Origin of the sequence: Glaciibacter kafniensis, assembly GCF_039538945.1 — a bacterium.
In the GTDB taxonomy this organism is placed as follows: domain Bacteria; phylum Actinomycetota; class Actinomycetes; order Actinomycetales; family Microbacteriaceae; genus Cryobacterium; species Cryobacterium kafniensis.
In genome coordinates, this window is sequence record NZ_BAABCN010000012.1 from 383 (window position 1) to 227,666 (window position 227,284).

Sequence of the window (227,284 nt, forward strand, 5' to 3'; positions counted from 1 at the left end):
CAACAACAACCGACTGCACCAAGCATTGGGCTACCTGACACCGGCCGAGAAACTCGCCGAGCTTCGACCTATGGCAGCATAGAAAATCTATCCACAGGACACTGACCGGAATCCCTGGGTCGGCCCAGCCAGGTTTGCTCGGCGTTTTGCAGAATCTCCTCCTTTACGTAATGGCACACGTGTGCAACGGGGCAGGCACTTATCGACACACCCCGAACGCCCCGGTTGATCGTGAGATCGCCGGGGCGTTCGGCGTCCGCGCTTGGTGTCGGAGCGCGGTGTCGGAGCGCGGCATCGACGCTCGGCATCGGCGCTCGGCATCGACGCTCGGCATCGACGCTCGGCATCGACGCTCGGACGTGCGCTTGCCGTTGCTGCTCACCAGGCAGACGAGTAGCCTGAAATCGTCATTCGTGAAGCCGCACCGGAGCGACAATGTGGCGTTGCCACTCGACGGCGCGAGACGGATGCCTGAGAAGCCCAGAGCCACATGGTGCTGCACATCGATCTGATTGTTCTGCACGCGGCCTTCGCGACGGTCGCGTTCGGACTCGGCTGCGCCTTGATGGCCGTGCTCCCCGAGTCGGCGCGTTCGCGACGGTTTATCGTCTACTACTGCTGTGTCTGGGCCGCCGTAGCTTTTCTCGTCGCAGCCGTCTTGGTCGACTGGCCACAGCTGCCACTCGTGAAACGTGTCGCGTTCGGTGGCTTGTCCCTACTCGGGCTGTATCTACTGTGGCGAACAGATCGCGCGCGCGCATCGCTGCTGCAGCGTCGGGCGGGATGGAGCACCGCTTTCGTGGGGCACATCGGGTTCGTGCTGATTAGCCTGTTCGACGGTTTCTGCATCGTCACAGCCATCGATCTGCACCTTCCACCGCTCGTGATCGCCCTCGTCGCCGTGCTCGGCGTCGTTGCCGGAGTGGTCGTCATCCGGCGCGTCGCTCGGCGTGAGCAAGGGCGTTCCGCCGCTGCTGCCGGAATCGGGGCACGGTGAACGTGACCAGTGCCGCAATGACCAGTGCCGCTATGTCCAGTTCAGCAACGACCGATGCAGAGCCGAAGGGAGAATCGACATGACCTCAACCGATCCAGGAAGCGATGACGAATCCAACCCGCTCACACGAGGCCGACCGCTCGGAGGGCGCACGGGAGTCGCCGTCGCCTCGCTCGTGCCGCTCACCTGCCTCGCCTTGTTTCTGATTTTCGGGTTTCTGGGCGGGTGGGTCTGGAGTTGGGTTTTCTTTCTCGTCATCCCGCTCGCACTCCTCGTGATCTTCGGACCTCGAGATCGGCGGAGCGGTCGGCACTGATCGATCCGCGTCCGGCCATGGCTTCGGCTAGGGCTTCGGCTATGGCTTCGGATCGGACCGCGACCCGGTGTTCGACGGAGGCCCCTCCCGGCGCGCGCCCCGGGCATCCGCTCTGCGATCGTAGAGCGCCTGCAGCGGCCAGCCGAGCAGCAGGATGAGCAGCGCAAAGAAGTTGATCGCCGGCACCAGCACACCGATCAGCAACGCCACGAAAAACAGTGTCGTCGCGACGATGCTGGCGAAGACTTTGCGGTCGTCAATCGGATTCGTGTCGAGCTCCAGCTGCGGATGGCCGCGCACCAGGAGAGTCATCGACGTCAACAGCAGGCTACTGACGGCCATCGTGCCGATGTAGAAGGCGATGCTGGTGGCGGTCGTGGGAAATTGGGAGATGATCTCGGTCGGCAACGGCAGAAGCACCACGGTGAACGCCCACAACAGATTGAGCACGAGGAGCCTACGGGTGTAGGACGTGACGTGCTCGAACATCGCGTGGTGGGTCATCCACAGGCGGGCGATCACGGCAAAACTCAAGGCGAATGCCGCGAGCCCGTCACCGTTGTCGCGCAGAAACTGATCGATTGAGAGCCCCTGCTGTGCGGACTGCGCCACAGAGTCAACCAGCGGCAGAATGAGCAAGGTGATGGCGATGGCTGTCACGGCATCCGTGAAGAAAACGACCCTGTCAAGGCCCCGCGTCGTTGGCATGCGCTCAGTATTGCGTGCGCCATGCGCTGCGGCCCGGCATTACCGGGCGCGGCACGGAATTGGTCCAGGGGCGCCCAGGGCTGCCCCGGCGGCCGCTCAGCCCACCAGGCGCTTCAGGTCGAGTTCATTTGACGCATCTCCCGACGGATGCGCCGCAGCACCGCCTTCTCGTCGTTGATCCATGCTCGGAGGTCCATGAGCTGGCACCTCAGCTGCTCCGCGTCGACGAGGCGTTCCTCCAGCAGATACCCAGCGAGGTATTCCGTCATGCGCAGCTGGGTGGTTCGTTGCTCCAGATCGTCGGGTATCCAGGGAGCGCGCACGAACTGCAGCAAGACGAAGATCAGGTCGTCGGCGTGCATCGTGCGGGCGACGGCGCCCTCCCGGGTAAATTGCCGTTCCGCGGCCAGAATCTCTCGGTCTGCGCTGACGAGAATCCGCTCGCCCTCGGTCTCCAGGCATTCCCGCAGCCGTTGCTCGGCTAACTCGATGCGCGAGCGAGCCAAGCCGGTCTTGTTGGCAATCGACCTGTCGAAGAACTGCCGCAGGATGGGGTCAATGGTGGGTCGTAGAGTTTTCATGCGCCCATGCTCGCGCGCACCACCGACACGCTCGATCTCCGTCACCCGCTCGGCTTCGCAGCTGCCCCAACTAGGCTGGACGGATGGCCGATCCCGTCGATGACCCCGCTCTCCGGGGCGCCTTTCGCGCAGCCGGAGTGACCCACGAGCCCGGCCTGGTCAACGATCTCCTGCAGCAGATGGCCCGCTTCTCGCCGGAGAGGGCATCGATGTGAACGCCCCGTCGACGTTCGACACGGAGTCCCTGAACGCTGCACTCGGACGCGCGGTCGAGAACACAGATCTGGAAGGTTTTGCACCGGTCGGTGCCACCCGCACGCGCACCTTGACCCTGCTTCGAGCGACGTCGAACGCGATCAACGAGGGCAGCCCGCAGGTTGCCGAGACCATCATCCGCAAAATCAACCCTGAACCAACGACAGGCGAACCGTCTGTCGCTCATATGATCGGGGTCAGCTTGGGCCTTCTCGACCTATGGCACGACGATCCGGATCTCACTCAGACGCTTGCGCGCGCTCGTGCACCGCGCTGGGCCAGCCGTTCCCGTGCTGCGGGAACGGACATCATCTCCCTGGCGAGCAAGGGCCGCGCGTTTGACTCCATCGGGTCGCTGCATCGTCGGTACAACGCAGGTGAAATCCTCAACGGCAGCATTCTCGCGGTCACCGGAACCCTCCAGATCTGGGCGGAATCCACGAATCAGAGCGTGCGTGGACTTGGCAAGACGGTGTTGACTCAGGCGACGTAAGGGATTCGCGCGGGCGATCCCACCAGCCGTTCTCGAGCGGCAGAGCGACGCTGCCGAGAGACGCGGCAGAGCGACGCCGCCCGTAGTCCCGTCGGCCCAATAATCCGAATAACCGGATCAACGATCCCGATTACGGCCGGGCTGCATACGCCCGCATGAAGACGCCAACACCGGCGGTCATGCTCCGTCTGACCTCATCGGGGTCGGCGCGAGCGGGGTCGGGCTGGTTGTTGTAAGCGAGAAGCACGGTCAGAGCGGTGAAATGATCGGCGGCTTGGCGCGGATCCGAGATGTCCAGAAGGCCACGCTCAGCGAAGTGCGCCAGGCGTTCCGCGATGGCTTCCTCGGGCGCCGCGGAGTCCAAAAGCGTTGGGGCTACCGGCAGTAAAGCACGGTGCTCCTTGGTGAGGGTGAGCGCCGCGGCGTAGTCGGCGGAACCGACGACTGTCGTGCCGATCTCGATGACGAAGGCGGCCAGCGCCTGCTCAAGATCCTGCATGGTGCGGATGGCGACATCGTCAGCGAGGTGCTCGTCGAGGGCTGTGTACAGCGCGCGCAACAGTGACTCACCCGCGTCTTCGACGACCTCGGCCAGCAGGCGCACCTTGTCGCCGTAATAGTCATACACCGTGCGCTTCGAGACGGTGGCCTGCGCGGCGACGGCATCCATGCTGGTGCGCTCGAAGCCGTCGCGTAGAAACAGCTCGCGGGCCGCGGCGAGGATTGCGGCACGCTTCGTCGCGGAGCCTTCGCGCAAGCTCTTCTTCGTGCTCGGTGCGGTCATCGGTTACCTCCGACGACGATTCTACACTGACCGGTGTACTAACTACACTGCACGGTGTAGTGTCACAGTCATGACTCTTTCTCCCCCACTCACGTCCCCTGTCCCACCGCCGGTCTCGCAGCGCCGGCTGAACCTGATCAGCCTGGTGCTGGTGCTCGGATTGATCACCACGATCCTTGACACCACCATCGTGAATATCGCGCTGGATCATCTGCACACCGCATTCAACGCATCCGTCGCCGACACCCAGTGGGTTGTCACCGCCTACCTGCTCGCCTACGTCGCCGTCATCCCCATCTCGGGCTGGGCATCCGAACGGTTCGGCGCACGCCGAGTGTGGATGTTTGCGGTCACCGCCTTCCTGGTCGGGTCGCTGCTCTGCGGCCTCGCGTGGAACCTGCCGGCGCTGATCGGCTTCCGGGTGCTGCAGGGCATCGGTGGCGGCATGGTGCTGCCCGTCACGATCACGATTCTCACCCGTGCCGCCGGCAAGGCGCGGATCGGTCGCGCCATCGCGACGATCGGCCTGATCGGCCAGCTCGGTCCGATCCTCGGCCCGATCATCGGTGGCTCGATCATCGACTCGATCGGATGGCACTGGCTGTTCTACGTCAACCTCCCGGTCTGTCTGGCCGCTCTCGTGCTGGCACCCTTCTTCCTGCCGACGGGCGAGACGGATCGCACTCGCTCGCTCGATGCACTCGGCGTCGTGCTCTTGACTCCGGGGATCGTTGCCGTCGCGTACGGGATCAGCCAGGCGGTCGGGGTCGGCGGATTCGCTGCGGTCGGAGCCTGGCTCCCCCTGATCATCGGCGCCGCTTTCATCGCCGCGTTCGCCCTCCATTCCCTGCGCGCCAAACGCCCCGCGCTGCTGGATGTGCGACTCTTCGCTCGCCGCAGCTTCGGCCTGAGCAGCGTGATCACTTTCGCCGGCGGATTCTCGCTCTACGCCTTGATGTTTCTGCTGCCGATGTTCTACCAGCAGATCCGCGGAGAATCGGTGTTCACCACCGGCCTTCTGCTCATTCCGCAAGGCCTCGGGACGATGTGCTTCATCCTGCTCAACCGTCGCCTTGCCGGCCGCATTGACACCCGCTTCGTCATCGCCGGCGGCGTCATCGTGACCATGATCGGCATCCTGCCCTTCGCACTCGCCGCATCCACCGGCGGAGATGTGCTGCTTCTGGCCGGCCAGTTCTTGCAAGGCTTTGGCATGGGCGCCGTATCGCTGCCCGTGATGACGCTCGCCTTCGCCGGCCTCAGCCATGCCGAAACGCCGCGAGGCAGTGCGGCGTTCAGTGTCGTGCAACGCGTCGGCGCCCCGTTCGGCGTCACCGTGATCGCGGTCATTCTCCAGAGCTACCTCACCGGTGCGACCACCGCGCCGGAGGCCTTGGGCGCATTCACTGCGACCTTCTGGTGGGTCTTCGCGCTCAGCCCGATTCCGCTTCTTCTCGCGCTGCTGCTCCCCGCCGCGTCGAAAGCGACCACTCCGGTGACAGCGTCGGCCGCGCCTGCCGAGCCGATCACTCCGGGCGCGCAGATCGCTCCGGCCGAGGCACGATCCCCCGCCCCCGTGGCTCAGTGAATGATGGCGGTCACGGCTCGACAGTCACGGCTTGACGGTCACGGCTAAGCGGTCACGGCTAAGCGGTCACGATTCGACGGCCGGCGGGAGAGAAACGGGTGAGTGTGACGTTCCTCTCCCGCCGACATCCGCCTACTTCACCAGCGCCGCCCGATACCGCTCATACTTCGACTTGCCGACGAGCCGCCAGATCATCCGCACCGGCGCCGGCAGGTTCTTGTGCTGCCACTCGACGCCACCATCCGGTTGCGCGGCCAGGATCGCCCCGAGCTGAATGAACGTCTTGCCCTTCGGAGTGGACTTGCGGCCATGCTCGGCGAGCGCGTCGACATCCGCCGGGGTCAGCACGGTCTCCATCACGGGCACGATGTTCGTCTCTTCGTCGGGCAGGTGCACGGCGAGCGCCGCGTTGATGCCGGTGAGCGCGGCGGTGACGGATGCGGCGTCCTCGGCGCGTCCGCTGGCGCGCCAGGCCGGCAGGCTCGCGTCGAGCTCCCGCAGGTGCACGAGCATCTCGGCGTGCTGCTCTTTCATGCGCCCGACATGCGCGGCGCACGAGGGAGCCTGGCTCTCAAGTCGGTCCCAGAGCATGGTGTCTTCGCCTTCGTGATGCCCGTGCAGGCCGACCGACAGCATCGCCAGGTAGTCGCCGACGTGCTCGGCGTGCTCCGCATCGCCCGCGACGACCCCGCGCACGAGTGTTGGACCTTCGCCGAATCCGGCCCGAAACATCCGGTGGATCTCGGCCATGCCGCTCGCGTCGCAGGTCTTGACGCCGCCGGGGGCGCTGTGCCGGCCGGGCTCGCTGTGCCGGTTGGGGTCGCTCGCGTCGTCGCCGGGGTTGGCGCCGCTGGAGGGAAGTGCGTGTGCGGGCATGGGGGCTCCAATCGTCGGGAAGTAGCCGCTGGAACCCTATTCCGAGTGGCGGCCGGGCGGCAAGGGGTTTCTTACTACCACTTCGTTGGTTGAGGAGCGCCCGACGAAGTCGGCCGTGTCTCGAAGGTATGAGGGCCATTTCGTTGGTCGAGGAGCACGCGACGAAGGAGCGCGCGTCTCGAGACCCGGCGAGCCGACCTCCAAACGCAACCCAGTTCAGAGATCTCCCCCACTACGCTCGAAACAATGCCTTCCACTAAGAGTCGCTCGCCCCGCACTCGCACTCGCACCCGCTCCGGCCCCGCCAGCTACCTCGCCCCCATCACCTTCCTCCTCGCCGCCCTCATCATCAACAGCCTCTGGCCCCTCCCCCTCTGGGTCGCCGGACTCTACCTGGGTGCCAGCATCCTGTGCTTCATCGTCTACGCGGTCGATAAGTCCGCGGCGCGTGCGGGGCGCCGGCGAGTGTCGGAACGCACCCTGCTGCTCCTCGGCCTGATCGGTGGCTGGCCGGGTGCCGTCGTCGCCCAGCAGACGCTGCGACACAAGACGCAGAAGGTCAGCTTTCGCCGGGCCTTTTGGGTGAGCGTCGTTGCCAACGTTGTCGTCTTCGTCGTGCTGGCCACACCGCTGGTTTCAATGCTCGTCGAATGGGCGGCGAACCAGCCGCGCTGACCGTGCGATCACGCGGCCCGAGACATCCGTCAGTCGACGCGTGAGACAGCAGCGTCCCGTCGGTACCTACCCGATCGCCACGATCAGACACAGCCCGGCCAGAACCAGACTCACCGGCGTCATCAGGTTGCGCTCGGGTTTGCTGCGGGAGATCCCGTTCATGAGCACGCCGAGCGCGAAGTAGCCAGTGAGCACCCACATCGCCACGGTGACGAAGGTGGCGCTCGTGATGACCGATGTCAGCTGCGCCGCCTCGAGCACGATGAATGCAAACATCGCGTAGAGCACGATCGACACGGCGCTGCCGATGCGCAGGCGAGACGGCAGCACCTCGTGCTGGCCGCCCCAGGCGAACCGGCCGAGCGGCAGTCCGGCGATCAGCAGCAGCTGGAAGATGGCGAGGAGTCCCAGGATGATACAGATGAGGATGGCAGCGGTTGTTGTCATAGGGTCAGCTTAGGGAGCTGCCTGTTGAGAGGCACGGTGCCAAATGGGGTCGCGCCCAATCTCTGCCACGAACGAAGAGGGGCGTCAGCGCATACCGATTGCGATTGTCCATCAGCCGGAGAGTGCGTAGGCCGTACCGAAAGTTACCCCGGCCGTTGGTCGAGGCGGTATGCGCCCCACAGATCTGGTCCCGGGCACACTACACAGGCGCTCGGGTCGCGAAATACTCGTAAAGACTTTGTTCGATGGGACTTTCCAGCCCGAGTTGCATTGTGACAACGTCAAGCCCCTTTTCGCCGTCCCCGGACATTTTTGTCTGGCGAGCATCTCGCGAGATGGCCTTGCCCAAATAGTAGAAGTCAGTTCCTTCAGCGTCGTCCTTCTTCGCGAACAGGTGAAGCGGAATGCGATTCTCTACGATCGCCTTCACCTCACCACTTGCAAGGGTGCGTTTGCTTCGCGTAAACCAAGTCAAGGAGGACTGGTCGAGAAACGCGTCTTCATACTTTGTGCTCTCGGAAACCTCGTCGCCCTTGTGATAGGTGACGAAGATGGGGCAGCTGTTCGAATAGAAGTCGACTTTGTACCCGAAAATATTGCCTTGCTGATTGGATTCCCAATTGAGCAGGCGACAGACATCCTTCCGAGAATATCGTTGGCCCACTTCAAGCTGGCCGCTCCATTTGTAGCGATGACGCGAAAGATAGAGGCCTGTCTCAATCACATCGCGCACGTGAGATTGAAGGAGAAAATTTGCTCTCCACGCAGTCGAAAGCTTCTCACCGAGCGAGTATGTACTGTCGTGGAGGGCAACGATCGGCTCCGACCCGTACTTGGCGATCTCCGGAACCGTGTAGAAGGACAAGCTCAATACGCGCATCACAGATTCAATAGTTGCCGAATCGTGTGCAAGGCCGTGCGACTCGAGCAGACTCTTGAAAAAGCCTGTCGTGACTTCTCCATCCGACAGGAGTTGATTGAGAAGCAGCAACTCATGGGGTCGCTTGCCATTGAGCAGTTCCCCGGACAGGAACGTAAGTACCCGGCCTTCATACTCAGTTGGTTGGGCGTCGGTCGCTCCTACCTTGTTCAAGAACCGCCAGTAATTCTTTTGCTTGGTCGCGATCACGTTTGGATCGACCAAATCGAACCGAGCGAAGTCAATGAGTCGGGGCGGTCGGCCCAAACGGTTCTTGAGCTCGACGAATGACTTTTTGAGGTTCGTCATACTGTCGAGCTTTGTGGCCGCGAGAGAAGCAAATATTCGCTCTCGAGAGATTGCGTCAAAGTTCACACTTGAAAGACCAGCAATTGCGCCGGCCTCCTGCGCATCGATGATCTTCTTGCGGATCGAATCTTTGCTCAGCGAGCTGTCGCCGAACAAGGCAATCGGAATCAAGTAGTTGTTGTCGTAGTTGCCGATGAAGTCGATCACCACAAGGTGATCCTTCCCCGCGGCCTTACGCAGCCCTCGACCTAGCTGCTGGGTGAACACGATGCTCGACAGCGTCTGGCGGAGCATGACTACCTGATTTACCGACGGGATATCGATGCCCTCATTGAAGATGTCGACGGTCGCGATGTAGTCGAGGTCGCCACCTTCCAGCATCTGCACTGCAGCTTCGCGCTCTTCGACAGAGTTCTTCCCGCTCAGGGCGAGTGTTCGGAGCCGTCCCCCATGAACGCTGCGTTGGTTCAAAAGCGTCGATAGTTCCGCCGCCTCATCGTTCCTGCTGCAGAAGATCAGCCCTCGTACAGGCACTCCCGCGTGCCCATACGTCTCAATTGCCGAGACGAGGTGGTCTACTCTTTCATCAGCTATCAGCCGACCGAGATCTGAAAACTGATCTATGACTTCGCCGTCTCGTACGAAGTCAGTGACGCCATAGTAGTGAAACGGCGCCAACATGTCTGCTTCGAGCGCCTTCTGCAAGCGGATCTCGTATGGCACGTTGAAACCAAACAACTCAAACACGTTGAAGTCGTCAGTGCGCTCCGGGGTCGCAGTCATCCCGAGCAAGAAGTCGGGCTCTAGATAATCAATGAGCCGTCGATAGCTTGCCGCCCCAGCCCGGTGGACCTCATCAATGAGCACGTAGTCAAATGCCCCGGGCTCAATCGCATGAAGATTTTCCAGCCGAGATAGGGACTGAATCGATGCGAAAACGAAACGGCGATCAAGCTCCTTTCTCGTGCCCACAAACTTGCCGAAGTCTTCGTCAGGCGCACGAAGCACGCGTTTGAACTCCTCGATCGCGCGATCGAGGATCTGCTCCCGATGCACGACGAACAACATGTGTTTGGGCACGTAGGCACGTACATCGAGTGCCGAGAGGATTGTCTTTCCGGTGCCGGTCGCGGAGATGACCACGGCGCGGTTCTCCCCCGCATCGCGCAACTTCTGTATCTCAGAGAGTGCTTCCACCTGCATTGTGTTCGGGACAACGACCCCGGTAGGCAGGAAGTCGTCTGAGGACGATTCAGCCACGCCGGACCCCCGCTTCGACTCGCGAGGCTGCGGAACCCACGTCGATGCATATTCGTCGATCCAGGCTGGTGTGAGAGCAACAGAGGCATCGACGTGTGTCTGAACGGCGCGACCCAGCTGTTGCACGATGTCGCCATCAGGAAGTGCTGAGAAGCGAAGGTTCCATTCGTGGTTCCTCAACAACGCAGACTCAGTCAAGTTTGAGCTGCCGATAATCGCAGTTGTACTCGCGTCTTGCTCGAATATGTAGCCCTTCGCATGAAATCCGGCACCGGAGTCAGGGTGCACGTAGACCTCGACACCCACGAGATTGAGGAGTTCACGGAACGCTGCCGGCGAGTTGAATCCAAGATAGGTGGATGTGATGATCGTGCCGGTGCCTCGAAAGTCGAGGAGGGCCTGTTTGAGCATGGCAATCGCGCTGGGCGTGATGAAGGCGACAGAGAAGACGAACCCGTTCGAACGTTTGAGCTCATCGAGGATCGCTTTGAGCATCGTGTTGCGCCCTGTATTCGAGACAAGGGTCGGGTGGAAGACCTGGCCAGCATCGACCCGAGAGTCTAGGAACCCGAACGTGTTGTCGAGCGTCAACTGACGAAGGGTTTCGCTCACCCCTGGAAGTCTTTCATTACCCGCTCAACTGCAGGAATGTCGGCGGGAGCCCACTCAAGCTGATCCAGCTCGGCGGCATCTACCCATCGGATTTCTGAATGCTCTGTGAGGCGAGGCTCGTCACCGATGAGCGAGCAATAGTAGGTCGTAAGGATGACGATTCCGAAGTCGTACTCGTGCTCGGTGGTTTCGATGAACTCACCAATTTCAGCGGAGCAAAGCAACTCCTCTTCGAGCTCGCGGAGTAGTGCCTGCTCTGGCGTCTCGTTTAGCTCAATCTTTCCTCCGGGGAATTCCCACATGCCGGGCAGAGACATGGTCGAACTGCGCTGAGCCGCAAGGATCGTCTTTCCTCGAGTGAGGACAGCACCGACCACGTTGATTCTTTTCTTCAAGTCTGTACTCCGATGCTTGGCCGCCGATGACTATTGCCAGCCTAGCCAGCGCAGGAGGTCCGGGCCTCGCGACATACGCAGCGCGGCGCTGTCAACACCTCATCACGGCGTGCCGCCCAGGGACCGATACCAGCCTGCATCGGATGCGAGGTCGAGGTACATATCACGGCGCCTCACACTCATCGCTAATTCAAGGGGTCGTGCGATCAAATTCCGATATTGCCAGGGCATTCGGCTACCGTGCTTTCTCCACCAGGTCGAGCGTTGGATCGCGGGGTGTCGGTGGGCCCAGCTAGCGTTGCGCACAACATGAGTGATGCTCACCCAGTGCCGCCACCCACAACGATGAAGGCACCGACTCAACGAGATTGCCGCGCGTGCAACTGAGGAAGCCGCACAATGCAGCTTCACGTCAAGATTTCAAGACGGAGGATCCGGTGAACCAGGAATCAGTACGAATGCAACAGAAGCTCCAGCGCCTCATGGCGGAAGCGGAGGCCGAGGCGAGGGCCAACGAGACGGAGGCCGCATTGCTCCGCAAGCAGGGATACAGAATTGTCAGTGAGGAGTGGTCCGCGCTCATGGCAGAAGCAGCATCCTCGCAGCAGGACGTGCGCCGGACGCAACTCAATCTCATCAACGCAAAGATTGAAGTGAGCAAACTGATCTCCGGCCCACGTTCACGGGCGTTTGCAGCGGCTGGTCGCCAAGCGGCGGACTTGGTCGCAGCTGCTGAACGCGCGCGAGAGGACGCGCTCGAGAAGGCGATGACACACACCGCCGAAATCAACGATGCGACCGATGAAGAAGCGCGGAAGCGCTACCAGTCGGCGTTGTTCTCCACGACGGTCTTCTTTGACGAAGTGGTGAGGCAGGCCGCGGAACTGCTGGAAGCCGCAGAAGCTGACGTGAGCGACTTGTGGAAGGAGCGCGCTCAACGACCATGATCAGGTGCAGACTCCCCTTCGTCGCTATCTGATGAGATGGGGATGCCGCTCAACGGCACGGTTGTCGCTCGGCAACGCGACAGCGCGCACCCCCGACGTCACTCCTTCGGTGCGACCTCGGGGTGGCCGAGCACGACATGAGAGCGCGTGTGGGTGAGGTAGTCGTCGGCCCAGGACAGCAGGGCGGATGCCTTCTGCCTGGCTCCCGAGAGCAACGCCACGTGCACACCCAACCAGGCAATGAACGCCAGCGGCCCCTGCATCTGCACCCGTTTGCGCCCGATCTCCGCGACGGCGGCTCCCCGGCCCACCATGGCCATGTAGCCCTTATCCGTGTAGCGGAACGGCTCGCGCGTGCCACCGGTGAGGTCGGCGTGGATGTTGCGCGCGGCCCACGCCCCGGACTGCTGGGCGACCGAGCCGAGCTGCGGCAGGTGCGCGCCACGGGCATCCGTGATGTTCGCCGCATCGCCGAGCACGTAGACGCCGTCGACATGCGGCGCGGTCAGATCCGCCCGCACGTCGATGCGACCGCCCCGGCCCTGCGGGAGGCCGGAGCCGCTCAGGATGTCGCCCGCCTTCAGTCCGCCCGCCCACACGACGATCTTGCTGGGGATCGTGGTGCCGTCGGCGAGAGTCACGCCGTCGTCACGCACCTCGGTCACGCCGGTGCCCATGTGCAGCCTGACGCCGGCTTTGATGAGGTGCTTGCGCGCGTAGGTCTGCGACTTCACCGAAAACGCGCCGAGCACGGAGGGCACCAGGTCGACGAGGTGCACGTGGCAGCGAGCGGCCAGCGCGGTGGAGAAGTAGCCGGGAACGACGTACTTGATGTTCTCGGCGATCGCACCCGCCGTCTCCACCCCGGTCGGCCCGCCGCCGACGACCACGATGTTCACGCTGCCGGCCCCGGCACTCTCGCGGTCGGACCGGTCGAGCAGGTTCACCATCGCTCCGCCGAGGCGAGTCGCGTCGAGGAGCGAGTAGAGCGGATAGGCGTGTTCCTGGGCGCCCGGGGTGTTGAAAAAGTTCGGCTCGGCGCCGGCGGCGAGCACCAGGATCTCGCCCCGATAGGTGGTGCCGTCGACCGTCGTGACCGTATGAGCCGCGGCGTCGACCGCGGTGACCTCGTCGGTGAGCACCCGCACGCTCCTTCGACGGTGGAAGATCGCCCGCAACGGCCTAGAGACTTCGGACACCCCGATCTGCGAGGTGGCGACCTGATAGAGCAGCGGCTGGAACTGGTGATAGTTGTTCTTGTCGATGAGCAGCACTTCGATGCCCTTGCGGCCGAGGTCGCGCGCTGCAGCGACTCCGGCGAACCCGCCACCGACAATGACGACCTGGTATGTCTCAGTCATGCCCCGAAGCGTACGCCTGGGTGAGGCTTGACGGCAGGGCCGGGGTGACGGGTGCCCGGTTGTCGACCTTCGGGTGTCGGCAGAAACCTCCTGGATTGCGGAACGGTCAGCGCAAACCGCACCGCTTGTGCGGCATCCGTTGTCACTTGCGGTATCTGAAGCGCCGGAGCAGCATGAAGAACTGCACGCGCACCGAAAGATTCATGCATATGTATGGAATTATTCGCCGCGAGACGCGGTTGTTACAAGAGATCGGCCAGCCGGTCACCACCAAGAGTCGCGGGTCGGTATCCCGCGGAGGAGGACAAAATTATGGGTAACTTCGAAGGCAAGACAGCACTCGTCACGGGCGGCGGCTCCGGACTCGGAGAAGCGATTAGCAAGGACCTCGCGAAGAACGGCGTCAACGTCGTTGTCGTCGATCTCAATCTCGACGGGGCGAAGCGCGTCGTGGACGAGATCACGGCTGCGGGCGGCACAGCCGTTGCGTTCCAGGCCAATACCGCGGTCGCCGAAGACAGCAAGAAGGCCGTTGACTTTGCACTCGAGACCTATGGCGCTCTGAACTACGCGGTCAACAACGCCGGCATCGGTGGCGCCAACGCTCCCGTCGGTGACGTCGATCTGGAGGATTGGGACCGCGTCATTGCAATTAACCTGAGCGGCGTGCTCTACGGGATGCGCTATCAGATCCCGGCCATCCTCGCGGCTGGTGCATCAGAAGGCGCCATCGTGAACATGGCGTCGATCCACGGCACCGTTGCGGCTCCCGGAAATGCCGCCTACACCGCCGCCAAGCACGGCGTGGTGGGCCTCACTAAGAACGCTGCGGCCGAATACGGAGCCCAGGGCTTGCGCGTCAACGCGGTCGGCCCCGGCTACATCGAAACGCCGCTGCTGGTCTCTGCACCGAAGGAGATCCTCGACGGGCTTGCGGCGAAGCATCCGCTCGGCCGCCTCGGACAGCCGGACGAGATCGCAAACCTCACCACGTTCCTGCTCTCCGACAAGGCCAGCTTCATGACCGGGTCGTACGTGCTCGTTGACGGTGGCTATACCGCCGTCTAAGCACTAGTTCTTGTGAAGAGGCCGCCCTTCGGGGTGGCCTCTTTGCTGTGGATGTTCATGCGGCCAGTCAGCAGGCGTGCCGACCGTGCTGCCCTTTTGCTGATGCTGTCCTATTGCTGACGCTGTCCTATTGCTGACCAAGCGCGGTGAGCCCGCGTTCGACCGCGATCGCCGTGAGTACTTCGACCCGGCTCTGACCGGTCAGCGGCAGAACCTGAATCGCAACGTGGTCCGCGCCTGCCGCATAGTGCTCATCGATGCGGGCACCGATCGCTTCCACGGAGCCGAGACCGAACACGGCGTCGACCAAACGATCGCTGCCGCCACTCTCCAGGTCGCTCTCATCAAAGCCGAAACGTAAGAACGTGCCCGTGTAGTTGGGGAAACCCAGATAGCCGGCCAGAAACTCGCGCGCCCTGGCCCGGGCGAGCTCGAGGTCCGGCTCGAGCACGACGGCAAGCTCCGGGGCGAGAATCGGTGCCGCACCCAGCGTCTGGCGAGCGGATGCCGTGTGCGCGACAGGGACCAGGTACGGAATGCTGCCCAGGGTTCGCTCTCCGGCCAATCGCAGCGCGAGGGGGCCCAGCGCGGAAAGCACTCGCCGATCGACCGGCACGGGCACCGGCTGCGCATCCATCTCGAGCAGATAACCGCGCGATTTCGCCAGCGGCTTCTGCCACGTTCCCAGCTCGTTCTTGGCCACCAGCGGCGCATGACTCGGCCCCACGCCGAGGTAGAACCGCCCCGGGTAGTCCGCTTCCAACGCGTGGAAGGCGGCAGTCGCATCCGTCGGAGACTCGGCCCACATGTTGGCGATCGAGGTGCCGACCTTCGCGGTTGTCGTGGCAGCGAGCACCTCACGCACCTCATCGAACACGCCTGAGGCGGCGCCGCCCGCGAGCCAGATGGTGTCGTAGCCCAGCGTTTCCGCTGTCTGGGCCACAGCGTCTCTCTCGTCGAGAGGCAGGCTCCTCGACAACCAGATGCCAAGCGGTCCGAAAGGGTTGCGCACTGAGGTCATGAGCCGACCCTACCCGCGTTCTGTACCTCTTGATTGTGTCTTGCCCGCACCTTCGCAACCTCGACCTCGCCGTCGTAGCCGGCCGGACTCTGGACGACTACGCCCGTCTGAGAGTTCAACCTCTCGGCGACGACAAGTACGTCATCAGCGCGGCGATCAGCTGCGGGCCGACGAGCACGAGCAGAGCAGCCACCGCCACGACGCCGAGCAACTTCCACAGGGTGCGCCGCACTCGCGCTGAGCGAACCTCGCGCGTGAGCGCGTCGAAGCGCTCCTGCGCATTCTCGGTCGGAGGAAGAGTAGCGGGCGGCCAGGTTGCCGGGTCGTCGAAGATCGCGGCGAGCTCAAGCGCCTCTGCGGCACTCATCACGGCGGGGCGCGCCAGAAGCCAGCGCCGCAGGCTGCCGGCGGTGAGCACTTTCACCGTCTCCGATGGTTTCTTGATCGACAGCGACTTGGGACTGACCAACGCGAGTACTGGCTGCGCGGGCGCGAGCTGTGGCATCCGCTCGGCGAGCATTTTTGTGACCCGCTTCGCCTCGAATTCAGAGTTGCGGATGTGCGGCTGCTTCTGCCCGGACACCATCAGCGTGCGCCCGGCCACCCAGACGGCCTTGTCTCTGTGGTGCTTCGTGTTGATGGTGAAGACGCCGCCCGGGCCGATGATCAAGTGATCAATATCGGCGCCTTTTGTGCCGATGGGGACGGCGTGGAAGACCATCCACTCCGGCGGCATCCCGTCGAGGATCGCGCCGACGACGATCTCGCCCTGTGCGCCCTGATACCAACTGAGGCTGTCGGCGCCCAGCGGTGAGTACCCAAAGAATCGCCCGAAGCCGGTTCGCGGCGGCGTGCGGCTCTGTTGCCGCAGCAACTCTTCGATCACGGCTTGTGCGGCGAATTGTTGTCGCATGCGTGGCATCTCGATCGTCATTGGTCCCCTGTCGCCTATGTCGAATCTAATTGGCGCGCCCCTGCCAGGCGTAGCCCCAGAACGGGCTCGACAGCACGGGTGCCACCCCCAAAGGCCCACCACCCCGGCCGACACGCACCGATGACCACCGGCTCACCCGCACCTCGGGATACGGTCGAAAGTTCGTGCCGTTCGCCACCAGGAGTTCCATGCCCCACCCCGCCCACCCCGCATCCGCTGAGCGTCAGAGCCCCTCGCCTCGCAAACCGAAACTGCCGCGCAGCACCTGGATCGTCGGGGCGCTCGCGCTGGTTCTGCTGATCATCGGGGTGTCGACGACGGGCATGCAGGGGCTCCTGATGATGGGCGGCCTTCTGGCCCTCATCACCGGCGCGTATGCGCTCGTGACCGGCCGCGCATCATGGGCGCGTCTGCCCTCGCGCAAGTTCGCTGCCGCGGTTCTGGCCGCCAGCCTGGTTTCGATCGTAATCGGCACGTCGCTGGCGCCCGATACCGGCGGCTCGGATTCCAGCGCGCTCGGCGCATCGGTCGCCCACCCCACCCCGACGCCGGTTGCCTCCCCGACGCGCACCGCAACTCCCACACCTACTGCGACTCCTATTGCGACTCCTTCTGACACGCCTGCCTCGGCAGTGTCCGCGGCAGACTCCTCGACCGCACTCGCCCAGCTCGCCACCCTCCCGGTCAAGGGCAAGGCGCCGAAGACCGGCTACGACCGCACGGGAATGTTCGGCTCGGCCTGGCTCGACGTCGATAGAAACGGATGCGACACCCGCAACGACATCCTCGCGCGCGACCTGACCGAGATTGCCAAGTCCGGCTCGTGCCGTGTGCTCACCGGAACCCTCGCCGATCCCTACACCGGCACCCAGATCGCGTTCGTGCGCGGAAACGCCACTTCCACCAAGGTTCAGATCGACCACGTCGTCGCCCTGCAGAACGCCTGGATCACGGGCGCGCAGCAGCTCACGCAGGATGCGCGTGAGGCTCTCGCGAATGACCCGCGCAACCTGCTCGCGGTCGACGGACCGACGAACTCGGCCAAGGGCGCGGGCGATGCGGCGACGTGGTTGCCGCCGGAGAAGTCGTTCCGCTGCACGTATGTGGCGCGACAGATCGAGGTCAAGGCCGCCTACGGTTTGTGGATCGCCCCGGCCGAGCACGATGCGATGGAACGGGTGCTCGGGGCATGTGGCGGGGCGGCTGTCGCGCCGGTGCCGGTTGCGGTTCCTGAGCCGGTTGCTGCTGATCCCGCGCCGGTCGTCGTGCCAGTTCCCGTTCCCGTCGAGCCTGCGCCCGCACCGGCACCCGAGCCGGCGCCCGCTCCTGCACCCGAACCTGCTCCGGCGCCCGCTCCCGCTCCCGCGGTCAACGTGCACCCCGGCGGATTCTGCTCCAATCCAGGCGAAACGGGCGTCGCCGACAACGGCCGCACCTACACCTGCGGCGGAAAGGGTGCCGACGCAAACGGCAAGTTCCACTGGAATGCGTAGCACTCAGCCCCGCATGCGCTCTCGCTCACGCCGTCGACATCCACGCCGATTAACCGGAGATCAAACCAGGTCGTTGTGTGGCTAACTCCGGCAATCCCCCGACCCCGGCATCCTGACCCGCGTCTTTCCGGGCCTGGCCCCCGCGAATCGGACGAATTACCGGAGTTAGCCACCAACACGGGCGGCTCCAGCCGCTACCGCCGCTACTTGTCGTCGCTGCTACTCGGTTCCGCGCCCGTGCTCGCCGCCGTGCTCGCGCGACGGCGACGGATGAGGAACACCAGGATTCCGAGCGCCAGGAGCACGCCCCCGACGATGAGCGGCGCGGAGACGTCGGCGCCGGTCGAGGCCAGAGACGTCGGCGCCGCCGGTTGTGCCGAGGCTGAAGGCGCCGGCGTTGGAGTAGAGGTCGGTGCCGGAGTAGGTGTCGGTGTCGGTGTCGGAGTAGGTGTCGGTGTCGGTGTCGGTGTCGGTGTCGGAGTAGGTGTCGGTGTCGGTGTCGGTGTCGGTGTCGGCGTGACGGGCGTGGTGACGTCCGGAATCGGGCCGGTGGTCGAGACAGCCCCGATGGTCTGGTTGGCCAGCACCGAGAACCAGATGGTCTTGCTGAGCGGCGTGCCATCAGCAGCGGTCGCCTCGGCAATCAATCGGTGGGACCCCGGCTCGACGTGGGCCGGCAACGAAACGGTGGCCGTGAGAGTGCCATCCGCATCCGCTTCGGAATCGAGCAGCACGACCGGCGTCGAGTGCATGGTGACGATGACCGGTGATCCCGGTTCCGAGCCGCTCGCCGAAAGGGCGCCTGTTGCACCGCCGACGGGCGTGCCCGCGACGAAATCAGCGACGAAATCAAATGTCGGCACGACGACGAGGGGCTCTGCGGCTCGCGTGACCGTGATCGTATAGCTCTTGGTCGACTCGTCCTGAGCCGTGACGACGACCGTGACGGTGTTCGCACCGACGTTCAACGCGACGGGCGCCGAGGCGCTGCCGCTCGTCGTCGCCGTGCCATTCACCGTGACGGATGCCGTGGCATCCGCAACAGATGGAGTGACGGTCAAAGAGTCCGTGACATTTTCGACCGCTGCCGAGTACGCGGTCGTACCGGCCGCGAACGCCGGATCGAGCGACCCAGCCGACAACGCGAGCGCAGCCAGATCGGCGTTTTCTGAAGCAGCGCGCGTCACCGTCACCGTGTAGGTGTTGGTCGACTCGTCCTGAGCGGTGACAACGATCGTGACGGTGTTGCTGCCAACATCCAGCGCGACCGGCAAGGAGGCGCTCCCACTCGCAACCGCCGTGCCATTCACCGTGACGGATGCCGTGGCATCCGCAACAGATGGGGTGACGGTCAAAGAATCAATACCGTTCTCAACCACTGCCGTGTAAGCGGTCGTACCGCCAGCGAACCCGGGGTCGAGCGACCCAGCCGACAAGGCGAGCGCAGCCAGATCGGCATTGGCCGACGCAGCACGCATCACGGCAATCGTGTAGGTCTTGGTCGACCCATTCTGTGCTGTGACGATGACCGTGACGGTGTTCGCACCGACGCTCAACGCGATGGGCGCCGAGGCGCTGCCGCTCGTCGTCACCGAGCCGTTCACCGTGACGGATGCCGTGGCATCCGCAACAGCTGGGGTGACGGTCAAAGAATCAATCGCGTTCTCGACCGCGGCCGTGTACGCGGTCGCACCGGAAGCGAACTCGGGGTCGAGCGACCCGTCCGACAAGGCCAGCGCAGCCAGATCGGCGTTGTCTGAAGCAGCACGCGTCACGGTAATCGTGTAGGTCTTGATCGACCCGTTCTGTGCTGTGACGACGACCGTGACGGTGTTCGCACCGACGTTCAACGTGATCGCCGCTGACGCGTTCCCGCTTGTCGTCGCAGCGCCATTCACCGTGACGGATGACGTCGCATCCGCGACCGTCGGAGTGACAGTCAGAGAACTAGCGGCGTTGTTCACCGCCGCCGCATAGCTCGTCGTACCGGCTACGAACGCCGGGTCGAGCGACCCAGCCGACAAATCGAGCGCGGTCAGATCAGCATTGCCTGAGGGGGCTGCTCGCGTCACGGTAATCGTGTAGGTCTTGGTCGACTCGTTCTGTGCCGTGACGACGACCGTGACGGTGTTCGCACCGACGTTCAACGCGATCGCTCCTGACGCGTTCCCGCTTGTCGTTGCAACACCGTTCACGGTCACGGTGGCGCTGCCAGCCGCCACGGTTGGCGTGACCGTGAGTGAAGTTGTGGTGAAGCCCACCGATGCCGCGTAACTCGTCGTACCTGACGCAAACACGGGGCTCACAGTCCCGGCGCTGAGAGTCAGATTCGAGAGGTCGGCATTGGATGATGCCGCGCGCGTCACCGTGACCGTGTACGTCTTCGTGGTCGTGCCATCCTGTGCCGTCACAACCACGGTGATGGTGTTGCTGCCGACGGCCAGGGCGATAGCACCAGATGCCGCTCCGCTTGCGGTGCTGACGCCGTTGACCCTAATGGTGGCGCTGCCAGCCGCCACCGTCGAGGTCACCGTGACCGCTGTCGTCGCATTGCCCACCGATGCTGTGTAGCTCGTTGTACCGGCTGCGAACGCGGGGGCGAGCGACCCGGACGACAAAGCGAGCGCGGCCAGATCAGCATTTGACGATGCCGCGCGCGTCACGGTGACTGTGTATGTCTTCGTGGTCGTCCCGTCCTGCGCCGTCACAACCACGGTGATGGTGTTGCTGCCGACGGCCAGGGCGATAGCACCAGATGCCGCTCCGCTTGCGGTGCTGACGCCGTTGACCCTAATGGTGGCGCTGCCAGCCGCCACCGTCGAGGTCACCGTGACCGCTGTCGTCGCATTGCCCACCGATGCTGTGTAGCTCGTTGTACCGGCTGCGAACGCGGGGGCGAGCGACCCGGACGACAAAGCGAACGCGGCCAGATCAGCATTTGACGATGCCGCGCGCGTCACGGTGACTGTGTATGTCTTCGTGGTCGTCCCGTCCTGTGCCGTCACAACCATGGTGATCGTGTTGCTGCCCACATTCAGGGCGATGGCACCGGATGCTGTTGCACTTGCGACACTGACACCATTGACGGTGACGGATGCCGCGGCATCCGCCACGGTCGGGGTCACCGTGATCGACGTCGTCGCGTTACCCACCGATGCCGTGTAGCCCGTCGTGCCCCCGGCAAACACCGGGGCGAGGGTGCCCGAGCTGAGCGCAAGCGCACTGAGCGAAGCGTTCGTTGAGAGCGGCGGGGTGGGGTCGTTGACCACGAAGTTGTTGAAGCCCTCGTAGAACAGCGTCGCACCGTGGTCAGGCAGGGCCGCATAGCTGCCGCCATTCGACGTGATGCGAACTTCGTCGACCATTGTGAACGCGCTGTTGAGTGTCACGGTTGACCCGAAATTGACGAGTGAGAAAGGCTGCACCGCGTTCGCAAGCGGCACCCCATTGAGATATCCCGTAGCGGTGTAGAGCGCGCCTGATTCCATCGGGTCTACCATTTCGAAGCTGGTCAGCGCGAACGGAACATTGCCGGCGGTGCGAAAAATGAGGCTGTGGACGGGGGGAAATTCGGCCGACCCATCGTCGTAGTGAAGAGTGGGGACAAGGTCGTCGCCGACAAACAAGCCGTGGGGAATCACGAAGCCCGTTGGTATGTTGCCGCTGTTGGAAAAGTGCAGCTGGTAGGTCGTGCCGATAATGTCGCCGACCTGACCATCATCGGTGAAAATCGGCACGAGGAATGCTTCCTCAGCGGTGTTCGCGGGGATGCCGACCGTCCCTGCGACGGATGCGGCATTGGCCGGCGCGACGCCGACGGCCGACAGACCCGCACACGCGAGAAGGGCGACGAGCGCCATAGCGGCCAGACGGACGGGTGCGAAGCTGACAAGACGCATTCTCCCAATTTATGGGAGACGATGAAAAAGTAGCGATTGATCTGAGCGGATGCCCCGAATTGGGGGTGCTGTGGCGTAACAGGCCCGTCGCGGGCAAACGCGGGCAGGCTCACCGGGTTCGGCTCACAGAGCTTGACTCAAAGGGTTGGACTCGCTGGGTTGGACTCGCTGGGTTGGGCTCGCTGGGTTGGGCTCGCTGGGTTGGGCTCGCTGGGTTGGACTCGCTGGATTGGGCTCACTCCCCTACGCGACAGCCGCCTTCTGCGCACTTCGCGGCAGCAGCAGCGCAGCCAGAATCGCCGTCGCCAGATACACCGCGCCCTGCACTTCGAGCAGCGGCACTGTGCCGAGCGTGGTCTGCAGCATCCCGGCCGCAAGCATCCCCGCCGCCTGACCGAGCGACATGATGAGCCCGAGCGCCGCGAAAACGCTGCCCCGCTCGGCATCGTCGCTGCCGAGCTGCAGGATGCTGACCAGGCCGGCCCCCATGAACACGCCGGGGGCGCCGACGATCACGAACAGCACGACGTAGAGCCAGAGCTCGTTGGTGATGAACGGCAGGTTCCAGGTCACGAGTGAAATGATCGCGAAGGCTGCCACGCCGAACACGCTCAGCTGCCGCATGTCGGCCTTCGCCGCGACGAAACCGAGCAGCAGGCCGGCCCCGATCGCGCCGATCGCTTGCACGCCCCGCAGCAGTCCGACATCCGCGTCGGAACCACCCAACGTCTCGGTGACGAAGAAGACGAAGAGCACCACGAAGAGGCCCTGCGCGATCGAAGCGGTGAAGAACACCACGAAGGCCCCGCGCAGCCGGTGGTCTCTGAGCACGCGAAAGATGCCCGATTTCACCGGGCTCTCAGCGGATGTCCGCGGCCGGGAACGCGGGAGCGTCGCGACGAGCACGGCCGACGCCGCGTAGCTGACGAAGTCGACGGCAACGACCAAGCCGAGGTCACCGATGGCGAGCAGCACCCCGCCCAGAGGGCCACCGACGAGACGGCCCAGGTTCTGGTTCAAGCCGACGAGCGCGTTGGCGGAGACGATGCGGTCGGCGCCGACGAGTTCGGGCAGCAGGGCGTTCTTCGCCGGTTCGAACGCCGCACTGAACATCGCTTGCAGTACGATGACGAGGTAGACGAGCGGCAGATCGGCTTCGGTGCGCACGAACATCAGTGGGATCAGCGAGAGCGCCTGGCCCACATTGACCGCGCACATCAGCATCTTGCGGTCGAAGCGGTCGACGATGCGCGCCACGAAGGGCGCCAGCACGACCGCCGGTACCAACTCGAGCAGGAACGCGAGTGAGGTGGCGAGTGCCGAACCGCTCAGTTGCAGCACGACGAGTGGCAGCGCGATGAAGAGGAGCCAGTCCCCCGCATCCGAGATGAGGCCGGCCGCCCAGAGCCGACGGAACGGGGCGCTGGCGAAGGCGGAGCCGGCGCCGGCGCCGCGTGACGGTGTGGCGGCGGGTGGGACCGACGACAATACCGGTGTTGACGCCGCACCCGGTTCCGCGTCTGCCGCCGCGTCATGTGTCAGGTCCGGTGTCACACCTGGCATCACTCCTGTCACTTCAACCGGTGCCTCACCCGGTGTCACACCCGGTGTCACGCCCTGTGTCACGCCCGGTGTCACGCCCGGTGTCACGCCCTGTGTCGCATCCGTCATGGCCGGCCAAACTGCGGCCGCGGAAACGCGGTCAGTGAAACGTGCGCGTGACCGGCGCCGTCTGGCGCGTCGGTGCGCGTCGCAGCCAGGAAGGGCCGGAGCACGGCGTCGATCTGTTCGGTGATGATGCGGAGCTCGTCGGGTGTGACTTTCAGCCCATAGGTGGCGTGCATCTCGGCCTCGCGCCACTCCTCGGGAAGGGTGTCGCGCGTGCGCACATGCTCGCGGGCCAACTGATAGTCAAGCTGCAGGGATGCCTCAAGCATGGCGTCGACGCCGGCGTGCCCGGCCGAGCCGTCGGAACCGTCGGGCAGCTCTGTGGTGAATCCGGTGATGGTGGCGCGCCAGGGCTTCGTGCGGCCGTCGGTCGACTCGTCAGCGACGACGAGCCCGTGGCGTGCGAGAGTGCGCAGGTGGTAGCTGCAGTTGGAGGGGGTGTCGCCGACCGCTCGGGCGCATTCCGACGCGGTTGCCGGCCCGGCCGACATGAGAAATCCGAGCACATCGAGACGCACCGGATGCGAGAGGGCGTCGAGCACACCGGGGTCGGTGAGATTGGGGCGGTGTTCGTCTCTGGGCTGCTCGTTCACTGGTCGCTCCTCGCTGAGTCTTCATTGACGTTTCACTGTCACTGTCGCTTCACGTTCCCGTCAGTTCTGAAAGCGTCTTTCAGACTCTAGCCAGCGTCGGGATGATCTGCAAGAGGCTTTCAGGTCATACCGCATAATGAATCTGCTGACATGCGTACTGGATCATTTCAACGCGCAACCGGATGTCGGCAGCACCTGCTAGACAGGGAGAGTGACGACCAGCGAAGCCTCCGATTCGTTCAGTGTGTTCAGCCACCTGAACGCGCAGAATGCTGCGCTCTATCGCCGGGTGCTCGGTGCCTTCGTCACCGCGAAGCAGAGCTTTCGTGTTCATCTGCGCCCTGACGACGTGCTCGCCGTTGTGCTGCAGGGAGAGGCGACCACCAGCAGAACTCCGCCAGCCGGTGCCGAATCGTTGACAATCGAAGCGGTGACGGGAGCGCTCGAATCGCTCGTCGCGTGGGGCAACCTCGTAGCGTCACCCGACACCGGGCGCGTGGTGCAGGTTGAAGACTTCTATCGCAAGCGCCATCTTTTTCAGCTCAGCCGCGAAGGCGAAGCGGTCGAGCAGGCATTGACCGCGTATGACGAGGCGCTCGGCCGCCGCGGCGCGCTGCAAGCCGTTGCCCTCGCCGATATCACCGTCGCGGTGCGCGAGCTGCTCGCGCTGGTCGAGGCCGACGAACTCGACCTCGGAAAACTGCAATCCAACCTCGACCACCTCACCACACGGTTTGGCAATCTCGCCGACAATGCCAGCGCCTTCATGGCGTCGCTGCAGCGAACGATCGATCTGACCGACACCGACGAAGAAACCTTCATCGCCTACAAGAATCGGCTCATCGAGTACCTCCACCGGTTCATCCGTGATCTCGCCGTGCGCGGCCCACAGATCGCAACGCTGCTCCTCTCCGCCGATGCCGACCGCATTGATCGTGCATTTCTGGCGATCGCCGAGCGTGACGCCGCCGAGGCCGCGCCAGATCCGGATGATCCGGAGGCGCGGGTTGAGCGCGACCGCCTGCACTCGCTCTGGCAGAACCGTTGGGCGGGCCTCTGCGGCTGGTTCCTCTCTGCGAGCGGACGCGACAGCCAGGCGAAACTCCTGCGGCTGAGCGCCCTCGCCGCTGTTCCGGCCTTGCTCGACGCCGTGCGCGCGATCAACGCGCGCCGCTCCGGCCGCTCCGATCGCTCGGCCGACTATCTGCGACTCGCGCAGTGGTTTCAGGAGGCTGACGGTGACGACGACCGGCACCGCCTGGCCCGCGCTGCTTTCGGCCTCTACTCGGCTCGGCATCTCACCCTCGACGCCGAAACCTGGCAACGCTGGAGCGACCACGGTGGCCATGACGGAATTCCGTGGGCCGACGCGCCTCCCCTCGAAGTGTCACCGCAGCTGCGACGCACTGGCCGATACGAGCGGTCCGGACGACCCAGCCAGGTGATCGACCGCTCCGTCGATCGCGCGATCTTGGCACAGAAAGTGCGGGAGCAGGCTGAGCAGATCGCGGCCGCCCGGCGCCGATTGGCCACCAACGACGAGGTCGAGCTGCGCGAGCTCGCCGGCCTGGATTCGACGGCTTTCGGCCTATTTCTTACCCTGCTTGGAGATGCGCTCGTCTCCCGGGCGCCGGGCAGCGGAGCCGGTGGCGTCGTCGGCACGAGCACGGCATCCAGCGACGGAACCATGCAGATCGATCTGACGCCGCTGCCGGGCGACGCATTTGTGGCGCTCGAAACCGAACGCGGAACATTGTGGGGGCCCAACCACCTTGTGCGCATCCGCGATCTAACGGAGCTCACGGCGAACGTGGCCGCTGCAGATGCGAGCGCGACGGATTCGACGGATTCGACGGATGCGGCTGATGCCGCTGATGCGGATCCTGCGGATGCGGCGAAAACCGCTGCGCCAACGCCGGAGCCCGCCGCTCCCGCCGACCGTTCCACTCTCGACAGCGCCCTCGCGGAGATCTCATGAGCACCTCCGGTGTCGACGACACGCAGCGCGCCGCACGGGCGTTGCTGAGGCATCCGCTGATCCGATCGACCGATGAAGAACGCTTCCGGCTCGTCAAACGACACCAGGCCGAGCTCCGCGAATGGTTCGAAATCAACACCGGCTGGGGCCTGCACGTCGACTCGGAGGTGGCGCGTCTCGCCCGTGAGCCGGCCACGCTCGATGTTTCGACGCATCCGTTCGTGGCGCGCACCGGAAAGGTGCCGTTCGCACGGCGCCGCTACGTGTTGCTCATGCTCTGCTTGGCCGTGCTGGAACGCGGCGACGCGCAGATCGCCCTCGGACGGCTCGCAGAGCTCGTCGTCGTCACCGCCACCAACCCCGAGTTGGCGCGCTCCGGCTTCGCATTCAGCCTGCAGACCCGTGACGAACGGAGCGATCTGGTGGCCGCGGTGCAACTTCTGCTCGACTGGGGAGTTCTGGTTCGCGTTGCCGGTGACGAAACAGAGTTCGTGCAGCACGCGGGAGACGCCCTCTACGACGTGTCACGCCGGGTGCTCTCGCAACTTCTCGTGACGCGACGGGGGCCGTCGACGGTCGGTGCGAGCACGTTTGACGAGCGGCTGCGGGCGCTGCGCGATCGCGGCATCGCCCCCTCCGACGAGTTGCGCAATCTGCAGCTGCGGCACAGCCTGACGCGGCGACTGCTCGACGATCCGGTTGTGTACTTCGCCGACCTCGACGACGACGAGGCCGGCTATCTCCGCGGCCAACGATCCGCAATCTGCAAGCGCATCACCGAGCTCACCGGACTCGTCGCTGAATACCGCGCCGAGGGCCTCGCCATGGTCGACCTCGACGACGAACTGACCGATCTGCGGATGCCCGAAAAGGGAACCGACGGGCACGTCGCCCTGCTCCTGGCCGAGTACTTGGCCGGGGCCGGGGCGCCCGAGCACGATGTCACCGGGCACGATGTTCCCGGGCACCATGCCTTCGAGCACGATTTTCCCGAGCACGATGCCTTCGTGCACGATGTCGATGACCTGCGCGCCCACATCCGGTCGATTGCGCCGTCGTTTACCAGCTATTGGCGCAAGGGAGCAGTCGACGACGGTGCCGATGCGGCGCTGGTTCGCACCGCCCTCGCCAAGCTCGCGGGCCTGCACCTCATTGAATTGCGCGGCGATCGGGTGAGGGTGCTTCCTGCGCTCGCCCGTTTCACCGTGACCGAACCCACCATCCTCGGAGGACCCCGATCGTGACCCTGGAAGACTTCTCCCCGAGCGAGCTGCCCTCACCGAACGATTACGGTGTGGGGTTGGCGGCCGAGGGCGTCGCCGAGCCGGAATCGAACTCGCAGCTTTCTCAGCCGACGAAAGAACGCTGGCAGCCGATGCGGCTCGGTCTGGTCGACCTCTTCTATTACGAGAACGAGGTCTTTCCCTTCGAGGATGGCCGACTGTTGTTGCGCGGAAACAACGGCGCCGGCAAGTCAAAGGTTCTCGCGCTCACGCTGCCGTTTCTGCTCGACGGCGATCTCTCCGCCCGACGCGTTGAGCCCGACGGCGACGCCGGCAAGCGCATGGACTGGAACCTGCTGCTCGGCGGCGAGCACCCCAATTCCGAACGCCTCGGCTACACCTGGCTGGAATTCGCACGTCTCGACGACGCCGGAGTGGCACACTTTCTCACGATCGGCGCCGGGCTGAAAGCGGCCAAGGGCCGTGGAATGACGAAGAACTGGTTCTTCATCACCACCCAGCGGGTCGGCGGCGATCTGCAGCTCGTTGACGCCAACCGAACCGCTCTCGGTCGCGAGCGGCTCATCGAAGCGCTCAGCGGGCACGGGCGCGTCTACGACAACAAGACCAGCTACCGCATCGCTCTCGACGAGCACCTCTTCGGTCTCGGCGAACGCCGTTACACCGCCCTCGTTGACCTGCTCCTGCAGATTCGAGCGCCTCAGCTGTCGAAGAAGCCGAGCGAACGGTTGCTCTCCGACGCGCTGACCGAGTCGCTCTCCCCCGTCGGCGAAAGTGTCATCAGATCGGTCGCCGAAGGCCTGCGCAGCCTCGATGAGGAGCGCGACGAGCTCAAACAGCTAACCGATGCCCACAAGTCGGTGCTCAGCTTTCTCGGGCACTACCGCGCCTACGCCCAGGTTCTGTTGAAGCGTCAGGCCGAGGGCCCCCGCAGCCAGCAAGCCGAATTCGACCGCCTGGGTCGTGAGGCCATCGCGCTCTCGGCTCAGATCGAGCAGTCCCGCGAGCAACGAACGGCTGCCGACGCCGAGCTGGCGAGCCTGGGCATGCATCAGGTTGAGCGCGAGGCCGAACTCAGCGCGCTTCAGGACAGCCAGTACATTGAGGCCGAACGTGAGCTGGCCAAGGCCGAGACGGCTGCCACGGATGCCGGCGGTCGCCTGGTCGGGGCGACCACACGTGAGCGCGGCGCCCGCGTTGCGGCTGAACGCGCCGAAACTGAGCTCGCCGCGGAACTCGACGAGGTCAGTTCTGCGCGCCTGACCGTCAGCCGGCTTCTCGCCAACGCTGCTCTGAAAGCGACCGAGGCCGGGGTCGCGCACGAGCACGGTCAGCTGGCGTCGGGACCGCGATCGGCGGCGACCAGTACGGATGGTGTCGATACGTCAGAAGCGACGGACGCGACGGACGCGACATCCGCTGCCCTGGAGAGCTCCGCCTCCCCCGAGGCCGGCTCGCGTGGGCGGCTTGAGCGCGATCGCGCGTCGACCCGCGCGCGCATCGCCGACGCGCGCGCGGCGCTGAATCGTGTGCAACACCTGATCGATGCGGTCGTGAACGCCGCGTCGAAAGTCGCCGAAGCCGAGCGCCGCGAAGCCGCGGCCGAGACCAAACTCGCCGAATCTGTGGTGGTGCGCGTTGAGGCGGATGACGCCGTCGAGACCGCCATCGAGACCTATACCAGCGACGTCGAGATCGCCGTGGCAACACTCACCGAGCTCGCCGTTTCCGACGATGAATTCGCCGCCTTCACCGAGTGGGTGCGGGCCAGAGAGGGCGAGAACCCCGCGACTCTCGCGCTTCGCCGTACTGCCTCGGCAATCATGCAGGCGCTGCACGGCGAGAAGGCCACGATCGAACAGCGACAGGTCGACGGCCAAGCCGGCGCTGATTTACTGATCGCTGAGATCGCGAGCCTCACCCGCGGCGACTTTGTCGAACCGAAGCAATCGCACACACGCCTCCCTTCTGAGGGAATTCCGTTCTGGCGCGCAGTCGGTTTCAACGAAGAGGTGTCCACCCTCGACCGCGCCGGCATCGAAGCCGCGCTTGAGGGGTCCGGTCTGCTTACCGCAGTGCTGCTCCCCGACGGCGTTGCGCGCGATGCATTCTCAGGTGAGGTGCTGCTGCGCGGCGACACCTCCACGGCCGCGTCCGCGTCCTCGTCCGCATCCGCTCCTGCAGCCCGAACCCTGGCGCAGGTGTTGCACGTCGAACTCCCCGAGTCGAGCGGGCTGAGCGCTGTTGCGGTGCAGGGCGTGCTCGAGAGCATTGTGCTCTCCGACGCTGCTGAGAACTCCGCGGCAGTGTGGGTGAGCGCGACCGGCGAGTTCCGTCTCGGAGCCGCCTCCGGCGCGTGGACAACGGATGCCGCGCGCTTCATCGGCCACACTGCTCGAGAAGCGCAGCGCATCCGACGTCTGGCCGAGGCCGAGCGCGAACTCGACGCGGTGCACGCGAACCTTGCTGATTTGCAAAGCAGCGTTGCTGAGCTGCGGCGTCGGCTCCTCACGGTGCAGACCGAACAAAACGCCGTTCCCCTCCCGACAGCACTGGAGAAGGCCGAACGCCGGGCCGACATCGCGGCGGCAGCCGTCGACACGACCACCGCAGAACGTGACGATGCCCGCGCGGGCGTACGCACGGTATCCGTCGCCCGCGACGAGCGCGCCGCCGAACTCGCCGTCGACGCAGAGTTGCTCGGCCTGCCCACGGATGCGGCGCTGCTTGCTGTGCGGCGTCTCGCGCTCGACGACTACGACCGGTGCACCCTGGCTTTCTGGAATGCTGTCGAGCACGCCATCACCGCCGAGCGCGTGTTCTCCGCCGCTCAGACGCGCACCGCCGACGCGCGCATCATGCTGACGGATGCCCGCACCGTGCGGGCCCGTGCCGACGACGACGCGCGCGAGAAGACGCGCTACTTCGAGGTGTTGCGAGATTCGGTCGGCGACGACATCGTCACCTATCGCCGTCAGCTGGCTGAGGTCGAATCAGCGCTCGACACGATCGCACACGACCACAAGGCGACCGGTGAGAGGCGGCACGCCGCCGATCTGAGGTGCGCTGTGCTCGACGAGAAAGTCAGTGGCATCCGCACCCTGCAGGAGGGCGTCGCGAGCAATCGCGCCCACGTCGTCGAACGGCTGCGGGCGACAACCGCGCTCGGGTTGGCCCGTGTCGCCCTGCCAGACTTGGAGCATCCGTCGCCTGCCGAGGAGTGGCCTGTGACCCGCGGTGTGCAGTTTGCGCGGGCCATCGAGCAGGCGCTGGCCGAGCTTGACGCGACCGACACTCGATTTGATCGGCTCGCCCGGCAAGTGCAAGACGAATTCACCGTGCTGCAGAGGGCGCTCAATCGGCACGGCCACAATGCGGGGGCCTACAGCCACGATGACGGCTATGAAGTCACCGTTCTCTTTCAGGGGCGCGATGTGGAGCTTGTCGATCTGGGCGACAATTTGAACTCCCAGCTCGTCGACCGCAACGCCCTGCTGAATGCGCGCGAGCGGCAGATCATTGAGGATCATCTGGTGACCGAGGTGGGCGCCCAGCTCTCCGAGCTCATCGGTGATGCCGACCGGCAGAATGCCGAACTGAACGTGGAGCTGCGTGACCGACCGATGAGCACCGGGATGACCCTGCGCGTGCTGTGGAAGCCCCGCCCCGACGGCCCGGTGGGGCTGGCCGAGGCACGCCGGGTGCTCGGGTCCACCGCGGATGCTTGGAGCGAAGCCGATCGCACGGCGCTCGGCGAGTTTTTGCAGGCGCGCATTGCTGAGGTGCGCGATGCAGACGAATCAATCAACTGGTATGACCATCTCGGCGACGCACTCGACTATCGGCGTTGGCACCAGTTCACGGTCGAACGCCGTCAAGCGGGAGTCTGGAAGCCGGCCACCGGTCCGGCGTCGGGCGGCGAGCGTGTTTTGGCCGCGAGCATTCCGCTCTTCGCGGCTGCCGCGTCGCACTATCGCACGGCCGGAAATGTTCACGCACCGCGCATGGTCATGCTTGACGAGGCATTCGCCGGAGTTGACGACACAGCCCGTGCGAGCTGCCTCGGCCTGCTCACCGAATTCGACCTCGACGTGGTCATGACCAGCGAGCGGGAGTGGGGGTGCTACGCCGAGGTTCCCGGGCTTTCCATCGCCCAGCTCTCCCGGTTCGACGACACCCCGGCCGTGCATGTGCAGTTGTGGAAGTGGGACGGTACGCAGCGCACCGCGGTTCAGGATGTCCCGGTGGACGACGACTCCGGAGCGCTGTGGTGAGCACGCCGATGAACGCTCCCGTGATGCCGCACGGCGGCGATCTCGCTCGCCTTCAACGGCTACTGGGCACGGCAGAGACCGCGTGGCTGCTGCAGCGCCTCCGCAACCGGTTGGAACGCCAGGGTGAGCTCCGCGGCACCGTCAGCAATGCGAAAGCGACGACCGCCGAGCGAGTGGCCACCGCACGATTGTTCGGCCGACCAGTGCGAGCCGGACAAACGGCATCCGTTTCGCTCGAGACGCTCGACGACATGCTGCGCCAGTCTGGTACGTGGCCGGATGGCCTCGTCTCCGCCGTGATTGCGCTGACCGGTGACGTCGTCGGCCCCGCTGCACGCCGGGCCGAGAGTGACGCCTGGCGGGCGGCGACCGACGTGCTCGGCATCGTGGCCGTCGGCCGGCCGGAGCTTGCACTCTGGGTCGGCACGGTCACACGCACTGGCCAGCTGAAACGCGCAACCGTAACCGCTTCGGAGGCCCAGGCACTCGCGGAGAAGCTCGTGTTGGTAGCCGCAGCCCTCCCGTCAAACGGTGAGGCAATTGGCGTGCTCGCCGCACGCTTGTTCAGTGATGCGCACGCTCTCGATGCGAAGACGACTCTCGGTTCGCTTGCGACCGGGCTGGCTGCCGCGCTGGGCGCTACGGGCGCGGCCAGCGCCGATGGCCCAGCGGCGGCCGGGCGCGCACAACTCACGGCGGAGCTTTCGGCCGGAACCGCGCCGTGGCGCCGCGCCGCTTGGCAATCGGTCGGTGTCATCGTTGATGAACTCTCCTCGACGGTTCTGACACTCGGGCTTCCGGGAGGCGACGTTTCTCCGACCGCCCGCGCGCTGCACGTACTTGCCCCGACTGATCAGCCGGCGATTCTCACGCTCAGACAGCTGATTTCTGATGGCATCGGCGCCGTGCCACCAGTTGTTTTTGTCTGCGAGAACCCTGCGGTGGTCGCTGCCGCAGCGGACCAGGGCAGTCGCGTCGCGATGGTGTGCCTGAATGGACAGCCGGGTGCGGCCGCGCTGCAGTTGCTGAGGCAGCTCGTTGACGGCGGGGCGCGCCTGCGCTACCACGGCGACTTTGATGCGGGAGGCATGGCGATCGCACGCACGCTGGGCCGACAACTGGCCTGGGATCCCTGGCGATTCAGCGCTGCCGACTATGCCGCAGCCTGCGCAACCTTGACCGGTCTCTCCCCCTTCATGGGAACCGTCGGCGAGACGCCGTGGGACCCTGCACTCTCCGACCTCCTGACTGACACGCGTCTGCGTGTGGAGGAGGAGTCGGTGCTGGATCTCTTGCTCGGCGACTTGATCGAACACACGATCCCCCAGCCGAGTGCGCAATCGGCCCGCCCTCCACAGGGCGCTCGTGGAGAAGACTTGCACAGTCACTTCTGACGCCGGTAGCTGGCGCACCTCGAGCTCTACGGTCAAGAGATGATTATCGAAGCTGGCTACGACATCCTGGAACTTCTGATCCACGAGATCGATCGCGACGACGATTCCCGTCGCGCCTTGTGGGTGATGTGTATGGACCAGGATTTGCACTACCTCAGCATCCGCCGGGCGTGCGACGTCGTGACCGAGCCACTCGAATCGCACTCGACGGACATCCTGAAGGTGCTTGAATCTGATTTTCGAACCGTGACCTATTACGTACTCGGCCACGCCATGCCGAATATCTGTGCCCCCAGCGACGGTTGGTTATACGACACTGATGAACAGTTGCGAAACCTGCCCGAGCTCGCCGGCTACCGACTGCTGGGGCGAGTGGTCTCAGACCCCGAGGGATTCTTCTCCAGCCTTCCGCGCTACAGCTTCCGCGACTATCCGTCGCTTTCCGATCTTCCTCGTGCCGCAGTCATACCCGGACCCCACGAGTTCGATTGCTGCTGCCTGTCGTGCGAGCAGTACGAACAGATGTTAACGCGGAATCGGGAGCGCTATCGTGAGCGTGCTCAGAACCAGGGGCATGCAGGCGACGATACGATTCCGAGTCCCGAGTAGTACAATATCCTGTACCAGTTTCTATCGAAGACTCGGAGGCTGACCATGGCTATCACTGCCTCGCAAGCACGCGCGCAACTGTTCCCCTTGATTGCGAAAGTCAACGAGGATCACGTGCCGATCGAGATCGTCTCGAAGAACGGCAGTGCCGTGCTGATGTCGTTGGCCGACTTCGAGGCGCTCGAAGAGACGGCCTATCTCCTGCGCACCCCGGCGAATGCCGCCCACCTTCTCGAGAGCATTGCCCAGCACCGCGCGGGAACCGCGACCGCGCGTCAGCTCTCAGAGTGAACCTTCTCTTCACCGAGAACGGCTGGGACGACTACCAGTACTGGGTCGCGACGGACCGGGCAATAGTGAAGCGAATCAACCGGCTCCTCGATGATGTTCGGCGCACGCCGACGAGCGGCATCGGCAAGCCAGAGGCGCTCAAGCATCAGCTCGCGGGCTACTGGTCACGGCGCATCACCGACGAGCATCGATTGGTCTACGCCGTCGAGGCCGATCAGATCGTCATCGTGGCAGCCCGGCACCACTACTGACCGTCACGACTACTGATCGTCACGACTCCTGACCGCCACGACTACTGACCGTCACGGGCTCACACGCAGACTTGCGAGAATGAAGCGGTGCTCACCCTCACTCACATCGAACAATTTGCCGATTCCGCCTCACTGGCCCGCGGCCGCGACTATTTTCAGCGGGACCTCGTGCTGAGCACGACGACGCGGGCCAACGGAACCGTCGACAGGGTCGTCGAAGGCGAGCGCCCCTATCGCGTCAAGCTCGGCGCCCGGTCCTGGAGCTGCAGCTGCCCCGTCGGCGCACGCGGCGACTTCTGCAAGCATTGTGTCGCCGTGGCCCTCGCTGTCGTGGCCGACGCGCAACCGGCGGATGCCCCGCCAGCGTCAGGCGGCGCATCCGCCGGCCCTGAGGCCATCAACGACGCCGACGACGGCCTTGACCGTACCCACGTCACCGAAACTCTGCCCGATGCGCGCAAACGCATTCTCGGCATGTTCCGCACCCGGCGAGAACTCATCCGCTGGGATGCGGTGTCGGAATACGTCAGTTTCGCGTACATCGGTGTTGAGGAGTTGCGCCTTTCCGCCCTGAGTTGGGGGCCGGCGAAGATCATCCCACTCACTGAGAAGGCCATCGCGGTCGTAGCGAAAGTTGTGGGGCGCGCAGATGATTCGAACGGCGAGATCGGCGACCTCGTCGGCGACCTTCTGGCCCTCCATGCCGAGCTGTATGCGCTCGCTCCCCCTGCACCGAAGAAACTCGTCGGCTGGCTGATCGACTTTCAATTCGACGGATCTCAGGACTTCTTCACCCCCGACATCGCCGACTACACGGATGCGCTCGGCGTCACCGGGGCCAACCTCCTTCTCGACCGGCTCGACGCCCTCGAAGCGGAATTGCCGCCGCCCACCGACGAGTGGGACTCCTCGAGTTCTACTCGCTCCTCGATCGCGAGCAATCGCGAGCGCCTCGCCGTCGCCATGGGCGACCCGGCCGGCGTCATCGCTAGTTTCGGTGATCTCACGCGCTCCTATCGGATGCACGACCTGGCGAAGGCACTGATCGAGGTGGGTGCCGTCGACCAGGCAGTAGACATCGCTGAACGCGGCACCTTTCTCGAAACCAGCAGGCCGAGCGATGCGGCCAATACTGGGCTGAGCTGCTCCACGAGCACCGCTCGCGCGAGGCCGAGGTGGATGCCCGGCAGCGGATTTTCGATCGCTGGCCGACATCGGTCAACGCGCTTACGCTCGCGGCCTCGGCGGGCCCTGACTGGGATGCGCGGGCGGAGGCGGCCTATACGAAGCTGGAGAAAGCGCACCCGCGTGAACTGATCAACACCCTGCTGGCGCGCGGTCAGGCCGATCGGGCGTGGCAGGATGCGTTGCGGCTCACGACGGATCCGACGCTGTGGACCTCGTTGGTTGCCGCACGAGAGAAGAAAGACCCGGCATCCGTTGTGCCGGTGTTGCTCATCCTGATCGACGGCGATCTGACGGTCTCCAATCAGCGCAATTACAAGGTTGCGGTGAAGCGGTTGAAGCAGCTGAAGAAAGCCTTGGTCGCGACCGGACACGGTGAGGACTTCGCCGGCATCGTCGCCGATCTGAGGGAAGCGAACCGCCGCCGCCCCCGGTTTCTCGACGAGCTGGACCGCGTCGGGTTCTGAGTCGCGCCGGGTGCGGGAGCTGGTGGTGCGCCTGTACCTGTACCTGTACCTGTACCTGTACCGAGAAACCGCAAAGGTCACCGGATGCCTCACGATCTGTGCGGTATCCGGTGACAACCTGCCAAAGCTTGCGGTATCTGCGACGAACAGCGCCTGCTAGAACCAGCTGCTCAGCCAGGGTGTCGCCGGGGAGTGGAACGTGGCGTCCACCGCATCCGCGGACCCAGGCCGCAGCTCCGTGATACGGCCGGCCCGCACCAGAGTGCGCGCCGAGACCCCACCCAGGTAGAGGGCGCCGAGGTCGTTCACCGTCAGTGCGAGTGATGCCGCATCGGCCGGCGCCTCCCCGTTGTGTTCGAGTCCGTCGAGCGGCGACACTTGTGCCGTTCCGGTCGCATCGACCGCGATGAGCACGCGACCGTGCGCGAACCCGAGCCGATCGGTGACGTCGAGCGCGATGCGGCCCGGCGCGCTGTAGCGACGAGCCTCGAGCGCCGCGGTGACGTCGAGGATGCGCGCCCAGAGGTGATCCCGGCGATGCGTGGTGCGCACCGCCCGCGAATCGGTGACCTGCCAGATGAGCGGTTCATCGACCGAGCGCAGTGGCGCCGACACCGTGGTCACGAGGGGCAGCTCGAGCAGGTAGCGCCAGAGCCCCGCGTACGCGTCATCCGTCACCGTGCACAGGTGCTCGACCGTGGCCGTGTGCGCCGCAAAGTCGGTGGCGTGCGACGCGAGCCGGTAGAGCGCGAAGCCCTGCGGGGCCCCGGCCGCGTCGTGGTAGATCACCGCGCGCAGGTTCTTCGCTTCGTCTTTGGCGTCGCCGAGCAGCCCGATCAGCCTCCCCCAGAGGTAGTCGTCGAGCTCAATTTCGCCCGGCACACCCCGTCGCGCCCGCTCGGCCACGCCGCGACCGACGCTCTGCAGCTGCTCGAGCGAAATGAACTGTACGCGACCGGATGCGGCGGGTCCGGTCCACGAGGCGCGGCGGGTGTCGATCTCGAGATCGGCCGTCATCGTCGTCGGGGCGAACCCGAAGCGCGAGTAGATCGTGGCCTCAGATACCGTGAGGATCGCCAGCGGAATCCCGAGGCTGTGTGCCGTGCGCAGCTCGGCTTCGAGCAGCGCCCGGGCGATTCCGCGGCGCTGGTGGGTCGGCGCGACGGTGACCGAGCTGATCGCCCAGGCCGAAACACTCGTCTCGCCGGGCAGCGTCAGCGGAGTCGGCCAGGAGCTGACCGTGGCGACCGGGGTGGCGGCATCCGTCATGCTGTCGTCCCAGACACCGGTCGTGCGGCGGTAGGCGACGTCCTGCAGCTGTTCGTCGATCTGCTTCTCGGCGACCCGGCCCTCGTGGAATCCGCGTGAGTCGGCTTGAATCCAGGCCGCGAAGGCGTCACGGTCTGAGGTATCGACGAGGCCGAGGCGCAGCCCGCCGGCGTTCAGTTTTCCGAAGGAATCGGCGGCGATGGGGGCGTCTGCGAAGGTCATGGTTTCAGGCTAGGGGAACCTCCCGGTGAGTGCGAGGGTGGCGACTACCACTCCGGCATCCGGCTTTGATTGTGGCTAACTCCTGCAATCCTGCCGACGGCCACGAAACCGCCGCGTGATTCCGGGGCTCGGCCGCACCGCATCCGTGGATTGCCGGAGTTAGCCACTCAAACAGGGCCGCAGACGACTCGCCCGAGCTTGCCCGACCGCTCCAGACCCGCGAGACTTGCCGCAGGGGGCGGCCGACAGCCACCCCTCACGCACATGAGCAAGGAGCACCATGGCCGAGCAGTCCCGCGAACGAGTTGGCGTCTACATCGACTTCGACAACATCGTCATCTCCCGGTACAGCCAGTTGCACGGGCGCACCGCTTGGGCAAAAGACCGCGTGCGCCAGCACGATTCGTCGAAGCCGGATGCCGACCCTCAGGTCACCGAGCGCATCAAACAGGCGACGATCGATCTCGCCGCGATCCTCGAATACGCGTCGTCGTTCGGGTCGATCGTGATCAGCCGGGCCTACGCCGACTGGTCCGCCGCCGTGAACGCCGACTACCAGCAGCAGCTCATCGACCGCGCCGTCGACCTGGTTCAACTCTTTCCGACGGTCAGATCCTTGAAAAATGGGGCGGACATCCGTCTCGCCGTCGACGTGGTTGAAGACGTCTTTCGGCTCGACGACCTCACCCACATCGTGATCGTGGCCGGGGATTCCGACTACATTCCGCTGGCCCAGCGCTGCAAGCGGCTCGGCCGCTACGTCGTTGGTATCGGCGTCTCCGGCGCGACCAGCAGTTCGCTGGCCGCGGCCTGCGACGAGTTCGCCGACTACGACACCATGCCGGGCATCAGCAGCAGCCGTTCAGTGCCCGGCATCACCGGCAACCGCTCTTCACCCGGCACCGGAGGCAGCCGCTCTGTGCACACAATCGAGTTCGTGGCACCCGCGGCTTCGACCGGCTCAGCGCCGATCATGACGACGGATGCCGCGGCACCCGAACCGGCGAAGGGCCGGGCAGCCAAAGGCTCGGCTGAAAAAGAGGCCGACAAGCAGGTCGACAAGCAGAGCGACCACGAGGGCAGCGACGACGAGGAGCGCGCCACCCCCAAGGAGCGCAAAGCGGCGACCGCGCTTCTGTTGCGGGCGATGGAATTGCTGGCCAAGAATGATCTCGAGTGGCAGCACGCCTCTGCGGTGAAGAATCAGATGCGCCGGATGGACCCTGCGTTTCAGGAGCAGGCGCTGGGATACCGCCAGTTCTCGGACTTTCTGAAATCCCGTCACAATGTCGTCGAGCTGGAGCAGGAGAGCCCGTCGAGCCCGATCATGTTGCGGTTGCGGGGGTAGCGGCCTCACTCCCGCTCGTTGGTCGAGGAGCGAGCGCCAGCGGGTGTCTCGAGACCGCCGCTCTTACCGCTTCGTTGGTCGAGGAGCACGCGACGCAGGAGCGCGCGTCTCGAGACCCGGCGAGCCGATCTCTTGACGTGGGTCGCGCTTGAAGGTCGACTCACGGGGTCTCGAGACGGCCGCGGGCGGCCTCCTCGACCAACGAGAAAGTCGAATTCGATCACCGCAATGCCGCGCAGCGGCCTCGCAGGTCGAGATCTCGCGAGCCAATCCTTGAACGTGGGTTGCGTGTGAACATTGGCTCACCGGGTCTCGAGACGGCCGCGGGCGGCCTCCTCGACCAACGAGGGGGTCAGATCGGCTCGCGGGGTCTCGACGAGCTCGACCACCGGTTGTGTCGGCTAGTCGTCCGAAACGAGGATGTCCACCGTGATGTTGCCGCGCGTGGCGTTGGAGTACGGGCAGACCTCGTGAGCCCGGTCGGCGAGCGACGCCGCGACATCCGCTGCCACATCGGGAAGCACGACCTCCAGGGTTACTGCGAGGCCGAAACCGCCTTCGATCTGGCCGAAGTGCACCTGAGCGCCGACACTGGAACCGTCGATCGACACCTTGCGCTCGCGCGCAGCCATCTGCAGCGCGCTGTGGAAGCATGCCGCATAACCCGCCGCGAAAAGCTGCTCAGGGTTCGAGCCGTTGCCCGATCCGCCCATTGCTTGGGGAACGGCGAGTTCGAGATTGATGCGGTTGTCGGTCGAGGTGACGTGACCATCGCGGCCCCCGCCGGTCGCCAGGGCTTCTGCGGTGTAGAGCGTGTTCATCGGGCTTCTTTCTTGTTGGTTGCTTGTTCGGAACGAGTCGCTTCGACCAGGCACATCTTGTTGAGGAGGCTCCGGAGTTGGATTGCCTCGTCGGGTTCGAGTCCCAGCCGCGCGAAAAGCGCTGCGGGCACGGTGAGAGCTCGGTCTCGAAGCGCCACGCCCTCGGGAGTCAGAGAAATTCTGACGACGCGCTCGTCGTCAAGGCTGCGCTGCCGAGCGACGAGACCTGATGCTTCCAGTCGTTTCAGCAGGGGCGACAGGGTTCCGCTGTCGAGTCCGAGGCGCCCACCCAGCCAGGACACGGTGACATCGTCGCCTTCCCAGAGCGCGAGCATGACGAGGTACTGCGGATACGTCAGCCCGAGCGGCTCGAGCAGGTCGCGGTAGACGCCGGTGACGGTCTTGCTCCCCGAATAGAGGGCAAAGCAGACTTGTTCGTCCAGGGCCAGCGGGTTGGTGGTCGACATGGATTAAAAGTAACAGGCAATTGAGTTGTGCACAATTTATTGTGCGCGCCGCGCCGTTCGCTCAAGCCAGGTGGGACCGAAATCAGGAACGCACACGGCGTGTCGCATCCGGTGCCGCGTGAATCCGCGGCGAGGAATGCGCGACACACCTCCACTCCTGATTTCGGTACCGTCGCGGGGCTCCAGACGCGGCCGACGGATGCAGCGGGGCGGGGCGCGCGGGCGGGCGGGTGCGTGAGCGCAAACCGCAACTGTCATCGAAGACCGCACGTTTTGTGCGGCGCATCGCGACAACTCGTCAGATCTTGCGGTTTTCGCTGCGCGAGACACAGGCAAAACGCCTCCGCTCCTGCGTGAGGAGAGGAGGCGTTGGCCATTTCGTTGATCGAGGAGCGCGCGAGCTTGCGAGCACGCGTCTATGAGGTAAATGACCACTTCGTTGATCGAGGAGCAGCCGACGAAGGAGGCCGCGTCTCGAGATCTCGCGAGCCAATCCTTGAACTCGGGTTGAGTTCGAACATCGACTCACGGGGTCTCGAGACGGCCGCGGGCGGCCTCCTCGACCACCGAAATGGTCAGATTCGTTCACCACTATGCCGCGCAGCGGCCTCACCGCTCGAGATCTCGCGAGCCAATCCTTGAACTCGGGTTGCGTTCAAACTTCGGCTCGCGAGGTCTCGAGACGGCCGCGGGCGGCCTCCTCGACCAACGAAGGGTAGGAAGCCAGCGCGCTTAGGCGGCGAGCACCGCCGCCAAGCTCTCGCGCACGATGTCGAGACCGCGCTGCAGCTCGGCATCGGTGATGGTGAGCGACGGCAGAAACTTGAGCACCTCATCGCGGGCGCCGGAGGTTTCGATGACGAGTCCGCGCTCGAACGCGGCGGCCGAGACGGCGCCGGCCAGGTCGGGGTGGCTGGTCGAGGCGATGCCGTAGATGAGACCGCGACCGCGCACCTCGAAGCCGATGGTGGGGTTCGCGGCGGCGATCTCGAGCAGCGCGTTCTTCAGCAGTTCTGACTTGCGGGCGATCTCGTCGGTGAAGCGCGTGTCGGCCCAGTACTCGTCGAGGGCGACACGGGCGGTGACGAAGGCGAGGTTGTTGCCGCGGAAGGTGCCGGTGTGGGCGCCTGGCTTCCAGACGTCGACCTCGCGGCGCATCAGCACGATGGCCATCGGCAGGCCAGAGGCCGAAATGGACTTCGAGACGGTGACGATGTCGGGAACGATGCCCGACTCCTCGAAGCTGAAGAATGCACCGGTGCGACCGACGCCGGCCTGGATGTCGTCGAGAATGAGCAGAATGCCGCGCGCACTCGTGATCGCGCGCAGGCGCTGCAGCCAGCTTGAGCTCGCGACGTTGATGCCGCCCTCGCCCTGAACCGCCTCGACGATGACGGCTGCGGGAAGATCGAGCCCGCTGCCCGAGTCATCCAGCATCTTCTCGAACAGATCGAGAGTGTCGACATCCGCACCGAGGTAGCCGTCGTAGGGCAGGCGGGTCACGTTGTCGAGCGGCGAACCGGCCGCCTCGCGGTACTTCTTGTTGCCGGTCGCGGCGAGGGCGCCGAGGCTCAGCCCGTGAAAACCGTTCGTGAAGGCGACGACGTTCGAACGCCCGGTCGCCTGACGTGCCACCTTGAGTGCGGCTTCGACGGCGTTCGCGCCCGTGGGGCCGGTGAACTGCACCTTGTAGTCGAGGCCGCGCGGCTTGAGGATGAGCGCTTCGAACGCCTCGAGAAAGGCACGCTTGGCGCTGGTGGCCATGTCGAGGCCGTGGATGATGCCGTCGCGCTGCAGGTAGTCGATGAGTGCCTGGGTGAAGAGCGGGTTGTTGTGACCATAGTTGAGCACACCGGCACCGGCGAAGAAGTCGAGGTATTCGCGCCCGTCACTCGTGACGAGGGTGGCTCCGTGGGCGGAATCGAAGACAACGGGGAAGGAGCGGATGTATCCGCGCACCTCCGACTCGATGCGGTCGAAAATCTCGAGGTCGCTCATGGCTTCACTTTCTGTGCTTCGGTTTACCGCGTCATGCGGTTCTGATGCGGTCGGGCTGCAGTTCGACGCGTTTGTGACGCAAGACGGCTGCGGTTTGTTGCGGTTCGGCTATGGGTGGTGCTGCAGTTCGGCAGCGCTGAGCGAGAGCATCGGGGTGGCTGCCGACGACGTTCGGTGGTGACCCACGCGGCCGACGGCATCCGCTCTCGCGTCATCGCCCTCCCCAGCCTACTTACCGTCGGGGCCGTCGACCTGAGGAAGCGCCGTCAGAGGGCTCGCCGTCATCGGCTGAAGCGCGCGCTCACCCGGACGCCCCGGCCCGACGAGCACCCGCCAAACCCAGTCGGCGGCGGTTTCGACGGGCGGGCGCGGCTCGCGGGACAGCCAGTACTCGATCACGCCGAGGGACGAACCGGCGATACCGGCCCCGACGACGTCGAGCGGAATGCCGTCGAATGCGGTTGAACCCGAGGCCACAACGCCGGCGCTGGCCGCCGATTGCAGCCGAGCGCGAATCCGGCCGGCTGCCACCGAGGAGCCTCCCTCACAGAGAACGAGCCGGTAGAGCGCTGCATTCGTTTCGAAATGCTGAAGGTACTCAACCAGATCGGCCGGCGGCCGCTCGGGCAGCGGCCCGTCGAATGCCGGCACGCGCGCTCCGGCTTCCGACTCGATGACGTCGAGCGCGTCGGCGAGCAGCGTGTCTTTGTCGGAGTAGTGCTGGTAAAAACTGCTGCGGTTGACGCCCGCGTGTTCGACGATGCGGGCGATGGTGATGTCATCGAGCGGATGCTCGTGCGCGAGCGCCAGGAGCGCCTGCTGCAGACTGCGGCGGGTGCGTTCGACTCGGACATCCATTCGTCAATTCTCTCAGTGTTTCTGCAGACTCGCCGTACTTTTCCAACATCTGTTGGCTTTCCGACATCCGTTGGATAACCTGAAATCACTCGCCAACCGCTACTCATCGTCTGGCGCGACTCATCGTCTGGAAGGACACTCACATGGCAACGGATCCGAAGCCGCTCACCGGCAACAGCACCATCGGCGAATGGCTCGCCCACCCGGAGGGCGGAGCCGCGGTGCGCGGTCTGCTCGCCGCATCGGGCGCCGACGAGGCATCGCTCGCCCCCGTGCTCGGCCTGCCGCTTCAGCAGCTCGTCGCCCTCAGCCAGGGCCAGATGCCGCAGTCCGTCATCGACGAGCTCGTGAAGTCGGTCAACGGTGGCGTGATTCCGGAGAGCGAAGCGTCGGGCTGGCAGGAGAAGGTCAGCACCGGTCGCTTTGCCGGAAAGACCGTGGTCGTGACGGGTGCCGCTTCCGGCATCGGTCGTGCGACGGCCACACGCATTGCGCGCGAGGGTGGCCGTGTGGTTGCCGTCGACATTTCAGCCGACAAGCTCGCCGAGTTCGCGGCATCCCTTCCCGATGCCGAGATCGTCACCGTTGCCGGCGACATCACCAAGCAGGAGTCGGTTGACGCCATCATCGCCGCGGCCGGCGACCGGATCGACGGTCTGGCCAATGTGGCCGGCATCAACGACGACTTCTCGCCGCTGCACGAGACCAGCGACGCGATGTGGGACCGCGTCATCGGCGTCAACCTGACCGGTACCTTCAAGCTCACCCGCGGCGTGCTCCCCGCCATGATCGCGGCCGGCGCCGGCTCCGTGGTCAACGTCGCGAGCGAGGCCGGCCTTCGCGGCAACGCCTCCGGCAACGCCTACACGACGTCTAAGCACGCCGTCGTCGGCCTCACCCGCAGCGCGGCCTTCATGTACGGGCCCCAGGGCATCCGGGTCAACGCCGTCGCCCCCGGCGGCGTGGCCACCGGCATCCCGTTCCCTCCGAATGTTTCGGCGGCCGGCCAGGCTCGTCTGCAGCCGTTCCAGTCGGCGATTCCGTCGCTGGCGACCGCGGAGCAGCTCGCGGCGTCGATCACGTTCTTGCTCAGCGATGACGGAGTGAACATCAACGGCGTCGTGCTGCCGTCGGATGGCGGCTGGTCGGTGCAGTAGCGGGCAGCTGACCCTCTCGTTGATCGAGGAGCAGCCGACGCAGGAGGCCGCGTCAACTGGGTATTTGGCCATTTCGTTGATCGAGGAGCGCGCGAGCTTGCGAGCACGCGTCTCGAGATCTCGCGAGCCAATTCTTGAACTCGGGTTGCGTTCAAATGTCGGCTCATGGGGTCTCGAGACGGCCGCGGGCGGCCTCCTCGACCAACGAGATGGTCGGACTCCTCGACCACCGAGAAGTGGCTGACACAACGGGCGGGGTGGATGCGTCGACATCCGCCCCGCCCGTTCTCTGTGTCTTCAGGAGCCGGCCCCTCGATCCGACAGGAAAGAGGGCCATGCTGTCGGTCAGGCCACGCTCGAGATCAGTGATCCTTCGCGAGACATCGACCGACGCACGTCGAACGCCCCGTGGTAGGAACGCTCGTCCAGCATCGCAAAGATGATCACATCGTCGTCGGTGAACCCTTCTCTCAATGCCTCTCGGATGAGATCCGACGGGCGAGCCGGGTATTCCATACCCGAGAGGAAGTGCGTCATCTGTCCGGTGAATTTCATCGATTGTTTCCTTCCGATCGCAAACGAAAATAGCCAAGGTTTGGGCCGGATTCAACACCTTGAAATTCGACGATTCTGCGTGTAGAAAATGGCCGGAGCCGGCACCTGAAGCGTGCTGGTCAGCTGCCCGAGCGCGCCCGACTCGGCTGCACACGCGGCGGCTCCCCCGGCATTTTCGGAAAATCGGGTGGAAAGGGCAGCTCGCCGAGGCCGTCTTGCACGTCACGCTCCCACCAGAGCAGCAGGTCACCGATGCTGCCCGGATGCGCGTGCAGTTTCGCCCACGGATCACCGAGTTTCACCAGCCGATCCGGCACCGTCGCGATCGTGAAGTCGCGCGGGTTGACGTTCTCGAGTTCGTCCCATCCGATCGGGCACGAGACCGTCGCCTGTGCCACAGCCCGCGGGCTGTAGGCGCCAGCCATGGTGCGATCGCGGTTGGCCTGATTGAAGTCGACGAAGATGCGAGTGCCGCGTAGTTCCTTCCACCACGACGTCGAGACCTGATCGGGCATCCGTCGTTCAAGTTCTCTGGCCGCCGCGATGACCGCATGACGCACGTCGAGAAACTCATGGGTCGGTTCGATGGGGCACGCGAGGTGCAGCCCGCGGTTGCCCGACGTCTTGATGAACGTGGTCAGGCCGGCCTCGGCGAGCACCGAGCGCATCTCGAACGCGACGGGAATCGCATCGTCGAAGTCGGTGCCAGGCTGCGGGTCGAGGTCGATGCGCAGCTCGTCGGGGTGGTCGGAATCCTCGGCGCGCGACGGCCACGGATGAAAGACGATGGTGTTCATCTGCACGGCCCAGACGGCGGCGGCCGGTTCGTCGATGACGAGCTGCGGATGCGTGCGCCCACTCGGGTAGGTCACCATCACCGAGCGCACAAAGTCGGGGGTGCCCTTCGGCGGATTCTTGGAGAAGAACTGCTCGCCGTCGATGTTCCCGGCGAAACGCTGCAGCGAGATCGGCCGGTCGCCGTTGGCCGCGACGAACGCGGCGCCGACGGCCACGATGTACTGGGCGAGGTCGAGTTTGGTGAAGCCGGCTTCGGGCCAGAGCACGCGGCTCGGGCTGGAGAGGCGCACCTCGCGTGCGGCGCCTGCCTCGCGAGCCTCGCCGTCGCCGGCTGAAGCTGCGGCTTCGGCTGCGGCTTCGGCGCCGGCTCGTCCGGCAGTACCTGCTGCACCGGCGATTCGGCCGGGCACAGTCAGCATCACTTCTTCGCGGGCCATGCGGCCACGCTACCCGTGGCGCGCGGACCCGTCACCCCCTTGGCCTGTTGCCTGGTGCCCGCGTCTGTGTGGCTAACTCCGGCAATCCCCGGGCGGCGGCGTCCGCAGCCCCGTCATTGCGGGGGTCGTCGCACCGGCTGCGGAGGATTACCGGAGTTAGCCACCGACACCCGGCGGGACGCGCGTCGACAGGCGCAGAATCCGTGGCGTCAGCAGTGGCGCCAGCAGCAGCGCCAGCAGCAGCAGCGGCAGCAGCAGCGGCAGCAGCAGCAGCAGCGGCAGCAGCAGCAGCGGCAGCAGCGGCAGCAGCAGCAGCGGCAGCAGCCGCACGAACCCGAACGCAACTGTTCCTCTCGCGTTCACCGAGCGTTTCGGCGCGGCCGCCACTCTGAGATCGGGCCCGCTCGCGGCCGCTCGACATGCGACGAAAGGCATCCGAATGCGAACGACTTGGCGCGGTCCCACGACTGCTCTGCTGACTTCTCTGGTCGTGCTCCTCCCTCTGGCCGCGGCGCTCAGCCCGGCCGCCGCGGTTTCCGACGCACCGAGTGGGGTGCGCATCAACGAGGTTGAATCCAGCGGCGGAACGCCCGGCGACTGGATTGAACTGATCAACACGGGCTCCGCGTCGGCGGATGTCTCTGGCCTGGTTCTCAAGGACAACGACGACACGCACAGCTTCGTGATCCCCGCAGCGACCACGATCCCCGCCGGCGGATTCCTCGCACTCGACGTGGACGTCGCCTACGGGCTCGGCAGCGCCGACACCGCCCGGCTCTTCGCCGCCGACGCCACGACCCTCATCGACAGCTACAGCTGGACCGCGCACGCCGCCGCCACCACCTACGGCCGCTGCCCCGACGGCACCGGCGAATTCGTGACCACGGCCGCCTCAACAAAGGGCGCCGCCAACGACTGCGGCGCAACTGATCCGGGCACCGACCCCGGCACGGATCCCGGCACCGATCCGGGCACCGGACCTGTCACGGCGTCCTGGCCCGGCGGCACCACCGTCAGCACCGTTGACTCGGCTGGCTTCTTCGGAACCAATCTCAGCGGCCTGGCCTATCAGGCATCCGGCACCTCGGCCCCCGGCACGATCTGGGCGGCCAAGAACGGCGTCGGCACGATGTACCAGCTCGCCTGGAACGGCACGACCTGGGCCGCCGTCACGAACGATGGTTGGGCATCCGGCAAGTCGCTTCACTACGCAGACGGCACCGGCGATGTCGATGCCGAGGGCGTTGCGCTGACCGATGCCGGCCCGGCCGGCGGCGTCTTCATCTCCTCCGAGCGCAACAACGATGCGAGCAAGGTCAGTCGCCCGTCGGTGTTGCGCTACGACGTCGCGGGTTCAGGTTCGTCCCTCTCGGCGACGATGGAGTGGAACCTGGTCGCCGATCTGCCGACTGTCGCGCCGAACAGCGGCCTCGAAGCCATCACCTGGGTGCCAGACAGCTTTCTCGTCGCCCAGGGATTCGTCGATGAGATCACCACAAATGCCTACAACCCGGCTGACTACGCGAACCACGGCGACGGACTCTTCTTCGTGGGCCTCGAGGCAAACGGCACGGTCTACGCCTACGCCCTCGACCAGGTGACCGGCGGCTACCACCGCATTGCGACAATCTCCAGCGGCTTCACCGGTGTGATGGACCTCGAGTTCGACGCCGAACGCTCAGCGCTCTGGGCCGTCTGCGACGACACCTGCGACGGACGCAGCGCCCTTCTCACGGTGGCGCAAGCCGGCGAACGCGACGGTCGCTTTGAGGCCGCGTCGGTCTTCGAGCGCCCGACGGGCATGCCGAACGTCAACAATGAGGGCTTCACTCTCGCTCCCCAGAAGCTCTGCGTCGACGGAGTCAAGCCGGTCTTCTGGTCTGACGACAACAACACGGATGCCCACGCACTGCGTGCAGGAACGATCGCGTGCTCCCCGGCAACGGTCGACCCGACTGATCCGACTGACCCGACCGACCCGACCGACCCGACGACTCCCGTCGACCCGACCGACCCGACCGACCCGACGACCCCGGTCGACCCGACGACCCCCGTTGACCCGACCGACCCGACGACCCCGACTGACCCGACGACCCCGACAACCCCCGTCGACCCCACCGACCCGACGACTCCCGTCACTCCCGTTGATCCGGCCGACCCGTCGACCCCGGCCGTTCCGGTGTCAACCGACTCGCTCACCGATGCGGCGCGCGGCCCCGTCGCCGCCCCCACCACGGCGCACCCCGGCGAGTCCCTCACGGTGACAGTCGGTGCGCCATCCGCCGGCACAACAGTCGACGTGTGGCTGCATTCCACGCCCGTGCATCTCGCACGCACCGTCGTGAGCGCGGCCGGAACGGTGAACGTGACGGTGCCGGCATCCGCTCCGATCGGGGCGCACCGCATCGCGGTGGTTGCTGCCGACGGTACCCTCATCGGCTGGACCGACATCACCATCACGGCCGCGTCGACGTCGGGCGATCCGTCGGGATCCGGCACCGGCACGACAACGGCTGGCGCGGTCTCGTCAACGGCCGAGCTCGCATCGACGGGGCTTGACGCCTCTGCACCGGTGATTGCGATTCTCCTCCTGCTCGCGGCCGGGCTTGGTCTCGTCGTCGTGCACCGTCGAGGCATGCCCGAGTAGCCACCTCGCATCGACTGAAGTGACGGATTGCAGCGCGGCCCGGGGTACCAACGCTCCGGGCCGCGCTGTGGTTAACTCCGGCAATTGGTGATATTCAGAATTCGGATCCGCGTGATTTCAGGCTCAGGCGGAGCTCGTCCGGCGGATTGCCGGAGTTAGCCACAGCGAACTGCCGTGAATAGCACGGAATGCCGCTCGCTGGCTTCGGTCCGGGTGCTTATCGCCTCTGAGTAGGGCACTCGCTTAGGCTGAAGCCATGACTGAACACGATGCGGCCTCCGATTCCTCCGCCCTCGCCGCCGACTCGACCGCCGACGAGGCCCAGCGCGTCACCATGTTCGGTGCAGAATGGTGCGGCGACTGCCGTCGCTCGAAGAAGCTGCTCGACGGTCTCGGCGTCGACTATGACTACGTTGACCTGATGGTCGTCGATGACGGTGCCGACCGCGCCCACGCGATCAGCGGGCGCACCAACATCCCGGTCATCGTTTTTCCCGATGCCACCCACCTCGTCGAGCCGAGCGATGCCATGGTGCACGCCAAACTGACTGAACTCGGCCTGATCGGCTGACTCGAATGCCGACGGCCCGAGAGCAGCCAGGCGCACCAGCGCCTTCTTCTGAGACGATGCCGGCGTGACGACCAACCGTCCGCGCATCCGCCGACGCGTACTGCGCATTTCTACTGCAGTCGTGAGTGTGCTCGCCGTCGTGATCGTAGTTTTTCTCGTCTGGGCGAACTCAGTGATGCAGGGCGAGCGGCCCGCAGCACTTGAGGTGTGGCGCAACCCGGCGATCTCGGTCACGTCGACTGATCACTCAATCGTCATGTCTCCGACCGAGAATCCCTCCGGCACCGGGCTCGTTTTCGTCCCCGGCGCGCGCGTCGACCCGTATGCCTACATGTACAAGCTGTCGGGCATCGTCGAAGAAACCGGCGCGACCGTCGTAATCACCAAACCGACGCTCAATCTGGCCCTGCTCGACACTCGGCCGCTCGACACCTTCACTCAGGATGTCGCCGGAATCAGCAACTGGTACGTCGGCGGCCACTCTTTGGGCGGCGTGCGCGCGTGCCTGCTCGCCGACTCCCCCGAGGTGACCGGGCTCATCCTCTTCGCAAGCTACTGCGCCAACGATCTCAGCGCCTCCACGCTGCGGGTGCTGAGCATCAGCGGCAGTGACGATGGCCTGAGCACGCCCGAAAAGATCGAAGCTGCCGCGCAACTGCTGCCCGACGACACCGTCTTCGACGTCATCGTCGGCGCCAACCACGCCAGCTTCGGCGACTACGGCGTGCAGCCGGGCGACGGCACCGCCTCTCTCGACAGCGCCCAGATGCGCGATCAGCTGACCGCGGCACTCGCGGAGTTCGGGCTGTAGCGCCGCACTCGAGCGGATGCCGGCGCCGACACTGGCACTGGTGGTACTGGTGGTACTGGTGGTACTGGTGGTACTGGTGGTACTGGTGGCACTGGCACTGGCACTGGCACTGGCACTGGTGGCACTGGCACTGGTGGCACTGGCACTGGTGGCACTGGCACTGGTGGCACTGGCACTGGTGGCACTGGCACGGATGCAGCGCCACGGCGATCGGCACGACCCGGGCAGGCCAGCCCGACGTCAGCCGCCCGGCCAGTAGAGTTGTGAGCGATTCAGCGGAGTCGGCAGTTCGGTCGATCTCCGCCACCACGGGCCAGGCGCACGCCGGTTGTCTCGTGCCGAAAGCGGCCGATGGGTCCGATCGAGGAGGAGCGAGATGTCGACGACACCGCTGCCCTCCGATTCGACAGGCGAATCGGGCGGCCCCGCCGCCCCGGGCACTGCAGCCGCCACCGACGCCATCCCCGCGGTCGCTCGCCACAAGAACCGCCTCCACCTCGGGCTCGTTCTCGGCGCCGCTCTCGTCGTTGCCCTGGCGATCGCCGTTCCGGTGCTGCATGTCATCGCGCAGAGCGACTACGACGCGGCCCGCAAGTCACTCGCGTTCAAACAATCAACCGTGGCGCCTCTGGTCGACGCGACGCGTTCCACCCTTGCTGACGCGACGGCTCTCCTCGACGAGAGCGACGGACATGTGCTTGACGAGACGCCGCGCACCCAGCTCGCCGCGGCGATTGCCGAGGCAGATCGACGTGTGGTCGTTGTCGAGAAAGAGATTGCAGCATCCGTGACGGCGGCGACCGCCGAACCGCAGGCGAGTGTCTTGCTCGCCGGGTTTCCGCTGCGCCACGGCGTCTCCACGCTCGAGGCCTTCGCCCTCAATGACGCTGGCGAACTCGCCGAGATCGAGTCGAACCTGGCCCCGCCGATGAGCGCCGTCACCGATGCCGTCGCGGCCTGGGAGACCGAGCAGAAACGCCTCCGCTTCACGAAGGATGTCTACGCGGCCGGCTGGTATCCCGAGCTCGATGCCTGCCTCGGCCCGGTCGACCTGACCAAACGCTATGGGGTTGCCACCATCGCCGAGCACTGGAGCTGCGGCGGCCGGGACTTTCCCGATGACGCCGGAACACTCATCGAGTTGACCGGGCTGAACGCCGGAACCTACCGGGTCGAGGGCATCGTCGCGATGCTCGATCAATCGACGGCGACGACCGCCGATCTTCCGCGCGGTTATGACTTGCTCTATCAGACCTGTCAGAACGGGCAGTCCTCGACGATGTCGATGACGGCGCTGACGAAGGTCGACTAGGCGTTCGGCAGAACCCGTGGTCGAGGAGCGCGCGAGCGCCGGCGAGCACGTGTCTATTGGGGATATGACCATCTCGTTGATCGAGGAGCGCGCGAGCTTGCGAGCACGCGTCTCGAGATCTCGCGAGCCAATCCTTGAACTCGAGTTGCGTTTGAACGTCGGCTCACGGGGTCTCGAGACGGCCGCGGGCGGCCTCCTCGACCAACGAAATGGTCAAATTCGTCCACCACAATGCCGCGCAGCGGCCCGGAAGCTCGAGACCCGGCGAGCCGATCTCTTCACTTGGGTTGCGTTTGAACATCGGCTCACGGGGTCTCGAGACGGCCGCGGGCGGCCTCCTCGACCAACGAAATGGTCAAATTCGTCCACCACAACGCCGCGCAGCGGCCCGGAAGCTCGAGACCCGGCGAGCCGATCTCTTGACTTGGGTTGCGTTTGAACGTCGGCTCACGAGGTCTCGACCCGATCGCGGGCGGCCTCCTCGACCACCGAGATGGCGATTCTCAATCAGTCGCTTCCACGCCTAGAACAGCGTGTAGCCGCCGTCGACCGTCACGATCGAACCCGTCATAAAGCTTGAGGCGTCGCTCGCCAAGAAGACCGCGACCGGACCGAGCTCGGCCGGCATCCCGTAGCGTTTCATCGCCGCCGGTTCGACGCACCACTCGCGGTACTCCGGCTGGTCGACCGGTGACATCTCGGTCAGAAAGTAGCCAGGCGCCATCGCATTGACGCGGATGCCGTGGGGCGCCCACTCCGCGGCCAACGCCTTGGTCAACTGATGCACCGCGGCCTTCGACGCCAGGTACGGCGCCTGCCAGCGTGGCCGGTTCACGATCTCGGCCGACATCGACCCGACGTTCACGATCGCTCCACCGCCGCGCTCTTTCATCCGCCGGCCCACCGCCCGGCTGACGTGCCAGAGCCCGTCGACGTTGGTGGCCATCACGTCGCGCCATTCGGAATCGGCCAGGTCGAACGCGGCCCCGCTCACTCCGATTCCCGCATTGTTCAGCAGCACGTCGATCGGGCCGAACTCGTCGCTGACGGCGGCGACCGCCCGCTCGACATCGTCGACATCTGTGACTTCGAGTTTCACGCCATACGAACGGATGCCGAGAGCGCGCAGTTCCGCCGCCGCCGCGTCCGCCGCCTCACGTGTGCGTGCGCTCACCGCGACGGCTGCGCCGGCCTCGCCGAGCGCCTGGGCCATGGCCCGGCCGAGCCCCCGGCTACCGCCGGTGACGAGGGCGACTTTGCCGTCGAGTGAGAAAGCTGCAAGGGCGTTCATGCAAGTTCTACTGTTCTGCCGGTGGCCAGCGATTCACGCGCGGCGAGTGACACCGAGAGGGCGAGAACCGCCGACTCTGTCGGGCACAGTTCTGGGGAGGAGCCGGTTTCGACGCAGTGGAGAAAGTACTCGGCCTGGGCGGCATACGGGGTGTCAGGGGTGTCGGCCGAATAGGCAAACGACGCAGACTCCGCCGTTCCGGTGAGCTCCAACGCGCTCGTGAACGAATAGCCGACCGGCATCGCATTACAGGTCGTGACAGTGCCCCTGCCACCATCGGCATACGTCACGGTCGTCTCGATGAAGCCGGGCTGCCGGCCTCGCACGGCCGTGACCGTAACCGGGGTACCGAGAAACAAGTTCAGTTGGTCGAAGTCGTGGATCGCAAAATCGACCAGCACGCCGCCCGACGCCGATTCATCGGTGAGCCAGGTCTCTCCCAGCCGCGGAGTGGAGAGGCGGCTGGCGTGAACCGCGCGCACCTCGCCAAGGCGACCGTCGGTCATACTCTCGCGGAGCATCCGATAGCCGGCGAAGAAGCGAACCACCTGGGCGACCATGAACGTGCCCTCGCTCTCCGCTGCGACAGCGGCAACCCGCTCTGCTTCGGCCGGGGTGAGCGCGATCGGCTTCTCCAGCAGCACACTCTTACCCGCCCGCAACGCTCGTATGGCGATATCGGCATGCGTTGCGGTCGGCGAGCACACCGAAATAATGTCGACCTCCGGGTCGCTCAGCACCTCGTCGAGATCGGTCACGAAGCGGGCCTGCGGCGCGTCCTCGAGAGGGCTGCCGGGCCGCGGCGTGCAGACGTAGCGGATCTGATCGCCGAGCCCGAGTGCGGTCCACGCCGCGGCGTGCGCCTGCGCCATCTTGCCCTGGCCGATCAGCGCGATCGAATGCGTGCGCGTTGCGCCGACGCCAGCCCCAGTCGCGTCGGCATCCGTCACTGCAATCCCCGTCACTACGGCATCCGTCACCGCTGTCGCGCCAGCATCCGTCATCTCAGCGTCACTCATCACTCAAACCAGGCTCTCGTTGATCACCGCGGGGTCGAAGAGGTGGTCGAGAATCACCCGGCCGGCCCCGATCACTCCCCCGCGCCGTTTCGTCTCGCTCACCACGATCTCCAGATAGTCGGTGGCCATCGGCAGGCATTCGGTGTAGATCGCCGACCTGAGTCCGGCCACAAAGGCCTCTGCCTCACTGAGCTGCCCGCCGAGCACCAGTCGCTGCGGGTTGAAGAAGTTCACGATGGTGGCAAGCACGCCGCCGGTGCGGGTTCCCGCCTCCCGCAGCATCTGCGTGGCGAGCGGATGTCCGAGCTGCGCCAGCTGCAACACTGCTGCGGTGTCCGCCACGTCGACTCCGGCCCGGCGCAGACTGTCGACGATGGCCGCCCCACCCGCGACGGCGTCCAGGCAGCCCCAGCGCCCACAGGTGCAGAGGGTCTGCGGGGCATTCGGCACCGCGACATGGCTGATGTCTCCGGCCATTCCGCGGTGTCCGCGATGCAGCGTTCCGGCAGCGATCACGCCGCAACCGATGCTGGAGCCGGCCTTGACGAAGACCAGGTGATCGACCGGTTCGGCGAGACTGGCATGTTCGCCGAGCGCCATCAGATTCGCGTCGTTGCCGACGAGCGCGGGCACTCCGCTGAGCGAGCGCAGCAAGCCGGCCGCGTCGACGCCGTTCCAGCCGGGCATCCGCGAGGGCGAGACCAACTGCCCGACGCTCGTCTCCACCGGGCCGGGCAGTCCGACACCGATTCCGCGCAGCCGTTGACCGGCCACCGTCGACTCGGCCACCATCTCGTGCGCCTCGGCCACAATCCAGCTCAGGATGCGTTCGGGCCCGTCGGCGATGTCCATGTCACGGTGCCGTTCGGCCAGCATCGTTCCCGCCATGTCGAACAGGGCGAATGACGCGTGGCGGGCGCCGAGGTCGACGCCGAGCACCGCTCCGGTGTCCGGATTCACTTCAAGTTGGCGGGGGCGGCGCCCGCCTCGGGAATCGCCGCGGCCGGCCTCTCGCAGCAAGCCGCCCTGAATCAATGCCTCGACCCGGGCGGTGGCCGTCGACGGCGACAGTCCGGTTGAGCGGGCGATGTCGGCCCGTGAGGATGACGCCCCGCTGCGCACCAGATTGAGGATGCCGCCCGGCGAGGAGTCATGGCTGAAGACGGCAGGGGAAACAGAGGTCATCGTCATTGAGCCAATCCGAGGGGGAAGCGAATATTTGACTTTACTGTATCAACTTTGTACATTTCTGGAGTAAGTAAATCCACTATTGCAGAAACGACGTGATTTCACTTACGATTACGTGATTGCTGATCGACGACGATACGAGGACTTCATGGCAGCGGCTCCCGGGCACGACGCACGCCCCACCGACTCGACCACAGCTGGGCACCCCATGGTCAGCCTCGCTGCGGTCAACAAGCACTTCGGACCGTTGCACGTGCTGAAAGACATCAGCCTCACCGTGCAACCCCGCGAAGTCATCGTGGTCGTCGGCCCGTCCGGTTCGGGCAAGTCGACGCTGTGCCGGGCGATCAACCGCCTCGAGCCGATCGACTCCGGCGACATCCTGATCGACGGCACACCGTTGCCGCGTGAGGGTGCGGCCCTGGCCGACCTGCGCGCCGACGTCGGAATGGTCTTTCAGTCGTTCAACCTCTTCGCCCACCGCACCATTCTCGACAACGTCACCCTCGCGCCGATGAAGGTGCGCAAGATGAAGAAGGCCGCCGCCGAGGCCGAGGCAATGGCCCTGCTCAAGCGCGTCGGTATCGCCGAGAAGGCGAACATGTACCCGGCCGAGTTGTCAGGCGGCCAGCAGCAGCGCGCGGCGATCGCTCGTGCCCTGGCGATGCATCCGAAGGTCATGCTCTTCGATGAGCCGACCAGCGCCCTCGACCCTGAAATGGTCAGCGAAGTGCTCGACGTGATGGTGTCGCTCGCCCAGGAGGGCATGACGATGGTCGTCGTCACCCACGAGATGGGCTTTGCCCGCAAAGCCGCCGATCGCGTCATCTTCATGGATGCCGGCCAGATCGTGGAGCAGAACACCCCCGCCGCTTTCTTCGAGTCCCCCCAGACCGAGCGTGCGCGCTCATTCCTGGCCTCCGTGCTGTCCCACTAACAGCACTGCCCACTGACTCCCCCTCACCAAGATGCCAGCGACCTCACGTCGCGACGGTTCCTCACCAAAGAAGATAGGAAAAACCATGTCATTGCCCTCCTCACTGCGTCGGAGGCTCCCGGTTGCGGGTGCCGTTCTCGCCGTCGCCGCCCTGGCTCTCACCGCCTGCTCGTCGGGCGGTTCGACCGGCGTTCCCGGTGCGTCGTCGGCCCCGAGCGGCGCCGCGTCTGAGTCCTCGGTCTTCAAGGACGCCCCGGTCGCTGCCGCGTCGCTGATCATCCCCGACTCGACGATGGCCAAGATCAAGGCACGCGGAAAGCTCATCGTCGGCGAGGCGCTCGACGCCCCGCTGCTCTCGCAGCAGGACCCGACCGACCCGTCGAGCGTCACCGGCTTCGACGCCGATCTGGCGAAGCTGCTCGCGATCTACATCCTCGGCAAGCCGAACGTCGAAATCGTGCCGCCGGCATCCGAAACCCGTGAAGCGCTTCTCGCCAACGGCACCGTCGACGTCGTGTTCAACACCTACACGATCACCGAAGAGCGTGCCACGCAGATCGACTTCGCCGGCCCGTACTTCAGCTCAGGCCTGGCCGTCGCGGTCAAGTCCGACAACACCGACATCAAGGGCATCGAAGACCTCGGCGGCAAGACCGTCATCGTCGGCGCGAACACGCCAGCCGTGACCGAGGTGCCCAAGCAGCAGCCCACCGCGAAGCTGCTCTCGTTCGGCACCGACCCGCAGGCCGTGAAGGCTCTCACGCAGGGTCGCGGCGACGCGTACGTGCAGGACTACACGCTGCTGGCCAGCGACGCGAAGGCTGATGGCGGCATCAAGGTCGTCGGCCAGCCGTTCACGGCCGAGCCTTACGGCATCGGCCTGAAGCACGGCGACGCCGACTTCAAGAGCTTCATCAACACCTGGCTGACCACCATCCAGGAGGAAGGCCAGTGGGGTCAGGCCTGGAAGACCACCCTCGGCACCGTTGTCGACTCCGAGATCCCGACTCCCCCGGCCATCGGCTCGGTTCCCGGCTCTTAATCAACGGCGGCAGCGCCAGCGAACGGCAAAGTGATGAATAACATTCTGACTCCCGAAACCATCGGGCTCCTGCTTCAGGCGCTCGGCACGACGCTCATGATGGCTGTCGTGGCCGGCATCGGCTCCCTGATTCTCGGGGTGCTGGTGACGATGGCCCGGGTGAGCCCCATCCCGATTCTGCGGTGGGCCGCCTGGTGCTACGTGCAGTTCTTCATCAACGTGCCGCTGCTGGCGCTGCTCATCCTGGCGGTGTTCGCACTGCCGGATGCCGGTTTGATCGCGCCCCTGACGCCGACGGCCATCATCGTGCTCACCGTCTACGAGGCCGCCTATGTGGCCGAGGCGGTGCGCAGTGGTGTGAACACCGTCGGCGTCGGGCAGGTGGAAGCGGGCAGGGCCCTCGGCTTCTCGCTGCTTCAATCGTTCCGTTTCATCATCATTCCGCAGTCGCTGCGCGCCGTCGTGCAGCCGCTCGGCAACGTGATGATCGCCCTCGCCATGAACACCGCACTCGCGGCTGTCGTCGGCGTCGTCGAATTCACCAGCGAGGTCAACAAGCTCAACCTCGTCTTTGCACAACCCATTCAAATCTTCACCGGAGCGGGCATCGTCTACATGGCGATCGCACTCGTGATCGGACTCGCAGCCGGCTGGATCGAACGAAGGGTGGCGATCGTCCGATGACCCAGTCACGACACAGTGCCGCAAGTTTTCTCTACGAAGAACCCGGTCCCCGCGGCCGACGGATGATTCTGGTCGGTTCGATCATCAGCATCATCGTGTTGGCGGGTGTGATCGCTCTCGGCCTCTGGCAGTTCGGTTCGCACGGCCAGCTCGACTACGACAAATGGGCCCCCTTCGCCCAGTGGCCGATCTGGGAGTTCCTGCTGGTCGGGTTCCTCGGCACCCTCGCCGCGGCCGCAATCGTCGCCGTTCTCGGCTCCGTGCTGGGCATCATCCTGGCCCTCGGCCGGGTCAGCAAGGTACGCGTTCTGCGCTGGCTGGCCACCGGCTACATTGAGGTCGGTCGCACCGTTCCGGTGCTGCTGCTGATCTACCTGATGCTGTTCGGTCTCCCCCAGCTCGGGATCAACCTTCCGACACTGTGGAAGCTGGTCATCCCGCTGACCATTGCCAACTCGGCGGTGTTCGCAGAAATCATTCGAGCCGGCATCCTGAGCCTGCCGCGTGGGCAGACCGAGGCCGCACTCAGCCTGGGACTTCGGCAGTGGCAGACCATGGCCTTCGTCGTGCTGCCGCAGGCCCTCCGCAACGTCGTGCCGTCGCTGGTCAGCCAGCTGGTCAGCCTGCTGAAGGACACCTCGCTCGGTTACATCGTCGCCTACACGGAGCTGCTCTACCGCGGCCAGGTGCTGTCGTCGTTCAACCACTTGCTAATTCAGACGTTCCTCGTCGTCACGCTGATCTACCTCGTCTTCAACGGCAGCCTGTCGGCGCTCGCGTCACGACTGCAGAAGCCCACTCGCAAGCGCAAGCCGATCGGTCCGCTCGCGACAGCGCTGCCGCTGCCGATCGGGGCGGTTGAGGGTGAAGCGCGTGTCTGAGCTCGTCGTGCTCGCCGTCGATCTGGGCGGCACCTCCATGAAGGGTGCACTCGTCACCGAACACGGCGCGACCGTCGCCACGGAGACCAGGGTCACACCCGAGAACGACATCGTGGATGCGCTCATCGAACTTCTGCACTCCTTGGAGGCGAACGCATCCGCTCAGGGCATGCAGGTCGTCGCCGCCGGAGTCGTGACCCCCGGCATCGTTGACGAGCATTCGGGGGTCGTCAAGTACGCCTCGAATCTCGGCTGGCTCAACAAACCACTGCTGCAACTGCTGCGGGCACGACTCGATATGCCGGTGGCGATCGGGCACGATGTGCGCGCGGCCGGGTTGGCCGAACAGCTGCTCGGTGCCGCACGCGGGGCCGAGGAGTTCGTGCTGATTCCGATCGGCACGGGCGTTGCCGCTGCGCTCGTCTCCTCGGGCGAGACCCTCACCGGAGCCACCGGGGCGGCCGGAGAATTCGGGCACATTCCTGTGGTGCCGGGCGGCGAACTGTGCCTGTGCGGTCAGCGCGGCTGCCTCGAGGTGTATGCCTCGGGAGCCGGCCTGGCTCGGCGTTACCTGGCGCGCGGGGGTACCGAGCTGAGCTCCAAGCAGATCGTCGCACGCCTCGGCACCGACCCGATTGCGGATGCGGTCTGGACCGAAGCCGTGCAGGTTCTGGGTCAGGGGCTCGCGATCATGACGCTGTTGCTCGACCCGCGCGTGATTGTGATCGGCGGCGGATTCGCGCACGCCGGCGATGCGCTATTCACTCCGCTGCGTGAAGCGCTCACCGCCGGGCTCGCCTGGCGGGAGGCCCCCCGTGTCGTGCAGGCTCTGCTCGGGAGTGAGGCCGGGCGGATCGGCGCGTCGATTCTGGCGTTCCGCGCTGCGGGCCGGGGCGATGTTGTGAACGGGTGGCCGCTCGCCGTCGAGGCGGCCTGAGCGGTTCGCTCTGCTCCCTGCTCACTACTCCCTGCTCACTACTCACTGCTCACTGCTCACTGCTCGCTGCTCGCTGCTCGCTTTTGTGCAACGCAAAGTAGGAGATTCTGCGACTCGCCGCCTGAAACCGCCTGGTTAGCACGGCGTGTCGCAGAATCTCCTCCTGTGCATCCAGCTCCGATGCCCGAATCCGCCCCCGAAGGTTCAGGCCGAGCCGTCAGATAGAACCGTCAGACCGCGGCGTCAGACCGCGGCGTCCGGCCGCCCCGCGGCCACGTCGACCAGGCAGCCCTCCGCCGCAACCCAACCGAGCATTGCGCACTTCACGCGCATGACGAACTTCGAGACCCCCTGAAAGACCACGGCGTCGCCGAGCACGTCTTCGTCGGGTTCCCCCACGCCGCGCGAGCGCATCATCTCGCGGAACGCATCAATCGTGGACTGCAGTTCAGCCATGGTCAGTCCGGGGGCCAGCCCCGCCAACACGGATGCCGACGCCTGCGAAATACTGCACCCCGCGCCACGCCACGCGAGTGCGGCGATGCGGTCGGTTCCGGGCTCGAGGGCGATCTCCAGGGTGATCTCGTCACCGCAGGTCGGGTTGCGTTCGAAGCGCACGGCATCCGCGTGCTCCAGCTCGCCGAAACCGGTGCGGAGCTTCGAGTGGTCGAGGATGACCTGCTGGTACAGGCCGGCGAGGGCGTCGCTCATGAGGTTTCTCCGAAGTAGGGGCGCACCTGCGCGACGGCGGCGAGAAAGCGGTCGACCTCGGCCTCTGTGGTGTAGAGGTAGGCGCTGGCGCGGGTGGTGGCGGTGAGTCCGAGGCGGCGGTGCAGCGGCTGGGCGCAGTGGTGCCCGACCCGCACCGCGATGCCGAGTGCGTCGAGGTATTGGCCCACGTCGTGCGCGTGCACGCCGGCGACGTCGAAGCTGGCGAGTCCGGCGCGCGGAACGCCGAGCCCGGGCCCCACGATACGGATGCCCGGGATCTGAGCCAGGCCGGCCAGCATCCGCTCGGCCAGGTGTTCTTCGTGGGCTTCGATGCGGTCGAGGCCCACGGCGTCGAGATAGCGCACGGCGGCGGCGAGGGCGATCGCCTGGGAGACCGGCTGAGTGCCGGCCTCGAAGCGTTGCGGAGCCGGGAGGAAGTCGGAGCCTTCCATCGTGACGGTACTGATCATCGAACCGCCGGTGCGAAACGGCGGCAGCGCGTTCAGCAGTTCGCGGCGGCCGTAGAGCACGCCGATTCCGGTCGGGCCGAGCGTCTTGTGGCCGGAGAAGGCGGCGAAGTCCACGTCGAGTGCGACGACGTCGAGGCGACGGTGCGGCGCCGACTGGCAGGCGTCGAGCACGACGAGCGCGCCGACGGCGTGCGCCAGCTCGACGATCTCGGCGACCGGGGCAACGAACCCGGTCACGTTCGAGACGTGGGCAAAAGCGACGACGCGGGTCTTCTCGCCGATGATCGCCGCGGCATCCGCGGCCGTGTAGATACCGTTGTCGTCGACCGGAATGAATCGCAGGCTCGCACCGGTCGTGGCGGCGAGCTCCTGCCAGGGCACGAGGTTGGCGTGGTGTTCGGCCTCGGTGACGACGATCTCGTCGCCTTCGGTGAGCGCGAACCGGCGAGCGGATGCGCCGCCACGGCCGTGGCTGGCGTTGGCCATCCCGTAGGCGACGAGGTTGAGGGCGTCGGTGGCGTTGGAGGTCCAGACGACCTCATCGGGCTGCGCGCCGATGAACGTGGCGACCGTCGCGCGGGCGTCTTCGTAGGCTTCGGTGGCCAGGCCGGCCAGGGTGTGGGCGCCGCGGTGCACTGCCGCGTTGCTGTGGATCAAAAACTCGCGTTCGGCGTCGAGCACGGCCAGCGGGCGCTGCGCGGTGGCACCGGAGTCGAGGTAGGCGAGCGGTTCGCCGTTGACCGTTTCGGCGAGCGCAGGAAAGTCGGCCCTGATCCGCAGGATGTCCTGTTCGGTCAGCGGGGAGGTGCTCGCTGCGGAACTCGCGGAGGCATTCGGCGCGATTGTCGGCGCGGTGGCTGCGGAGTTCGGTGCGGTGGTGAGGCCGGCGGCGGATTGTGACACTGGTTGCCTTTCGTAGCGACCTGGATGGCGGGTCGCCTGCTACAACCATTCTCCCCGTGTTCCTGTTCCGCGGCATCCGGATCAGCTGTGTGTGACGCACATTTCTCCCCTTCCCCGCCTATTTCTGTGGGTAACTCCGGCCACCCGACATCCGGGGATCGCAGGAGTGAGCCTCCGATGCAGCCGACGAGAGAGTGCCAGCAACAGTGAAGCGGCGGGAATAGTGCGCGGCGCCAGCGCGCTGAGCCGAGTATGGACAAACGCATCGGCTTTCTCTCCTTCGGCCACTGGCAGGCGATCCCTGGCTCGCAGGTGCGCACGGCCCGCGACGTTTTGACGCAGAGTGTCGAGCTCGCGGTCGCCGCCGAGGAGATCGGCATCGACGGCGCCTACTTTCGTGTGCACCACTTTGCGCAGCAGCTCGCCTCGCCGTTCCCGCTGCTCGCCGCCATCGCGGCGCGCACCAGCCGCATCGAGATCGGCACCGGCGTGATCGACATGCGCTACGAGAACCCGCTCTATATGGCCGAAGAGGCCGCCGCGACCGACCTCATCAGCGACCAACGTCTGCAGCTCGGCATCAGCCGCGGCTCACCCGAGCCGGCCCTGCACGGCTATGAGGCGTTCGGCTACGTTCCGGCCGAAGGGCGAACGGATGCCGACGAAGCGCGGGTGCACACCGAACTGTTCCGCGCGGCGATCGACGGCGCCGGTGTCGTTCTCCCGAACCCGCAGATGTCGAGATCGGTGGCTCCGCTGTCGATCCAACCGCAGTCCCCCGGACTCCCCGACCGTATTTGGTGGGGTTCCGGCACCCGCAAGACCGCCGTCTGGACAGCCGAGCAAGGCATGAATCTGATGAGCAGCACCCTGCTCACCGAAGACACCGGAGTGCCGTTCGACGAGTTGCAGGCCGAGCAGATCGCGCTGTACCGCGCCGCGTGGGTTGAGGCCGGTTGGCCGCGTGAGCCGCGCGTGTCGGTGAGCCGCAGCATCCTGCCGATCGTCACCGCTCAAGATCGCCAGTACTTCGGCTCGATGGCGGCCGGCGAGCGTAGCGACCAGGTCGGTTACCTCGATGGCGGGCTCGCCCGTTTCGGCAAGAGCTATGTCGGGGAGCCAGACCAGATTGTGGCCGAGCTCGTGCAGGATGCCGCGGTGCAGGCCGCCGACACCATCCTCCTCACGGTCCCGAACCAGTTGGGCGTGGACTACAACGCGCACCTGCTCGACACAATCGCGCGTCACATTGCGCCGGCGATCGGTTGGAGCAAGAAGGAGTAGCTGGCGCGGACGGGTGGCGCAGGATCGCGTGCGCGCGTGTGTGGTGGGGATGTGGGCGCGTGCCGTGCCGTCGTATCGACCCGAGCTGAACCGACGCAGACCCGAACCGACGCAGATCCGAACCGAGGCCGACCTGAACCGACCCGTCGCTGACCGACCCGACCCTGGACGGGCACGCGTTTTCGCTATTGAACTTCAGAGTCATTTGAGCCTGAAGTTCATTAGCAAAAAAGGCAACCCGCCGCCCTTGGTCGAACCGGGAGAAAGCGGACGAGAGAGCAGGTGAGAGGGTGCGAGAGGGTGCGAGAAGTCGCGGCAAGCGCTCTCAGCGGAGGTGGCGCGGTACACCTCGCGGTTTAGACATCGCGGTTTAGACCTCGCGGTTCACCTCGCGGTTCACCTCGCGGTCTAGACCTCGCGATCGCGGTGCGCAATCAGCGCCTCGATCACGAGAGCGTGATCCTCCCGCTGAGGGAGGCCAGAGACACCGACGACGCCGACCTGCATCCCATTCACCCGAATCGGGAACGCCCCGCCGTGCGCCGCGTAGTCGCTGACGTTCAGGCGCGAATCCACGTCGAAGTTCGCACCGCGCGACCGAAAGTCGGTGCCAACGGCCAATGACGAGTGCCCGAAGCGACGCACCACCCGAAATTTGCGCTCGAGCCAGTCGTCATTGTCAGCGGATGCGCCGGGCAAGCCCGCGTGGAACACCCGCTGGTCACCGAGCATGATCGCAATCGCCACGGGGTGAAGTCGCTCGCTGGCGAGTTCGACGAGATGGGTGCCGACGGTCCAGGCATCCGCATGGGTGAATGCGGCGAATTGGATGTCGCGCTCCTGTTCGAGAAGAGTAGCCAGGGCCGCCTCTTCCTCGTGTCGGTCACTCATCTGACTCCTTCGGGTTGGGCGGTGCGAAACTTCGGCCGGCACGGCACTGGCACCCCGGCGGGGCTGGGGCCGACGCGGCGGATCATTCCAGCGTAGGGGAGCTCCGCGCTGCGCGCGGGTCGGGCGCCGCGACGCTAGCCGGCGCCAACGCGCGCCACGGCGCCCGACCCGCGCGGCGGCATCCGCGCCCCGATGGCCCGCGACAAACTCGGCCTGAGCAGCCGCACCACGACACCCGTCCACAGCAACAGCAACAGCAACAGCAACAGCAACAGCAATAGCCCCAGCAATAGCCCCAGCCCCAGCAACACCTCAGATCGAGAAGGTGTCCCCCGACACCGGCGCCGGGCTCAGACCCTCAGGCTCGAAGACATCGGCCACCGCATCGCTGTACGTGGCGGTCACCAGAATCGGCATGTGGTCTGAGGTTCCGCGTGGAAGTGTCTCGATGCTGCCGATATTGAGCCCGATTGACGTCGCCAAGTCGTAATGCCCACGAAAAACCTTGTAGCGCGTGTACGTTCTGCTGTCGCTGAGCGTGAGGTCGTAGCCCCTGGACTGCACTTTCTCGCTCAGGTTCTCTTTGAACAGCGGGTAGTTGTAGTCGCCCACCATGAGGGTCGGCAGTCCCGGCCCGAGCGTGTGCAATTCTTCATGTGCCGAGCGAATCTGATTGCGCCTCAACGAATTGCGCGCGGTCAGCGGCGCCGCGTGAAATGAGGCAACGACGAGCTCGCGTTCCGCCGCGTGATCCGTCAGTCGCGTGCCGATCAGACGCTCGTGTGCCGGGGTCAGCAGCCGGTCGTGGAGAGACTTCTTGAGCGCGAATGTGCGCGTTTCAACTGCCGCGAAACGGTCCTTGCGGTAGTACAGGGCGAGGCCGAGCCGGTTGCGTGAGGTGGCGTCGGCGAGGTGCAGGGTGCTGATTTCGGCGGGCAGCTCCTGGGTGTCGGCCTCTTGCAAACAGAGCATGTCGGGGTCGTAGCGGTTCACCAACGCCTCAAGCTCAACGCTCGCGCGGTTCTTGCGGAGATTGTAACTAATCACCCTCACGATGGCCCTGCCTCAATCTCGGTAGTAGAGCTCCAGCCTACGTTCGGTTCGGTGATTTCGGGATGCGACTGGCGCAGACTCTCAGCAGGCTCGGCACTGCAGACCACCGGTCGGCGACGGACCAACGGACGACGAACATCCGCCGCACAGCACCCCCTGGTACCGTTGACCTCGGTCCCCTCCGCTGAATTCGTCGGCCGGTCGGGCCGCCCAACCTCAACCCGATGGGATACCCGTGCTGCGCACCATGAAGAGCTGGTCGTTCAACACCTGCGCAATCGCCGGATTCTCGTGCAGCAGCTTCGCCGTGCTGCTCATCATCGTCAATGCCCTCACCGGCAGCGTCGCTGTCACTCAGATTATTCCGGTCGCGGTCCTGTCGCTCGTGATCGGCGGTGCGCTCTCGGTGCGTGCGCACGTGCTGTGGATGCACGGCAACAACGCGTCAAGCACGAGCAAGCCCAAGCGCTAGCCGCCAGAGCTGCCTGGCCGCAGCGCTCAGCCGCCCAGGCGGTCACGTGCTATGGGCATCCGCGAGCGGCTCCCGCTCTCACCTCGTCCCGCGACGTCACCCGGTACAGTGCAGCAATGACTCCCCGACCAATCCTCACCGCCGTCGGACGTCGCCGAGCCTGGCTGCTCGGAGTCGCCGTACTCGTTATCGCCGGTGGCCTGCTCGTTCACGCCCTGGGCAGCGGCGCGGTCGCCGATTTCACGGCCGACGCGCTCTACGCGGTGCTCATCTACGTTCTGGTCGCCTTCCTGCTCCCCCGCTCGACATCGCTGGCGGTGGCGGGCATCGCGCTCGCGTTCTGCGTCGCCATCGAGTTGTTCCAGCTCACCGGGGTTCCGAGCGCTCTCTCCGAGGTCTTCCCACCCGCCCGGCTCGTGTTCGGAACCACCTTCGCCCCGGTGGATCTCATTGCCTACGCGCTCGGCACCGGGTTGACGTGGGCAGCGGATGCCGCGGTGCGGCGCGTCTCCCGTCCGCGGCGCTGATCGCGGCGCGAACCACCCCGTGAGCCGACGTTCACACGCAACTCACGTCAACGGATCAGCTCGCCGGGTCTCGAGCTGTAGGGCCGCTGCGCGGCATTGTGGTGGACGAATTGGACCATTTCGTTGGTCGAGGAGGCCGCCCGCGGCCGTCTCGAGACCTCGTGAGCCGATGTTCAAACGCAACCCGAGTTCAAGGATTGGCTCGCGAGATCTCGAGACGCGTGCTCGCAAGCTCGCGCGCTCCTCGATCAACGAAACGGTCATATGCCTCAGAGCTGCGGCAACTAGCCGACCAGGCTCAGCACGACCGGCAGGGCGACAATCGGCCCGACCACGAGCGATCCGTAGCCGACGAGCTTCCAGAAGCCGCGCCGCACCCGGGCCGAGCGCACTTCCGCGTCGATCAGCTCGAACGCGGCGAGCAGGCCCACCGTCGAACTGAACTGCGGCGACGACGAGGTCGCATCGGTCAGGATCGGTACCGGGCCGGTAGCATGCCAGGTGACTGGGTTGTCGAGCAGGGAGACGATCTCATCCTGTTCGGCGTGGCTGAGCACCGGAGCGAGGTTGGTCAGCCAACGACGCAATTGCCACGCGTCGACGACTTTCACCTGCGTCGGTCGCTCCCGAATCGTCACCTGCTTGGGATCGATGAACGCAATGACCGGTTGCACAGGCGCGGGCAGCGGCATCCGTTCTTCGACGATGGCGGACACCCGCTGCGCCTCCACTTCGGCCGCCGGAATGTAGTTGTGCATTTCGCCGTCGATCACCACCGTGCTTTTCGCCACCCAGACATCTTTGTCGTGGTGGTGTTTGGTGTTGACGGTGAAGATTCCGCAGGGGCCGATCACGAGATGATCGATGTCCAGAGCGCCCATTCCGGCCGGCAGGGCATGAAGCACCGTCCAGTCGGAGGGGAGCAGGTCAAGGATGCGGCCCATCGCGATTTCGCCCTGGGCGTCGAGGTACCAGGTGGTGGCGTCGGCATTCAGCGGCGACCGTCCGAGAAGTCGGGCCAGCGACGAGCGACGCGGCATGTCGGCCTGGTGTCGAACCAGATTCTCAATGACCGACTGGCCCGCGCAGCGCTGCCGCATGCTCAGGGTTTCGGCCACGGATCTCCTTCTTGACTGAATAGAATCTAGCGGGCCGGTCGGTTGAATGGGTAGCCCCAAACGGGGGGTAGCGCGGCGGCGCCCGACGCTGCAGTCGACGCGCTACCGCTTCTTCCGAATTGCCTGCACCGAAAGCTGCACACTTGCCACCACGAGCAGCCCGACAAAGAGCAGATTCGACACCTCGGCCGTCAACCACAGCGCCAGGGCCACTCCCCCAAACGACGCCGCCGTCGCGGCGGTTCCGACGACCAGCGCGCTCGGTAGATCGATCAAGGTATTCGCTCGGTTGCGCAACGTTCCGGTGATTGCCGTCGGAATCATGATGAGCAACGATGTGCCCTTGGCGACCAGATCGCTGGCGCCGAAGAGGATGATCAGCGCCGGCACGGCGATCAGTCCGCCGCCGATGCCGAAGAGGCCGGATGCGATGCCCATCACGAGTCCGACGGCCAGCATGCTCAGCACGACACCGAGGGTGAGCTCAACCGTCTCGCCGCGCATCGGGGTGACCAGCAGCATCCGGATCGCCACGATCACGATCAGAGCGATGAACATCCAGCGCAGCCAGACGAGGGAGAGGCGAGCCAGAAGGGCCGAGCCGATCATCGCGCCGCTGACCGCACCCACCGCGACGATCATTCCTGCCACGAGGTCGATCTGCCCGCTGAGCAGGTAGTTTGCACTTCCGACGATCGCGGTGGGAACGATTGCGGCCAAGGATGTCGCCGCCGCGCGGCGCTGATCCATGCCGGCGAGTCCCACCAAAAGCGGAACCATCAGGATGCCGCCGCCCACGCCGAGGAGGCCGGAGAGCACCCCGCCCACGAGACCGACGATCACCAGAATCACCCAGCGGCGCGCGGGGGTTGCGGTGTCCAGCGCGGCGGTGTCGAGCGCGGCAGTGTCGAGCGCGGCAGTGTCGAGCGCGGCGGCGCCGTGGTCATGCGCGGAAATGTTGTGCTCGGTCATACTGCTGCTTTCGGTCGCGGGCGATCATGCCCACGGCACGTCGGAGAGTCAACATCGACGATACGGGGCGGTCGCGCGATGCGCGCCGAGCCCCCGAGCGATTATAGACAGCTGAGGGAGGGGCACTCGTGCACGCACTGTCGCGCCCGTGCGCACTGTGCGGCGAACGGAGCACAATGGAGCTGTGATCTGCCGACGGATTGTGGTGCGAGGCCGGGTGCAGGGCGTCGGATTTCGCTATTCGGCCCGCACCGCAGCCACGCGTCTCGGCGTGGCCGGACAGGCTCGCAACCGCGACGACGGCTCTGTCGAGGTCGTCATCGAAGGCTCAGCGGCATCCGTCGACGCCATGCTGGAGTGGCTGGCCGGTGGCCCACCGGGGGCTCGCGTCGACACCATCGAGGTGTTTGAACTGACACCGATCGGCGCGAGTGGATTCGTGATCGCCGAGTAGTCCGCGCGCCGCCCGGCCACAGGCTCGGCCCCACTGGCGTAGCGTTGATGCATGCAAGCGCACGGGCATCTGGGTCTCTCCAGATGAGACTGAGCGTTCGGCAGGGGTTCGGCATCGGCCGACTCGTTCTCGCCTGCGCGGGGGCTATCGGCCTGATCGGCAACTTCGACTACGTGCTCGGCTTCAAGACGTTCGGTGCGAACAACTTCTTCAGCTACTTCACGATCCAAAGTGCCATCGCGGCGGTCGTCATGTTCGTGCTCGCGGCCATCGTTGCGTTTCGCCGCAGGGAAGACCCGCCGTGGCTTGACGTGCTGCGCACCCTGGTGACGACGTACATCATTGTCTCGGGAATCGTTTTTGCGCTGATGGTGGTGGAGTCTTCGTCGCGGGCGTATCGCATCGACGTGCCCTGGTCAGACCAGGTGCTTCACTTCTGGATTCCCGCATTCGCACTGCTCGACTGGCTGTTCGATCCGCATAAGAACCGGATGCGCTGGCACCTGGTCGGCTGGGTCGTGATCTACCCGCTCGTTTGGGGAGCCTTCACGCTGGTTCGAGGCGCCCAGGTGGGCTGGTACCCCTACTTCTTTCTCGACGGCAGCCAGGTCAGCCTCGCCGAAACGGTCGGCTATTGCCTGCTCTGCCTGGCGATCATCACCGGGGTGACCGCGCTGCTGGTGAGCACGTCGCGGCTCAGATTGTCGCCGTGGTGGACGCCGGTTGCGCTCCGCCGGCCGCTGCCGGTCGGGGAGAGAGACAGAGAGCCCGTCGATGATCAGGTTGCCGCCGGTCAGTGACCGCGCGCCGACTGTTGCCGCGCTCGGTCAGTGACCGACGAACGGTTCCAGACTGCGGAGCGCTGCCGCCACTACCGCGTCGTCATTCTCCTTCGCGAGCCGAAGCGCGCTGTCGGCAGCCGTCAGCCCCATCAGCACCGGCTGCCCGGTGAGCGGTTGCAGGTTCACCCAGACCGGGAAGTCGACGCCGTCGCCGACGACGTTCCAGAGTTCGGCATCCGTCGTCCAGAACGGGGTGTCGTAACGCAACCAGATTTTGTCGAGAACGCCCATGCCGAGCGCGGCGATCGCACCGCGATGCGCGAACGGCAACGGCGGGCTGAACTCAATGGCGCCGGCCTGCAACACTCCGAGCGGCACCGTCACGACCACCCGGTCGACGTTGACCGATTCGCCGGTCGCCATCCGCAAACTCACCGTTTCGGCCGTGTAGGCGATCTTCGTGACGATGGTCGACAGCATCACATCGAGGTCGGCGGCCATCGAGGTGAGCAGGGTCGAATATCCGCCGAGCACGATGCGTTCGTCGGCCTCTTCGGCGCCGACAGTGCTCGGGGTGGGTGCGTACCAGGCTGAGACGTGCGCCGCGGATGCCCCGGTGGGCATCTCGAGGTCGGTCACGAGTGCGAGACCCAGCCAGTCGGCATCCGTCAGCGCAATCGGCGCAGTCGCCGCATTCGGCTCCGCCGGTGCCGTCGGCGGAGGGGTGGGCGCGCCTGACCCGACGAGGGCATCGGCAACCGAGACGTCGTGAGGTTGGGTCGCCGCCCAGGCGAGTCCGGCAGTGAGCAGCCGGGCGCCCGTGTCGGGAACCGTCACGATCTCGCCTGCACGATCGCGGGTTTCAGCGGGCGTGTTGAAGGGGGCCGTCGCGACGCCCGCCGCCGAGAGTTCTTCGTCGAGGCTGGTGCTGTCGAGTGGAGTTGTCGAGCGCACAAACGAGGCGCCGAGCTCGATCGGGAACGGCCAGTCCGACCCGGTGACGGTGTCGATGCGTCCGCCGATGCGATCACGGGCTTCGACCACGATCACGGCGTAGCCGGCGTCGCTCAGCTGGCGAGCGGCGGTGAGACCGGCCAGGCCGGCGCCGATCACTGCAATGCGTTCCCCGTCGGGCGCAGCTGCGGCGACGGCTGTCGCCACGGCCCGGCCCGAACCTTGAGCGCCCTGTGCGGTGCCCGGCTCGGTCTCGGAGAGCGCCTCCCCGGCCAAAAAGACGCGGTCGAGCACCGGCGTGGCCAGGTCGACGCGCTGGGCCGGGGTCGAGCCGACGGCCTGATAGCTGAAGGATCCGCCGGCGAACGGGTCGGACGACCAGTTCGTGCGCTGCATCCCCGCGGGCTTCGGCACCGGAGACGGGCTGGGCCCACCGGTCGTGGTCGGGGATCTCGTCGGCGTGGGGGTCTCGGGCGTGCACGCGGCGAGCGCCGCGACGGTGAGACCAGAGGCCGACACGAGGAGGAAGGTTCGACGATCGATCACGGCAGGCACGTCGTCTCGCGTGTTGTTGCGGGTGTCACGCCGGGTGACGGCAGGGATCTCGCTCCGAGTGCTGCTCCGGGAGTCGGCACATGTCGCGCTCTGGGTGCTGATTCGAGTGTCGCCATGGCCCTGCGCGCATTCGAAACCTCGCCATTCATACCCTCAAACTAACGCATCCCGCTGACCGTACCGCCACTCTGGCGCGCCATCAGGGGCGAGAGCACCCGACGCTAGGCCGGCACCTGCAGAAAACCGTCGTCGAGCAGCTCCCGCACGCGCGGCAGCAATTCGACGCGCAGGTCTGTCTCGTCGGCCTCGAGCAACTGCGCCAAAGCCGCGATGATCGCTCCCACCGAGAGGTCGCCGTCGCAGGCGCCGATCAGTGCGGCGAGCGCGGTGTCCAGCGGCACGGAACGCCCGAACCCGCCGCCCTGGTGCAGGGTCATCAACGTGGGGTCGTCCTGGCCGGGCCAGTAGTGCCGCTCCTCTGTCACGTCGGGGGCAACGGTAAGATGCGAGGCGGCGAGCTGGGCGTCATCCGTTGCCGCTTGCCAGTCATGGGCCTGGAGGCACGCCGCCAGGTGGCTGCCGATTCCGGCGGCGTTGGCGCCGAGGGCGTCGTGAAGACGTTCGAGCCGGCGAAGCGGAGCGGCGCGGCGCCCGAGCGCACTCCCGGCATCGCTGGCGACGGATGTCGCGGCTGCGGCAACCGGCGCGCGCAGCAGCATGTAGCCGAAGCCGACCTGGGTCACCCCGCGGGCCTCGAAGTCGTCGAGCCAGGCCCCGTAGAGCCGGTCGAAGTCGGCGGAGTCGGGGCGGGTGCCCCCGTCGCGAATCCAGGTTTCGGCGTAGTCGGTCGGGCCCTGTGCTTCGCGTTCAATGAACCAGGCGTCGAGCGGCAGCTCTTCGGCTCCATCGCCGCTCTGCGGAGCATCGAGCCATGAGCGCAATCGGTCGAAGGCGTCGCCACTCGTGCCGCTGGTCGCGCCGCTCGCCGTGCGGCCCGTGTCTGAACCGGTGCGGTACTCCCAGTTGCCGAGCAACTGGGCGATTCCGCCGGGGTTCAGATGTGCTGCGGCGCTCGTCACCACCGCCTCGACGATCGCGTCGCCGACCAGCCCGCCGTCGCGGTACTCATAGCTCGGCACGCCCTCGGTGCGCGGCGTGATCACGAACGGCGGATTCGAAATGATGTGGTCGAAGCGTTCGCCGGCGACCGGCTCGAACAGGCTGCCCAGACGAAACTCGATATTGCGGATGTCGTTGAGTTCGGCGTTCAAGGCGGCAAGCTCCAGCGCCCGCTCGGAGATGTCGGTGGCCACCACGCGCGTGGCATGACGGGCGGCGTGCATCGCTTGAATGCCGCATCCGGTGCCCAGGTCGAGCGCAGAGTCGACCGGGTTCGGAATCATCAGGCCCGCCAAGGTGAGCGATGCGCCGCCGACGCCGAGCACATGGTTCTCACCGAGCTCATGGCCGAGCGCAAGCTCCCCGAGGTCGGAGGCGATCCACCAGCTGCCGGCGCCGTGGCCGTCGATGAAGCTGTACGGGCGCAGGTCGAGCAGCGGACGCACGAGTGTGGCCGAGGTGCTTGGGTTGCTGCTGACTGCGTCGGTGCTGGCGCCCGTGTCGCTGACGGCACTGCTGTCGGCCTGATCGACGAAGCCGATCAAGCCGAGTTCGAGTGCTCCGCGAATCCCGAGGGTCGGAAGCGCTGCATCCAGATCGTTCAGCGGAACCGGAAGCCCCAGCACGAAGAGGCGTGCAAGAGTTGCCGAGCGCTCCTCGCGACCCAGTTTCTCGCGCAACGCGGCGAGCGCCCGCAGGGCCGGAACCCGCTGATTGCGGTGCAGGGCCGCATCCGCTGCGCTCCCCCACAACCCGGTGAGCGCGCTCACGCTGAAGTGGGCGGAGGCGAGGTCGGTACGAAGCTGGTCGATCAGTGCAGAAGTCACTCAACCATTCAACTGCACTGCGGGGCCCTACTCTGCGTCCCCGGCACATGCGCACCCGCGAGGGGTACCGCTAGAGCCAGCGCATTGTGAATGCCCTGGCGAGCACCTGGTTGGCGGGCGGAACGGACAGGAGCCGCACGAGCGCATTGCGGGCGCGGAGCCGCACGCCGTCGTAGGGGCGTCCCATCGCCATGTTGAATCCCGCTTGGCGCACGGCCATCCGAGCGGCGCGGCGTCGACGTTGGTCATAGGCGGTGAGAGCGTTCTCGACCGCGCATCGCAGGTTGGCACTGTCGACGCTGTCGAACCGACGGGTTTCCCAGGCCGCGCGATCCGAGGCGCGATCCGAGGCGCGATCCGAGGCGCGATCCGAGGCGCGCTCCGCCGTGCGATCCGCCCTGACTGCCCGCTCCAACGCGGGTGCGAGGGCGACGGCATCCAACCAGCCGAGGTTCATCCCCTGCCCGCCGATCGGGCTGATCTCGTGGGCCGCATCCCCGACGAGAGCAATCCGGCCAACACGCATCCGTTCGGCCAGACGCTGCTGTACAGCGAATGCACTCGGAGCCGCCAACGCCTCTGGCAGGTTCACCGCCGTGCGCTGACGGATGATGTCGGCCAAGTCGGCCGCCGTCGCTCCGGGCGAGAGACGGTCGGTCATCGCCACCCACCGGCGCCGCCCACCCGGGAGCGGGAAGGATTCGACGACGCCCCCACGCTCAAAGAACAACACCGCCGTCGAACCGTTCGCGCCCTGGTCGCAAAAGTCGGCCATCAGATAGGTCTCGCTGCTCCCCGAGGTGCGCCAGCCGATCCCGGCCGCCGCTCGCACCCGGCTGTGCGCCCCATCGGCGCCGACAAGATATCGGGCGCTCACAGCCGTGCCGTCTGCAAGTCTGACGTCGACCCGTTCGCCGGTGTCACGGGCATCCGTCACCGCAACCCCCTCGTGCAGGGCTCCCGGCCGGAGTTGCGCGAACCGCGCCCGCAGCAGCGCTTCGGTCTCGGCCTGCGGCAGCGAGACGACGAACGGGTGGGCGGGGGCAGCGCGTTCGAATGAGAGCCGGCCGAGAGCCACACCGTCGCAGCCGACGACTCCGTCACGGATCTTCACCGCCCGAGCGATTAACTCTCCGGCAACGCCGATCTGCTCAAGCGCGGCAAGTCCAGGTGGGTGGATGCCGATGGCCCTGGAACGCAGCGACGGCTCGGTGCGCGCCTCGAACACGTCAACTTCCACGCCGCGCAGGGCGAGCAGGCACGCGGTCACCAGCCCGACCGGGCCCCCACCGACCACGAGCACTTCAGGCATCGGTCGGGTCCGCGAGCGGGGAGTTTCCGACCGGGGTCGCGCGCGGCGCGATCCAACGCAGTACCAGCCGTGACGGCAGCTCGCGGGTGACGCGCCAGCCGGCTGCGGCAACCGACGTTGCGGCCGCCAGCCCGGCCGCGTCCAGCGACGCACGCAACTCCCGCGCCGTGAAACTGCGCCGGATCGAGGTCAGACCGTCTTCGCGAATGTAGGAGTCTCGAAAGAATGGAAAGGTGGCGACACCGAAACCGAGGTAACCCCACCCGCTCCGTTCGATGTCGGCGTGCAACACCCGCCGTCGACACAGCTGCTCCGAGTCGAACAGCAGCCCGCCGAGTTCTTCGGCGCTCAGGTGATGCAACACGTGATTCGACACCACGAAATCGAACCGCGCCCCCTCGCGTACCAGCTCAGAACTGAACGCCCGCCGAAACTCGAGCCCGGGCAGCGGTGGCTGGCCGACCGCATATGCGTGAGCGCGCGCATCCGGATCGATCGCCGTCACACTCAACCTCACCCTGTCGCGCACCGCCCACCGCGCCAGCGCCCTCGCCAGATCGCCGCCACCCGCTCCGATGTCAACCAGGGTGCTGTTCTTCGCCGGGCTGAGCAACGGGCGTATGTCGCGGCGATAGATCGTGCGCCACCCCGACACCACGGCGTTGACATAACGGAACTCGGCGTACGTGCGGGCGAGCCGCTGCGGGTCGCAATCCGGGCCGTCCATGATCTCGACGGCGTCGCTCGCCCGAACGCCGAGCGACGGGAAGGCCATCGGCCGGCTACCCGCGACTCGCGGTCATCAGACTCGATTCGACGGTGAGTCCCGGGCCGAACGCCATCGCGCAGACCCGCTCTCCATCGGCAATCGTCGGCGAATCGACAATCGCCTTGAGCACGAACAGCACTGTCGCACTCGACATGTTTCCAAACTCCCGCAGCGTCTGCCTGGCCGGCTCAAGCTGGGCCTCAGTCAGCGCGAGCTTCGCCTCGGTTTTGTCGAGGATGCTGCGCCCGCCCGGATGGATGGCCCAATGCGTGATTGCCTCGTTCAACGGCTTGGTCAGCACCGCTGTGGTCGGATCGGAGCCCGTCGCGAACGTCGCGCTCCCGGCAGAGGCTCCCCCGTCGCTGCCGCCAGCGCCGGCCGGAGTCCCGTCGAGCAATGCCTCGACCTGATCGCCCTGGTCCACCGCCAGCCCGGTGTACACCGAGCCGTCCTCCCCAACCAGCTCGGCCAGCACCGGGTCCCGCGCCAGCAGCGGCGCCAATGCGCTTTCAATGTGCTCGTCGATAATGTGCGGCACATAGCTGCTCAGCACCATTTCGAAGCCTTCGTCACCGATCTTCCAGGCCATATCGCCCTCACCGACCGGCGTGATCACCGTCTCGAACTGGTCGAGGGTGAGGGCCGTCTCACCCGGCCAGGGCTCGCGAGCCGAGACGATTCCGGCCGCCGCGCCATCCGCGAAGAGAGAGGACGCAACGATGGTGTCTGGGTCGTTTGAACTGCGCAGGTGCAGCGAACACAACTCGGCGCTGACCACCAGCACGACGGCATCCGGATCGGCCTCGACGAATTGCTTCGCCGTGCGGAGGGCCGGCATCGCCGCATAGCACCCCATGAATCCGAGGTGATAGCGCTGCGTGGCGGGGCTCAGCCCCAGCTCGCGCACGAGCATGTAGTCGGGACCTGGTGCGAAGAACCCGGTGCAGGAGACGGTCACGACATGGGTCACGTCGGCCGCCGTCACGCCAGGACAGTTCTCGAGCGCCCGGCGCCCCGCCTCGACGAAGAGCTTGGTGGCTTCGACGATGTAGAGCTCATTGCGCACCTTCGTGCCTGGCATCAGCAATCGTTGGGCGACCGGATCGAAGAACTGTGGATCCGCCGCATCCGATTCGAGCGTCAGTTCTTCGATGACAGTGCGCCGGGTGTCGATGCCCGACAGATTGAACGACGTCGTGACCAGCCTCTGGGCTAGCCGACTCAGATCGGGTTGGGCGGCGAAGACATCCCGCACTTGCTCCTGCACCAGGATTGTCGGGGGTACTGCAGTCTGAAGCGAACGCAACGTGACGGCCATAGCTCAGTGTGCCACGCGAGTGTTCGAAGCGGCACCCCTTTGAGCGAACCCGAATTCGCTGCGATGAGAGCCGTGCAGCGCGCGACGGCTACGGCAGCCGGGCGAACAGCCGCGTTCCGACCAAGGAAATGGCGAAGCCAGCGGCGACGATGGCCGCCATGCCTCCGACGTATGCGATCAGCGTCTCCGTCGACTCTCCGGATGCCCGCAGCACGGTGATCACGAACGCCAAGCCGGTGACGACGGAAAAGGGCACCACGATCCAGGCGAGGCGCCCGGCCCGCCACGGTCGGGCCACCGCCGCACCGGCCGGCTGCACGCTCGACAGCACGACCCCAGCCAGGCAGCCCCAGAATGCGACGACGAGCAGCCCGGCGATGACATCGCTCGGTCGGTGCCAGTGGTTGGCCACGGTCGACAAACCGGCGGCGACGGCGAACGCCGACCCCCAGGCCGCAACCATGGGCCGCATCCGTGGGCTTGAAACGAGAAAGACGGCGAGGGCGGATGCCGCGGCGACGGTTGTATGCCCCGACGGGAATGAATTGTCGGCGTAGCCGGCGACGCCGAGGTCAGGGCGGCTCAGAACTGCATACTTCAGCACCTGCGTCGTCGCGACGGCCGCGCCCGCCGCGCCCAGCGCCACGAGTAACGTCGGCCAATTGCGGCGCACAGCGGCGATCACGAGGGTGAGCACCAGGCCGATCAGTGCGGAGATGAGCGGCACCAGATCGAGCAGCTGAATGGTGAGCGGGGTCACGCTGCGTGACCCGAACTCGGCGCCGTCGAATGCGAGCTGGTCGACGATCTGACCGTTGTAGCTCCGTACGAAAAACAGGTAGAGCGCAACGAATGCCAGAGCGGCACAAACAGCGCCGACCAGGTATCGGGCCGGACTGATCGAAGTTGAAGCGCTCACCTGTTCAACTGTGCCACAGCGACCCTCAGAGCTTGCACAGGCCAGCCTCCGCCTTCGCCGTGAAATGTTACGGCGAATGAACGAGTCGTTCGCCCGAGACGGCGATCGTTCCTAGTCTGAAGCCCTGCTCGATCCCCGTGATCCACTCACCGTGAAGGAATCCCATGACTCTCGTCGTCGACACCGCCCCCACCGTTTCCGCCGACGAGCGCGCCGCGCGACTGACGGATGCCGGCACCGCCTGGTCGAATCGGATCAGCGCCAACGTCGACAGCGCGAAGCTCAGCTACACCGTGACCGGCGTGGGCGAGGGAGCGGTGGCCAGCCGGATTACCGCAGGCAAGCAGGTCTTCTTCGTCGACGAGCCGGCCGCCCTCGCCGGCGATGACATCGCGGCCAGCCCTGTCGAGGTCGCCCTCGGCGCGTTGATCTCCTGCCAGATCGTCGTCTACCGTCTCTACGCGCACAACCTCGGGATTCGGGTGGACTCCATCTCGGCCGAAGCCGAGGGCGACCTCGACGTGCGCGGGCTGTTCGCCATCGACGAGACGGTGCGCCCCGGCTTCTCAGCGGTGCGACTCACCGTGCGTGTCACCGGCCCGGAAAGCGATGACCGCTACGCCGAGCTTCACGCTGCCGTCGACGCTCACTGCCCGGTGCTCGATCTCTTCGCCAACCCGACCCCGGTCACCGTCACGTTGCTCGCCAACTGACGGTCGCTCCTTCTCGTTGGTCGAGGAGCACGCGTCTCTTAGGCAGATGACCACTTCGTTGATCGAGGAGCGCGCGAACTTGCGAGCACGCGTCTCGAGATCTCGCCAGCCAATCCTTGAACTCGGGTTGAGTTCGAACATCGGCTCGCGAGGTCTCGACCCGATCGCGGGCGGCCTCCTCGACCAACGAAAGAGCCTTGCGTTCACAGCCGAGAGGCGTAGCGTCGCAGGTATGTTCAGTTCACATCATGGGCATGCCCAGCGGGACCACAGCAGATCAGCGTTTGGAATCCCTGCGCTCCGCACCACGGACATCCACTCAGCAGAAATCGCGGGCTCCCCCGATCTCGAAGGCGACTTCGAGGCCGAGCGGCGCCGGGCCGCGGAGTCCAGTCACGAGAAGATCGGGCGCTACGAGCACGGTGATCAGGACGGCCCGGTTCTGCCCGCAACGAGTTCTGGGTTCACGCACCCATGACCGCGCACGCTGCACCGGGTCAGACATGCGCGCCGAGCCAAACACACGGCTGGCAGACACGCGTCCGACTCAGACCAGCGTGAGTACGACCTTGCCGAGCAGATGCCCACCCATCAGATAGTCGTAGGCCTCACGCACTTTCTCCAACGGGAAGGTGTGATCGATCGGCAAGACCACATCGCCGGCGGCGATCAGTTCGGCAACCTCGGCGAGGTCAGTCAGGGTCGCGGCTTGCCCGCCCACTCCGGTGATGCCGGCATCCGCCCGGTGACCGCGGGCCGCAATCGTGTTGATCCGCGACCCGGGCGCCCCGAGCTTCAACGCGATATCGATCGTCGCCGGACCCTGATTGTCGAGGGCCGCCGTCAGCCGCGGCGCTATCGCACGCACCCGCTCGAACAGGCCTTCTCCATACGCGACCGGGATGACGTCCAGCCCGCGCAAGAAATCATGGTTGGCCTCACTGGCCGTTCCGATCACGCGGGCGCCGGTGCGCCGGGCCAGCTGCACGGCGAGCACTCCGACTCCCCCGGCGGCGGCGCTCACCAAGACAGTGTCGTCGGCGGTCAGGTGCAGCGAATTCACGCTCGCCCACGCGGTGCGGCCGGCGATATCAAGCGCGCCGGCCACCTCGAAGCTGAGCGCATCGGGCTTCTGGATGATTCGGGTCGCGTCGATGATCACATAGTCGGCCTGCGCATACATGCGTTTTCCGCCCAGCACCTCGTCGCCGAGCGAGAAGTCTGTGACCCCGCCGCCAATCTGGTCGATGACACCTGCGAAGTCGTTGCCGTTGCCGCACGGCGGAATCGCGTTGTAGCTGGCAGCGGACGGGCCACCCCGAAGAATCTTCAGGTCGACCTGGTTCAACCCTGCCGTATGCACCCTCACCCGCACTTCTCCCGAGGACGGCTGCGGCCGTTCGTCATGCTCGATATGCAGCATCGAAGGGCCGCCGAACTCGTCGAAGCGTACGTAGCGTGCCATCTCGACAGCATAAGCACAGGAGGCAAATGCCGCGCCCCCCGATTTTTGCCTTCGCGATTGTGCGTGGCGTACACCAAATGTTCATCATCGTCTGGTCGACTATTGCGTGAACCGTCTGCGTGCGCGCTAGAGAGTGTGCGCTTCAAACGAATGGAAGCTCTGTGAGCATTCGAACGGCCGAGTACCCCAGGCCGGACCATTTCCTGCTTCATCTCAGTGACACGCATCTGCTCGCCGGTGACCATCGTCTGTACGGACAGGTCGACAGCGCCGCGCATCTGACCCAGCTCTTTGCCGAGGTCGAAGAGTCGGGTGCGCGGCCAGAGGCCATCGTCGTCACCGGCGATCTCGCCGACCGCGGTGAGCCTCAGGCCTACGACCGGCTACGGGACATCGTCGAACCGGCGGCCGAACGTCTCGGCGCCCGAGTGATCTGGGTGATGGGCAACCACGACGACCGGGCCGTTTTTCGCACGAGCCTGCTCGGCGAGCTGCCGACCACGTCACCGATCGACGACGTGGTCGAGATCAATGGGCTGCGTGTGATCACGCTCGACACCTCGGTTCCCGGCCACCATTACGGAGAGATCAGGCCCGAACAGTTGGAGTGGCTGACCGATCAGCTGCAGGTCCCTGCCCCGGACGGCACGATCCTGGCCATGCATCACCCGCCGGTGCCGAGCGTGCTCGACCTCGCGGTATCGGTCGAGTTGCGCGACCAGGGCCCGCTGGCTCAGGTGTTGCGCGGATCCGATGTGCGCAGCATCCTGGCCGGTCATCTGCACTATTCGTCGACCGCCACCTTTGCCGGAATCCCGGTGTCCGTCGCATCCGCCACCTGTTACACCCAGGATCTGACCGTTCCCGTTGGCGGAACTCGGGGTCAGGACGGCGCGCGCGCGTTCAATCTCGTGCACGTCTACCCCGACACCGTCGTGCATTCGGTGGTGCCGCTCGGCAGCCATCCGGCGCTGGAGTACATCGACGCGGCGGAGAGCGCCCGGCGCCTGGCCGCGTCGGAGATCGAGATCCTGCCGACTGGAACCCTGCGAGCTGAGCCGCCGCGCACGACGCCGATCTCGGTGCTGAGCGCCTAAGTGCTGCCGAGCTGCGCCTGACCGGCGCCTGACCTGCACGTCGAGACGGCCAGCTTCGTCGAGCTTGACACTTGCGGTCGAGGTACCCTGCTGCGCCGGGCAAACTCGACCGCAAGAGTCAAACTCAGCGCACGGAGCGACGCCGCCGAAGCGGCTACGCCCGGCGCACCGCTTCGCCCACCCACGGGTCGACCAACGGATCGATCTCCGGGTCGACAGCGCCCTCGGTCGGGGCTTCTTCCTTCTCCCAGGGTGCCGGGAACGGAAAGTACAGCTCAAGAAACTCGGTCACTGCCGCGCGCCGTACCTCGTCTGAAATCTCGGGAAAGCTCCCGTCGTTCAGGCAGAACATGTCTTGGTCGCGGCGCTTGCGCAGGCGCTTCATCTGCTGCAGCGCCCGCTTCAGTGTCGTCTCGATGTACATCGAGCGCACCTGCGTCTGCGCCACTGCATGCCCGGTCATCAGTGCGTAGTAGTGGTAGAGCGAATTGGTGACTGAGATATCGGTGGCCGACCGGAACTGACTGGCCGCGGTGCGCGCGAAGTCCTCCGGAAACTCGTTCTCCAGTTCACGCATCACGCTTTTCACCAGGGGGGCAGCGGTGTGCTCGAGGTGACGGGTGGTGACCTTGCCGAACCGGCCGAGCAGCAGCGCCCGGTTCACGCGGGCGGCATTCTCGAATCCGCTGCGGCTGGGATCGTTCTCACCCAAACCGATGCGGGTCGCCGCTTCGACGAACTTGGTGATTCCACCGGGCGAGAAGAACAGCTCGGGCCCCACCGGACGCCCGAAGAACATGTCGTCATTGGAATACAAGAAGTGTTCGGCCAGGCCGGGGATGTTGTGCAGCTGGCTTTCGACAGCGTGCGAGTTGTGGGTGGGCAGCGCGCTCTGGTCGGCGAAGAACTCCTCGCTGCGCATGATCGTGACCCGCGGATGCTCAGCGAGCCAGACGGGTGCCGGCGAATCGGTCGCAATAAAAATGCGGCGCACCCACGGCGCGAACAAATACACACTTCGCAGGGCGTACTTGAGTTCGTCAATCTGTCGGAACCGCGCCTCAGATTCGTCACCCTCCCCGACGACATAGCCCTGCATCCGTTTCGCCCGCTCGCGCTGGAAGTCGGAGGAGGAGCCGTCGACCCAGGAGAAGACCATGTCGATGTCGAAGCTGACATCGCTGGCCAGGTCGTCGAACATGCTCGGCAGGGTGCGCCATTGGCGGTCGTAGAGGTCGATCGTGGTTTCACGAACCTCGGAACGGGGAAGCCGGGTGCGCATCAGCGCGTTCTCGACCGGGGCGACGATCTCGTCTTCACCGAAGCGCCAGAATTCAAGCTGGAACGCGGTCTGCGCGCCATAGCGCAGCCGCCCGATCGGCTCAATGCGCGGGCGGTAGACCCTGAACACCGACGACTTCTTGAGCGTGGCGAGAGCACCGTCGGCAATCAGCGCCGGCTGAGTCTGGGCGCCGTCTTGCGGCTTGGCGTAGAAGGGTTCCTCGGCGAACGCGGCAGCGAGCGCCTGGGAAATCTTCTTGCGCGAGGCCCGGTTGACGGCGATGACGAGCCGGTTGTGATCGCCACGCACCAGCAGAAAATCGATCCCCGCAGCTTCGAGGGCATCGTGCACGGCGACCACGTCGGTCACCATCGACTCGTGAGGTGTGAAATGCCCGTTGACGAGCGCGATCTCTCCCTTTCGCACGACGACATCGTCACGGTCGAACCGGCGAGTGCGGGCGTTGGGGGCGACAAGAACGAGCTCCGGTTCGCCGCTCAGCGAGAGCACCGGCATGGCGGCCGTGTTGGTGCCGAGCGGCTCAGGTGCGGTCGATCCGAGCGCGTCGGCGTGGGTTCCGACATGAGCTCCACCGTGTCCGCCACTGGCGCCGCCACTGTGCGCGCTGCCGTGCGACGCACCGTGGCTACTGACGTGACTGCTGCCTCGTTCGCCGTGGGATCCGGATCGATCGAAAGTGGCCATGGTTCTCCTCGAGACAATAGAACACACTTTCACGAGGCATCCACACGCATCGCTGGAAGGAATGCGTTCGGCACTGCCGAACGGCGGCTCTGCCGGGGATGTCGAGACCGTGTGCTGAGCAGCCGGGCAAGCGGTCGCGCTGCTCTCAGTGTACGTCGGTTCGTGCCTGTGAATCGCTAGAGAGCGCTGATTCCGAAGAGCCCGATGATGAGGGCCATGATCATGATCGTGACCAACTCATGGGCGATGTTCAACACCGTCAAGCCGCCTGGGCGTCGGTCGAAGGCATCGTGGGTGATCATGCGGGCGGCGGTGAATCCGGCCCAGAGAATGAGGCCGGTCAACAGTGTGTTGGCCAAAAAGCTGCCGTGGTAGAAGTTCTGTGCGATTGCCGCGGCCCCTGCAAGCACCCAGGCGGTGATGAAACTGACGATCACCGTGACGATCAGGGGCGCCGCAGCACCCTTTTTCATGCTCTCCTCGTCGTGACCGACGGCCTTCATCCAGTAGGCGCCGAAGACTCCTTTGGCATACCAGATTGCGCCGACGACCATGCTCGACACCGTCGCGAGCAGCACCGCCCAGATATTGATTTCGGGAACCATGATCGAGTCCTTTCACCTGGCCCGTCGAGGCGACGGAGCGGATGGCTCGATGCTAGCGGTCGGTCGGCTGATCTGAGCTGTTTGACCGTTTTGCCACGCCTACGCGTGGCTCCCAGTCGGATACCCGGTCAGATACTCGGCCAGAACCCGGGCGTGGTTGACCACCGGGTCTTTCGCCCCGTAGACGAGAGTGGTCGTGCCGCCGGCGGCAGACAGCGCCCAAAATTCGTCGATGGCCTTGAGCGTTGCCTGATTGCCGTCAAGCTCGGCCCGGTAGCGCGCTGCGAAGTCATCGAGGCGCTCTGGATCGTGGTTCCACCAGGTGCGGAGCTCCGGCGTCGGCGCGATGTCCTTCAGCCACGCATCGAGGTGCGCGTGCTCGGTCGTCACTCCCCGGGGCCACAGACGATCGACAAGCACCCGCACGCCATCGCTCGGGCTGGCATCGTCGTAGGCCCGCTTGATCACAATGGTCACAGCGGGTGCGTGCGCACCGGTCGGGTCGGCGCCCATCTGGTCGGCGCCCGTCTGATCGGCGCCCGTCGGATCGGCGCCCGTCGGATCGGCGCCCGTCTGGTCGGTCTTCTTCGATTCAGCGCTCATGAGCCCAGTGTGCCCTCGGCGCGACTCGCCGTCGAGGCTGAGGCCAGTTCGGCAGCCAGGGCCTCCGGGTCAGTGGTCGGCAATCGGCAGACGAAGTCGCGGCAGAGATACGCCGTCGGCCGATTTGCGACGACCCCACGATCGGCGAAGAGCGAGAATCCGGCCGCCGCGAAGGCCCCAGCCTGGTGAGCGGTGACGGATGCGACGAGGCCGGTCGGGTGACGGCGGGCGACGGCCAGAAGGGACTCGCTCTCTGGCCGTGCGTCGGGCGAAGCGTCGGGCGAAATGACAACAAGCTGAATCGTGGGGGCGGCACTCCGCGCCATCGCCCGCACGGTGGCGCCGAACGCGAGCGGCTGGGCGAGAGCGAGGGGTGCGACGACGCTGAGCGCCGCATCGCCCGCCTCCCGATAGCGTGCATCCCCGGTGAGTTGGTACAGCAGTCGTGCCGCATCAGCGGTTGCCGTCAGTCCGGAGGGATAGGCGCCCTCAGATGGGTCAAGGGACACGGCAAGTCCCTGGGCGACGAGCACCGGATCGCCCCCGGTCGGAACCCGGAACGGCAACGGCGCAACCGCTGTCGTCGCGGCGGAGGCCGTCGTATCCGTGGCCGATGTGTCAGCGGCCGACGTGTCGGTGGCCGTCGTGTCGGTGGCCGTCGTGTCGGTGGCCGTCGTGTCGGTGGCCGTCGTGTCGGTGGCCGTCACTAACGTGCTGTCAATGAGACGGCGAGCCGCAATGGCATAACGGACCTCGCCGGTGACAAGCGCGAGTTCAAGGAGGCCCTGTGCACACATCCCGTAGTCCTCCAGCGTTGCCGGCGCCAGGGAGATCCGCCCGTCCACCGAAGCCCGCACGAGGCGATCGGCTGTGACGTGGGCGGCGAGGAGGTAGTCGGCGGCCCGCCGAGCCGAGTCAATGGACTGTGGATTGTCCGCGATGAACCCGGCACGGGCGAGCGCTCCGATTGCCAAGCCGTTCCAGCCGGTGAGCACCTTCGCGTCGAGCGCCGGCGGCGTCTGCCGACGCCTGGCCCTCTCGTCGAGGGTGTAGTAGCCGCCTTCGACGCGCTCACCGTCGACGGTGCTCTCCGAATCCTGTGCGCTGGCGAATCCCCCGGAGGGTAGCTGCATCACCGACTGCAGAAACTGTGAAACGCCGTCGGCGAGGATGCGCGCCCACGGTTCGTCGGTCAGCTGACGCGCTCGCGCGGTGAGTTGCAGCAGTTGCGCGTTGTCGTAGAGCATCCGCTCGTAGTGCGGTTCTGACCAGTCGCGGTGCACGGCGTAGCGAAAGAACCCGCCCTCGATCGGATCGCGAAGCGGCGACGCGCCCATCACTTTGAGTGTGTGCAGTGCGAGGGCCTCACCGACGGCCGGCTGCTCGAGCAGAAAACCGAGGGTGGGCGCCATCGGAAACTTCGGCGCGCCGCCGAAACCACCGAAGAGCTGGTCCTCCTGCTCGGCCAGCTGCGTCACGATGCTGTGCGCAGCGTCTGCGGTCAGCCCGGCGCCCGGCGCGCCAGCGGAGCGAGAGTGGTCCGGGTCATCCGAGCCATCCGCCTCGCCTGTGCCACGCGCGGCCAGCGCCGCAGCCGCCGGAAGCGTGACGGCCGCCACCGCGTCAGCCACGCGCTGTGCCCCGGCGATAACGGCATCACGGCGGTTGATCCACGCATCCGTCACGGCATCAAGCACCTGGCTGAACGACGGTTGGCCCTGCGCCGGGCGCGGCGGAAAATAGGTGCCGGCGAAGAAGGCCTGCCCGTCGGGGGTGACGAAAACGTTGAGCGGCCAGCCCAGGTTCTGGGTGAACGCGCTTGCCGCCGCGAGATAGCTGGCGTCGACATCGGGGTTCTCTTCCCGATCGACCTTGATGCTGACGAACCGGGCGTTGAGGGTGGCGGCGAGCGCTGGATCGCTGAAACTCTCCCGCGCCATGACATGACACCAGTGGCAGGTCGAGTAGCCGATCGACACGAGCACCGGAACATCACGGGCGCGTGCCTCGGCGAAAGCGTCGGCACTCCAGGCGAACCAGTAGACCGGGTTGTCGGCGTGGGAGCGCAGGTAGGGACTGATCGCGTCGGCGAGACGGTTGGTCATGCTTCCATTCTGCTCGTGCCCGCCGCATGTCGCTCGGATCGACCTCAGGAAAGAAGCGCCTGAGCCTCCCGTTGGCGCCGTTGCACCCGCATCCAGACGAAGAAGCCGATGAGGGTGAAGACGCCGTAGAACACGTAGAGCACCGCCGACGCGTAGTAGCCGGCGCTGACGAGCAGCGGCACGCCGACGATGTCGACGGCCACCCAGATCAGCCAGAACTCGGTCCAGCCCTTCGCCATTCCGTAGGTGGCCAGAAGCGAACCCGTGAAAATCCAGGCATCAGCCCAGACCGGTTCGAACGAACCGAGGGCGGTGAAGATGGGGGTCAACACGAGCGTGCCGCCGATCATGCCGGCGCCGAGCAGGATGCGTACCCGATTGCCGGCCCAGTGCGGGGTCACGGCGACGCGGGTCGGTGAATTGCGTGCCCGCGACCATTGGATCCAGCCGTAAATCGACACCACGATGAACATGATCTGCCGCCCGGCTTGCCCGTAGAGGTTGATCGGGTTCGGGGTGCCGAAGACGGCACCGAGAAACACGGTGAAGAGCAGCAGGTTGCCGGCGATTCCGACCGGCCAGGCCCACACCTTGCGGCGCATCCCGCCGAGGGCACTGGCGAGGCCGAAGAGATTGCCCACGATTTCGCGCCACAGGATGGCTTGGGTGCCGATGTGCAACTGGGCGTCGAAAAGCCACTCGATCAGGTTCATTGGTCGAGCTGCGCCTCAGCGTCGTCGACCGGCTGCGCCCAGCTCTGCTTGGCGGTGCGCCAACCGTCTTCGGCCAAGCCGCGTTTCCAGTAGCCCGAGATCGAGAGAAACTCCCGCGGAACGCTTTTCTCCACCCGCAGATACCGGCGAAGCTCGCGCACGAAGCCCGCATCCCCGTGCACGAATGCGTGAACCTGACCGGCCAAGAATTCGAGCTCTTGCACCGTGGCCGCGATGTCGGGGGTGCCGGCCGGGTTGTCTCTGTGCAGCCAGATGATCCGAACGTCGGCGGCGGATGCGATCTGCTGCTCGTCGGCCGGAGAGCTCACCTCGATCACGGCCAGCGCGCGGCTCCCGGCCGCAAGCGATTCGAGTGCTGCGGCGATGGCGGGCAGCGCCGAGTCGTCTCCCACCAGCAGATGCCAGTCGGCGGTCGGCTTCGGCGCATAGGCGCCGCCGGGGCCGGCCAGGTAGATCAGGTCACCGGCGACCGCGTTGAGCGCCCACGGAGCGGCGACGCCCTCGTCGCCGTGCACGACGAAGTCGATCGCCAGCTCGCCGGTTTCGGCGTTCCATGACCGCACCGTATAGGTGCGCATGACCGGCCACCACTCGGGTGCCAGGTCGCGTTTCACCTCGTCGGCATCGTAGGGAACGCCGTACGGGGCATCCTGTGGTGCAAAATGCAGTTTCACGTAACTGTCGGTGGAGTCCCCCACCGCAAACTCGGCGAGGCCGGCACCGCCGAACACCACTCGCACCATATGCGGGGTGAGCCGTTCGGTGCGCAGAACCTCAGCCAGCCAACGGCCTCGCGTCGGCCGAGCGGCGGGCGCATCGTTGACGACCACGGACTCTGATACGGGTGCAGACACAGGCTCTTCTTTCGGCAACGAGCGGACTCAGCAGAACTCAAAACTCAGGCAAACCTTACTAGCAGTTGCCCTGTCTTTTTTCCGCGTGCTGCAGTGAGCTACCAGACGATGGCGGTGGAGTCCGCGAAAAGCTCACTCGGGAGGCTGGCCCGCACCTGTGGCAGGCCGCGGGTGATCGACTGACGGATGCGTTCGCGCAGCTCGTCGCTCGTGACCCGGTAGTTGGTGAAGTCGGAATCCTTGGCGTACACGCCCAACGGAAGAGTCAGCGCCTGAAAGAAGCTGAACAGCGGGCGGAACTGGTGCTCCAGGATGAGCGCGTGCCGGTCGCTGCCCCCGGTCGCCGCCAACAGAACCGGCTTGTCGATCAGGGCGTATTGCCCGACGAAGTCGAAAACATGCTTGAACAATCCGGTGAACGATGCGCGGTAGACCGGCGAGGCGACGATAAGCAGGTCGGCGTTCTCGATCTTGCGCAGCTCTTGCTCGGCGGCATCCGACAGCTCATCGCGGTTCAGCGCACCGGAGAACTCACGCCCGATCTCGCTCAGCTCGATCAAATGCACGTCGATCGCAAGCTCGTTGCCGAGCACGTCGAGAATCTCGCGCACGAGAGCAGTGGTCTTCGACGGCGAGTGCAGGCTGCCAGAGACGGCGACAACGTTCAAGGTGTACGACATGTTTCGACGGTACGACTATCTGGCGGATGCCGCCGACTGCGTCGAAACATGACGTAAAAGTTGGCGGTGGTCTTCGGTGGTCGAGAGTCGCCATCGGTGGTCGAGGAGCGCGCGAGCGCGAGCGAGCACGCGTCTATTAGGTATATGACCGTTTCGTTGATCGAGGAGCGCGCGAGCTTGCGAGCACGCGTCTCGAGATCTCGCGAGCCAATCCTTGAACTCGGGTTGAGTTCGAACATCGGCTCGCGAGGTCTCGAGACACTCGCTGGCGCTCGCTCCTCGACCACCGGAATGGTGATATTCGTCCACCACCATGCCGCGCAGCGGCCCGGAAGCTCGAGACCAGGCGAGCTGATCTCCGGACTTGGGTCGCGTTTGAGGATCGGCTCGCGAGGTTTCGACCCGATCGCGGGCGGCCTCCTCGACCAACGAAAGAGGCTAGTTGACCTCGTTCGGGTGCGCGCTGACCCGGCCGACACGTTCGAGAGCCGAGATCGCTGCGACCTCTGACTTCGTCAGCGAGAAATCGAGAACATCAAAGTTCTCGGCCATGCGCGCACGGTTGTTCGACTTCGGGAACACGATGTTGCCCACCTGCAGGTGCCAGCGAATGATGACCTGGGCCGGCGACTTGCCGTGTGCCTCGGCCGCCACCGCGACGACCGTCTCCTCGAACAATGGGTACTTGCCCTGGCCGAGCGGGCCCCAGGCTTCGATGGCGATCCCGTGACGACGTGCGTACTCGGTCACCTCCGGCTGCTGGTGAGCGGGGTGCAGCTCGATCTGGTTGACGGCCGGAACCACGTCGGTCTCAGCCAGCAAACGACTCAGGTGCGGAACCAGGAAGTTCGACACACCAATCGAGCGTGCGCGACCGGAGTCGCGAATCTGCTCGAGTGCCTTCCAGCTCTCGATGTACAGGTCATTGGCCGGGGCCGGCCAGTGGATCAGGTACAGGTCGACGTAGTCGAGGCCGAGCTTCTCCAGGCTCTCATCGAAGGCGTCGAACGCGGACTGGGTGCCCTGGCGGTCGTTCCACAGCTTGGTCGTCACGAACAGGTCTGACCGGTCGACGCCCGAAGCGGCGAGTGCGTCGCCGACACCCTTTTCGTTGCCATAGATCGCGGCCGTGTCGATGTGACGGTATCCGACCTCGAGCGCATCGGTGACGATGCGCGTCGTCTCGGTCGGTTCGACCTTGAAGACGCCGAAACCGAGCTGCGGGATGGTGTGGCCGTCGTTGAGCGTAAGCGTGGGCACGGTGTTTGTCATCGGTCCAGCTTAGGGATAGCCACTCCCGCAGCCCGGTCGCACAATCAGGATCCCGTGATAAGGGTGCCCGGTAGTTCGTACTGCGCCTGGGCCGGCGCGGTCTCCGTGTCGACGAGGTCGGCGATCAGGGTGACCACCTGGCCGGCGATTGCGGCCCAATCCTGTTTGACGGTGGCCTGGAACGGTCCACCCTTCTCGATTTCGGCGAGCGCGAAGTCCTGGCCGTCGACGCCGACGACGGGCACGCCGGTGACGCCTGCCGCATTCAGCGCCTGGGTGACGCCGAGCGCCGGCTCATCCCAGCCGCCCCAGACGCCGGTGACCTCGGCGCCGCGCGCTGAGATGATGTCCTGCATCGAGGTGCGGGCGCTGTCGACCGCGCCGGGGTTGTCGACGTGCTTCTCCTCAAGAACCGTGATTCCCGCAGCCTCGAACGTCGCCCGTGCACCCGCCGCACGCGCCTTGACGCCCGGGTGCGGTTCGTGGGTCATCATCACCACAGAGCCCTGTCCGCCCATCAGCTCGATCAGCGCCGACGCGCTCTGCTCGCCGAGGTCGGTGTTGTCGCTCGTGACGTTGGCCGCAATCAGCGGGTTCTCGGCGGCATCCATGGCGAACACCGGGATGCCGGCGGCATCGGCCGACTTCAGGCCGAGCGAGATCTGGGTCGGGTCCCCACTGCCGAGCACGATGGCGTCGGGCTGCTGGGCGACGGCATCCTGGAACGCGCTGTTGAGTTTGTTCATGTCGCCGGCTGTGTCGACGACGCTGACGGTCCAGCCCCGCTTCTCACTTTGGGCGGTGAGCTCGTCGATCGATTCCTTGGTGGCGGCGCTCGAGAGGTACGGGGTGAGCACAACGACACTGACGGCGTCGTCGCCCGCCGGTGTGGTGGCCGCCGAGCAGGCGGAGAGGGTGAGCACGAGGGGCAGCGACAGCGCTGCAGCAACCGTGAGTCGTCTGGACATCTTCATGGTGGAGCCTTTCGTGATGATCTGTGTTCAGGTGCGGGGTGTTCAGGTGCAGGGTTGCAGTCGGGCGAGTGCGTGAAAACTGGGGCCGAGCGCGTCGTAGAGCGCTCGGTGGATGGGCAGCAGCTCCCGGTAGAGGGCGGCTTCCTGGCCCGGTTGGGTGACCAGTGCGCTGCCCAGTTCGGCGACCAGTTCGGTGACCAGTTCGGTGTCACCTGACCGGTCAAACAGAGGGCGGATGCGGTTGTCGAGCCCGAGGGCATCCGCGGCGAGCATCGCGGCCGACACGGTGGCCGACTCATCGCTCGCACCGGCACGGCTGACGATCGGCATCTCAAAGACCGAAGCGAGGATGCGCTGCCAGAGAGGCGAGGCCGCCCCACCGCCGACGACGGCGATGCGATCGGAAACCGCGACGGCGCCGGCCCCCCTCATCTCGGCATCCCTCATCTCGGCCTCCCTCATATCGTCGGCAGCATGCCGCAGTCCCATCGCCACACCGGTGAGCACGGCGAGGTAGAGGTCGACGGCATCGGTCTGGTCGGTCACGCCGACGAAGGTTCCGCGAGCAGTGTTGTCGCGCACCGGCGTGCGCTCACCGTTCAGGCCAGGCAGACAGAGCAGTCGGCTCGGCAGCCGTGCGTCGAGTCGTGCCCCGCCGAGCGCATCGGCCTCGGCGAAGCTACGCCCGGGCAAGAAGGTGGCGAGCGCCCAGGCCGCCGAGGCCCCGGCAGACAGCACGGCGCCGATCCGGAGAGTTCGGTGCCAACCCGGCAGCACGATCGCGTGCTGGGCAGACGGCTCGGCTCGGTGTTCGGCGGGCTGCTTGGCGGGCTGCTCGTCGGGCTGCTCGGCGGAGCCCGCCCCGACGACCTGCGCGAACCATCCGGTCGTGCCGAGGTAGAGGTAGGCGTCTCCCGGCTCAGTTCCGACGAGTCCGTCGGTGGTTGCAGCCGCATCTCCCATTGCCAGAACGAGTGGGATGCCCGCCGGAAGCCCGAGGTCGTCTGCGGCGTCGACGCTCAGCGTTCCGATGATCGAATCGGCGCTCGCGCGGCCCTGAACCAGCCGGGGAAGCTGGTCGCTCCGTGCGCCGGTTGCCGCAACGAGATCCTCGAACCACTCACGGCGGTCGACGTCGAGCAGTCCGGTGACCGATGCCGTGACCAGATCGCAGGCGGCCTCTCCCCCGGCTCGCCAGAGGAGGTAGCCGGCTGCGCTGAACAGCAGCGCCGTTGTCGAGTGCAGGGTGTCAGGCTCGTGTTCGGCCAGCCAGGCCAGTTTCGCCGCGACATTCGAGGAGTCCTGCTGATTGCCGGTGCGCAGCGCCCAGCCGGGAAATGCGGCGGCCAGGCGGTCGTGTTGGGTGTCGGCGCGGGTGTCTGAATACAGAAGTGTGGGGCGCAGCGCGCCGGCGGCATCCGTGCAGATCAGGTCTTGCATCTGCCCGGTCGCGGCGAGGGCTACGACGTGGTCGCGGTGAACGTCGGCAGCGAGGGCGCCGGCAGCGAGCGCCTCGGCCAGTGCGGCAACCGTCGCGTTCCACCAGTCCGCCGGGTCTTGCTCCCGCTCGCCGTTCGGGCCGGTGCTGGTCGGATACTCGGCGCGGCCAGTGGCCAGCGTCTCGCCGGAGACCGCGATCAGGGCGACCTTGACACCCGATGTGCCGAGATCGACGGCGGCGATCACCGCACCACGGTGGGCTGGGGCGCCCGGCCTCATCGCCGCTTGCGGCTCAGCCGGCTGAGGCTCACCGCGAGAAGGATGATGACTCCGGTCAGCACCTGCTGCACATAGCTGTTCACCTGCAGCAGGTTGAGTCCGTTGCTCAGCACACCGACGATTCCGAGGCCGACGGCTGTGCCGCCGATGGTCGGGGAACCGGTGCGGGACAACGTGATGCCGAGAAAGACGGCTGCGATCGAGCTGAGCATCATCGGGTCGCCGGCCGAGGGATGCCCTGAGGCGAGACGGGCGGTCAGGATGATGCCGGCGAGCGCGGCGCCCCCGCCCGAGAACAGGAACGCGGTGAATCGCACCCACTTGGTGTTGACGCCCGAGAGTTTGGCTGCCTCCGCATTGCCGCCGATGGCATACCAGCTGCGGCCGAGCACCGACTTGGAGAGCAGAAACCAGACCAGGAGCATCAGCACGACGGCGATCACCACGGGCACGGGAACCGGCCCGATGCGGCCCTGACCGAGCCAGATGAACGATTCGGGCAGGCCGAACACCGTGGTTCCGTTGCTGAGCAGCAGGGCGAGTCCGGTGAACGAGGTCATCGTGGCGAGCGTCGCGATGAACGCAGAGAGGCCCAGGTAGGCCACGAGAAAACCGTTGATCGCCCCGGCGACCAGCCCGGCGCCGAGGCCCAGCAGAATGGCCGTCACCGGATGCATGCCGCCCACGAGCAGTTGCGCGACGATCACTCCGATCAGGCTGGCCAGTGCGCCGACCGAGAGGTCGAAGTCGCCGACCACCATGACGATGGTCTGCACCGACGCGACGATCGCAAGCACGGCGACCTGTTCGAGGATGTTGCTGAAGTTCAGCGGGGTGAGAAAGATCTGCGGCTTGAGCAGCCCGAAGAGGGCGACCAGTCCGACCAGCCCGAGCAGGGTGCCCAGTGAGGCCAGTCGGGCGGGGAGCCGACGAGCCCCTGGCCGGGAGCCGGCTCGCGCGGGAGTGGAGCGAGGCATCAATCGGCCTTTCGGTAGCAGTGGTGAAGAATCGTCGCCTCGTCGGCGTCGGCGGCCGGGAGCACGGCGCTCAGCCGCCCCTCGCGCAGCACGGCGATCTCATCGGCGAGACCCAGCAGCTCGGGAATCTCCGACGACACCACAATCACAGCGACTCCCGCGTCGGCCAGCCGTCGAATCACCGCGTAGATCTCGGCTTTCGTGCCGACGTCGATGCCGCGGGTCGGCTCGTCGAGCAGGAGCACGCGCGGCTTGCGCTCCAAATACTTGGCCAGTACGACTTTCTGCTGGTTGCCACCGGACAGCTCGTCGACGGTTTGGGAGAGCGACGCCGCAGTGATCTGCAGCTGGGCGACGCCACGCTCGGCCATCACCCGTTCCCGTTGGCGCGACGCGATGCCGAACCGGCTGAGCGCCGTCAGGTTCGCCAGGGCAATGTTGCTTCTGATCGACGCGGTCATCACGAGGCCCTGTCGGCGACGCTCTTCGGGAACCAGCGAGATTCCGGATGCCATCGCCCGCGTCACCGATCCGCCCGCCAACGGTTTTCCGTCGAGGAGGATCGTGCCGCCGCGCATCCGTTCGTCGCCGGCGATCAACCTGAGCAGTTCGCTGCGGCCGGACCCGGCCAGGCCGGCGATGCCGAGAATGCGGCCGGCGGATGCCGTGAGGCTGACGCCCTGCAGCCGGTGCCCGCACAGGGCGTCCACCCGCAAGATCGCAGAGTCCGAAAGGCCCGCGCGCGGAAGCCCGGCACTCGGGAGGCCAGGGTTCGAGCTCTCGGCGCCTGTCGACACGATACCGGCGGCCCCGGTGCCGACCAGCGTCGCCCGCGCGGGGAAAACGTCGTTCTGGGCGCGACCGATCATCGCGGCGACGACATCATCGGTGTGTGTCTCGCCCACGGGTTTCGTCCAGACGCGGCTGCCGTTGCGCAGCACTGTCACGGTGTCCGCGAGCCGGAAGACCTCGTCGAGGCGGTGCGAGACATAGATGATCGAGGTGCCTGTTGCGCGCAGGGAGTGCAGCACGGCGAACAACTGCTCGGTTTCGCTGGCGGTCAGCGCCGCTGTCGGCTCGTCGAGGATCAGCAGGCGGGCATCCCTGGCAAGCGCACGCGCCAGCGCGACCATTGTCTGCTGCACGGCCGACAACTCGCCGACGGGTACGCGCAATGGAATCCGCTGGCCGAGCCGGGCCAGCTGCACCGCGGCATCCTGTTCGAGGCCGCGCCGGCTGACGAGGCCGAAGGAGCCGGGCTGCTTCTGACCAAGAAAAATGTTCTCTGGGGCGCTCAGCGTCGGAACCAGCGTCAGCTCCTGCGGGAGGGCGACGATGCCGAGCTTCTGCGCATCTTTGATAGTGCGCACTCGGCGGCGCACGCCGTCAACCTCGATGTGACCGGCATCGGCGGGGATCACGCCGGCGAGCATCCGGATCAGCGTCGACTTGCCGGCACCGTTCTCGCCGAGCAGCGCGTGGATCGTGCCATGCGGAATGCTGAGATGAATATCGTCGACGACAGTGGCCGAACCGTAGACCTTGCTGAGCCCGCGAATCGACAGCAGCGGCAGAACTGTGCGCTCTGAACTGTCGAGGAGCTCTGAACTGTCGAGGAGCGCCGGGCTGTCGGCGCGTTCAGACACGTCGGTGGGGAGCATACGCATTGTGACCCCACTGACTCAACGAACCGACAAAGTAGGACAATCTTCTCAGATTCGCACCGAGAGGGGCGACAGCGCGCCGTCTACGTGCGCCACGGCTTATTTGCGCCACGGGTCCCCGGCGAAGCCCTGACCGCGATTGCCGCGTCGACCAGGCCGACCTGTTCCCTTCAACGCGACCATCGTCTTGGCCGGGTCGCCGGCACCATTCCAGCCGATGCGTCCTTCCCACTTCTCGCGCAGGCCAGCGACCTCATTTTCGAGAGAACGGAGGCCGTCTCTGAAGTTCATTACGGAAAACGGGCCCCCCTCCTCTCCCTCTCGGTGATCGAGGAGCGCGCGAGCTTGCGAGCACGCGTCTCTTAGGCATATGACCATTTCGTTGATCGAGGAGCAGCCGACGCAGGAGGCCGCGTCTCGAGATCTCGCGAGCCAATCCTTGGACTTGGGTTGCGTTTGAAAGTCGACTCGCGAGGTCTCGACCCGATCGCGGGCGGCCTCCTCGACCAACGAGATGGTCAAATTCGTTCACCACAATGCCGCGCAGCGGCCCCATAGCTCGAGATCCCGCAAGCCGAAATTGCTCGACCACGAGAGCCTCCGCCAGGCAATACGATGGAAGGCTCATGATTCCCGTGCAGATCACCTTCCCCCCTGAACTTCCGGTCAGCCAGCGCAAGGACGACATCGGCCGCGCCATCCGCGACAACCAAGTCGTGATCGTCGCCGGCGCCACCGGCTCTGGCAAGACCACCCAGCTGCCGAAAATCTGCATGGAGATCGGCCGCGAGTCGATCGGGCACACGCAGCCGCGCCGGCTCGCCGCCCGCACCATCGCCGAACGCATCGCCGAAGAACTCGGCCAAGAAGTCGGCGAACTCGTCGGCTACCAGGTGCGCTTCACCGACAAAGTCGGCGCCAACACCAAGATCAAGCTGATGACCGACGGCATCCTCTTGAACGAGATGCACCGCGACAAGCTGCTGCGCAAGTACGACACGATCATCATCGACGAGGCCCACGAGCGCAGCCTCAACATCGACTTTCTGCTTGGCTATCTGCGCCAACTGTTGCCCAAGCGCCCCGATCTGAAGCTCATCATCACCTCGGCGACCATCGATCCGCAGAGCTTTGCCGAGCATTTCGCCGATGCCGACGGCAACCCAGCGCCGATTGTCGAGGTCTCGGGCCGCACCTATCCGGTCGAAATTCGCTACCGCCCGCTCGTCGCCGAGGCCGTGCTCGATGACGATGACTCCGCCACCGACGGTGCCACGACGGATGCCGCCCCTGCCGTCGACCGCGATTACATCGAAGGCATCAGCGCGGCCCTCGACGAGCTTGAGCGCGAGTCCAACGGCGACGTTCTCGTGTTTCTCTCCGGTGAGAACGAGATCCGGGATGCCGCCGACGCGTTGCAAGGAAAGTACGCGTCGTCATCGCGCACGAGTCCGACCGAGGTGCTCCCGCTCTACGGGCGTCTCTCCTCTGCCGAGCAGCACCGCGTCTTCCAGCCGTCGACGGTGGCCGGAGTGCGCCGCCGCATCGTGCTCGCGACGAACGTGGCCGAGACCAGCCTGACCGTGCCGGGCATCCGCTATGTGATTGACGCCGGCACCGCCCGGATCAGCCGCTACAGCGTGCGCTCGAAGGTGCAGCGTCTGCCGATCGAGGCCATCTCGCAGGCGTCGGCGAACCAGCGCTCTGGCCGCAGCGGCCGCACCAGCGACGGCATCGCCATCCGGTTGTACTCCGAGGAAGACTTCAACCGCCGTCCCGAGTTCACCGAGCCAGAGGTGCTGCGCACCAACCTGGCCGCGGTCATCCTGCAGATGATCTCGCTGGGCCTGGGCGACATCGCCGCCTTCCCGTTTCTCACCCCGCCCGATTCGCGCGGCATCAAAGACGGTCTCGACCTGCTCACCGAGCTCGGCGCGGTCGAACCGCCGGCGAAGGCGCGCGGCCCGAAAACCGGCAACGCCGCAATCGACAACGCGACGTCGACGACCTCGAAACTCACCCGCGTCGGCCACCAACTCGCGAAGCTGCCGATCGACCCCCGCTTCGGTCGCATGGTCGTCGAGTCGAAGACGCAGGGCACCAGTCGCGAAGTACTCGCGATCGTCGCCGGCCTGACCATTCAGGACCCGCGCGAGCGCCCGCTCGAACGCCGCCAGCAGGCCGATGAGCATCACGCCAAGTTCAACGACCCCACGAGCGACTTTCTCACCCTGCTCAACCTCTGGAACTACCTCGAAGACAAGCAGCGCGAGCTCGGCTCCAGCGCGTTCCGCCGGCTCTGCAAGACCGAGTACCTCAATTACCTGCGGGTGCGCGAGTGGCAGGATGTCTACCGCCAGCTGCGCCAGCTCGCCAAGCCACTCGGCTTGCACCTGGGCGACCCGAGCGTCAATCCCGACGGCATTCACCGCTCACTGCTGGCCGGTCTGCTCTCGCACCTCGGCTTGAAAGACACCGCGAAGAAGGACTACGTCGGCGCGCGTCAGCAGCGCTTCGTGCTGTTCCCCGGATCCGCGCTGGCCAAGAAGCAGCCCGCCGCGGTGATGAGCGCCGAGCTCGTCGAAACCAGCCGGCTGTTCGCCCGGATGAACGCCGCGATCGACCTGGCCTGGGCCGAGCCGCTGGCCGGCGACCTGGTCAAGCGCAACTACTCCGAGCCGCACTGGGAGAAGAAGCAGGGCGCCGTCGTCGCCTACGAACGCGTCACCCTCTACGGCGTGCCGATCATTCAGAAGCGCCGCATCCAGTTCAGCCGTGTCGACCCGGTCTATGCCCGTGATCTCTTCATCCGCGAGGCCCTCGTCGAGGGCGAGTGGGACCTCGACCGCGTCGACCGGCGCCTGTCTGCGTTCGACCGCGAGAACAAGAAGCTCCGCGCTGAGCTGGCTGAGCTCGAGGAGCGCACCCGCCGCCGGGACATCCTCTTCGACGACGAGGCCGTGTTCGAGTTCTACGACAAGCGAATCCCCGCGGATGTCTGCTCGACGCGCACCTTCGAGGCCTGGTGGCGTACCGCCCGCCAGGAGACCCCTGACCTGCTGACGATGACGGCCCAGACGCTCGTCGCCGAGGACACCCCCGAAATCGACGAGTCGCTCTTTCCGCCGGTGTGGCAACAGGACGACCAGCGTTTCGCGCTCAGCTATCGGTTTGAGCCGGGGTCAGCGGATGACGGGGTGACGGTTCAGGTTCCGCTCGCGCTGTTGGCGCGGCTCTCCCCCGCCGGCTTCGACGGCCAGGTGCCCGGTTTTCGGGTCGACCTCATCACGGCGCTGATCAAGTCGCTGCCGAAGGCCATTCGTCGCAACGTGGTGCCGGCGGCCGACTGGGCTGCGCGCCTCAACAAGGAGCTGCCCTCGTCGGTCGATTCGGTGGTCGAGCCTGTCGAGACCCCGTTCACCGAACTCCTCGCCGCCCAGATCAAGCGCCTCACCCACGTGCCGGTCACGGCCTCCGACTTCGACCTGTCCCGCATCCCGCAGCATCTCCAGATGACGTTCCGCGTGGTCGACGAGCGCGGTCGCACGGTCGACTCCGGCAAGGATCTGCGGGAGCTGCAGCGTCGACTCGGCGGCAAGGCCCGCGAGAGTGTGGCCGCCGCATCCGTTGCCGCGGCCCCGAACGCGATCGAGAAGTCGGGGCTGACGGCCTGGTCATTCGGCGAGCTTCCCCGTTTTATCGACACCAAGCAGGGCGGCAACACGATTCGTGCCTACCCGACACTGATCGACGAGGGCGATTCGGTGGCCATCCGCTTGATGAGCACCGAGGCCGAACAGGCGCGTACCCTGCCGAGTGGAGTGCGCCGTCTGCTCCTGCTCGCCACGCCGTCGCCGGTCGCCTATGTGCAGCAGCACCTGACCGGAACCGAGAAGATGTCTCTGGCGACGAGCCCGTATCGCAGCACGCCTGCGCTCTTCGACGACTGCCTGAGCGCCGCGGTGAACGACGTGCTCTACCGCATCCGCCCCGACGGCCAGGTGTTCATGAAGGCCGAGTTCGACACCATCCGTGACCGCGTTTCCGGCGTCGTGATGGACACCATGTTCGAGACCGTCGGACTCGTCGCCCGCATTCTCGCGGCGTCGCGGGCGGCCGAGAAAGCGCTCAAGGCGTCGACCAGCATGGCCCTACTCGCCCCGCTGGGCGATGCCAGGGCTCAACTCGACGGGCTCATCTACCCTGGCTTCGTCAGCGCCATCGGGCTCACCCAGCTGCGGCACCTGCCGCGCTATCTCGGCGGCATCACCGCCCGTATCCAGAAGTTGCTCGACAACCCGGGCCGCGACCGCGTCTGGATGAACGAGGTACAGACGGCGCTGGCGAAGTTCACGGATGCCGGCGGCACGATCCCCCTGGCGCCCGATGCCCCGGCCAACCTGGTGCGTGCGCGCTGGATGATCGAGGAGTTGCGGATCAGTCTCTTCGCGCAGGAGCTGAAGGCGGCGGAGTCGGTCTCGTTGCAGCGCATCCAGAAGGCCTTGGCGGGCTAAGAAAACCCGCCGCTTCGTTGGTCGAGCCTGTCGAGACCCGGTTACAAGATCTCGACAGGCTCGATCAACGATCTTCTACAGAACCTTCGACAAGAACGCCTGCGTGCGCTGGTGCTGCGGGTTGCTCAGCACCTCACGCGGGTCGCCGGACTCGACGACAACGCCGCCATCCATGAACACCAGCGAGTCGGCAACCTCACGGGCAAAGCCCATCTCGTGGGTGACAACGATCATGGTCATGCCGTCCTTGGCGAGCCCCTTCATCACGTCGAGCACTTCGCCGACGAGTTCGGGGTCGAGTGCGCTGGTCGGCTCATCGAACAGCATCAGCTTCGGTTCCATTGCGAGGGCACGAGCGATCGCCACGCGCTGCTGCTGGCCGCCGGAGAGGTGCGCCGGGTAGTAGTCGGCCCGATCGGCCAATCCCACCCGGGCGAGCAGCGCGAGAGCTCGTTCTTTCACGACGGCTTTGGACTGCCGCTTGACCCGGATCGGCGCTTCCATCACATTCTCGAGCGCTGTCATGTGCGGGAACAGATTGAACCGCTGAAACACCATGCCGATGTCACGGCGTTGCTTGGCCGCTTCCCTCGGGTGCAGTTCATACAGTTTTCCGTTCGTCTCGCGGTAGCCGACGAGATCGCCGTCAACGCTCAACCGACCGGCCGAGAGAACCTCGAGGTGGTTGATGCAGCGCAGGAACGTCGACTTGCCCGAGCCGGACGGCCCGACGAGGCACATGACCTCGCCGCGCTTGACCTCCAGCGAGATGCTCTTGAGCACCTCGTTGGAGCCGAAGCTCTTCGAGACACAATCGGCGAGCACCATGGGGGTGTCGACGCCGGTGTCTGCAACTCGAATCAGTGGATCTGTCATCGCAGGCCTCCGTCACCGTTGGTGGAGTCGTCGTGCTTCGGCGGCAGGATGACCGTCGGCTGACCGGCACCGATGATGGGCAGCGTGCCCGTCACCGAACCGGTCTGGTCGCCGACCTTGCGGTCGGGGCGACGGTCACCCACTCCGCGGGCGAAGCGCTTCTCCAAGAAGTACTGGCCCACCATCAGAATCGAGGTGAAGAACAGGTACCAGATGGACGCGACGATCAGCAGCGGAATCGGGTTGAAGGTCTCAGCCGAAATATCCCGCGTGCGTGTGTACAAGTCGAAGGTGAACGGCACAGCCGTAACCAGCGACGTCGTTTTCAGCATGGAAATGACTTCGTTGCCGGTCGGCGGGATGATGACGCGCATCGACTGAGGGATGATGACACGCACCATCGTCTGCAGCCAGCTCATTCCGAGGGCCGTTGCCGCTTCATCCTGACCACGATCGACCGACAGCAACCCGGCGCGCACGATCTCAGCCATGTACGCGGCTTCGTTCAGTGCGAGTCCGATGACCGCCAGGGCGAAGGTGCTCAGCGCGACCTTGGTCTCGAAGGAGACCCACGGCTCTTGAAACGGAAGTCCGATGTCGATCGACTGGTAGATGATCGAGAGAAGACCCCAGAACACCAGCTGAACGTAGACCGGAGTACCGCGGAACACCCAGAGGTAGACCCAGGCGATGCTCTTCACGACGGGGTTCGGCGACAAGCGCATCACGGCCAGCGTCACGCCGAGGATGATCGCGATCACCATCGAGTAGACCGTGAGCTGAAGCGTCACGAATGCAGCCTGCGTCACGCGGCGATCGAAGAGGTATTTGCCCACCGCCGGCCAGTCGAAGGCCGGCCGCTGGGCCGCATCGATGATGAACAGAGCGACGATGAGCACCAACACCACCGCGAACACGTTGCGCCACGGATGCCGCAACCGGATCGCCTTGATGGCCGCCGGTGAACCGGCGCCGTCCGGCGGGAGATCTCCCGCCGGACGGTTCACAACAGAATTCGTCATTGACTAGCCGTTCGTCGCAGCGTTGATCGTGATGGTCTTGATGCCACCGTCGGTGACACCCCATGCTTCCAGGATCTTGCCGTAGCTGCCGTCGTCAACCATGGACTGCATCGCTGCCTGCACGGCCTTGGTCAGTTCGGAGCCCTTCTTGACCGTCATGCCGTAGGGCGCGACGTCGAAGCTCTTGCCGGCCGGCTGCAACTTGCCGTCCGTCTTGGAGATGGCGTAGAGGGTGACCGGGGAGTCGGCGCTGAGCGCGTCGGCCTTTCCGAGAACGACGGCGTTGGTCGCTTCTTCCTGCGAGCTGTACGGCAGCACCTCAATCGTCGCCTTGCCGGCGTCGGTGCAGGCCTTGATCTTCGCGGGCAGCTCATCGGTGTCTTCAACCGTGTTCGACTGCACAGCCACCGTCAGGCCGCAGGCGTTGTCGGGGTCGACGGTCTTGCCGACCTGCGAGGCCCAGAGGATGCCGGCGTTGTAGTAGTTGACGAAGTCGACCTGCTTCTCACGCTCGGCGTTGTCGGTGAACGAGGACTCGCCCATGTCGACCTTGCCGCCGGTGATGCTCGGGATGATGTTGTCGAAATCAGCGATCTGGTACTCCGGCTTGAGGCCGAGCTTCGCGGCGATGCCGTTTGACAACTCGATGCCCCAGCCGATCGGCTGGCCAGACGGGTCCTTGTACTCGTTCGGCGGGTAGGCCGCGTCGGTTCCGATGACGAGCTTGCCTGTGCTGGCAACGTCTGCGGGAACCAGTGCCGCAGCGGCGTCATCCTTGGTGATCCCGCTGCCGCCGGACGGGGCAGACGAGCCGCCGTCTGCGGGTGTCGTGTTGTCAACACAGCCGCTGAGCAGCAGGGCTGCGACGGCGGCGAGTGCGGGGAGTGCGAAACGAGCGCGCATTGTTAAACCTTCTTCGTGTCGGGTAATTCTGATTCGTCGTCGAATCCGTGAAGAGCAGATTCCCACAACTATCCCCCAAAGAGCGGTCGATGGCACCCTCCGATTCAGAGTTGTCACAAAATCGTCACCTGATCGGTTTGTCGGTGACCTGTCGCGGAGCTTTCATCCGGTGCATCCGCGGCAATAGACTTGTCAGATCGTGCGCAGCTACTTGGACCTCCTGAAGACCCCGGGGGTCGGTCGTATACTTGCGGCCCAACTCACTGCCCGTTTTCCGTTCGGGATGCTCTCACTGGCGTTTCTGATCCACATTGAGCATGCCTACGGTTCCTATGGCGCTGCCGGCCTCGTACTCGGCGCGATGAGCATCGGCCAGGCCATCGCCGGCCCGCTCACCAGCCGCCTGATGGGCCGGTGGGGAATGCGCCTGGTGATCTCGATCACCATGAGCATCTGTGCACTCGCCATCGTCGTGATGGCATTGGTGTCGCTTCCGATTGTCGCGCTACTCATTGTCGGGTTCATCGCCGGCCTGTCGATGCCGCCGATCCAGCCGGCCGTGCGCACGATCTACCCCAAGCTCGTCAACTCCAGGCAGCTCACTCCTCTCTTCTCGCTCGATGCGTCGGCCCAGGAGATCATCTGGGTGGTCGGCCCGGTGGTCGCGACTTTCGTGGCCATCCAGGTCAGCAGCGTTGCAGGCATCCTGCTCGCCGCCGTGTTCTTGGTCGGCGGTGGCATCTGGTTCGTGTTGTTGCCCGAGGTCGGGCGAGTGCGCATTCCGCGCAGCAAGCGCAAGATCGGAGCCGTGCTCAAACGGCCGGCCGTTCTGCTCAGCACCATCGTCGGATTCATGCTCGTGGCCGCCTGCGCCTCGGTCGAGGCCGGCGTCGTCGCCGCGTTCGGGCACGGCAGCTCTGACTCTGGCTGGGTGCTCGCGATCTTTGCCGTCGGGTCTTTGGTCGGAGGGCTCGCGCTCGGCCATGTGCCGATCGGACCCTGGGCGCTGGCCGGACGCATGCTCATCGTCACGATCGGCATGGGGCTCGCCAGCCTCTCGCTCAACTTCTGGTGGCTCTCCGCCACTCTGTTTCTCGCGGGCGTCGGCATTGCGCCGGCCTTGGCCGTGCTGTTCGGAATCGTCTCGGCGAGCGTGAGGTTCTCCGAGACCGCCGAGGCATATGGCTGGGTCGGCACCGGGCAGCTGATCGGGGCGGCGCTCGGCTCGGCCGTCGCCGGCTTCTCCATTGACCACTACGGCCCCACGTCGGCGATTCTTGCGGCGACGGGCTTCGCGCTTCTCGGCTGCATCATTCCCACGCTCGGTCGGCGCTGGCACCCCGACCTCCGTGGTCGGGATGCGAGTCCGATCCCGGACACCGAGCCGGTGATGGTGGTTTCGTAGCGCCCTCTCGCTCGCCCTGGCCGCCCCTCTTCTCCGTTGCCTTCCTCACCCTTGCCTCCCTCTCCCTTCCCTTCCTCTCCTCGCGACCTTTTACTCCTCGCGACCTTTTGCTCTTCGCCGAACTGTGGCAGATGACCATTCCGCGGCGGAAAAGTGGTCATCTGCCACAGTTCGGCGACGCCCGAAGGCTCGTGAGAGCGCCAGCAGACCGCAGGCTGTGGACAGATACGCACGCGTTCGCGCGGCATCCGCCATCATCGGGTCATGTCACGATCTGGGGAGCTCCCGCTCGAGCTGACGGATGGCGCGTTTCACGTCGCCGAGGCGCGTCACCTGGGTCTCCCACCCGGGCGTGTGCGACGCGGTGACCTCGCGCGACCGTTTTATGGTGTGCGCCAGGCCGGCTCCGCACCCGAGTCCACGCGGGACCGGTGCCACGCGTACCTCGCACGGATGCCGAATGGCCGTGTCTTCAGCCACGCGACCGCCGCGATTCTGCACGGCATGCCGCTTCCCGGCTGGCTGGAGCGCGATCGCCGACTGCACGTGACAGTGCCAGCCGGACTTCGACCGCCGCAGTGCACGGGGATCGTCGGTCACGAACTTCGGCGCGAGCTGAGGGATGTCGAGTTCACCGATCTGCTCCCCGTGACCGCTCCCCTGCAGACCTGGCTCGATCTCGGACCTGTTCTGAAACGCAACGACCTCGTCGCGGTCGCCGATTTTCTGTGCGCCGGCAAGCATCCGCGATACCAGCCGTCGGAGTTGGTGGCGGCGGCCGAACGCGTGCCCGGTCGCCGCGGAGTGCGGGCCCTCCGCGAGGCCGCCAGTCTCGCCCGCGCACGGGTCGACTCCCCCAAAGAGACAGAAACCCGACTCCTGATTCTCGACGCCGGACTGCCCGAGCCGGTTGTCGGCTTTGAAGTTCTCGGTGTCAATCTCCCCTTCAATCCGCACGTCGACCTGTCGTGGCCCGCCTTCAAAGTCTGTGCCGAATACGAGGGCGAGGAGCATCGAACCGACCGCCGACGATTTCGTTCGGACATCACCCGTCGAGAGCGGCTCGAGGATGTGAAGTGGCGGGTCATCCGCGTCACCGACGACGACCTGCAGAACGGCGGTCTGGAACTGATCCAACGCATCCACAACGCGCTCGTCGAGCGTGGTTGGGATCCGACATCCTGACTCGTCGAACTGTGGCAGATGACCATTTTTCGCCCGCAAAGTAGTCATCTGCCACAGTTCGGCGAAGGAGAATAGAGGAATGACTACCGTGCCCCAACTGCTCATGAACGACGGACTTTCCATCCCCCAGCTCGGGTTGGGCGTCTACAAGGTAGCGGATGACCTCGCCAGCGACACCGTTCAGGTCGCGCTCGAAGCCGGCTATCGTCATGTCGACACCGCAGCGCTCTACGAGAATGAGCGTGGCGTCGGCGCCGGAATCGCCCGCTCCGGTGTGCCACGCGACGAGCTCTTCGTGGCGACCAAGGTCTGGAACGACCGGCACGGCTACGACGAGACACTCCGCGCATTCGACGAGAGCCTCGACAAGCTCGGCCTCGACTACGTCGACCTGTATCTCATCCACTGGCCGGCGCCGCGCCAAGACCGCTACGTCGACACCTACCGCGCCCTCGAGAGCCTCAAGGCCGACGGCCGGGCGCGCTCAATCGGCGTCTCCAACTTTCACACGCACCACCTCGATCGGCTGCTCGCCGAGACAAGCGTGACTCCGGCGATCAATCAGATCGAGCTGCACCCCGAACTCGCGCAAACCGAGCTGCGGCGGTACGACGCGGCCCACGGCATCCTGACCGAAGCCTGGTCACCGCTGGCCCGGGGTCGCCTTCTCGACAACGCGTCACTGGCGACGATCGGTGCCCGCTACGGCAAGACTCCCGCCCAGGTCGTGCTGCGCTGGCACATCGAGCTCGGCAACGTCGTCATTCCGAAGTCGGTGACGCCCGCGCGCATCCGGGAGAACCTCGACGTGTTCGATTTCGCTCTGGATGCCGCCGATCACGCGGCCATCGCGCTGCTTGACGTGGGCGAACGCACCGGAAAAGACCCCGACACGATCGACTAGGTGAGAGGCGTGACCGCGTGCGCCACGCCCGTGAAGATGACCGCCCCGGTCGCCGAACTGTGGCGAATCACCACTTTTCGCGCACAAAACCCGTCATTTGACACAGTTCGCGATGGATGCGGCGGCGAGGAACAAAAGACTCGCGGCTACCAGCGCGGGTGGATCTGCCCCCGGAGCAAGCGGTCATAGATGTCACGCACTCCGGCGGTGAACGCGTCGCCGAGCGGAGCGAGGTTTCCGGCCGCCGCATTCGCCTCGGCCTGTGCCACGCTGCGCGCACCAGGGATCACCGAGCTCACGCCGTCGAGCTGCGCAACCCAGGCCAGCGCAGCCTGGGCAGGGGTGACCTCGCCGGAAACCGCCGCGGCAAGCGCCGCGAACTCCGCCGCTGCTTGCAGCCCAACCTCATAGTCAACGCCGGAGAAGGTTTCCCCGACGTCGAAGTGGCTGCCGTCGCGGTTGAAGTTGCGGTGGTCGTTCGCGGCGAACGCGGTCTCCCTGGTGTACTTTCCGGTCAGCAGACCGCTCGCCAGCGGAACCCGAGCGATGATGCCGACGCCGGCGGCACGCGCAGCCGGAAGCACTTCGTCGAGCGGCTTGAGCCGGAACGCGTTGAGGATGATCTGCACCGTCGCCAGATTCGGCCGCGCAATCGCCGACAGCGCCTGGTCGCAGGTTTCGACGCTGACCCCGTAGTGAGCAATCGCTCCCTCTGACACGAGGGTGTCGAGAGCGTCGTAGACCTCACCAGAGTCGATCACGGCACTCGGCGGGCAGTGCAACTGCACGAGATCCAGCGTCTGCACGCCGAGGTTGGCGCGCGACCGGTCGGTCCAGGCGCGAAAGTTGTCGAGCACGTAGTTCTCGGCCAGCTGGTCTACGCGGCGACCCATCTTCGTCGCGACGGTGATCTCGGCATCCGTGTCGGCCAGAAAACGGCCGATGATCTGCTCACTGCGGCCGTCGCCGTAGACGTCGGCCGTGTCGAAGAAGGTGACGCCGGCGTCGACGGATGCCGCGAGCACGGCCCGCGCGTCGGCTTCGGTGACGTCGCCCCAGTCCGCGCCGAGCTGCCACGTGCCGAGGCCGATCACTGAAACGGTTCGACCGGTACGTCCGAGAGTGCGTGTCTGCATTGCCCCACCCTATCGACTCAACTCAGCTGGCCGATTCTGCCACGGCGGCCTGCTCGACCGGCACCGCCTCTCCGTCGATCGCCCGGGCGACGACCCGCGCCAGACGCTTGCGGATGATGTGGTCATTCGCCTCGACGCGATGCATGGTGACATGGCGCATCCGTTCAATGACGGTCATGCTGCCCGGCGCGATGAACGCGTCGAGCGAACCGTAGACGACGTCGACCGGCACCCGCAGCGCGGCGATGTCGCTGACCAGCGTTTGCGATTCGATGGAGTTCTCGAGCGATTTCACGAACGGCGTCCAGTTCGCTTCGGTGACTTCGAAAATTCCCTTGGGCAGCAGCCTCGAAATGATCGAGGCGTTGAGCAGGGTGAATTCTTTGTTGGCGCGCAGAAAGTTGTAGGCCTTGAGATAGGCGTCGACCCGGGCGCGCACCCGAAGATCGCCGATTTCGGACGGGGCAACGTAGACCGGAGGCCCGACGAGCACCACATGCGACGGCCGGGCCGGGCGCATCCACCGCAGCCAAGAGATTCCCCGAGCCTGTTCGATCGCGGCGAGTCGCGACACGATCAGACTGCCGAGCGAGTGTCCGACCAGGGTGAAGGGCTCGCGGAGCTTCAGCGAGCGGATCGTGGCATCGATCGCGGCCACGTGCTCTTCGAGCGTGTATTCGCTGTCGACAGGTGCCGGAGATTGGCCGAAGCCGAGGATGTCGATGGCGATCACCCGGTGCCGCGGCTGCAGCAGAGGAATGAGTTGTCGAAAGGTGACCGACGACGATGCAATCCCATGCACCAGAATCACGACAGGGCCATCACCCTCGTCGTGCGCGATGTGAAGCAGTGGCGGCTGGCGTCGGCGACGACGACGTTCAGTCTTCGTCGTCGGCCGCGCCAGCTCACTCATAGTTCAATTATCGCCGTGTAAATCTTCTTTCAGGTCGTTCTTGGCGTGAGTCGCATCGCGTTCAGCCTCAGCCTTTTTCACGCCTGCCTCCGCCATTTTCACTTCGGCGTCGGCTTTGAGCTCGTCAACCTCCGTCGCCCCCGCGACACCGAGACCTGATTGTGATCGGACTCCCAGACGCCACGCAGACATCGGCCTCAGACTGCCCCCTAGTGTGGGGCCATGAGACGAACCGCGCTTGTCGCCGCTGCCCTGCTGACGGCGATTGCCTTCGCCGGATGCACCAGCACCGGCGGGAGCGGGAGCGGGAGCGTCGGCAGTAGCGAGGTCTCGGTGCAGCCCGGCACCGCCGGAATGGCCGATGGCGCGGCTCCGGCCACAGTTCCGAATTTTGCCGGTGACACCTCGGTGAGCGGACGTGACGTCATCACCACCGGGTCCGTATCGATCACGGTCGAGGATCCGATCCGCGCGGCCCACGACGCGGTGACAATCACCGAACAGGCCGACGGCCGCATCGACACACGCACCGAGAACCCGGGCACCGACAACCAGCCGGCGAGCGCAAACCTGACCCTGCGCATCCCGACGAGTGCACTCGATCACACGCTCGCCGAGTTGAAGAAGCTCGGAACCGTGAACTACGTGTCGCTCAGCAGCGCGGATGTCACGCAGCAGACCGTCGATCTGGATGCCCGCATCACCTCACTTCACACCTCGGTCGACCGGCTGCTCGATCTGATGTCGAAGGCGACCACCACCACTGACCTCATCGCGATCGAAGGCGCACTTGCCCAGCGGCAAAGCGAGCTGGAGGGTCTCACCTCCCAGCGCACATTTCTCTCCGACCAGATCGAGTATTCGACGATCACCCTCGATCTGACCGCTGAAGGGGTCGTCGCTCCGGGCGCCCCCGGCGATTTCTGGGGCGCGATCGCAGCCGGCTGGGCCTCGCTCATGGCCGCCGGGGCGGGGCTTCTGCTCGCGCTCGGCTATGCGCTGCCGTGGCTGATCGTGCTCGGCGTGCTGGCCGTCGTCGTGCTGCTGATTGTGCGCGGTGTGCGACGCCGCCGGCGAGGCACTCCGAGTGCGAAGGATTCGACGCCGGCATCGCCTACTCCGCCGGACGCACCGCACGACAGCCCGATCGTCTAGCTCTGCCGTCGAGCACTGCCGTCGAGCACTGCAGCCACAGTTCCGGTTCACTTCCAACCAATTCCTCCCCACAGGCACGCAACACCGCCGCTGAAAACTAGGCTGGCATGTGTGAACACAACCGCGCCCTCCCCCGGCACTCCCCTGCTGAGCGACGAACTACTCCTCGGCATTCGCGGGCGCGCGGCCGGTTACGACGACGCGAACGAGTTCTTCACCGACGACCTGGCCGACCTGGCCGAGGCCGGCTACCTGCGGGCCCTCGTGCCCGTCGAGTTCGGCGGCCTGGGCGCCAGCCTGGAGCAGGTCACACAGGCCCAGATCGCGCTCGCCGCCCATGCCCCGGCCACCGCGCTGGCCGTGAACATGCATCTCGTCTGGACCGGCGTCGCTCTGGCCCTGCGCAACCGCGGCGACGAGGTGCTCACCTTTCTGCTCGAGGAGGCCGGCCGCGGCGAGATCTTCGGATTCGGCGTCAGCGAGCCCGGCAACGATCTGGTTCTCTTCGGTTCGAAAACGGATGCCCAGCCACAGGCAGACGGCGGCTACCGGTTCACCGGCACCAAGATTTTCACCTCGCTCTCCCCCGCCTGGACCCGCCTCGGCACGATGGGCCTCGACAGCTCGAGCCCCGACGCCCCGAAGATCGTTTGGGCGTTCATCGATCGCGGCGAGCCAGGGGTCAGCCAGAAAGACGATTGGAACACCCTGGGCATGCGAGCCAGCCAGAGCCAGTCGACAGTGCTCGACGGCGCCTACGCCCGTCCCGAACGGGTTTTTCGCTCGCTCGACCCTGGCCCCAACGCCGACCCCCTCATTTTCAGCATCTTTGCCACGTTCGAGATTCTGCTGGCCTCGGTGTACACCGGGATCGGGCAGCGCGCCCTCGAGCTGGCTGTCTCGGCGGCCGGGCGTCGCACCTCGATGAAGAATGACGGGCGTGCCCTGTCGCAGGATCCCGACATCCGGTGGCGGATTGCCGACGCGGCGATGGCGATGGATGGCATCTACCCGCAGATTCGCGATGTGGCCCGAGCCGTCGATGTGCAGGAAAACCGTGGCTCGCAGTGGTTTGCGCAGCTGGCCGGGCTGAAGCATCGCGCCACCGAGAACGCCAAGCATGTCGTCGACCAGGCGCTGCGGGTGTCGGGCGGTTCGTCGTACTTCGCCGGCAACGAGCTCGGCCGGTTGTATCGCGATGTGCTGGCCGGCATCTTTCACCCGTCCGACGCCGAGTCGGCGCATTCCACTGTGGCGACAGCCTGGCTCGGTCCACTCGATGAGTGAGCACACCGGCGCCATCCAGATCGACGTGCTGCACGCCCGGGCGGTTCTCGACCTCACCATGCGGCTGGCCGAGGTCATCTTCGCCTCCGGCGCCGGCGCCGAAGATGCCGTTGCCGCCATGCAAGCTGTGACCAGGGCATATGGTCTCAAAGGCATCGACGCCGACATCACTCACACCCTGATCACCCTCACCTTTGAGAACCCGGCCACCCACGACACCATTTCTCGTAGCCGCAACGTCAAGTTTCGAAACCTCGACTTCACGAGGCTGTCCGAGACGTCTCAGCTCATCGCCGAGCTGATCGAGACGCCGATGGATGTCGCTGTGGCGCGCAAGCGTCTCGCGACGATTGTCAGTTCGAAGCCGCTGGTGCCCGTGCTCGTGCGGCGTCTCGGCTGGAGCCTCGTCGGCGCCGGTGCGGCACTGCTGATCGGCGGCGGCGTGACGGTGGTGGTCGCGGCGTTCATCGCCACCTTCTTCGTGGACCTGATCACCAGCGCACTGGCCCACCGCAAGGTTCCGGTGTTCTATCAAACCGTCGTCGGCGGCGCGATCGGCCCCGTCGTGGCCGCGATCGTGCATCTGATCGACCCGGCGGCCAATCCGTCGCTCGTCGTCGTGGCCACCATCATCATGCTGTTGGCCGGGGTGACGGTGTTTGGCGCGGTGCATGACATCCTCTCCGGGTTTTACATCACGGGAACCGCCCGGTTGGTCGAAGCGGTGTTGATCACCGGAGGTCTGGTGACCGGCGTCGCCGGCGCGTCGGCCATGCTCGCCCGGCTCGGGCTTCACCTGCGGATCGATCTCGACCTCGCTCCGTCGCTGAGCGATCTGCCGATTCTGCTGCTCGGTGCCATCGTCATCGCGGTCGGGTTTTCTCTCGCCGTTCAGATGCCATGGCGGGCGCTCTGGGTGGTCTGCGTGCTCGGCGCTCTCGCCGAATTCTTCTATCAGGCCGGCATCACTGCGACCCTCGGTCAGGTCTGGGCGTCGGCGGGCAGCGCCTTTCTGATCGGATTGATCGCCACAGTTGCGGCCCCGCTGGTGCGCACCCCGCCGTTCGTGGTCGTCGTCTCTGCGCTCGTACCGCTCGTGCCCGGCCTGCTCCTGTTCAGCAGCCTGATGCAGGTGGCCGACGGCAACGTCGACGGGCTCATGGGAATGCTCGCGGCGGCGGCGGTTGCGGCGGCTCTGGCGGCAGGGGCCATCCTCGCGCAGTACCTGGTTCAGTATGTCTGGGGCCCGGCGCGCAACCTGCAGCGGCGGTTCGTCGGACCGATCATGGCGCTGCCGTTGCGTTTGACGCGCGCGGCGCGCACGACGGTCAAGCGCACCTGATCCGGCAGCTCGATCCCACCTGATCCGGCAGCTCGATCAGCTGACAGGGGTCAGCGAGGCAAAGGCCGTCGTCAGACCCTCGGCCATCGTCGGGTGCGCGATGATCGCGTCCTGCAGCAGCGTGTACGGCGCATCGGCCAGCATCGCCGTCTGAATCACTGCGATCACCTCGCCGGAGTCGACGCCAACGAGCGATGCGCCCAGGATGCGCTCGGTTGCGCGGTCGACGATGATCTTCCAGAGTCCCTCGGTCTGACGGAGCGTGCGCGAGCGCGGAATCGCGATCACCTTCTGCATCGCGACGCTGATCGTGTGACCGGCCGCGAGCGCGGCGGATTCGGTCAGGCCGATCCGGGCGATTTCCGGTTCGACGAAGACCACCGAGGGAATCAATCGGTCGGTGGTCGTGCGCGAGCCGCCGGCCAGATTCGCTTTCACGATGCGGTAGTCGTCGTACGACGCATGGGTGAACTCGACGTGGCCCGTCACGTCGCCGACCGCCCAGGTGTTCGGTGCGGTGGTGGCCAGCGTGTCGTCGACGACGACGAAGCCCCGCGCGTCGAGCGCAACGCCGGCGGTGTCGAGGCCGAGGGCGCCGGTGATCGGACGCCGTCCGGTAGCGACGACGATCGCGTCAACCAGCAGCGTGCTGCCATCGCTGAGTGCGAGTTCGATCCCGTCAACGGTGCGGGCAACGGATGTCGCGCTCGCGCCGAGTCGCACGACAATCCCATCGAGAATGAAAGAGTCGAGCAGCGCTGCCGAAACTTCAGGTTCTTCACTCGAGAGCAGCCGGTCGCCGCGCACGAGCTGCACCACCTGGCCGCCGAACGCCTGCAGCATCTGGGCGAGCTCCGATCCGACATAGCCACCGCCGATCACGGCGACCCGGGCGGGGATCGATTCCAGACGCAGTACGTCTTCGCTCGTCATCGGTCCGACCCCGGCGAGGCCGGGAATGTCAGGAAGTTTCGGCCGGGTGCCGGTGTTGATGACCACCTGGTCGCCGCGAAGCAGACGCCGGCCGCCGGCATCCGTCACCACCTCAACCAGTCGGGGCCCGACGAAGCGAGCCTGACCGAGAATGAAGTCCATGCCGCTGGCGGCGAAGAGTTCGCGATGCAAGGCGACCATATCGCCGACGACTCCTTCTTTATGCGCGCGCAGCAGGTCGAGGTCGACGCGGGCGTCACCGACGTGCACGCCGAGGGAATCGGCACGGCGCAGCACCCCGAGCAGCCGGGCGCTGGATACCAACGATTTCGTCGGAATGCAGGCGACGTTGATGCAACCGCCGCCGATCATCTCCCGCTCGACCATGGCGACCCGGCGGCCGGCCTTGGCGAGGTCCATCGCGAGGGTCTTGCCGGCCTTGCCGCCGCCGACCACAACGAGCTCGAAATGTTCCTCGGCCGGCTGACCTGCTGCGTTCACCGCTGCCTAGTTCTGCACGTTCGGCGGCCCGCTGTCTTCCTCGTCGACGAAGCGGTACGGAATGGGTTCCGCAGTCTCGGCGCCCTTGCGGTAGGTGCGGGTGATGGTTTCGCCGTCTTCCTCGACCGAGACGACAATGGTGTCTTGATGCTTCCCGTCGACAAATTTCAGTTCGACGGGTTCGCCGGCACCGATCGGGTTCGGTCCGAGCAGTACCGCTCTGTACGTGGTGCGTTCGTTCATGATGTCGGCCTTTCGCGAAGTGCAGCCGACTGGCGGGCTGCTCGTCATTTCTGGGCACAGCTTACGTCGGCCTGGCTCGCAGCGACAGGGTGAGTACGCGGGTCTGTGCGCGGGCCAGCGCTCGATACAGTGCGCAGCTTTGTGTGGTGAGGCGCATGCACGTCGGCGCGTGCAAGATGCTCTTTTGTGCGAACCCGCGTATGGTCGAGTGAACGCTGCCGAAGAGGCTCGGATGAAGGAGTACAGATGGCTGACAAATCCCCCAAGAAAGAAGCCGGCAAGAAGAGCGCAGATCGCTCCCTGAAGGAAAAGCGCGCCGACAAGAAGGCGAAGTCAGACGAGACTTCGTCAAAGGCACGCAAGGCTTAGCCGATCTGAACCATGTTTCACCGGATGCTGCCACGCTCGTCGTGGCAGCATCCGTGATTTATTTGCGGATTTCTTATCCGCTGACGTTTTATTCGCTGCTGCCCACTGTCATTCGCTGTGGCACGCACTCCGACGGGACCGCAATTCATGACCCTTCCGCTCATCGACACGCTCGTGACCTACCCCGCCGGCGACGTCGCCGGCGCAGCGACAGTGCTGCATGTTGAGACGCTGGGCGACGACCGTCAGGCGGTGCTGCTCGACACGACCTGTGTGCATCCGGTGGATGCCGGCTGGCCAGACCAAGGGGCAGACCGGGCTTCGCTGCGGGTCGGTGATGCTGAGTACTCGATTCTTGATTGTGTCGTCGGTGCCACCGACGGGTCCGCGTTGTTCGTCGGACGTGACATCCCGGTCAGCAAGGGCACCGACGGCTGGGCCTTCGTCGTGGTGCATTTTGTCGCCGGCGACGCAGCGATCAGCGCAGGCGACACCGTGGAGCTGGTCGTCGACGCCGACTACCGCAGACGCCTCTCCGTCGGGCACACCGCCTGCCACGTGGCGTCGCTCGCGCTCAATCGCGCTGTCGCCGACCGGTGGAAGAAGGAGGTGCGGGTTGACGGACTCGGCTCCCCCGACTTCGACGGCACCGCCATCGATGTGTCGACGATTCGTGAGAACGGCTCGATCGACACCTACCGCCTCGGCAAATCGCTGCGCAAGAAGGGCTTCGTCACCGAGGGCATCGCCGAGGCGCTGCCCGCGATCGAAGCGGCCATCGGCTCAACGCTGGCCGACTGGGCGGCCACGGATGCCGCGGTACAGGTCGAGCGTGACGGCGAGCGTCTGACCGACCGACGCTCGTGGGTGTGTGCGCTGCCGGAGCAGACCGTGAGGATTCCCTGTGGCGGAACCCACGCGGAGTCTGTGGCGGCGCTCGGTCAGGTGCGGGTGGCGCTGTCGCTCGCGGATGTCGACGGTACGCCCGTTCTGACGATGGAGACGTTCGCCTCGCCTGAGTAGTTGGTGCCGCTGACCTAAAGCGGCGCTACTGCGTCGGCTCCACCAGACGCGCCAGCAGCTCGATCAACAGGCGCTCGGTGAGCGGCGCCGGCAACGCCTCGATCAGCGCGAGCAACGGCGCCATGTGCTCGGGCAGTGCTGCGCCACCGCCTCCGATTCCGAGCTGGCTGAGCACCCCGAACGCGTGCGCTGACGTCAGGCCGCCCGCGCCGGCATCCGCGCCTCCATCCGCGGCTCCCCCGGCCGCGAACAACTCGGCCAGGCCCGGGATCGCACCCAGCAGGTGCGCCGGATCGACGGGAGCGACACCCCGTACCTCATCGGCGGCCTGCACCAGCGTCGGCAACAACTCGGGCAGCACCGATTCGGTCACCGGTGTGATCGTCAGGTGTGTCGTCGCCGGAAGGCGCACCGCGGTCGCTCCGCCCTCGTGTGTTCCGAGCCCCGACTGGTCGAGTCCGGGCTGCTGCTGCAGCAACCAGCCGAGCTGCTTCACGCGGTCAGCCCAGATGTGCGGGTCGATGCGGCGCTCGGCAGGCACCGACTCGTCGGTCGCCACGGCAAACAGTGGGCCGGCCGGCGAGCCGACCACGCGCAGCCCGTCGATTGCGTCGACCGCGCTGGTGAGCGCATCCGTCGCCCGACGACACGAGGCGCTCAGGCTCGCGAAACCGTCGTCGCCCAGCCGGTGAATGATCGCCCAGGCTGCCGCGAGCGGTCCGGCCGATTTCGAACCGAGCATCGTCGGATTGACCACGGGATAACCGGGCCAGCGCTTGGTCGCGAAGTACTGGGCACGCTGGCGGTCGCGTCCGCGTTGCAGCAGCACGGAGACTCCCTTCGGGGCATAGCCGAACTTGTGCAGATCGGCGGAGATGCTGGTCACACCGGGCACCCGGAAGTCCCAGACGGGGAGCTCGCGTGTGTCTGGCTCGGCGCGCCACCAGGGCAGCACCCAGCCGCCGATGCAGGCGTCGACGTGGCAGGCGAGGCCGGCAACGGATGCCGCGGCGGCGACCTCCGCCACTGGATCGAGGCTCGCGTGCGGATAAGCCGGAGCCGAGACAACGACCAGCGCCACATCGGCGCCGAACCGCGCGATCAGATCTCGCGCGGCGACCTGCCCGTCGGCGTCGACCGGCACGAGGTCGAGGTCGAGACCGAAGTAGTGGGCTGCCTTGTGGAACGCCGCATGCACGGTGACCGGGGCGAGCAGGCGCGGAGTCCCGTGTCCTCCCGCGGAGCGCCAGACGTCGCGGGCGGTTTTCACCGCGAGCAGGCAGCTTTCGGTGCCGCCGGTGGTGACGCTGCCGACGACATCCGTGTCGTCATCGGCCCCCAGCATCCGCCGGGCGAAGCCGATCACGTCGCGTTCCATGCTCGCCACCGACGGAAACGTCGTCGGGTCGAGGCCGTTGACCGGCTGCATGATGCGGATCGCTGCGGCCGCCAACTCATCGAGCTCGGCCAGACCCGAGTCATAGACGTAGGAGAGCACGCGGCCGCCGTGAGTGGGGGCATCCTGCTCACGCAGCTTGTGCAGTCGCACGAGAATGTCGTGGGACTCCGCGCTGAACAGAGGCGCGGCCGAGTCCTGGGGAATCGTTGCTGCGGCCAGCGAGCTGCGGTCAGTCATGCCGGCCAGGCCTGTCGAGTCGGTCAAGTCTGTCGAGTCGGTCAAGTCTGTCGAGTTGGGCAGATCGGTCATGGGTGAACCTCCACGGTCGGGATCGGTGCATCAATGTCGCTCTTCCGCAGTCGATAGCGGGCGAGGGTGAAGAGGCTGGCCAGCATGAGCGCGGCCGGCACCAGACTGAAGCTGAGCACGATGCCGATGACCGCACTGGTCGGCTGCGCGGCAGCCGTGTTGCCGACCGACACCACGTAGCCGGATGCCGCCAAGACCACGGTCAGCGTCGTCGCTCCGAGCGCCATTCCTGTCGTCTCTCCGGCCGTCCAGACGCCGCCGAAGAGTCCGGCGCTGCCGTCGCCGTTGCGACGCGCATCGTGCGAGATCACGTCGGGAAGCATCGCCATCGGCAGCGATTGCATTCCCGCGTATGCGGCACCGGCGACTGCGACCGGCAGGTAGACCCAGTCGCCGGGCGCCCAGATCAACGCGACCATCGACACTGCCGCGACACCGAACAGAATGCTCGCCCAGACAAACGCGCGTTCCTTGCCGAAGCGCCGCGAGATCCTCCCCCAGACGGGCGCGAGCAGCAGCGCAGGGGCGATCAGTGCGATGAACAGAAACGTGACGGCGTCCTCGGAGTGCAGCACCCAGGTCGCCACATACTGAGCACCCGCGAGCATCAGCCCTGTGGCCAGGCCCTGCAGCACGAAGGTGCCGAGCAGCGCGCGAAATGGTTGGCTGCGGCGGAGCACGCCGAGGCTCGCCCGGTAGTTGTGACCGACGGATGCCGCGGGCTGCGGTCGCAGATCGGGTCGGCCCTGTGGCGCGACGGTGACCGAGATGAGCATCCCGATGCCGATCACGAGACCGGCGACCACGGCCATGATCAGGTAGCCGAGCCGGGGGTCGGAGCTCGCGCTGCGCAGCAGCGGTCCGCCGGCGCCGAAGAGCAGGATGGCCAGGGCGAGCACGACCACGCGCCAGGTGAGCAGGCGGGTGCGGTCGTCATAGCTGTGGGTGAGTTCGGCGGGAAGGGCGATGTATGGCACCTGAAACAGGCTGAACGCAGTCGCGCAGAGCAGAAATGCGAGGGTGACCCAGATCGCAGAGGAGACGGTGTCGAGTGCGGCCGGAACCGCGAACGTGAGGATGAAGAAGACCGGGAGCAGCAGGGCGCCAAGTCGCATGAAGCGACGGCGTGACCCCGTCGCTTTCAGGCTGTGATCGCTGCGGGCGCCGATCACGGGGTCGATCACGACGTCCCAGATCTTGGCCAGCGTGACGACGAGGCCGGCCGCGAGCGCGGCGATGCCGAGGGTGTCGGTCAGGTAGTAGACGAGTACGAGTCCGGGCAGGGTGGCGAACCCGCCAGTGCCGAGGGAACCGATCGCGTAGGCCGCGATCGTGCGCCTGGGGAGTGTCTGCATCGTTGCAACCATGATGCAGATCTTAGGGGTTGCGGGCAGCCCGGTGGGCGAGTTAGAGCGCGTCGAGCTTCGTTGCCACGCCCTGCGGAAAGCCGCCCGTCGCGATCGGTCCCCAGCGGGTCGGCGTGATCCTGATCAGCGACTTGCCTTGAATCAGCATCGCGGCCCGGTACTCGTCCCAGTCGGAGTGCTCGCCGGCGATGCAGCGAAAGTAGTCGACGAGTCCCTCGACCGACTCCGGCAGGTGCAACACCTCGGCGTCGCCGTCGACCTGCACCCAGGCGCCATCCCAGTCGTCCGAGAGCACGGTGACGGATGCCCGCGGGTCGCGCTCGAGATTGCGCACCTTGGCGCGGGCGGGGTAGGTCGAAATGACGATTCGACCGGCGGAATCGACGCCACCGGTGACCGGGGACAGCTGGGGCCGGCCGTCGCTGCGGGTGGTGGCCAGCAGCATCCGGTGCCGCGGGCGCACGAAGTCGAGGAGTGCATCGAGGTCGACGCCGGTGTTGGTTGCAATGCTTCTAGCCATGCTTCGAGGCTAGGGCACGGTGCGGTTCGGGTGGTGTCAATAATGTTCAGCTGTGGGCGGTATCAACCCTCGGTGAGAGTGGTGCACCCGCACAGCTGAATATTGTCGTCACGCGCTCGGTGCAAGCTGTCCCCCGGTAACGACATAAACAGAGGGAAGGCTGCGCGCTGATTGCGGAGTAGGTTGTTCAACTATCTGGAGAGGGAGCAGCGTGAGAAAGTTCGGGCCGATACTTGCCTCCGTCGCAGTTGCCGGCGCGCTGGCTGGTTGTGCGCAGGTGACGGTGGCCGAAGACCCGGCTCAGGTGCCTGCGCCCAATTGTTCCACCGGATGGATTCTGGAGTGGGATGGAAGCCCTGGGCCCGCCACACGGTCGGGGGCGATTCAAGACCAGCTGAGCTGGTTCGAGGAGCAGGCATCCCTTTTTCCACGCGACTCGGCGCGTTCGCTGGACGCTCTGGACGATCCGGTGATGATCCGGGTTGCGATTCGCGGGCTTGCCGCGCTACTGGACGAGGTGCCTGCCGCTGAGAGCGCAATCGGCACAGATGAGTTCATGACCGTCACTTCCCATTTGGACGACGGGCAGGTACTGGCGACCGCGACCGTGATGCCGATGCGAGCCGGAGGCTATCGAGTGGACAGCTTCTCAGCCACAGGCTGGGTTAGCGACGACGTGACCTGTTCCCCGGATGATCGACCCACGCAATAGCGGTGCTCACCGAGCTTGACCGGCTCGATCAACCGGCTGTTCGCGCAACAGGAACTCGGCATGGTCAGACTCGGCGCGGAGACGAGGCTAGACGACCACCACGAGATCGCCCACGACAGAGGTCGACACCGTCCCGCCAAGCTCGTCAGGCACGGATGCGCCCGCCAGGCCCCCGAGGATCGCCGCGAACTCGGCCGCCGTGTGCCGCCCGCTGAAGACCGCGGTTCCGGGGTGGAAGTGCCGCCCCGCGGACAGGTCCCCCGCGTCAATGCTGTCGTAGCCGAGCCGCTCGATGAACTCGGCGACGAGTGCTTTCGCCGAATCACTGTCGCCGGCCAGACCGAGCGCGCGGCGATCCGCGGCTCCGGCCGGGCGATCGTCGGCCTCGAGCTCGTGGTAGCCGATGTGATTGAGAGATTTGACCACCTGCGAGGCGGCCAAGTACTCCTGCACGATCTCACTCGTCGAGCGCGGATCCTCGTCGAACTCATCGATCGAACCATCGACCGGAGCCCAATAGTTCATCGAGTCGATCACCGTCTTACCGGCGAGCGCGTCGGCGGGCAGTGTGCGGAACTTGTGCAGCGGCACCGCGAGCACGACCAGGTCGGCCGCGCGTGCGGCATCCGCGGCCTGCATCGGCGTCGCGCCCGGGATCACAATCTCGGTCAAGAGGCGGATGTCGTCTGGATCACCCGACGCGCTCACCGTCACCGTGTAGCCGGCCTTCATCGCCGCCCGGGCAACCGCGCTGCCGACCCGACCGACGCCGAGCACCGCGACCGTCGTCACGTCTGCCGTCGCCGCAGTTGGGATCGCCACCATCGCCAGCGCGTCGCTCACCGCTTGTACGTCGCTCATGCTGCACCTCCCGCTGAGCCGTCGACGGGCGGATTTGCCACGAGCTCGACGCTGTCATCACCGAGTTCGGCGCGCACCGCCGGGAGCACCTCGGTCGCCAACAGTTCGATGGACTGCAGGAAGGTGGCCTGCGGCAGGTTGCCGACGTCCATCTGCAGAATGTGACGCGTGTGCCCGAGACTCTTGTGCAGGGTGATCAGCCGGTCGGCGACCTCGCTCGGACTACCCACGAGCAGAGCACCGCGACCGTTGGCCTGCGCGTCGAATTCGGGGCGAGTCGGCGGGCGGAACCCGCGCAACTTGCCTAGCTCGGTCATCATTCGAAACCACGCCTCGTAGTAGATGTCTTTGGCGCCCTGCGAGGTTGGAGCGACGAGGCCAGGGCTGGCGACGGCCACCTTGATGACCGAGGCATCGTGTCCGGCACGCAGTGCGGTCTGCCGGTAGAGCTCGGTGAGCGGGGCGAACCGGTCGGCATAGCCGCCGATGATGCCATAGGCCACTGGCAGGCCGAGCTTACCGGCGCGGATGGAGGAGCTCGGGTTGCCGCCGGTGCCGAGCCAGATCGGCAGGGTTCCGTTCACCGGGCGCGGCACGATCAGGGCGTCGTCGAGCGCCGGCCTGAACTTTCCGCTCCAGGTCACCCGCTCGTTCTCGTTGAGCGCGAGCAGAAGTTCGAGCTTCTCGGCGTAGAGGTCGTCGTAGTCGCCCAGGCTGAAGCCGAACAGGGGGAAGGACTCGACCGACGAGCCGCGCCCGGCGGTGATCTCGGCGCGACCGCCGGAGATCGCGTCGATCGTCGCGAACTGCTGGAACACGCGCACCGGGTCCTCGGTGCTGAGCACCGTCACCGAGCTGCCGAGGGTGATGCTGGTCGTCGCTCCGGCCGCCGCTGCGAGCACCGTTGCGGGCGCCGAGGCCGGCATCTCCCTGGTGTGGTGTTCGCCGACGCCGAAGTAGTCCAAGCCCGCCGCATCCGCCAGCGTGATCGCGTCAAACAGGTTGCGGATGCCGTCGGCCGTAGAGCCGAGACGGCCCGTCTGCGGATCTGTTTGAACGTCTCCGAAGCTGTAGGCGCCGAGTTGCATGTGTCCTTCTCCCGTTGAGGTTGTTACATCAACCATAAAACTATTTAGTAGATGTATCAACCATCTGCGCGTAGAGTTATTCCATGGCAACGAATACGAGCTCGGCGACGACGCACACCACGGCGGCTCAGGATGCCTGGACCGCCTACCAAGGACTCCGCGCCCAGCTCACCGGTCGCATCAACCGCGAACTCGCGCGCAGCACCGGGCTCTCCGAGCCCGACTACGAAGTGCTGCTCGCACTGACAGAGGCGAAGCAGCAAACCTTGCGCTCGCTTGAGCTGCGCTGCGGACTCGACTGGGAGAAGAGTCGACTCTCGCACCAGCTCAGGCGCATGGAAGAACGCGGACTCCTCAGCCGCGACAACTGCGCGACAGACTCGCGGAGCGTGGACATCCGTCTCACCGACGCGGGCAAGACCGCCTTTGCCGCCGCGCGACTCTGCCACGAGGCCGCCGTCGAGCGCTACTTCGCGAGCGCGCTGAGCGAGGAGCAGCTGGCGAGCTTTGCGGCGGCGTCGACCGCGATTCTCGCGAGGCTCGACCAGCCGGTGCACGGCGCGCACTGAGCACGCCGCCACCCGCTGGTCGAGGAGCACGCGTCTATTAGGCATATTGCCTTTTCGTTGATCGAGGAGCGCGCGAGCTTGCGAGCACGCGTCTCGAGATCTCGCGAGCCAATCCATGAACTCGAGTTGCGTTCAAACATTGGCTCACGGGGTCTCGAGACGGCCGCGGGCGGCCTCCTCGACCAACGAAATATGGTCAAATTCGTCCACTACAATGCCGCGCAGCGGCCCCATAGCTCGAGACCCGGCGAGCCGATCTCCAGACTTGGGTCGCGTCTGGAGGTCGGCTTACGAGGTCTCGAGACGGCCGCGGGCGGCCTCCTCGACCAACGAGGGACTGCACCGAGCCCGATCAGCCCTTGATTCCGCTGCTCGCAATCCCCTGCACGAAGACACGCTGCGCGACCAAGAACACGAGAAGTGTCGGGATCGATGCCACCAGCGCCCCGGCGATCACGACGTTCTGGTACTCAAAGCTCATCGTGTACGACATGAGCCGGTTGATGGTCAGCACCACCGGATAGAGGGCTTCTGACTTCAAAATCGAGAGCGGCCAGATGAAGTTGTTCCAGCCGTAGACGAACATGAACACGGCCAGGGTCACAACGGCGGGCTTCAGCATCGGAACGACAAACTGCCAGACGATGCGAAACTCGCCTGCCCCATCGACGCGAGCTGCCTCGATGATCTCATCTGGAACATCCGAGATGAACTGACGCATCAGGAAGATCCCGAATGCATTCGCCAGCCAGGGAAGCATGACTCCCAAATACGAGTCATCGAGCCCCATCGTGGTGACCAGATAGTAGAGCGGAACAAGCGTGACGACCGGAGGCAGAAACATCGTCGCGACGACACCCCAGAACAACACGTTCTTTCCGCGGAAGGTGTGCTTGGCAAAGACGTAGCCGGCGAGAATGCTCGTCACGAGCACCGAAATGGTGCTTCCGCCGACGATGATCAGGCTGTTCAGCATCGATTGCGCAAACGGCACCTCGGTCAATGCCGTTATCAACGGGTCGAGCGTCGGCGCGGCCGGGAACCAGGTCGGGGGAACCTGCGAGAATTCGGCCGGCGTTTTGAAGGCGGAGATCAGCAGCCAGTAGAGCGGGAAGAGCGGAATGATCGCGACAATCGCGAGCATCACGTAGAGCACGGCCTTGTTCAGCCGCTGCCGGGGTGACAGCGCCCGCTGCCGTGTTGACACTGCACCCCGTCGGGGTGCGAGAGCGACGCTCATTTCTTTCTGCCCTTCATCAGGATGCCCAGCACCGCGCCGATGACCAGGATCGCCATGAACAGGGTGACGGCCAGCGCGCTGGACTCCCCCGCCAGCCCGTACGAGAACGCGGAACGCTGAATCTCATACGAGATCATGTTCGTCGAACCGGCCGGCCCGCCCTGCGTGAGCAGATAGATGGGGTCGAAGACTTGAATGGAGTTGATGAATGTCATGAGCAACACGAAGACCAGTGTCTTGCTCAGCATGGGGATTGTGATCGACCAGGTCTGGCGAATGAGACCGGCGCCGTCGATGCGGGCCGCCTCGTAAAGGTCTTCGGGAATCTGGGTCAGACCGGCCACGAGCAGAATGACGTAGTAGCCCAGCATCTGCCAGACGTTGAAGATGACGAGCGAGATGAGCGCCCACGACGGGTCGCTCAGCCAGCCGGGTGGCGTGATGCCGATCGCTTGCAGCATGGTGCTCAGCGGACCGTAGCCGGGAGCATAGATATTGCTCCAGATGATGACGATCGCAATCGTCGGGATCACATAGGTGGTGAAGAGGATGACCCGAACGAGACCCTTGCCCTTGATCTTCGGAAAGTACAGCAGCATCGCGATGAGCAGTCCGAGCGGGATCGTGATCAGGATGCTCAACACCACGTAGACGGCGGTGTTGCCCATCGCCTGAAGCCGATTCGAGTCGTCGAACAGGATCGCGTAGTTGTCGAAACCGACCCACGTCATCTCGGTGATGGGGGTGAACATCGACCACTGATGAAAGCTGATGACGATGGTCATGATCATCGGGATCAGCGTGAAAACGCCGATCAGGATGAGTGCAGGACTCAGGAACAGGGCGGACCAGCCGCCCTGCCCCTTCATCCGGGCACGCTTGTCTCTGGGGCCGCTGGGCTGGGGCGACGCGGTGCCCCGGATTGAGGTGCCGCCGGGAAGGAGCTTCGCTCCCTCCCCGGCGGCTTTGAGTGTTGTCACGTGCGGTTTTCGGTCCTTATCGGTGATCGAAGTGATCGAAGTGATCGAAGTGATCGAAGAGTTACTTCTGCGCCTTGGTCAGCGCAGAGTCGACGTCCTTCGACGCGTTCTTCATCGCGTCGGCGGCGCTGACCTGACCGTTCAGAAGCGACTCGATCTGCTTCTGCAGCGCGTCGGCAGCCGCCTGTCCACCAATGACGGTGGGGAACGGCGTCGCCGTCTCCAGTGCCTTCACATAGGACGCCAGGAACGGAGTCTCGAGTGCCGCAGCGTTCACCTCCAGGTCAGAGGTACGGCTCGGCAGGATTCCCATCGTGAGGAGCATGTCAGCCATGGCGGAGGATCCGTCTGCTCCGGAGTCCGGCCCGTTGAGCCAGTTCAAGAACTTCCACGCCGCGTCACGCTTGGCGTCACTGGCCTTGGCGTTGACCGTCGTCATCCAGGAGTACGAGATCGACGACGATTCGGTACCACTCGGTCCAACCGGGATCGGCGCGGTCGCGACATTGGCGAAGTTGTCACCCATCGCATCCTTCAGCGCGCTCTCCCACCAGTTCGCCATGATGATCATGCCGGTCTTGCCGTTGGTGAAGTTGTCGAGGTAGGGGCCGGTGGTGCTCGCGTTGGCCAGCGACTTTGACGGGTCGGTCAGCTTCTCTTCGACGAGCTGCTGGTAGAGGCCGGCCGTTTCGAGTGCGGCAGGGTCGGTCAGCGCCGAGGCGGTCCCGTCAGCGTTGAGGAAGGTTCCGCCGTTGGACGCGAGCAGGGAAAGGAACGGGTGAACAGCGCCAGACCCCCAGCCGGTGATGAAGCCAATGCCCTGCTGGTCGGTCGTGGTGAGCTTCTTCGCGTCGTCGAGCATCTCGTCCCAGGTCGCGGGCGGGCCGTCGATGCCAGCTGCGGCGAACAGTGCCGTGTTGTAGTTGAGCTGGTACAGGTCCACCTCGTTCGGGATGCCGTAGACCGTGTCAGACGAACTCGCAGCCGACACGAGGCTCGCCGGCCAGTTGGCGGTGACCTCGGCCGAGACGTCGCTCGGAGCGGCGTCGGCGAGACCATCGCGCACCAGCTCGGGGAGCCAGAGGTCGTAGATGCCGGTGATCGTGGGGCCGTCGGCCGACGCGCCCTGAGTGCGTAGCGTGGACAGCAGGTTGCCGAACGGAACAGCCTGAACATCAACCTTGATGCCGGGGTTCTCCTTCGTGAAGGCGGCCGCCGCTGTCTCGAGCATGGTGACCTGGTCAGGACCCCAGTGGGTCAAGAACGAGATCGTGGTGTCGCCGGATGCATCGTCGGCTGGTTTTGCGCTGCAGCCTGTCGCTGCCAGCGCGACGGCGAGCCCGAGGGCTGCCGCTTGGGCGAGGGATTTCTTTTTCACTGTGACCTTCTCTGTGTTGGTGGTGCAGGGGAGGGAACTGTTGGCGCGGGACGTGTTGGTCAGGGGCCGGCGAGGGCGAATTTCTCGGTGCCGGCAGTCTTGAATCCGCAGGCGCGCTGGTGTCCGACCAGGCAGCCTTTGACCTCCATGAGGGCGGAGTAATAGTCGATGAATCGAAATCCGTAGGTTTCACCGCGGGCGAAGGCGTGCTCGCTGATTCCGGTGCGCCAGAGTTCGAACGCTTCGTCGGGAATCGGAACGAACGTGTCGGCCTCAAAGCCCTCCATGTCCTCCCAGTTCTCGGCATGCAGGATCGACGGAACGGTGTGGCGCTCGAGCGGCTCCTCCTCGCGAGGGATCGACGCCAGGAAGACGCCGCGGAGCGCGGCCTGCGCGGCGTACTCGTGGTCGCGGTGCATGCTCTTCAGCCAGTGGGTGATCAGAACGTCGGGGCGAGCTTCCCGAATGATCTGGGCGATCTGCTCGGCGACGGCCTCATCATTGGGCAGAAAACCGTCGCTGTAGTCGAGTGCCACGAACTCGGCACCGATCGTGTCGGCGAAGAACTTTCCCTCGCGCAGCTTCTGCTCGCGGTAGACCGTCGGCGTGAGAGTCGGATGTCCCCGCTCGCCGTAGGTGCAGTCGACGATGATCGCACGCGCGCCCTCGAGCACCATCTTGGCCAGTGTCGGCCCCGCGGTGAGTTCCATGTCGCCGATGTGTCCACCGACCGCAATCACTGTTTTCGACATTGTCATTCGCTCTCAGTTGACGAGCGCCGGCGTCAGCGGCGCGCGGAGGACGGTGAAGGTGCGGCTGATGCCGAAACCTGTCTTGCGGTAGAGGTGCGAGGCGGTCGACCCTTCGTCGGCCCAGAGAAACCAGGCGCTGTGCGCACCGAGGGCGCACATCCGTTCCAGGGTGACGTGCAGAAGCGCCTTGCCGAGCCCGGTGCCGCGGCTTTCCGGGAGGATCCCGAACGGCCCGAAACGCTCGATCACGTTTTCGTAGGTGCCGTGCATGGCCCAGCCCAGGAGCTCTCCCGACGGGTCGCGGGCGACAAGGATGCGCTCAAGCGGCATGCCGGCCACGATGCATTCACGGATGGCGCGCGCCCAGTCGGAGTTGAAGCGTTCGCCGGCCATCGCGATCAGCGGAATCAGTTCGTCGGAGGTGGGGCTGCCGAATTCATAGCCCCGCGCCTGCAAGCTCGTGACGAGTTCACGGATGTCGTCTGGCATCTGGTAGCCGATGAGGGAGCGGTCCATCGCGCTGGGCTGTTCGACCGTTTCAAAGCCGAGCGAACGCATCAGACGGCTTGCCGCCGGGTAGCGTTCCTCGTCGAGCCCGGGCAGCACGTAGTTGGGCGTGTAGCCCGAAAAGACCACCTCGGTGCGACCGTGGCCGGCGAGCCAGCTCATCGCCGACGACACGAGGGTACGGCCGATTCCCCGGCCGCGCACGGACGGCACGGCGAAGAAGTACGGAATCCAGCCCGTCTGCGGCTCGAGGTCGTCACCATCGTGGGCGACACGGCGCCGCACGGCATAGGAGGAGCCGACGATCTCGCCGCCGACCTCTGCGACGAATAGTCCCGTTGAATCGAAATTGCGGTCGAGCAGCACCAGGTCGCGAAAGCGCAGCGTGGTCATGCCGTCCTGCGGCGCGGCTTGCGTCCACGCCGCTGCAATTCGAGGACCGTCCCCCACCTCGAACGTGCGGACGATGACCTCATCAACGGGCTGTGACAATTCTGTGCCTTTCATTCTTCAAGACGCGAGAGCGAACCTTCATCGATTCGCTGGCTTGAACTTACCTTCGAGATTCCGTCAATGTCAAGAATTTTCCAACATTCTTAATACATTGGAAATCATTTACGACTTTGTACCGCGTTCGTGCCGCGCTCGAGGCACGAACAGCACCCCATGAGCGGAGCGCAGCCGAATCCCCGCGGCCCTCCGCGACGCGATTTACACGCCGCGGATATCCCGCGTGGCGTCCCGCGTGCGCTTGAGCGCCTCGACGGTGTCGCCGAAGCGGCGCTGAGCGACACCGGCAAAGAGGCAGTCCACCACGGCGAGCTGGGCGATCCGGCTCACCATCGCTCCTGCTCGGAATGTCGTTTCACGCACCTCGGTAAACAGACTCACCTCCGCCGTCGCGACGAGGGTCGACTCTCGAGCACTCGTCACTGCGCCAGTGAACGCGCCACTCTCCCGCGCTACCCGCAAGAAGCTGATGGTCTCCTTCGTCTCCCCCATATGAGAGAAGCCAAGCGCGACCGTCTGCGAACTCAGCAGCGACGCCCCCGCCCATGCTTCATGGGCATCGTCGAGCACAAAAGCGTTGCGCCCAATTCGAAAGAGCTTGTGCTGCAGGTCTTCGGCGATGAAATGACTGGCCCCGACTCCGAAGAGAATGATTCGCTCTGCCGAATCCACGGCGGACACCACTTCGGCGAGCGCGTCGAAGTCGAGCTTCGCAATGGTCTCCTGGATGGCCAGAATTTCAAGCGTTGAGATTTTTGACGCCATCTCCTGCAGAGAATCGGTCTCGACGATGTCGGAGCCGTAGCTGAGCGAACCGCCGAATTGGGCGAACTCCCGCCCCAGCTCCGTGGCAAGGCGAATCTTCAGTTGCGAATAGCCCGACAGCCCGATGGCTTGACAGAAGCGCACCACCGACGCCTCCGAGGTGCGACAGGCGAGGGCGAGTTCGCTGATGGTGTTCTCGAGAACAATCGACGGGTTTTCGCGGATCGCCTCGGCAATCCGTCGCGTCGAGGGCGGCAGCGTGGAGGCGATGGCCTCGATTGTCGACTGAATACTCACAGCACTTCCTCACGGTTCATTCGATTCGCCCCGCCCTGAACGCCGGCGTTCCTTGTCAAAGTATGCCGCATTCAGGACGGTTCGAAAAAAACTTTCTGAAATTTAGAAAGTTGTGTAGTACATTTTCAAACATCGCCGCACCCGAGGCGGCCACCGACGGCGAATCAAACGAGTATCCGAGATGAGGCACCGAGAATGGTCTCCGCACTAAACGATCCCCTGGTGCTCTGCATCGACCTGGGCAAGACCTCAAGCCGGGCCGTGCTCGCCGACTCACTCGGTGTGCGGCACAGCGCCACGCTTGACGGCGTGGCCGCCGCTGCCGATCAGGGAGTCGCAGCAACCGCACGCATCCTGGCCACCATCGCCCTGCTCCCTCCCGAGCCTCTCCTCGGCGCGACCGCGTGCGGAGTCGGCGCCGCCGGCACCCTCACCGACCCGTCAGTGGCCCGAACCATCGCGAGCGCCATCCACACGTCGCTGGGATTGCCGGTCGCCGTCACCTCAGACATTCTCACTGCGCACCTGGGAGCCTTCGCCGGGGCGCCCGGCGTGACCCTCGTCGCCGGAACCGGCGCTGTCGCGGTGGGACTCGATGACCACGGCGAGCTGCATCGCGTTGATGGGTGGGGTCCCGACATCGGGGACCTGGGCAGCGGCTCCTGGCTCGGACGTGAGGGGATGCGTGCGGTGCTCGGCGCCGCGTCCGGTCTCCGGCCGCCGACTTCGCTCGGCGATCAGCTCGCAGCCCTGACCGAGGGGGACGATCCCGTGCGCTGGGTTGCTGAGGCCGACAACCGTGCGCAGCAGCTGGCCCGCTTCGCCCCCGCGATTCTCGGCGAGGCCCAGCTCGGCGATGCGGTCTCCCGTGACATCGTCGATGAGGCAATCGCGCTTCTGCGCGCGACTGCCCTGGCCGCAGCAGTAGGCACACAGACGGCCACCGCGCTCGGCGGACTCACCCGGCATCCGTGGTTTGCGGCACGGCTCTTCGCTCAGCTCGCCGCTGCCGGACTCACCATCACCACGCCCGCCGGAGACGCTCTCTCCGGCGCGCGTCTGGCTGCACTTCGTTCCGATCTCCCGCATGAAAGGCATATCCACCGTGCATGATTCCAGTACTACGACCGACGCCCGTGAACTGCTCAGGAGCCAACTGATCGGACTGACCACCGAAATGGTGGCACCCGGCCGGCCTGATCTTGACACTCTCACCTCGCTGTCCCTGGTTACTGAGATGAACCAGGAAGACATGCACGTTCCTGTCGTTGTCGGCGAGCAGGCTCCACAAATCGCAGCCGCTATCGATGCGATCGTGCTGCGTTTCCAACGCGGAGGGCGCCTCTTCTACCTCGGCGCGGGAACACCAGGTCGCATCGGCATCCTCGATGCAAGCGAGTGTCCCCCCACCTTCGGCACCGCTCCCGGTCTGATAGTCGGGTTGATCGCTGGTGGTCGGCCGGCGATTCAGGCTGCCGTCGAAAACGCCGAGGATGACACCGCGGCCGCAGCCACGACACTTGACGAGCACCAACTCACTGCGAATGACACCGTTGTTGGAATCTCGGCGTCAGGCCGCACGCCGTATGTGGTGGGCGGGCTCCGTCACGCCCGTGCTGTCGGCGCGCTGACGATCTCCATCGCCTCGAACCACAACTCGGCAATCGCTGCCCTTGCCGACATTCCCATCGATGTCGTCGTCGGCCCGGAGTTCGTCAGCGGATCCACGCGCTTGAAGTCGGGAACAGCGCAGAAGCTGGTTCTCAACATGCTCACGACGATCAGCATGATCAAGCTCGGTAAGACCTACAACGGGGTGATGGTTGATCTCCAGGCCACAAATGAAAAGCTTCAACTGCGCTCCGAATTGACCGTCATGGGCGCTACCGGCGTCGATTCAGAAACCGCACGCGTGGCGCTGCTTCGCGCCGCGGGTTCGGTCAAGGAAGCAATCTTGATGGTCGCAACGGGTCTTGAACGCGCTGAGGCGACCGCTGCACTTGAGGAAGCGAATGGCATCCTCCGGGTGGCCATCGCGAACACCCTCCCGGCCTCGTCCTGAGCAAATACTCTGAGTCACAGAAGACTCTGAGTCATTCGGGAAGACCTCTCCCCCGACGGCGGTACAGCTCAAGCACCTGTTCGCGTGGCAGCACTCCGCACCGCAGCGCCCAGGCCTCGTACGACGCGGCGAGCGTCGCGACGATCTCGGGGTGAGCGGATGCGAGGTCGTGAAGTTCGGTGCGGTCCTGAACCATGTTGAACAACTCCCACGGCTGGCCGTGCTTGCGCACCAGCTTCCAGTCGCCCTGACGCGCTCCCGAGTTGCCCTCGTGCTCCCAGAAGAGTTCACGTTCGGAGTCCCGTGCGTCGTCGCGCAGGCTCGGCATCATGCTGACGCCTTCCTGCGGGAGGATGCTCCGCCCGTCGAACGAGGTCGGATAGGCCGTGCCGGTGATATCGAGAACGGTGGCCATGACGTCGGTCAGCTGGTGCGGCTGCCGGCTCAGCCGAGTCTCCGTGCCGAGCCCGGCCGGCCAATGCACGATGAACGGCGTGGAGATTCCGCCCTCATGGATCCAGTGCTTGTACTCGCGGAACGGCGTGTTCGAGACGTTCGCCCAGGATCGCCCGTAGGTCGCGTACGTCGCCTCCGAGCCGGGGAGGATGCTCGGGTCGTTGCCGGGGACAACGGTGCGGCCGTCGCGGGTTTCCGGCTCGTATGCGACATAGGCGGTCACGAAATCCAAGGCAGAATCGAGCGGCATCTCCTCAGCACAGCCACCGTTGTCAGAGAGAAAGACGAACAGTGTGTTGTCGAGCATGTCGTTCTGAGTCAGCGTGTCGACGATCCGACCGATGCCCTGGTCCATCCGGTCGATCTGGGCGGCGTAGACCGCCATCCGGGCGGCTTCCCAGTCCTGATCGGTGACGTCGTCCCAGGCGGGCACCGACGGGTCCCGGTCTGTCATCGGCCAGGAGCCGTCGATGATGCCCAGCTCGACTAGGCGTTCGAGGCGTTTCTGACGCAGCGCGTCCCAGCCCTCGGTGAAGCGCCCGTCATATTTCTGGATGTCTTCCTCGAGCGCATGCAGAGGCCAGTGCGGCGCCGTGTAGGCCACGAACATGAAGAGGGGGTCCTCGTCATCGCTCTGCGCATGCTGTTCGATGAAGTCCACCGCATTGCTGCTGATTTCATCGGTGTAGTAGAAATTCGGGTCGAGGGCCTCGGCTTCGACGTTCGTCTCATTGCGCATGAGCGTGTGCGGCTGAAAGTAGCTCCCTGCGCCTTCGAGGGTTCCGTAGAAATTCTGGAACCCGCGCCGGGTCGGCCAACTGCTCGTCGGATTCTCCAGGTCGCTGGCCAAATGCCATTTGCCCGAGAGGTACGTCTTGTACCCGTTGGCCCCGAGCACTTCGGCCACCGTCACGCAGGACTCGTTGAGCGTGCCGGAGTATCCGTCGGGGGCATCGTCATAGTTGAGAATGCCGATTCCGGTCTGGTGCGGATGCAGCCCCGTGAGCAGCGAGGCCCGTGACGGGCTGCAGCGGGCGGTGTTGTAGAACTGCGTGAGGCGGGTTCCCGACGTGGCCAGCGCATCCAGGTTGGGCGTGTCGACCTCGCCGCCGTAGCAACCGATGTCGGAGAACCCCATGTCGTCGGCGAGGACGAGCACGATGTTGGGCCGGGCAGATGAAGTGGGTGAAGACATGATGGATTCCTAGTTGGTGGTGACGGGAACTGCAGAACGCGAGCTCTGTGCGGAGCCGAGCAGGTCGACGTCAATTTCGGTTCCGGCGGTTTCTTTGGAGAGCTTGAGGCAGACCATCGCGATGGCGGCGGCGACCATGACGTAGATCGCGACCGGCCACAAGCTGTCGAACTGAGTGACCAGCCAGATTGCGACGGCCGGTGCGATGGCCCCGGAAGGAAGCACCCCGAACTGGTAGACGATCGACATGCCGGTGTATCGCACCCGTGCCGGGAAGAGTTCGGCGAAGAATGCCGCTTCAGGGCCGAACATGGTGCAGGCGCCGAGCGACCAGCCGACAACGATGGCGAGCCAGATCAGGCCGGGAATTCCGGTGTCGACGAGTGCGAACACCGGGAATGCCGTCACGAAGGCGATCAACGCTCCCGCCCCGAAGACCGGACGCCGGCCGTATTTGTCAGACAGCCACCCGGCGGTGGGAATGACGAAGAAGCCGACGACCGACGCGATCAAGAGCCCCTGTAGCGCGACGCTGCCCGGAAGCTTCAGAACGACTGTCGTGTAGGTGAGCAGGAACGCGTTGTAGACATTGAAGGTGATGCTCTCGCTGAATCGCGCGCCGATACCGAGAATCAGCTGCTTGGGGTACTTCTGGAAGACCTCCAGCGCCGGCACTTTCGACCGCTTGTCGGCGGCCAGCATGGCGGTGAACGCCGGCGGCTCAGTGACGCGGAGTCTGACGAAGAGGCCCACCGCGACGAGAACGGCACTGAAGAGGAACGGCACACGCCAGGCCCAGGCAATCAGAGCCTCATCGCCGCCGAGGCTGGCGAGGTTGACCGCGACAGTCGAGAGCAGCAGTCCGATCGGCACGCCCGTCTGCGGCCAGCTGCTGAACAGCCCACGGCGCTTGATCGGTGCGTGCTCGAAGGTCAGGATGGCCGCGCCACCCCATTCACCGCCGAGCCCGATTCCCTGCAGCATCCGCAGAAGGAGGAGCAGGATCGGCGCGGCGACACCGATCGTGGCGTAGGTGGGGAGAAGCCCCATCGCGAAAGTCGATCCGCCCATGATGAGCATGGTGATCACGAGAATCTTCTTACGGCCGAGGCGATCGCCATAGTGGCCGAAGATCAGCCCGCCGATGGGCCGGGTGACAAAGCCGGCCGCGAAGGTGGCAAACGCGATCAGACTGCCGACGAGTGGGTCGAACTGCGGAAAGAATTCTTTGTTGAAGACGAGCGCCGCCATCGTCGCGTAGAGAAAGAAGTCATACCACTCGACAATTGAGCCGAGCATGCTCGCGACGATGACGTCGCGCTGCGACGACGGCTTGGACGGGGTGCGGGGAGAGTGCATCGGTGAACTCCTCTGGGATCGTAATCAATATTCGTGTCCCGATATGTGGGACAGTGTCCCATTTGGCGTTAGTGCAGAATGTCACGCTCGGAAGTCGTTGTCAAACACGCGCAGGAACGAGGGGAGAACTACGCCAATCGTGCGGCAAGTCCGCCCAGCGAACGGCTCAGCCCAAACGCTGCCGCCTCGAGGTCGTGCACGACTTCGTCCATTCGAGCCGACGTCAGGCGTTCACTCGGGCCGGAGATCGAGAGGGCCGCGACGACGTCACCCCGGGCATTCCGAATGGGAACGGCGAGAGAACTCACGTTGTCGAGCGTTTCGTTGAAGGCCCGCGCATGACGCTGGAGGCGGGTATGCTCAAGCCGCGCGAGAATCACATCGTGGCCGACCGGAGAATGCACACTCGACGCCGACGGCAGGGCATCGCCAATGATCTCCTCGACCTCGCGTGAATTCAGGTCGATCATGAGTGCCCGGCCGGGTGCTCCAGACCACAGTGGATAGAGACGCCCGAGCTCCGAGGCAAACCTCAATTCAAAGAGGCTCTGCGCCTCTTCGATGAACATCCGCTCGTGTCCGACGGCCACCGAGAGTCCCACCGTCTCATTGGTTTGATTCCTGAGCTCGACCATGACCGGCAGAGCGAGCCGGCCGAGGTCCAGCCCCTGCTTGTAGGCCATGCCGAGCATCAACGTGCGCGGCCCGAGGCGGTAGGTCAACCGCTGCGGATCCTGCACGACCATCTGAGTTTCAGCCAAGCTTTGGAGCAGTCTCTGCACCGTGCTTTTGGGGATTCCGGTTTCGCCGGCGAGAACGCGGGCGCTGCTCCCGTCTGGGCTCAGGCGAAGCGCCTCGAGAATTGAGATTGCTTTGTGCAGGGAGTCACTCACGACGATTCTTTTCTCTTCGCGCCATCGCACAGGGCTGCCCCATGCCTGCGTCACCGTAGGCTACCAGCGCCGGAGCGGGGTCAGCCGTCAGTCAACCTCACCGCTGACGATCGACAGCCCGCGCCCGCGCAGACGACGTCGCTCAGCCGTGAGAAATTCGAGCAACCGCTCATTGGTGCCACGGATGTGCTCGGTCACCAGCCGCACTGCCGCATCGGCATCACGGGCGCGCACCGCATCGACCACATCACAGTGCTCCTGCCAGGCGCGCTCCCGCGCTTCGGCCGTGCGCACCTCCAGCCAGCGCGTACGGGACAGTCGCGTCATAGCGTCGGCGATCGCGTGCGCCATGAACTGGTTGTGCGACAGGCGGGCCAACTCGACATGAAAGTCGCTTCCCGCCTGCACGCCTGCTTGGACGCCGTGCTCGGCGTCTCCCGTCGGTCGCGCCGCGTTCAGATTCGCAGCGAGATCATTGAGCGACGCGTCACTCGCGCGCAGCACGGCCAGACGCACCGCGGCGGTCTCGACCGACTCCCGCCACTCGGCGAGCGCCCGAATCTCAGCGAGGTCAATCGGCGCCACAATCCAGCCCCGCCCAGCCCGTTGCACCAGGCCGTCAGACTGCAAACTCATCAGCGCGGCACGCACCGGGGTGCGTGAAGCGTGAAAAAGCGCCTCCAGACCGCGCTCGGTGATGCTCTCCCCCGGTGCCAGATCCAGATCCAGGATCGCCGATCGGATGCGGTCATAGAGCTGCACGGTTTGCGAGGACGTCACCATGACTCAATTATGGTGCACCATCTTGGTATACCGCGGTGGTGTACCGTGAATGCAACGCGTTCCCGACCCCACCCCAGAGAGCCAGCACCGTGACACGCACGACCGAAACCCCCCTCACTCGCCCCGCCCCGATGCCGAACGCGGGCCGCGCGTGGAGCATGCTCGGCCTCGGAGTCGCCGCCCAGACCGCCGGCACCGTCTTCGTGAGTGCACCCGCCTTTCTTATCCCGCTCCTGCACACCGAGCGCGGGCTGAGTCTCGCCGAGGCCGGGCTGCTCGCCGCCGCCCCCACGCTCGGCATGGTGCTCACCCTGATCGCGTGGGGCGCCCTGGCCGACCGGATCGGCGAACGATGGGTGATCGCCGGCGGTCTCGCCCTCACTGCGGGAGCGGCCGTTGGCACCATTCTCGCCCCGGGTTATGTCTCGCTCGGCCTGTTCTTTCTGCTCGGCGGCATGGCGTCAGCGAGCACCAATGCGGCGAGCGGTCGTGTCGTCGTCGGCTGGTTTCCGAAGCATCGTCGGGGGCTCGCCATGGGCATCCGCCAGATGTCGCAACCGCTCGGTGTAACCGTCGCTGCGGTCACGATCCCCACGATCGCAAGCTCCGCGGGTATCGCCGCAGCACTGATCGTGCCGCTCATTTTGACCGCGCTGCTCGCCGCGGCCTGCGCGGTCGGCATCAGAAACCCGCCGCGCGCCGCGCCAGCGACTTCTCCTTCAGCCTCAGCTGCCGCGCTCCGCCCCGTCAACCCCTACCGGTCCAGCAGCTTTCTCTGGCGCATTCACGCGGTCTCGATCCTGCTCGTCGTGCCCCAGTTCACCCTGTCGACATTCGGCCTGGTCTGGCTGGTCACCGAACTCAGCTGGAACCCCCTCACCGCCGGGGTGCTCGTCGGCGTCTCCCAGTTCATCGGCGCGGTCGGCCGGATCGGCGTTGGCGTACTCAGCGATCGCGTCGGCAGTCGCGTGCGCCCGCTGCGCTGGGTCGCGCTGGCAGCCGTTGCCGTCATGCTCATCCTGGCCGCAACGGATGCCGCGCAGTGGGGAGCAGCGGCCGTCATGTTCGTGATCGCCACCACGGTGACGGTGGCTGACAACGGTCTCGCATTCACGTCGGTGGCTGAGATGGCCGGCCCCTCCTGGGCAGGCCGGGCACTCGGCGCCCAGAACACCGGCCAATTCATTGCGGCGTCACTCGTCGGACCCGGCATCGGAGCCCTCATCGGCCTCGTCGGTTACCCGCTGGCATTTGTGGCTGCAGCCCTCTGCCCTGCCCTGGCGGTGCCCCTGATTCCGAAAGCCGACGCGGAGCACGACCGGCTCTAGGCGGCGTTGCGGGGCGGCCTCTCGGCGGTCGAGCCTGTCGCGGGCTCCTCGGCCAACGATCTGGCCAGGCCTCTTGGCGTTTCGCGCCGAATGCGCCTATCCTCATTAATAATCGAACATACATTCGAGTTGATTGAGGAGTCACCATGATCGTCCACACCGCAGATACCGTCACCGTGTGGAGCGAACGCGGCATCCCCATGCGCCTCGTCTGGCGCGGCATCCGCTATCTGGTGACCGATACGCCCACCCCGTTGCGCGGCGCTCCCGACTATCTCGTCGAGGGGATCACCCACCCGCCCGAGCCGATCATCGGCTGGCGATTCCAGGGAACGAGCACGGATGGCGACTCCCGCATCTTCGATGTGCGGCGCACCGGTCGCGCCGAATGGCAGCTCGTGCGCGTCTACGACTGAAGCGTGGGCATCCGTCTCGCGAGCGTTTCCGCCCGAGCAGCCGCCTCGCGAACTGTGTCAGATGACCATTTTCCGGCGCGAAAATGGTCATCTGCCACAGTTCGGCGAACGGTTGAACGAGACCGTCATCCCCTACGCCGACGACTTTTTTGATTTGGCGGCCCCGCGCGCGGCCCGCTTCTCCTCGATCGGTGTGGTCGAGCCCGAGCGGCTGCGCTCGACGCTGCGGCGCAAAGCTTCCATCAGGTCAAGCACTTCGCCGTCTCCCCCGCCCTCGTCGGATGCGGCTCCCACGGTCTCTTCGAACTTCACCGTGTCTCCGGCGGCAAGCTTCGCCTCAATCAGGTCACGCAACTGCACCTGATAGTCGTCGGTGAACTGTTCGGGCGCGAAGTCCGCGGCGAATGACTCGACCAGGGCCTGCGATAACTCGAGCTCCTTGTCAGAGACAGACACCCGCTCATCCAGTGCCGGAAAGCTGGCCTCCCGCACCTCGTCGTCCCACAGCAACGACTGCAGCAGCAACACGTCGCCGTGCACCCGCAACGCCCCGAGCCGAGTCTTCTGCCGCAGCGCGAAGTGCACGATGGCCGTGCGGTCGGTGGCTTCGAGCGTGCGCCGCAGAAGCACATATGCCTTCGCTGACTTGCCGTCGGGAGCCAGGTAGTAACTGCGCTCGAACATGATCGGGTCGAGCTGTTCATTGGGCACAAACGAGACCACGTCGATCTCGCGGCTGCGCTCCTCCGGCAGCGACTTGAAGTCGGCATCGGTGAGAATGACAGTGCCTTCTGCACTCTCGAACGATTTGTTGATGCTCTCGTAGGGCACCACTTTGCCGCAGATCTCACATTTGCGTTGATACCGGATGCGTCCGCCATCCGCGTCGTGCACCTGATGCAGTTCGATGTCGTGATCCTCCGTCGCGCTAAAGACCGCGACAGGCACGTTGACGAGCCCGAACGTGATGGCGCCCTTCCATATCGATCTCACGGTTCAAGTAGACACCGATGCACCGCGGCTCGCTAGGCTTCGCCGCCACCGGGGGGCATGCTTGCTGCATGGGCGCCACCGGCAAACCTGGGATGGACGAGACTCACTCACGCCCTGCGCCGCCCTCGCAGACGGTGAGCGTGGACGGCCACCGTCTCACGCTGACACACCTCGACAAGGTGCTCTACCCCGAAACCGGCACCACCAAAGCCGACGTGCTGGGCTACTACGCCGAGATCGCCGAGTTGCTGATCGCGCACGCCGCACAGCGCCCGGCCACCCGCAAACGCTGGGTGCACGGCGTCGGAACAGCCGAGCATCCCGAGCCGTCGTTCTTTCAGAAGAACCTCGATGAGGCCACCCCGTCATGGGTGTCGCGGCGGTCGATCCAGCATTCGGATCACGTCAACGAGTACCCGCTGGTGAACAACCTCGCCACGCTCACCTGGCTCGGTCAGATGGCTGCCCTCGAGATTCACGTGCCGCAGTGGCAATTCGGTCGCGGTGGCGCACCCCGCAATCCCGACCGGCTCGTGCTCGATCTCGACCCGGGCGAGGGCACCGGGCTGGCCGAATGCGCCGAGGTCGCCCGATTTGCACGCGCGATTCTGCGGGAGATGGGCCTCGACCCGGTGCCGGTGACCAGCGGAAGCAAAGGCATCCACCTCTATGCGGCCCTTGACCGGCGTCAGACCTCTGCCCAGGTGGCGGAGGTCGCCCACGAGCTGGCCCGTGCATTGGAAGCCGATCATCCTGACCTGGTCGTCAGCGCCATGAGCAAGGCGTTGCGCCCCGGCAAAGTGTTCGTCGATTGGAGTCAGAACAACGCCGCGAAGACCACGATCACTCCCTATTCGCTGCGCGGCCGCGCGCATCCGTTCGTTGCCGCGCCGCGCACCTGGGGCGAGCTGAAGGCGCCCGATCTCGCCCAACTGGACTACCGAGAGGTGCTCAAGCGGGTGAAGCGGCGGGGCGATCCGCTCGCGAAGGTGAGCGAGGCGCACCGGCCAACGGATGACTTCGGTTCGATCCCGAGCGCGGCCTCCGCGACAACGGCCTCGAGTACGGCCCTCGACCCAGACCTCACCCCGACGCCCTCCCCTGATCGCCTCACCGACTATCGGTCGAAACGGAGTTCTGCCCCCACTCCCGAGCCTCTTCCGACTGGCGCTCCTCCCCCGACCACCGGCCATTCTTTTGTCATTCACGAGCACCATGCGCGCGCCCGGCATTTTGATCTGCGGCTGGAGCATGACGGCGTGCTCGTCTCGTGGGCGCTCCCGAAGGGGGTGCCCACCGACATCAGCACCAACCATCTCGCCGTGCACACCGAGGACCACCCGCTCGAATACGGCGACTTCGAGGGAACCATTCCGGCCGGCGCCTACGGAGCCGGCGAGATTCACATCTGGGACAGCGGCGACTACGAGCTCGAGAAGTGGCGCGACAGCGAGGTCATCGTCACCCTGCACGGTGAACCGGATGGCGGACTCGGCGGCAGTCGCCGTTTCGCGCTGATCAAGACGGCGGGTGCGGCGGCCGACAAGAACTGGTTGATCCACCTGATGAAGCCGGCCGAAGAATCGTCCGGCACGGCGCCGCCGCCCGGCACGGCCTCGGGCGAGGCCGCTCCCGCCGCCGAAACGTCACACTGGCACCGCCCGGCTGCTCGGTCCCGAGCCCTCCCCGTTCGCCAGCCAGCGCGAAAGCGCTACTCGCCGATGTTGGCCAGCCCGGGCAGCCCGACGGATGTGCAGCATGGCAGCTGGGCATTCGAAATGAAGTGGGATGGCATTCGAGCCGTCGGCTACCTCACTAGGGACGGGCCTGCACCGAGCGTGAGGTTTCTCACCCGCAACGGAAACGACGTTACGGCGTCGTATCCCGAGCTGGTCGACAGCGTGCTCGCCGCGGTCGACCCGAGCGTCGCATCCGCGGTTCTCGACGGGGAGATCGTGGCGCTCGACGCGTCAGGACGCCCCGATTTCGGCGTGCTGCAGACACGGATGAAACTGACCGACCCGATCGACGTGCGGGCTGCCGCGCGGCGCACACCGGTGCGCTACTTCGTCTTCGATCTGCTGGAGCTGGCCGAGAAGCCACTGGTTCAAGAACAGTACGATGCTCGGCGACAGGCGCTGGATGCCGCGCTCACCTCGACCGGTATGGTGCAGGTTCCGCCGGCCTTCGTCGGCGATCTGTCGGGGGCGATGACCGCGAGCCGCCAGTTTCGGCTGGAGGGGGTGATGGCGAAGGAGCGCGAGTCGCAGTATGCCGTCGGACGGCGCTCCCGGATGTGGATCAAGCTCAAGCTGCGCCTGACCCAGGAGGTGGTGATCGGCGGGTGGCGCCCCGGCAAAGGTAACCGTGCCGGCGCGATCGGTTCGCTGCTGCTCGGCATTCCGATGCTCGACAGCTCCGACGGCTCCCAGCTGCGTTATGTCGGTCGGGTCGGCACCGGATTCAGCGACCGGGATCTCGTCGAGATCGCCGAGCGACTGCATCCGTTCGCCGACGCGAACAACCCATTCGCCGAGATCCCTGACATCGACGCCCACACCGCCCGGTGGGTGCGCCCTGAACTTGTCGGTGAGGTTGAGTTCGCCGAGTGGACGGCGGCCGGCCGGCTGCGCCACCCCACCTGGCGGGGGTGGCGACCCGACAAATCAGCGGCCGAGGTCGTGCCGGAATCGTGAGCGGCGGCATCCTGACCGGCTGAATCCTGAGCCTCTTACGAGGGAGTCCCGGTGATGTTGACCAGCCAGTTCACGCCGAATTTGTCGATGCACATTCCGAAGCTGTCGCCCCACGGCGCCTTTTCGAGTGGCAGAGTCTTTACTCCGCCGTCAACCAGCTTGTCCCAGTAGCCGCGCAGTTCGGCTTCGTTCACGCCGCTGAGCGAGATCGACCCGTTGCCGCCTGGATTGTGTTCCATCTCATTGGGAGTGTCGGCGCCCATCAGGCAGAGACCACTGTCGGTCAGCAGCTGGGCATGCATCACCTTATCTTTTTCCGATTCATCGCCCGTCTGATACTCGCCGAAGGTGGTGCGCGTCAGCTCACCGCCGAAGACCGACTGATAGAAGTCCATCGCCTCCCGTGCGTTGGCGCGAAAGCTCAGGTAGGGGTTGAGTCGTGTCGTCATCGTTTCGTCTCCTTGTCGCATTGAACCTGCCATTGACATCATGATTCTGTGCCCGATCGGGCGGATGCGCGAGGTCTAGTCTCGTTGGTCGAGGAGCACGCGACGAAGGAGCGCGCGACGAAGGAGCGCGCGTCTCGAGACCCGGCGAGCCGATCTCTTGACTTGGGTTGCGTTTGAACGTCGGCTCACGGGGTCTCGACCCGATCGCGGGCGGCCTCCTCGACCAACGAATATCACTCGGCAGCAGCCGCACAGGTCGAGGACGCCGGCTCGTGCTCGAGCCGCGCCTGCGTCCACGCGAGGAGGTCGCCGATCAGCGGAGAATCCGGCGCCACCACTTCCATATGGCCGCGACCCGCATAGGTGCGATACTCCAGAGCCTGCCCACCCGCGCAGAGGCCGTCGACATAGTTCTGCTGCATCGCCGGATCGATCAGCGGGTCGGCCAGCCCCTGGCCGATGAACAGCGGCGCACTGATCGGCCCGGTCGGGGTGTTCTCCCGCAGCCGTTCCCCGAAGGCTCCGCTCGTCGGGTCGATCGCAAAAATGCTGCGGTCCTTCGCGATCGACAGGGCCGACAGCACCGAGACGAGCAGCCCGGGTTCCGAGAGGCAGCGTGAGGCCATCTCCCGTACCAGGGTGCGGGCGGTCGGCGTGATGTATTGGTTGAAATCGACGTCGGGATAGGTCTCGGTATACGCCTCGATCACGTAGGAGCCGAAGACGCTTCCGCCGGTGATCGTCGGCAGATTCGCCGTCAAAGTGATCGCATCGCTGGCCGGGGCGAGCGCCGCGACCCCGATCACGTTCACATCGGGCGCGTAGCTCTCGGCGAGCTGTCCCGTCCAGAGCGCGGCGTGGCCGCCCTGCGAGTGCCCCCAGACCACGGTTTCGTCGGCCATCTCGATCTGGTCGAGCTGGTGTGCGGCGCGCACCGCGTCGAGCACTGATCGACCTTCGCCCTGTCCGATGAGATACGGATGCGGTCCCTCGGTTCCCAGCCCGATGTAGTCGGTCGCAACGAGAATCCACTGGTTTGCAATGATCTGATCCAACGCAGGGAGGGCGCCGGCCACGAGCGGATCGGCGAGTGCCGACGGGGCACAATTGGTGGCGTATCCGGTCGTGCCATGCGCCCAGGCGACGACCGGGCGCGGCCCGGCCGGGGCATCCGCTGCCACCATGACGATGCCGCTCGCCACCGCGGGAACGCCGTCGGTGCGTGTGGTCGTGTAGAGGATGCGCCAAGCCCGTGCCGACTCGGGAATCCCCTGGGTGAACGCTTCGGCTTTCAGCAGTGCGCCCGGCTGGTTTGGCACCGTCGACGGGGCTGCGTAGAACGCGTCGACGGTCGGTGAGTCGGAACGCAGCGTGCCGCCGACGATTCCGACGCCAATCGCAAGCACCAACGCGACGATTGCGGCGAGCGAGCGCGACCAGCGCCCGAAGGTCGCGCGTGCATGGGTCTGCGGTCGGCTCCCCGTCGACGCCCGATGCCCGAAGGCGCGGGCGAGCGCAGCCCAGATGCTCGCCAGGCCGAACACGAGCGTGCGAATTCCGAAGAGCACGGCCACCACGAGCAGGGTGACATCCGGCCATTGCACGGCCAGCACGCCCAGAATCAGGTCGGTCAATCCGAACAGCAGCGCGGCGAAACGTTCGTCTGTCGTGCCGCGGATCGCGGCGAAGCAGCGCACGAGTCCCGAGACCATGAGGAGCGCGGCGACCACCCAGCCGAGCGCCCCGATCGTCAGCCCCTGCCAGACGATCAGAATCACACCGGCCGCGATCCATCCGACGGCGAGTGCGGTGACCGCCCGGATGTTGGTGCGGGGCGCACGCGACGGATCGGCTGCCCGCAGATCGACCCCCAACATATCGGAGAGCCCAGACGCGATGAAGCTCAGCCCAAGAAAGAGGCCGAGCGTGCCGAGTGAGCTCAACGGACGCACAATCAGGATGGCGCCCAGCGCGACGGCGGCGAGGCCAACGACCACCGCCACCCACCACGGCGCCCGGCCGATCATGCCCGGAAGAAAACGCACCCGGTCCCGCAGCCCCCGCGCGTGCATCAGTCGTCCTCGTTCTTCAGTCGGTCCTTCAGATCGCCGTGCGCGAGCACCAGCGCGACGATCGACGTGGCGATGCAGATGATGCCGAGCGGGTTCGCCAACCCGATCGCGATGCCAAGCCCCGGCTCGGTCGCCCCACTCAGAATCGTCTGCGGTCCGGCCGCGGTGAGGTCGGGAATCGTCAGGCCGAGCAGGATGCCCGTGAACCAGGCGAGGCAGATCATCGCGATCGTCGCGGGTCGGGTGCGCCGCCCCAGCCGAGCCGTGCGCACGATCGCGCGCCCCGCGAAGAAGTGCAGTGTTGCGATAAGAAACCCGAGCGTGACGACGTAGATCGGGGTCAGCGAACCGCCGATCCCGAAGAGAAAGCGGCCGAAGCAGATCCAGAGGGCGAGAACCAGCCCGCCGACGGTGACGGCGTAGCCGAGCAGGGCAGTCCGGGTCGTGCCCTCAACCTGCAGAGCGACCGACGTCGACTCGACCGGCGCGGAGTCGATCGGCAAGCTGTCGTTTCGGTACGTCACCGCAAACCTCTCCTTTCTGACCTCTATGAGGCGGGCGTCGCGGCCGGCGTTGCGGCCGAGTAGAACGGAATCGCCAGCGCGTTCTCGAACACGTCACCGCGGTTGCCGATCACGAGCCCCATGATGCAGACAATGACGTGAACGATCGCAAGAACAAAGAAACCGACAACCGGCGTTCCGATCGGAAAGAACCCCTTCACTCCGCTGAACACATTGGCCAGCACGATGACGGCGAGCACCAGCACCACCAGGGTCGCGACGACGGTGAGCCCCCAGTTTGCGGCACGCCGCGCATTCTCAGCGGCGACCCCGCCCTGCTTCTTGGCCGCAGGATAGACGGCCGCCATCGCGATACCGGCAACCAGCATCCCGACGAACGGAATCGGAACATAGGCCAGAAACCCGAGCCCATAGCCCAGGGTTCCTTTCCTCGGAACGGCGAGCGGACGTGCGGCGAACTGAGGAGAAGTCATGGGTTCAGGCTAGCGGTGCGTCGTGCTTCAACAGCGCGTCGACGAGCACTTCGTTGGTCGAGGGGCACGCGACGAAGGAGCACGCATCTCTGAGGTATATGGCCCATTTCGTTGGTCGAGGAGCACGCGACGAAGGAGCACGCTATGAGGTATATTGCCTTTTCGTTAATCGAGGAGCGCGCGAGCTTGCGAGCACGCGTCTCGAGATCTCGCGAGCCAATCCATGAACTCGAGTTGCGTTCAAACATTGGCCGACGGGGTCTCGACCCGATCGCGGGCGGCCTCCTCGACCAACGAGATTTCCGTGTTGCGCCGCCTCAGCTGCGCTGACGAATCCGGAACACGTCGGAGTGGAATCTCGTCGAACGAGGCGAAGAAGTTGTCGATGGTGTCACCAAGTTCGGTTTCGAGGAGATGCCGCACGTCGGTCCACTCCGCAGCCGGAACGCGCTGTTGCAGCAGCGCGAGCTCGGTGAGGAATTCCTGTGGGAGGAGGTCTGTGCGGGTGGAGAGCACCTGTCCGAGTTTCACGAACGATCCGCCGGCATCCGCCAATGCACCCCGAAGTGCACGAGCCTGTTTGATGCGTTCATTTCTGCCGGGGTGTACTCCTGCACGTCCCAGACGAACTGCGACTCGAATCCGACCTCGGCAGCGAGCCCGAGGATTCCGGCGATGAGAAGCCGGATGATCCCGATCCTGGTTCCGAGAATGCGTCGCGAGAACGAGGCAATCACAATCATGAAGACAACCGTGAGGGCGCTACTTCATCAAGTACCGGGTGACCGCCAGTACGCGCCGATGCATATCGTCTTCGACGTTGAGGCCGAAGACCTCATAGATGCGGGAGATATGTCCGGTCACCGAGCGTTCGGTGAGATGCAGCGCCGAGGCGATTCCCGCATTGCTGATGCCCTGCGCCATCAGCTCGATGACCTCCTGCTGCCGCCGCGTCAGTTCACCGGCGGTCAGCCCTCTGCGCCTGGCCTGGGCGCCCATCACCGCGACAATTTCGGGGTCAAGCACGGTTGCTCCGGCCGCGACACTGCGCAGGTCGGCGCAGAAACGTTCGATGTCGCCCACCCGCTGTTTCAGAAAGTAGCCGACCCCTCCGGTCGGCTCCGCAATGAGTTCGCTCGCATACTGCCGCTGAACATGCTGGGACAGCACAACCACCGCAATGGCCGGGTGCTGCTTCTTGATGGTGAGCGCGGCCACCAGTCCTTCGTCGCGCATCCCCGGTGGCATTCTGATGTCGGTGATCACCAGTTGCGGCGGGTTGTTCTGCACCGCCAACAGCAGGTCATCGGCATTGCCCACGGTTTCTGAGACGAGAAACCCGTTGCGGTTCAAGACCAGGGCGAGCCCTTCGCGAATCAACGGCTCGTCGTCGGCGATCAGAACGCGCATGGGATCCGCACACTCACGCGAGTGCCGCCGCCGACCGCTGTCGAGAATTCGACCTGGCCATTGACTGCCTCAACCCGGTCGACGATGCCGCGCACGCCCACACCGATTGCGTGTTTGGTGCGCGGTTCAGACCCGGAGGGCACGGTGTGAAAGCGCGCCGTCGCCGTCCTCCAATCGAAACCGACCCCGTTATCAATCACGTCAAGAACCAGTTCCTTCGTCTGCTGTGGCGAGTGCGCCGCCCGGGTGTACACGTCGAGGCTCACGCTGAGCCGGCTCGCGTTCGCATGTTTGAAGATGTTAGTGAGGCTTTCGGCCGCCACGAAATAGAGCGCTCGCTGCACGTCACTCAGAATGCTCTCGTCTACGACGGCGTCACCGATCTCGACGTCGGCCTGCATCGGAGCGCGATCGACGAGAGCGACAATCGCCGCGCCCAGTCCCCGTTCGATGAGCAGAGGCGGCATCACCTCATGAACCAGATCGCGCAGCTCGGCTGCCGTCGTGTCGATGTCGCGGCGCAGCGCGGTGGCCGCTTCGTGTAGTGCACCACCGGTCGGGGGCTGACGCGAGTCGACCGGCATCCGTTCGCTCAATTGACCGGCGAGCGTGCCGGCATCCATCGACAGCACCACCAGCCGCATCTGCACGCTGTCGTGCAGGTTCTGCGCAATCTGCGCTCGCGCGTCGTCGGCAGCGGCGAGCACCCGCGCTCGGGATTTGCGGAGCTCCTTCTCACTGCGCAGCAGACGCTCGGTCAAACGGATGCGCAGAATCGCGGCGCCGACAAGTCGGCCCGCCACGTCGAGCACGTCACGATCGTTCACCATCCGATCGGAGTAGACGATGGTACCGAGAGTCTCTGCCCCCTGGGTGATCACGTAGAGCGCGGAATTCTCTTCGAGGGGCCGAAACAGCGGACTCGGGCCCGAGGCGTCAACGACGACGGTCTCGTCGGGCGCTCCGTCGAGCCCGCGGAGTTCGCCGGCATTGGCCGACCACAGCAGGATGCGCGCGGTGGGGTCACCGAGAAGGCGAACCAGTGCCGGGGTGAGCTCGTTCTGTCCCGACGAATCCAGTTCATGCGTTGCGCCGCTCACGTCCATCGCCGCTTCCTGGGCGAAGCCACCACGCACGACGCTCACAACGAACATCACCGGCACTCCCGCCAACAGCAGAATCTGCGCGACAAAGACCGCCGGCAGCGGCCAACCGAAGGCGGGGAGCTGAGGAACGATGACGACGACAAACATTCCGTAGAGATACATCGGGGCCAGAAGGCGCCGAACCGGCGGTCGAGCATGCTTCAATCGCACAGCCAAGATGACAAACACAGCGATCTGAACGACAACGAAAGTCCAGCCCTGTATTCGCTGCAACACGTCAGTCGCCGGGAGCCCCGTCGTGGCGCTGGTGGCGCCCACGGCCGGCGCACCGGTGCCGACGGTCGCTTGGAGTGTGAGCATGGCCAATTGCGGAAGCAAGATCGAGGCGTATGACAAGCAGGTAATCAACCTCGGGAACCAACCGGTCAGTCGACCACCCGGAAAAATGAGCAGCAGGTGCACGCACACGCCGATGGCGATCGGTGAAACCGTGATGCCGATGATTTGCAAGATCACGATCTGGCTGTTGCCGAGGTTTCCGAGCACCAGGGCTCCCCCGGCTGCGACGATCAGTGCGCCCACCGGGTTTGTCGGCCGCCGGGTCCAGGCCCAGACTCCGGTGGCGACGTATCCGGCAGCCACAGTCAACACAATCAGATTGCCCCACAACCCCAGTGGGTCTGGAGCTGACAGCACAACGGTGATCCCGGCCAGAACCACGCTCTGCCCCACCAGGATGATGAGGGACCGGTTGAGCGAACGACGGCCCGGAGATTTCGCCGGCCGTTCTGCCCGAGCGTCAGTGAGCATCCGTGGCCCCTCCTGCCCACCCGCCAGCGTTCGAACCGGCAGGTGCAGACACGATCGTGTCGGCTAACACTACCGGCACGTGCGCACGACTCGGCGAACCCGGCCGTCCGGAGTTGGAGTACCGCCCGCGGGAGAGGTAGTCATGCAGCAGCAGCGCGGAGCAGGCCACTAACGTGTGATGCCATGCTCACGACCGACCCAGAGTGGGCGTCGCTGGTTAGAAAGGCGGAGGTTCCGATTCGCGGTGTGGTGCCGAATTCAAGGTCTCGGAGGCGCCGTGATCGGGGCCGGGAGGTGCTGTTTTGGACGATTCGGCTGAGCTGAAATCGCTGCTGGGAAGTGTCGTGTCGGGCTGATCGGTGCTCGAAACAGTCGGTTCGAGTGGTTTCGTGTTCGGGAGCCCGGCGTTGGGCAGGCTGGTGCCGGGAAGCTCGAGTGCGGGCCAGGTGGTGTAGACGCGTCCGGTGGGTGAGGTCCAGTCGATGACGCCGTTGCCGCGGCCGATGGGGTTCCAGGTGCTGGCGTGTTTGAGCCGGTGGCACGCCTTGCAGAGGTGGGCGAGGTTGTGGGCGTCGGTGGGGCCGCCGTGCGCGAAGGCGCGGGTGTGGTCGATCTCGGAGGTGGCGGCGGGTTGCCCGCAGTTCACTCCGCGGCAGGTGCCGTCGCGGGTTTGCAACCAGATCCGGAGGTCTTTGGGCACTCTGTAGTGCTCTCGGCCCAGGGAGAGCGGCACCCCGGTCTCCGGATTCACCATCAACCGCAGGAACGACGGCGCCTTCGCGCACAACTCGCGTGCGGTATCGGGATCGATCGGCCCGTAGCCGTCGAGGGTGGCGGGTTCGTCGCTGAGTCCCATCAGGGTGAACACCGGCACGGTGACGATCACGGTGGGCCGGATGCCGCGGCGTGCCTTCGAGCGGCGCTTGGTCCGCTTCGCACCAGCAGCACCACCACCAGCACCACCAGCAGCGCCGTCAGCGCCACCGGCACCGGCGCTACCGCCGCCACCGGCACTGGCGTCGTCGAGCAGCTGTTGCAGTTCCGCGGTGATCTCGCCCGGCTCGAACAGTTCCCCGTCATGCAGCAGCTCGATGGCGACATCCGCCCGCAACTGGGTGAGGGTGCGTGGTTCGGTCGGGCCTTGCCGGCGGCGGGCGACGGCGTCCACCCGGGTGAATGCGGCCTGCACGTCGGCGGCCGGCCCGAAGAGGTGCAGCCAGGCCATCCCGTCGGGCGCGGCCTCGAACGCGAGCCGGCGTTCCGCGACGGCGGCGCGTGTGCGGGCGATGATCGAGTCCGGGTGCATCCGCTCGCGCAACGCGACGGCTTTGCGGCGCAATTGGCTGGCCGGCAGCCGGAGCGCATCCGGCAGCACCGCTTGCTCGAATGCCGCCCGCACGTCGGCGGGCAGGATGCGGGCTTGATCGATGATCACCCGGGCATGCTGGTAACTGATCGCGCCGTTCTCCAACGCCGCGAGCGTGCCGGGCAGTTCATGCACCAGGGCTTGGCTCTCGTCGATCAGCCGAGACGCGGTCGGCTGCGGCGCCCCGAGTAGCGCGCCGATCTCCCGGACGAAGACCTGGTCCGCCCACTCGGCCCGGTCCGACTGAGACAGCTTCGGGTTCAGCAGCACGAACTCGTCAGAGACCAACGACCAGAGCCGCGCGGCATCCACCGATCGGGCCTGCCGTGCGGCATCGATCGCCAACCGTCGGTGATCGACGGCAACCACGTCGAGGTACTGACCCAGCCGGGCCGCGTAGCCCTTCTCGAGCAGCGGCCCCTCCGCCGGATCTTCAGGCAGCGGGCCATCCACCCAGCCGGGAAAATCGGCCGGGGACTTCCCGAACACGAAGTCCATCGGGTCGTAGTCACCGCACACCCCGAAGTCATCCTCGTCGGGTAGCGCGTCGGGCGCTAACTCCAGGTTCTGCAACAGCTCCAGCTGATCCATACCTCCAGCTAATCGGACACCACCGACACCGCCGGGCAATCCGGGCCGGGGGTTGACAAACCGGCCAGGACCGGGAGTTTCCCGGGCCGACAGGCGAGCCCGAGACCCGGGTGAGCGCATCCGTCGGCGCCGGTTAAGTCAGGGAATCGGACGGCGGCGGTCGCGACGAGCTCGACCAACGAGACGGATGGGCCTGCGACGGGTATGGATGAGTCCGCGACGGGGAGAGATGGGCTACACGCGGGCTTCCCCGACACGGGAAAGCCAACCGCGCAGCAGCGGCAGCACGACGTCGCTGTGCATCGCGCCCAGGTGGTCAAGGCCGGAGAGCACTTCGACGTCCCACCCCGCGGATTCCAGCTTCGCTCCGTCGCGCAGCAGCGGCTCGGCGATTCGCACGGTGACACCGCCCCACCGCGGCGGGTACTCAATGGCATCCTCGCTGCCCGCGAAGCAGAGCCGCGGCATCCGCAGTTCAGCTTGAACCGCGGCATCGTCGAACTCCGCGAGCGCTTCGTAGAGGGTGACGAACTGCCTCGTTTGCTCCTCATCTGTCTGAATGGCGGCTGAATCCCAATCGCCGGGGGTGACTTCGACGTCGTTCACCGTGGCATCCGCCTCGGCTTCGCGACTCGACGACGCCTGGTGAGCCGCACGGGTCACCGCGAGCATCGCCGGATACGGGCCGTCGATCGGAGGGAATCCGCCCATGGCGAGCGCCCAGAGCCGGTCGGTTCGCAGGGCGAGTTGCAGGCCGGCCAGAGCCAGCCAGGAGTATCCGTAGTATGCAAACCGGTCGGCTCCCACCGCATCCGCGATGGCGAGGAGATCGGCGGCGAGGTTCTGCGGCGTCAACGTCTCGGCTGCGGGATGCTCCATCCGGTGGGCTTCGTAGTCGGCTGCGATCACCCGAAAGGATGTCGACAGCCCCGCGATCAGCCGCGGCCCCAGCTCGGGGTCGGCGCCCCACTGCCGCATCGTCTCGGCGGTCGCCGGATCATGCAGGGTCGAGCGAACCGGCAGCAGGAGATTGCGCCCCTCTCCCTCGATACGGAGCACAATCTTCGAGCCATCGTGGAGCACGGCTTCGGTCTCGTTCATGAAATCTTCCTCGAACGGTCGAGCAGCTGGTGAGTCAGCCGGTCGGCCAGCGCTTGTGGAAATCTATCGCGGGAGGCGCCACTGAGAGTAGGCGTTGACGCCGATGCGGGTCGAGCCTTCGACGGGCTTGCCCCACCAGAGACGCGATGCTGTGCCGGGCACTGAGGTTCATGATGCGCACGCCACTCGGGCGGAGGAGCACACGGCGAGGGCAACACGATCGAGCCGTTTCCGCACGCCGTCACGACCGCATACCGCTGGCCCGTCGACGAGATGAGCACGCAACTCGCGATCGCAGGTTTTCACGTTCACGAGGTGCATACTCGGGCCGATCCGGGCCAGCGGCCCCACACCGCACTTGTCGCTCGTCGAATCGACGGCGAGCGCTCGCACGGCAATGGAGCAAATCTCTAGAAAGGAGCGACGCCGGAGCGGTCGATGAAGGTTCCGGTCGGCCCAACGCCGCCACGGGTGGCCAGCTCAACGATCGCATCCGTTCCTTCCTTCACCGTCTGCGTCCCGGTGTTCCCGTTGAAATCGGTCGCGGTGAAGCCGGGGTCGGCCGCGTTGATGCGTATCTCCGGGAATGCCTTGGCGTACTGCACCGTGAGCATCGTCACTGCGGCCTTCGATGAGGTGTAAAGCGGCGAGTTGAACTTCGACTCGATCCGCTCGGGATCGTGCACGAAAGCGAATGATCCCATGCCACTGGTTACGTTGACGATGGTCGGATTGCTCGATGCGCGAAGGAGCGGAACGAAGGCGCCGATCATACGCACGACGCTCACAACGTTGGTACCGTAGACCGCCAGAGCGTCGTCTGCGGTCAGTTCCGCGGCCTGGCTGTGGGGACCAGAGATGCCCGCGTTGTTGATTAAAACGTCGAGACCACCGGCGTCGGCGATTGTCTGGGCGGCGCCGGCGACGGAGGCGTCGCTCGTCACATCGAGGTGCACGAACCGGCCGCCGAGGGCATCCGCTGCCTGCTGGCCGCGCGCCGGGTCGCGCGCACCCATCCAGACGGTGTGCCCGGCCTCGATGAGACGGCGGGCGGTTTCATAGCCGAGACCCTTATTGGCTCCGGAGATCAGTGTTGTTGTCATGTTTTCGAGTCTGCTCCCGCGACGACGGGATGTCGTGGCCCGGGTGAACAGGAGGACTGGCAGTACCACCCTCAATCCTGCTGTCGCTGTCAGAATGGCACCATGCACGATGCGCGCAGTGATCTCGGAGCACTCCTCCGCTCGTGGCGCGACCGCCTCTCGCCTGTCGACGTGGGGTTTCCCGCCGGCTATTCCAGACGGGCGTCGGGATTACGACGCGAGGAACTTGCCTCGCTCGCCGGTTTGAGTGTCGACTACGTCGTGCGCCTGGAACAAGGGCGTGCCCGGCATCCGTCCGCTCAGGTCGCGGCGTCGCTCGCCCGGGCGCTCCAGCTGAGCGACGCCGAGCGAGATCACCTCTTCGTCATCGCTGGGCTTCTTCCGCCGTCACCCGGCGACGTGCCCGCGCACATCCCGCCCGGCGTGCAGCGTTTGGTTGCCCGGCTCGGCGAGATCCCCTTGGCCGTCTTCACCGCTTCATGGGACCTCCTCACCTGGAGCCCGCTCTGGGCGGCTTTGCTCGGCGAGCCAATCCGATCCGGCACGGGCCGACCGAACCTCCTTCGGGCGCACTTCACCGGCACGCCGCTGGGCGACAGCGACGGCGCGATTGTCAGTCGGTCGAGCGATATCGGGGTGTTCCAGGCGTCGCTCGTCGCCGACCTCCGCCGCGTTCATGGCCGGTACCCCCGCGATCGCGGGGTGTTGGCCCTGGTCACTGAGCTGCAGGCATCGAGTGAGCGGTTCCGGGAGCTCTGGGAGAGCGGCGCAGTGGGGGAACACCAGTCGGAGCTGAAGGTGCTGCACAACGATGCCGTCGGCGATATTGAGCTCGATTGCGACGTGCTCAGCGTCGCCGGCACCGACCTGCGGATCGTCGTCTACACGGCCGCCACGGGATCCGAGGACGCCGAAAAGCTCGACTTTTTGCGCGTCTCCGCCGTCGCTGCGGCCCTACGCGCGCACTGAGGATGTCGTGGCGGGCTAGAGCAGGCCTCGCTTCTCCGGTGCGTTGCGCTCCAGGAGCGCGGCGCCGATCCGGATGAGTTCGGCGCGCACCGCTGCCGGCTCCAGAACCTCAATGTCGGCGCCCCAGCCTGCCAAGCCACGGGCGAGCATGATCTCGCTGGGAGCGCTGATACGTACCGTGACGCGCTCGCTGTCATTCCCCGTTTCGATCACGGCCGATTCGCCGAACTGATGACGCAGGAATGGAACGATCGCGATGCTCGTGACCACGGTGGCGGATGCGCGCTCCCGCTGCTCAGTCACGTCTCGAACGACCGCGTTCCACGCCTCGGTGAGATCGAAGTTCTCAGGGCGGTCGGCTGGCTCGTTCGTGATCGCTGACTCGACGATTCGCTCGATGCGATATGTGCGCGGGGTGCCGTCCACGCCGCCCAGCAGGTACCAGACCCCGTCTTTCTCGACCATCCCCCACGGATCGCAGAGGCTTTCGTCCGGGTCGCGGTCCCACCCGCGGTACGACAGGCGAACCTTTCTGCGCTGCACGACGGCGTCTTGCAACGCCTTCACGAGGGGCTGCTCGGCACGACGGGGTCGCCCCCACCGAGCTGGGTCGATCACCACCGCCTCGGCGGCCGCCTCGGCATCCGTTCTGAACGTCTCGGGGAGAGCGCGCACAAGCTTGCGGAGCGCGGACTTGACCTCAGGCGCCACCGAAGCGGCGGGCCCGACCAGCAGGAACAGTGCGCGCGCCTCAGCGGAGGTCAGCCCGGTCAAGTCTGTGCGCGCACCGCCGAGTAGCTGCCAACCGCCGCCGCGACCCACCTGCGGATACACCGGAATGCCTGCCGCTGACAACGCCTCGAAATCGCGCCTCACCGTGGCAACGGATGTCTCGAATTCCGCAGCCACCTCCCGAGCTGTGACACGCCCCTTGGCCTGCATCATCAGGAGTGTGGCGACGAGCCGATCTGCACGCATATGTTCAGTATCGCAATGAAAGTGATCAGAGGGTGAGCACTTTGCGAGAGCAGACTGAAAGGACTTCAATCGAAAGGTCGTCATCATGTTGCGAGGATTTGCCACCGTCAGCTATTACGCCGCCGATCTCGAGGCAGCGCGCACCTGGTACAGCGAGCTACTCGGGATGGACGCGTACTTTCAGAGGCCCGGCTACGTTGAATTCCGCGTCGGCGACTATCAGCACGAGCTCGGAATCATCGACGCGAAGTACGCGCCTCCCGCGCCCGAGCGGCCGGCCGGCGAAATCATCCACTGGCATGTGGATGACCTGGCCACGTCATTCGACAGGTTGCTGACCATGGGGGCGACCGAGTTCCAGCCGCCGACTGACCGCGGCAACGAGTTTGTGACCGCGTCCGTCGTCGACCCATTCGGAAACATCCTCGGGATCATGTACAACCCTCACTATCTCGAAGTACTCACCGAGCCTTCGAAGGGCTGACCGTCGTGCCCACTCGCGCAACTCTGCGGGCGGGGCTCTACTTGATCATCAGCGAGAGCCCGTCTTGATCATCAGCGAGAGGCCGTCGAGCAGGCGCTGCAGCCCGAACTCGAAAAGCTCGCCCAGGTCGACGTTGAATTCGGCCGTATCGACGCGCTCGAAGGTCGGGAGCGCCCCGGTCGCGACCGCGGCCTGCACGGCATCCTCTTGGCGCGCAATCCAGGCCCGCGAACTCAGCCCGGTCTCGGCCACGGCCTCCGCCTCAAGATCGAGGTTCATTGCAGTGCCTCGCACATAGTTGAACAGAGTTAGGTGTGTGGTGAGCATCGCGGTCGGCCCCAATCCGGTTCCCTCGAGTGCCGCCAGCACCCACTCGGCGTAGGCCATTCCGCCGACAATCGGCTGCGGGCGCGTCAGCGAGAGCGCAGGGGCCAGCCAGGTGTGGCGCCGGAACGTGGCCCACAGCATCCGCCCGGCTGTTTCGAGACTGTCGCGCCACGGGCCCGCCGGCGACGGGGCGAGTTCCCGCTCACGCAGCACGGCGTCCATCATGCGCAGCACTAGATCGTCTTTGTCGGCGACGTGACGGTAGAGCGACATTGTGGCAACGCCAAGCTCAGCGGCGACGCGCCGCATCGAGACGGCTGCGAGGCCCTCGGCGTCGGCGATCGCGATCGCAGTCGTCACGATGAGGGTCGCGGTCGGAGAAGTCGTCGGCCGGCTTCGCACCGATTTCAGGGCGGCGGATGCCGCCGGCGGGCCGGTATCACCGGCCGTGTGCTGATCGGCAGTCGCCTGTGAAGTGCTGTCTTGACCAGAGCCTGCCTGAAGTCCCACGACGATGGTTCCGACGCCTGGCACCGACCGCACCAGCCCTTCCTGGCTGAGAGCCGTCAGCACCTTGGTTGCGGTCGCCATCGCGACGCCCCACTCGCGGGTGATCTCGCGGGTGGACGGAACGCGCTGCCCGGGGGCGAGTGCGCCGGAGGAGATCTGAGCACGCAGTTCGTTTGCGATCCGGGCGAAAGGCGGCACCGGGGTGGGGCTCATCGACATTCCTCTGCTCTTTGTGCGCGAAACGATAGGCGTGCGCACTAGTGCACTGCCGCCAACGGAAGACTACTGGAAACACGGTCGGTGTCGTCTATTCCGAGATCGCCCTTGTCGTGCGCACTAGTGCGTTCGGCACAATCCGATCAGTAAATCTCAGAAAGTGGGTTGCATTTGACCGCCCGTACAGCGTACATTCATGTTCATGCAAAACACAGACATTCTTATTTCTGGCGCGGGAATTGCCGGCCCGGCGCTGGCGTATCTCCTCCACGAGCGCGGGTTCACCCCGACTGTCGTCGAGCGCGCGCCGTCACCGCGCACGGGCGGGCAGGCCGTCGATCTTCGTGGTGCCGGACGAACCGTCATCGAGCGCATGGGTCTCATGGATCGTGTCAGGGACGTCGCCCTCTCCCAGCGCGGAATCGCATTCGTCGGGCCGACCGGCACAGTCGATGCGCGGGTCGCCACAGACGCGTTCGGCGGTGAGGGCTTCGTCTCGGAGATTGAGGTGCTGCGCGGCGACCTCGGCCAGCTGTTGTACGAAGCGACGGCTGCACAGGTCGAGTATCTCTTCGACGACACGATCACCGCGCTCGTTCAGGACGACGACGGCGTCGACGTCACCTTCGAGAACGCAGCGCCCCGCCGATTCGCCCTGGTCATCGGCGCCGACGGCCTGCACTCCCGGGTGCGTTCGCTCGCGTTTGGCGCCGAGGCGGAGTGCGTGCGCCCGCTCCATTGCTACACGGCCTGGTTCACGGCGCCGGCGACTACCGATCTCGACGGCTGGTACCTCATGCACAATGCGCCAGGCGGCCTCGTCGCCTCAGTGCGTCCCGGCCGGTTGCCGGGTGAGGCGAAGGTTGGCTTCAGCTTTCGATCGACCGCGCTCGACTATGACCGTCGTGACATCCCTGCGCAGAAGAAAATCATTGCCGAACGTTTTGCCCAGGACGGCTGGCTGACCCCCGGGCTTCTGGACTCGATGGGCGCGGCATCCGACTTCTATCTCGACTCGATGGGTCAGGTTCACCTTGAACACTGGCACCGCGGGCGCGTGGCGCTGCTGGGCGATGCCGGGTATTGCCCGACACCGCTCACGGGGCTCGGCACCAGCCTCGCCCTCGTCGGGGCCTGGGTACTCGCAGGCGAACTGGGTGATGCAGCGGGCGATGCGCGGATGGCATTCCCGCGTTATGAGGAGATTATGCGGCCATACGTGAAGCAAGGTCAGCAACTCGCCCCAGGCGGAGTCGCGAGTTATGCACCGACCGGGGCGCTCCGAATCGCGCTGCGGAATGCGTCGATGCGGTGGATGACCCGGTGGCCGATGCGCCCGCTCATGGTCAAACAGTTCGCGAAAGCGGGCGAGATCACCCTCCCCGAGTACGACCGTGTCGCGGCGCATTAGCAAGGTATCCCGAGCATCCAACTGCCGCCTTCGCCCTCACAGCTACCAGCGGTTGTGCACGTCCTCTGCCCAACCGACAACGCCATCCACCCGGATGCGCTCCCCCGCGTCATCACGGAGCCACCCGGAATAGTGGCCGAAACACTGATGCGTGCGCGAACCGATCACCACGAAGTTCATGGTCGAAAATCGGTCGTAGAACGGCGTGAAGGTGAGGTCGACCCGGGCCGAGTGGATGCGCCAAGGTGCCAGCCAATCATCCGTGTCGTACTCCCAGTTCAGGAGCTCGGCGACCTTGTGCACGCGGCCGTCGACCGTGAAGGCGTTCTGCGACGGGCCGCGGCAGCGCTTTCCGCCACCGCCGAGTTGCAGCCCGATCCGTTTTCCGTCGGTGAGGCCGGCCCCGGCTCCCCAGTTCCAGTGGGTGCCGTACGGCGAGCGGGCGCGGGCATGGTCGAGAACGGCCCAGGACTCCCCGGCGGGAACGGCGAACTCTTCGCCGTCGACCCACAGCCGCCCGACGGTCGGCCGGTCGACATCCTTCACCGTGTACTGCGCGAGACGGTCACTGAACGGGGAACTCGTGCCCGGCGCCTCATGGTTCTCGGGGATCGTCGCGATCACGTCGAGCCGAACCCTGGCCGACTCGGCGCGCAGTCGCGTTCCGCCGTCGACCTCGTCCATATCGATGCTCAGACGCTTGCCGCGGGCCCGCGACGGCCCGGTGCCGAGTGTGCCCGGCAGGGTCACATTGCGACCGAGGGGGCCGATGACGACGGTGTCGATCGGGGTCAGAGTGCGGCGGTCGAGCACCCAGAGTTGGTGCAGCGAGGCGAAGTCGAGACCGGCGATGGTGAGCGCGATCACGTGCGTTGGGGTGGTGATTCCCCAGTATTCCCAACGCTTATTGCGACCCCAGGCGTAGAGGCCGCGACCGAGCGAATCCGTGTTGTGAAGCTGGTGCCTGGTCCAACCGATCGCATCAGGATTCTGCCGTCCGTTCGGCAGAAGCAGGGCGACCGGCTCGGTGATCTCGCGTTCGTCGGCCGTGTTCACCGGCCCGGCCGCGGCATCCGTCATCGCACGCTCTTGATCGGCAGAATCGCCAACGCCCCGAGCACAGCGAAGACGATGCCGGCCACGAAGATCGACGCGTAGCCGCCGGTGAGGCTGATGAGCATCCACGCCACGAGCGGGGTGAGAGCCTGCGGCAAGGTCGTGGCGACGTTGAGGATTCCGAGGTCCTTCGCCGCGTCGCCCTCTTCGTCGGGAAGCACCTCGGTCATCAGCGCCAGGTCGACGCTGAGGTAGACGCCGTAGCCGAGGCCGAAGACGAAGGCGAGTGCGAACATGCCCGCCACCGTCGGCGTGACCAGCGGAATGACGAGGGCTCCACCCATGAGCAGCGACGACGCGATGACGAAGATCTTGCGTCGCCCGGTGCGGTCTGAAATGCGGCCGGACACGTAGGTGCTGAGCAGCGCCGCCACGAGCTGGGTGATTGTGAGCAGGCCAGCGAGACCGGCCGCCTCGACGACGCCCAAGCCGATGAAGTCGGTCAGCACGTAGAGCAGATAGGTCTGCACGCCCTGGTAAGCCAAGATCATGAGGAAGCGGGCGCTGAATGCCCAGGCGAAGTCGGGGTAGCGAATCGGGTTCACCCAGAATCCGCCGAGGAACTGCTTCCAGGAGAACGGCCGAAGCACGAGATCGGCGGATGACGCGTCACGGTTGAGCAGCACGTACGCGACCGCGACGAGGAAGATCCCGACGGCAAATGCCGCGTAGCCGACGCCGATGTTCTCCACGAAGACCCCGGCGCCGACGACGCCGATTCCCATTCCGGCGATCGTTCCCATTCCGATCACCGCTGAGGCGACGCCGCGGCGCTCCCTCGGAAAATGGTCGGTGACCACGGCGGGAACGGCGGTGCCGAGCGCGTTGAGCGCGAGCATGAGCAGCACCCAGACGACGGTGATCCAGAGCAGGGTGTTCATGGCGACCAGCAGCATCATGAACAACGCCGCTCCGCCCGCACCGGCCAGAATCCACGGGGCACGACGCCCCAGCCGACTGCGGGTGCGGTCGGACCAGGCGCCGACGAGCGGGTGGATGATCACCGCGCCGATAGCGGATGCCGTCATCACGAGCGCAAGGTTGCCGACTTTGTTCGCCTCATCGACCAGGGACACCTGCTGGGGAACGAAAATTGTCATGAAGGCGGCGTAGCAAGCCAGTAGCATCGCATTGATCGCGAAAAGCGAGACAAGCAGCTTGCGCTGTGGCGCTCGGGTCGCGGCGCTCGGGGCCGCGGGAAGTGTGTCGGTCATTAGGGTCCTCCTCGGTGAGGTGCGCCCCACACTATAGAGGACGTGGCGTTGCGAAAGAGCGCGCCAGGCCTCCTGGGCACTGAACTCGTGCGTGCACATGTGTGCACGTCGTTCGGCGCAGTGCCCGATGTGTCGGCGCGCGGGCGCTTCTGAAGCGATTTCGGCTCGGCGGCGGCGCGGTACCGCGTTCAGGAGTGGAGGTGTGTCGGTCGCGCCGCACCCGCGGAACCCCGGGCCGCCCCATCCGCGACACGCCCTCCGTTCCTGAACGCGGACCCGCGAGGTCTCGAGACACTCGCTGGCGCTCGCTCCTCGACCACCGGAATGGTGATATTCGTCCACCACCATGCCGCTCTCTGGCAGACTTCAGCATGAACCCGTTGTTGGAACGTCTCGGCGAACAGATCGGTGTGATCACCGAATTGAATCAACGGCAGGCCATGTTGGCCGCCGATGCCGGTCTGCGGGCTGCAGCCGAGCCGCCGCGGACTGCGACATCGACCACCGCATCCCGTTTTGGCCTTGCAGCGCCAGGCGCGGTCACGAGATCTCGACAAGCTCGATCACCGGATGCGCTCGATCCCCGCGCTGCCCAGCGGGATAGTCGGGTTCAGGGGCGGGCTAGGTGGTGGTCAGCTGTGGTCCGCCCCATCACCTCCCGAATGCACAGTATCGCCACCCGGGCCAAATAGAATCGGGGACGACGGGGAAGACGGCGGTTGCTGTGCTTTTCACTGCACAGCCAAAGGAGAACCGTGACCGATCGGAAAGCGCCTACAGCCTCAAGACGCATGCGCTCACTCGATGGTCTTCGCGGGGTCGCTGCGCTTGTCGTCGTTCTCGGGCATGCGCGCCTTGTCGCACTCCAAAATATCGACAGCCCGCTATTTCAACTTCCCGGCATCCGCCACGCACTTGAGCTGCTCGCTCTCCTCGGCGCCCATTCCGTGTGGCTCTTCTTCGTGTTGTCTGGCCTGGTCCTCTCGCGCATGATGCTCTCGACGGCAAACTTCGACTACGGCAACTACGTTCTCGGGCGGCTCGCACGCTTATACATCCCGGTCTGGGCCGCGGTCGCGCTCACTGCCGTGTCGATGCTTCTGATACCTCGCGATTCGCCTGGGTTGGGCCCGTGGGTTGACGCTCACCCAGACACCTACCTTCCCTCGGCGATAGTCAATGATCTTCTGCTCATCACTGGCTCCACCGGGAATCTCTCGCCATTGTGGTCTCTTCAGTGGGAAATCTTGTTCTCAGTTCTGCTCATTCTCTACACGGCATGCCTTCAGAAGGTGCCCCCGCTGGTCGGACTGCCATTGACGATTGCGCTCTGCATCGTCGGTCAACAAACCGACAACCAGGCGCTGATGTACATGTCGATGTTCGCCGTCGGTACCGCACTTGCCATCGCGTGGGATCAGCTGACAGCGATTCGCGACCGAGTTGAGGAGCGGATGCGTAACGTGTGGCCGCTCTATGTGGCACTACTCATGGTTGCATGCGTCCTCATCATTGCGCTGCAGATACTCCCCCGCCTCCTCGCGAAGTTCGGAGTCCCCGACCTCGTGATGAGTGTCGGCAGCATGGTGAGCACCATGGTTGCCCTGGCCGGCGCAATCGTACTTGTGGGTCTGGCCACCCCGCTACGGGCAGTCTTCGAAATTCGTGCCATCCAGTGGCTCGGGCTGATCTCGTTCAGCCTGTACTTGGTGCACGAACCGGTACTACTTGCCGCGGTCTACCTCTTCCGCGGCGATCCCGTTGCCATTGCCGTCGGGCTGCTGCTGTGCTTTCCGATCGCACGGCTCTTCTACTGGGCGGTCGAGAAGCCGTCGCACCGATTCTCGCGACGATTCAGCCGCTCGAAGCTGCCAGTGGAACCGGTGCCCACCACTGCTCAGTAAGCACGCCTCGTCCATCGATACGATCGCCGCCTTGCGCGCAGTAGCGGCGCTCACGGCGGGAGCGCAACGTCCGGCTGCCCTGCTCCCCAGTCGTCGTGCTTCTTATGCCGATCACCATTGGAGTCGGGCTAACACTCCTTCTCAAATTCTCGGGGCGATCTCGGGCATCACCAATAGCATGCTGAACAATGCCGCGGGGCACGAAGTCTTGCTCGCTCGTGCCGCTCGTACGCCCGGAACTCGCCATGCCGATACCGGGTGGCCTCCGCACGATCGACCCGTGGCTGACCGGAGCTGGAAAAACTGAAAGGTAGATCATGTCGCGAATTGCAATCATCGGCGGCCACGGAAAAGTGGCACTGCACCTGACCCGGGTGCTGACGAATACCGGCCACTCTGTCAGCGCGTTCATCCGCAATCCCCAGCACAGTGACGACGTGAGCCGCGCCGGCGCCACCCCGGTTCTCCTCGATATCGAGCACGCGTCGGTCGCGGAATTGGCAACGGCCTTTGCCGGCCACGACGCCGTAGTGTGGTCGGCCGGCGCGGGCGGAGGCGATCCGGCGCGCACCTGGGCTGTTGACCGGGATGCGGCCATCCGTTCGATGGATGCCGCCCTCGAAGCCGGAGTCGGGCGCTACGTAATGGTGTCGTATTTCGGCGCGAGCCTTGACCACGGGATTCCTGCGGACGACCCATTCTTCGCCTACGCCGAGGCCAAGGCCGCGGCAGACGAATATCTGCGCCGCACCGCGTTGTCGTGGACGATCTTGGGACCCGGCACACTCACTCTCGAACCGGCCACCGGCCTGATCGACGTAAGCGACGACGCCGCGGGCGGTTCCATCGGCCGGCAAGACGTGGCGCAGGTGGCCGCGGCAGTGTTGCAGCGGCCGGCCACGGCGGGAATGTTCATCCAGTTCAACACAGGCGCGACGCCGATCGATGAGGCGCTGAACCAGCTGACGAGCTGACCAGCATCCGGATGCTGTCAATCGCGTCAGCAGAAACCGTCCAGATTGCACATCGGTCGTGAGAAACCGCACCGATCGTGCGGTGCCAGCAGACCTTTGCGGTTTCTGCAGCGTTAGTTAAAGCGAGAAGAGCCCGACACTTCGTGCCGGACTCTTCAGCGTTGGTGGAGCTAAGGGGACCCCGTCGTTCGGGCTCCGCCCTCTCTCCTCCTCGAATCACAGCGTTCATTAACGATGAAGAGCCCGACACTTCGTGCCGGACTCTTCATCGTTGGTGGAGCTAAGGGGATTCGAACCCCTGACCTTCTCATTGCGAACGAGACGCGCTACCAACTGCGCCATAGCCCCAAACTGCTTATGAAGATTATCACGCGCCGCGGTGTGGTTTCGTCCGGATTGCCATTCCCGGCCGACTTCCGGCAAATTACTTTCGCAACTTTCCAGCAGATCAGCCCGTTACGCAGGCGGAGGCAGCGCTCCGCCGCATTTCGGGCAGACCCCGAGAGTGGGATCGTCGATGTAGGAACCGCACTCCGGGCAGACATTCGCGAGCCAACACGCGGGATCCCCACCCTGATCCTCGAGAGAATCGTCGACAGGCGGATTGCTGGGGTCTTCGTTATCCGGCAGCACGGCGACGACGCAGCACATCATCAAGGTCGGACATGCCCGATTCGGTGTCGCCGACGATTCCCATCGAGGCGAACTTGCTCGAGGCAGCGGATGCCGCTGGCGCGGCCGTGCGCGTTGGCTTCGTGATCGGGGTGACGGCAGCCGCGAACGCGATCTCGCGCTCTGCCGCACGACGCGCCAACTCGGCCTCTGAAGCCGCCTTGCGCAGCTCAGCACCGGCATCCACCGACGCCATCGCGGTCTGCAAGACCGAACCGCGCGTGAGGTACATCGGGCGCGGAAGCGGCTTCGGCGTCCACGTGGGGGCGGGCGCCGGGGCCTCGTCGAACTGCACCGGCTCGAACCGCTGAGCCCGCTGACGAGCAACCGGCGGCGCGACAACCACCTGCTGGGCAACACGCTCAGCGCGGGCAATCTTGGCCAGACGCGACAAACCACCGAGCGCCGTCACCGAGGCGACCGCGCCCAGGCCGAGCAGTATCCAAGAGCCGCTGACGGCACCGACAATGCTGCCGGCCACCACCGACACGACACCGACGAACAGAAGAAGGGTGCGACGCGCGCGCTGGGCACGCAGTCGACGCCGAGAAGCCTGAGCGATGTCAGAAGCAGACTGAACCGAGCCGGCCGATGCCAGCCCAGGTGCCGACACGGTCGTCACGCCCGCGACACTCGGCATCGAGGCGGCGGCCTTGACCACTGCCGCACGGCGAGCCGCGATTGCGGCGTTCGTCGACGCCTTCAGCTCGGCACGGGCCTTCACCTCGGCCTGAGCCAGCAGCTTCTGCTGACTCGACACCGTGCGCGCGTTCGCCTCGAGCCGCACCTGCGCGGGAATCTCGGCCGTCTCGGCCAGAATTCGCAAGGTCTGCTGCAGGCGCACGGCGTTGCGTTCCATCGCGAAGTACTGCCTTCGGCGGGCCCAGGTCGGCATGAAATAGGCAACCCACAAGAGGGCAGCCACCGCCACCATTACGCCCCCGCCCAGCACCTCACCGCTCATGTTCTTACGGTATGAGTTACAAGGCTATGCATGGCTGATTACCAGGGGTGTGTCATCGATCAATAATGGGCAATTGGCGCGCCGCTGCGGCCCGATCTTCGGCGGTCACCGTTGCCGCATGGGGAGGCACCGTGTCGGACCGCCACCGTTGCAGCACACCCTGTTGCAGCTCTTCGGCCACCAGACCGAAGCAGAAATGGTCTCGCCAGTCTCCATTGATGTGAATGTAGCGCCGCCGCAGACCTTCGTAGCGAAAGCCGAGCTTCTCGACCACACGCAGCGATGCCTCGTTCTCGGGGCGGATGCAGATCTCCATCCGGTGCAAACCGAGCTGATAGAAGCAGTAGTCAGTGGCCAGCGCCACCGCTGTCGGCGTGATCGATTTGCCCGCGAACCGCTCCCCCACCCAATAGCCGATCGTCGCGCTCGACAGCGAGCCCCAACTGATCGACGATACGTTCAGCTGACCGGCCAGCTGCCCCTCGTACTCCACGATGAACGGCAGACCGTGGCCGGAACGCGAGTGTGCGAGAAGACTCCGGATGCTGGACCGCGTGTCGAACGACATCGGCGCATACGGGTTCGTCGCCTCCCACTTGCGCAGCCAGCTGCGATTCGCCATCAGTTCGTGGTCGAGAGCCCGCGCGTCGCGCACCCGGATCGGCCGGAGCGTGATGGATCCGTCACGGAGCGTCGGGATCGTGATCGCCATGCTGAAAGCCTTTTTAGTCGAGGGTCGCGGCGAACTCGCGCAGCCACGGACGCAGCTGGTCACGCAGATCGTCACGGTCGACGGCGAGCTGCACGATTGCTTTGATGTAGTCGACGCGGTCGCCGGTGTCGTAGCGACGGCCCCGGAAGATGACGCCGTAGACGCCGCCGGTGGTCTCCGGCGTGACGGCCATCTCTTGCAGCGCGTCGGTCAGCTGAATCTCGTTGCCCTTGCCCGGCTTGGTGTGCTCAAGCACTTCGAAGACCTCTGGGCGCAGCACATAGCGGCCGATGATGGCGAGGTTGGAGGGAGCATCCGCAGCGGACGGTTTTTCGACCAGGCCGGTGATGCGCACCACATCGGGGTCGTCGGTCACCTCGATCGCGGCCGCTCCATACAGATGGATCTGCGACGGATCGACTTCGAGCAACGCGACGACGCTGGTGTTACGCGACTCCTGCTCGAACAGCATCTTGTCGAGCAGGGGGTCGCGGGAGTCGATGATGTCGTCACCGAGAAGCACAGCGAATGGCTCGTTGCCGACGTGCATCTTCGCACGCAGCACGGCATGGCCGAGCCCGAGGGGATCCCCCTGACGCACGTAGTGCATATCGGCGAGGTCGGTCGACGCGTTGACCTTGGCGAGGCGTTCCCGATCGCCCTTCTGCTCCAGCAGCGCTTCGAGCTCGGTCACCCGGTCGAAGTGGTTCTCGAGGGAATTCTTGTTGCGTCCGGTGACCATCAAGACATCGTGCAGCCCGGCCGCCACCGCCTCTTCAACCACATATTGAATCGCGGGTTTGTCGACGACGGGCAGCATCTCTTTCGGCATCGCTTTCGTTGCCGGTAGAAAACGCGTACCGAGCCCCGCCGCCGGTATAACTGCCTTTGTAATCTTGGTTCCCATGACCCCTACGTTATCGGCATCTAGGATGAAAGGCATGGTCTCTGACATCGGTCACCGAAAGCGGGCGCTCCGCGCGGAATTGCGGGAGCGCCGTTCGACGCGAACTTCCCGTGAACGCGATGCCGCGACCGCCGGATTCACCGAAAACCTTCAGAGTTTGGTCATCGACCTCTCCGCACGGTCAATTTCCTGCTATCTCTCAGCTCGCGATGAGCCGAACACCCGACCGTTTCTCAACTGGGCCGAGGCAGAAGGCATCCGCATTCTGTTTCCGGTCTCTCGTGAAGACGGTCTGCTCGACTGGACCGTCGGTGAAGAGCAAGTAGAAGTCGAAGGCATCCATGGGTTGCCGGAGGCCGCCGGTCAGCTGCTCGGACCGATCGCCATCAATGATGTCGACCTCATCATCGTGCCGGCTGCCGCCGTCGATGAGCATGGCGTGCGCATGGGCTGGGGGCGCGGGTACTACGACAAGACGCTCGGTTCCATGGAGAAGAGCCCGCCGGTTTACGCCGTCGTCTACGACAACGAGTTCGTCGACGAGGTTCCCCACGAAGTACACGATCAGGCGGTCAACGGCCTGATCACCCCGACGAGAATCCTCTCGTTCTAAACGTTTGGCGCGCATCCGCCCGCCGACACCCCCAGCTGGAGATTCAGTGCCCACCTATTCCTACCGTTGCACCGCGTGCGACACCGCCTTCGACATCCACCAGGCCTTCACCGACAGCACCCTGACCGTGTGCCCCACCTGCCAGGGAAAACTGCGCAAGGTCTTCTCGTCGATCGGCGTGACCTTCAACGGTTCGGGCTTCTACCGCAACGACTCACGCGACTCAGGAAAGTCGACGATCAAGGCATCGTCAGGCAGTTCGTCAGGCAGCTCGACCGGTGAGTCCGGATCAAAGGCCGCCGCGTCGACTACTGCCGCACCGAGCACCTCCGGTAGTGTCACAAGCGCAACATCTGCACCATCAACCAGCAAGAGCGCGTCGGCACCCTCGGCTTCGTAGGTCCTTCCCGCTCGAGGAAGGACCTGCCTTGATTCAGGGCTTCAAAGAATTCATCATGCGCGGCAATGTCATCGACCTTGCCGTCGCCGTAGTCATTGGCGCGGCGTTCACCGCAGTCGTGACGGCCATCGTCACCGGAATTTTCAACCCGCTGATTGCTGCGATCTTCAATTCCGAGGATCTCGCTCAGGCATTGGTGCTCCCGCTTCCGGGCGGCGGCGGGTTGGCGTTCGGCCTCGTGCTGGCCGCCATCATCAACTTCCTGCTGATCGCCGCAGTCGTGTATTTCGTGTTCGTGATGCCGATCAACAAGATGAAGGAAGCCCAGGAGCGCCGCCGCAACGGTGGAGTGCTGCCGGTCGCTGACGCTGCTGCCGCATCCGCTGCCGCATCCGAGCTTGACCTGCTCGTCGAGATCCGCGACCTGCTGGCCGCCAGCACGGCGAAGGACCCGCGGCACACGCTGTAGTCACCCTCGTTGGTCGAGGAGCACGCGACGCAGGAGCGCGCATCTCGAGACCAGGCGAGCCAGTCTCCGGACTTGGGTCGCGTATGAAGGTCGGCTCGCGCGATCTCGAGACGCGGCCGACTCCGTCGGGCGCTCCTCGATCAACGAGATTCCACCTAGCGGCCGTTGACCGCCGTGATGATTGCCGCCACGATCGCGATCACGATGAATCCGCCCAGCGCCAGACGACGCAGCCAGACGTCGGCCACCGCATAACGAGTGCGACGGCGTTTCTGCGGTGCCGGTTGTGTGTCGGGCTGTGGGTCGGGCTGTGGGTCCACCGACGGATCGGTTGAGGCATCTGCCGTCGGCTCGTCCACGGTGGGTCCAATCTTTTGTGCAACCTCAAGCCTAACCGCTGACCGCTCCGCCGCGGTCGGGTGATCACGGCGAGCGAACTGGTTCAGGCCCCGATGCCGTACGACTCAATGACCTCGCGCATGCGCGGCATCCCGAACTGGTCGGCGATCTGCACACCCGTCGGAGCGCCGAGACCCGGGTTCGCGCCGGCGTCGAGCAACGCCCGCAGAATCACCTCGTTGCCCCGAAACACCGCACAGGCGATCGCGGTCTGGCCCATCGCATTGACGACCCCGGTGTCGGCGCCGCGTCGCAGCAGCTCCGCAACAGTGTCGACGTGCTGCTGATAGGCGGCGACGATCAGCACGGTGTCACCACGGTCGTTGCGGATGTCGATGGGCACTCCCGCATCGATCATCTCGCCGAGCGGGCCGGTGGCCCCCTGCCGTGCGAGGTCGAAGACGCCCTCGACGACCGGGGCGCTCAGTTCGCCGCTGGTCGGTTCGGTGCCGGTCTGTTCTGAATTGTCATCACGCATGCTGTCTCTCTTTCGTCTTTCGCAGGGCCGTTCGACAACGCTCCGCTACCAGTGCGGCGGGCGGTCGAGGCGCAGGCGGTCGTCGTTCTCACCGCGGGTTGCCGGTTTGTCACCGCTGACGGATGCGACGCCGCCTTCTTCACGTTCGACCGGAACGTCGGGGCTCGGGTCGGTGTTCGGTGCCGGCTCCAGGCGGGCTCGCCGCGAGCGACCGCCGGCTTTCACGATCGCCTGACGCGGTGTGTCTGGCCGCTGCGGGGCGGGCGTCGGGTCGTCGGTGCTCATGCTTTCCAGGGTAGCGGGCTGGGGATCGCCTCCTCGTTGGTCGAGGGCGAGCGAGCGAGCGCAGCGAGCCCGTGTCTCGAGACCCAGCGAGCCGACGTTCGAACTCAACCCGAGTTCAAGGACTGGCTCGCGAGATCTCGAGACGCGTGCTCGCAGCTCGCGCGCTCCTCGATCAACGAAACGGGCATATACCTAACGAACGCGGCCGACTCCTCGATCAACGGGATCTCCACATCTGCGCAACAGGGGCGCGAGTAGTTCTGATTTCGCTGATGAACTTCAGGCTCATATGACTCTGAAGTTCATGAGAGAAAACGCGGCCCCCGGCTCGGGGCTGCGGCGATTCCAGTGATCGAGGATGCGGTCTCGATAAGCTCGACCAACGAGATGGCGCGGACGCGAGAGCTACTCCGCCGGACGCACTCCGACCAAGGCCGCCACGCGCGCCGCCACGGCATCCGGGTTCGTGAACAGATCGAAGCTGTGCACCCGCAGGTAGTGCCAGCCGAGACGGCGCAGCACTTCGGGGCGGAGACGCAGCGATTCGCGCAGGCTCGAGCGCCCGACGACGGCATCGGTTTCGACGGCCACCGCCCGCCCGCCATACGACGCGGCCAGCGCAAGCTTGCCCCTGTGCCCGAGCGAGACGCGCAGCCCGAGCCCTTCGAGTCGCGACGCCAGGTCAACCAGCAGCGCCTCACGCGCATCCGGTGCCGACACCTCGCTGGCGTTCGTCTCGGTTTCGCTCAGCACCTGGGCGAGCGCGAGGATGCCGTAGCGCTGACGGTCGACCTCAATGTCCGACGGCCTGAAGCACGACACGATGTCCATCGAGCGGCGCGCTCGCGTCATGCCGATGGCGAGCAGACGCTCTCCGCCGGGCTCGCCGAGTGAACCGAAGTTCGACAGCATCCGTCCGTGCGGGGTGCGTCCGTAGCCGATCGAGAAGATCACCCGGTCGCGACTCTGCGCGACCGCCTGCTCGAGGGTGAGCACAGTGAATGGTTCTGCCCGGTCTTTGAGTATGAAGTCGGAGAGGTCGGTGCGCTTGGCGAACGCCGCGAGCACGGCCTGGTGCACCCGCACCGCGTGGCGGGCGCTGGCGGTGATCACCATGAGCGATTCGCGCGGGCGCTTCATCGCGTGCTCCATCACGAGCGCGACAACCTGCGTCACCTCGGCGTCGACACTCTCGACGGCGCCGCTGTCGGGGTCCGGCATGCCGTGACCACCCGCAACATAGTTGAGCGTGAGGCTGCCATGACCCAAGAAACTTCCGGCCCACGGATGCGAGTCGATGCGGCCACCGTAGAACCGGTGGTTGACGAGCTCGGCGAGGTCTTCGCCGCCGGCTCGGTAACTGCGCGTCAGCGTGAGCGTGGGCAGCAACTCGCCCAGGCGGGCCAGCGCGGAGTCGGCGTGCAGCGCATCGACATTCGTCTCCTGCGCGGTCATCGCCGATTGGATGACGCTGGAATCCGACGCATCCGTCAGCGCAGTCGCGAACGGTGACGGCGTCTGCGTGACCGGGTCGCCGAACGCCACAATCTGCTTGCCGCGACGAATCGCACCGAGGTTCTCGGCCAGCGTCGTCGCCCCGGCATCGACCAGCAGAACGGAGTCGAAGAGGGCTGTGTCGGTCAGGCCGGCCACCTCGTAGGGCGAGGCAAGCCAGACCGGCGCGAGCACGCGGCCGAGGTGCGGCGCCTCGGCCTGTAACAGTTCGGGGGTCGCCCGGTCGGCGCGCAGCATGCGGCGCAGCGCGTTCGCTTCGTCTGGCCAGTCGACGACACCGATCTTCCAGGTTTCGCCGAGCATCCAGGCGAGCAGCTGACCCGTGGTGGATGCGTGCGCCTCGTCAACGAGTTTGAAGTCGGCTTCGAGGCGGTCGAGCACCTGGGTGTTCGCGTTGAGGAGCGCCTTGTCGGCGGAGAGCATCGTCTCGAGCACCGACTGCCACCAGGCGAGTTCGAGCTCGGCGGCGACATCCTGTTCGGAAACATGGCGGCGCGACAGGTCGGTCATCAGCGGGTCGAGGTTGCTCTCGCGCAGCGTCGAGAGCAGCGCGGTGCGCTCGTGCAGGTTGGCGAGCACCTCACTCTCGGCGGCCAGACCGGCGATCGTGTAGACGAGCTCCTTGATCGGGCGGTTGGCGAGTTGCCGGGGAGTGCCGGCGATGCCGAGCGGACCATCGAGTTTCGTCAGGTCTTCGGCGACGCGTGCGTAGGCGACGTGCACATCGGCGATGCCGACCGGCACCTCTGGGGTCGAGCCGGCGACCACGTAGCGCTGCCAGAGCGTGCGCTGCTGCTGGATGCGACGCAGGCTCTCGTTCATATCGCTGACATGCACGCCGGGCCGCAGGTACTCCTCTGCCAGCTTGCGCAGGCGTCGGCGGCTGGCCCCCGACATCTCGGGGGCATCGCGCCGGGCCGCGGTGGCGGCGATCAGCTCGGTCAGCGGGCGGTCGAAGACCGCCGGCTGAAACCGGTCAAGGGTTTCGCGAATGTCGAGCAGCAGGCGCAGGTAAATGCCGAGCTCGGTAATCGTCTCGAACGGGCGCAGCTTGGTCTGTCCGACGAGCCCGAGGGCGCGTTCGAGCAGTCGCGGCAGTTCGTGCTGGTTGATGCGCTTGGCGAGTTCGTGCGAGGTGGATGCCTCGTTCGTATTCGCGAATGCCGCGCCGTACCAGGGCGAGTCGCCTGGCCCGTAGCGAAACTCGCCGAGGGCGGCCGCCTTGTTCAGCGTGGCCGCCGCCGAGGCACGGTCGTGGGCAAGAAGTTCGAGAGCCCGGCGATCCAGGCGTGCGGTGGTGGCCGGCGGCGAGGGAAGCTGGGCCAGACGCGCCAGCTCACCGAGGGCGTCGAGCACCGAGACGCCGAGGGCCGGGTCGCGCCGGGTCAGGGCGCCACGGTAGTCGAGCAGCACCTTGCGCAGACGCACGAGCGCGTCGTCGACGTCGCCGACCTGCGGCTGCGTGACCTTTTCGTTGCGGGTGATCGACTGGATCAGGTCACGGCGCAGCGAGCGCGGGCTCACCGCGACGCCCTGCAGACCGACCTGCTGCAGACGGTGGGCGATGCCGTCGAGGCTCGACCGGCGCGCACTGACCACGAGCACACGCTTGTGCTGCGCGATGAGGGCGCCGATGGCGTTGACGATGGTCTGGGTTCCACCGGTTCCCGGCAGGGTCTTCACCACGAGCGAGTTGCCGGCCGCGATCTGGCTGACCACGTTTTCTTGCTCGGCGTCGGCGTCGAGCAGCAGCGTGTCAGTCGCCGGCGGGCGGGCATCCTGACCCACAGGGGCGACGGGCTGGTAGGCCGACTCGATGACGCCGCGAGCCCGCGGGTTGCCGGCGACCGCGTCGAGCAGCGGATGCTGCAGGTTCGCAGCATCGGCGGCGAGCGCACGACCGACGTCGGCGAATGAGGAGACGACGAGGCGCGGCGCGACGTTGAACCAGGGCAGGTGCGAGGTGAGTCCGCGCAGGCGGTCGATCACCGGCTGCGGTTTGAACGCGCCGTTGGTGATCGCCAGGGCGACGAACGCGTCGGCGTCGAGGGTGATCTGAAACTGGTCGTGCAGGGCGCGGGCCAGCTCAGGGTTCAGGTAGGGGGCGCCGTTGAGTTTGAGCTCGAAGTCACGGCCATAGCGACGGATGGCCATCGGCCGCAGCAAGACCGGCGCACTGAAGTCGACGTTGCCGTGACGCCATTCGGCCAGACCGATCGCCAGGTGCACCGATTCGATGCCGCGCATCGAGCGCAACTCGATGCCCTTCTGGGTGATCTCCCCCGCGGCAAGGCGGGCGTTGCGCAGGGCGAGCTCGTCGCGGATCAGGTTCGACAGCAGGGTCGTCTTGCCCGTGATGAACTGGGGCAATCCGCCCGGATGCGACGCGCTCAGTTCGATGCGTGTGCGCGGGCTGTCCGAGAAGTGCAGCAGCGGCGAGCGCCCGCCGACCTGGGCCAGTTCGTCGCGCCAACGCTGCCAGACCGGCTCGGCAATGTTGCCGGCGAGCAGTGTCGGATCGCCCAGGCTGACCGCGTGCGGAGAGGTCGAGTTATGCGGATCGGGTGCGGGCGCGCCCGAGTACTCGGACAGATTGTCGTCGTCTTCTGGTTTTCTATCGAGGCGCCACACAGGCCTACCCTAATTCGCCCGAGCGCCATTTGCCGTGAGGCGGTGCGAGTTTCGCGGTTTCTTGCCCCCCATTTTGTGGGGAGGCCCGGCGCGTCGCGATGCGGCGAGGCGTGAGCAGGCACGGAGAGGTCGTTGTAAGAGCGCGGCGGAGGCGTCGCGGGAGCGCCGTCCGCACCGGGCAGAATGGTTTGATGGCACTCCCCTTGATCACGCTCCCCCTGGTTGAACTGCATCTGCACATTGAAGGCACTCTCGAGCCGGAACTGATCTTCGATCTCGCCGCGCGCAACGAGGTGACGCTCCCCTGGGCTTCCCTCGACGAGTTGCGCGCCCAGTACGAGTTCGCCGACCTCAGCTCATTCCTCGACCTCTACTACCGCAACCTCGATGTGGTGCGGCAACGCGTCGACTTCGCCGATCTCACCCGCGCCTACCTCAAACGTGCCGCAGCGGGTGGGGTGCGCCACGCTGAGATCTTCTTCGACCCGCAGGCGCACACGAGCCGCGGCATCCCATTGGCGATCGCACTCGGCGGCGTGCATGATGCGCTGGCGAATTCGGTGGCCGAGTTCGGGCTCAGCACCAAACTGATCGTGACGTTTCTGCGCGACCGCCCGGCATCCGAGGCGCTCGAGATTCTGCAGCAGATCCTGGCGGGCGATGTGTCCATCGATGGAATCGGACTCGACTCGGCGGAGGTCGGCTATCCGCCGTCGCTGTTCATCGAGGTGTTCTCGCTGGCCCGTGCGAACGGCCTGCACCTCGTCGCCCACGCCGGTGAGGAAGGCCCGCCCGCCTACGTCTGGGAAGCCCTTGACCTGCTGCAGGTCGAACGCGTCGACCACGGCATCCGCAGCCTCGAAGACGATGCGCTCGTCGAACGTCTGGTCGCCGACCGCATCCCGCTCACCGTCTGCCCGCTGTCGAACGTGCGCCTGCGCGTCATCGACACTCTGGCCGACCACCCGCTGCTCGGCATGCTCGAGCGGGGGCTGCTCGTCACGATCAATTCCGACGACCCGGCCTACTTCGGTGGGTACGTCGACGACAACGTTGCGGCGTTGACGGCCGAGTTCGCTCTGGATGCCGCCCAGCTCGCTCTGCTGGCCCGCAACGGAATCGAGGCCTCGTTTCTCGCTGCCGCCGAGAAGGCCGTTCTGAACGCTGAGGTCGACGTCTGGTTGCAGTCGCAATCTCGTTGATCGGGCAATTTCGTTGGTCGAGGAGCACGCGACGTAGGAGCGCGCGTCTATGAGGCATATGGGCCATTTCGTTGGTCGAGGAGCGCCCGACGGAGTCGGCCGCGTCTCGAGACCACGCGAGCCGATCTCCGGACTTGGGTCGCGTATGAGGGTCGGCTCACGAGGTCTCGAGACGGCCGCGGGCGGCCTCCTCGACCAACGAAACGGGCATTTTCGTCTTCGCCGGGGGTGGCGCATTTGCTGCATCGTGATTCGATGGCACAGATGCTCACCGCGAGCGGGAAGTTCACTATGAAATTGGAGACCACTATGGCTGACAACGATGGAATGTTCCTCTACATCGGCACGTACCCGAGCGAAGATGCCGCCCGCGCCGACTACGACGTCGTCAAGGATCTGCATTCTGCTGGTGCCGTCGGCACCTACGATGCGGCAGTGATCACGAAGAGCGCGGACGGCAAGGTGCATGTCAACAAAGATGAGATGGCGACAAGGCACGGCGGGTGGGGTGGCGCTGCCGCCGGCGCCGTGGTGGGCCTTCTCTTTCCTCCGGCCATTATCGGCACCGCGATCGTCGGCGGTGCGATCGGCGCGGCGAGTGGCCACCTCTGGCGCGGTGTCTCCCGTTCCGATGTCAAGGAGCTCGGCGATCTTATCGATGCCGGCGAGGCTGCATTGCTCGTTGTCGGTGCCAGCACCGTCGAAGAGGCGATCGACAAAGCAGAGCTCAAGGCTGAGAAGCACGTCATCAAGCAACTCACCAAGGTGAAGAAGTCCGAGTTCGACGAGGTGGTCAAGGCAGCCGCAGGCGAAGTCAGCTGACGCAACTCACCGAACGTTGGATGGGACCGCAATGGCCCGGTTTCAGAGGAATCTGGCCGGGCCATTCCCGATTCCGGGCGTTCTGTCATCCGTGGACAGGGGTGCAAGCAGGTCAGGTGAGAGGCTTCGCGTGCCCCATATACTCCATCGATTGCTGCGACGAATTGACCATGGATCGGTATCGTCCACCGGCGCGTGCGCGCGGGTCGCGGGGCGGCAGGTAGGCCGCGCGGAGTGACGCCGATATGCCCTGAGCGGTTTGCCTCAACATCACCAGGTGGCGGCCCGGATCGACCTCGTCGTTGCTCACGACCACGCTCAGGGCGGCGACCACGAGGCCGTCTACGCCGGTGACAGCAACCGCGAGGCCTCGCGCCTGAGGATGAATGAGCCCGCTCGCGACGACATGGCCGCTCTCACGCACCTCGGCGAGAACCCGCCGCAGCTGGTCACCCGAGCTGATCGAATTCGCAGTGAAGCACGTGAGGCCTCGCTCGATGACGTCCTCGACGAGGTCCTCGCTCGACTGAGCGAGCAGCAGGAGCCCACTTGACGACGCATAGAGCGGGTGGCGCCCGCCGATGATCGTGAGGTTGACCACGGCATCACGGGTCGAAAGCCGCTCGAGAAAGAGCACCTCATGGCCATCCAATACCCCGAGTTGCGTGTGCTGGCGTACCCGCGCGTGGAGCTCTTGCATGTACGGCATGGCCGTCTCCCGCAGCCCCAGCGCTCCCGGCGTGCGGCAGGCTAATTCCCACAGGCGAACCCCCAGTCGGTACTTCTTGTCAGCCCTGCGCTCGACGAGTCCATGCTGTGCGAGCTCAACGAGAATGCGTTGCGTCGTCGTCACAGGCGTCCCGGTTCGTTGCGCGACCTGCGAAAGCGTGAGAAATGGCGAATCGATGTCGAAAGCCGAGAGAACCCGCATCGCCCTGCTCAATGAGGACTGCCCGCTCGATGCCTTTGCCATGCTTTGCGTCCTCCCGCCCCGACGATGTGGATGAGGCCCGGCTCGGTCGGATGCCAGCGGGCCGTCTTCAGACAGTATCCCTTTCAAAGGAAAGTCTGCTAGCTCCAGATTGCCCTCGGCTCATACGCTGGCCCGGCGGTCCGACCCTGGACCCGCTGGAAGAAGGGGGCGATGGTGACAGCACCTTTGCCGGTCGGCACGGAATCGAATGATCCCGAGCGGCCAAGCACACCGCGGCAGGATGTCCTGTGCGTTCGCGAAACCGTCACAGCCGCTGACGGGGTTGTGCGAATCACCCTCGCGCGCCCCGATGGGGCGCGCCTTCCGGATTGGTCTCCGGGAGCGCATATCGACATTCTGCTTCCCAACGGTCTCACGCGACAATATTCGCTGTGCGGTGATCGATGGGATGCACATCGCTTCACGATCGGTGTTCTTCGGGAACCACAGAGTCGAGGAGGGTCCCGCTTCATTCACGAGCAGCTCGCGGTTGGCGATGTGGTTGGCTTCGGTGGACCCCGCAACAACTTCCGTCTGGACCCGGCCCCGAGCTACCTGTTCGTTGCAGGAGGAATCGGGATCACCCCGCTTCTCCCGATGATGGATCAGGCCAGCCGGGTGGGCGCCGACTGGTCCCTTCTCTATGTTGGACGCTCGCGACGCACCATGGGATTCCTGAACGAGCTGGAGCGCTTCCGAACTCACGTGAGCGTCGTGGCCACCGACGAGTCGGGGCGGCCGGATCTGATCGACCTGCTGTCCCAGACGACGGGCTCAAAGATCTATGCCTGCGGCCCCGAATCACTGCTCGGTGCGATCCGCGCGGCGACCTCCGAGCAGCCGGCCGGATGGGTACGCATGGAGAGATTCAGCTCGTCAACGCTGATCGCATCTGCGCGCAGCGATTTCGATGTTGAACTCGCGCGTTCGGGACGGGTTGTCAGGGTCTCGCAAGACACGACCATCGTGGAGGCGCTCCGCCGGGCGGGAACCGACATCCTCACGTCGTGTGGAGAGGGCATCTGTGGCACCTGTGAGACATCGGTGCTGAGCGGAGCGATCGACCATAGGGATTCGCTGCTCGACGATGAGGAGCGCCGCCTGGGAACATGCATGTTCCCCTGTGTTTCCCGTTCGCTGGGCGACCGCCTGGTACTCGACCTGTAACCGTGACGCTCTGCCACTGTGACACCCCGACGATGAGGAAGACCGAATGATCCACGCACCAACGACCCCAGATCCCTTCGGCCGTGCCGTTCTGGAGAACCCCCAGCCTTTCCACGAGTGGCTCCGTGAGACCGCTCCCGTCGTGTATCTGGAGCAGTACGGTGTGTATGCAATGGGGCGATACGCCGACGTTCATGCGGCGCTCGTCGACTGGCAGAATTTCGAGTCGTCGTCGGGCGTGGGCATCAGCAACTTTCGCAAGGAGGCGCCGTGGCGTCAGCCCAGTGTGCTGCTCGAGGCCGACCCACCCCACCACGATGCACCGAGGGGCGTGCTTGCCAAGATTCTCAGTGCACGCGAGCTCGGGCGGCTGCGGGCCCAGTGGGTGGCCGACGCCGATGAGCTCGTCGATTCTTTGCTCAGCCGCGGCACCGAATTCGACGCGGTTCCCGAGCTCGCCGAGGCCTTTCCGCTCAGAGTTTTTCCGGACGCGGTGGGCATCAGCGGAGAGGGGCGCGAGAACCTCCTGCCCTACGGTGATCACCTCTTCAACACCTTCGGTCCCCACAACTGGTTGACAGCGAAGGGTGAACCCCACATCGCCGAGAGCTCGAGGTGGGTAGCCGAACAGTGCTCACACGAGGCATTGTCTTCGGAAGGGTTCGGCGCGCGGATCTGGGCGGCCGCAGACCGGGGCGAAATCACTGCCGCTCAGGCCCCTCTCATGGTTCGATCCCTGCTTTCGGCAGGCGTCGACACGACGGTGATCGGTCTCTCCGCCATTCTCAACGCATTCGCGACACATCCCGAGCAGTGGCAGAGGCTGCGCCACGAGCCGGCGCTCGCCCGCGCGGCATTCGACGAGGCAATACGGCTCGAGTCACCCGTGCAAACGTTCTTCCGAACGGCGACACGCGACATCGTGCTCGGCGAGACGGTGATTCCGGAGGGCGAGAAGATTCTCATGTTCCTGGCATCCGCCAACCGAGATCCGCGTCGGTGGACGGACCCCCACTCATTTGACATCACGCGAGACCCCTCTGGCCATGTCGGTTTTGGCATGGGAATTCACCAGTGTGTAGGCCAGCATGTCGCGCGTCTCGAGGCATCGATCCTGCTCGCTGCGCTCGCACGACGCATCTCGGCGATCGAACCGGCAGGCTCCGCCGTGCGGCACCTCAACAACACTCTCCGCGGATTCGATTCGATCCCCGTCTCGGTCACCGTCGCGTGACGGCGAACACGCAGCACCTGTACTGGGGCATTCATGCCGGGTTCGTACGCTACGTGGAGTCGCTGGCCGACGGCGCCGTGACAACCAACGGTGCCTTCCGAACCGAGCCGGGTGACTTTGCCTTCGATGTCTCCGAGTTTCGCGGCGACGAGATCCGCGCATCGGGGGGCGTGCACTTCGTCGGGCACGGTGGAGCAATCGACTTCGAGCTGCGGGACCCATGGATTCGGCGCGAGGGCGCAACGCATCTCCTCACCTGTGGGGCCGGTGACGCTGACGACGGCGATTGGAGAATTCCGTTCGCCGTCGTCGACGCGTCAGCACTGTTTCGGGGTGAGCCGGCCGAAGCACTGCTGACCGAGGAGGGTTCAGACGTCTTCTTCGGCCGCTATCTGCCGGGTGCGCGTCTGGATCCCGTGCTGCTGCTTCCATCATCGCCACTCGCGTAGTCGATGGTGAACTGAGGGAGGATGAGATCGGACCGAACACGGGCGAACCGCACGGCGACGCGTTTGCCTACCTCGGCTTGAGGCCACTGGCCGGGCAACAGATTGGACGTCAGCACCATCGCGCCATCCGTGCCATCAACGCGCACGTGAATGATGGGGAGCGGGAGCAGGTGGGCGAATGCGGCATCGAGCGACCGTCGCACCGTGACGGCACCGACGATCGTCCCTGTGCCAGCGAGTTCCTCCCACACCGGTTCGCGCGCGTGACATGACGGGCAGTGCGCGCGAGGCGGCCAGCGCCACTCACCGCAGGCGCCGCACCGTTGCCCCACAAGCACTCGGCGTTGACACGCCTCCCAGAACGGCGTGCTGTCGACATCCGGTCGGCTTGGAGCGCGAAGAATATTCACGAGTCCCTCCTCAGAATGAGAGCGCTGTCGCCCGACTCGCTCACGACGAGGCCGAACTCCGGGTCTCGTACCTGGCGACAATAGCGACGATCATGATCGTGACTCCCGTCACAGAAGTCGTCACGCACACCGGTACCCCGCAGCTGCTGCACCGCTTCGACGACATGCCCGAGCCCCGCTGTGGTGCCTTCCGACAGATGCCCGCCGTGCGTGTTCACCGGTATCGGGCCGTCCAGGGCGAAATCGCCTTGGCGAAGCCGGTCGGGGCTGGTACCCGGTTCGCATAAGCCGAATTGCTCGATGTGCATCAATGCGACACCGGTGAACGGGTCGTAGACCTCCGCAAGATCAATATCCGACGGTTTCACTCCGGCCAGTCGATAGAGTTCCGGCGCGAGCGCTGAAGCGTTCATCTCCCAGTGAGCGGCGGCGTTGCGACGACGCACTGGCGCTCCGGTGGTCCCTCCTGCCACTGCTCGGATCGTCACCGAGGATGGCCCCTTGCGGGCGTCTTTGGTTGCAGACACCACCACCGCCACCGCACCGTCGTTCCAGATGCTGCAGTCGAGAAGGCGAAACGGTTCCACGATCCACGGCGATTCTTGATGGTCTGTCACGGTGATCCGCTCTGTCATCAGTGCCTTTCGGTTCAGGGAAGCGTTGCCGCGCTGAAGTACTGAAAGTGGGGCCAGGTCCGCGTTCTGCAGTCCATGCTCCTGCATCCAGGCGCTGACGTGCGGCCCGTAGATCGTGGCGGGATGCTGCGCACCGAACGGTTCGTTCCACTGCCTCTGACCGGAGTGCCAGGTATCGAGCCCGGGAAGGAACATCGGTTCCGACCGCGCATTGGCCGCCCGATAGACGAGCACGTGTTTGCACACTCCGGAGTACACGGCCATCGCTGCTGCCCCGATCGCCGCAGCGGCCCACGCACCGCCACTGCTGTCACAGAACGACATCCGACAGGAGATGAGCCCGAGGGCCTCCGCCATCTGCGCCGGAGCAGGGGTGTCGCGCATGCCCCAGTAGTAGGTGACGAGACCGTCGATATCGGTCGGCTTCAACCCTGCATCGCTGATGGCGTCGAGTGATGCGTCGACGGCAAGACTCAGCACGCTTTCGCCGCTCTTCTTCGTCATCCGGGTCCAGCCAACCCCGGTGATCGCCGTGCGGTCCATCATCCTGTTCGTGCTCATCGTTCCTCCAAGAGACCCGGCGCGGGCCAGCCGACCCGCGCCGGGGGTGAATCAGCTGGCGAGGTTGTATGCGATCCAGCCGGGGAATCCGGCGATCTGCTCCGCGGTGAGCGGCTGCTTGGCGGCGACGCGCTCCGCGATCCGCTCCTGCACGCGTGCGGCAGATTGCTCCAGTCGGCGGTGCAGTGCCGGTACGTCGACTCCGACGAGTCGCCCGTCGCGCTTGACGATGCGCCCGCCGACGATGACGGTGTCGATGCTTCCCGGGTAGGTCTGCAGCACAAGCTGACCGACGGCGTCGTTGACAGGGCGCGAACCGATATTCTTTCCGCTGACAACGATGACGTCCGCCTGCTTGCCCGGCGTGAGACTCCCCGTGCGGTGTCCGAGACCGAGCGCCTCTGCCCCGTTGATCGTTCCCCAGCGCAGGGCGTCGTCGGGATGGATCGTCATCCCATAGACATCCCGGCCCTGCAGGAGGGTGGCTTCTGCGTCGTTCCAGCGGGCGAAGCTCAGGGCGATGCGCAGCTGGGTGAAGATGTCGCCACCGCCCAACGACACGACGTCGGCACCGATCGTGGGCTTGAGACCGTGCGCGAGTGTCTGTGCGATTGCGATGCGCCCCATTCCCATATTGAGCTCGCTCTCGGGGGTGGTCGAGATCTTGACCCCCGCGTCACCGGCGATGCGCCAGTCGTCGTCGCTGAAAGTCGTCGCGTGCACGAGAATGAGCTTCTCGTCGAGCACGCCGGCGGCGGCAAGTTCCTTGAGTCCGGTGGGAAACGTCTGCCCGGTGGCGATGTGCGACGACGAGATCGCACCATATTCGTCCGCTACACGTTTCTGTGCCGCATTGAACGAGACGGGGGCAAGTCCGATCTCGGATAGCGAAGCCCCCAGGGTGATCAGGCCGGGCGACTGGAATCGCTCTTTCGCGAAACGCGCGAAGTCGGCGATGCGATCGAAGTAAGGGGGCGCGAAGATCTCGGCCTGCCCGAAGCTGTAGCCGAAGACGCCGCGAATGCCGGATCTGCTCAGGCCGTCCATGCCGGCGTCGGCGTGTTCTGGACTGTTGTTGACATGGGAGTAGTCGAAGATGCTGGTGACGCCGGCGTCCAGGGCTTCGAGTGCGCCGACGTAGGTACCGAGTTCGACGTCTTCGGCCGAGTATGACGGCACGGAGTCGACCCAGAATCCGTTGATGTACTCCTGGAGTGCGATTTTCGTGGCGACGCCTCTGAGTTGTGCCTGCCAGGTGTGTCGGTGGGTGTCGATGGTTCCTGGCGCGATGATGCCGCCCTCCGCGTGCACGATTTCTGCATCGCTCACGCCGAGGTTTGGACCGACCGCCACGATGATGCCGTCCTCGATGAGCACTTCGCCATCCGGAATCACTCCGAGGTCGTCGTCGACGGTGACAACGTGGCCACCGCGAACGAGAATGCGCGATCGGCTCATGCCGACACCGCCGGCTGTGAAATGGTGCGGGCGTCAGGGGTCATGGGGGGCATCGTGGCCTCTATCCTCAGGCTTCGTTGACAAGGTGCTTGAACACTACATTGCATTTGCAATGTTGTCACCTGCATACTTGCACCATGACCTCCGTAATTGTGCTCGTCGGCAATCCGAAGCCTCACTCTCGAACACGCGCCGTCTGCGCTGCGATCGCCTCGCGGGTGGCGGCAGCGATTCCGGATGCGACGGTCACGGAGATCGACCTGATCGACCATGCCGAGATTCTCTTCACCTGGCCGAACGCGACACTCGCCGCGCTCGCGACCGAGGTGGCGAACTGCGACATCCTCATCGTCGGCTCTCCGACGTACAAAGGGAGCTATACGGGCGTACTCAAAGCTTTTCTCGACCGCTACCCCAAAGACGGCCTCCGCGAGTCTGTCGCGGTGCCCGTGATGACCGCATCCGAACCCAACCATCAACTCGGAGTCGAAGTGCACCTGCGTTCACTACTCGTCGAACTCGGCGCCTCCGCGCCCTCCGAATCAGTGTTCTTCATGATGCCGAATATGCCGAAGATGGACGACATCCTCGACGAGTGGGCGGCGCGGAACGTGCCTCTCGTCCTCGCCGCGGCCGCAGCCCGCTCGTCGACCCGCGGCCGTTCGTGAATTACTCCGACACAGGGCTGGCGCAAACCGCGCGGACGAGCTAACGTTGCATTTGCGATGGTGTAAGACACCCTCCGTCCTCCGCGACACAACAACGTGGAATGACTCGTCAGCAATGTGAGAGCCGAGTCCTCCGTGTGTCGCGTGATGATCATTGATCGCTCCGGCAGCCGGACTCGGCGAGAGTCTATGCAAAGGAGCATTCAATGCAACATCCAACCCACCACGCCCCGGCGAGCACATCGTGAGCGCGGTCATTGTCGGGAATCCTAAGCCCGAATCCCGCACGCTCGATGCGGCACTGCAGGTGCACAAGGCGCTGACAGGCACCGACGCCACCGACATCATCGACCTCGCCACCTTCGGACCCGGCCTGCTCGGCTGGGGAGACCCCCAAGTGGCGGATGCCGTCAGCCGGGTGCAGGCCGCGGACGTCGTCGTCGTGGCCAGCCCCACCTTCAAGGCGACCTATAGCGGATTGCTCAAGCTCTTCCTCGACCAGTTCTCCACCGGTGACGGGATGCGCGACGTTGTTGCCGTTCCGCTCATGCTCGGCGCAGGCCCCGGCCATGCCCTCGCTCCCGACCTGCTTCTCAAGCCGGTTCTGGTCGAACTCGGAGCCACCACGCCCGCCCCCGGCCTCTACCTCCGCGATTCGTCATATTCCGACGACGGCGTGCTCGAGGCGTACGCCGAACGCTGGGGCGACGTCATTGCCCGGGTACGACGCACGGAGGTGGCACGATGAGCGCGACACTCCTGGAGAGCCAGTCGTTCGAGCGAGCGACGTTTACTCCGCAGCTGCTTCGCTCCGCATTCGGATGCTTCCCATCCGGGGTTGTCGCCGTCTGCGCTGAGGTCGATGGGGTGTCTGAAGTGCTCATCGCGAGCAGCTTCGTCACGGTGTCGCTCGAGCCGCCTCTCGTCGCGATCTTTCCCCAGACCACGTCGCAGACCTGGCCGCGGCTCGCACGGGCCGAACGACTCGGGGTGAGCATCCTGAGCGAACAGCAGGCGGGTCTGGCCCGCTCGATGTCGGCGCGCACTGGCGACCGATTCGCCGACGCGAACGTCACGCGGAGCGACGGCGGAGCGCTCCTCGTCGATGGAGCGAGCGTCTGGATGGAGGTCAGCCTTGAGTCGTCTAGTCCCGCCGGCGATCACGAGTTCGTGCTGCTCGGAATCGAGCGCGTGACAGTGCACGAGGCCGAACCGACCGTGTTCCACTCGAGCAAATTCCGTCAGCTGATCGACCTGCACAGCTGACCGGACAGCGCACAGAAGAAGAAAGAAGAAGGGGGCTCCGGATCACGGAGTCCCCTTCTTCTTTCTTCACACTCGTTCTTCGTGGTGCGATCATCGTCACGCCAACGGCATCACACCTCCACCGCAGCCGGCGACGACAGCGGGTACTCGCGACGGATCGACCACTCCTGCTCCGGCTCATAGCCGTAGATCCACCCGAGGCCGAGCGGAGTATCCCCCGTTTTTTCTCGCTCCTGGAAGACCTCTTGCCGTTTCTCCCAATCGCCGGCGTGCACGAGCTTGCTGTTTGCCAGCGACTGCCGTTGCACCGCGTGGGCGCGCGGGATGCGCACATGCCGGAACCCCTCAAGGCCGTCTTCCGGATCAGCGCGATGCGTGTCGAGCCACCGGGCCAGCACGTAGGCGTCTTCGAAGGATTGCGCCGCGCCTTGACCGGCGTTCGGAAGCATCGGATGCGCGGCGTCACCGATGAGCTGAACGCGCCCGCGCCCCCAGTTCTCGGTCGGCTTTCGACCGAAGAGCCCCCATTTCGAACACTGCGTGATGGAGTCGAGAATGGACTGAAGTTCGGGGGTGGCGTTCGGAAAACTCTTCCGCATCTCGTCGGGATCTCCCCCGATCGACCAGCCCTCTTCGAGCCAGCCGTCGGCATCCGCCTGCGTCGTGATGTTGATGAAGTTGGTGCCGCGCAGGTAATACGTCATCAGGTGGCTGCCCTTGCCGATCCAGCCGTAGAAGCCGTGCTTGCCCAGAAACCCCTCCGGAAACGCATCGCCGTCGATGAGCGCACGCCACACCATCTGCCCGGTGAACTCGGGCTCGTCCTCCCCGTAGAGAACCTCACGCACCCGGGAGTGGATGCCGTCGGCGCCAATGACCACGTCCGCGGTGTGAACCGTGCCGCTGGCGAAGGTGAGGGTGACTCCCTCTGGTCCCTCATCGAGTCCGACCAGGCGCTCCCCCAGGTGTACCCGCTCGGGATCCACCGCGCCGGCAAGCACTCCGATCAGGTCAGCCCGATGAAACGTGTAGTAGGGGGCGCCGTAGCGGCTGGTGCTGTGACCCGGCTCCACGAACAGCGTCTCGGCGAGCTGGTCGCCCGTGTACATCGACCGTTGCAGATGCCCGGTGACGACGTTTCCCACCTCGGCGATCTGTTCCCCCAGTCCGATTCCGATGAGCGCCTTGGCCGCTTGGGGGCTGATGTTGATTCCGGCTCCCACCTCCCCGAGCTGGCGAGCCTGCTCAAAGACCTGCACGTCGAAGCCATACTTCAGCAGCCCCACGGCCGACGCGAGTCCCGCAAGACCACCGCCGATCACCGCGACGGTCGGGCTCTTCGTCGTCTGATTCATCTCTTGTCTCATTTCTTGTTCAGTCAGCACGGCGCGACGAGTGGGGTCGCGGATCGTCATCTCGTTTGGGGCACTCGCACACGTACGCGATTGCGGAGCGGAGCGAATCCCGGGATCTCAACCTCGACGAGGTCGCCCTCGGCGAGCTGTTCGCCTCGGCCAGCCCCTGTACCGGCCGGGGTTCCCGTTGCGATGACGTCACCGGGTTCGAGGGTCCAATGGGAGCTGGCAGCGGCGATCACCTCTGCGATACCCGTGATCAGGTTCGCCGTCGTCCCGTCCTGTTTGATCTCGCCGTTGACGATGCAACGCACGGCGAGCGCCCCTGGATCCTCGACCAGCCACGACGGAGTCATCGCGCCGAGCGGTGCGAAGGTGTCGAGCCCCTTCGATGTCGACCAGTCGAAACCGAACGGCGGTGCGATCGAGACCTCGCGGCGAAGCAGGGCCCGCGCAGTGACGTCGTTGAAACAGGCATACCCTGCGACATGCTCCAACGCTTCATCGAGAGGAATGTCGCGTCCGCCACGACCGATCACGACTGCGAGCTCGGCCTCCCAATCGACCCGGAACGCGGGATCGTCGGGAATGACGATGTCGTCACCGTCACCGATGAGCGTGGTGGTGGGAGCCTTGAGAAAGAAGTAGGGCTGCCATCCCTCCGGCACGGTGTCGACCCCCATCTCCGCAAGATGGTCGCGGTAGTTGGCTCCGACGCACAGGAGCTTGCGGGGAAATCGGATCGGCAGAAGCTCCTCGCCCTCCACGACGATGAGGCCGGCCGGATCGAGGTTGTGCAGACGGGGAGCCAGAGCCTCCCAATCGTCGAGCGCAGCGGCAAGCCCCTGGTAGGGGCGGAGTTCCTCAGGAACGACGAGGCGGCCGTCGGAGCGACGCACCGCTGCGGCAAGAGAATCGGCAGCCGCTCCCGCGGGTCGATACGTGGTCAGACTCCAGGAATCCTGCATGGTGTGGCTTCTTTCATGAGAGTGAAGTGCCCCGTTGGGAGGGCACGATGAGAGGGCATGTTGAGAGGGAGCGATTGAGCTTTTCGGTTCCCGATCTCAGGGCGAGCTCAGGTCGTCGACCCGCACGCCCACTGCCCGGCGCACGAGGTGGGCATAGGCGGCGCGCATCGATGACGCCGGCCAGATCTCGGCCCGTTTGCTGGCCACCTCAGCGTCGGATGTCCACACCCGGATGGGTCCCGATGCCATCGCACGCAGCTGGGTCGCGCACGCACGCTCCAAAAGCACCGCGTGCATGACGGCGTGGGCGACATCGACGCCGACCGCGACGAGACCGTGGCCGGGGATCAGACATCCGTTCTCGTCGCCGACCGCCTCTGCGAGTGAGATTCCCAGCTCGGGAGTGCTGATGAGGTTCGCCGTGCGCGTGAACCGCCGCACGTCGTCGCCCAGAAAGGGCGTGGCGGCGTGGCTGATCGCCCGCAGAGGAACCCCGAGCGACGCGAACGCCACCGCCGCCTCTGCGTGCGAGTGCACGGTCGCTCCGATGTCGGGGCGCTGTCGCATCAGTTCTGTGTGAATGGGCACCTCCAGGTGCCGCTTCCCCGTTCCCACGAGCACCTCGCCGTCGAAGGAGACCAGCACGACTCGGTCAGATGTCAGATCTTCCATCCCCCACCCGGATGCCTTCGACCACACCCCTCGCCCGTGCGGGTCACGGATGGCGATGTGCCCCCAAATCAGGTCAGACTGGCCGGTTGCCGCGAGCGCACGGTGCGCTCCGACAACCTGGGCAATCATCGCGTCGTCGGACATCTCTCTCCCTCTGTCGTTCGTTCTGGTGCTGTCGTTGGTTCTGGTGCTGTCGTTGGTTCTGGTGTCGGCCGGCAGCAGAACCGGCCTCACCGTTTGATCGGGCCGCCCTCTGGCACCGGCCCCCACGCGTTCATGAGCCTTTGGTCCGCTTCCCACGTCGTCGGATTCATCGGGAAGTGCTCGTGCCACGGGCGGGGTTCGTAGTACCCCTTCTCCTCGTCGAGCATGACGTCGAGCTGCGTGAACAGCTCGACGCTGTTGCCGTCTGGGTCTTTGTGGTACGTGAAGATGTTGTGTCCGATGACGTGTCGGCCCGGGCCCCAATACATGGGAAAGTCGTGCTTCGCGAGGTTGTCCAGCATCACCTGGAGGTGGCTGAGATCTCGCGCCTCGTAGGCGATGTGGTGCATCGACTCGTAGCTGTCGCTCTGCATGAAGTTGGCCGCGTGGTGGTCGGCGTTGCAACGCATGAAAACGAAGAAGTCGCCGATCGAATCGGCCCAGCGGAATCCGAGCGCCGACTCGTAGAAGGAGCGCATCGCCGAGACGTCGGGGGTGTACGCCGCCACATGGCCGAGCTTGCTGGGGCGGTGGTCGAAGCTCTGCGCGACACCACTGCGCTCCTGCTCCTGGTAGAGGTGCAGGGTGGCTCCCGTCGCCGCTTCGGTGACCACGAGCACATCGGGGGTTCCCGGGCCGATATCGGTGCGCCGCTCCGAGTCGATCCCAATCGCCGCGAGCCGGCGCTGGGCATCCGCCACACTCTCCTGGATCTCGTAGCCGACGACAGTGCGGCCGCGCGCCTCGGTGCCCTTCTCGATGACCGTGCAGTGGTGGTCGCCGCCGGTGGTCAGAAACGCTCGCCGGTCATCGGCATCCGTCGTGACAAAACCGAGTGCGTCCTTGTAGTACGCGGTGAGACGCTCGACATCGGGCGTCTCGAAAGTGACGTATCCGAGTCGCGAGACGTGCACGGGCGCCTCGGGGCGCGGCCTCGCCGGCGCGGTCGTGAATGTGTCGCTCATGATGCTCTCCTTGTGCTCTCCTCGCGGGACTGGACGCCCACGTATTTGTGCTGCAGGGCCGCCCATCGCCGGCCGACTTCGGCGCCACCCTCGAGATAGCTCGCGGGGGCCGTCGTGTATGGCGCCCGCGTCGGCCCTGGCCGGAAGTACCCGGCCGCCTCAAACTCCGCCCGATCGATCTGGATGTTGTACTTCGAGAACTCCTCGAAGCTTCCGCCGGGGAAGAGCGACTCCACTGCGTGTGCGATCTCGCCTTGGATCACGTCGGCGGTATCCCACTCGCGCGCGAAGATCGCATCCCGAAGGGCGAGCAGGGGCGCGGGACCACAGCTCACGTCGCCGCTCCAACACGCCACGATGTCCTCGGGGTAGATGCGCGCGCTCGTGGACCAGTCGTCAGCGACGGGGAGCAGCCGGATCCGTCCGGCCACGGCCTCCAGATCCGCCGTGAACCGTTCGCCGAGCAGGCCAAGACCCATGTGCTTGGATGCAACGATCTGGGGGATCTGCGCCAGGCGTGCGTAGACATCCGCCGACATCTTGCCTTTGAAGGCGCTCGGATTGTCGTATGCGACCTGGGCCATATCCGGCAACGCCTCGGCAACGGAGCGGTGGTATTCGACGATCTGGTCATCATCGAGTGCCACCCACATCGGGCGTCCGACAAACAGGCCATCCGCACCCAGATCGCGCAAGCGACGGCCGCGGTCGATGGTGTCCCGCGTGTTGAGGGTTGTCGCGCCGGAGAAGACCGGCACCCGTCCGCTCACGGTCTGCACGACGGTGTCGTTGAAGGCGAGGACCTCATTCAGCGTGAGCGTCGCGCCCTCGCCGAACGTGCCGTTTGTCAGGATGACATCCACCCCCGCCTCCACGAGTGAGCGTGTCAGCCGCTCGGTCTCGGCCAGGTCGACGGTGTCGACCGCATCCCATCGGTCAGCGCCGTCCACCGACGGGGTCGGAAGAATGGCGACGACGCCGCGGATGTCCTGGGCGGTGTAGCGCGTCATCGGTTCTCGTCACGTTCGAGGAAGGCATCGCTGCGATAGGTCTGTTTCGTGGGCGAGGCGGGCACGCGGGGTGCCTCTGCGGCTCCGATGATCGCCTCTGGTTCCTCGTAGAAGAAGCCGAGGGCCTGCATCGCGGGGATGTCATGCGTGCTGAACACTCGCAGCGGGGCATCAGAGGTGTTGACGAATCGGTGCCAGGCGTAGTTCGGGATGGCGTAGGCATCGCCCGTGCGCAGCTGCAAGACCTTCCCCTCCACCTCGAGGGTTCCCTCTCCCGAGATCACGTATCCGACGGCCGACGACGAGCGACGGTGCAGGGTGCCGTCGAACCCGGGTACAAACTGCTGCAGCCAGCAGTCCATCGTCTGGAACGTCGAGCCACCGGTCACGGGGTTGGCGTAGCGGAGAGCGAGACCGTCATAGGAGTCGCCGGCCGTTGCGTCGCTCGCGTAGGCGTCGAGGATTGGTTCGACGTCCTTCCACGCGTAGCGGATGGGCAGCCGGTTCGCTCTGGCGCTCTCACGCACGGGACGGAGTGTTGAAGCCCGCAGACCTTGATTGTCTGAAACGGTCGAGCGCTGCGGCTGGCTGGCTGGACCGTATGGCTCGAAATATGCCTGGTTGAGTCCCGTGGTCAATCCGAGATCGAGAACGTCCAGCCAGATCACCTCGTCGTCGGTTGGATTGTGGTGATCGTGCCAGGATGCGCGCGGGGTGATCAGAAGGTCGAAGGTGTCCATCGTGAGCGGCTCACCATCGACGACCGTGTAGGTTGCGGGGTTTCCTTCGATGATGAATCGGAGGGCGCTCATGGTGTGCCGATGCGACCAGCAGAGCTCCTGCGCCCGCATGATCTGAATGCCGATCGCCATCGTGTGCGTCGAGCCCGGCGCTCCCTGGGCGATCTCCGGGTTCGTGAAAACAAGGCTCGTGCGGCCGATACCGCGAGGGCCCAACACCTTCGAGGCCTCAACGAGGAGGTCGCGGGTCTCGGTCCACGGCCACACCATCGCTGTACCCCGCGGCTTGGGGCCGCCGATCACCGAGTCCATCATCGGCTCGAACGACCACTGGCCCCTGATGTTGCGGGCGTTGATCTTCGCGTCGTACTCCTTCAGGCGAGCAAGGCCTTCACCGTCTGGCATCTCATCCTGGTCGACCACATTCGTTGTGTTCGTCATGTCATTGTTCCTTTCGTCGTTGTCGTCGCGCGGGAGGGGTGGATCCCCACGCGGTGGTGCTGTCTCAGCGGAGTGATCCATGCGCGTACGTGATGTGAATGCTCTTGGTCTGGGTGTACGACAGCAGCTCGCCGAGGTCTTCCTCTCGACCGATGCCGCTGTTCTTGACTCCCCCATATGGCGCTCCCGGCAGATGGCGAGACACCTCGTTCACCCACACGTAGCCGGCGTCGACGCTCTCTGCAAAGCGGTGCGCGATGCCGAGATCCTGGGTGAAGACGCTCGCCGTGAGGCCAAACTGTGTGGCATTGGCCATTCGGATCGCGTCGTGCTCGTCAGAGAATCGTGTGACCGACAGCACGGGGCCGAAGATCTCCTCCTGGGCAAGCCGGGAATCTATGGCGACGTCGGCGAAGACGGCCGGACGAACGAAAAGGCCGTCTGCGAGCACGCCGTCGACGACCCGGGTGCCTCCGGTCATCAACCGCGCGCCCTCCTCCTGGCCGATGCGAACGTAGTCCAGCACCTTCGCGAGCTGGCGGTCGTTCACGATGGCACCGGTCTGGGACGCCGGGTCATCGGGGAGCCCCGGCCGCAGGGCGCTCACGCGCTCCGCGAGCCGATCGACGAACTCGTCATAGATCGACGCGTGCACGAGGTTGCGGGAGAGCGACCCGCACGACTGGCCCTGCCAGGTGAAATTCATTCCCCGCACGGCGGCGTCCACGACGGTGTCGAGGTCGGCGTCAGGGAACACCACGAGCGGGTTCTTGCCCCCCAGTTCGAGGGAAACAGTTTTGACCATGCGCTCGGCGGCACGACGCTGGATGGCGAGTCCCGTCGCGACCGAACCGGTGAAGGCGATACGGTGCACGTTCGGATGCGAGACAAGGGCGTCCCCGGATTCCGGTCCGGCGCCCGTCACCACGTTGAATACCCCGACCGGAAGGATGTCGTTTGCAACGTCCGCGAGAAGCAAAGCCGAGAGACTCGTGAACTCACTCGGCTTGAGCACGACCGTGTTGCCCGCCACCAGCGGTGCGGCGATCTTGCTGGCCGCGAACATGAATGGATGGTTGAAAGGCACGATCCGGCCGACGACCCCGAACGGCACCCTGGTCGTGTAGGTGATCTCTCCGGTGGGGCCGGGGAGCGTCTCTCCCCGCACCTGCAATGCCAGGCCGGCGAAGTACCGCAATGCAGAGACCCCCGCCGCGATGTCGCGGCGCATCTCGGTCAGCAGGCTACCGTTCTCCGCAGAGTCGAGCGCAGCGAACTCTTCCGAGCGGGCCTCGACGGCCGCGGCAAGCCGATTCACCATCTCGGCGCGCGCCACCGGAGCGAGGCGACGCCAAGCCCCCGCCGCCGCGTGGGCGGCAGCGACAGCTCTGTCGACGTCGCTGCGCGTCGCGTCGGGAATCGTGCCGAGCACGGCCCCCGTCGCCGGATTGAGGGTCTCGATCAGGGCGCCGTTCGACGCGGCCGACCATTCACCTCCGATCAGCATCCGCGCGTCGATCGTGCCTGCCACTAGCGTGTCTGCCATTAGACGGCGCCTTCAGCGCGCAGTCCGTCGATCTGCTCGCGAGAGAGACCAAGGAGTTCACCGAACACCTCGTCGGTGTGTTCCCCCACTCGCGGTCCCGCATGCGTGATGCGGGTTGGCGTCTCGCTGAACCGGATCCATGGGGCGAGGAGAGTGACCTCGCCGGCCTCTGGGTGGTCGACCTTGACGAATGCTTCGCGCTCCGCGAGGTGCCGGTCTTCCATCAGGTCCGCAATCGTGTTCACGGGGCCGATCGGCAACTTCTGCGGGGTGAGCAGCTCGAAGAGCTCCTTCGGCGTGAACTCCGTCAGCCATTCCCCCGCGGTCGCCTGCACGAGCTTGAGATTGCTGCGGCGCGATTCGGTGGTCGCGAAGCGCACATCCTCGAGTGCGTCAGCGTGTCCGAGCGCCGTGGCGAAGGCCGTAAATTGCTCCTGGGTCATGTCGGGCACGTGGAACGCCACGTGGCCGTCTTTCGCCTCCATGTAGGCGCCGGCCGGGCCCTGCCCCTCGAAGAACTCATGGAACGACGCGACGTTGAATCCCATCATGGACTCCTGCATCGAGACCTCGATCTTCTGCCCTTCTCCGGTGACTGCCTTGCGGTAGAGGGCGCCGAGAATCCCGACGGCAAGCGAGACTCCCGCCGCCTCGTCGCCCGGGCCGAGCACCTGGGTGCCAGAGGCGCCAGACATCCGCCACGACGCATCGGCCCAGCCCGACGTCGCCATGGCAACGGTGGCATACGAGCGGTAAGACGAATAGGGCCCCGTCTCGCCATAGCCTTTCGAGGAACCGTAGATGATGTCGGACTTGAGCTCCTTGAGAGCTTCGTAGCCGAAGCCGAGCCGCTCCATGACGCCGGTCGAGAAGTTCTCGACCACGACATCGGAGGTACGCACGAGGTCAGTGAAGATCTCGCGACCCTTCGGGTGCTTGAGGTTGAGGGTCACCGCCTTCTTATTGGCGTTGACCGCGAGAAACTCGTAACCGTCGTGGTCCGAATCGACGGGCATCCAGGCATGGCGGAAACGGTCGGGGGCGTCCTGCTGCTCGACTTTGATCACCTCAGCGCCGAGGTGGGCCAGCAGCATCGTCGCAAACGGACCGTTGAGTACGTGCGACAGATCGAGGACGCGAACCCCCGCCAGGGGGCCGAAACCGGTGGATGTCGTCATGTCAAATCTCCTTCTCAAGTTCAAGCAATGTAAAGGTGGGAAGCACGACGTCGTCGTGCAGTGGTGTGAATTGAACGGCCACCCGTGACCCCACGCGAGCGTGCTCCCACTCGCCCTGCTGAAGGGTGGACTGGAGCACCCCTTTGTCGTCAGTGCCGTCGAGAACGACGTGGATCAGGGCAAGAGGGATCTCATCGGCGAATGCCGGATCCATCGGACGGTGTACGACCACGAGGCCGACGATGCTTCCGGTTCCCGGCAGCTCGTGCCAGACAGGGGTCGCCGCGTGGCACTCAGGACAGTGCTCGCGTGGGGGCCAACGCCATGAATCGCATGACCCACAGCGCTGCCCGACGAGGCGTCCCTCAGCCGCGGCCTCCCAAAACGGGGCACTGTCGGCGTCGATGCGCGGCAGCGGCTTCGTCGGTGCGCTCATGAGTGCCTCCGCAAGATCATCGAGCTGTCACCGGACTCGGCGACAACGAGAGCAAGTTCCGGATCCCGCACCTGGCGGCAGCGATTCCGGTCGTAGTCGTGCGCACCATCGCAGTAGTCGTCACACACGCCGTCGTCCCGCAGCTGCTGCACCGCCTCGACGATGTGGCCGAGTCCGAGAAAATGCCCCTCGGAGAGGTTGCCGCCACTGGCGTTCACCGGGAGGCGCCCGTCGAGCGAGAAATCGCCCGCGCGCAGACGCGCGGGGCCTGCACCGAGCGGCGCAAGGCCGAACTGCTCGATGTGCAGCATCGCCATCCCCGTGAACGGGTCGTAGATCTGGGCCAGGTCAAGGTCGTCGACCGTGATTCCCGCCTTCTCATACAGTCGGGGTGCAGCCGAGAGCGCGTTGAGCTCCCATCGCCGGGAGGCCGTCCGCGCCATGACCGGCGCACCCAGGCTGCCGCCCTGGACAGCGCGCACGGAGACGGCGGATCGGCGCATCCGCGTGGCCTCCGACGTAAGCGAAACCACGACCGCCATGGCGCCGTCGTTCCAGATACTGCAGTCCAGCAGGCGGAACGGCCAGACGATCCAGGGGGAATCCTGGTGTTGCTCCGTGGTCATCGACGCGGTCATGAGCGCCTTGCGGTTCAGGCCGGCGTTGGCCCGCTGCAGCACGGCGAGTGGAGCGAAGTCAGCATTCTCGATGCCGAACTCGTGCATCCACGCACTCACGTATGGCCCGTACAGGGTCGCGGCATGGGCCGCACCATACGGCTCGCTCCACTGCCTCTGCCCGGAAGGCCAGAAGTCGAGGCCAGGGCCCGACGGGGGCTCCGAACGGGAGTTCGCGGCACGGTAGACAAGAACGTTGCGGCATTGGCCGGTCGCCACCGCTGCTGCCGCTGCGGCAATCGCGGAACAGGCCCAGGCACCGCCACCGCTGTCGCAGTGAGAGAGGGTGCAGTCCGTGAGGCCGAGTGCGTTGCCCAGTTCCGCCGGGGCCGGGGTGTCGCGCACTCCCCAGTAATACGTCACCAAGCCGTCGATGTCCGTCGGCCGGAGGCCGGCGTCCTCGATCGCGCGGAGCGACGCTTCGACGCCGAGCGACAGGGCGCTGCGTCCGCTCTTCTTCGAAATCTCGGTCCAACCGACTCCGGTGATGGCTGCAGCGTCACGCAGCGTACTCACGGCTGCTCACCCTCACCGAACAGTCCCGCGGTTTGCTCGGTGAGGTTCACGGACTTCAACTCGTAGAAGGCGTTGATTCCCTCTGGACCGAACTCGCGGCCGACGCCCGAGTCCTTGACCCCGCCGAAGGGCGCTTGCACGTTGTGCGTGAACGAATTAATGCTGAAGGTACCGGAACGCACTGACCGCGCGACGCGTTCCGCCGTTGCGGGGTTCTCAGTGAACACTCCACCGTGCAGGCCATATTCCGAGTCGTTGGCGATCGCGATCGCCTCATCCACCGTCGTGTACGGGATGACGACGGCGACGGGGCCGAAGATCTCCTCGCGGCTCACCCGCATGGTGTTGTCGGTTCCGACCAGCACGGTGGGCTCGACATAGTAGCCCGAGTCCAGGCCGTCGACGCGGCCGCCCCCGGCGACAACGCGCGCACCTTCCTGCTTGCCGATCTCGATGTAGTCGAGCACGCGGTCTAACTGGGTGCGTGAGGCGAGGGGGCCCATCGTGGTTGCCGGGTCAGTGGGGTCGCCGATGACATAGGACGCGGCGGCCTCAGAGATCACGGTCGCCCATTCGTCGTGGCTGTTTGCCGGAACGAGGATGCGGGTGAAGGCGTTACAGGTCTGACCCGTGTTGACGAAGGTGCCGTCGATGATCCCCCGCCGCACGGTGTCGCGGTCCGCATCCTCGGCGATGATGGCCGCAGATTTTCCGCCGAGCTCGAGCTGCAGTCGCGTGAAATTCGGGCCGGCCGTGCGGGCGATCTCGCGGCCCGCAGCGGTTGACCCTGTGAAGCTGATCTTGTCGACGCCGCGGTGCGAGGTCAGCGCACGGCCGGCTTCTCGGCCCCCAGTGACGAGGTTGAAGACTCCACGCGGCAGACCAGCCGCCTGGAGGGCATCGGCGATCTCGAAGACGTCGAGGGGAGTCTCCGGTGCGGGCTTGAACACCAGGGTGCATCCGGTGGCGAGCGCGGGGATGATCTTGGCGATCGCCATATTGAACGGGCTGTTCCAGGGAGTGATGGCGGCGACGACACCGATCGGTTCGCGCACAATCGCGGTGGGGCCGAATCGGGTGTTGCGCACCTCGCTCTCTGCACCGGCACGTGCCAGATCGAGAAAGTATTCGCCCACCCAAATGCCGGCGGGGGTTTTCCGCCGGGAGATCGACGTCGGTACGCCCATCTCCGCGGTCACCAGGTCGGCAATCTCGTCGCTGCGCGACTTCAGGATGTCGAGAGCACGCGTCAGAATTTCGGCCCGCTCCACGAGCGGCATTCGGCTCCAGAAACCGTCGTCGAACGCTCGTCGCGCTGCGCCTACCGCCGCATCCACATCGGCTTCGTTGGCGTCGGAGACCTCGCCGATTCGTTGCTCGGTTGCGGGCGATACGACGGAAATGCGTGTCGGTGAACCCGAGAGACGCCATTCGCCGTCGATGAGCAATTCGTTTCGAACGTTCATGTTCTCCTCTTCCTTGAGCAGGTGGCGGAACCCGATCCGGCGTCCCTCGCGAGGGCCAGGCCTGACTGAGTGGGGTGGCCGCGTGAATCACAACATAGCATCTGCGATGTTTCTGAACAACCGCTTATCGCATCACGAATAGACAAAGAACTCGACCGTCGGCTCGATGATGTTCCAGACCGTTCGAGTGCCCGCATTGAATGACGCGACATCACCCGCAGTCAGCTCGTGGGTGGGTCCGTCGGCCACCTCGATGCGCACCCGACCTTCGAGAATATGGACCGTCTCATCGGCGTGAATCACCACCTCGACGGGCCCAGGGGCATCCGCCGGACCGACAGTCCAGAACCCACATCCGAGGTCATCGCGCCCACCCTCGCCCGGCTTGCGGACCCACTGAATCACTCCCGCCTTGAACGGCTCGGCCTGGGCCAGGTCGTAGGCCCCACTCGCGCTGAAGGTTGTGTCATTCGACATTGGACTCCTCTTTCTGTTCTCCGACTCGCTGTCGGTCACTGTGTCGCTGCGGCACGGGCGCCTGGTCAGGCAGCAGTCCACCCGAAAGCATTTCCGCCGAGCACGAATGGGAAGATCGACACATCCAATGCACCAGCCATCTGTGCTGAGGCGGATGGTGGCATCGTCGCTCCGATCGAATATCGCTTGCACTTCGCACACCGGCCACGCTCCCGATCGGAAGCTCGGCATCGAGAGAGCGTGCACAAAACATAGCAAACACGATGTTTCAAAAACAACACATCAGCGGGATTCGCCTCAATACAAACAAAGCACTTGCAATGTTTGCGAATTCTGTGCAAGATCAGTTCTCACAGCGTTGTAACCCGCCCACCGAGCACGCATCACCGCGGCACTCAGGGGAGGATCGCAATGCGCACGAGCACCGCCCCGCGTGCACTCACTCACCGTCGATCTAGCCCCTTGGAGACGAACCTCTTGTCCACTCCACTGCACTTCGGATTCTTCAGCTCCTTTCAACCCCCCGCCTGGCATGCCGGCACCGACCGCACGTTTGGTGAAGATTGGCACAACGGCGGGTACCACAGCTGGCTGGCCAAACGCGTTGAAGACGCCGGATTCGACTTTCTCTTCTTCGAAGACACATCCGGGGTTTCCCGGGTGCTCGGCGGGAACACGGACATGGATCTCCGCTACGTTCTCAGCGCGCCGAAGAATGACCCGGTTGCACTCATCACCTATCTCGCAGCGAAGACCAGCCGACTCGGACTCATCGCCACAGGGTCGACCAGCCTCTACCCGCCCTTTCTCCTCGCCCGCCTGTACGCAACGATTGACAATCTGAGCGGCGGCCGCGTCGGCTGGAATATTGTCACGTCGAGTGAAGACGAAGCCGCCCAGAACTACGGACTCGATGCTTTGCCTCCGACCAACGAACGCTATGCCATCGCCGACGAGTTCATGGATGTCGTCAACAAGCTCTGGGACTCGTGGGAGCCGGGTGCTGTGGTCAAGGACCTGGAGAACAACGTCTACACCGACCCCACCAAGGTTCACGCGATCGACCATGTCGGCGAACACTTCAAGGTGCGCGGGCCGCTCAATTCTTACCCGTCGCCGCAGAAGAAGCCTCTTTTCGCCCAGGCAGGCGGCTCCCCGCGCGGTCGTGAGTTCGCCGCACGCCACGCCGAACTGATCATGTCGGTCACGATTGGTGGCGTCGAAGCCATGAAGGAGTTCCGCGAGGATATCCATGCCCGCATGCGAGCGGTCGGCCGCGACCCGCGCGAGGCACGCATCCTCTACGCCCTCCACCCGTACATCTTCGAGAGCCCGGCCGCTCGACGCGCTGCGATCACGGATGCCCAGCTTGTGCCGGTACTCGGCAAGCACGGCGCCCACCTCGGCATCGATCTGCTGACGTTCGACCTTGAGAAGCCCCTCCCCCTCGACCTTGAGGTCAACGGTACGACAAGCATGTTCGAGAGCCTCAAGGAGAAAGCCCGCCGCGGCATCTCACTGCGCGAGGCGATCATCGACTTCCACTGGGGAGACGACGCGCTCGGCACCACCGGCCCCGCGAAGGATGTCGCCCGAAACCTCGTCGACGCGATGGAGGAGGTCGGTGGCGACGGCTACATCTTCATGGCGACCCAGGATGCCAATGGCGAAGTCATCGACGGATTGATCGACGAACTCGTCCCCGAGCTCAAGCGGATCGGGGCGATGCGCACCGACTTCCCCGGGTCGACCTTTCGCGAGAACCTCTTCTCCTTCTGACCCCGCGGAACACGCGACGGCGATCTCGCCACCTCAATTTCGAAATAAGGATTCCACAGCATGAGTGCACCCACCACCGATACACCCGAGCCCGTTGACGTGCTGATCGTCGGCGCTGGCTTCGCCGGGCTCGCCGCTGCGCGTGATTTGACCAGAGCGGGTCAGACCGTCATGGTCGTGGAAGCACGGGACCGCATCGGCGGACGCACCTGGTATACACACACTCCGCTCGGCCGAGAACTCGAGTTGGGCGGCGGATTCGTACATTGGAACCAGCCCCACGTCTGGTCGGACATGATCGCGTACGGCCTTGAGCTGGAGCCGGTGGAAGACATTGACACGGTGCACTGGATCGCAGACGGAGCCCTGCATTCCTCTCCCGTCGACGAATACAAGGCGCTCGTCGGCCCCGGCCAGAGCGCCCTCGCCGAGGGCGCTCTGAAGGCGTTCCCTCGCCCTCACGAACCATTCCCACTCACTGAAGCTGCCCGTGTGGCCGACAACACCTCTGTACCGGAGCGCATCGCCCAGCTCGGCCTCAGCGACACCGTCGCCGAACTTCTTCGGACCCACTGGACTCTCTCGTTCAGCGGTCTCACCGACGATGCCGCGTGGTCGCAGATCCTCCACCACACCGCTCTCGCCGGCGGACTCTGGCAGATGCGAGCGGAGTCGGCCAACGCCTATGTGCTCCGCGAGAGCACTCGCACCTACATCGAGGCGATCGCGGCCGATACCACCGCCGAAATCCGCCTCTCGACAACGGTGGAGTCCATCGAACAGGACGGGGACATCGTCACCGTGCGCACCGCGGACGGCTCCCTCATCCGCGCACGCAACGCACTGGTCACTGTGCCACTCAACATCCTCAACTCAATCGAGTTCGACCCACCTCTCTCCGCCGAAAAGCGTGCAGCAGCCACGCGTGGCCAGGTCTCCACCGGGTTCAAGGTCTGGATGCGTACGAAGGGTGACGTCGGACGTTTCATTGCGTTCGCTCCCGACACCTCGCCGCTCACCATGACCGGATATGAGTACATGATCGACGGCGATTCCATCCTGATTGGCTTCGGGCCGCAGTCTGCGAACCTCGACATCACCGATGCGCGTGCCGTCGAGGCGGCCGTACGCCAGTGGCTCCCTGACGTCGAACTCGTCGAGGTCCATGGGCACGATTGGACGGCCGATCCGCTCTCGGGTGAGACCTGGGCGATGTTGCGCACCGGTCAGCTCGACGACCTCGAGGAGCTCGCCAGACCAGAGGGGCGCGTCCAGCTCATCGGCAGCGATTACGCGTTCGGCTGGAACGGTCACATCGACGGAGCACTGGAAACCGCTCGCAAGGCGGCCGGCCGCATCGTCGCGTCGTCGGGCGGCCGGACCGCATGACAACGAGACCCCTCAACCGGCGAGCGATGGTGACCAAAGAGCCCGTGAGCTCTCGGTCGCCACGCCCACCGCCCTTTCGCGGCAGGTATCCTCGCGCTCCCACATGACCGGCAAGAAATGTGTTGGAGCCCGAATTCTGAACCGGATGCTACGCAACGAAAGGTTGCTCAGCACGCTACCAGGTCGACAGTGTTGACCCCGCATACCCCTCACGGCCGTGACGATCACCGGCCACCTTCAATGATGAAGAGAGAAGCTTTCAATGACACGTCCAGACACCAGTGGCGCTACTACCGCCACGACAATTTCCACAGACACCGCAAGCAATTCGCTCGCCGAAACGCTCTCCCCCGCACGACGGTGGGCCGCACTGGCACTCCTGCTGACCGGTATATTCATCGGTCTCGTCGACATGCAATCGGCCAATCTTCTCGTGCCGGCCCTCACCGAGTCATTCGGGGCCTCCACCTCGACCCTGTCCTGGTTCATCGGTGGCTACACGCTCGCCTACGGAGTGTCGCTGATTCCCGCCGGCCGACTGGGCGACCGATACGGCCACAAGATCATCTTCACCATCGGCCTCGCCGGCTACGTACTCACCTCGCTGGGCACCAGCCTCGCGCAGGACACCACCCAGCTGATCATTTTGCGCGTCTGCCACGGGCTCATGGGTGGAATGGTCGTGGCACCGGTCTTCGCCTACATCCAACTGCTGTTCACCGGACGCCGCCGGGTGCGCGCGTTCGGGTTCTTCCTGGCGACGACGGGGGTCGGCTCACTCATCGCCCCGTTTGTCGCAGCCTGGTCAGTTGACGGACTCGGCGCAGACCCGGGCTGGCGGGTGACCGTCGCATTCTCGGCGGTGCTTGGCACGGTCGCCCTTCTCTTCACCTTCAAGCTGCTCCCACGAATCAATACCGCCTCAGTGGGCAGCTTCGATGTGTTCGGAGTGATCCTCTCGGCTGTCGTCTTCGTCGCCCTGCTTCTGCCCCTCATCCAGTCCGACTCTGGAGCGCTTCCCGGCTGGGCGATCTGGAGCTTCGCGACCTCGTTGCTCGCCGCCATCATCTTCGTCTTCTGGCAGCGGAGCATCGAGAAGCGCGGCGGGCTCCCGTTGCTGCGACTGAGCCTCTTCAAGCTGCCTGAGTTCAGCTTTGGCCTGCTCACCTTGGTTCTCGCCTTCGCCAGCTTTACGGCATCGATCTTCATCGCGCTCACGACCCTCTGGGTGTGGGGACTCGGAAACGATGAGAGTTCAGCCGCACTGATGCTGCTTCCGCTCTCGCTCGGTGGCGTGGTCGGCGGACTGGTGGCAGACCGTTTCCAGGCACTGGTCGGACGCTTCGCGGTCACGATCTCCCTCGTCATCTTGACGGTCGGCAACATTGCGATTTGGCTGATGGTTCAGATCCCCGACGTCGGAATGCTCACTCTGGCGTTGCCATTCTTTATCGCCGGTGCCGCATCGGGGCTGTTCTTCGGACCGATCAACGGGTCGATCCTCGCTCGCGTTCCCGAGATCGACGCCGGCAGCGCCGGCGGTACCGTCGTGACGTTGCAGCGCGTCGGCTCGGCACTCGGCTCGTCTGTGGTCTTCATCGTGCTGATGATTCGCCCCGGAGTCGCGGCAAGCGACTTCACCCCGGACGACTGGGCAGCCACGTCGATCAACGCACTGCTGGTGATCGCCCTGTTCTCGGCGGCGGGCCTTGTGCTGAGCATCCTCATCGACTTCTTGACCCGCAACGAAACTGCGGTGCGCGAAGCGTTCAACACGAAGTAGCTCCAACTCAGGGGCGTCCGCAGCGCAGTGCGCTGCGGACGCCCCTCTTTCAGTTGCTCTTGGTCCACCACACAGAGGAAACGACGCCATGACCATCAAAATCGGCATCATCATCGGAAGTACCCGCCCCGGCCGCAAAGCGCCGACTGTTGCGCAATGGGTCTTTGACCGAGCCAGCGAACGCGATGACGCCCACTACGAGCTCATCGACCTCGCAGACTTCGACCTTCCGCTCCTCGATGAGAGGGGTGTGCCCTCATTCGGCGGCACCTACGAGAAGTCCCATTCGATCAGCTGGGCGGCGAAGATCGCAGAATACGACGGGTACATCTTCGTGACGCCTGAATACAATCATTCGGTGCCCGGCGCGCTGAAGAACGCCCTCGACTACCTCAACCGCGAGTGGAACAACAAGGCGGCAGCGTTCGTAAGCTACGGGGGCAGCGCAGGAGGCGCCCGCGCGATTGAACACCTCCGACTCATCCTCGCGGAGCTCCAGGTGGCCACGGTTCGCACGAATATCGTGCTCCCGTTCGCCTCTCAGTTCTCGCCCGGACTCGCGGAGTTCACCCCCGGGGACTACCAACTCCCGTTCTTGACCCAGATGCTCGATCAGTTGACCGCGTGGTCAGGAGCGCTTCGCCCGCTCCGTGTCGAGTCGACTCCACCCGTCGGCCAAGCAACCAGGTAGCCCGTCTCCGCTACGCCGGAGTCGACTCTGCGGGTGATAGCGCAAGCTGTCTGAGCAGTCGTCGCGCCCCTGCAACCTGCCGGTCGGTCACCGCAGACCATTCCTGTCCGAACACCACTCGCTGGTAGACCATCCCATCACCGAGCGCCACGAGAGCATCGACGAGTTCGTCGACATCATCTGCGACGCCGGCTTTGCCCAGGACCGTGCGTACACGAGCACGATAAACGTCCTGATTGCGACGCACGACGGCACCGAGCTCTGGGGAGTTGCGGGAGGCTACGAACACCTCGGTGAGAAACACCGGCATGTCGGGGTTGTCGTCCATCATCTTCGTGAAATGGTCAAGCAATTCTTCGACCCGTGGCAAATCTGACATGTACGACTGAGAGAGCTCGACACACCACTCCAACGCCGCCTCGAGCAGGGCGAGCAGATTCGGAAAGTGGTGCCGCAGGCTCCCCTGGCTTACCCCTGCTTCGGCAGTGACCGAACGGTAGGTCAGCTTCGTGAGTCCGTCACGGGCAACCAGTCGCACGGCCGCCTCAACGAGCGCTTGTCGGCCCTGCCCGTAGGGAAGTCGAGTCGACTCCGCGTTATCCTTCATGGAAATTTGCCCGCCCACTCTCACCAGATTTTGAGGCGCTTTCACTACGCGCTGTCAGTCACTCTCTTCGCCTCAGCGTAACCACCTTGAACATGCTATATCGCTCCAGTCCCGTTGGCAGTGCACGGAGGCGTCGGTGCCGCAGAATGACTGGGTACGATCGTTTGATGCCCCCACGCTCTCCGCTCTCGCAACGCCACGGGCTGGATGCCGCATGGTTGCGCACTCCGGACCGCGACCCGGCCGAGCCTCGACCTTGGCCGAACATGGGCGCCTGGCTGCACGAACGGCTGGCGGAGCACATCGATGTGTCCGCGTTCCTCGACCAGCATCGCATTGTCTATGAGTCGGGCGAACCGGCAGCGGGCAGCGACCCCTATCGTTCCCACACCTTCGTCTGGTTTCACCGCGACCTCGCCGAGGAGAAGTTCGTTCCCGGAACTCTCCACATCGTGCACCGCGACGAGCGGATCGTCGTGATCGACAAGCCGCCCTTCCTCTCGACGATCCCGCGCGGCAAACACGTGCAGCAGAGTGTCGTGGTGCGGCTGCGCGCCGAGCTGGGGCTGCCCGAGCTCTCGCCGCTGCATCGGCTCGACCGCGTGACATCCGGTCTTCTCGTGATGGCGACCGAGCGGCGCTGGCGTGGGGAGTACCAGACCATGTTTCAGCGCGGCGAGATCGCCAAGACCTACCGGGCGCTGGCGCCCGTGCGGCCGGGGCTCGAGCTGCCAGTGACGGTGCACAACCACCTGGCCAAGCAGCGCGGCCGCCTGCAGGCGGAGGTTGTTGCCGATGCGCCGAATAATGCCGAGTCGCTCATCGAGCTGGAGTCCGTCATCGGCGACCTGGGCGTCTACCGGCTGACGCCGACGACCGGCCGCACCCACCAGCTGCGTCTGCACATGCTCGGTCTCGGCGTTCCGATCAGCGGCGACCCGCTGTACCCGGTGGTCAGGGGTGTGCCGGTCGAGGACTTCTCGACCCCGCTGCAACTTCTCGCGAGCAACGTTGCCTTCACGGATCCGATCGACGGCAGCGCCCGCCGCTTTGCGAGCGTGCGCAGTCTGCCCCTCGCGGCTGAGGACTCGACACGCTCGACCAGCGGTTAGAGCCAGCCGCGCTTCTTGAACACGAAGTAGAGCCCGAAGCCCATCCCCACCATCAGCGCGAGCGCGAACGGGTAGCCGAACTCCCAATCGAGCTCGGGCATCACCCGAAAGTTCATGCCGTAGATCGTGCCGACCAGCGTCGGCGCGAAGAGAATTGCCGCCCAGCTGGAGATCTTCTTGACCTCTTCACTCTGGGCGAGGCTGGTCTCCGAGAGCTTGCGCATCTCGTCGTTCTGCCGTTGTCCGACGAGCGTGGAGTGCGTGGTGAGTGCGTTCTGCAAGAGCTGCCGAAACGAATCGCCGCGGTCGACGACCCGCATGGTGTGGTCGAGCACGTCGCGCAGCCGGCGCTGCAACTCGACGTCGACCGCGTACTTGTCAAATCCGCGTTGCAGAGCCTCCAGCATCCCGACCATCGGTTGGGTTGCGCGCTGAAACTCGATGACCTCGCGGGACAGCGCGTAGATACGCCGGGAGACGGCCGGATCGCCGTCGAACAGCTGATCCTCGATCTCGTCGATGTCGTTCTGCAGGCCGGCCATCACCGGCGCATACTCGTCGACCACCTGGTCGAGAATCGCGTAGAGCACCGCCTCCGCCCCGAAGGCGAGCAGGTCTTCTTCGGCCTCCAGCCGGTGGCGCACCTTCGCGAGATCCGGCGACTCTGCGTGACGAATCGTCACCACGAAGTCGGGGCCGACGAACACGTGAAGTTCGCCGAATTCGACGCGCTCGTCGGCATCCATGTAGCGAGCGGGGCGCAGCACGATGAACAGCACTTCGCCGTAGCGTTCGAGTTTCGACCGCTGGTGCCCCTGCAGAGTGTCTTCGACGGCGAGGTGGTGCAGGCTGAACTCATCGGCCACCGACCGCACTTCGTCGTCGGTCGGCCGGTAGAGGCCGATCCAGGCGAAGCCGTTGTGGGCCTTCATCACCTCGTAGGTTTCGTCGAGGGTGGCCGGCGTTGCCACACGCTTGCCCTCCACATAGATGGCGTTGTCGATCAGCGGCATCGGCTCTCCTCACTCGCCCTACCAGTGTGTCAGCCCGGTGACCCCGCACTGCGCAGAAGCGCGCTGCAGCCGCCTGAGCTACTACCCTGAATTCATGGTCGACCGAGCATGGAAGCGCACGGCACTCGTTGTCGAGGATCAGCCACTGATGCGAGCGCTCATTGCGGATGCGCTGCGTCACGCCGGTTTCACGGTGCACGACCGCGCCTCGGCCGGTGCAGCACTCGCCGATTTCGACGATGTCGACCCCGATGTGCTGATCACCGACATCGATCTCGGCTCGCGCCCGAACGGCATCGAGTTGGCCGTGATCGTGAATGCGAAGGCCCCGCAGACCGCCATCGTGTTTTTGACCAACTATCCACGGGCCGGCACCGCACCCGGCGCAGCCATCGCCCCGCGCGGTTCGGTGTTCGTGAACAAAGCCGCGATTGAGTCGGTCGACGCACTCATCCATGCGGTCAATGCAGCACTTACCGCGACACCGGAGCCGGCCGCACCGTCACGAGGGGCCGAGGCCCCCGCCGAACTCATCGGGCGCCTCACCCGCACCCAGCTCGACACCTTGCGGCTCGTCGCGCTCGGCTCGTCGAACGCTGAAATCGCCCGTCAGCGCGCCACGAGCCTACGCGCGCTGGAGAAGACGCTCACCCGCACCTTCGATGCCCTGGGATTGACCAACGATGCGTCGATCACGCCGCGGGTGGCCGCGACAAACCTCTACTTACGGGTGTTCGGTTTCGCGCCGACGTCGAATCTCGAGCCAGCCCCTTCAGAACCCTCGGCATGAGTCGCCGCTTTCGGTGGGTCGACCGGGCGTTCGGCTCCAACGTTCTGACACTCTGGTCGTGGCTGCTCACGTTTCCGTTCGCGGTGACGGTGATGGGCGGCTCAGAATACGTCGACACCACGCCGGCGAGGGGAGCCGACTTCGCTGTCGCGGCCGTCGTGCATGTTCTCACCGGGGTCGGGATGCTTGTCGCCCGGTACACCGTGCTGCGTCCAGGTCAGCGACGCTTCCGTCGGGCCAGGGCTCTCATCGTCTTCGCCGTGCTCGGCGGCTCGCGGCCGTTTCTGCTGATCGTGGTGTCGGATGCCGTCGGCCTGCACATGCAGGCCGGCGACGTTGCCGTTCGCGTCGCCATCAATGTGGTCTGCACCATCACAATGCTGACCTTGATCGCACTCCTCATCGATGTTCTTCGACGGCATCGGGTGGTTCAGCGCCGCCTGCGAGCGGCTCTGACGACCCTGGATCTGCAGCGCGAATTCGATGAGCAGCAGTTGGAGGGGCTTCGTCGGCAGTACGTCGACGATGTCACCACGCGCATCGACGCCACGCTCGATTCGCGGCGCGCCGAGCCCCTGGACGCGACGCAGGCATCCGTGCTGTTGCGCACGATCGCCGACGAGATCGTGCGCCCGATGAGTCATGAGCTCTATCGCGAGGACGGCCCGGCGGCCGCGCCGGCAGCCGCCGAAGACCCGGTTTCGTTTCTTGAGCGTTCGTCCCGAATCCTCACCGCACTGCAGCCGGCTCCCCTCGTGCTCCCTTACGTGTTGCTCGCCCTGGTCTTTCTGCCCCATCTGCTCGCCAACGTCAGCCTGGCTTTCACCGCCATCCAACTCGTGCTCGGAGCCTGCATCTATCTGTCGGGCAATGCGGCGACGATGGTGTTGGCGCGCGTCGTGCATCACCCCGTCGCACGGATCGGCCTCCTCTCGCTCTGCTACACGGCGACCGCGATTGTGGGCACCCTCGTCATGGTCTGGTCGGCGCATCTGGCCGGGTATTCGCCCAGCCTGAATTGGTCGCCCGCCTTCATCTATCCGAGCTTTGCGCTCGCGCTCAGCATCATCGCGGCTACCGCGACGGAGCTCGCCGGCGATGAACAACGGCTGGCCGGTCTGTTGGCCGAGCAGGTGCAGCACACTGCTCACATTCACAACCGGTTGCGGCTGGCGCGCAAGCAAACGGCCCACCTGCTTCACACGGCGGTGCAAGGCGAGTTGGTCGCTGCCGCGCTCACGCTGCAGCGTCGGTCCGCGGATGCCGGTGACAACGCGCTGTCCACAAATGCATGGGGCGAGGTCATGACGACCATCGCCCGAATCAAGCAGGAGGTCGCGCAGGGAGAGGTCGTGGATCTCACTCCGGCCTCCGATCGCCTCAAAGCGCTGGTCACGATGTGGGGAAGCGCGTTGCGCATCACCTCGCGGTACGACGACGAGATCTGGCCGGTACTGGCAGCCGACGCCGCGCGCACCGAGATGGCGGTGGATGCGCTCTCGGAAGGGTTCACCAACGCCGTGCGTCACGGAAACGGGCAACGTGTCGACGTGCATCTCGGGGTTGTCGGCCCCCGTGAGACCGTTGTGATCACGGTGAGATCGTCGGGCGTGATTTCGTCGGGGCCGACGAACGGCCTCGGGCTGCGTTCTCTGCGCGGTGCAACGAACGCGGTGACGCTGAGCGAGGTGCGGGGCGAGGTGTCGCTTGTGGTCGAGTTGGTGTGAGCTGTCGCGTTAACCGAACCTCCCACGAGTGCAGCGTGCACCGCTGTCGTACTCTGCCAGGAGGGGGGATCGTGGAATCACCGCACAGCATCGGCGTCATCGCCGACACCGAGTTCGGCGCCGTTCGCGGCAGCCTCGACGGCTCCACCAATGTGTGGCGTGGCATCCGCTATGCGGCGCCGCCGGTCGGAGAATTGCGTTTTCGCGCACCGCAGCCGCCATCCCGCTCGGCAGCGATCATCGAGGCGACCGAGTTCGGGCCACGCTCTCCTCAACCGCGCTCGTCGGTGTTGTTGTCCCGCTCTGCTGCCGCTCGCCTGGATGAAGACTGTCTGACGCTCAATGTGTGGTCACCGTCGGGCGGCGCTGCTCGCAAGCCGGTGCTGTTCTGGATTCACGGCGGCGACAATCTGCAGGGCGCAGCACACGAGCATCCGTTCTCCGGTCGATCGCTCGCCGAGAGAGGCGACGTCGTCGTTGTGAGCGTCAACTATCGGCTGGGGATTCTCGGCTTTGTCGACTTCTCCTCGTTTGCGACGCGGGAGCAGCCGGCCGACTCGAATCTGGGCCTGAGGGATGTCATCGCCGCGCTCGAATGGGTGCAGGGCAACATCGCTCAGTTCGGCGGCGACCCGAATCGGGTCACGATCGGCGGCGAATCCTCGGGCGGCGACATCGTAACCACACTTCTCGCCGTGCCGACCGCTGCCGGCCTCTTTCACCGGGCGATCGCACAGAGCCCGTCGGCCGACTCCGTTCACACTGCCGAACACGCCGCAAACGTTGCCAGCACGGTCTTGGCCATGCTCCGTGTGCACCCCGCCAGCCTCCAGCGGCTGCGCGAGACGCCGCCCGGCGCCCTGATCGCTGCGGCGGGCCGGCTCGTCGCGGCGACCCGACTCTCCGAGGCGACCCGCTCATCCGACGAGACCCGGCATTTCGGCGGAGCCCGCTTTTCTGCGGCGACCTCCGCCCCGACAGCCGCCCGCACACCGTTCGCCCCTGTCGTCGATGGAACACTCGTGTGCGAGCATCCGCTCACCGCACTTCAGAACGGGCGGGCTCACCGCGTGCCGCTGCTCCTCGGTTCCAACCGGGATGCGGCCACGGGAATTGCCGCTGTGATATCGACCAGTTACGAGGGGCACGCGAGCGCGCACACGATGGCCCACGACAGGGCCGCCCGGATGCCCCCGCTCGCGATTGCCGACGCCCACAGCCCGTTCGCGCCGGTTTGGCTCTACCGTTTCGACTACTCGCCGCCGGTGCGCAAGGCCTTCGGGAGCAGGGCCCCGCGTTCCTCCGAGCTGCCGTACCTCTGGGGGTCGCTCCCCCGCGGCCCGCTCCCGCTGCTTGAAGCGCTCGCAACCGACTCCGCCGCGAGACGGCTTTCGGCGAGGGTGCAACACCGCTGGCTGTCATTTGCGAAGCTCGGCATCCCCACTCATGCGGTCGGCGAACCGGTCTGGAACTCGTACGACGAGCACCGGGCGACGATGATCTTCGATGCCAGGGACGTGCTGGTCAACGATCTCGACGCCGCGTTGCGGGCGGACGGGGATTCGGAGGGCAACACCGCCCGGTTGCCCGCGGGAGCGACACACCGCTGACCTCAGGTGAGCGAGTTGGTCGAGGCGAGCGACACGGGGGCGGTGCTGCTGCTCGGCCGCCTACCGGATCGTGATGGTGCGAATGAAACGCCAGGAGAAGACCCGCGACTACGTCGCGAAATCACTCGCCCGAGGCAAGACCAAACGCGAGACCATGCGGCTGCTCAAACGCTACGTCGCCCGAGAAATCTTCGCCATCCTCATCGCCATTCAGACCCGCCACAGTACCGACGGAATCGCTCAGATCGCAGCTTGACATCTATAGGAGCATCGAGACCCCGTGAGCTGACCCTCAGACCCAGCCCGTTTCTGGATCGGCTGGGTTTCGACAGGCTCAACAAACAGGCTCAACCAACGGAGTGGGGTTGCACGTTTTCGCTAATGAACTTCAGAGTCATATGAGCCTGAAGTTCATTAGCGAAAACGGAAGCCCCATCCGGTGGTCGCGTTCGACCTTCGGCCCGCCTCTGAGGTTAGGTTCCGCTGACCGAACTGGAGCGTGGTCGCCAGGCTGTCCAAGCATTCGGCACGGCCAGTAGGCGCGCCGCAGCCTCGGCGCGTCTCGCAGCCGTCAGCTGTTCGACAGCGGAATCCCCGCCCTCTCGATGTCCTCGTCACAGGCATCGCAGCCGCAAAACGGGTACCGCATGGGCAGCACGTCGGGCACCGCCGGGACCGACTTCAGGAGTGGAGTGCGTGTCGCGGATGTGGCGGAATCGAACGACCGAGGCTACGCGGCGACAAACCTCGCGTCGACCGACGCCGACACTTCGATCCGCTGCGGTGTGAGCGCGAGCTCCGCCCGGCCTCCCCTGCTGTCGGCCATCATCATCGCGCCGCGTGCGAGCGGGCCGGGCGCGGGACCCGAACCGTGGTCGCCCAGCATCCCCGGGTCGGCAAGTGCGATCGCGCGAACCGATTCCAGGCCGAGACTCCGCGCGTAGACGGTCGCGCGCGTGACCGCATCCGCCACGGCCAGAGATTGCGCCTCCGCGAACACCGCCGCCTTGCGCACAGCGGTCAGCGACCATTCGATGCCGCCCACTGTGACGCTGTCGACGGCGGCGACGGCATCCAACCAGCGGGTCATCACCTCGAAATCATTGAAGCGCACGGTGAACCCGATGGTGGCGTGAAAGACCAATGCAAGCTGTTTGCCCTCGTTGTTCCACGGGCGTTCATTCCAGACGCTGACCGAGTCAGACGACCAGCGGCTGATCGGGCCCGGTTGCGCCGCGCCCAGGGTCACGATCATCGAGCGCACGGTCTCGGCGGCGCGGGTCGTGGCGTCGAAGACCGACTGCCGATCAGGACCATCGAACCCGATGGACAACTGCACAGTGGCGCGTTCGGGCGGGTACCAGGCCGCGTTGTGCCCTTGCACTATGATCACGGTTTCGTTCATGGTGCTCCCGTCGGGTCGATCGTGATGCACATTCTGACATGACGCGGGGGAACGAGGTGGTTGCTTCTACTTTCGTCCCTCCGCCACGAACGCCAAGCGGCGCAGGGTCTCAGCGTTTCGAACGTGCAGCGGCACGTCGATAATCGGTTGTGGGATCAGTGCACCCGGCCCCTTCGCGGCGACCTCGGTGATGCGCACGACGCAGCCCGCGCCGCGCGGCTTGACCTCGAGAGTCACCCGCGCTTCGCCGATCGGCCACCCGGCAGGCTGAATCACCATGAATCGCGGCGGATCCCATTCGAGCACGGTGGTTTGGTCGTCGATGACGGCGGGCCAGACTCCGAACGAGTGGTGCAGCTTGCTGCCCTTGGCGGGCCAGCTGTCGTCGACATCGCGCATCCTAGATGCGCCGACCACCCAGGTGGGAAAGACCCAGCCGTCGGCGAGTATGGCGAAGACGTCCTCGGGTGAGCAGTTCATCTCGCGAGTGTTGACAGACATGGTTACCTTTCGGGGTGGACTGCACCGACAACCCCGCGCGGGGGGAGAGTGACCGCGGCTGCCAAGCCGTCTGGACCTGAACCCACTACGATCGCATCGACGTCGCTCATCGCTCTCCTCTGTGCTCTCAGTGTCGACGCTCTCAGTGTCGACGTTACGTGCCGCCGCCGGGAGGAGGTAGGGATTGACAGCGCTGCTAGCTCCTCCTGCTGCAGCCCGCTCTCGAGTCGGAATCCTCGGCCCCGGCGTTGTGTCAAGCCCTGCTGCACGATCGACATTCGACGTACCGTCGTGAGATGACTCCCACCGAAACACCCTCCGCCGCCCCCGACGGTTCCACCAACGTCAGCACAGAGCAAAAAAACTACACCGACGAGCTCAGTGACGGCTCCCCCACCGGCAACGCGACAAAAGATCCGCACCAGGACACGGATATCGCGTCCGGTGGCGAGCCGGATGACACTACCCCAACCAAGCCGGACGATGTCGATCTGGAGACGGGCACGGACCCTGACGGCACGCCGGTCGAGAACCCCTCCGGATGACGCCTGACCCTGGCACTCCGACCGCCGTACTCCTCGACATCGACGGAACGCTCGTCGACTCCAACTTCCTGCACATCGAGGCGTGGGCGCAAGCGTTCGAAAAGCTGAAGCTGTTCGTTCCGTCCTGGCGCATCCAGCGTGCCATCGGAGCCGACGCGAGCGAGCTCCTCGCCCAGCTCATCGACGACCAGCCGGACTCGATAAAGGACGAGGCGAAGAACTTGCACACCACGTTTTACTCGATCCTGATGCCTCGGCTTGAGACGTTTCCTGGTGCACGCGAGTTCATTCGCGCGATTGCACACCAAGGAACGCGCGTCGTGCTTGCCACCTCCGCCCCTGAACACGAACTCGAGGCACTCCAGAAGGTGCTCGGCATCGATGAGTTCGTTTACGCGATCACGAGCGCCGAGGATGTCGACAAAGCAAAACCGGAACCCGACATCATCTCGGTCGCTCTCGACAAATGCGGGGTTGACGCGAATCGGGCAGTCATGGTCGGTGACTCCATCTGGGATGTCATCGCCGCAGGCAAAGCTGGTGTGAAGACGATCGGGCTTCTCTCCGGCGGAACCGGTCGCCAGGATCTGATGGAGGCCGGGGCCTCGGCCGTCTACGAAGATATCGCTGACCTCCACCGTGCCGCCGACGGCGACCCCTTCTCGATCCTCTCGTCGCGCGAGAACGAGCACGAGTAGGTCCTGACCCGAACGGGCGGAGAGCTTCGCACCATTTGCGTGGTGCCCCTGGAGGGACTCGAACCCCCAACCTGCTCCTTAGGACGGAGTCGCTCTTCCATTGAGCTACAGAGGCTGACCCAGAAAGTTTAGCGGTTACCTGACGCCGAGGCGTCACCGAGCCACATCGGCCGCGCTACCCGGGCGGGTACAGGTACAACGGCACTTCCCCGATGGAGACCGTGCGCGTGTGGTACGAGTGCATTCCCATCCAGTTGTACTCCTCGAGCACCACCGTTCCGTCGCCCGGCACCGACTGCACATAGGCCACATGGTTGTAGGTGAACCAGGCCACCGCTCCAACCACGGGCGTTGTGCTGGTCGGCCAACCTTTGCTCGCCCAGGCATCCGCCCAGCCAGAGGCGTTGCCGTTGCCCGGCGTCATCTTGCTCCAGGTCCACTTCCACGGGCTGCCGCCGACGCCGGCGTCGCGGTTGAGGCGCCAGGCGACGAAGTCGACGCACTCACGGTAGTAGTAGCCGAGTGGCGAGAGGCCACCGCCCTCGTTGTCGGTGGCTTCAAACGGCCACGGATAGTCATCACCCTCAGCACGGATGCCGCTGACCGCGAACTCAGCGGCCGACGCACGCGCTGCAGCGGCGGCACCCGCGCGGCGAAGTTCAGCGGAGAGCTCGGCGACTTCTTCCTCGGTGCTCGCCGAAAATCCATCGCGGGACACGACGGTGTGCGCTGCGGACTGTGCCACGACGACACCCTGCGCCTCGGACTCCATCTGCGCACGCGCCGAGGTGCCGGCACCCGATTCGGACTGGGGAACGAACGCATAGGCGGGAAGGCCAGCGGTGAGAAAGAGTCCGGGGATCGCAACGATCGCGACAAGCACGGTGATCGGACTCCGCGAGCCGGTACGGCGACGCAGAGAGTTCGGGGCCGACGGCTGAGTTCGCGGTTTGGCCTGCTGAGAGCGCGAAGTCGCCGGGGACATCCGTGGCTTGGCGTGCGAAGTTCGTGGCTTCGACGGCGACGCAGCGCGCTTCGCCGACTTTCGCTCACCGGGTAGAGCCGGCGGAGCCGAGGCATCCGCTGCGGCGACGATGATCGGCAGCACGGCGGTCGTCGGCAATGAGTCCCAGCGAATCTCCGCGGGCAGCACTGTGGGCGGCGCCGTGAGATCGTCGAATGAGACCGGCATGGGCGCGCGCGAATCAGGGACGACCACGGTGGAATCGACCGACGAGGACTCGGCTGTCGAAGACTCGGCTGCCGACGACTCGGCTGCCGACGACTCGGCTGCCGAAGACTCGGCTGCCGACGACTCAACCATCTCGACATCCGCAGGCCCGGACTGCTCGGCCGCCGCCTCTGCCGCTTCCCGCTGCGCACGCAGGGCACGCCGCGAGGGCAGGACGTCAGCGTTCTCAGGGGAACCGGACGGGCCGGAAGCGATCACGTGACAATCCTCAACACTGTTTCAGGGGCGGGCAACTCCCCCACACTACGGGAGATATTCCCGAAAGTCGCCCCCAGAACAGGGGATGCTCAAGCTCTCCTTGAGGGTTACCCCGGCCGCAAAAATGGGCACGGATGTCTCTGCGCTGGCCCGGCGCCGCCGCGCCCGTTGGCCCCAACCCGCGTCGCGGCATCCGACCCGCGTGACGCCGAACGGCCCGCCGGCAACGTCCCTCACCGAGAACACCGAGCACACCGACCTACGGAGCACGGAGCGCGAAGCACGGAGCGCCCACAGCGCCGAATCAAGCCGCAGGAGCCAGATACTCGCCCCACTGCGGCATCGGAGTCTCCACACCGCGCACCACCCAGTTGCCACCGTGCGGTGCGGCCGGGTTGAAGCGCATCCCCCAGCCCATCTCGGCCGGCGTCTGGTTGCTCTTGATGTTGTTGCAGCGCAGGCAGCAAGCCACCAGGTTGTCCCAGGTGTCGCGCCCACCGCGCGACCGCGGCAGCACGTGGTCGATGGTGGTGGCCGATTTGCCGCAATAGCAGCAGCGGTGGTTATCGCGCCGCAGCACGCCGCGCCGACTTACCGGCGAGATCCGCGAGCGCGGAAGACGCACATACCGCGTGAGCAGAATCACGCTCGGCCGTTCCCACGATCCGGAGGCGGCGAAGACCGGATGTCCCCGATCGCTTTCGACGACCGTCGCTTTGTTGTTCATGACCAGAATCAGTGCCCGCTTGAAAGACACAACGGCGAGGGGCTCGTACCCCGCGTTGAGGACCAGTGTGCGCATGCGCTCCCTTTCGAAAACGGCTGGACGGCTTCCAGCCATTCGAACTGCTATTTACGGTGTGCTGCGAGACGAAGCGAGCGGGCAAACAGAAAAGGGCGCTGTCACAATGACAACGCCCCGAGGGCCACGGTGTGGCTCTGGTCTATTTGACTGCTGTGCCGCCGCGCGAAGCAGCCGCGCTGATCCATGGTGTGGATCGTGCGTTGCTCGCTCATTGGCTCTTTCCGATCTTTCAATCGTCTGCAAAACATCAGGGCAACAGGTTAACCCACAATTGGCGCGCCACGAAGTCGTGGCGCGCCAATCCAGGTGGCTGTCACCGGATGTTCAGACTGACGTCGTCACATCCGTGTGGATGCCGAAGGTTCAGATGCCGAGTCGAACGATGTAGTAGTCGCTCGTCCAAATCGGCTGGATGCGCACTGACGCACCCTCATAGGGCGCGTGCAGGATGTTGCCGTTGCCGGCGTAGAAGCCGTCGTGGCCATCCATGATCACCAGATCGCCGGGGCGAGCGTCGGCTTCAGAGATACGGGTTCCCGCTGCTCCCTGACCCGTCGACGAGTGCGGCAGGCTGATACCGAACTGCGCGTAGACATACATGACGAAGCCTGAGCAGTCGAAGCCGGCCGGTGTCGCGCCGCCGTAGACGTATGGCACTCCCTGGTACTGCGAGGCCACGCTGAAGACTGAGCCGAGGTCGTAGTTCGGGTAAGCCGGGTTCGCGAGAAAGTCGGATACCGACGGGCCGGAGTATGACGCAGCGTATGTGGTCATCGCTGCAGCGGCACTCTGGCGTCGCGCTTCGGCGGCAGCGGCTTCTACAGCAGCGGCGGCAGCGGCAGAAGCTGCGGCAAGCTCTTCTTCGGTCGTCGCGGTGAAACCGTCTCGAGCGACGGTGACAGACGCCGCCTGGGCGTCGACCGTGACGTTCTGAGCGGCAGCCTGGCTGAGCTCCGTCGAGGCTGTCGTGCCGAACTGGGTCTCATTGGTGCCCGGCGTGAACGCATACGCGGGAAGCGCCATGGTGGCGACAAGGCCGCCGGCCAGAGTCATCACCACGAGGTTGCCGAGGCTTCCGCGTCGCTTCGAGGTGCGAGGACGACCCTTGTGGGGCGCGGCAGCAACAACGTCTCCCGCGCGGGTGGTTTCAGGTTTTTGAGTTGTCGCTGCCCCACGACGGGACAGGTTTTTACCTAATTCAGCCAAAGTTGTAACCTCCGGCGCCTCGGCAACACTAGGTAGTTGCCCCGTCCAATGCGCTAATCGCGTGTGTTTCCGAGATTCAAGAGACGGGCCGAGGAGGCGTCTTGATTCGGGTCCTTTGACCGGCTTCTGGTCTGTGGGACATGCAAGAGGTTACGGGACATACACCGATTTGTCACGTTCGGCACTCAAATCACTAACGAAATGGTAACGAATTGACACCAATTTGGGGGTAGTCAGAGGGTTTTGACTACACCGTTTCCGGGGTCGTCACGAAGATGTGGCTGGCCATTTCGTTCGGCAATTCCAGACCCTCACCGAAGCCGTCAACCTGCACGAACACGTAGGAGCCGGCGGCCGAGAACACTCCGGTCGCACCGGGGAGAACTCCCGCTTGCTTGAGCTGAGAGAGAAGTTCAGTGTCGAACTGCACGGGTTCTCCCATGCGGCGGATGACGGCGGTCACGGGGGACTCCGACGACGCGACGACGCTGACCACGTTGGTCACACCCGACATGAACGCCGCTGCCGGCGGCTGGCCGAGTTCTTCGAGCCCCGGAATCGGGGTGCCGTAGGGGGATTCGGTGGGGTGGCCGAGAATCTCGAGAATCTTGCGTTCGACCTTCTCGCTCATCACGTGTTCCCAGCGGCAGGCTTCGTCGTGAACGAACTCCCACTCAAGACCAATGACATCGCTGAGAAGACGCTCGGCGAGGCGGTGCTTACGCATGACGTGCACAGCCTTGCTGCGGCCGGCCTCCGTCAATTCGAGGTGGCGGTCGCCGGAGACCACGACGAGACCGTCGCGCTCCATGCGTGCAACAGTCTGCGACACGGTCGGACCTGAGTGCCCGAGCCGCTCAGAAATGCGCGCGCGCAAAGGAACGATGTTCTCTTCCTCGAGATCGAGGATCGTACGCAAGTACATTTCGGTCGTGTCAATGAGGTCTGTCATCCCCAACCTCCCACTTGATAAGTCGCGCACACCCGATAGCGCAACGTATCAAGCTTAGCCGCCGCCCGCAGGCAACTAGAATCGCGGTATGCCGGATCTGACCATTCCCTCTGAACTGCTGCCCCTCGACGGACGATTTGGCTGCGGCCCGTCCAAAGTGAGGCCCGAGCAGCTCCACCACCTGACCGAATTCGGAGCCAGCATCCTGGGCACCTCACACCGTCAGGCGCCGGTCAAAGACCTCGTCGGGCGCGTGCGCACCGGTCTCTCCGACCTCTTTCGTGCCCCGGAAGGCTACGAAGTCATCATCGGCAACGGCGGGTCGACCGCCTTCTGGGATGCCGCAGCCTTCTCGCTAATCGAACGACGCAGCCAGAACCTCGTCTTCGGCGAGTTCGGCGGCAAGTTCGCCGCCGCGGCCGCCGCCCCGTTCCTCGAGGCCCCCGACGTCATCAACGCCCCGGCCGGCTCGCGCAGCGAGTTCGTCGTCACCCCCGGCATCGACGTCTACGCCTGGCCTCAGAACGAAACCTCAACGGGCGTCATGGCGCCGGTCACCCGCGTTGGCGGTGACGAGGGAGCCCTCACCGTCATCGACGCGACAAGCGCCGCCGCCGGCATCGACTTCGACGCGGCTCAGGCGGATGTCTACTACTTCGCCCCGCAGAAAAACCTCGCGTCCGATGGCGGGCTCTGGTTCGCTCTCTTCTCTCCCGCTGCGATCGAGCGCGTCATGCGCATCGCCGCCAGCGGTCGCTACATTCCGGAGTTCCTCAGCCTGAAGAACGCGATCGACAACTCGCGTCTCAACCAGACCCTGAACACGCCTGCCCTCTCCACGTTGCTGCTGCTCGAAAACCAGCTCGACTGGATCAACGGCAACGGCGGACTGGCCTGGGCCTCTGCACGCACGCAGGAGTCGTCATCCGTTCTCTATGACTGGGCAGAGCGCGTCGACTACGCGACCCCGTACGTGACCGAGAAGGCCCACCGCTCGCAGGTCGTCGTCACGATCGACTTCGATGACCGCATCGATGCGTCGGCTATCGCGAAGGCGCTCCGTGCCAACGGCATTGTGGACACCGAGCCGTACCGCAAGCTCGGCCGCAACCAGCTGCGCGTTGCCACGTTCACCGCGATCGAGCCGTCAGATGTGCGAAAGCTCGTCGGCTCGATCGAGTACGTCGTCGACCAGCTGGGCCGCTAGGCGGTCAGGGACGTCTCATGCGCTTGTGGTTGAAAGACAGCGAGAGACGTCCCGACCCCCTGCCCGCGCGCACTGACGCGCGCAAGGCCTACTTTGCCGGCACGGTGGCGTGGCTGGTCGCCACCATTATCGTGTTCAGTCTGCGCGCCGAACTCGACGCCGCAGGGCTCGGCTGGTGGCTGTGGTGCACCCTGATCGGTCTGGGACTCGGACTAGCTGGTCTGGTCTGGGTTCAGTTCCGGCGACGTTAGCTCAGCTTCGTTGAAATCGATTCCGTCGAGGGCGTCGTCACCGTCATCGTCGAAGTCGTCGTGGTCAAGAGCGTCCTCGTCGAGGGCGTCTTCGGCGTCATCATCGTTCTCGTCGTCGTCGTCGTCATCGTCGTCGTCATCGTCGTCGTCATCGTCGTCGAAGTCGTCCGAATCATCTGATTCGTCGTCTTCGTCGCCGTCAGCGTCGTCGTCGTCGGCACCTTCCAGCGCTTCCTGGACGGCAGCAAGTTCCTGCGCGGTGCGGTGTTCGGCAAGGCGGTCAGACCACGGCACCCATTCCGGGGCGAGCAACGCGTCGTTTCCGGGCATCAACTCGGTCTCCAGAACCGTCGGAGCGGCATCCTGATCGATGCGTGACAGCGTCACGGTCCAGTGCCAACCGGGGTATCCGGTCATCAGGCAGTCGAACAGCAACGACAGAACGTGCTCGTCTTCGACAATGTGACCGACCGGCTCACCGATCGTGTCGGCCGGAGTGATCTGGGTCAGCGCGGCGCGAGCGACATCGACGGCCGCGAGAAGGGTCTCGTCGGCCGCGATCGACTCCGCTGCGATTGAATCGGCTGCCACTTCGGCTGAAACTTCGACTGCGACTGATTCGACTGCAACTGACTCAGCATCGATCAGCTCGGCCCCGATCGATGTCTGCTCGTCATCACGCATCGAGTTCCTCGGCAACCTTGCGCAGCATCGCTGCAATCGTGCGACTGTGGGCGCTGTCGGGGTACCGACCGCGACGCAAGTTCGCCCCGATGCCATCGAGCAACTTGACGAGGTCTTCGACAATGATCGCCATGTCGTCGGCCGGTTTGCGGCTCATCTTCGCCAAGCTCGGCGGCGCTTCGAGCACGCGCACAGAGAGCGCCTGTGCACCGCGCTTGCCGTCGGCGATTCCGAACTCGAGTTTGGAGCCTGCTTTGACGGTTACTCCCGCGGGAAGCGCGGATGCGTGAAGGAAAACTTCCTGGCCATCATCAGAACTGATGAAACCAAAACCCTTTTCCTCGTCGTAAAACTTGACTTTGCCGGTGGGCATGTGAACCTCGCTGAAATTCGGGCGCGCTGAAATGCACGTCTTCAAGACCCAGCTTATTCGCCTTCGGTGGGTCCGTGCCCGTTATCCTTGGACTGTGACCATTCAACCCCCGCCGAGTCCGCAACGGATCGACCGCATCCTGGCCTATATGGTTGCGGCCGTAATCGGGCTTTCGATCATCGCCTTCGTCGCCGTGATCGCCGCAACCGCTGCCGGCGTCGGAGCCAACGATGGCTTCAGCACCGGTATCTGGCCGTTCGTCATCATGCTTCCGCTGTTCGGCCTTCCCGTCGGCTTCGTTCTGATCATCGCCCTCCTCGTGATCAGCACCGTGCGCCGCAGCCGTCAAACCCGAGCGAACAAAAGCTAGCGGCCATGCTCACGCTCGCGTCGCGTCTTCGTGCATTGGATGACGCGGCGTTGCGCCGTGCCATCGAGGCCCGCCTGGTGTCCGCCACCGGCATCAATGATTTCTTCGACCTGGCCGAGGCGCTGCTGGATCCCGTCGCGATCCAGAACACGCTCGCCCACCTCGACCGTGCGACCCTCGCGGTGCTCGCCATCGCCGGCGAGAGTCCCCTGGCCGACGACACAGCACTCTCCCCGACCGTGGCCGAGATCGCCGCTCGCCTCAGCGCTCTCGGCGAACGCCCGGTTGCGGTGAGCCAGGTCGAAGCCGTCGCCGGGCAGCTCGACACCATGCTGCTGGCAATCTATTCCGACGGCCACCTGAAGCCATACGACGCGGTGAGCGCTCATCTGGCCACCTGGCCGGAGCTGGGTCTGCCGAGTGCGACGATGCTCGCCTCTGTCGCAGCACCGCCGTCGTTTGCCCCACCCACCGACACCGACGCCGCGTTCACCACAAATTTGGCGGCCGAGCGCGCCTTCACCGCCGTGTCATCGCTCGCCGAACTGGTCAGCGAGATCTCCCGCGAGCCCGTGCACGAGCTCAGTCGCGGCGGGCTCGGACTGCCAGACACCAAACGACTCGCGGTAGCCGCCGCGGTCGAGGTCGAGGCAGTTCCCACCCTGGTCGCTCTCGCCGCGCGCGCCGAACTGATCGCCAAAGAACAGGGTTACTGGCGTCAAACCGAGCTGGGCGAAGCCTGGCTGATGGGCAGCACCCCTCACCGGTGGTCGACCTTGGCCGCATCCTGGCGTGCGTCGTTGCCGACCGATGTCCTCGACATCCTGCCCGCCCAGGCCGGCGTCTTCTGGGACGGCGAGCTGCGCGACTTTCTCGGCTGGCTCTACCCGGCCGGCGGTGCCTGGCTGGACGACCGTGTGACGGCGGTGCAGGCCGAGGCTGAGTTCATCGGAATCACCGCGCATCACACCACGAGTTCCGCCGGCGCTGCAGTGCTCGGCGGAGCATTCGACGACGCTATCGCCATCATGGAAGCCTCGCTGCCGGCCGAGGTCGGCACCGTCTACCTGCAACACGACCTGTCCATTGTGTCCCCCGGCCCTCTGGCCCCCTCGATCGATGCCCGTCTGCGCGCGCTGGCCGATGTGGAGAGCCGAGAACTCGCCTCGAGCTACCGCATCACCGCCGCGTCGGTGAATCGGGCCCTGGCAGCCGGCGAGACCGCCGAATCATTGCTTGAGTTTCTGCGGTCCATCTCCCTGACCGGCATTCCCCAGCCGCTCGACTACCTGATTCGGGAATCCGCCGCCCGCTACGGTCGCGTTCGCGTGCTGCCGGCCTCGGCCGACGACGCCCCGGCCCAATCTGTCGTGCGTTCGGCGGATCCCGCACTACTCGGCACCATCGAAGTCGACCAAACCTTGACCCCCCTTGGGCTGCACCGCCTCGGGCCGGACCGGCTGGGCAGCAGGTTCGCCGTCGACGCTGTCTTCTGGGCATTGAGCGATTCCCGCTACCCGGTCGCCGCTGAGAACGAGTCAGGCGAGATCGTTCATGTGCGCCGGGTTCCGCTCGCGCAGAAGACGCCCGTCGCCGCATCCGACCCGGCAGTCGACCTGGTTGAGCGACTGCGCACCAGCGACGGCGGTGAGGGCAAGGCAGCCGGCGCCTGGCTGGCCCGGCAACTTGATGCCGCGATCAGAATGAAGCAGACGGTCACCGTGAGCATTGCGATGCCCGGCGGGGTCGTCGTCGACTATCTGCTCGAACCGGCAAGCGTCGGCGGCGGGCGGTTCCGCGCCAGGGATCGGCGCGCTGACATCGAACGCACTCTTCCGATCTCCAGCATCGTCAGCATTTCACCGGCGCCCTAACACCTCCGTTTGCGCGGGTACATCGCGTGTTGTGCCGTGTCGGAGGCGCGCCCTGCCCCCGCCACTCGCCAGACGGGCGTAGGATTGGCGGCTATGTCTGACGGACCACTGATCGTCCAAAGCGACCGCACGGTGTTGCTCGAAGTTGCACACCCGCTCGCCGAGGACGCACGCCACGATCTCGCTATTTTCGCCGAGCTGGAACGCGCGCCAGAGCACATCCACACCTACCGGATCACCCGGCTCGGCCTCTGGAACGCGCGCGCTGCCGGGCATGACGCGGCGGATATGTTGGCAACGCTCGAGAAGTATTCCAAGTTCGCCATCCCCCAGACGGTGTCGGTCGACATCGCTGAGACTGTCGGCCGGTATGGCCGGTTGGTGATCGATCGGGATGCCGATGGCGCGTTGATTCTGCGCAGCACCGATGAGGCGGTGCTCACCGAAATCTCGGGAGCCAAGCGCATCGCCCCACTCTTGATCGGGCATCCGACACCCGACTCATTCCTCGTCGAGGCCTGGGCCCGCGGGCAGCTCAAACAGGAGCTCGTCAAGCTCGGCTGGCCGGCCGAGGACTTAGCCGGTTACACGCCGGGAACCCCGCATCCAATCGACCTGGTCGAAGACGGCTGGGCGCTGCGCGACTATCAGAACAAGGCCGTCTCGAACTTCTTCGAAGGCGGTTCCGGTGTTGTCGTGCTGCCCTGCGGCGCGGGCAAGACCCTCGTCGGCGCTGGGGCGATGGCCACGGCAAAGACCAACACCTTGATCCTCGTGACGAACACTGTGTCGGCCCGGCAGTGGCGTGACGAGCTACTCAAACGCACCACCCTGACCGCCGACGAGATCGGTGAGTACTCGGGTCAGGTGAAGGAGGTCAAGCCGGTCACGATCGCGACTTACCAAATCTTGACGGCGAAGCGCAAGGGCGAATATGCCCACCTGGCCCTGCTCGACGCGATGGACTGGGGACTCGTCGTCTACGACGAAGTGCACCTGCTTCCGGCGCCGGTGTTCAAGCTGACCGCCGAGCTGCAGGCGCGTCGACGCCTCGGCCTCACCGCCACGCTCGTGCGTGAGGACGGCCGGGAGGGCGACGTGTTCAGCCTGATCGGCCCGAAGCGTTTCGATGCCCCGTGGAAGGAGATCGAAGCCCAGGGTTTCATCTCCCCCGCCGCCTGCTACGAGGTGCGCATCGACCTGCCGCAATCCGAACGGCTGAGCTACGCGGCGGCAGCCGACGACGAGCGCTACCGGCTGGCCGCCACCGCGCCGGCGAAGTTGGATGTCGTCAAGCGGCTGGTCGCAAAGCACCCGGGTGAACGCATCCTGGTGATCGGTCAGTACCTCGACCAGATCGACGAGCTGGCCGAGGCGCTCAACGCCCCCAAGCTGACCGGATCGACGCCGGTCGACGAACGCGAACGACTGTTTCAGGCGTTCCGGGTCGGCGAGGTGGAGGTGCTCGTCGTGTCGAAGGTGGCGAACTTCTCGGTCGACCTGCCTGAGGCGACAGTGGCCATCCAGGTGTCGGGTTCGTTTGGTTCCCGGCAGGAGGAGGCGCAGCGTCTCGGACGCCTGTTGCGGCCGAAGGAGTCGGGTCTCACCGCGAACTTCTACACACTCGTGGCACGCGACACCGTCGACCAGGACTTCGCGCAGAACCGGCAGCGGTTCTTGGCCGAGCAGGGCTACAGCTACACGATTCTCGACGCGCACAGTCTCGTCGAGGTGTAGCGCGCCGTCTCGCCCTCTCATTGATCGCGGAGCGAGCGCCAGCGAGTGTCTATGAGGCATATGGGCCATTTCGTTGATCGAGGAGCGCGCGAGCTTGCGAGCACGCGTCTCGAGATCTCGCGAGCCAATCCTTGAACTCGGGTTGCGTTCAAACATCGGCGCACGAGGTCTCGAGACGGCCGCGGGCGGCCTCCTCGATCAACGAAAAGGCCATATACCGATCGACGAGGCGGTCGCGTCAGCGCGCCCGACCATAGCGCAGAAAGAGCATGTCGCCGGCCGCGAACGAGTGCAGCAGGCGCATGGGCCGCGGGGTTGCCGCGGCGCTCACCGCGATCCGCCCGGCGTTCCCGGCGTCGAGCACCGGGCTGAGACTGAGACAGAGTTCGTCGACGCAATCGGCGGCGAGCAAGTCGCCGAAGAGGTGTGGACCGCCCTCGCAGAGCACCTGGCCGAGTCCGCGGGTGGCGAGCTCGGCAAGCATCAGCCGGGGATCAACCGCAGCCTCTCCACAGATCATCACGTCGGCGACCGCGGCGAGCGCCGCCCGCCGTTCTGCCGGCGCGGCGGCGTGAGTGATCACCAGTGGCCGGCTCACGGCATCAGCGAAGAACGGATGCGCCGGGTCGATCTCGAGTCGCGACGAGACGATCGCGAGTGCGGGCTGCTCGGGCATTCCCTGCGAAACCCGCCAGGCCGCATCCACGGGTTCGAGCCTCACCCCGCCGTAACCCTCGGCACGCACCGTGCCTGCGCCGACCAGGATCACGTCGGTCAACGTGCGCAAGGTGTCGAAGACCTGCTTGTCGTCGGCATTGTTCAACGCGCCGCTGAGCCCGTCGCGCGTTGCCGCCCCGTCGAGGGTGGCGATGAAGTTCATCCGCACGCCGGGTGCCGACCGGTCGCTGATTCGGTAGCGGTCGAGGAGCTCGTCGCGGTTCAGCATCGGTGCACTTCCGTTTCACGCATCAAATCGCCTCAGGCCATGTTGTGGCGCAGATACGCCGGCGCACGGAAACCGAGGATCGTCTCGGTCATCCGCACCGCGTCGACGGCGGCGCGCACATTGTGCATGCGCACGATGCGAGCGCCCTGCAGGATGCAGACGACGGCGGCAGCGATCGACCCGTCGACCCGTTCAGACCGCTCCCGGTCGAGCGTCTCGCCGATGAAGTCCTTGTTCGACACCGCGGCCAGCACGGGCAGCCCGATGGCGGCGATCTCCCCGAGCCGACGGGTCAACTCGAGCGAGTGCAGCGTGTTCTTGTTGAGGTCGTGGCCCGGATCGATCACGATGCGTTCCAGCGGCACCCCGTGCGCGACCGCGAGGTCGACTCGCTGCCGCAGAAAGGCCGCCACCTCGGCGACGACATCGTCATAGCGCGGGGCCGGGTAGGGCATCCGTGGCTTCGCCAGGCTGTGCGTGATCACGAGGGTCGCATTGCTGTCGGCGACGACCTCGGCCATGGCCGGGTCGTGCACCCCCGTCGTGTCATTGACGACGTGGGCGCCGGCGGCGATGCCGGCCCTGGCGACCTCGGCATGGAAGGTGTCGACCGAGATGACCGCCCCAGAGCCGCGGAGCCCTTCGATCACCGGAATCACCCGGTCGATCTCTTCATTGATCGGGATCGCCGGCCCTGGCGCGAACTTGGCCCCGCCGATGTCGACCCAGTCGGCGCCGTCGGCCACCGCTTGGCGAGCGGATGCGACGGCAGCGTCGAGCGCGAACGTCGCGCCGCGATCGTAGAACGAGTCGGGAGTGCGGTTGATGATTGCCATCACCGCTACCTCACACGAGAAGTCGAAGACCCGCCCGCCCAGGGTGCGTTGCGGGTGGATCAGGTCGGGAAGCACGATTCCCGACGCGGTGACTGCACTCAAATCCTGCCCCTATCCGGTCGTGGAGGCCAGCAGGTCCTCCAGTGCAATGTTCTCATCCGCTAGGCGCGCCGGGTCCACCTGCACGCCGGTTCTGATGAAACGTTGAACTGTCTCATGGACGTCCCACACATTGACGTTCATTCCCGCGACCACACGCCCGTCGGCGACCCAGAACGCGATGAACTCCCGCTTGACGGGGTCACCGCGAAACACGACCTGGGCAGTGCGGGTCAGTTCGCCGTACCCCGAGTACTCCATGCCGAGGTCGAACTGGTCGGTGTAGAAATAGGGGATCTCGTCGTAACTGACAGCGGCGCCGGCCATCGACCTTCCGGCCGCGCGACCGGCATTCTCGGCGTTGGCCCAGTGCTCGATCCGGAGCGGATGTCCGAGCACGGGGTGGAACACGCTGGCCACGTCACCGACGGCGTAGATATCAGGATCGAGTGTACGGAAGGCGGCATCCACGACGATTCCATTCGCAACGGCCAACCCGGCATCCTGGGCCAACGTCACGTTCGGCACTGCCCCGATGCCGACCACGACCACGTCGGCTGGCACAACTTCGCCGGTGTCGAGTTGTACGCCGGTGACCCCATTCGCATCGCCGAGAAGGGCGCTCACCCCGGTCTCCATGCGCACCGTCACTCCGTTGTCACGGTGAAGCTGCCCGAAGACCGCGCCCACTTCGTCGCCGATCGCGACGTTCAGCGGCACGGTTTCACGCCCCAGCACCGTCACGGTGTTGTCGTAGCCGCGGGCGGCCGAGGCCACCTCCAGGCCGATCCAGCCGGCGCCGACGATGACCACATTGCGCAGTCCCGGTTCGAGCCATTCGCGCAGATGGGCCGACTCCCCAAATGTGCGCAGGTGATGCACGCCGATCAGGTCGGCACCCGGCCCCGCAAAACGGCGTGAGGACGCGCCCGTCGCCAGCAGCAGCTTGTCATAGTGAAGGGTCTGGCCGTCATCGAGTGTGAGTTCGTGGGTGCCCGGCGAGAGGGCGACGGCGGTAGCGCCGGGCAGCAGAGTCACGTGGTGTTCGGCGTACCACTCGGCCGGATGCACAAAGGTGTCGTCTTGCTCCATCTTTCCGGTCAGGTATTCCTTTGACAGCGGCGGCCTGATGTATGGCAGAGCGTCTTCGGCGCCAACGAGCAGAATGCGCCCGTCGAAGCCTTGCTCGCGCATCCCTTCGGCCGCACGCGCGCCAGCGAGCCCCGCGCCGACGATGATGAATGTCTGATCGTTGCTCATGCGGAGTCTTCCTTCTCTCGGCTGCTCTGTCTCTCGGCTGCTCTGTCTCTCGGCTGCTCTGTCTCAGGCCACTGAGCGGGTCAGGGCCGCAGCCCACACAGCGCGAAGAACTCTTCGCGGGTGCGCTGATCGTCGCGAATGGAGCCGTGCACCGCGCTGGTGGTGGTGCGGCTTCCCGACACCTGAGCACCGCGCAGCGACATGCACAGATGCTCGGCCTCGATCACAACCCCGACACCGCGCGGTGCGAGTTCGCTCTGCAACCAGTCGGCCACCTGCTTGGTCAGGCGTTCCTGCACCTGCAGGTCGCGGGCGAAGAACTCGAGCACCCTGGCAAACTTCGACAGCCCCAGAATGCGATCGCCCGGCAAATAGCCGATGTGCGCGACCCCTTGAAATGGCAGCAGGTGGTGCTCGCAGAGCGAGTGAAAGGGAATGTCCCGCACGACCACGAGCTCGTCGTAACCCTCATCGTTCACAAACGTGGTCAGCGCGAAGTCTCTCGGTGTGAGCATCTCGATGAAGGCATCCGCCACGCGCCGCGGAGTCTCGGCCAGATGCGCGGTGCCGGTGTCCCGTCCGAGCGCGGTGAGCAGGTCGGCGACGGCGGCGGTAGCCTTCACCCGGTCGATCGCAGATGTTGATTCAACCCGATGCAGGGGCGACGGATGCCGCAGGGCAACGGGTGCGTTCAGTGGCAGTTCTGCAGGTGACATGACGGGCCTTTCCGCGCTGGTACTCCGACGCTAGATCGGCAGAACTCTTTTGTCAAGATCCATGCTTTTTAGAGTTAGAATGTGCTCATGAACGCCCCAGCACCATTCGATGCACTAAAAAAGCCCGACGCACCCGCCCCGCTCTCCGCCCGGGTGGCGGCCGTCAGCGCCCTGTCCGATCCGGCACGGCGCGCACTCTTCGATCTGGTGTCCCGCAGCCCCGGATCGGTCACTCGGGACGCCGCAGCCGAAGCGGCAGGGCTCTCCCGCAGCACGACAGCGTTTCACCTCGATCGCCTCGCCGAGCTCGGCCTTCTTGAGGTCGAGTACAAGCGTCTCAGCGGCCGCAGCGGCCCCGGCGCCGGGCGCCCCGCGAAGCTCTACCGCCGCGCGAGCACCGAGCTCAGCGTCTCGGTGCCCGAGCGCCACTACGACCTGGCCGGCGATGTGCTCGCGAGCGCGATCGAACTCTCCGCGGCATCTGGCCAGCCGATTCACGACGCCCTCCGCACCGTCGCCCAGGCGAAGGGCAACCAGGCCGGTTCGCGGGCATCGTCGTTGCCAGAAGCGCTCGAGCAGAACGGTTTCGAGCCGGTGACAGACGACGACGATCTGGTGTTCGGAAACTGCCCGTTTCACCGTCTCGCGCAGCATCACACCGCGATTGTCTGTGCTCTCAACTACGAGTTCGTCAACGGCTTGGCCGCAGGTGCCGGAGACGACGCCCACACCGTGGTGAGCGACGCAGACGCCGGACGCTGCTGCATCCGCATCAGCCCTCGCACAGCGGGCGCATAGTTGCCGCAGTGAGCCACCCCAGCCACTCCCAGCAAAGTACCAGCTAACGCGCAGATACTGTCGTTATGACTGATGGCCCCCGCATTCTCATTGTCGACGACGAGCCCAACATCCGGGATCTTCTCACCACAAGCCTCCGCTTCGCCGGTTTTGCCGTGCGCGCGGTCGGCAACGGCGCGCAGGCAATCTCCGCTGTGCTGGAAGAAGAGCCCGACCTCATCATCCTCGACGTCATGCTGCCTGACATGAACGGTTTCGGCGTGACCAAGCGCCTGCGTTCGGCCGGATACACGGCCCCCATCCTGTTCCTCACTGCGAAGGACGACACCGAAGATAAGATCACCGGCCTCACCGTCGGTGGCGATGACTACGTCACGAAGCCGTTCAGCCTCGACGAGATCGTCGCTCGCATCAAGGCCATCCTGCGCCGCACCATGCAGGCCGACGAAGATGCGGTCATCCGCGCCGGCGAACTCACCATGGATCAGGACACCCACGAGGTACTCGTCGGCGACGTTCCGATTGAGCTCTCTCCCACCGAGTTCAAGCTTTTGCGCTACCTGATGCTGAACCCCAACCGGGTTCTGTCGAAGGCGCAGATCCTCGATCACGTCTGGGAGTACGACTTCAACGGCGACGCCGGCATCGTCGAGTCCTACATCTCCTACCTGCGCCGCAAGGTCGACGCGCACTCGAGCGAGCCGCTGATTCAGACCAAGCGTGGCTTCGGGTACATGCTCAAGGCTGCCAAGGCATAGTCCCAGAATCCACTCCTAAACTGGGGGCCTGATGCACGAGTCACTCACCCAGCGGTGGAACCGCGTCTCCCTCCGCTCAAAAATCACCGGCGTGACCGTGTTGATGCTGACGCTCGGACTTCTGGTCTCTGGCATCGGCACCATGGCCATGCTGCGCCAGTATGTCATCCAGCAAGTGGATGCCCGGCTGCAGACGGAGGCGCAGACCGCGCTGACTTCGACGACGGCGGGCGCTCTGACCCAGAACAGTGCAGATGGTGTCTCGTCCGACTACTACGTGGCCCTGTACGACGAGAGCGGCGTGCTGCGGTACCACACCTGGCACGATCGGCCGAGAGCCGAGCTGCCCGAGGTCGGGATTCCGATGGATCTGGAGTCGGTCAACGCGCTCGACGGCGCCATCCTGACCCTGCACAACGAGGCCGGCGACACCACGTTCCACGCCGTCGCCGTGCCCTTTGTCATCAGTCCGCAGGGCACCTATGGCACCCTACTGATGGCCGTCTCGCTCAAACCGACCGAGAACACTATGGCGACGTATCTCACCATTTTTCTCGGATTCGGGCTCGGCGTCGTCATTGTCGGCGCCTTGCTGACCCGACTCCTGGTCACGAGCACCTTTGCGCCGTTGCGCGAGGTCGAGCGCACCGCTGCGGCCATCGCCGACGGAGACTTCAGTCAACGGCTCGGCGGGGCAACCCCGAATACCGAGGTCGGCCGGCTCAACCGATCGCTCAACACCATGCTCAGTCGCATCGATCGAGCCTTCAAAGATCGAGCGCGCACCATCGACCAAATGCGTCGCTTCGTCGGCGACGCCAGCCACGAATTGCGCACTCCCCTCGTCTCGGTGCGCGGCTACGCCGAGCTCTACCGGATGGGCGCGCTGCAGACCCCTGAAGAGGTCGCGCAGGCGATGGAGCGCATCGAAAAAGAGGCGATCCGGATGGGTGGCCTCGTGGAGGACCTGCTCGAGCTGGCACGCCTCGATGAAGCCAAGCCGCTGAAGCTCGCCCCGGTCGACCTCATGCCACTGGCGCGCGACGCCGCGCTCGATGCGATGGCGCAGTCGCCGGGCCGGGTCGTCACCGTTGTCACGGCGACCCCGACGGAATTCGTCGACACCGCCGAGCTGGATGCAATCGACCTCGCCCATTCCACCGGAGAAGTGAAGCCGCTCACTGCGGCGAAGACGACCCCGCAAGCCGCGCCGGCTCAGGCCAAGACGGCCGCGTCCAAGGCCGCCGCGTCCAAGACCGCTGCGGCCAAATCCGCGGCCGGGCGCACCCAGACCGTCGCCCCGGCAACCGGGACCATTTCGTTCGGCGCCACTCTCGCCCGGCTGCGCACACGCAAGCCACGCAAGACGGACGACCCGGTTGCGATGGCGTCGCCGGCTGTCGAACAGGAGCAGCCGACCGTTCCCGCGGTGATCATGGCCGAGGAGAACAAGATCCGTCAGGTCATCACGAACCTGATGGGCAACGCCTTGCGGTTCACCTCGCCTGACAGCCCG

215 protein-coding genes and 2 tRNA genes (1 of these 217 only partly in view) are annotated in these 227,284 nt (G+C 65.4%); 88 read left to right on the forward strand and 129 right to left on the reverse strand.

Going from position 1 to position 227,284, the window contains the following annotated elements; all coding sequences use genetic code 11:
- Window positions 1–490: 490 nt before the first annotated feature.
- On the forward strand, window positions 491–997 hold the full coding sequence (locus ABD791_RS16110; protein ID WP_345068566.1) for a hypothetical protein: 507 nt from the start codon (window positions 491–493) through the stop codon (window positions 995–997).
- A 79-nt stretch (window positions 998–1,076) separates the two neighbouring features.
- Complete coding sequence (locus ABD791_RS16115; protein ID WP_345068568.1) at window positions 1,077–1,313, forward strand: hypothetical protein; 237 nt, start codon at window positions 1,077–1,079, stop codon at window positions 1,311–1,313.
- A gap of 39 nt (window positions 1,314–1,352) precedes the next feature.
- On the opposite strand, the gene ABD791_RS16120 is transcribed toward ABD791_RS16115, so the two are convergent.
- Together ABD791_RS16120 and ABD791_RS16125 are read right to left on the reverse strand one after the other, a co-directional pair.
- Window positions 1,353–2,021, reverse strand: a complete 669-nt coding sequence (locus ABD791_RS16120; RefSeq protein WP_345068569.1) for a TMEM175 family protein — start codon at window positions 2,019–2,021, stop codon at window positions 1,353–1,355.
- Between the two features lie 113 nt (window positions 2,022–2,134).
- Complete coding sequence (locus ABD791_RS16125) at window positions 2,135–2,602, reverse strand: hypothetical protein (protein ID WP_345068570.1); 468 nt, start codon at window positions 2,600–2,602, stop codon at window positions 2,135–2,137.
- Window positions 2,603–2,685: 83 nt separating this feature from the next.
- Between ABD791_RS16125 and ABD791_RS16130 the strand changes: the two genes are divergently transcribed.
- Together ABD791_RS16130 and ABD791_RS16135 are read left to right on the forward strand one after the other, a co-directional pair.
- A complete protein-coding gene (locus tag ABD791_RS16130; protein WP_345068571.1) occupies window positions 2,686–2,817 on the forward strand; it encodes a hypothetical protein in 132 nt (43 codons plus the stop codon).
- Window positions 2,814–3,350 carry a hypothetical protein gene (locus tag ABD791_RS16135; protein ID WP_345068573.1) on the forward strand — a complete coding sequence of 179 codons (537 nt, stop codon included), beginning with the start codon at window positions 2,814–2,816 and terminating at the stop codon, window positions 3,348–3,350. The genes ABD791_RS16130 and ABD791_RS16135 overlap by 4 nt, the downstream gene beginning before the upstream one ends.
- 130 nt (window positions 3,351–3,480) lie before the next feature.
- Here the strand turns inward: ABD791_RS16135 and ABD791_RS16140 are convergent, their stop codons facing one another.
- Window positions 3,481–4,134, reverse strand: a complete 654-nt coding sequence (locus ABD791_RS16140; RefSeq protein ID WP_345068575.1) for a TetR/AcrR family transcriptional regulator — start codon at window positions 4,132–4,134, stop codon at window positions 3,481–3,483.
- Between the two features lie 70 nt (window positions 4,135–4,204).
- Between ABD791_RS16140 and ABD791_RS16145 the strand changes: the two genes are divergently transcribed.
- Window positions 4,205–5,722, forward strand: coding sequence for a DHA2 family efflux MFS transporter permease subunit (locus ABD791_RS16145; protein ID WP_345068578.1), 1,518 nt, complete (start codon window positions 4,205–4,207; stop codon window positions 5,720–5,722).
- Between the two features lie 132 nt (window positions 5,723–5,854).
- On the opposite strand, the gene ABD791_RS16150 is transcribed toward ABD791_RS16145, so the two are convergent.
- Window positions 5,855–6,598, reverse strand: a complete 744-nt coding sequence (locus tag ABD791_RS16150) for a hemerythrin domain-containing protein (protein WP_345068580.1) — start codon at window positions 6,596–6,598, stop codon at window positions 5,855–5,857.
- A 246-nt stretch (window positions 6,599–6,844) separates the two neighbouring features.
- Here ABD791_RS16150 and ABD791_RS16155 point away from each other — a divergent pair, with 246 nt between their 5' ends.
- Complete coding sequence (locus ABD791_RS16155) at window positions 6,845–7,273, forward strand: DUF1294 domain-containing protein (RefSeq protein WP_345068582.1); 429 nt, start codon at window positions 6,845–6,847, stop codon at window positions 7,271–7,273.
- Window positions 7,274–7,339: 66 nt separating this feature from the next.
- On the opposite strand, the gene ABD791_RS16160 is transcribed toward ABD791_RS16155, so the two are convergent.
- From ABD791_RS16160 to ABD791_RS16170, 3 genes are all read right to left on the reverse strand, one after another.
- Window positions 7,340–7,720 (reverse strand): hypothetical protein, encoded by a 381-nt coding sequence (locus ABD791_RS16160; RefSeq protein ID WP_345068583.1) that lies wholly within the window; start codon window positions 7,718–7,720, stop codon window positions 7,340–7,342.
- A 199-nt stretch (window positions 7,721–7,919) separates the two neighbouring features.
- Window positions 7,920–10,820, reverse strand: a complete 2,901-nt coding sequence (locus tag ABD791_RS16165; RefSeq protein ID WP_345068585.1) for a DEAD/DEAH box helicase — start codon at window positions 10,818–10,820, stop codon at window positions 7,920–7,922.
- Window positions 10,817–11,215 carry a (deoxy)nucleoside triphosphate pyrophosphohydrolase gene (locus tag ABD791_RS16170; RefSeq protein WP_345068586.1) on the reverse strand — a complete coding sequence of 133 codons (399 nt, stop codon included), beginning with the start codon at window positions 11,213–11,215 and terminating at the stop codon, window positions 10,817–10,819. The genes ABD791_RS16165 and ABD791_RS16170 overlap by 4 nt, the downstream gene beginning before the upstream one ends.
- A gap of 458 nt (window positions 11,216–11,673) precedes the next feature.
- Between ABD791_RS16170 and ABD791_RS16175 the strand changes: the two genes are divergently transcribed.
- Window positions 11,674–12,162 (forward strand): hypothetical protein, encoded by a 489-nt coding sequence (locus tag ABD791_RS16175; protein WP_345068587.1) that lies wholly within the window; start codon window positions 11,674–11,676, stop codon window positions 12,160–12,162.
- A 98-nt stretch (window positions 12,163–12,260) separates the two neighbouring features.
- On the opposite strand, the gene ABD791_RS16180 is transcribed toward ABD791_RS16175, so the two are convergent.
- A complete protein-coding gene (locus ABD791_RS16180) occupies window positions 12,261–13,523 on the reverse strand; it encodes an NAD(P)/FAD-dependent oxidoreductase (protein WP_345068589.1) in 1,263 nt (420 codons plus the stop codon).
- Window positions 13,524–13,835: 312 nt separating this feature from the next.
- On the opposite strand from ABD791_RS16180, the gene ABD791_RS16185 reads away from it, so the two are divergent.
- Complete coding sequence (locus tag ABD791_RS16185; protein WP_345068591.1) at window positions 13,836–14,591, forward strand: SDR family NAD(P)-dependent oxidoreductase; 756 nt, start codon at window positions 13,836–13,838, stop codon at window positions 14,589–14,591.
- A gap of 127 nt (window positions 14,592–14,718) precedes the next feature.
- On the opposite strand, the gene ABD791_RS16190 is transcribed toward ABD791_RS16185, so the two are convergent.
- The 3 genes from ABD791_RS16190 to ABD791_RS16200 form a co-directional block, all read right to left on the reverse strand.
- Window positions 14,719–15,612, reverse strand: coding sequence for a TIGR03620 family F420-dependent LLM class oxidoreductase (locus ABD791_RS16190; protein ID WP_345068593.1), 894 nt, complete (start codon window positions 15,610–15,612; stop codon window positions 14,719–14,721).
- Window positions 15,613–15,727: 115 nt separating this feature from the next.
- A complete protein-coding gene (locus ABD791_RS16195) occupies window positions 15,728–16,525 on the reverse strand; it encodes a nuclease-related domain-containing protein (RefSeq protein ID WP_345068595.1) in 798 nt (265 codons plus the stop codon).
- Window positions 16,526–16,571: 46 nt separating this feature from the next.
- Window positions 16,572–16,736 (reverse strand): hypothetical protein, encoded by a 165-nt coding sequence (locus ABD791_RS16200; protein WP_345068597.1) that lies wholly within the window; start codon window positions 16,734–16,736, stop codon window positions 16,572–16,574.
- Here ABD791_RS16200 and ABD791_RS16205 point away from each other — a divergent pair.
- On the forward strand, window positions 16,735–18,039 hold the full coding sequence (locus ABD791_RS16205) for an HNH endonuclease family protein (RefSeq protein WP_345068599.1): 1,305 nt from the start codon (window positions 16,735–16,737) through the stop codon (window positions 18,037–18,039). The two genes, ABD791_RS16200 and ABD791_RS16205, sit on opposite strands and share 2 nt — an antisense overlap.
- A 203-nt stretch (window positions 18,040–18,242) precedes the next feature.
- Here ABD791_RS16205 and ABD791_RS16210 read toward each other — a convergent pair whose 3' ends face one another.
- The 3 genes from ABD791_RS16210 to ABD791_RS16220 all read right to left on the reverse strand — a co-directional run bounded on the left by ABD791_RS16210 (window position 18,243) and on the right by ABD791_RS16220 (window position 24,199).
- Complete coding sequence (locus tag ABD791_RS16210) at window positions 18,243–21,938, reverse strand: beta strand repeat-containing protein (protein WP_345068600.1); 3,696 nt, start codon at window positions 21,936–21,938, stop codon at window positions 18,243–18,245.
- Between the two features lie 243 nt (window positions 21,939–22,181).
- A complete protein-coding gene (locus ABD791_RS16215) occupies window positions 22,182–23,609 on the reverse strand; it encodes an MFS transporter (RefSeq protein ID WP_345068601.1) in 1,428 nt (475 codons plus the stop codon).
- Window positions 23,606–24,199 (reverse strand): winged helix-turn-helix domain-containing protein, encoded by a 594-nt coding sequence (locus ABD791_RS16220; protein ID WP_345068602.1) that lies wholly within the window; start codon window positions 24,197–24,199, stop codon window positions 23,606–23,608. Before ABD791_RS16220 ends, ABD791_RS16215 begins: the two co-directional genes overlap by 4 nt.
- 211 nt (window positions 24,200–24,410) lie before the next feature.
- Between ABD791_RS16220 and ABD791_RS16225 the strand changes: the two genes are divergently transcribed.
- From ABD791_RS16225 to ABD791_RS16265, 9 genes are all read left to right on the forward strand, one after another.
- Window positions 24,411–26,177 carry a TIGR02677 family protein gene (locus ABD791_RS16225; protein ID WP_345068604.1) on the forward strand — a complete coding sequence of 589 codons (1,767 nt, stop codon included), beginning with the start codon at window positions 24,411–24,413 and terminating at the stop codon, window positions 26,175–26,177.
- Window positions 26,174–27,421, forward strand: a complete 1,248-nt coding sequence (locus tag ABD791_RS16230; RefSeq protein WP_345068606.1) for a TIGR02678 family protein — start codon at window positions 26,174–26,176, stop codon at window positions 27,419–27,421. The genes ABD791_RS16225 and ABD791_RS16230 overlap by 4 nt, the downstream gene beginning before the upstream one ends.
- Entirely contained in the window at window positions 27,418–31,695 is a 4,278-nt protein-coding gene (locus ABD791_RS16235; RefSeq protein ID WP_345068607.1) for a TIGR02680 family protein, read from the forward strand. Before ABD791_RS16230 ends, ABD791_RS16235 begins: the two co-directional genes overlap by 4 nt.
- Before the next feature lie 8 nt (window positions 31,696–31,703).
- The gene (locus ABD791_RS16240) at window positions 31,704–33,089 is read left to right on the forward strand and encodes a TIGR02679 family protein (RefSeq protein ID WP_345068609.1); all 1,386 of its coding nucleotides are present in this window, start codon (window positions 31,704–31,706) and stop codon (window positions 33,087–33,089) included.
- A gap of 39 nt (window positions 33,090–33,128) precedes the next feature.
- Window positions 33,129–33,698, forward strand: coding sequence for a hypothetical protein (locus ABD791_RS16245; RefSeq protein ID WP_345068611.1), 570 nt, complete (start codon window positions 33,129–33,131; stop codon window positions 33,696–33,698).
- 45 nt (window positions 33,699–33,743) lie between these two features.
- Complete coding sequence (locus ABD791_RS16250) at window positions 33,744–33,989, forward strand: type II toxin-antitoxin system Phd/YefM family antitoxin (RefSeq protein WP_345068612.1); 246 nt, start codon at window positions 33,744–33,746, stop codon at window positions 33,987–33,989.
- Window positions 33,986–34,240, forward strand: a complete 255-nt coding sequence (locus ABD791_RS16255) for a Txe/YoeB family addiction module toxin (protein WP_345068613.1) — start codon at window positions 33,986–33,988, stop codon at window positions 34,238–34,240. Before ABD791_RS16250 ends, ABD791_RS16255 begins: the two co-directional genes overlap by 4 nt.
- Before the next feature lie 87 nt (window positions 34,241–34,327).
- The gene (locus ABD791_RS16260; RefSeq protein ID WP_345068615.1) at window positions 34,328–35,557 is read left to right on the forward strand and encodes an SWIM zinc finger family protein; all 1,230 of its coding nucleotides are present in this window, start codon (window positions 34,328–34,330) and stop codon (window positions 35,555–35,557) included.
- Window positions 35,558–35,607: 50 nt separating this feature from the next.
- The gene (locus tag ABD791_RS16265) at window positions 35,608–35,892 is read left to right on the forward strand and encodes a hypothetical protein (RefSeq protein ID WP_345068617.1); all 285 of its coding nucleotides are present in this window, start codon (window positions 35,608–35,610) and stop codon (window positions 35,890–35,892) included.
- Between the two features lie 156 nt (window positions 35,893–36,048).
- Here ABD791_RS16265 and ABD791_RS16270 read toward each other — a convergent pair whose 3' ends face one another.
- On the reverse strand, window positions 36,049–37,383 hold the full coding sequence (locus tag ABD791_RS16270) for a GNAT family N-acetyltransferase (RefSeq protein ID WP_345068619.1): 1,335 nt from the start codon (window positions 37,381–37,383) through the stop codon (window positions 36,049–36,051).
- A gap of 280 nt (window positions 37,384–37,663) precedes the next feature.
- On the opposite strand from ABD791_RS16270, the gene ABD791_RS16275 reads away from it, so the two are divergent.
- Window positions 37,664–38,731 carry an NYN domain-containing protein gene (locus tag ABD791_RS16275; protein ID WP_345068620.1) on the forward strand — a complete coding sequence of 356 codons (1,068 nt, stop codon included), beginning with the start codon at window positions 37,664–37,666 and terminating at the stop codon, window positions 38,729–38,731.
- Between the two features lie 401 nt (window positions 38,732–39,132).
- Here the strand turns inward: ABD791_RS16275 and ABD791_RS16280 are convergent, their stop codons facing one another.
- From ABD791_RS16280 to ABD791_RS16295, 4 genes are all read right to left on the reverse strand, one after another.
- On the reverse strand, window positions 39,133–39,552 hold the full coding sequence (locus tag ABD791_RS16280) for an organic hydroperoxide resistance protein (protein ID WP_345068622.1): 420 nt from the start codon (window positions 39,550–39,552) through the stop codon (window positions 39,133–39,135).
- On the reverse strand, window positions 39,549–40,019 hold the full coding sequence (locus ABD791_RS16285) for a MarR family winged helix-turn-helix transcriptional regulator (protein ID WP_345068624.1): 471 nt from the start codon (window positions 40,017–40,019) through the stop codon (window positions 39,549–39,551). The genes ABD791_RS16280 and ABD791_RS16285 overlap by 4 nt, the downstream gene beginning before the upstream one ends.
- A 732-nt stretch (window positions 40,020–40,751) precedes the next feature.
- A complete protein-coding gene (gene ectB, locus ABD791_RS16290) occupies window positions 40,752–42,017 on the reverse strand; it encodes a diaminobutyrate--2-oxoglutarate transaminase (protein ID WP_345068626.1) in 1,266 nt (421 codons plus the stop codon).
- A 228-nt stretch (window positions 42,018–42,245) separates the two neighbouring features.
- Window positions 42,246–42,875 (reverse strand): TetR/AcrR family transcriptional regulator, encoded by a 630-nt coding sequence (locus ABD791_RS16295; RefSeq protein WP_345068628.1) that lies wholly within the window; start codon window positions 42,873–42,875, stop codon window positions 42,246–42,248.
- A gap of 143 nt (window positions 42,876–43,018) precedes the next feature.
- On the opposite strand from ABD791_RS16295, the gene ABD791_RS16300 reads away from it, so the two are divergent.
- Entirely contained in the window at window positions 43,019–44,032 is a 1,014-nt protein-coding gene (locus ABD791_RS16300) for an SDR family NAD(P)-dependent oxidoreductase (RefSeq protein WP_345068630.1), read from the forward strand.
- Window positions 44,033–44,377: 345 nt separating this feature from the next.
- Here the strand turns inward: ABD791_RS16300 and ABD791_RS16305 are convergent, their stop codons facing one another.
- The 3 genes from ABD791_RS16305 to ABD791_RS16315 all read right to left on the reverse strand — a co-directional run bounded on the left by ABD791_RS16305 (window position 44,378) and on the right by ABD791_RS16315 (window position 46,209).
- Window positions 44,378–44,587, reverse strand: coding sequence for a DUF2795 domain-containing protein (locus ABD791_RS16305; protein WP_345068632.1), 210 nt, complete (start codon window positions 44,585–44,587; stop codon window positions 44,378–44,380).
- Between the two features lie 119 nt (window positions 44,588–44,706).
- Entirely contained in the window at window positions 44,707–45,822 is a 1,116-nt protein-coding gene (ligD, locus tag ABD791_RS16310) for a non-homologous end-joining DNA ligase (RefSeq protein WP_345068634.1), read from the reverse strand.
- A gap of 156 nt (window positions 45,823–45,978) precedes the next feature.
- A complete protein-coding gene (locus ABD791_RS16315) occupies window positions 45,979–46,209 on the reverse strand; it encodes a hypothetical protein (RefSeq protein WP_345068636.1) in 231 nt (76 codons plus the stop codon).
- Window positions 46,210–46,261: 52 nt separating this feature from the next.
- Here ABD791_RS16315 and ABD791_RS16320 point away from each other — a divergent pair, with 52 nt between their 5' ends.
- The 5 genes from ABD791_RS16320 (at window position 46,262) to ABD791_RS16340 (ending at window position 51,163) form a co-directional block, all read left to right on the forward strand.
- Window positions 46,262–48,469, forward strand: coding sequence for a lamin tail domain-containing protein (locus tag ABD791_RS16320; RefSeq protein ID WP_345068638.1), 2,208 nt, complete (start codon window positions 46,262–46,264; stop codon window positions 48,467–48,469).
- 334 nt (window positions 48,470–48,803) lie between these two features.
- Window positions 48,804–49,040: a glutaredoxin domain-containing protein gene (locus ABD791_RS16325; protein ID WP_345069028.1), complete on the forward strand. Its 237-nt coding sequence runs from the start codon at window positions 48,804–48,806 to the stop codon at window positions 49,038–49,040.
- Between the two features lie 64 nt (window positions 49,041–49,104).
- On the forward strand, window positions 49,105–49,851 hold the full coding sequence (locus tag ABD791_RS16330) for an alpha/beta hydrolase (RefSeq protein ID WP_345068639.1): 747 nt from the start codon (window positions 49,105–49,107) through the stop codon (window positions 49,849–49,851).
- Window positions 49,852–49,891: 40 nt separating this feature from the next.
- Window positions 49,892–50,110: a hypothetical protein gene (locus ABD791_RS16335; protein WP_345068641.1), complete on the forward strand. Its 219-nt coding sequence runs from the start codon at window positions 49,892–49,894 to the stop codon at window positions 50,108–50,110.
- A gap of 117 nt (window positions 50,111–50,227) precedes the next feature.
- Complete coding sequence (locus tag ABD791_RS16340) at window positions 50,228–51,163, forward strand: hypothetical protein (RefSeq protein ID WP_345068644.1); 936 nt, start codon at window positions 50,228–50,230, stop codon at window positions 51,161–51,163.
- 523 nt (window positions 51,164–51,686) lie between these two features.
- Here ABD791_RS16340 and ABD791_RS16345 read toward each other — a convergent pair.
- The 3 genes from ABD791_RS16345 to ABD791_RS16355 are packed head-to-tail and all read right to left on the reverse strand — an operon-like array spanning window position 51,687 to window position 54,664.
- Window positions 51,687–52,454 (reverse strand): SDR family NAD(P)-dependent oxidoreductase, encoded by a 768-nt coding sequence (locus ABD791_RS16345; protein ID WP_345068646.1) that lies wholly within the window; start codon window positions 52,452–52,454, stop codon window positions 51,687–51,689.
- Window positions 52,451–53,473 (reverse strand): Gfo/Idh/MocA family protein, encoded by a 1,023-nt coding sequence (locus ABD791_RS16350; protein ID WP_345068648.1) that lies wholly within the window; start codon window positions 53,471–53,473, stop codon window positions 52,451–52,453. The genes ABD791_RS16345 and ABD791_RS16350 overlap by 4 nt, the downstream gene beginning before the upstream one ends.
- Window positions 53,474–53,476: 3 nt before the next feature.
- Window positions 53,477–54,664 carry an ROK family transcriptional regulator gene (locus ABD791_RS16355; protein ID WP_345068650.1) on the reverse strand — a complete coding sequence of 396 codons (1,188 nt, stop codon included), beginning with the start codon at window positions 54,662–54,664 and terminating at the stop codon, window positions 53,477–53,479.
- A gap of 145 nt (window positions 54,665–54,809) precedes the next feature.
- On the opposite strand from ABD791_RS16355, the gene ABD791_RS16360 reads away from it, so the two are divergent.
- The 5 genes from ABD791_RS16360 to ABD791_RS16380 all read left to right on the forward strand — a co-directional run bounded on the left by ABD791_RS16360 (window position 54,810) and on the right by ABD791_RS16380 (window position 59,142).
- A complete protein-coding gene (locus tag ABD791_RS16360; RefSeq protein ID WP_345068651.1) occupies window positions 54,810–55,598 on the forward strand; it encodes an amino acid ABC transporter ATP-binding protein in 789 nt (262 codons plus the stop codon).
- 85 nt (window positions 55,599–55,683) lie between these two features.
- Entirely contained in the window at window positions 55,684–56,640 is a 957-nt protein-coding gene (locus ABD791_RS16365) for a glutamate ABC transporter substrate-binding protein (RefSeq protein ID WP_345068652.1), read from the forward strand.
- A gap of 33 nt (window positions 56,641–56,673) precedes the next feature.
- Complete coding sequence (locus ABD791_RS16370; RefSeq protein WP_345068654.1) at window positions 56,674–57,324, forward strand: amino acid ABC transporter permease; 651 nt, start codon at window positions 56,674–56,676, stop codon at window positions 57,322–57,324.
- Complete coding sequence (locus ABD791_RS16375) at window positions 57,321–58,205, forward strand: amino acid ABC transporter permease (protein ID WP_345068655.1); 885 nt, start codon at window positions 57,321–57,323, stop codon at window positions 58,203–58,205. Before ABD791_RS16370 ends, ABD791_RS16375 begins: the two co-directional genes overlap by 4 nt.
- Window positions 58,198–59,142: an ROK family protein gene (locus ABD791_RS16380; RefSeq protein ID WP_345068657.1), complete on the forward strand. Its 945-nt coding sequence runs from the start codon at window positions 58,198–58,200 to the stop codon at window positions 59,140–59,142. Before ABD791_RS16375 ends, ABD791_RS16380 begins: the two co-directional genes overlap by 8 nt.
- A gap of 243 nt (window positions 59,143–59,385) precedes the next feature.
- Here ABD791_RS16380 and sufU read toward each other — a convergent pair whose 3' ends face one another.
- Both sufU and ABD791_RS16390 read right to left on the reverse strand, forming a co-directional pair.
- Entirely contained in the window at window positions 59,386–59,853 is a 468-nt protein-coding gene (gene sufU / locus ABD791_RS16385; RefSeq protein ID WP_345068659.1) for a Fe-S cluster assembly sulfur transfer protein SufU, read from the reverse strand.
- The gene (locus tag ABD791_RS16390) at window positions 59,850–61,166 is read right to left on the reverse strand and encodes an aminotransferase class V-fold PLP-dependent enzyme (protein WP_425562267.1); all 1,317 of its coding nucleotides are present in this window, start codon (window positions 61,164–61,166) and stop codon (window positions 59,850–59,852) included. The genes sufU and ABD791_RS16390 overlap by 4 nt, the downstream gene beginning before the upstream one ends.
- Before the next feature lie 312 nt (window positions 61,167–61,478).
- Here ABD791_RS16390 and ABD791_RS16395 point away from each other — a divergent pair, with 312 nt between their 5' ends.
- On the forward strand, window positions 61,479–62,510 hold the full coding sequence (locus ABD791_RS16395; protein ID WP_345068661.1) for an LLM class flavin-dependent oxidoreductase: 1,032 nt from the start codon (window positions 61,479–61,481) through the stop codon (window positions 62,508–62,510).
- Between the two features lie 408 nt (window positions 62,511–62,918).
- Here ABD791_RS16395 and ABD791_RS16400 read toward each other — a convergent pair whose 3' ends face one another.
- On the reverse strand, window positions 62,919–63,401 hold the full coding sequence (locus tag ABD791_RS16400; protein ID WP_345068663.1) for a heme-degrading domain-containing protein: 483 nt from the start codon (window positions 63,399–63,401) through the stop codon (window positions 62,919–62,921).
- Window positions 63,402–63,713: 312 nt separating this feature from the next.
- Window positions 63,714–64,454, reverse strand: a complete 741-nt coding sequence (locus ABD791_RS16405; RefSeq protein WP_345068664.1) for an endonuclease/exonuclease/phosphatase family protein — start codon at window positions 64,452–64,454, stop codon at window positions 63,714–63,716.
- Window positions 64,455–64,689: 235 nt separating this feature from the next.
- Between ABD791_RS16405 and ABD791_RS16410 the strand changes: the two genes are divergently transcribed.
- Together ABD791_RS16410 and ABD791_RS16415 are read left to right on the forward strand one after the other, a co-directional pair.
- Window positions 64,690–64,926 (forward strand): hypothetical protein, encoded by a 237-nt coding sequence (locus ABD791_RS16410; protein WP_345068666.1) that lies wholly within the window; start codon window positions 64,690–64,692, stop codon window positions 64,924–64,926.
- Window positions 64,927–65,042: 116 nt separating this feature from the next.
- Window positions 65,043–65,453, forward strand: coding sequence for a ribosomal maturation YjgA family protein (locus ABD791_RS16415; RefSeq protein ID WP_345068668.1), 411 nt, complete (start codon window positions 65,043–65,045; stop codon window positions 65,451–65,453).
- Between the two features lie 284 nt (window positions 65,454–65,737).
- Here ABD791_RS16415 and ABD791_RS16420 read toward each other — a convergent pair whose 3' ends face one another.
- A complete protein-coding gene (locus tag ABD791_RS16420; protein WP_345068670.1) occupies window positions 65,738–66,571 on the reverse strand; it encodes a nuclease-related domain-containing protein in 834 nt (277 codons plus the stop codon).
- Between the two features lie 102 nt (window positions 66,572–66,673).
- Complete coding sequence (locus ABD791_RS16425) at window positions 66,674–67,543, reverse strand: sulfite exporter TauE/SafE family protein (protein ID WP_345068672.1); 870 nt, start codon at window positions 67,541–67,543, stop codon at window positions 66,674–66,676.
- 184 nt (window positions 67,544–67,727) lie between these two features.
- Between ABD791_RS16425 and ABD791_RS16430 the strand changes: the two genes are divergently transcribed.
- Together ABD791_RS16430 and ABD791_RS16435 are read left to right on the forward strand one after the other, a co-directional pair.
- Window positions 67,728–67,997 carry an acylphosphatase gene (locus ABD791_RS16430; protein ID WP_345068674.1) on the forward strand — a complete coding sequence of 90 codons (270 nt, stop codon included), beginning with the start codon at window positions 67,728–67,730 and terminating at the stop codon, window positions 67,995–67,997.
- Window positions 67,998–68,080: 83 nt separating this feature from the next.
- Window positions 68,081–68,797 (forward strand): Pr6Pr family membrane protein, encoded by a 717-nt coding sequence (locus ABD791_RS16435; RefSeq protein WP_345068676.1) that lies wholly within the window; start codon window positions 68,081–68,083, stop codon window positions 68,795–68,797.
- 27 nt (window positions 68,798–68,824) lie between these two features.
- Here ABD791_RS16435 and ABD791_RS16440 read toward each other — a convergent pair whose 3' ends face one another.
- The 6 genes from ABD791_RS16440 to ABD791_RS16465 all read right to left on the reverse strand — a co-directional run bounded on the left by ABD791_RS16440 (window position 68,825) and on the right by ABD791_RS16465 (window position 76,552).
- Window positions 68,825–70,279: a flavin monoamine oxidase family protein gene (locus ABD791_RS16440; protein WP_345068677.1), complete on the reverse strand. Its 1,455-nt coding sequence runs from the start codon at window positions 70,277–70,279 to the stop codon at window positions 68,825–68,827.
- Window positions 70,280–70,509: 230 nt separating this feature from the next.
- A complete protein-coding gene (locus ABD791_RS16445; protein ID WP_345068679.1) occupies window positions 70,510–72,234 on the reverse strand; it encodes a DUF7059 domain-containing protein in 1,725 nt (574 codons plus the stop codon).
- 70 nt (window positions 72,235–72,304) lie between these two features.
- Window positions 72,305–73,546, reverse strand: a complete 1,242-nt coding sequence (locus ABD791_RS16450; RefSeq protein WP_345068681.1) for an FAD-dependent oxidoreductase — start codon at window positions 73,544–73,546, stop codon at window positions 72,305–72,307.
- Window positions 73,539–74,321 carry a class I SAM-dependent methyltransferase gene (locus ABD791_RS16455; protein WP_345068683.1) on the reverse strand — a complete coding sequence of 261 codons (783 nt, stop codon included), beginning with the start codon at window positions 74,319–74,321 and terminating at the stop codon, window positions 73,539–73,541. Before ABD791_RS16455 ends, ABD791_RS16450 begins: the two co-directional genes overlap by 8 nt.
- A 7-nt stretch (window positions 74,322–74,328) precedes the next feature.
- Window positions 74,329–75,633, reverse strand: a complete 1,305-nt coding sequence (locus ABD791_RS16460; protein WP_345068685.1) for a type III polyketide synthase — start codon at window positions 75,631–75,633, stop codon at window positions 74,329–74,331.
- Between the two features lie 88 nt (window positions 75,634–75,721).
- Window positions 75,722–76,552: a phosphatase PAP2 family protein gene (locus ABD791_RS16465; protein ID WP_345068687.1), complete on the reverse strand. Its 831-nt coding sequence runs from the start codon at window positions 76,550–76,552 to the stop codon at window positions 75,722–75,724.
- A 164-nt stretch (window positions 76,553–76,716) separates the two neighbouring features.
- Between ABD791_RS16465 and ABD791_RS16470 the strand changes: the two genes are divergently transcribed.
- The gene (locus ABD791_RS16470; RefSeq protein ID WP_345068689.1) at window positions 76,717–77,265 is read left to right on the forward strand and encodes an OsmC family protein; all 549 of its coding nucleotides are present in this window, start codon (window positions 76,717–76,719) and stop codon (window positions 77,263–77,265) included.
- A 547-nt stretch (window positions 77,266–77,812) separates the two neighbouring features.
- On the opposite strand, the gene ABD791_RS16475 is transcribed toward ABD791_RS16470, so the two are convergent.
- A complete protein-coding gene (locus tag ABD791_RS16475) occupies window positions 77,813–78,730 on the reverse strand; it encodes an NADP-dependent oxidoreductase (protein WP_345068691.1) in 918 nt (305 codons plus the stop codon).
- Window positions 78,731–78,891: 161 nt separating this feature from the next.
- Here ABD791_RS16475 and ABD791_RS16480 point away from each other — a divergent pair, with 161 nt between their 5' ends.
- The gene (locus ABD791_RS16480; protein ID WP_345068693.1) at window positions 78,892–79,827 is read left to right on the forward strand and encodes a phosphodiesterase; all 936 of its coding nucleotides are present in this window, start codon (window positions 78,892–78,894) and stop codon (window positions 79,825–79,827) included.
- A gap of 154 nt (window positions 79,828–79,981) precedes the next feature.
- Here ABD791_RS16480 and ABD791_RS16485 read toward each other — a convergent pair whose 3' ends face one another.
- From ABD791_RS16485 to ABD791_RS16545, 13 genes are all read right to left on the reverse strand, one after another.
- The gene (locus ABD791_RS16485; RefSeq protein ID WP_425562268.1) at window positions 79,982–81,625 is read right to left on the reverse strand and encodes a stealth family protein; all 1,644 of its coding nucleotides are present in this window, start codon (window positions 81,623–81,625) and stop codon (window positions 79,982–79,984) included.
- A gap of 365 nt (window positions 81,626–81,990) precedes the next feature.
- On the reverse strand, window positions 81,991–82,419 hold the full coding sequence (locus ABD791_RS16490; RefSeq protein ID WP_345068697.1) for a DUF1761 domain-containing protein: 429 nt from the start codon (window positions 82,417–82,419) through the stop codon (window positions 81,991–81,993).
- Window positions 82,420–82,518: 99 nt separating this feature from the next.
- Entirely contained in the window at window positions 82,519–83,022 is a 504-nt protein-coding gene (locus ABD791_RS16495) for a DUF488 domain-containing protein (protein WP_345068699.1), read from the reverse strand.
- Entirely contained in the window at window positions 83,019–85,127 is a 2,109-nt protein-coding gene (locus ABD791_RS16500; protein WP_345068701.1) for a thioredoxin domain-containing protein, read from the reverse strand. The genes ABD791_RS16495 and ABD791_RS16500 overlap by 4 nt, the downstream gene beginning before the upstream one ends.
- 44 nt (window positions 85,128–85,171) lie before the next feature.
- Window positions 85,172–85,840 (reverse strand): nicotinamide riboside transporter PnuC, encoded by a 669-nt coding sequence (gene pnuC, locus ABD791_RS16505; RefSeq protein WP_345068703.1) that lies wholly within the window; start codon window positions 85,838–85,840, stop codon window positions 85,172–85,174.
- Complete coding sequence (locus ABD791_RS16510) at window positions 85,837–86,715, reverse strand: siderophore-interacting protein (protein WP_345068705.1); 879 nt, start codon at window positions 86,713–86,715, stop codon at window positions 85,837–85,839. Before ABD791_RS16510 ends, pnuC begins: the two co-directional genes overlap by 4 nt.
- Before the next feature lie 98 nt (window positions 86,716–86,813).
- Complete coding sequence (msuE, locus tag ABD791_RS16515; protein ID WP_345068707.1) at window positions 86,814–87,395, reverse strand: FMN reductase; 582 nt, start codon at window positions 87,393–87,395, stop codon at window positions 86,814–86,816.
- A gap of 438 nt (window positions 87,396–87,833) precedes the next feature.
- Window positions 87,834–88,667, reverse strand: a complete 834-nt coding sequence (locus tag ABD791_RS16520) for an aldo/keto reductase (RefSeq protein ID WP_345068709.1) — start codon at window positions 88,665–88,667, stop codon at window positions 87,834–87,836.
- Between the two features lie 44 nt (window positions 88,668–88,711).
- On the reverse strand, window positions 88,712–89,641 hold the full coding sequence (locus ABD791_RS16525; protein WP_345068711.1) for a sugar ABC transporter substrate-binding protein: 930 nt from the start codon (window positions 89,639–89,641) through the stop codon (window positions 88,712–88,714).
- A gap of 42 nt (window positions 89,642–89,683) precedes the next feature.
- Complete coding sequence (locus ABD791_RS16530) at window positions 89,684–91,327, reverse strand: FGGY family carbohydrate kinase (protein WP_345068713.1); 1,644 nt, start codon at window positions 91,325–91,327, stop codon at window positions 89,684–89,686.
- A gap of 29 nt (window positions 91,328–91,356) precedes the next feature.
- Complete coding sequence (locus ABD791_RS16535) at window positions 91,357–92,337, reverse strand: ABC transporter permease (protein ID WP_345068715.1); 981 nt, start codon at window positions 92,335–92,337, stop codon at window positions 91,357–91,359.
- A complete protein-coding gene (locus ABD791_RS16540; RefSeq protein WP_345068717.1) occupies window positions 92,337–94,004 on the reverse strand; it encodes a sugar ABC transporter ATP-binding protein in 1,668 nt (555 codons plus the stop codon). Before ABD791_RS16540 ends, ABD791_RS16535 begins: the two co-directional genes overlap by 1 nt.
- Before the next feature lie 96 nt (window positions 94,005–94,100).
- The gene (locus ABD791_RS16545) at window positions 94,101–94,292 is read right to left on the reverse strand and encodes a hypothetical protein (RefSeq protein ID WP_345068719.1); all 192 of its coding nucleotides are present in this window, start codon (window positions 94,290–94,292) and stop codon (window positions 94,101–94,103) included.
- A gap of 335 nt (window positions 94,293–94,627) precedes the next feature.
- Between ABD791_RS16545 and hrpA the strand changes: the two genes are divergently transcribed.
- Window positions 94,628–98,515, forward strand: coding sequence for an ATP-dependent RNA helicase HrpA (hrpA, locus tag ABD791_RS16550; protein ID WP_425562264.1), 3,888 nt, complete (start codon window positions 94,628–94,630; stop codon window positions 98,513–98,515).
- A 75-nt stretch (window positions 98,516–98,590) separates the two neighbouring features.
- On the opposite strand, the gene ABD791_RS16555 is transcribed toward hrpA, so the two are convergent.
- Genes ABD791_RS16555 through ABD791_RS16565 form a run of 3 tightly spaced genes read right to left on the reverse strand, consistent with a single transcriptional unit; the run spans window position 98,591 to window position 101,316 of the window.
- Complete coding sequence (locus tag ABD791_RS16555) at window positions 98,591–99,343, reverse strand: amino acid ABC transporter ATP-binding protein (protein WP_345069030.1); 753 nt, start codon at window positions 99,341–99,343, stop codon at window positions 98,591–98,593.
- Window positions 99,344–99,387: 44 nt separating this feature from the next.
- A complete protein-coding gene (locus ABD791_RS16560) occupies window positions 99,388–100,413 on the reverse strand; it encodes an amino acid ABC transporter permease (protein WP_345068723.1) in 1,026 nt (341 codons plus the stop codon).
- Between the two features lie 3 nt (window positions 100,414–100,416).
- Window positions 100,417–101,316 (reverse strand): ABC transporter substrate-binding protein, encoded by a 900-nt coding sequence (locus ABD791_RS16565; protein WP_345068724.1) that lies wholly within the window; start codon window positions 101,314–101,316, stop codon window positions 100,417–100,419.
- 199 nt (window positions 101,317–101,515) lie between these two features.
- On the opposite strand from ABD791_RS16565, the gene ABD791_RS16570 reads away from it, so the two are divergent.
- The 3 genes from ABD791_RS16570 (at window position 101,516) to ABD791_RS16580 (ending at window position 104,810) form a co-directional block, all read left to right on the forward strand.
- A complete protein-coding gene (locus tag ABD791_RS16570; RefSeq protein WP_345068725.1) occupies window positions 101,516–102,721 on the forward strand; it encodes an MFS transporter in 1,206 nt (401 codons plus the stop codon).
- Window positions 102,722–102,985: 264 nt separating this feature from the next.
- On the forward strand, window positions 102,986–103,906 hold the full coding sequence (locus ABD791_RS16575; RefSeq protein WP_345068727.1) for a hypothetical protein: 921 nt from the start codon (window positions 102,986–102,988) through the stop codon (window positions 103,904–103,906).
- A gap of 79 nt (window positions 103,907–103,985) precedes the next feature.
- Entirely contained in the window at window positions 103,986–104,810 is an 825-nt protein-coding gene (locus ABD791_RS16580; RefSeq protein ID WP_345068730.1) for an aldo/keto reductase, read from the forward strand.
- A gap of 146 nt (window positions 104,811–104,956) precedes the next feature.
- Here ABD791_RS16580 and ABD791_RS16585 read toward each other — a convergent pair whose 3' ends face one another.
- From ABD791_RS16585 to ABD791_RS16595, 3 genes are read right to left on the reverse strand one after another with little or no spacing between them, the layout of a single operon-like run.
- Window positions 104,957–105,946 carry an aldo/keto reductase gene (locus ABD791_RS16585; protein WP_345068732.1) on the reverse strand — a complete coding sequence of 330 codons (990 nt, stop codon included), beginning with the start codon at window positions 105,944–105,946 and terminating at the stop codon, window positions 104,957–104,959.
- 22 nt (window positions 105,947–105,968) lie between these two features.
- The gene (locus tag ABD791_RS16590) at window positions 105,969–106,859 is read right to left on the reverse strand and encodes an alpha/beta fold hydrolase (protein ID WP_345068734.1); all 891 of its coding nucleotides are present in this window, start codon (window positions 106,857–106,859) and stop codon (window positions 105,969–105,971) included.
- 3 nt (window positions 106,860–106,862) lie between these two features.
- A complete protein-coding gene (locus ABD791_RS16595) occupies window positions 106,863–107,051 on the reverse strand; it encodes a hypothetical protein (RefSeq protein WP_345068736.1) in 189 nt (62 codons plus the stop codon).
- Between the two features lie 30 nt (window positions 107,052–107,081).
- Between ABD791_RS16595 and ABD791_RS16600 the strand changes: the two genes are divergently transcribed.
- The 3 genes from ABD791_RS16600 (at window position 107,082) to ABD791_RS16610 (ending at window position 110,643) form a co-directional block, all read left to right on the forward strand.
- Complete coding sequence (locus tag ABD791_RS16600) at window positions 107,082–108,014, forward strand: DUF4349 domain-containing protein (RefSeq protein ID WP_345068738.1); 933 nt, start codon at window positions 107,082–107,084, stop codon at window positions 108,012–108,014.
- A gap of 111 nt (window positions 108,015–108,125) precedes the next feature.
- A complete protein-coding gene (locus ABD791_RS16605; RefSeq protein WP_345068740.1) occupies window positions 108,126–109,301 on the forward strand; it encodes an acyl-CoA dehydrogenase family protein in 1,176 nt (391 codons plus the stop codon).
- Entirely contained in the window at window positions 109,294–110,643 is a 1,350-nt protein-coding gene (locus ABD791_RS16610; RefSeq protein WP_345068742.1) for a threonine/serine exporter family protein, read from the forward strand. The genes ABD791_RS16605 and ABD791_RS16610 overlap by 8 nt, the downstream gene beginning before the upstream one ends.
- A gap of 36 nt (window positions 110,644–110,679) precedes the next feature.
- Here ABD791_RS16610 and ABD791_RS16615 read toward each other — a convergent pair whose 3' ends face one another.
- Together ABD791_RS16615 and ABD791_RS16620 are read right to left on the reverse strand one after the other, a co-directional pair.
- Window positions 110,680–112,077 carry a dihydrolipoyl dehydrogenase family protein gene (locus ABD791_RS16615; RefSeq protein ID WP_345068743.1) on the reverse strand — a complete coding sequence of 466 codons (1,398 nt, stop codon included), beginning with the start codon at window positions 112,075–112,077 and terminating at the stop codon, window positions 110,680–110,682.
- A 6-nt stretch (window positions 112,078–112,083) separates the two neighbouring features.
- Window positions 112,084–112,320, reverse strand: coding sequence for a hypothetical protein (locus tag ABD791_RS16620; RefSeq protein WP_345068745.1), 237 nt, complete (start codon window positions 112,318–112,320; stop codon window positions 112,084–112,086).
- A 246-nt stretch (window positions 112,321–112,566) separates the two neighbouring features.
- Here ABD791_RS16620 and ABD791_RS16625 point away from each other — a divergent pair, with 246 nt between their 5' ends.
- Both ABD791_RS16625 and ABD791_RS16630 read left to right on the forward strand, forming a co-directional pair.
- A complete protein-coding gene (locus ABD791_RS16625) occupies window positions 112,567–112,689 on the forward strand; it encodes a hypothetical protein (RefSeq protein ID WP_345068747.1) in 123 nt (40 codons plus the stop codon).
- 147 nt (window positions 112,690–112,836) lie between these two features.
- Window positions 112,837–113,712: an alanyl-tRNA editing protein gene (locus ABD791_RS16630; protein WP_345068748.1), complete on the forward strand. Its 876-nt coding sequence runs from the start codon at window positions 112,837–112,839 to the stop codon at window positions 113,710–113,712.
- 25 nt (window positions 113,713–113,737) lie between these two features.
- Here ABD791_RS16630 and ABD791_RS16635 read toward each other — a convergent pair whose 3' ends face one another.
- The 3 genes from ABD791_RS16635 to ABD791_RS16645 are packed head-to-tail and all read right to left on the reverse strand — an operon-like array spanning window position 113,738 to window position 117,307.
- Window positions 113,738–115,420, reverse strand: a complete 1,683-nt coding sequence (locus ABD791_RS16635; protein ID WP_345068750.1) for a pyridoxal phosphate-dependent decarboxylase family protein — start codon at window positions 115,418–115,420, stop codon at window positions 113,738–113,740.
- Entirely contained in the window at window positions 115,417–116,787 is a 1,371-nt protein-coding gene (locus tag ABD791_RS16640; RefSeq protein ID WP_345068752.1) for an MFS transporter, read from the reverse strand. The genes ABD791_RS16635 and ABD791_RS16640 overlap by 4 nt, the downstream gene beginning before the upstream one ends.
- A gap of 40 nt (window positions 116,788–116,827) precedes the next feature.
- The gene (locus ABD791_RS16645) at window positions 116,828–117,307 is read right to left on the reverse strand and encodes a PPOX class F420-dependent oxidoreductase (protein WP_345068754.1); all 480 of its coding nucleotides are present in this window, start codon (window positions 117,305–117,307) and stop codon (window positions 116,828–116,830) included.
- Window positions 117,308–117,518: 211 nt separating this feature from the next.
- Here ABD791_RS16645 and ABD791_RS16650 point away from each other — a divergent pair, with 211 nt between their 5' ends.
- Window positions 117,519–118,019 (forward strand): hypothetical protein, encoded by a 501-nt coding sequence (locus ABD791_RS16650; RefSeq protein WP_345068756.1) that lies wholly within the window; start codon window positions 117,519–117,521, stop codon window positions 118,017–118,019.
- 87 nt (window positions 118,020–118,106) lie between these two features.
- On the opposite strand, the gene ABD791_RS16655 is transcribed toward ABD791_RS16650, so the two are convergent.
- Complete coding sequence (locus ABD791_RS16655; protein WP_345068758.1) at window positions 118,107–118,880, reverse strand: NADPH-dependent F420 reductase; 774 nt, start codon at window positions 118,878–118,880, stop codon at window positions 118,107–118,109.
- Window positions 118,877–120,004 (reverse strand): LLM class flavin-dependent oxidoreductase, encoded by a 1,128-nt coding sequence (locus ABD791_RS16660; protein WP_345068760.1) that lies wholly within the window; start codon window positions 120,002–120,004, stop codon window positions 118,877–118,879. Before ABD791_RS16660 ends, ABD791_RS16655 begins: the two co-directional genes overlap by 4 nt.
- Before the next feature lie 47 nt (window positions 120,005–120,051).
- On the opposite strand from ABD791_RS16660, the gene ABD791_RS16665 reads away from it, so the two are divergent.
- Window positions 120,052–120,537, forward strand: coding sequence for a MarR family winged helix-turn-helix transcriptional regulator (locus tag ABD791_RS16665; protein ID WP_345068762.1), 486 nt, complete (start codon window positions 120,052–120,054; stop codon window positions 120,535–120,537).
- Between the two features lie 352 nt (window positions 120,538–120,889).
- Here ABD791_RS16665 and ABD791_RS16670 read toward each other — a convergent pair whose 3' ends face one another.
- The 6 genes from ABD791_RS16670 to ABD791_RS16695 all read right to left on the reverse strand — a co-directional run bounded on the left by ABD791_RS16670 (window position 120,890) and on the right by ABD791_RS16695 (window position 126,966).
- On the reverse strand, window positions 120,890–121,777 hold the full coding sequence (locus tag ABD791_RS16670) for a carbohydrate ABC transporter permease (RefSeq protein WP_345068763.1): 888 nt from the start codon (window positions 121,775–121,777) through the stop codon (window positions 120,890–120,892).
- Window positions 121,774–122,757 carry a carbohydrate ABC transporter permease gene (locus ABD791_RS16675; protein ID WP_345068765.1) on the reverse strand — a complete coding sequence of 328 codons (984 nt, stop codon included), beginning with the start codon at window positions 122,755–122,757 and terminating at the stop codon, window positions 121,774–121,776. The genes ABD791_RS16670 and ABD791_RS16675 overlap by 4 nt, the downstream gene beginning before the upstream one ends.
- A 61-nt stretch (window positions 122,758–122,818) precedes the next feature.
- Complete coding sequence (locus ABD791_RS16680) at window positions 122,819–124,135, reverse strand: extracellular solute-binding protein (RefSeq protein WP_345068767.1); 1,317 nt, start codon at window positions 124,133–124,135, stop codon at window positions 122,819–122,821.
- Between the two features lie 59 nt (window positions 124,136–124,194).
- On the reverse strand, window positions 124,195–124,887 hold the full coding sequence (locus tag ABD791_RS16685; protein ID WP_345068769.1) for a PIG-L deacetylase family protein: 693 nt from the start codon (window positions 124,885–124,887) through the stop codon (window positions 124,195–124,197).
- Window positions 124,888–124,899: 12 nt separating this feature from the next.
- Complete coding sequence (locus ABD791_RS16690; RefSeq protein WP_345068771.1) at window positions 124,900–125,886, reverse strand: GNAT family N-acetyltransferase; 987 nt, start codon at window positions 125,884–125,886, stop codon at window positions 124,900–124,902.
- A 219-nt stretch (window positions 125,887–126,105) separates the two neighbouring features.
- The gene (locus ABD791_RS16695) at window positions 126,106–126,966 is read right to left on the reverse strand and encodes a MurR/RpiR family transcriptional regulator (RefSeq protein WP_345068773.1); all 861 of its coding nucleotides are present in this window, start codon (window positions 126,964–126,966) and stop codon (window positions 126,106–126,108) included.
- Between the two features lie 195 nt (window positions 126,967–127,161).
- Here ABD791_RS16695 and ABD791_RS16700 point away from each other — a divergent pair, with 195 nt between their 5' ends.
- Entirely contained in the window at window positions 127,162–128,079 is a 918-nt protein-coding gene (locus ABD791_RS16700; RefSeq protein ID WP_345068774.1) for an N-acetylglucosamine kinase, read from the forward strand.
- Window positions 128,054–129,028, forward strand: coding sequence for an N-acetylmuramic acid 6-phosphate etherase (murQ, locus tag ABD791_RS16705; RefSeq protein ID WP_345068775.1), 975 nt, complete (start codon window positions 128,054–128,056; stop codon window positions 129,026–129,028). Before ABD791_RS16700 ends, murQ begins: the two co-directional genes overlap by 26 nt.
- Before the next feature lie 31 nt (window positions 129,029–129,059).
- Here the strand turns inward: murQ and ABD791_RS16710 are convergent, their stop codons facing one another.
- The 4 genes from ABD791_RS16710 to ABD791_RS16725 all read right to left on the reverse strand — a co-directional run bounded on the left by ABD791_RS16710 (window position 129,060) and on the right by ABD791_RS16725 (window position 133,714).
- Window positions 129,060–130,679, reverse strand: a complete 1,620-nt coding sequence (locus tag ABD791_RS16710; protein WP_345068776.1) for an arylsulfatase — start codon at window positions 130,677–130,679, stop codon at window positions 129,060–129,062.
- A 9-nt stretch (window positions 130,680–130,688) separates the two neighbouring features.
- On the reverse strand, window positions 130,689–132,038 hold the full coding sequence (locus ABD791_RS16715; RefSeq protein WP_345068778.1) for an MFS transporter: 1,350 nt from the start codon (window positions 132,036–132,038) through the stop codon (window positions 130,689–130,691).
- 128 nt (window positions 132,039–132,166) lie between these two features.
- Window positions 132,167–132,931 carry an IclR family transcriptional regulator gene (locus tag ABD791_RS16720; RefSeq protein ID WP_345068779.1) on the reverse strand — a complete coding sequence of 255 codons (765 nt, stop codon included), beginning with the start codon at window positions 132,929–132,931 and terminating at the stop codon, window positions 132,167–132,169.
- A gap of 87 nt (window positions 132,932–133,018) precedes the next feature.
- A complete protein-coding gene (locus ABD791_RS16725) occupies window positions 133,019–133,714 on the reverse strand; it encodes a GntR family transcriptional regulator (protein WP_345068781.1) in 696 nt (231 codons plus the stop codon).
- Between the two features lie 131 nt (window positions 133,715–133,845).
- Between ABD791_RS16725 and ABD791_RS16730 the strand changes: the two genes are divergently transcribed.
- Together ABD791_RS16730 and ABD791_RS16735 are read left to right on the forward strand one after the other, a co-directional pair.
- Entirely contained in the window at window positions 133,846–135,042 is a 1,197-nt protein-coding gene (locus tag ABD791_RS16730) for an MFS transporter (RefSeq protein ID WP_345069031.1), read from the forward strand.
- Between the two features lie 146 nt (window positions 135,043–135,188).
- Window positions 135,189–135,458 carry a hypothetical protein gene (locus ABD791_RS16735; RefSeq protein ID WP_345068783.1) on the forward strand — a complete coding sequence of 90 codons (270 nt, stop codon included), beginning with the start codon at window positions 135,189–135,191 and terminating at the stop codon, window positions 135,456–135,458.
- Between the two features lie 132 nt (window positions 135,459–135,590).
- On the opposite strand, the gene ku is transcribed toward ABD791_RS16735, so the two are convergent.
- A complete protein-coding gene (gene ku, locus ABD791_RS16740) occupies window positions 135,591–136,451 on the reverse strand; it encodes a non-homologous end joining protein Ku (RefSeq protein ID WP_345068785.1) in 861 nt (286 codons plus the stop codon).
- A 92-nt stretch (window positions 136,452–136,543) separates the two neighbouring features.
- Here ku and ABD791_RS16745 point away from each other — a divergent pair, with 92 nt between their 5' ends.
- Window positions 136,544–139,147, forward strand: coding sequence for an ATP-dependent DNA ligase (locus tag ABD791_RS16745; protein ID WP_345069033.1), 2,604 nt, complete (start codon window positions 136,544–136,546; stop codon window positions 139,145–139,147).
- Window positions 139,148–139,182: 35 nt separating this feature from the next.
- On the opposite strand, the gene ABD791_RS16750 is transcribed toward ABD791_RS16745, so the two are convergent.
- The 11 genes from ABD791_RS16750 to ABD791_RS16800 all read right to left on the reverse strand — a co-directional run bounded on the left by ABD791_RS16750 (window position 139,183) and on the right by ABD791_RS16800 (window position 150,152).
- Window positions 139,183–139,596, reverse strand: a complete 414-nt coding sequence (locus ABD791_RS16750; protein WP_345068787.1) for a VOC family protein — start codon at window positions 139,594–139,596, stop codon at window positions 139,183–139,185.
- 233 nt (window positions 139,597–139,829) lie between these two features.
- Entirely contained in the window at window positions 139,830–141,668 is a 1,839-nt protein-coding gene (locus ABD791_RS16755; protein WP_345068789.1) for a lipase family protein, read from the reverse strand.
- Window positions 141,668–142,192, reverse strand: a complete 525-nt coding sequence (locus tag ABD791_RS16760; RefSeq protein ID WP_345068791.1) for a hypothetical protein — start codon at window positions 142,190–142,192, stop codon at window positions 141,668–141,670. Before ABD791_RS16760 ends, ABD791_RS16755 begins: the two co-directional genes overlap by 1 nt.
- Window positions 142,193–142,215: 23 nt before the next feature.
- A complete protein-coding gene (locus ABD791_RS16765) occupies window positions 142,216–142,665 on the reverse strand; it encodes a magnetosome magnetite crystal formation protein family (RefSeq protein ID WP_345068793.1) in 450 nt (149 codons plus the stop codon).
- A gap of 240 nt (window positions 142,666–142,905) precedes the next feature.
- Window positions 142,906–143,196, reverse strand: a complete 291-nt coding sequence (locus ABD791_RS16770) for an AarF/UbiB family protein (protein WP_345068795.1) — start codon at window positions 143,194–143,196, stop codon at window positions 142,906–142,908.
- A complete protein-coding gene (locus tag ABD791_RS16775; protein WP_345068796.1) occupies window positions 143,193–143,408 on the reverse strand; it encodes a hypothetical protein in 216 nt (71 codons plus the stop codon). Before ABD791_RS16775 ends, ABD791_RS16770 begins: the two co-directional genes overlap by 4 nt.
- A gap of 19 nt (window positions 143,409–143,427) precedes the next feature.
- Window positions 143,428–144,075, reverse strand: coding sequence for a response regulator (locus ABD791_RS16780; protein WP_345068798.1), 648 nt, complete (start codon window positions 144,073–144,075; stop codon window positions 143,428–143,430).
- On the reverse strand, window positions 144,063–145,991 hold the full coding sequence (locus ABD791_RS16785) for a sensor histidine kinase (protein WP_345068799.1): 1,929 nt from the start codon (window positions 145,989–145,991) through the stop codon (window positions 144,063–144,065). Before ABD791_RS16785 ends, ABD791_RS16780 begins: the two co-directional genes overlap by 13 nt.
- Window positions 145,992–146,208: 217 nt before the next feature.
- Window positions 146,209–147,948 carry an HNH endonuclease gene (locus ABD791_RS16790; protein ID WP_345068801.1) on the reverse strand — a complete coding sequence of 580 codons (1,740 nt, stop codon included), beginning with the start codon at window positions 147,946–147,948 and terminating at the stop codon, window positions 146,209–146,211.
- 234 nt (window positions 147,949–148,182) lie between these two features.
- A complete protein-coding gene (locus ABD791_RS16795) occupies window positions 148,183–149,049 on the reverse strand; it encodes an alpha/beta hydrolase (RefSeq protein WP_345068802.1) in 867 nt (288 codons plus the stop codon).
- Window positions 149,050–149,459: 410 nt separating this feature from the next.
- A complete protein-coding gene (locus tag ABD791_RS16800) occupies window positions 149,460–150,152 on the reverse strand; it encodes an SDR family NAD(P)-dependent oxidoreductase (protein ID WP_345068804.1) in 693 nt (230 codons plus the stop codon).
- Window positions 150,153–150,254: 102 nt separating this feature from the next.
- Between ABD791_RS16800 and ABD791_RS16805 the strand changes: the two genes are divergently transcribed.
- Window positions 150,255–151,121 carry a helix-turn-helix transcriptional regulator gene (locus ABD791_RS16805; RefSeq protein WP_345068806.1) on the forward strand — a complete coding sequence of 289 codons (867 nt, stop codon included), beginning with the start codon at window positions 150,255–150,257 and terminating at the stop codon, window positions 151,119–151,121.
- A 15-nt stretch (window positions 151,122–151,136) separates the two neighbouring features.
- Here the strand turns inward: ABD791_RS16805 and ABD791_RS16810 are convergent, their stop codons facing one another.
- Window positions 151,137–152,099, reverse strand: coding sequence for a helix-turn-helix transcriptional regulator (locus ABD791_RS16810; protein ID WP_345068808.1), 963 nt, complete (start codon window positions 152,097–152,099; stop codon window positions 151,137–151,139).
- A gap of 85 nt (window positions 152,100–152,184) precedes the next feature.
- Between ABD791_RS16810 and ABD791_RS16815 the strand changes: the two genes are divergently transcribed.
- Window positions 152,185–152,583, forward strand: coding sequence for a VOC family protein (locus ABD791_RS16815; protein ID WP_345068810.1), 399 nt, complete (start codon window positions 152,185–152,187; stop codon window positions 152,581–152,583).
- A 48-nt stretch (window positions 152,584–152,631) separates the two neighbouring features.
- Here ABD791_RS16815 and ABD791_RS16820 read toward each other — a convergent pair whose 3' ends face one another.
- A complete protein-coding gene (locus tag ABD791_RS16820; RefSeq protein ID WP_345068812.1) occupies window positions 152,632–153,633 on the reverse strand; it encodes a TetR/AcrR family transcriptional regulator C-terminal domain-containing protein in 1,002 nt (333 codons plus the stop codon).
- A 205-nt stretch (window positions 153,634–153,838) separates the two neighbouring features.
- Between ABD791_RS16820 and ABD791_RS16825 the strand changes: the two genes are divergently transcribed.
- Window positions 153,839–155,047: an FAD-dependent monooxygenase gene (locus ABD791_RS16825; protein WP_345068814.1), complete on the forward strand. Its 1,209-nt coding sequence runs from the start codon at window positions 153,839–153,841 to the stop codon at window positions 155,045–155,047.
- A gap of 42 nt (window positions 155,048–155,089) precedes the next feature.
- Here the strand turns inward: ABD791_RS16825 and ABD791_RS16830 are convergent, their stop codons facing one another.
- On the reverse strand, window positions 155,090–156,127 hold the full coding sequence (locus ABD791_RS16830; protein ID WP_345068816.1) for a DUF2804 domain-containing protein: 1,038 nt from the start codon (window positions 156,125–156,127) through the stop codon (window positions 155,090–155,092).
- The gene (locus ABD791_RS16835) at window positions 156,124–157,377 is read right to left on the reverse strand and encodes an MFS transporter (RefSeq protein ID WP_345068817.1); all 1,254 of its coding nucleotides are present in this window, start codon (window positions 157,375–157,377) and stop codon (window positions 156,124–156,126) included. Before ABD791_RS16835 ends, ABD791_RS16830 begins: the two co-directional genes overlap by 4 nt.
- A gap of 791 nt (window positions 157,378–158,168) precedes the next feature.
- Between ABD791_RS16835 and ABD791_RS16840 the strand changes: the two genes are divergently transcribed.
- Window positions 158,169–159,281, forward strand: coding sequence for an acyltransferase family protein (locus tag ABD791_RS16840; protein ID WP_345068819.1), 1,113 nt, complete (start codon window positions 158,169–158,171; stop codon window positions 159,279–159,281).
- A 317-nt stretch (window positions 159,282–159,598) separates the two neighbouring features.
- The gene (locus ABD791_RS16845) at window positions 159,599–160,255 is read left to right on the forward strand and encodes an SDR family oxidoreductase (RefSeq protein ID WP_345068821.1); all 657 of its coding nucleotides are present in this window, start codon (window positions 159,599–159,601) and stop codon (window positions 160,253–160,255) included.
- A 272-nt stretch (window positions 160,256–160,527) separates the two neighbouring features.
- On the opposite strand, the gene ABD791_RS16850 is transcribed toward ABD791_RS16845, so the two are convergent.
- From ABD791_RS16850 to galU, 4 genes are all read right to left on the reverse strand, one after another.
- Window positions 160,528–160,603: transfer RNA gene (locus ABD791_RS16850), tRNA-Ala, on the reverse strand.
- 271 nt (window positions 160,604–160,874) lie between these two features.
- Window positions 160,875–161,891 carry a hypothetical protein gene (locus tag ABD791_RS16855; RefSeq protein WP_345068822.1) on the reverse strand — a complete coding sequence of 339 codons (1,017 nt, stop codon included), beginning with the start codon at window positions 161,889–161,891 and terminating at the stop codon, window positions 160,875–160,877.
- A 52-nt stretch (window positions 161,892–161,943) separates the two neighbouring features.
- The gene (locus ABD791_RS16860) at window positions 161,944–162,603 is read right to left on the reverse strand and encodes a GNAT family N-acetyltransferase (protein WP_345068823.1); all 660 of its coding nucleotides are present in this window, start codon (window positions 162,601–162,603) and stop codon (window positions 161,944–161,946) included.
- 13 nt (window positions 162,604–162,616) lie between these two features.
- Window positions 162,617–163,510 (reverse strand): UTP--glucose-1-phosphate uridylyltransferase GalU, encoded by an 894-nt coding sequence (gene galU / locus ABD791_RS16865; protein WP_345068824.1) that lies wholly within the window; start codon window positions 163,508–163,510, stop codon window positions 162,617–162,619.
- 34 nt (window positions 163,511–163,544) lie between these two features.
- On the opposite strand from galU, the gene ABD791_RS16870 reads away from it, so the two are divergent.
- From ABD791_RS16870 to mscL, 3 genes are read left to right on the forward strand one after another with little or no spacing between them, the layout of a single operon-like run.
- Window positions 163,545–164,123, forward strand: a complete 579-nt coding sequence (locus ABD791_RS16870; RefSeq protein ID WP_345068825.1) for a 5-formyltetrahydrofolate cyclo-ligase — start codon at window positions 163,545–163,547, stop codon at window positions 164,121–164,123.
- A 46-nt stretch (window positions 164,124–164,169) separates the two neighbouring features.
- The gene (locus tag ABD791_RS16875) at window positions 164,170–164,523 is read left to right on the forward strand and encodes an FmdB family zinc ribbon protein (protein WP_345068826.1); all 354 of its coding nucleotides are present in this window, start codon (window positions 164,170–164,172) and stop codon (window positions 164,521–164,523) included.
- A 28-nt stretch (window positions 164,524–164,551) separates the two neighbouring features.
- Window positions 164,552–164,992, forward strand: a complete 441-nt coding sequence (mscL, locus tag ABD791_RS16880; protein ID WP_345068828.1) for a large conductance mechanosensitive channel protein MscL — start codon at window positions 164,552–164,554, stop codon at window positions 164,990–164,992.
- 155 nt (window positions 164,993–165,147) lie between these two features.
- Here the strand turns inward: mscL and ABD791_RS16885 are convergent, their stop codons facing one another.
- From ABD791_RS16885 to ABD791_RS16900, 4 genes are all read right to left on the reverse strand, one after another.
- Entirely contained in the window at window positions 165,148–165,351 is a 204-nt protein-coding gene (locus tag ABD791_RS16885; protein WP_345068829.1) for a hypothetical protein, read from the reverse strand.
- 83 nt (window positions 165,352–165,434) lie between these two features.
- On the reverse strand, window positions 165,435–165,869 hold the full coding sequence (locus tag ABD791_RS16890) for an ankyrin repeat domain-containing protein (protein ID WP_345068831.1): 435 nt from the start codon (window positions 165,867–165,869) through the stop codon (window positions 165,435–165,437).
- A gap of 45 nt (window positions 165,870–165,914) precedes the next feature.
- Complete coding sequence (locus tag ABD791_RS16895; RefSeq protein ID WP_345068833.1) at window positions 165,915–166,154, reverse strand: hypothetical protein; 240 nt, start codon at window positions 166,152–166,154, stop codon at window positions 165,915–165,917.
- A 405-nt stretch (window positions 166,155–166,559) separates the two neighbouring features.
- A complete protein-coding gene (locus ABD791_RS16900; protein WP_345068835.1) occupies window positions 166,560–170,300 on the reverse strand; it encodes an AAA family ATPase in 3,741 nt (1,246 codons plus the stop codon).
- A gap of 191 nt (window positions 170,301–170,491) precedes the next feature.
- Between ABD791_RS16900 and ABD791_RS16905 the strand changes: the two genes are divergently transcribed.
- Together ABD791_RS16905 and ABD791_RS16910 are read left to right on the forward strand one after the other, a co-directional pair.
- Window positions 170,492–171,502 (forward strand): adenosine deaminase, encoded by a 1,011-nt coding sequence (locus ABD791_RS16905; protein ID WP_345068837.1) that lies wholly within the window; start codon window positions 170,492–170,494, stop codon window positions 171,500–171,502.
- A 309-nt stretch (window positions 171,503–171,811) separates the two neighbouring features.
- Window positions 171,812–172,324: a DUF1269 domain-containing protein gene (locus ABD791_RS16910; RefSeq protein WP_345068839.1), complete on the forward strand. Its 513-nt coding sequence runs from the start codon at window positions 171,812–171,814 to the stop codon at window positions 172,322–172,324.
- Window positions 172,325–172,436: 112 nt separating this feature from the next.
- On the opposite strand, the gene ABD791_RS16915 is transcribed toward ABD791_RS16910, so the two are convergent.
- On the reverse strand, window positions 172,437–173,297 hold the full coding sequence (locus ABD791_RS16915) for an IclR family transcriptional regulator (RefSeq protein ID WP_345068841.1): 861 nt from the start codon (window positions 173,295–173,297) through the stop codon (window positions 172,437–172,439).
- Window positions 173,298–173,795: 498 nt separating this feature from the next.
- On the opposite strand from ABD791_RS16915, the gene ABD791_RS16920 reads away from it, so the two are divergent.
- Genes ABD791_RS16920 through ABD791_RS16930 form a run of 3 tightly spaced genes read left to right on the forward strand, consistent with a single transcriptional unit; the run spans window position 173,796 to window position 176,147 of the window.
- Window positions 173,796–174,464 (forward strand): flavin reductase family protein, encoded by a 669-nt coding sequence (locus tag ABD791_RS16920; protein ID WP_345068843.1) that lies wholly within the window; start codon window positions 173,796–173,798, stop codon window positions 174,462–174,464.
- 46 nt (window positions 174,465–174,510) lie between these two features.
- Window positions 174,511–175,698, forward strand: coding sequence for a cytochrome P450 (locus ABD791_RS16925; RefSeq protein ID WP_345068845.1), 1,188 nt, complete (start codon window positions 174,511–174,513; stop codon window positions 175,696–175,698).
- Window positions 175,695–176,147: an HtaA domain-containing protein gene (locus ABD791_RS16930; protein WP_345068847.1), complete on the forward strand. Its 453-nt coding sequence runs from the start codon at window positions 175,695–175,697 to the stop codon at window positions 176,145–176,147. Before ABD791_RS16925 ends, ABD791_RS16930 begins: the two co-directional genes overlap by 4 nt.
- On the opposite strand, the gene ABD791_RS21285 is transcribed toward ABD791_RS16930, so the two are convergent.
- From ABD791_RS21285 to ABD791_RS16940, 3 genes are read right to left on the reverse strand one after another with little or no spacing between them, the layout of a single operon-like run.
- Window positions 176,087–176,557: a Zn-ribbon domain-containing OB-fold protein gene (locus tag ABD791_RS21285; RefSeq protein WP_425562265.1), complete on the reverse strand. Its 471-nt coding sequence runs from the start codon at window positions 176,555–176,557 to the stop codon at window positions 176,087–176,089. The two genes, ABD791_RS16930 and ABD791_RS21285, sit on opposite strands and share 61 nt — an antisense overlap.
- On the reverse strand, window positions 176,554–177,753 hold the full coding sequence (locus ABD791_RS16935; protein ID WP_345068849.1) for a thiolase family protein: 1,200 nt from the start codon (window positions 177,751–177,753) through the stop codon (window positions 176,554–176,556). Before ABD791_RS16935 ends, ABD791_RS21285 begins: the two co-directional genes overlap by 4 nt.
- Window positions 177,754–177,804: 51 nt before the next feature.
- A complete protein-coding gene (locus tag ABD791_RS16940; protein WP_345068851.1) occupies window positions 177,805–179,211 on the reverse strand; it encodes an amidohydrolase family protein in 1,407 nt (468 codons plus the stop codon).
- 137 nt (window positions 179,212–179,348) lie between these two features.
- On the opposite strand from ABD791_RS16940, the gene ABD791_RS16945 reads away from it, so the two are divergent.
- From ABD791_RS16945 to ABD791_RS16955, 3 genes are all read left to right on the forward strand, one after another.
- Window positions 179,349–179,879, forward strand: coding sequence for an NADPH-dependent FMN reductase (locus ABD791_RS16945; RefSeq protein ID WP_345068853.1), 531 nt, complete (start codon window positions 179,349–179,351; stop codon window positions 179,877–179,879).
- 244 nt (window positions 179,880–180,123) lie between these two features.
- The gene (locus ABD791_RS16950) at window positions 180,124–180,627 is read left to right on the forward strand and encodes an NADPH-dependent FMN reductase (protein ID WP_345068855.1); all 504 of its coding nucleotides are present in this window, start codon (window positions 180,124–180,126) and stop codon (window positions 180,625–180,627) included.
- Window positions 180,624–181,145, forward strand: a complete 522-nt coding sequence (locus ABD791_RS16955; protein ID WP_345068857.1) for a flavin reductase family protein — start codon at window positions 180,624–180,626, stop codon at window positions 181,143–181,145. The genes ABD791_RS16950 and ABD791_RS16955 overlap by 4 nt, the downstream gene beginning before the upstream one ends.
- 110 nt (window positions 181,146–181,255) lie before the next feature.
- Here the strand turns inward: ABD791_RS16955 and ABD791_RS16960 are convergent, their stop codons facing one another.
- The 12 genes from ABD791_RS16960 to ABD791_RS17015 form a co-directional block, all read right to left on the reverse strand.
- On the reverse strand, window positions 181,256–182,500 hold the full coding sequence (locus ABD791_RS16960) for an FAD-dependent monooxygenase (RefSeq protein ID WP_345068859.1): 1,245 nt from the start codon (window positions 182,498–182,500) through the stop codon (window positions 181,256–181,258).
- A gap of 56 nt (window positions 182,501–182,556) precedes the next feature.
- Window positions 182,557–183,468, reverse strand: a complete 912-nt coding sequence (locus ABD791_RS16965) for a fumarylacetoacetate hydrolase family protein (RefSeq protein ID WP_345068861.1) — start codon at window positions 183,466–183,468, stop codon at window positions 182,557–182,559.
- Between the two features lie 96 nt (window positions 183,469–183,564).
- On the reverse strand, window positions 183,565–184,284 hold the full coding sequence (locus ABD791_RS16970; RefSeq protein ID WP_345068863.1) for a class II aldolase/adducin family protein: 720 nt from the start codon (window positions 184,282–184,284) through the stop codon (window positions 183,565–183,567).
- 86 nt (window positions 184,285–184,370) lie between these two features.
- Entirely contained in the window at window positions 184,371–185,309 is a 939-nt protein-coding gene (locus ABD791_RS16975; protein WP_345068865.1) for a VOC family protein, read from the reverse strand.
- Window positions 185,306–186,319 carry a dihydrodipicolinate synthase family protein gene (locus ABD791_RS16980; RefSeq protein WP_345068867.1) on the reverse strand — a complete coding sequence of 338 codons (1,014 nt, stop codon included), beginning with the start codon at window positions 186,317–186,319 and terminating at the stop codon, window positions 185,306–185,308. Before ABD791_RS16980 ends, ABD791_RS16975 begins: the two co-directional genes overlap by 4 nt.
- Complete coding sequence (locus tag ABD791_RS16985; protein ID WP_345068869.1) at window positions 186,316–187,500, reverse strand: cupin domain-containing protein; 1,185 nt, start codon at window positions 187,498–187,500, stop codon at window positions 186,316–186,318. The genes ABD791_RS16980 and ABD791_RS16985 overlap by 4 nt, the downstream gene beginning before the upstream one ends.
- A gap of 64 nt (window positions 187,501–187,564) precedes the next feature.
- A complete protein-coding gene (locus ABD791_RS16990; RefSeq protein ID WP_345068871.1) occupies window positions 187,565–189,046 on the reverse strand; it encodes an aldehyde dehydrogenase family protein in 1,482 nt (493 codons plus the stop codon).
- Window positions 189,046–190,224, reverse strand: a complete 1,179-nt coding sequence (locus ABD791_RS16995; RefSeq protein WP_345068873.1) for a CaiB/BaiF CoA transferase family protein — start codon at window positions 190,222–190,224, stop codon at window positions 189,046–189,048. The genes ABD791_RS16990 and ABD791_RS16995 overlap by 1 nt, the downstream gene beginning before the upstream one ends.
- 1 nt (window position 190,225) lies before the next feature.
- A complete protein-coding gene (locus ABD791_RS17000) occupies window positions 190,226–190,660 on the reverse strand; it encodes a Zn-ribbon domain-containing OB-fold protein (protein ID WP_345068875.1) in 435 nt (144 codons plus the stop codon).
- Window positions 190,657–191,853, reverse strand: coding sequence for a thiolase family protein (locus ABD791_RS17005; RefSeq protein ID WP_345068876.1), 1,197 nt, complete (start codon window positions 191,851–191,853; stop codon window positions 190,657–190,659). The genes ABD791_RS17000 and ABD791_RS17005 overlap by 4 nt, the downstream gene beginning before the upstream one ends.
- Window positions 191,850–193,319, reverse strand: coding sequence for an aldehyde dehydrogenase (locus tag ABD791_RS17010; protein WP_345068878.1), 1,470 nt, complete (start codon window positions 193,317–193,319; stop codon window positions 191,850–191,852). The genes ABD791_RS17005 and ABD791_RS17010 overlap by 4 nt, the downstream gene beginning before the upstream one ends.
- A gap of 132 nt (window positions 193,320–193,451) precedes the next feature.
- Window positions 193,452–193,796 carry a cupin domain-containing protein gene (locus ABD791_RS17015; protein ID WP_345068880.1) on the reverse strand — a complete coding sequence of 115 codons (345 nt, stop codon included), beginning with the start codon at window positions 193,794–193,796 and terminating at the stop codon, window positions 193,452–193,454.
- A 411-nt stretch (window positions 193,797–194,207) separates the two neighbouring features.
- Here ABD791_RS17015 and ABD791_RS17020 point away from each other — a divergent pair, with 411 nt between their 5' ends.
- From ABD791_RS17020 to ABD791_RS17035, 4 genes are all read left to right on the forward strand, one after another.
- Window positions 194,208–195,575 (forward strand): NtaA/DmoA family FMN-dependent monooxygenase, encoded by a 1,368-nt coding sequence (locus tag ABD791_RS17020; RefSeq protein WP_345068882.1) that lies wholly within the window; start codon window positions 194,208–194,210, stop codon window positions 195,573–195,575.
- 60 nt (window positions 195,576–195,635) lie between these two features.
- Window positions 195,636–196,964 (forward strand): flavin monoamine oxidase family protein, encoded by a 1,329-nt coding sequence (locus ABD791_RS17025; RefSeq protein WP_345068884.1) that lies wholly within the window; start codon window positions 195,636–195,638, stop codon window positions 196,962–196,964.
- A 262-nt stretch (window positions 196,965–197,226) separates the two neighbouring features.
- On the forward strand, window positions 197,227–198,747 hold the full coding sequence (locus tag ABD791_RS17030) for an MFS transporter (protein WP_345068886.1): 1,521 nt from the start codon (window positions 197,227–197,229) through the stop codon (window positions 198,745–198,747).
- Window positions 198,748–198,835: 88 nt separating this feature from the next.
- Complete coding sequence (locus tag ABD791_RS17035) at window positions 198,836–199,438, forward strand: NADPH-dependent FMN reductase (protein WP_345068888.1); 603 nt, start codon at window positions 198,836–198,838, stop codon at window positions 199,436–199,438.
- 10 nt (window positions 199,439–199,448) lie between these two features.
- On the opposite strand, the gene ABD791_RS17040 is transcribed toward ABD791_RS17035, so the two are convergent.
- Window positions 199,449–200,045, reverse strand: coding sequence for a TetR/AcrR family transcriptional regulator (locus ABD791_RS17040; RefSeq protein WP_345068890.1), 597 nt, complete (start codon window positions 200,043–200,045; stop codon window positions 199,449–199,451).
- Between the two features lie 167 nt (window positions 200,046–200,212).
- Between ABD791_RS17040 and ABD791_RS17045 the strand changes: the two genes are divergently transcribed.
- Entirely contained in the window at window positions 200,213–201,157 is a 945-nt protein-coding gene (locus ABD791_RS17045; RefSeq protein WP_345068892.1) for a pseudouridine synthase, read from the forward strand.
- Here the strand turns inward: ABD791_RS17045 and ABD791_RS17050 are convergent.
- On the reverse strand, window positions 201,154–202,170 hold the full coding sequence (locus tag ABD791_RS17050; RefSeq protein WP_345068894.1) for a magnesium and cobalt transport protein CorA: 1,017 nt from the start codon (window positions 202,168–202,170) through the stop codon (window positions 201,154–201,156). The two genes, ABD791_RS17045 and ABD791_RS17050, sit on opposite strands and share 4 nt — an antisense overlap.
- Window positions 202,171–202,264: 94 nt before the next feature.
- Between ABD791_RS17050 and ABD791_RS17055 the strand changes: the two genes are divergently transcribed.
- The 4 genes from ABD791_RS17055 (at window position 202,265) to ABD791_RS17070 (ending at window position 206,553) form a co-directional block, all read left to right on the forward strand.
- Window positions 202,265–202,960: a response regulator gene (locus ABD791_RS17055; protein ID WP_345068896.1), complete on the forward strand. Its 696-nt coding sequence runs from the start codon at window positions 202,265–202,267 to the stop codon at window positions 202,958–202,960.
- On the forward strand, window positions 202,957–204,687 hold the full coding sequence (locus ABD791_RS17060) for a sensor histidine kinase (RefSeq protein WP_345068898.1): 1,731 nt from the start codon (window positions 202,957–202,959) through the stop codon (window positions 204,685–204,687). Before ABD791_RS17055 ends, ABD791_RS17060 begins: the two co-directional genes overlap by 4 nt.
- Before the next feature lie 71 nt (window positions 204,688–204,758).
- On the forward strand, window positions 204,759–206,297 hold the full coding sequence (locus ABD791_RS17065; protein ID WP_345068900.1) for a carboxylesterase/lipase family protein: 1,539 nt from the start codon (window positions 204,759–204,761) through the stop codon (window positions 206,295–206,297).
- An 82-nt stretch (window positions 206,298–206,379) separates the two neighbouring features.
- The gene (locus tag ABD791_RS17070) at window positions 206,380–206,553 is read left to right on the forward strand and encodes a hypothetical protein (RefSeq protein ID WP_345068902.1); all 174 of its coding nucleotides are present in this window, start codon (window positions 206,380–206,382) and stop codon (window positions 206,551–206,553) included.
- A 474-nt stretch (window positions 206,554–207,027) separates the two neighbouring features.
- On the opposite strand, the gene ABD791_RS17075 is transcribed toward ABD791_RS17070, so the two are convergent.
- Entirely contained in the window at window positions 207,028–207,702 is a 675-nt protein-coding gene (locus ABD791_RS17075) for an SIMPL domain-containing protein (RefSeq protein ID WP_345068904.1), read from the reverse strand.
- Between the two features lie 66 nt (window positions 207,703–207,768).
- Entirely contained in the window at window positions 207,769–208,203 is a 435-nt protein-coding gene (locus tag ABD791_RS17080) for an SRPBCC family protein (RefSeq protein ID WP_345068906.1), read from the reverse strand.
- A gap of 296 nt (window positions 208,204–208,499) precedes the next feature.
- On the opposite strand from ABD791_RS17080, the gene ABD791_RS17085 reads away from it, so the two are divergent.
- Complete coding sequence (locus ABD791_RS17085; RefSeq protein ID WP_345068908.1) at window positions 208,500–208,748, forward strand: hypothetical protein; 249 nt, start codon at window positions 208,500–208,502, stop codon at window positions 208,746–208,748.
- On the forward strand, window positions 208,745–209,446 hold the full coding sequence (locus tag ABD791_RS17090) for an HAD family hydrolase (protein WP_345068910.1): 702 nt from the start codon (window positions 208,745–208,747) through the stop codon (window positions 209,444–209,446). Before ABD791_RS17085 ends, ABD791_RS17090 begins: the two co-directional genes overlap by 4 nt.
- A gap of 40 nt (window positions 209,447–209,486) precedes the next feature.
- Here the strand turns inward: ABD791_RS17090 and ABD791_RS17095 are convergent.
- From ABD791_RS17095 to ABD791_RS17115, 5 genes are all read right to left on the reverse strand, one after another.
- Window positions 209,487–209,561, reverse strand: a tRNA-Arg gene (locus ABD791_RS17095).
- Window positions 209,562–209,621: 60 nt separating this feature from the next.
- Window positions 209,622–210,896 carry a CHAP domain-containing protein gene (locus ABD791_RS17100; protein ID WP_345068912.1) on the reverse strand — a complete coding sequence of 425 codons (1,275 nt, stop codon included), beginning with the start codon at window positions 210,894–210,896 and terminating at the stop codon, window positions 209,622–209,624.
- Between the two features lie 304 nt (window positions 210,897–211,200).
- Entirely contained in the window at window positions 211,201–211,698 is a 498-nt protein-coding gene (locus ABD791_RS17105; RefSeq protein ID WP_345068914.1) for an HNH endonuclease, read from the reverse strand.
- A 366-nt stretch (window positions 211,699–212,064) separates the two neighbouring features.
- Window positions 212,065–212,754, reverse strand: a complete 690-nt coding sequence (locus ABD791_RS17110) for a C40 family peptidase (RefSeq protein WP_345068916.1) — start codon at window positions 212,752–212,754, stop codon at window positions 212,065–212,067.
- A 400-nt stretch (window positions 212,755–213,154) separates the two neighbouring features.
- Window positions 213,155–213,859 (reverse strand): iron-dependent transcriptional repressor DtxR, encoded by a 705-nt coding sequence (locus tag ABD791_RS17115; RefSeq protein WP_345068918.1) that lies wholly within the window; start codon window positions 213,857–213,859, stop codon window positions 213,155–213,157.
- A gap of 88 nt (window positions 213,860–213,947) precedes the next feature.
- On the opposite strand from ABD791_RS17115, the gene serC reads away from it, so the two are divergent.
- Together serC and ABD791_RS17125 are read left to right on the forward strand one after the other, a co-directional pair.
- Window positions 213,948–215,066, forward strand: coding sequence for a phosphoserine transaminase (gene serC / locus ABD791_RS17120; RefSeq protein WP_345068920.1), 1,119 nt, complete (start codon window positions 213,948–213,950; stop codon window positions 215,064–215,066).
- A gap of 17 nt (window positions 215,067–215,083) precedes the next feature.
- A complete protein-coding gene (locus ABD791_RS17125) occupies window positions 215,084–215,317 on the forward strand; it encodes a DUF2530 domain-containing protein (RefSeq protein WP_345068922.1) in 234 nt (77 codons plus the stop codon).
- Here ABD791_RS17125 and ABD791_RS17130 read toward each other — a convergent pair.
- Entirely contained in the window at window positions 215,279–216,001 is a 723-nt protein-coding gene (locus ABD791_RS17130) for a DUF3027 domain-containing protein (RefSeq protein WP_345068924.1), read from the reverse strand. The two genes, ABD791_RS17125 and ABD791_RS17130, sit on opposite strands and share 39 nt — an antisense overlap.
- Window positions 215,994–216,374, reverse strand: coding sequence for a cold-shock protein (locus ABD791_RS17135; RefSeq protein ID WP_345068926.1), 381 nt, complete (start codon window positions 216,372–216,374; stop codon window positions 215,994–215,996). Before ABD791_RS17135 ends, ABD791_RS17130 begins: the two co-directional genes overlap by 8 nt.
- A gap of 94 nt (window positions 216,375–216,468) precedes the next feature.
- Between ABD791_RS17135 and ABD791_RS17140 the strand changes: the two genes are divergently transcribed.
- From ABD791_RS17140 to ABD791_RS17150, 3 genes are all read left to right on the forward strand, one after another.
- A complete protein-coding gene (locus tag ABD791_RS17140; RefSeq protein ID WP_345068927.1) occupies window positions 216,469–216,744 on the forward strand; it encodes a hypothetical protein in 276 nt (91 codons plus the stop codon).
- A gap of 5 nt (window positions 216,745–216,749) precedes the next feature.
- Window positions 216,750–218,618: a helicase-associated domain-containing protein gene (locus ABD791_RS17145; RefSeq protein WP_345068928.1), complete on the forward strand. Its 1,869-nt coding sequence runs from the start codon at window positions 216,750–216,752 to the stop codon at window positions 218,616–218,618.
- 93 nt (window positions 218,619–218,711) lie between these two features.
- Window positions 218,712–220,355 (forward strand): DNA repair helicase XPB, encoded by a 1,644-nt coding sequence (locus ABD791_RS17150; RefSeq protein WP_345068930.1) that lies wholly within the window; start codon window positions 218,712–218,714, stop codon window positions 220,353–220,355.
- 238 nt (window positions 220,356–220,593) lie between these two features.
- Here the strand turns inward: ABD791_RS17150 and ABD791_RS17155 are convergent, their stop codons facing one another.
- The 4 genes from ABD791_RS17155 to folE form a co-directional block, all read right to left on the reverse strand.
- Complete coding sequence (locus tag ABD791_RS17155) at window positions 220,594–221,301, reverse strand: pyrimidine reductase family protein (protein ID WP_345068934.1); 708 nt, start codon at window positions 221,299–221,301, stop codon at window positions 220,594–220,596.
- A gap of 32 nt (window positions 221,302–221,333) precedes the next feature.
- Entirely contained in the window at window positions 221,334–222,239 is a 906-nt protein-coding gene (gene folP, locus ABD791_RS17160; RefSeq protein ID WP_345068936.1) for a dihydropteroate synthase, read from the reverse strand.
- A gap of 9 nt (window positions 222,240–222,248) precedes the next feature.
- Entirely contained in the window at window positions 222,249–223,496 is a 1,248-nt protein-coding gene (locus ABD791_RS17165; RefSeq protein WP_345068938.1) for an NAD(P)/FAD-dependent oxidoreductase, read from the reverse strand.
- An 80-nt stretch (window positions 223,497–223,576) separates the two neighbouring features.
- Window positions 223,577–224,212, reverse strand: coding sequence for a GTP cyclohydrolase I FolE (folE, locus tag ABD791_RS17170; protein ID WP_345068940.1), 636 nt, complete (start codon window positions 224,210–224,212; stop codon window positions 223,577–223,579).
- Window positions 224,213–224,299: 87 nt separating this feature from the next.
- On the opposite strand from folE, the gene ABD791_RS17175 reads away from it, so the two are divergent.
- From ABD791_RS17175 to ABD791_RS17185, 3 genes are all read left to right on the forward strand, one after another.
- Window positions 224,300–225,010 carry a helix-turn-helix transcriptional regulator gene (locus tag ABD791_RS17175; protein WP_345068942.1) on the forward strand — a complete coding sequence of 237 codons (711 nt, stop codon included), beginning with the start codon at window positions 224,300–224,302 and terminating at the stop codon, window positions 225,008–225,010.
- Between the two features lie 65 nt (window positions 225,011–225,075).
- Window positions 225,076–225,768 (forward strand): response regulator transcription factor, encoded by a 693-nt coding sequence (locus ABD791_RS17180; protein WP_345068944.1) that lies wholly within the window; start codon window positions 225,076–225,078, stop codon window positions 225,766–225,768.
- Window positions 225,769–225,799: 31 nt separating this feature from the next.
- Window positions 225,800–227,284, forward strand: the 5' portion of a protein-coding gene (locus ABD791_RS17185; RefSeq protein ID WP_345068946.1) for a sensor histidine kinase. It continues 312 nt past the right edge of the window; 1,485 of the gene's 1,797 nt are visible here — the first part of the coding sequence; its start codon is at window positions 225,800–225,802; the stop codon falls past the right edge of the window.

Coding starts and splice junctions, on each gene's coding strand:
- ABD791_RS16110 (WP_345068566.1), top strand. CDS start 491: ATGGTGCTGCACATCGATCTGATTGTTCTGCACGCGGCCTTCGCGACG.
- ABD791_RS16115 (WP_345068568.1), top strand. CDS start 1,077: ATGACCTCAACCGATCCAGGAAGCGATGACGAATCCAACCCGCTCACA.
- ABD791_RS16120 (WP_345068569.1), bottom strand. CDS start 2,021: ATGCCAACGACGCGGGGCCTTGACAGGGTCGTTTTCTTCACGGATGCC.
- ABD791_RS16125 (WP_345068570.1), bottom strand. CDS start 2,602: ATGAAAACTCTACGACCCACCATTGACCCCATCCTGCGGCAGTTCTTC.
- ABD791_RS16130 (WP_345068571.1), top strand. CDS start 2,686: ATGGCCGATCCCGTCGATGACCCCGCTCTCCGGGGCGCCTTTCGCGCA.
- ABD791_RS16140 (WP_345068575.1), bottom strand. CDS start 4,134: ATGACCGCACCGAGCACGAAGAAGAGCTTGCGCGAAGGCTCCGCGACG.
- ABD791_RS16145 (WP_345068578.1), top strand. CDS start 4,205: ATGACTCTTTCTCCCCCACTCACGTCCCCTGTCCCACCGCCGGTCTCG.
- ABD791_RS16150 (WP_345068580.1), bottom strand. CDS start 6,598: ATGCCCGCACACGCACTTCCCTCCAGCGGCGCCAACCCCGGCGACGAC.
- ABD791_RS16155 (WP_345068582.1), top strand. CDS start 6,845: ATGCCTTCCACTAAGAGTCGCTCGCCCCGCACTCGCACTCGCACCCGC.
- ABD791_RS16160 (WP_345068583.1), bottom strand. CDS start 7,720: ATGACAACAACCGCTGCCATCCTCATCTGTATCATCCTGGGACTCCTC.
- ABD791_RS16175 (WP_345068587.1), top strand. CDS start 11,674: ATGCAACAGAAGCTCCAGCGCCTCATGGCGGAAGCGGAGGCCGAGGCG.
- ABD791_RS16180 (WP_345068589.1), bottom strand. CDS start 13,523: ATGACTGAGACATACCAGGTCGTCATTGTCGGTGGCGGGTTCGCCGGA.
- ABD791_RS16185 (WP_345068591.1), top strand. CDS start 13,836: ATGGGTAACTTCGAAGGCAAGACAGCACTCGTCACGGGCGGCGGCTCC.
- ABD791_RS16190 (WP_345068593.1), bottom strand. CDS start 15,612: ATGACCTCAGTGCGCAACCCTTTCGGACCGCTTGGCATCTGGTTGTCG.
- ABD791_RS16195 (WP_345068595.1), bottom strand. CDS start 16,525: ATGCGACAACAATTCGCCGCACAAGCCGTGATCGAAGAGTTGCTGCGG.
- ABD791_RS16205 (WP_345068599.1), top strand. CDS start 16,735: ATGCCCCACCCCGCCCACCCCGCATCCGCTGAGCGTCAGAGCCCCTCG.
- ABD791_RS16200 (WP_345068597.1), bottom strand. CDS start 16,736: ATGGAACTCCTGGTGGCGAACGGCACGAACTTTCGACCGTATCCCGAG.
- ABD791_RS16210 (WP_345068600.1), bottom strand. CDS start 21,938: ATGCGTCTTGTCAGCTTCGCACCCGTCCGTCTGGCCGCTATGGCGCTC.
- ABD791_RS16215 (WP_345068601.1), bottom strand. CDS start 23,609: ATGACGGATGCGACACAGGGCGTGACACCGGGCGTGACACCGGGCGTG.
- ABD791_RS16230 (WP_345068606.1), top strand. CDS start 26,174: ATGAGCACCTCCGGTGTCGACGACACGCAGCGCGCCGCACGGGCGTTG.
- ABD791_RS16240 (WP_345068609.1), top strand. CDS start 31,704: ATGAACGCTCCCGTGATGCCGCACGGCGGCGATCTCGCTCGCCTTCAA.
- ABD791_RS16245 (WP_345068611.1), top strand. CDS start 33,129: ATGATTATCGAAGCTGGCTACGACATCCTGGAACTTCTGATCCACGAG.
- ABD791_RS16250 (WP_345068612.1), top strand. CDS start 33,744: ATGGCTATCACTGCCTCGCAAGCACGCGCGCAACTGTTCCCCTTGATT.
- ABD791_RS16270 (WP_345068619.1), bottom strand. CDS start 37,383: ATGACCTTCGCAGACGCCCCCATCGCCGCCGATTCCTTCGGAAAACTG.
- ABD791_RS16275 (WP_345068620.1), top strand. CDS start 37,664: ATGGCCGAGCAGTCCCGCGAACGAGTTGGCGTCTACATCGACTTCGAC.
- ABD791_RS16280 (WP_345068622.1), bottom strand. CDS start 39,552: ATGAACACGCTCTACACCGCAGAAGCCCTGGCGACCGGCGGGGGCCGC.
- ABD791_RS16285 (WP_345068624.1), bottom strand. CDS start 40,019: ATGTCGACCACCAACCCGCTGGCCCTGGACGAACAAGTCTGCTTTGCC.
- ectB (WP_345068626.1), bottom strand. CDS start 42,017: ATGAGCGACCTCGAGATTTTCGACCGCATCGAGTCGGAGGTGCGCGGA.
- ABD791_RS16295 (WP_345068628.1), bottom strand. CDS start 42,875: ATGGATGTCCGAGTCGAACGCACCCGCCGCAGTCTGCAGCAGGCGCTC.
- ABD791_RS16300 (WP_345068630.1), top strand. CDS start 43,019: ATGGCAACGGATCCGAAGCCGCTCACCGGCAACAGCACCATCGGCGAA.
- ABD791_RS16305 (WP_345068632.1), bottom strand. CDS start 44,587: ATGAAATTCACCGGACAGATGACGCACTTCCTCTCGGGTATGGAATAC.
- ligD (WP_345068634.1), bottom strand. CDS start 45,822: ATGGCCCGCGAAGAAGTGATGCTGACTGTGCCCGGCCGAATCGCCGGT.
- ABD791_RS16320 (WP_345068638.1), top strand. CDS start 46,262: ATGCGAACGACTTGGCGCGGTCCCACGACTGCTCTGCTGACTTCTCTG.
- ABD791_RS16325 (WP_345069028.1), top strand. CDS start 48,804: ATGTTCGGTGCAGAATGGTGCGGCGACTGCCGTCGCTCGAAGAAGCTG.
- ABD791_RS16340 (WP_345068644.1), top strand. CDS start 50,228: ATGTCGACGACACCGCTGCCCTCCGATTCGACAGGCGAATCGGGCGGC.
- ABD791_RS16345 (WP_345068646.1), bottom strand. CDS start 52,454: ATGAACGCCCTTGCAGCTTTCTCACTCGACGGCAAAGTCGCCCTCGTC.
- ABD791_RS16350 (WP_345068648.1), bottom strand. CDS start 53,473: ATGAGTGACGCTGAGATGACGGATGCTGGCGCGACAGCGGTGACGGAT.
- ABD791_RS16355 (WP_345068650.1), bottom strand. CDS start 54,664: ATGACGATGACCTCTGTTTCCCCTGCCGTCTTCAGCCATGACTCCTCG.
- ABD791_RS16360 (WP_345068651.1), top strand. CDS start 54,810: ATGGCAGCGGCTCCCGGGCACGACGCACGCCCCACCGACTCGACCACA.
- ABD791_RS16365 (WP_345068652.1), top strand. CDS start 55,684: ATGTCATTGCCCTCCTCACTGCGTCGGAGGCTCCCGGTTGCGGGTGCC.
- ABD791_RS16370 (WP_345068654.1), top strand. CDS start 56,674: ATGAATAACATTCTGACTCCCGAAACCATCGGGCTCCTGCTTCAGGCG.
- ABD791_RS16375 (WP_345068655.1), top strand. CDS start 57,321: ATGACCCAGTCACGACACAGTGCCGCAAGTTTTCTCTACGAAGAACCC.
- sufU (WP_345068659.1), bottom strand. CDS start 59,853: ATGAGCGACGCCCTCGCCGGCCTGTACCAGCAGGTCATCCTCGACCAC.
- ABD791_RS16395 (WP_345068661.1), top strand. CDS start 61,479: ATGGACAAACGCATCGGCTTTCTCTCCTTCGGCCACTGGCAGGCGATC.
- ABD791_RS16400 (WP_345068663.1), bottom strand. CDS start 63,401: ATGAGTGACCGACACGAGGAAGAGGCGGCCCTGGCTACTCTTCTCGAA.
- ABD791_RS16415 (WP_345068668.1), top strand. CDS start 65,043: ATGACTCCCCGACCAATCCTCACCGCCGTCGGACGTCGCCGAGCCTGG.
- ABD791_RS16425 (WP_345068672.1), bottom strand. CDS start 67,543: ATGACCGAGCACAACATTTCCGCGCATGACCACGGCGCCGCCGCGCTC.
- ABD791_RS16435 (WP_345068676.1), top strand. CDS start 68,081: ATGAGACTGAGCGTTCGGCAGGGGTTCGGCATCGGCCGACTCGTTCTC.
- ABD791_RS16450 (WP_345068681.1), bottom strand. CDS start 73,546: ATGCCTGAAGTGCTCGTGGTCGGTGGGGGCCCGGTCGGGCTGGTGACC.
- ABD791_RS16455 (WP_345068683.1), bottom strand. CDS start 74,321: ATGGCCTTCCCGTCGCTCGGCGTTCGGGCGAGCGACGCCGTCGAGATC.
- ABD791_RS16460 (WP_345068685.1), bottom strand. CDS start 75,633: ATGGCCGTCACGTTGCGTTCGCTTCAGACTGCAGTACCCCCGACAATC.
- ABD791_RS16470 (WP_345068689.1), top strand. CDS start 76,717: ATGACTCTCGTCGTCGACACCGCCCCCACCGTTTCCGCCGACGAGCGC.
- ABD791_RS16475 (WP_345068691.1), bottom strand. CDS start 78,730: ATGGCACGCTACGTACGCTTCGACGAGTTCGGCGGCCCTTCGATGCTG.
- ABD791_RS16485 (WP_425562268.1), bottom strand. CDS start 81,625: ATGCCGGTGCTCTCGCTGAGCGGCGAACCGGAGCTCGTTCTTGTCGCC.
- ABD791_RS16490 (WP_345068697.1), bottom strand. CDS start 82,419: ATGGTTCCCGAAATCAATATCTGGGCGGTGCTGCTCGCGACGGTGTCG.
- ABD791_RS16495 (WP_345068699.1), bottom strand. CDS start 83,022: ATGAGCGCTGAATCGAAGAAGACCGACCAGACGGGCGCCGATCCGACG.
- ABD791_RS16500 (WP_345068701.1), bottom strand. CDS start 85,127: ATGACCAACCGTCTCGCCGACGCGATCAGTCCCTACCTGCGCTCCCAC.
- pnuC (WP_345068703.1), bottom strand. CDS start 85,840: ATGAACCTGATCGAGTGGCTTTTCGACGCCCAGTTGCACATCGGCACC.
- msuE (WP_345068707.1), bottom strand. CDS start 87,395: ATGTCGTACACCTTGAACGTTGTCGCCGTCTCTGGCAGCCTGCACTCG.
- ABD791_RS16520 (WP_345068709.1), bottom strand. CDS start 88,667: ATGACAAACACCGTGCCCACGCTTACGCTCAACGACGGCCACACCATC.
- ABD791_RS16525 (WP_345068711.1), bottom strand. CDS start 89,641: ATGAAGATGTCCAGACGACTCACGGTTGCTGCAGCGCTGTCGCTGCCC.
- ABD791_RS16535 (WP_345068715.1), bottom strand. CDS start 92,337: ATGCCTCGCTCCACTCCCGCGCGAGCCGGCTCCCGGCCAGGGGCTCGT.
- ABD791_RS16540 (WP_345068717.1), bottom strand. CDS start 94,004: ATGCGTATGCTCCCCACCGACGTGTCTGAACGCGCCGACAGCCCGGCG.
- ABD791_RS16545 (WP_345068719.1), bottom strand. CDS start 94,292: ATGAACTTCAGAGACGGCCTCCGTTCTCTCGAAAATGAGGTCGCTGGC.
- hrpA (WP_425562264.1), top strand. CDS start 94,628: ATGATTCCCGTGCAGATCACCTTCCCCCCTGAACTTCCGGTCAGCCAG.
- ABD791_RS16555 (WP_345069030.1), bottom strand. CDS start 99,343: ATGGTGCTCGCCGATTGTGTCTCGAAGAGCTTCGGCTCCAACGAGGTG.
- ABD791_RS16560 (WP_345068723.1), bottom strand. CDS start 100,413: ATGACGAATTCTGTTGTGAACCGTCCGGCGGGAGATCTCCCGCCGGAC.
- ABD791_RS16565 (WP_345068724.1), bottom strand. CDS start 101,316: ATGCGCGCTCGTTTCGCACTCCCCGCACTCGCCGCCGTCGCAGCCCTG.
- ABD791_RS16575 (WP_345068727.1), top strand. CDS start 102,986: ATGTCACGATCTGGGGAGCTCCCGCTCGAGCTGACGGATGGCGCGTTT.
- ABD791_RS16580 (WP_345068730.1), top strand. CDS start 103,986: ATGACTACCGTGCCCCAACTGCTCATGAACGACGGACTTTCCATCCCC.
- ABD791_RS16585 (WP_345068732.1), bottom strand. CDS start 105,946: ATGCAGACACGCACTCTCGGACGTACCGGTCGAACCGTTTCAGTGATC.
- ABD791_RS16590 (WP_345068734.1), bottom strand. CDS start 106,859: ATGAGTGAGCTGGCGCGGCCGACGACGAAGACTGAACGTCGTCGTCGC.
- ABD791_RS16595 (WP_345068736.1), bottom strand. CDS start 107,051: ATGTCTGCGTGGCGTCTGGGAGTCCGATCACAATCAGGTCTCGGTGTC.
- ABD791_RS16600 (WP_345068738.1), top strand. CDS start 107,082: ATGAGACGAACCGCGCTTGTCGCCGCTGCCCTGCTGACGGCGATTGCC.
- ABD791_RS16610 (WP_345068742.1), top strand. CDS start 109,294: ATGAGTGAGCACACCGGCGCCATCCAGATCGACGTGCTGCACGCCCGG.
- ABD791_RS16620 (WP_345068745.1), bottom strand. CDS start 112,320: ATGAACGAACGCACCACGTACAGAGCGGTACTGCTCGGACCGAACCCG.
- ABD791_RS16625 (WP_345068747.1), top strand. CDS start 112,567: ATGGCTGACAAATCCCCCAAGAAAGAAGCCGGCAAGAAGAGCGCAGAT.
- ABD791_RS16630 (WP_345068748.1), top strand. CDS start 112,837: ATGACCCTTCCGCTCATCGACACGCTCGTGACCTACCCCGCCGGCGAC.
- ABD791_RS16635 (WP_345068750.1), bottom strand. CDS start 115,420: ATGACCGATCTGCCCAACTCGACAGACTTGACCGACTCGACAGACTTG.
- ABD791_RS16640 (WP_345068752.1), bottom strand. CDS start 116,787: ATGGTTGCAACGATGCAGACACTCCCCAGGCGCACGATCGCGGCCTAC.
- ABD791_RS16645 (WP_345068754.1), bottom strand. CDS start 117,307: ATGGCTAGAAGCATTGCAACCAACACCGGCGTCGACCTCGATGCACTC.
- ABD791_RS16655 (WP_345068758.1), bottom strand. CDS start 118,880: ATGAGCGACGTACAAGCGGTGAGCGACGCGCTGGCGATGGTGGCGATC.
- ABD791_RS16660 (WP_345068760.1), bottom strand. CDS start 120,004: ATGGTTGATGTAACAACCTCAACGGGAGAAGGACACATGCAACTCGGC.
- ABD791_RS16665 (WP_345068762.1), top strand. CDS start 120,052: ATGGCAACGAATACGAGCTCGGCGACGACGCACACCACGGCGGCTCAG.
- ABD791_RS16670 (WP_345068763.1), bottom strand. CDS start 121,777: ATGAGCGTCGCTCTCGCACCCCGACGGGGTGCAGTGTCAACACGGCAG.
- ABD791_RS16685 (WP_345068769.1), bottom strand. CDS start 124,887: ATGTCGAAAACAGTGATTGCGGTCGGTGGACACATCGGCGACATGGAA.
- ABD791_RS16700 (WP_345068774.1), top strand. CDS start 127,162: ATGGTCTCCGCACTAAACGATCCCCTGGTGCTCTGCATCGACCTGGGC.
- murQ (WP_345068775.1), top strand. CDS start 128,054: ATGAAAGGCATATCCACCGTGCATGATTCCAGTACTACGACCGACGCC.
- ABD791_RS16710 (WP_345068776.1), bottom strand. CDS start 130,679: ATGTCTTCACCCACTTCATCTGCCCGGCCCAACATCGTGCTCGTCCTC.
- ABD791_RS16715 (WP_345068778.1), bottom strand. CDS start 132,038: ATGCACTCTCCCCGCACCCCGTCCAAGCCGTCGTCGCAGCGCGACGTC.
- ABD791_RS16725 (WP_345068781.1), bottom strand. CDS start 133,714: ATGGTGACGTCCTCGCAAACCGTGCAGCTCTATGACCGCATCCGATCG.
- ABD791_RS16730 (WP_345069031.1), top strand. CDS start 133,846: ATGCCGAACGCGGGCCGCGCGTGGAGCATGCTCGGCCTCGGAGTCGCC.
- ABD791_RS16735 (WP_345068783.1), top strand. CDS start 135,189: ATGATCGTCCACACCGCAGATACCGTCACCGTGTGGAGCGAACGCGGC.
- ABD791_RS16745 (WP_345069033.1), top strand. CDS start 136,544: ATGGACGAGACTCACTCACGCCCTGCGCCGCCCTCGCAGACGGTGAGC.
- ABD791_RS16750 (WP_345068787.1), bottom strand. CDS start 139,596: ATGACGACACGACTCAACCCCTACCTGAGCTTTCGCGCCAACGCACGG.
- ABD791_RS16755 (WP_345068789.1), bottom strand. CDS start 141,668: ATGCACGCGCGGGGGCTGCGGGACCGGGTGCGTTTTCTTCCGGGCATG.
- ABD791_RS16765 (WP_345068793.1), bottom strand. CDS start 142,665: ATGACTTCTCCTCAGTTCGCCGCACGTCCGCTCGCCGTTCCGAGGAAA.
- ABD791_RS16775 (WP_345068796.1), bottom strand. CDS start 143,408: ATGATTGTGATTGCCTCGTTCTCGCGACGCATTCTCGGAACCAGGATC.
- ABD791_RS16780 (WP_345068798.1), bottom strand. CDS start 144,075: ATGCGCGTTCTGATCGCCGACGACGAGCCGTTGATTCGCGAAGGGCTC.
- ABD791_RS16785 (WP_345068799.1), bottom strand. CDS start 145,991: ATGCTCACTGACGCTCGGGCAGAACGGCCGGCGAAATCTCCGGGCCGT.
- ABD791_RS16790 (WP_345068801.1), bottom strand. CDS start 147,948: ATGGATCAGCTGGAGCTGTTGCAGAACCTGGAGTTAGCGCCCGACGCG.
- ABD791_RS16795 (WP_345068802.1), bottom strand. CDS start 149,049: ATGAACGAGACCGAAGCCGTGCTCCACGATGGCTCGAAGATTGTGCTC.
- ABD791_RS16800 (WP_345068804.1), bottom strand. CDS start 150,152: ATGACAACAACACTGATCTCCGGAGCCAATAAGGGTCTCGGCTATGAA.
- ABD791_RS16805 (WP_345068806.1), top strand. CDS start 150,255: ATGCACGATGCGCGCAGTGATCTCGGAGCACTCCTCCGCTCGTGGCGC.
- ABD791_RS16810 (WP_345068808.1), bottom strand. CDS start 152,099: ATGCGTGCAGATCGGCTCGTCGCCACACTCCTGATGATGCAGGCCAAG.
- ABD791_RS16815 (WP_345068810.1), top strand. CDS start 152,185: ATGTTGCGAGGATTTGCCACCGTCAGCTATTACGCCGCCGATCTCGAG.
- ABD791_RS16820 (WP_345068812.1), bottom strand. CDS start 153,633: ATGAGCCCCACCCCGGTGCCGCCTTTCGCCCGGATCGCAAACGAACTG.
- ABD791_RS16825 (WP_345068814.1), top strand. CDS start 153,839: ATGCAAAACACAGACATTCTTATTTCTGGCGCGGGAATTGCCGGCCCG.
- ABD791_RS16830 (WP_345068816.1), bottom strand. CDS start 156,127: ATGACGGATGCCGCGGCCGGGCCGGTGAACACGGCCGACGAACGCGAG.
- ABD791_RS16835 (WP_345068817.1), bottom strand. CDS start 157,377: ATGACCGACACACTTCCCGCGGCCCCGAGCGCCGCGACCCGAGCGCCA.
- ABD791_RS16840 (WP_345068819.1), top strand. CDS start 158,169: ATGCGCTCACTCGATGGTCTTCGCGGGGTCGCTGCGCTTGTCGTCGTT.
- ABD791_RS16845 (WP_345068821.1), top strand. CDS start 159,599: ATGTCGCGAATTGCAATCATCGGCGGCCACGGAAAAGTGGCACTGCAC.
- ABD791_RS16855 (WP_345068822.1), bottom strand. CDS start 161,891: ATGAGCGGTGAGGTGCTGGGCGGGGGCGTAATGGTGGCGGTGGCTGCC.
- ABD791_RS16860 (WP_345068823.1), bottom strand. CDS start 162,603: ATGGCGATCACGATCCCGACGCTCCGTGACGGATCCATCACGCTCCGG.
- galU (WP_345068824.1), bottom strand. CDS start 163,510: ATGGGAACCAAGATTACAAAGGCAGTTATACCGGCGGCGGGGCTCGGT.
- ABD791_RS16870 (WP_345068825.1), top strand. CDS start 163,545: ATGGTCTCTGACATCGGTCACCGAAAGCGGGCGCTCCGCGCGGAATTG.
- ABD791_RS16890 (WP_345068831.1), bottom strand. CDS start 165,869: ATGCGTGATGACAATTCAGAACAGACCGGCACCGAACCGACCAGCGGC.
- ABD791_RS16895 (WP_345068833.1), bottom strand. CDS start 166,154: ATGAGCACCGACGACCCGACGCCCGCCCCGCAGCGGCCAGACACACCG.
- ABD791_RS16905 (WP_345068837.1), top strand. CDS start 170,492: ATGGCACTCCCCTTGATCACGCTCCCCCTGGTTGAACTGCATCTGCAC.
- ABD791_RS16910 (WP_345068839.1), top strand. CDS start 171,812: ATGGCTGACAACGATGGAATGTTCCTCTACATCGGCACGTACCCGAGC.
- ABD791_RS16915 (WP_345068841.1), bottom strand. CDS start 173,297: ATGGCAAAGGCATCGAGCGGGCAGTCCTCATTGAGCAGGGCGATGCGG.
- ABD791_RS16925 (WP_345068845.1), top strand. CDS start 174,511: ATGATCCACGCACCAACGACCCCAGATCCCTTCGGCCGTGCCGTTCTG.
- ABD791_RS16935 (WP_345068849.1), bottom strand. CDS start 177,753: ATGAGCACGAACAGGATGATGGACCGCACGGCGATCACCGGGGTTGGC.
- ABD791_RS16940 (WP_345068851.1), bottom strand. CDS start 179,211: ATGAGCCGATCGCGCATTCTCGTTCGCGGTGGCCACGTTGTCACCGTC.
- ABD791_RS16945 (WP_345068853.1), top strand. CDS start 179,349: ATGACCTCCGTAATTGTGCTCGTCGGCAATCCGAAGCCTCACTCTCGA.
- ABD791_RS16955 (WP_345068857.1), top strand. CDS start 180,624: ATGAGCGCGACACTCCTGGAGAGCCAGTCGTTCGAGCGAGCGACGTTT.
- ABD791_RS16960 (WP_345068859.1), bottom strand. CDS start 182,500: ATGAATCAGACGACGAAGAGCCCGACCGTCGCGGTGATCGGCGGTGGT.
- ABD791_RS16965 (WP_345068861.1), bottom strand. CDS start 183,468: ATGCAGGATTCCTGGAGTCTGACCACGTATCGACCCGCGGGAGCGGCT.
- ABD791_RS16970 (WP_345068863.1), bottom strand. CDS start 184,284: ATGTCCGACGACGCGATGATTGCCCAGGTTGTCGGAGCGCACCGTGCG.
- ABD791_RS16975 (WP_345068865.1), bottom strand. CDS start 185,309: ATGAGCGACACATTCACGACCGCGCCGGCGAGGCCGCGCCCCGAGGCG.
- ABD791_RS16980 (WP_345068867.1), bottom strand. CDS start 186,319: ATGACGCGCTACACCGCCCAGGACATCCGCGGCGTCGTCGCCATTCTT.
- ABD791_RS16985 (WP_345068869.1), bottom strand. CDS start 187,500: ATGACGAACACAACGAATGTGGTCGACCAGGATGAGATGCCAGACGGT.
- ABD791_RS16990 (WP_345068871.1), bottom strand. CDS start 189,046: ATGGCAGACACGCTAGTGGCAGGCACGATCGACGCGCGGATGCTGATC.
- ABD791_RS16995 (WP_345068873.1), bottom strand. CDS start 190,224: ATGACGACATCCACCGGTTTCGGCCCCCTGGCGGGGGTTCGCGTCCTC.
- ABD791_RS17000 (WP_345068875.1), bottom strand. CDS start 190,660: ATGAGCGCACCGACGAAGCCGCTGCCGCGCATCGACGCCGACAGTGCC.
- ABD791_RS17010 (WP_345068878.1), bottom strand. CDS start 193,319: ATGAACGTTCGAAACGAATTGCTCATCGACGGCGAATGGCGTCTCTCG.
- ABD791_RS17015 (WP_345068880.1), bottom strand. CDS start 193,796: ATGTCGAATGACACAACCTTCAGCGCGAGTGGGGCCTACGACCTGGCC.
- ABD791_RS17020 (WP_345068882.1), top strand. CDS start 194,208: ATGCGCACGAGCACCGCCCCGCGTGCACTCACTCACCGTCGATCTAGC.
- ABD791_RS17025 (WP_345068884.1), top strand. CDS start 195,636: ATGAGTGCACCCACCACCGATACACCCGAGCCCGTTGACGTGCTGATC.
- ABD791_RS17030 (WP_345068886.1), top strand. CDS start 197,227: ATGACACGTCCAGACACCAGTGGCGCTACTACCGCCACGACAATTTCC.
- ABD791_RS17035 (WP_345068888.1), top strand. CDS start 198,836: ATGACCATCAAAATCGGCATCATCATCGGAAGTACCCGCCCCGGCCGC.
- ABD791_RS17040 (WP_345068890.1), bottom strand. CDS start 200,045: ATGAAGGATAACGCGGAGTCGACTCGACTTCCCTACGGGCAGGGCCGA.
- ABD791_RS17045 (WP_345068892.1), top strand. CDS start 200,213: ATGCCCCCACGCTCTCCGCTCTCGCAACGCCACGGGCTGGATGCCGCA.
- ABD791_RS17050 (WP_345068894.1), bottom strand. CDS start 202,170: ATGCCGCTGATCGACAACGCCATCTATGTGGAGGGCAAGCGTGTGGCA.
- ABD791_RS17055 (WP_345068896.1), top strand. CDS start 202,265: ATGGTCGACCGAGCATGGAAGCGCACGGCACTCGTTGTCGAGGATCAG.
- ABD791_RS17060 (WP_345068898.1), top strand. CDS start 202,957: ATGAGTCGCCGCTTTCGGTGGGTCGACCGGGCGTTCGGCTCCAACGTT.
- ABD791_RS17070 (WP_345068902.1), top strand. CDS start 206,380: ATGAAACGCCAGGAGAAGACCCGCGACTACGTCGCGAAATCACTCGCC.
- ABD791_RS17075 (WP_345068904.1), bottom strand. CDS start 207,702: ATGAACGAAACCGTGATCATAGTGCAAGGGCACAACGCGGCCTGGTAC.
- ABD791_RS17080 (WP_345068906.1), bottom strand. CDS start 208,203: ATGTCTGTCAACACTCGCGAGATGAACTGCTCACCCGAGGACGTCTTC.
- ABD791_RS17085 (WP_345068908.1), top strand. CDS start 208,500: ATGACTCCCACCGAAACACCCTCCGCCGCCCCCGACGGTTCCACCAAC.
- ABD791_RS17090 (WP_345068910.1), top strand. CDS start 208,745: ATGACGCCTGACCCTGGCACTCCGACCGCCGTACTCCTCGACATCGAC.
- ABD791_RS17105 (WP_345068914.1), bottom strand. CDS start 211,698: ATGCGCACACTGGTCCTCAACGCGGGGTACGAGCCCCTCGCCGTTGTG.
- ABD791_RS17110 (WP_345068916.1), bottom strand. CDS start 212,754: ATGACTCTGGCCGGCGGCCTTGTCGCCACCATGGCGCTTCCCGCGTAT.
- ABD791_RS17115 (WP_345068918.1), bottom strand. CDS start 213,859: ATGACAGACCTCATTGACACGACCGAAATGTACTTGCGTACGATCCTC.
- serC (WP_345068920.1), top strand. CDS start 213,948: ATGCCGGATCTGACCATTCCCTCTGAACTGCTGCCCCTCGACGGACGA.
- ABD791_RS17125 (WP_345068922.1), top strand. CDS start 215,084: ATGCGCTTGTGGTTGAAAGACAGCGAGAGACGTCCCGACCCCCTGCCC.
- ABD791_RS17130 (WP_345068924.1), bottom strand. CDS start 216,001: ATGCGTGATGACGAGCAGACATCGATCGGGGCCGAGCTGATCGATGCT.
- ABD791_RS17135 (WP_345068926.1), bottom strand. CDS start 216,374: ATGCCCACCGGCAAAGTCAAGTTTTACGACGAGGAAAAGGGTTTTGGT.
- ABD791_RS17145 (WP_345068928.1), top strand. CDS start 216,750: ATGCTCACGCTCGCGTCGCGTCTTCGTGCATTGGATGACGCGGCGTTG.
- ABD791_RS17150 (WP_345068930.1), top strand. CDS start 218,712: ATGTCTGACGGACCACTGATCGTCCAAAGCGACCGCACGGTGTTGCTC.
- ABD791_RS17155 (WP_345068934.1), bottom strand. CDS start 221,301: ATGCTGAACCGCGACGAGCTCCTCGACCGCTACCGAATCAGCGACCGG.
- ABD791_RS17165 (WP_345068938.1), bottom strand. CDS start 223,496: ATGAGCAACGATCAGACATTCATCATCGTCGGCGCGGGGCTCGCTGGC.
- folE (WP_345068940.1), bottom strand. CDS start 224,212: ATGTCACCTGCAGAACTGCCACTGAACGCACCCGTTGCCCTGCGGCAT.
- ABD791_RS17175 (WP_345068942.1), top strand. CDS start 224,300: ATGAACGCCCCAGCACCATTCGATGCACTAAAAAAGCCCGACGCACCC.
- ABD791_RS17180 (WP_345068944.1), top strand. CDS start 225,076: ATGACTGATGGCCCCCGCATTCTCATTGTCGACGACGAGCCCAACATC.